Consider the following 192,967-nt stretch of genomic DNA (forward strand, 5'->3'; position numbering starts at 1 on the left):
CGACGAGGCGGTCGATGTCGAGCGTATCCGCACCGGCAGGCCGCTGTGGGTCACGGCCTACCCGCTGATGGACCGCCAAGCCGTTCCCGAGCGGCTGCGGCGCCCGCGCCGGCATCATCCGGCTGAACGACCTGTCTGCGCCGCAGATCCGCGAGGCAGTGCCGGCCAGCGCCGCGCTGCCATTCGTCTTCCCGACCCGGGTGATTGACGGATGCGCGTATCTCGACGGTGGGCTGGGCCACGGGGACCGCACACCAGTGCGCGCGTTCGCCGAGCAGGAGCACTGCGACGTCCTCGTCGTCGTGCACCTGCACCCCGACGCCCGTGTAGCTCCGAGCGCAGCGATGCTGTCCGCCCGGCGGCGGCTGCTGGGCGAACAGCGGTCGCTCTGACGGTTACGGGCGCAGGGAAAGGGTCAACCTAGACGTCGGGCTCGGCCCGATAGGTGACGAAGAGACGTCTAGCCTGCGATAACGGCCCGTAGAGGCTCTGCCCCGACATCAGGAGCGAAGCCTCTACGCGCTGGAAAGGAAATCCGCTGCGGGCATGTTCGAGAATCCCGTCTGACTGGCGCGATCGCCGGATGATCGCGGACCGATTCCGCTGTGCGACGGAGTTGAGGACGCGTAGACGGAGTGCGCCACGACGCCGGCGTACGCGCAGCGGTCGAGCACGGCAGTGGCGGCGACCCGTCCCAGCACCGTAGCGACGGGCGTGCCTACGCGCGCATACGCTGGTGATGTCTCGCCGAACCGGAGCGGACGCCATGAATGCAATCGCGAAGGGACCTTCCTGGCTGCATCGGAAGCTGTCGAGCCATCCGTTTGCCGGGCAGCCACGTAATCGTCGCGAGTCCCTGCTGAACCCGCGCAGCATCGCCGGGCGGGTGTTCCTCATCGAGATCCTGATCGTCGTGCTGCTGGTCGCGGCCGGGGTGACCTCCGTCGTGCATCAGGCGGCCCGTGACGCGCTGCAGCAGGGGCGTCGGGAAGCGGTCGTCGCGGCCCAGGCGTTTGCGGAGGCCCCAGGCGTTGCCGAGGCGCTGCGCAGCCCGAACCCGACGGTGGTGCTGCAGCCGCGTGCGGAAGCGGCTCGTAAGAGTGCGGGTGTGGACTTCATCGTTGTCATGGACACCAACGGGATTCGCTATACATACCCGTACCCGGAAGAGATCGGGAAGAAGTTCGTCGGCACCATTCAACCGTCGCTGGAAGGGCGCACCACCATCGAGGAGGCGGGCGGGCCGCCCCTGCCGGCGGGCCGGGGAACGGGCGTCCAGGCAGTGGTCCCTGTGACCGATGCCGGCGGCGAGGTCGTCGGCCTGGTGTCCGCCGGGATCACGGTTAAGAACGTGGCGAGGCTGTGGATGCCGCAGCTGCCGATCACCTTGGGTGCCGGTGCGGCCGCGCTGGCTCTGGCTGCCGGCGGGACAGTTCTGGTAACCCGGCGGCTGCAGCGGGAGACCCATGGCCTGGGCCCGGCCGAGATCACGCGCATGTACGAGCACCACGACGCGGTCCTGCACGCGGTGCGGGAAGGGGTGCTGATCACCGACGCCGACGGACGGTTGCTGCTGGCCAACGATGAGGGGAAGCGGCTGCTGAGCCTGTCGGTGGACGCGGAGGGACGGCATGTGCGGGAGCTGGGTCTGCCGGTCGAGATTACGCGCCTGCTGGCATCGGGGGAGGCGGTCACGGACGAGGTGCACGTGGTGGAGGGCCGGTTGCTGGCGGTGAACAAGCGGCCCACGTTCCCGCACCGGGCCCGAGGGGGCAGCGTGGTGACGTTGCGGGACACCACGGAACTGACGGCGGTGTCGGGGCGGGCAAAGGCGGCCCGGGGGCGGCTGGACCTGCTCTATGAGTCGGGGGTACGGATTGGGACGAGGCTGGATGTGGTGAGTACGGCACAGGACCTGGCTCAGGTGGCGGTACCGCGGTTTGCCGACGTCGTCACGGTCGATCTGCTGGATGCGGTGCTGGAAGGCCATGAGCCGACGGGGGAGAAATGGCGACAGCTGCGGCGTGCGGCAATCGGCGGCGAACAGCAGGCTTTGCCGCTGTACCCGGTGGACGAGGAGATCACGCTTTCCCCGGCGACGCCGCAGATGCGGGCATTGGAGCGGGGGCTGGCGGTGCTGGAGGCGGACCTGCACAAGGCGCGGGGGTGGCAGGAGCAGGACCCGGAGCGCACGCGTGGGGCGCTGGAGCTGGGGGTGCATTCGCTGGTGACCGTGCCCCTGCAGGCGCGGGGTGTGCCGCTGGGTGTGGCGAACTTCTACCGGATGGGGGATTCGCCGGCGTTCGAGCAGGAGGACCTGTCCTTCTCGGAGGAGTTGGCCGCGCGGGCGGCGGTGGCTATCGACAACGCGCGACGGTTCACCCGCGAGCACGCGATGGCGGTGACGCTGCAGCGGAGTCTGCTGCCGCGGGGGCAGCCGGAGCAGGATGCACTGGAGGTGGCCTGGCGGTACCTGCCGGCGGAGGCAGGGGTGGGCGGGGACTGGTTCGATCTCATCGCGCTGCCGGGCGGGCGAGTGGCGCTGGTGATGGGCGACGTCGTCGGTCACGGACTGCACGCGGCGGCGACGATGGGGCGGCTGCGCACCGCCGTACAGAACCTCTCCGCGCTGGACCTCCCCGTGGACGAGGCGCTCGGGTACTTGGACGACCTGGTCGTGCGTATGGACAACGAGGAGAGCACCGGCGAGGCCACGGAAGCGCACGAGGGGCAGGGGGTGACGGGAGCGACGTGTCTCTACGCGATCTACGACCCGATAGCAGGAGCGTGCACGGCGGCCCGTGCCGGACACCCCGACCTGGTTGTGGTGCGCCCCGACGGGACCGTCACCTGTGCGGACGTGCCGGCATCTCCACCACTCGGACTGGGTGGCTACCCCTTCGAAACCCGTGAACTGCACCTGCCCGAGGACTCACGACTGGTGCTGTACACCGACGGGCTGGTGGAGGACCGCACCCGCGACATCGACGTCGGGCTGATCGGGCTGCGTCGGACGTTGGAGCGAGCCGGGGCGGAATGCACGCCCGAGGAGACCTGTCAGGCGGTGGTCGACGCGATGGTGCCGAGACACGCCTCCGATGACATCGCACTAATGATCGCTCGTACCCGGGTGTTCCCGCCGCCGGGCGTGGCGGAGTGGGACGTGCCGCCGGACCCTGCGGCAGTCGCCTCGGTTCGGGCGCACTGCAGGGAGAAGTTGCGTGAGTGGAGAGAGGAAGAGATCGGGTTCAACACGGAACTGATCATCAGCGAGTTGGTCACGAACGCGATCCGGTACGGATCACCACCGATCACGGTACGACTGCTGCACGGGCGCTCTTTGACCTGCGAGGTGTCGGACGGCAGCAGTATCTCGCCGCGTCTGCGCCGGGCGGCCACCACGGACGAGGGTGGGCGGGGGCTGTTCCTTGTGGCCCAGCACGCTCAGCGATGGGGAACGCGGTACACGTCCGGTGGCAAGGTCATCTGGACCGAACAACCTCTTGGCGGCGGCCCGTCCACCGCCAAGGTCAGCACACCGGCCGAGGTTCTCCTTGAGCAGTTCGACGATCCCACCCTCTGAGTTCAGACGGTGCTGCACGCCCGTTCTGTGCCGAAGGCGCGCTCGCCCGTACCGATGGCTTCACCTCGTCGGCCAGGAGCCGCGGCTCCACTTGCGCTGATGTCGCCATCCGCCGGTCGATACTCTCTTCGCAGGCGTCCGGTCTGCGACAACGGCCATCCGCCCCCGAGTAGGGGGGCGGAGCCTCTGCTCGTTGGAGGCTGATCCACTGCGTCACGGGTTCGAAACCCGATCCTGAGCCGGCGCGATCATCCAAAAGTCGTGTGCCCCCGTCCATTTGGGACGGTGTGGGACGCAGTCGGGACACGAGGACGGGAACAGACCGACAAAGAGTGGCGCGTCTGCTGATGCCCGTGGCCGCAGTGGTGGGCCTCACGGCGTTCTCGTTGGCCTGGATGTCGTGGCCAAGGCACTGGACAGCCTCATCGAGTGAGGCAATCTGCCGGCGGACCCGGACACCTCGCGGGTCACGGCGGTCGAGGACTTCTACCGCAAACGATTCATCCAACAGCTCACACAGGCCGACGAGGCGCCGAGCGGGCGCTGTCCGCGGACGACGAGGCGCTGGGGCGGTGTGGCGCGCTACGGGCGGTGGCGCTGCACGACATCGTCACGCAGTTGCGGGCCCTGCTGGTGATCGCCGCCGGACAGGAGGAGGGCGAGCCGGACGCGGCAGGAACGGCGCCCCCGCGCCCAAGCCGTGAGTGTGGCGGTCGGCCGGGTGCTGCTCCTGGCGGGCGGTGCCGTTCTGGCGCTCGCGGTGCTCTCGCGCTTCGGCTGGAACCGGCAGCCCCGCTGAGTGCCGCAGCAGACCACAGCGCGCTCGGCGACGCCTTCCTGCGACCCACCACGCCGACGAAGGCGCAGCGCACTTGATGCGCTGGGCCTGGAGCTCACCAGGGTGCTCGGATCCGCCGGTTTGCCGCATGTGCTGATGCGGATCGGCACCGTGGTCACCGCACGCGAAGCAAGACGATCGATACGGTTCAGCAGCCTTCTGATCGTCTGCTTCTCCTTGGAGGCCGTGGTGATCGGGCTCGGTGCGGCCGGCCTGCTCGGCACACAGGCCATCGCCTCGGGCAGTCCCTCCGGCAAGACCGCCGCACTCCTACTGGCCGACTCCCTCGGCGGCTCGCTTGCGCACACCGCCGGGTCCTGCCTGGGTTTTCCTCACGATCATGGCGGTCGTGACCGGCCTCATCCTCACCGCGGCGGCCTCACTGGCCCGCGACATCTACGGGGCGGGAACTCGCCATGGCCCGAGGGGCGGTCCTGCTGATCGGTGCCGGCGCCATCACCCTGTCCATGTTCGCCCAGGACCTCAACCTGTCCTCCCGGTGGAACTCGCTTTGGTCATCGCGGCCTCCGCCGTCCTGCCCACCATCCTCTACAACCTGGTGTGGCGGGGCTTCACCACCCGAGGGGCAACCAGGAGCTTGTGCTGTCCGACGCGGACTTCGCGATCTTCCCCATGCGCAACCCCGGCTCGGGGTGCATTCCAGGACCTTGGGCCCGTCGGGTAACAGGGGCGTACCGGAAGATCCGGAGGCAGCGGCGTCGGAGAGCCTGCGGCCTCACGACGACGGGTCGGAGCCGGCGTGTGCGGACGCCGGCTTTGTCGCAGTCTGCGGTGGCGGGGCGTACTCGGTGAGCAGGAGGGCGATGTCGTCCGCCCTGTCGGCGGACCGGCGGGCGTCCCGCAGCAGCGCGTCGGCCAGATCCTCCAGGCGGCCCCCGCCCATGCGGGCCAGTGACGCCCGGAGTCGGTCGACGTCGGAGTCGATGTTCGAGTCACGCCTCTCGATCAGTCCGTCCGTGTACAGGGCCAGGACCGACCCGGGTACGAGACGCAGCTCCGACTCGGGAAAGTGTGCCGCTGTGTCGATGCCGAGCAGAGGGCCGCCGGGCACATCCAGGACTTCGGCCTGCCCGTCGGGCAGGCGCAGCAAGGGTGGGGGGTGGCCGGCACGGACGATGCGCACGACCCCTGAGCGAGGATGGAGGCGGGCGTAGCAGCAGCTTGCGAGTAGCGCCGGGTCGAGGTCCATGTGGAGCCGGTTGGTGTTGGCGACGACGTCGCTCGGCGGGTGGCCGGCGGTGGCGAAGGCCCGCACCGCGCTGCGCAGCTGGCCCATGGCGGCCGCGGCGGCGACGTTGTGCCCCTCGACGTCCCCGACGATCAGCGCGACCTCGTCGCCGGTGGGGATGACGTCGTACCAGTCGCCGCCGATGTCCATCCCTCTGGTGCCCGGAAGATAGCGCCCGGTGACATCGAGGCCCGGCAGTGTGGGCAGCCGGTGCGGCAGCAGCGCGTTCTGCAGGCCGCGAGCGAGGGCGAATTCGGCGTCGTAGAGCCTGGCGCGTTCCAGGGCCTGGGCGATCAGGCCGCCCAGCGCGGTGAGGACTCCGCGCTCCTCGTCGGGAAATCGGTGAACGTCGTCGAAGCCGAGCAGGCAGACGCCGACCGGGCGGTTCGAGGCGATCAAGGGCAGGAACGCCCAGGAGTTGGACTGACTGACCATGATCCCGGGGTAGGTCTCGAGAAGCTCCTCACGGGACTCGACGAACAGCGGGGTCCCGGAGGTCAGCGCGTCGGTCACGGGCAGCCGGGCATGCAGCGGAGTGCCTTCGAACCGGGCGAGAAAGCGCTTCGAGTAGCCGCGCTGATCGAGCAGGCGCAGGCGCCGCTCCTCCACCACGGCGATCGCCAGCTTCTGGCCGCCGAAAGCGGGCAGCAGCTGCTCGGCGACGGCCTCGAACACCTCGTGCGCGGTAACCGCCTCGGTGAGCGCGCTGCCCAGTGTGAGCACCCGGTAGAGGGAACCCACGCGGGGGGCCGCGGGCGGAGGCGACCAGGAGACGGGCGGCCTCCCTGCCGTGAGGGTCGCACCGGGTCCGGTGTCGGCCGGTACGGGCTGTCGCGCCGGTGCCGCCCACCCCGTCACGCCCTGGGCGCCCGGGTGGAGGGAGAACACCAGCCAGTTGTCCGGTGGGCGGCGGACCAGGAAAGATACCGGTTGCTGGGAGACCAGGGCGGCCCGGTAGCGGTCCTCGTACACGGGATCGGCCAGCCAGGGCAGGACGTCCCAGGGGCGTCGGCCGAGCAGTTCGCCCTGGCGGACGCCCAGCAGATTCTCCAGGCTGTGGTTGGCGTAGGCGAGGCGTCCGTCGGGCGAGAGCGCGAAGAAGCCGTCCGCGAGCCGCTCGATCGCCGCCACGGCGGCCATGCGGCTCCCGGAGTCGAGTACGGCGCCCACCAGATGGGCCGAGGTCTCCAGGTCGTCAGGGCTCTCGGGCATCCGGCCCCACAGCTCGACGGTGTGGTGGCCTCCGCGGCCGTCCCGGATGCGCAGGCAGTACGCCAGTACGTGGCCTTCCTGGACGGCGGCACGGGCGGCGGACCGGAAGCCGGGCAGATCCGCGGGCTCGATCATGGCCGCCAGCGTGGCAGCCCGTCCGTCGAACTCGCGGGGCGGCACTCCGAAGATCGCGCACAGGTCGTCGTCGGCCGTGAGGGCTCCGGTGCCGAGATTCCAGTCGAACAGGCCCACCCGGATCACCGGGGCGGATGGCAGCGGCACCACTATCGGAGCCGTCCGCTCGTCGTACTCACCGAGCGCGCCGCGGGCCCGCAGTCCGGCGAGGGTGGTGCCCAGCCGGTCGGCGGCGGAGCGCAGCTTCCGGCGCTGCGCCCTCGACAGTCCTGTCCCGTCCGGCCTGGCCGTCCACACCACGGCCATGGTGCCGAAGGTCCGCTCGCCCGCCCGTACGGGGACGGATGCAGAGCCGAACGGGTAGGGCAGGGCGACCGAGAGCTGCGGGAAGCGCCGCATCGTCTCCTCCGCGCCGGCCAGATGGACCATGCGCCCGGAGCGGTACGCCTCCGCCACTGGCAGACCGCTGTTCACCGGGATCCGACGCCATCCGCTGAGCAGGGAGAGCGGCGACCCGCACGACGCGGCCACTACGAGCGAGCGGCGGTCGCCGGAGAGCAGAAACACGCTTCCGGTATGCGCTCCGGTCAGCTCCACGGCACCGACGACGGCACTGACCAGCGCGTCGTCGCGCTCGGGCGCTTCGCCGACACTTGCGGCGCCGAACGGGTACAAGTTCGATGCCACACCGTTGGCCGACACGTTGCCCTCGATCATCCCTGGATAGTTTGCTCCATTTTAGGACGGTCTATAGCACATCGTGGACAGGTGCCGGGCCGGGAAGGCCGTCCAGCACCCACGGACCGGGCGGCAAGCAGCTCGCCACGGCTCGCGCGATGCAGGCGGATTCTGAGGGCCCCGGCACCCACCCGAGAGGACCGCGAAACCAACCGGGACAACCCGGACCGGCGGTGCGGCTGAGCTTCCTGGGCTGACCAACGGTAAGGAACCGGGGGCCGGTCAGGGCCGCAGGTATCCGCGTGCCGCGCACTCCCGCACCATCGGCGAGCCGTCGACCTGCCCGTCCTCCGGTGCCGTCCGGCTGTGCCCGCCGGGTGCGGGGCGGCCCTGGAGGCGGGACAGCTCGCCCGCGCAGCGCTGCAGGGCCACCTCCAGGACGTCCGGCATGGTCAGGGTCCCGCTGCCGTCCGGGGGGACCAGCCAGCGCAGCGCGCCCCAGCGGCAGTGCGGAGCGGGAGCGGTGATCCACGTCCCCGCGCCGAGCAGCCGCACGCCGGTGCCGATCCATGTGGTCCGCGGTTCCGGGGGCAGTAAGAAGCCCACGTTTCGCCGGCGGGCGTCCAGCAGACAGGGCCCCGCTTCGAGCAGTGGCAGTTCCTCCAGGAGATCGGCGACGCGCAGCCCGAGCTGTTCCGGCACGATCAGCACGTCCCAGAACCGTCCGGCGGCGAGCAGTGCGACCCCGGTGGTGCCGTTCTGCCACTCCTCCTTGCAGGCGCCGGGGTCCTCCGACGCCGCGGCCAGCCACTCCATTGACTTCGTCCACTCCATGAGTGCCAAGAAGAGCCTCCCGATGACCTGCGGACTCTCGGTGCGATGACCGGTGGGCCCTCAGTGCACCGGGTGCCGGGTGCCCCTGCCATACGTCGGCAGCCCAATTCCCCGTATGGGGCGAGCGCCCGCGCGCCAAACAGGCAGAGAGCAGGACGTGCGCCCCCGCGTCGGTCGAGCACGCCGGGTCCGCCCCCCGTCACTCTGGCCGCCTTGTCACCACCCGTACGCTCTGTGTGCTCGCGGCCTCTCCCGGAGGCGCCTCGGACGCCCGGCAGCCCGTCGGCAACCCGTGGAGATTTTTCCCCGTTTTAGGGTGTTTGTTGTGGTGCGCTGGTTCAAGTCGTTTCACCGGCCGGCGGCGGTGGACCCCGTCGCGCCCCGCGGCGTTCCCAAGGAGGGCCCCGACGAGCCGTCCCGGCTGAGCGAGCTGCGCGCGGCGACGGCCAGGATCGGCACCACGCTGGACGAGAACGCGACGTGCGCGGAGCTCACCCGGGAGGCCGCCCGGCAGGTGGGCGGCACGGCGGCCGTACTGCGGCTCGGGAGCGAGGCCGGGGCGGAGTACGAGGCCGTGAGCGGCGACCCGGCGCTGCTGCCCGACCTTCAGTGGGCCATGGCCGCGACGCGGGAGACGAGTGCCCTGGGGGAGGCCGCGGACCCCATCCCCGCCCCGGTGTCCGGCGGTGCCCGCCCGGCGCTGTGCGTGCCGCTGGCCACCGACGGGCACCCCTACGGCGGGCTGGTCTGCGCCCGCGACCGAGCCCCGTTCACCCCCGCGGAGACCGGCCTGCTCGCCCTCCTCGCCGAGCGCGCCGCCTCCCACATCCGAGGCGCCCAGGAGCACGAGCGGGTCAGGGGCATCGTCGGCAAGCTCCAGCGGGCCCTGCTCGCCGAACCCGGTCGCCCGCACCCGAACCTGGACGTCGCCATCCGCTATCTGCCCGTCGGGCAGAGCGCACTGGTCGGCGGCGACTGGTGCGAGACCGTCCGGCTGCACTTCGGCCGGACGCTGCTCGTCGTGGGCGACGTCATGGGGCACGGTCTGGAGGCCGCCGTGGACATGACGGCGTACCGCTCCTCGCTGCGCTACATCGCCTCCGCCGACCTTCCGCCGCACCGCGTGCTGCGTCAGCTCGACGACAGCGCCTCGGCGGAGCCCGACCGCCGGCCGGCCACCTGCCTGATCGCCCGGGTCGACCCCGATCGCGGCCAGGTGACCTTCGCCAGCGCCGGTCATCTGCCCCCGGCCGTGATCGACGCGGAGGGCCGCACCTCACTGCTGCCTGTGCCGGTCGGCCCGCCCCTGGGCACGGGCCTCGGCGGCTACGAGCCGGCCACCTATCAGCTCGACCCGACCCAGACACTGGTGCTGTTCACCGACGGGCTCGTCGAGCACCGCGGCGAGGACATCGACCACTCCCTGGACCGGCTGGCCGGCGTCGCATTCGAGGCCGCCGCCGGGGTCGAGGACGTCATCGACACGGTGCTGGCCCGGCTCGACGCCCGGCATGCCGAGGACGACGTCGCCGTGCTCGCCGCCCAGTTGCACGAGCGCACCGAGCGGGACCCCGAAGGGCAGCCCTGAGCCGCCCCGGCCCTCACCAGTCGTCGTACTGGGCTCCGGAGACGTACGGGTCGTGCCTGCGTCCGGACGGCCCGGACGGCTGGTCGGCCGGTGGCGGGCCCGCCTCGCGCAGGGCGGCACACCAAGGGCAGTCGGGGGTTTCGTCGGCGTCGTCCCGGACGCCGGCGAACGTGGGGTCGGCGAAGAGGGGTCCGGAGAAGGCGGGAACGTTCTGTCGTCCGTCGATGGAAGCGGCTCCTGTCTCGATCGTGGGTGGACGGCGGGTCGAACAGACCACGACTCCATCCGGGGGACGGTCTCACCCGACTGGGTGGTGGCGAGGCCGGTCGGCGTACCACCGGCGCACACCTCGGCGTTGCCCGGGCATGGACAGCACTGAGTCGGCGCGGCGAGTCCTCGGAGGCGATGCCGCACCCGTGACGTACGTCGTACCGGTCACCGGTGTCCGGGCCCAGCCGTCGATCTACGCGGCGCTGGTCGCCGAGTGGCAGGCCAACGGCCGTGCCGTGCCCCGGCGCCGTGACACATGGTGGGATTCCGTCGCCGTGGCCGACGGCCCTGGACGGGCCGTCACCTCCTGGGCGGTCGGCCGGTGGACGGGCCTGGTCAGGGCTCTCGAGGCCGCATCGGCGGGCGAGGGTCACGGTGACCGCCACGGCCTCCACGCCGGCGAGGCGACCGAGCGCGTACCGGCCGTTGTCGTCCCCCGGGGTCTTCCCGGGCCGGTGGAGCTGTGGGAGTGGAGGGGCAGCGGCGGGCGCGTCAGCGTCTCCGCCCCGCCTACGACCGGCTGACGCGCGCCGGGACGGCAGCGGCACCGCCGGCCTCGCGCAGCGCCAGCTCCACGAGGTCGGGGTTGTACAGGGCGCCGGTGCCGTCGGGTGGCAGCAGCCACTCCAGGCGCCATCCGGCGGACCGGTCGGGCGGCGGTACGGCGACCCACGACCCCCGGCCGACATGACGTACGCCGGGCCCGACCCACTCGGTGACCGCGTCGGGTGGCAGGAAGAAACCGACTCTGCGCGCCCCGCAGTTCACCAGCACGGGACCCCACGCCCGCGGTCGCGCCCGTCTCAGGAGGTGCAGGGCGCCCAGGCCGAGGTGCTCGGGAACGGAGAGCACGTCCCACAGCCGTCCGGCCTCCAGCAGGACAGCGTCCGCGCCCTGGTCCCACTGCCGTTTGCACGAGCGAGGATCCGTGGCGGCCGCGGCAAGCCACTCGACGGCCTGCTTCCCCATGGTGCGCTGCATGTCCAACCCCCAGCACTCTCTCCCTGCCGTCCCGTGCAGGGCCCTTCATGCTGGTGGATATTTCTATGTGCCGGAAGGGGTGGCGCACTCTGGCGCGTCCTGGCGATTCGGCCCGATGTGTTCGACGGCCGCACGACCGTTCCCGCTCTGTCGTCATCGGCGAGAGCGGCATGGCCGCCACCTCAACTCCTCCATTCACTCGGAGACTTGGGGCGCCCGGTCGGCCATGGGCGGCGGCGTCGTGGTGAACAACGGCTCGGAAGCGTGCACCGGCACCTGGTACCTCACCCGGCGCACGCATGCGACGCCACGACGCGGCGTGTGTGTGGCGGGAGGGACCTGAGGCAGATTTACGGTGGCTTGATGCGACCTGTCCCTGGTTGGGCCTTGTTGTCGTCGGGATGTGCGCCTGTCGTGCTGATCGCCGGCTGGACGATCGCGGCGCTGCTCGAAGGACCCGCCTACGACCCCGCCACGCAGACGATCAGTGTCCTGGCGGCCTACGGTGCCGCGGGGTACTGGGTGATGACCGCGGCGCTGGCCGCCCTGGGCGTCTGCCACATGATCACCGCCCTGGGCCTGCGCCCGGCCGCGCTCCCCGGCCGGGTGGCGCTGGGCACCGGCGGAGCGGCCGCGCTCCTGGTGGCTCTGGTGCCGCCGCCGAGCAGCGGAGGCTCGCTGCGCCATGGTTCGGTGGCCGCTGTCGGCTTCGCGCTACTGGCGGTGTGGCCGGTGCTGGCCAGCGATCGCCGTGGCACCGTGCCCTGGGGGCTGCGGCCCGTGCCCTCCCTCACCGCGACCGCTCTGATGGTCGTGGGCGCGGCCTGGTTCATGATCGAGATGCACCACGACGGTGCCGCCGGAGCCGCCGAACGCCTTGTGACGGCCATTCAGTCGGTCTGGCCGTTCGTGGTCGTCGCCTCCTGCCTCCGTCGCCCGCGCGAAGCCGAAGGGCCCTCGGGATGACAGGAAACCTTCGCAGCGCGGACACCCCTGCGCTTGAATGCAGCGACCACATCACCGGTACGAGGGAGTCACACGTGCCCCGCCCCACCCCCCTGACCCGCAGCCTGCGCCGCACCGGCGCCCTCACCGCGGGCGCCTTCGCGGCCGCCGTAGCCCTCGCGGGACCCGCCGCGGCGCACGCCGAGGTCGAGGCGGAGGGCGCCCGGGCGCTCGACCAGAACGTGGCGCTGACCTTCACCGCGGAGTCGGAGTCCGCTACCGCCGGGATCAGCAAGCTGGAAGTGATCCTGCCCGAGGGCATCACCCCGGCCGACATCACGTACGAGGAAGGCCCCAAGGCCTGGAAGCTCGCACCCACCGATCGCGGTTACACCGTGTCCGGGCCGAAGCTCGCCGTCGGGGAGGACGCGGAGTACGCCGTCACGGTACGGCAGTTGCCCAACACCAGGACGCTCGTCTTCAAGACCCTCCAGACGTACAGCGACGGCCAGGTGGACCGCTGGATCGAACTGGACGAGGAGAGCGAGGGCGACGGCCACGGGCACGGCCACCCCGCCCCGCGACTGGAACTCAAGGCCGCCGCACCCGGCGCGAAGGCCGTGAGCCCCACGCCCACCGAGGAGCCGACGACGGCGGCGCCCTCGGACGAGCCGACCACCGCCCCGGCCGGCCCGTCGGCGGAGGCCGCGGCCGACGGTTCGGACGGCGATGACGGCATCCCGGTGGCCCTGCCGATCGGCATCGGGGTGGCCGTCGTCGTGCTCGGCGCGGGCGCGTGGTGGTTCAGGAGCCGTCGCGGCGGGGCTTCCTGAGCGGCGGATCTGCGCGGCATCCGGATGAGGTGAACCGCCGGAGGGCCGGGAACTGCCCGCCCTCCGCGCCCGACTCCTGAAGCGGTACGTGCGTCAGGAGGCCGTTGATGAGAATCCCCCCACTTGTGCCGCCCGCCCTCTGCGGGTTTCTGCTGCTGCTCGCCCTGCTCTTCACGGTGTCGTACGCCGTCGGGTCCGCCGCCGGCCCCGTCGCACCCGGCATGCACCGCTCCGGAACGAGCGGTGACGGAGGCGGCATGGACACAGGGGACATGGGCGACATGGACATGCGGCACGGGAGCGGCCACTGATGGCCATCGAACCGGCACCCCCGATGACCACCACCGACCTGACCGTCGGCGGGATGACCTGCGCGGCCTGTGTACGAAGGGTGGAGAAGAAGCTCGCCAAGCTGGAGGGCGTGACCGCGACGGTCAATCTGGCCACCGGGCGCGCCCGGGTCAGCCATCCGCCGGACGTCCGCGCCGAGGACCTGGTCGCGACGGTCGAACAGGCCGGATACACGGCGGCGTTGCCCGAGCCGCCGCAGCGGCGAGAACGTCAGGAACGCGAACGACGCGGCGAAGGGGACTCCGAGGACGCCCGGCAGGATCGTGTCCGGCTGCTGGTCACCGCGCTGCTCGCCGTGCCGGTGCTCGTGCTGTCGATGGTGCCCGCCGGGCAGTTCCGCAACTGGCAGTGGCTGTGCTTCGTGCTGGCCGCGCCGGTCGCCGTGTGGAGTGCCTGGCCCTTCCATGTGCGGGCGCTGCGCGGCCTGCGGCACTCGACGGCGACCATGGACACGCTGGTCTCCCTGGGCGTGGTGGCGTCCTTCGCCTGGTCGGCGTACGCCCTGTTCCTCGGCGGGGCGGGCGCGCCCGGGATGCGGATGCCGTTCAGCCTGCTGACCTCGGCCTCGGACGGCGGCGCGCACGTGTACCTCGAAGCGGCCGTCGGTGTCCCGCTGTTCGTGCTGGCCGGCCGCTTCCTGGAGGCGCGGGCGCGGCACGGCACCGGTGCGGCACTGCGCTCACTCGCCCGGCTGGCCGCGAAGGACGTGTCCGTACGGGAGGACGGCGGCACCGAACGCCGTATCCCCATCGAGGAGTTGGTGGTCGGGCAGGCCTTCGTCGTCAGGCCCGGCGAGCGGGTCGCCACCGACGGCGCGGTCGTGGAGGGCAACTCCGCCCTGGACCTGTCGCTCGTCACCGGCGAGAGCGAACCGGTCGAGGTGGGCCCCGGCTCGGCGGTCGTGGGCGGTGCGGTCAACGTGGGCGGGCTCCTGCTCGTACGGGCAGTGGCCGTGGGCGCGGACACGCAGCTCGCGCGCATCACGAGGCTGGTGACGGAGGCTCAGGCCGGAAAGGCGCGGGCGCAGCGGCTGGCCGATGCCGTGGCCGGGGTGTTCGTGCCGGTGGTGCTGGCGCTGGCCGTCACGGTGCTCGGGTTCTGGCTCGGGGCCGGGGCGGATCCGCAGGCGGCGGTCACCGCGTGCGTGGCGGTCCTGGTCGTGGCCTGCCCTTGCGCGCTGGGCCTGGCGACCCCGACCGCGCTGATGGCCGCCACCGGACGCGGCGCCCAGCTCGGCGTCCTGGTCCGGGGCCCGCAGGCTCTGGAAGGGCTCCAGCACATCGACACCGTCGTCCTCGACAAGACGGGCACCCTCACCTCCGGGCACATGGGCGTCGCCCGGGTCACGGCCGTGCCCGGCGGGCTCGGCAAGGAGGCGGTGCTGCGGCTGGCCGGGGCAGTGGAGCAGGGCTCGGAACATCCGCTGGGCCGTGCGATCGTCGCGTACGCCCGCAGAACCCTGCGGGAGCCGTTGCCCGAGGTGCGCGACTTCCGTGCGGAGGCGGGCCGGGGCGTGCGCGGCCGGGTCGAGGGCCGACTGGTCGAAGTCCTCGCGCCCGATGACGAGTTGCCCACGGCGCTCGCGGACGCGCTGCCGGTGGCGGAGGCCGCCGCGCACACGCCGGTGCTCGTCCGGGTCGACGGGGCGACGGCGGCGCTGATCGAGATCGGCGACGTCGTACGTCCGGGCAGTTACCGGGCCGTCGACCGGTTGCGGCGACTCGGCGTGCACCCGGTGCTCGCCACCGGCGACCGCGAGGCGCCGGCCCGCGCGGTCGCCTCCGCGCTCGGTATCCAGGAGGTGCACGCGCGCTGCACCCCCGAGGACAAGGCCGACCTCGTACGGGAGCTGAGGGGGCGGGGCCGCCGGGTCGCGGTCGTCGGTGACGGCGTCAACGACGCGGCCGCGCTGGCCGGAGCCGACCTCGGCATCGCCATGGGCACGGGCACGGACGTCGCCATCGGGGCCGCCGACGTGACGCTGGTGCGCGGTGACATCGAGGCGCTAGCGGACGCCGTACGGCTCGCCCGGCGCACCCTCGGCACGATCCGCGCCAACCTGCTGTGGGCCTTCGGCTACAACGCGGTGACCGTGCCGCTCGCGATGGTCGGCCTGCTCAACCCGATGGTCGCCGCCGTGGCCATGTCGGTGAGCTCGCTGCTGGTGGTGGGCAACAGCCTGCGGCTGCGGGCGTGGCAGCCGGGGCCCGCTCGCGGCCATCAGCGGGTGGCGGGCCAGGGCCAAGGCCCCAAGCGCGTCGGCGCCGGGGAGCGTAACCGATGACCAGACCCACGACCGAGCGCTCGGCGGACCCCCGAACCTGGCGCCCGACCCGCCGCCGCATCACCGACGGCCTGCTCGCCGCGCTCGCCCCGATCGCCGCGTGCGGCGTCGCCCTGGGCGGCCTGACCACGTGGGTGAATTCCGGCAGCGCGGGCAGCCCGGCGCGGATCGCGGTCACCGACGGGCGGGTCTTCCTGCCGTACGGCGACGTCCGGGACACCGCCGCGTTCTTCCGGATCACCAACACCGGGGGCGCGGACGACCGGCTCCTGAGAGTGACGTCGTCCGCTGTCGGCGGTGAGACGGCGCTCAGCAGGCATCGCATGACCGGCGGACACATGGCGTACGCGCAGACCGTCGACTCGGCCCGTGTCCCGGCCGGCGGCGGCCTCGCCATGTCCCCGTTCGGGGTGGACGTGACGTTGCGGGCGAAGGCGGGTTGGCGGCCGGGGGACCTCGTGCCGTTCACGCTGCACTTCGAGCATGGCGGGCGGGTCGAGGCGTCCGCGGTGGTGATCCGTCCGGGCGAGGACCCGGAGGACCCGGAGGATTCGAAGGTCCCGTGAGGTCTGCCCCTCACCGCTAAGAGTCGGTCAGGACGCGTGCCCGGTTCCCTCCTGACGGTGTGTCCTGTATCACTCTTCTAGGCTTGAGTTCGGGACGGGTGTGTTGTGCGTACCCACCCGTGACGAGCGGGCCCAGGATGCGAGGATGAGGGCCGTCATGACTGCTGGGTGGTGTGTGCGCACGATACGGGCTGCGGTGTTCGCGGCCGTCTGTGTGCTGCTCGCCGCCCTCGGTCACGTACTGATGTCGGGCGCGACGGTCCCGTGGTGGACCTTGGCGGCCGGTGTCCTGCTCACGGGCGGTGCGGGCTGGTGCCTGGCCGGCCGGGAGCGCGGGCTTGTGCTGGTCGTGACCGTTGTGGTGGCCGCCCAGGGCGGACTGCACGCGGCCTTCGAGTACGCGCAGTCCGCCACCGCCACCGCTGCCGGCCACGACATGGGCGCCGTGTCACCGCACACTGGCTCCATGGATGCCATGGGCGCCATGGAGATGGGGCACATGGGCGCGGACCACATGTCCATGGGCCACACATCCATGGGCCACGACATGGCCGGTACGTCCTCCCTCGGCATGCTCGCCGCCCACACCCTCGCCGCGCTGCTGTGCGGCCTGTGGCTGGGCCACGGTGAGCGGGCCGCGTTCCGCATCCTGCGTGCCGTCGCCGGGTGGCTGGCCGCCCCGCTGCGGCTGTCGCTCGCCCTGCCCGCGCCGCCGCACCGCCCGCGTCTCCGTCCACGGCGCGGCCGTTCCGACCGGGCGCCGCGGCTGCTTCCGCTCGTCCACACGATCACCTCTCGGGGACCCCCGGCGGGGATCGCTGTCTTCTGAGACAGCCGGTTCCCCGAGGCCGTGCGGACACGGACGTCGAGTCGTCGACGCCGACCGCGCCTCGGGCCTCGGCCGTACCCGTCGTACGGCCGTTCCCCGCAACTCCGGACTCCTCCGGTACGGCGTGCCCGTACGTCTCACGTGCCGCGGTGCCCGGCGGTGAAGCCGTCGTGCCCGCCGCCGCGCCCTTCGCCGTACCGGAGTCCGGTCTACCCGAGAAGGACTCAGGTGATCACTCCTGCCCTGCCCTCCTCACGCGGCACCCGCGTGAGAAGCACGATGGCGGACAACCCCTCCAAGACGGCCTCGTGGGACGAGGCGACGACCGCCTGGGCGCTCGCCGCCCGCGGCGGTGACCCGGACGCGGCCGACCGCTTCGTCCGCTCCCTGCACCGCGACGTCGTGCGGTACGTGGCCCATCTGTCCGCCGATCCGCAGGCCGCCGACGATCTGGCGCAGGACACGTTCCTGCGGGCGCTCGGCAGCCTGCACCGGTTCGAGGGCCGTTCGTCGGCGCGCGCCTGGCTGCTGTCCATCGCGCGCCGCGCGGTGATCGACAGCCACCGGTACGCCGCCGCCCGGCCACGCCTGTCCGACACCGACGACTGGACGCTGCTGGCGGAACGCGCCCAGCCGACCGGCCTGCCCGGCTTCGACGACGGCATCGCGCTGCTCGACCTGCTGGACGCCCTGCCCGACGAGCGCCGCGAGGCGTTCGTCCTGACCCAGTTGGCGGGCCTGCCCTACGCGGAGGCCGCCGAGATGAGCGACTGCCCCGTCGGGACGGTCCGCTCACGCGTGGCCCGCGCCCGGGCGACCCTCGTCGAGCTGCTGACCGAGGCCGAGGCCGAGTCCGAGGTGGACGCGGTGACCGTGGCCGAACCGGCTGCCGTGGCGGCCTGACCGGGAGACCCGGTGTCACTTCCCCCGGTTCCCCCGGCCGGGAACTGACACCGGGCTCGCCCCGACTACTGGATCGGGCGGCGGAGTTCCGCCCGTGCATCCAGCGAATTCGGGGAGTTTCGATGCGTTCTCGTGTGGGGCGGGCTACGACCGCCGCGGTGCTCGGCGGCCTGCTGGCGGCGGGCTGCGGCAGCGGGGGCGGCGACCCGGCGGGTCCCGTGACCGGCAAGGGCGGCGGCTCCGCGGGTTACCCGGTCACCGTCACCGACTGCGCGGGCGCCAGGACCACCTTCACCGACGCCCCGAAGAACATCGTCACCAGCAACGCCTCCAGCCTCGAACTGCTGCTCCGGCTGGGCGCCGGGGACAAGGTGATCGGCACCGGCTTCCCCCCCGGCAAGGGCACCCTGCCCGGCGAACTCGACGCGCGGGCCCAGCGGGTGAAGGTGCTCAGCGACACCGTCATCCCCAAGGAGAAGCTGCTCGGTTCCGGCGCCGACCTCTACATCGACACCTTCGCCTCGATGAACATGGGCGGCTCAATGGGGGACGCCCCGACCGAGGAGGAGTTCGAGGCGGCCGGCATCAAGCACACCTTCCTGAAGTCGACGGCCTGCGCCGCGATGAGCAAGCACCCGGTCACCGACCTCGCCGCCGTCCAGGACGACATCACCTCGCTCGGCGCGGTAACCGGGACCAGCGCGAAGGCGAAGGAACTCGTCGACGGGATGAAGACGAAGGTCGACGCCGTCCGGAAGGCGGTGGGCGGCACGCCCGAGGACGAGCGGCCCACATACTTCTTCTTCGACTACGACGCCGGCACCAAGCAGCCCCTGGCCGTCTGCAACCGCCAGGTCGCCAACGCGGTCATCACCCTCGCCGGGGCCCGCAACGTCTTCTCCGACTGCGACGGCGACCACAAGCAGGTCGGCTGGGAGGACGTGATCGCGAAGGACCCCGACTGGATCCAGCTCGGTGTGCGCGACCGGGGCAGCCAGGCCGAGAACGACAAGGCGTTCGACGAGGCCCAGAAGTGGCTGGAGTCCAACCCCGCCACCAAGGGCCTGAAGGCCGTCCAGGAGGGCCACTTCCTGCGCATCGGATCCGAGCGGACCACCATCGCCGGTGTCACCAACGCCGACACGGTCGAGGAGATCGCGAAGACCCTGTACCCCGGCAAGGTCGGCTGACCGGTGACCTCCCTGCTGTTGCGGCGCGAGGCGGCTCCCGAGCGCCGTACGCTGCCCGCCGGGCCGCTGGCGTCGGTACTGGGCGTTGTGCTCCTTGCCGCGCTGACGGCCGCCGTGGCCTGGGGCTCGACGTCCGTCCCCGCCGGCGAGGTGTGGAGCGTGGTGTGGCGGCGGCTGTCCGGCGAAGCGCCGCGTCCCGGCACGAACGACCTGATCGTGTGGCAACTGCGGGTACCGCGCGCCCTGTTGGCCGCACTCGTCGGCGCCGGACTCGGTCTCGTCGGCGCGGCCGTGCAGGCGCTGGTGCGCAACCCGCTGGCCGACCCCTACCTCCTGGGCATCTCCAACGGCGCCTCCCTGGGCGCGGTCGCCGCGATCGTGCTCGGCCTCGGGGCCGGTGGGACGCTGGGACTCGGGCTGTCCGGGGCGGCCTTCGCCGGTGCCCTGGCCACCTTCGCGCTCGTGTGGGCCGTTGCCCGGCGGGGCGGCGGATTCGCGCCGCTGCGGCTGGTGCTGGCCGGGGTGGCGATCGGGCAGTTCCTGTCCGGATTCACCAGCTATCTCGTGCTCCGGGCCGGCGACGAGCAGCAGACCCACAGCCTGCTGTTCTGGCTCATGGGCAGCCTCAGCGGCGCGAACTGGGACCTCCTGGCCGTACCGGCGGCCGCGGTGCCGGCCGGGTGGCTGTGCCTCCAGGCGCGCGCCCGGGGGCTGAACGCCCTGCTGATGGGCGACGAGACCGCGGCCGGACTCGGCATCGACGTCAACCGCCTGCGGCGCGAACTGTTCACGGTGACCAGCGTTCTGACCGGTGTCCTGGTCGCTGTCTCGGGCGCGATCGCCTTCGTCGCGCTGATGGTGCCTCACGTCTGCCGACTGCTCGTCGGCGGCGACCACAGGCGCCTGCTGCCGGTCTCCGCGCTGCTGGGGGCGCTGCTGCTGGTGGTCGTCGACATCGTGTGCCGTACGGCGATGGACACGCAGGAGCTGCCGGTGGGCGTGGTCACCTCGCTCATCGGGGCGCCGGCCCTGCTGTATCTGCTGGACCGGCGTCTGGGGAGCGGCAGTTGAGGATCGACATCGAGGACCTGCACGTCGCGTACGCCGGTCGTACGGTCGTCGCCGGCGCCCGTCTCATCGCCGCCGAGGGCGAGATCACCGGCCTGGTCGGGCCGAACGGCAGCGGCAAGTCCACACTCCTGCGCACCGTCTACCGGCATCTCGAGCCGACCGCCGGCCGGGTCCTTCTGTCCGGCACCGATCTGCGCCGGCTGAGCCCGGTCGAGGCGGCCCGTCATGTCGCCGCTCTCCCGCAGGAGCGGGGCGGCGACTTCGAGCTCACCGTCCGCGAGGTCGTCGCCATGGGCCGTACACCCTACAAGCGGGCCTTCGCCGGGGAGGACGCCACCGACCGGGACCTCGTCGCCCGCGCCCTCGCGGACGTCGGCATGGAGCGGCACACCGGGCGCCGCTTCACCGAACTGTCCGGCGGTGAACGCCAACGCGTCCTGCTGGCCCGCGCCTTCGCCCAGCAGCCGGACGTCCTGGTCCTGGACGAGCCCACCAACCACCTGGACATCCGCCACCAGGTCGAACTGCTCGCCCTGTTGCGCGACCGGCGCCGTACGACCCTAGTGTCGTTGCACGACCTCAACGCCGCCGCCTCCGTCTGCGACCGGCTGCATGTGCTGCACGAGGGCCACGTGGTCGCCTCGGGCCCACCCCTCGAGGTGCTGCGACCGGCCCTGCTCGCCGAGGTGTTCGGCGTGCGGGCGGCCGTGGCGGAGCATCCGCTGACCGGCGACCCGCTGATCGCCTTCGATCACCGGGCCCCGGCGGACGGTCCGAGCGGGCCGGTGGAGCCGGCCGGCGCGGGTATCCCCAAGTCGGCCCCGAGCGGTGTCTCGGAGGCTGGTCCCGGGCGGTCACGCGGGTGAGCGCCCACGATCACGAAAGGTGTGCACCATGACCGACATCCAAGGCCTGGACCCGGTGGCGACCTTCTGCGGCAACTGCGACTGCGGCTGTCCGCAACTGTTCGTCGACCCCACCGCCCCCGCCGAGCGCCGCGTGATCCTCACCGACGACTTCGGGCAACGGGTGCAGATGAGCGCCGACCAGTTCTCGTCGCTGGTCGCGGACGCCAAGTCCGGCAAGCTGGACGGCATCGCCACGGCCTGACGCCGTACAGGTCGGCACCCGGCGGGACCGGTGCCGACTCCGCTTTCACCATATTTCCGGCCACGTCCGGGAACTCGGTGCCCGGCGTCCCCGACCTCTGCAACGAAGCTGCCGAACGGCAGCCGGTCGTGAGGGGGAGGGGACGCGGGGGTGACGGACCGCCGCGGCGCCCGAGCGGACCACCGACACCGGCTCGACCTGATCCAGGAGTTCCCATGTGCGGAATCACCGGCTGGGCGTCCTTCCATCACGACGCCCGCACCCAGACCCCGGTCATCGAGGCCATGACCGCCACCCTCGCCCCGCGCGGCCCCGACGCGGGCGGCGTGTGGCTCGGTGAGCGGGCGGCGATCGGCCACCGCCGCCTCGCCGTCATCGACCTCGCGGGCGGTGCCCAGCCGATGACCGACCGGCCCGACACACCGACGCTGGTGCTCGGTCACAGCGGTGAGATCTACAACCATCACGAGCTGCGAGCCGAACTCCGGGGCCGTGGGCACCGGTTCCGCACCCGCAGCGACACCGAGGTCGTGCTGCGGGCCTACGCCGAGTGGGGCGAGGCGGTCGCCGAACACCTGGACGGGATGTTCGCGTTCGCCGTCTGGGACGAGCGTGCCGAACGGCTGCTCCTCGTGCGCGACCGGCTCGGCGTCAAACCGCTGTTCTGGGCGGCCGTCGACGGAGGCGTCGCCTTCGCCTCCGAGCCCAAGGCGCTCTTCCGGCACCCGGAGATACGGCCCCGGGTGGACGCGGACGGGCTCCGGGAGGCGTACAGCCTGCTGTTCAACACCGGGCCGACGGTCTGGTCCGGTGTGCGGGAGGTCGAACCGGGCGGCCTGCTCGTCCTGGACCGGGACGGCATCCGCGAGCGCCGCTACTGGCAGCTGGAGGCCGGTGCCCACGAGGACGACCGGGACGCCACCGTGGACCGGATCGGCAGCCTGATCAGCACCGCCGCCCGCGGCCAGTTGGAGGCGGACGTGCCGCTGTGCAGCCTGCTGTCCGGCGGTATCGACTCGACCGTCCTGACCGCCCTGCTCGCCGATGAACTCCGCCTGCGCGAGGGCCCGGACGCCCGCATCCGCTCCTGCGCCGTCGACTACAGCGACCAGGCCGAGCGGTTCACCGGCGACGTCCTGCGCACCGGCCACGACACCCCGTACGCCATCGAGGCGGGCGCGTTCATCGGCACCGACCACAGCACGGTCGTACTGGACCCGCGTACGCTGCTCGACCCGGAGCACCGCAGGGCCGTCGTCGTGGCCCGTGACTCGCCGATCGGCGTCGGCGACATGGACACCTCGCTGTATCTGCTGTTCGGGGAGATACGGCGGCACTCAACCGTCGCCCTGTCCGGCGAGGCCGCCGACGAGGTCTTCGGCGGCTACCCCTGGTTCCACGACCGCAGGGCGCTCGCCGCCGACACCTTCCCCTGGCTGCTGGTCACCGGCGACGAGGCCGCCATGCCGCTCAACCCCGAACTCGACCTGCGCATCGGCGAGTTCCGCGACGACACCTACCGCGACGCCCTGGCCGCCGTACCCCACCTCGACGGCGAGACGCCCACCGAGCACCGGCAACGCGAGCTGCAGCACCTGTCGCTGACCCGCTGGCTGCGCCAACTCCTCCACCGCAAGGACCGGTTGAGCATGGCGCGGGGGCTGGAGGTCCGCGTCCCCTACTGCGACCACCGGCTCGTCCAGTACGCCTTCGACACGCCCTGGGCGCTGAAGAGCTTCGACGGCCGGGAGAAGAGTCTGCTGCGCGCCGCCGGAACGGGGCTGGCGCCCGCATCGGTCCTGCACCGGTCCAAGAACCACTACCCGGCCACCCACCATCCCGACTACAACCGCGGCCTGCAGGAGCTGGCCCGGGACGCCCTCGCCGTCGAGCAGGTCCGGGCGCTGGCCGACGAGACCCGCCTGAAGCCCTGCCTCGACACGCCGCCCGAGCGCCTGGAGTGGGGCCACCGTCTCCGCCTCGAACGCGTCGTCGACCTCGCCCTGTGGCTGGACCACAACAAGCCCCAACTCGCCCTCTGAGGAGCCTCGTTCATGACCATCCAGGAACCCGGGACGGCCGCCGAGGCCCTGCCGGAGCCCGTACCGCTGATGGGCTGCCCCTACAAGGCCGACCCCTACCCGCTGTACGAGCGGATGCGGGAGGCCGGCCCGGTCCACCGCGTCCTCTTCCCCAGCGGCGTCCAGGCCTGGCTCGTCACCGGCTACACGGCCGCCCATGCCGCCCTGAACGACGACCGTCTCGGCAAGAACCACGACCGGGGCAACGACCGCTGGCGCGCCCGGGCCTCGATCATGCCCGAGCCACAGCACTCCCGGCTCCAGGTCCATCTCCTCCACCAGGACCCGCCCAGGCACACCCATATGCGGGGCCTCGTGACGGACGCCTTCACGCCGCGCCGCGTCGAGCGGCTGCGGCCCCGTTTCCAGGAACTGGCCGACTCGTCGGTCGACGCTCTTCCGGTGACCGGGCCCGCCGACCTGGTCACCGGTTTCGCCGCCCGCTTTCCCTTCCAGGTCCTCGCCGAAGTCATCGGGCTGCCGGGGGAGTTGGCCGCGCGTTTCGACCGCGACTGGGGCAAGGTCGTGCAGCCGGTCGGGCCGACGGATCCCGGGAGACCGCTGTACGAAGCCCGGCTGCACGGCCTGGAGAACTACATCGCCGAGGTCGTCGCCCACAAGCGCGAACACGCGGACGACGACCTGCTGAGCCACCTCGTCGGCGCCCGTGACCTGGGCGAACTGTCCCAGGAGGAGCTGGACTCGATGATCTTCCAGTTGCTGGTGGCGGGCCAGGAACCGGTCACGAACCAGATCACGACAGCCCTGATCGCCCTGCTGCGCCACCCCGAGCAGCTCGCCCGGCTACGCGACGACCCCGGCCTCCTGCCGCGCGCGGTCGAGGAACTCCTGCGTCATGACAGCGCCTTCGAGCTGACCACCTGGCGTTTCTTCGACCAGGACAGCGAGCTGCACGGCACCCGGATCCCGGCCGGCGACTCCGTGATCGTGTCGCTGTGCGCGGCCAACCGGGACCCGCGCCGGTTCGACAACCCCGACACGCTGGACCTGGACCGCTCGCCCAATCCGCACCTGGCTTTCGGCCACGGCATCCACTTCTGCCCCGGCGCCGCCCTCGCCCGTGCCGAACTGCAGATCGCGCTGGGCACCCTGCTCGCGCGCCTGCCCGGCCTGCACCTCGCCATCAGGGACGAGGACATCGAGTGGATCCCGGCAGTCCTGGGCCGCGGCACGAACCGGCTGCCCGTCGGCTACGACCGACGGCTCTGAGGCCGGGTGCCGGCTGATCCCCGTCCCGGATCCCGGCTGATCCCACCACCTGACCGACCGCGCCCGGCGCGCCGAGGCGCCATGCCGCCGTGCCCGCACGCCCCGGAGAAACGACATGCCGCTGACGACCGCACCGGACACCCGCCCCAAGACCACCGCTGTGCGGATCCTGAACCTCCTCCTGCCACACCACCGCACCACCGACAAGCCCCGCGCCACGGCCGAGGCGTTCCCCCATCAGCTACGCCGGATCACCGACTTCGTCCGCGAGGGCGCCCCCGTCCTCTTCACCCTGCCCGGCTTCCCCTGCAAGTCGCCCAACCCGGCCAAGACCCTGGGCCACCTCCCCGACATGGGCGAGCGCCTCTCCCTCACCTTCCTGGACAGGCTGTGCACGGAGATCGAGCGCATCCACCCGCCCGGCGCGCGCGTCGTCATCTGTTCCGACGGCCATGTCTTCGGTGACCTGATCCGCGTGCCCGACCACCACATAGATGCCTACTCGGACGAACTGCGCGTGCTCATAAGGCAGTCGGAGCTGCCCCACCTCTCGGTCTTCGACCTGCGCGACGTCCTCGGCGACCTCCCCCACGACACCAAACGCGCCCATGTCCACGACCGCTACGCCCCCACCCTGGACGGCCTGCGCGCCGAGGTCCGCACCCACGCCCCCACCCTCGCGCTGTACCGGGGCATCACCCGCTTCCTCGTCGAGGACACCGCCGGCTTCCGCGGCACCCGCTCCGCCCTCCAACGCGAGTGCCGCGGACGGGCGTACGGCGTCATCCAGCGCAGTCGCGCCTGGGGCGCCCTGATCGCCGAACACCACCCGCACGCCGTACGCCTGTCGATCCACCCCCAGCCGGCCGGCGCCGCCAAGTTCGGCATCCGGCTCCTCGACGCCCCCGACGCCTGGACCACCCCCTGGCACTCCGCCGCCCTGCACGAGCCGGACGGCACCTGGAGCCTCGTGCCCCGCGCCAGAGCCCAACACCTCGGCCGCCTGGTCCACCGCGACGGCAGGCCGAGCCACTTCGAGCGGGCACGCGACACCGGCGGTCAGCGCTTCCCGGCCACCGTCCGCAGGTAGGTGCCCAGCCGGGCGACGGCCGACGGGTTGCGCGGGCTCTCGACCAGGTCGACGTAGTCGAGGACGAAGATCCGCTGGTGCTCGACGGCGGACACCTTCCGCAGCGGCGCGTAGGAGAGCAGGAACTTCTTCTTCCGCTCGGCGCTCACATCGCCGTAGTCGCAGATCACGATGACGTCGGGGTCGCGCTGTACGACGCTCTCCCAGCCCACGGTGGTCCAGGAGTCCTCTACGTCGTGCATGACGTTGATCCCGCCGGCCTCGCTGATGATCTGCTCGGGGGCGGCGTAACGGCCGGAGGTGAACGGCTGGTCCTGGCCGCTGTCGTACAGGAACACCGTGGGCCGGTCGGAGCCCGTGGGGGCCTTCGCCCGGACCTCGGCGACCTGCTTCTTGAAGTCGGCGATCAGCGTGGCGGCCCGCTGCTCCACGCGGAACAGCTTCCCGAGGTTGGTGAGGTCGGCGTACAGGGCGTCCAGGGGCGGCATGATGCCGCGCGAGGTCTCCGTACGGCCGTTGCGGCAGGACTCGGTGAGGGTGTACGAGGGGACGCCCAGCTTCTTCAGGGCGTCGGGGGTGAAGCCGCCGTCCTCGCGGAAGCCGTAGTTCCAGCCGGCGAAGACGAGGTCGGCGCGGGCGTCGAGGACGTTCTCCTTGGTGAGCTGGTCCTTGGACAGCCACGTGACCTGGTCGTAGCCGTCCTTCCACGGCACGTTGGTCAGATCGCCCTTGTCGTCAGGCATGGCGAACCCGGCCATGCGGTCCTCGAGGCCGAGGGCGAACATCAGCTCGGTGATGCCGACGTCGTTGGTGACCACACGCTCGGGGACCTTGTCGTACGTCACCTCGCGGCCGCAGTTGGTGAGGGTGACTGCCGAGGACTTGGTGTCCGCCGGCTTCTCGACCGTGGCGCCGCAGCCGGTCGCGGTGACCGTCGCGGCGAGGCAGAGGGCGGTGGCTAGGAGCTTGCGCATGTGGGTCCTTGGGGCAGGAGGTCGAACAGGAGCTGGACCGCGCCGGTCTGCGGGTGCCGTACCGGATGGGCACGGACCCCGAACACCTCGGCGAGCAGGTCGGGTTGAAGCACGTCGTGCGGTGCGCCCGAGGCCACGACCCGGCCCTGGGCGATGACGTAAAGGACGTCGCAGTGCGCGGCGGCCAGGTTGAGGTCGTGCAGGGCGGCCAGCACGGTCACGCCGCTGGTGCGCACCAGGGACAGCACATCCAACTGGTGGGCGATGTCGAGGTGGTTGGTGGGCTCGTCCAGGACGAGCACCCGCGGTTGCTGGGCGAGCGCGCGGGCGATCAGCACGCGCTGCTTCTCGCCGCCGGACAGGGCGAGGAACCCGCGGCCGGCGAGGTGGGAGACGCCGGTGCGGTCCATGGCCGCGGCGCAGATCTCCCGGTCGGAGGCGGCCGTACGGCCTTGGTGGGGCAGCCGCCCCATGGCCACGACCTCGGCGACCGTGAAGTCGAACTCGGCCGACGACTCCTGCGGCAGCGCGGCCAGCACCCGGGCGGCCGCCCGGGAAGCCATGGTGTGCACGTCGTCCCCGTCCAGCCGCACCACGCCACCGGACGGACGCAGCGCCCGGTACACACAGCGCAGCAGCGTCGACTTGCCGCTGCCGTTCGGGCCGACGAGCCCGACGAACGTCCCACTGTCCACGCCGAGCCGGATGTCGTCGACGAGCCGTGTCCCGGCGGCGTCGACCGTGACGCCCTCAATGTCCAGCCGCATGGTCACCGCCCTCCGAAGGCGTAGCCGCCGCGCCGCATCAGCAGCAGGAACGCCGGCACCCCGACGACGGCCGTGATCACCCCGACCGGCAGCTCCGCGGGGGCCAGGAGGAGCCGCGACAGCAGGTCGGCCCACACCAGCAGCACCGCCCCGGCGAGCGGCGCCACGGCCAGCACCCGCCGATGATCGGCGCCGACCAGCATCCGCACGACATGCGGCACCATCAGCCCGACGAACCCGATGGCCCCGCTGACCGCGACCACGGTCCCGGTCATCGCGGCGGTGACGAGGAACAACTCCCGCCGCAGCCGCGCCGGTCGGACGCCGAGCGCGGCGGACGTCTCGTCGCCCAGGGCAAGGGCGTTCAGCGCCTCCGCCCGCCACCGCAGCCACGCCCACCCCGCCGCCACGGTCACCGCGGCGAGCGGCACCTGGGCCCAGGTCGCACCGCCCAGGCTGCCCAGCAGCCACATCATCGCGGACCGGGCGGCCTCACCCCGGGCGGCGCCGAACACCATGACGGTGGTGACGGCCTCGAAGCCGTACGCCAGTGCCGTCCCGGTGAGGATCAGCCGCAGCGGGGTGAGACCGTGCGGCGAGCGGGCCACGGCGTACACCAGCGTCATCGCCACGAGCGCCGAGCCGAAGGCGGACAGGGACAGGGCCCAGACCCCCAGCCCCGCGAACGCCCCCAGCAGGATCACGGCGTTGGCGCCCACCGCGGCGCCCGAGGAGATGCCCAGCACGAACGGATCGGCGAGCGCGTTGCGCACCATCGCCTGCACAGCGACCCCGACGGCCGCGAGCCCGGCTCCGACGACCGCGCCGAGCACGACGCGCGGCAGCCGGATCTCCCAGACGATGGTGTACGCGGCGACGTCCCGGACGTCGATGGCCCCGCCGGTCACCCCTGCCCACAGCAGCCGGAAGACATCGCCCCACCCGATGCCGGCGGCGCCGAGCCCGACCCCGCACACGAGCGAGACGAGCAGAACCAGCCCCAGTCCCAGGGCGAGAGGCACAACGGAGACGTGTGACGGACCCGGTCTCGGGGTCGACGTCGGTGTCCGGGTCGGACTTCGGTGCACGGGCGGGACGGTCCTTCGCCTCGGGCCGCCTGTGAACAGAGAGCAGGAGACAGCCCGTACGACCGTGCAGGCCGCGCGGTCCCCTCTCGCAGTCCACGGCGAGCAGTCAACGGGTCGCGCCAACCACGGGCAATCGGGCTCGCGCGACGGACGACCAGGTCCCCACGCACACCGTTGCGGGTCAGCGCCGGACTCTCACCGGACTTCCCCCGCGGGAGGCCCGGGGAGCGTAACAGAGGGAGACCGGACCGTTGTCAGTGCCCTACCAGGACCTGGTCGAGTTCTTCGGCGAGGCGGCCGATCGCGGCCTAGGGGCGTTCATGACCTTCAGCTTCCAGGGCCGAGGTGCGGCCGTCCAGGGACGGGTGAAGACTGGGACACGGCGGGCCGCTGCGCCCTGCCGACATCGACACGAGGTGCGAACGGATCCGCGGACCGCGCCCCCGCGGCCAGCCCGGACGCCGGCGCCGTCATCCGTGCGCGGTTCACCGTCTTCACACAGAGGGGTCCGGCCATGGGAGGCATCAACGCAACGGCACTGGACGGCTTGCGGGAGGGACTGCGGGGGCCTGTCATCACTCCTCGGGACCCGGGCTACGACGAGGCCCGCAGCATCTACAACGCCATGATCGACCGGCGGCCGGCCGCCTTCGCGAGTTGCGTGGACGTGGCGGACGTGCGGACCGTGATCTCCTTCGCCAGGGACACCGGAGCGGAGCTAGCCGTGCGCGGTGGCGGCCACAGCGGACCGGGTCTGTGTCTGGTCGACGACGCGCTCGTCCTCGACCTGTCGACGATGCGCGGGGTGGGCGTGGACCCGGGCGCGATGACCGCACAGGTGGCCGGCGGCGCGCAGTTGGGCGACCTGGACCACGCGGCCCACACGTTCGGCCTGGGTGTGCCGACCGGCATCATCTCGATGACCGGCGTGGGCGGCCTGACCCTCGGCGGCGGCCACGGTCATCTCACCCGCAAGTACGGCCTGACCGTCGACAGCCTGCTGTCCGCCGACGTCGTCCTCGCCGACGGCACCTTCGTCACCGCGTCCGAGGAGGAGCACCCCGAGCTGTTCTGGGCGCTGCGGGGCGGCGGCGGGAACTTCGGCGTCGTCACCTCGTTCACCTTCCGGCTGCACCCGGTGGGCACGGTCGGCGTAGCGGTGACCGTGTGGCCGGTCGACCGCACTCCGGAAGTGCTGCGCTGGTACCGGGAGTTCCTGCCCGCCGCGCCGCCGGACCTCAACGGCTTCTTCACCCTGTTCACCATCCCGTCCGGACCGCCCTTCCCCGAGCCGATCCACGGGCAGAAGATGTGCGGCGTCGTCTGGTGCTACACCGGTGACCTGGAGGACGGCCGTCTGGAACAGGCGCTGACCCCGGTGAACGAACCGGCGCCGTCCGCCTTCCACTTCACCACGCCCATGCCCTACCCAGGCCTGCAGGGCATGTTCGACGAGCTGATCCCGAAGGGCTTCCAGTGGTACTGGCGCGGCGACTTCTTCGACACGATCTCGGACGCGGCGATCGAGGTGCACCACAAGTACGGTGACAACCTCCCCACCGAGCTGTCCCTGATGCACCTGTATGCCGTGGACGCGCAGGCCCACCAGGTCGGCGCCGACGACACGGCCTGGGCCTACCGGGACGCCGTGTGGTCCGGAGTGATCGCGGGCGTCGACCCGGACCCCGCCAACGCCGGGCTGATCCGGCAGTGGGCCGTCGACTACTGGAGCGACCTGCATCCGCACTCCATGGGCGGCCCCTACATCAACTTCATGGGCGAAGGGGAGAGCCCGGACCGCGTGCGCGCCACCTACCGCGGCCACTACGATCGGCTGGCCGCGACGAAGCACACCTACGACCCGGACAACTTCTTCCACGCCAACCAGAACATCCCGCCTACGGCAGGCTGACCTCGGCCGCCCCCGTCGTTCACCGCCAAGGCCCCTGGGGTAGGGTCGCGGACGTGGTCGGCTACTGACGGGTAGTGCACCGGTGCGGGGAGTGTCGGAGGATCAGCGGGCAGATGGAGTCCGAGGTCGGTGGGAGCGGATCCGTGGGCGTCGACGGCGCCAGGCTGGAGGAGTTGGCTCCCCAGCCGTTGCTGACCCGCGACTACGAGACGCGTCCCTCGCTCGTGTACGAGCGGCTGAGGCAGCAGCACGGACCCGTCGCCCCGGTCGACCTGCTGGGCGTGCCGGCCTGGCTGGTGCTCGGCTACCGCGAGGCGCTGCAGGTACTCCAGGACGACGACGGCTGGCCGAAGGGGCTGGAGAACTGGCGGGCCCGCTCGGCAGGTGAAGTGCCCGCCGACTGGCCGCTCGGGCCGTCCCTGGAGGTCAACCACGTACTGATCCAGGGCGGTCCCGCACACCAACCGCTCCGGACGGCGTGGGACGCGGCGCTCAAGCCGTTCCAGGACCCATCGCATCCCCAGGCGAAACGGCTGAAGGCCGCCGTCACCGCCTACGCCGACGAACTGATCACCCTCCTCGGGCAGGGCGGCGGCACGGGCGTGGCGGACCTGTCCGCACAGTTCTCCCGCCCGCTTCCGCTGATGGTGGCCAGTCATCTGCTCGGCTTCCCCGGCTCGCAGGGCGACGACGCGCTGATGGACATGTGGCGGGTACTGGACGCCGGACCGGACGCGGAGCCCGCCCTGGAGCGGCTGCTGGCGACGCTCGCCGAACTGGCCGCCGTGAAGCTGACGGAGCCGGGGGACGACTTCCCCTCGTCTCTGCTGGCCGCGCATCCCGGACTCTCCCTAGACGAGCTGGCCCGTGAGCTGTTCATGCTGCTCGGCATGACCTCCGACCACGTCGGCATCCTCATGTCCAACACCGTGGTCGAGGTCATCTCCGGGGACGTCGGCGTCCGCGCCAGCCTGTCCGCCGGGATGATCCGGGAGACCATGAACCGCGTCGTCATGCGCAAGCCGCCGCTGGTGAACTTCGTGCCGCGCTTCGCCGCCGAGGACACCCCGCTCGGCAACTACACGATCCGCGCGGGCGACCCGGTGTGGGTCTCCTCCGCCGCCGCGCACGCCGACCCGCTCTTCGCCGACCACGTGGCGCCGAACAGCACGATCAGCACCCGGGCCCACCTGTCCTGGGGCGCGGGCCGCCGCCAGTGCCCGGCGCGTGAGCTCGCCTCCACGGTCGCGGCGGTCGGCGTGGGCCGGCTGTTCGAGCGGTTCTCCCATCTCGACCTCGCCCTCCCCGCCGACCAACTGCTCTGGCGCTCCTCACCGTTCATGCGCGGCCTGCGCTCACTGCCCGTAAGGTACGAACTCGCCCCGGTGACGGGAAAACCCCCGGTGTCCGAGCGGTCACCCCCTGCGGCGGACGTCGGCACAGCTGATGGAGCCGGACACGGCGGCGCAGTCTGCACCGGAGGCGATCGAGCCGGTGCTGCCGGATCAGGGCACCCGGCAGCGCTCGTCCCTGTGGCGCTATCTCACCGGCCTGATCCGCACCGGTCGCTGACCAGGGGCGCCGCAACCGGCCCGGTGATCGACTGGAGGGCAGTGCGGCGGCGGCGTACGGTCGAATGGTGGCGGGAACCAGAACCGACCACCCGCCGCTGGCGCGACGCCATGAGCAATCCGGAGCCGGCCCCCGAAGCACGGACCACCCCGCAGGAGACGGAGCGGGGCGACGGCCGTGGCAGCGGTATGGCGCTACTGGTCATCGCGTCCTGTCAGCTGATGGTGGTGCTCGACATCACCATCGTGAACATCGCCCTCCCGGACATCCAGCGTTCGCTCGACTTCTCCACGACGAGCCTGTCCTGGGTGATCAACGCCTACACGCTCACCTTCGGCGGCCTGCTGCTGCTCGGCGGCAGAATGGGCGACATCCTCGGCAGACGGCGCGTCTTCATCTTCGGTGTACTGCTCTTCGTCCTCGCCTCGCTGCTCGGCGGCATGGCCCAGAACTCGTGGCAACTCCTCGCCGCACGCGCCCTCCAGGGTGTCGGCGGTGCCATCGCGTCCCCGACCTCCCTCGCTCTCATCAGTACGACCTTCCGTGAAGGGCCCGAACGCAACCGGGCGTTCGGCGTCTTCGCCGCGGTATCGGCGGGCGGCGGCGCGATCGGACTGCTGGCGGGCGGCATCCTCGTCGAGTGGCTCAACTGGCGCTGGGTGCTGTTCGTCAACGTGCCCATCGGGCTGCTCATCGCGCTCGCCACGCCGCGCTGGATCCCGGAGTCCGAGCGCCATCCCGGGCACTTCGACATAGCGGGCGCGCTGACCTCCACCATCGGCATGGTGCTGCTGGTGTACGGGTTCATCCGGGCCGCGCAGGACGGCTGGCGGGAGGGGCTCACACTGGCCGCGTTCGGCGGGGCCGTGGTGTTCCTGCTGCTGTTCATCCTGATCGAGCGGCGCTCCCGGCAGCCGATCACGCCCCTGCACATGTTCGCGGACCGCAACCGCGCGGGCACCTACGGCATGATGCTGAGCCTGGCCGCCGCGATCTTCGGCATGTTCTTCTTCCTCACCCTCTTCGTGCAGAACGTGCTGGACTTCAGCCCGATCCAGGCCGGGCTGGCCTTCCTCCCGGTGAGCGCCGTCATCGCGGTGGGTGCCGGTCTCGCCTCCCAACTCCTGCCGAGATACGGGCCGAAGCCCTTCATGGTGACGGGCGCGATCCTGGCCGCCGCGGGCCTTGCGTGGCTGACCCTGACCGATGTCCACTCCACCTACGCGGGCAGCATTCTCGGCCCCATCCTCGTCTTCAGCCTCGGCATGGGCATGGAGTTCGTGTCCCTGACGCTGATGGCACTGTCCAATGTGCGGATCCACGAGACGGGTGCCGCCTCCGGACTCCTCAACGCCACCCAGCAGGTCGGCGGCTCCCTCGGACTGTCCATCCTGGTCACGATGTTCGGAACGGCCAGCAACAACGAGGCCGACAAACAGATCCCCGCCTTCCTGGCCCAGGCGACCCCCGTGGAGCGGCTGCGCTTCGAACGCACGGGCCAACTGCCGGCGCACTACGCCGACGAGGTCCTCACGGCGGGAGTCTCCGCCGCCTTCATCATGGCCGCGATCTTCACCGCGATCGCCGCGGTGATCGCCCTCCTCGTCATCCAGGTCCGCCCCTCCGACCTGGAACGGCTCCAGGGCGGAGGAATGCCGACGCCCTGACTGGATGCCTGTCGTTGGCACACCCGTCACCCTGCGCTCTTACTGTGCGCGCCATGAGAAGAATGACGATCATGGTCAGCGCCGCGGTGCTGACCGTCTCCCTCGCGTCCCCCGCGGTGGCCGACCGTTGCGGAGAGGACTTCGGCCGCGCCACGCTGACCGGCTTCGCGTCGCTGCCCGCCGAGACGTTCGTGCCGGGCAGCGAGCCGTCCGGCTCCGCCATCGGCGCGGGCCCCTTCAACGGGATAGCGGCGCCCTTCGCCCACCAGCCCGTGCAGGGTTTCAGCGGCGTCGTGAACCGGCGCGACGGCACCTTCGACGTGCTGTCGGACAACGGGTACGGCACCAAGGCCAACAGCGCCGACTTCGTGCTCCGCGTCCACCACATCAAGCCCGACACGCGGACCGGGAAGGTCGCGGTGCTCGGCGGATTCAACCTGAGCGACCCCGACCACCACGTGCCGTTCCCGCTCACGCGGGCCGACCGGGTGCTCACCGGCGCCGACTTCGACGTCGAGTCGATCCAGCGGATGCCGGACGGGACGTACTGGATCGGTGACGAGTTCGGCCCCTGGCTGCTGCACTTCTCCGCCAAGGGCCGCCTCCTGGAGGCGCCCATCGCGCTCGACGGGGTGAGGGCGCCGGAGAACCCGTACCTGAACGGTGCGCAGCCGAACATCGGCAGCAGCAAGGGCTTCGAGGGCCTGGTCCGCTCCGTGGACGGCCGTCACCTCTACCCGCTCCTCGAGGGCACGGTGACCGGAGACACGCCCGGCGACCTGCGGTTCAGCGAGTTCGACCTGTTCGAGCGCGCCTACACCGGGAAGCGCTTCGTCTACCGACTGGAGTCGACCTCGAACGCCATCGGCGACGCCATCGCCGTCGACCGGCACCGGTTCCTGGTCATCGAGCGCGACGGCGGACAGGGCGACACGGCGAAGTTCAAGCGCGTCTACCTCGCCGACACCCGGGACCGCGACGGCGACGGACTGATGGACAAGACCCTGGTCGCCGACCTGCTGGACATCGCCAACCCCAAGGGGCTCGGCGGCTTCGGGGAGACTTTCCGCTTCCCGTTCCAGACCATCGAGGACGTGAACCTCGTCGACGACCGGACGCTGGCGGTCCTGAACGACAACAACTTCCCCTTCTCGTCCGGCCGTACGGCGGGCAAGGCGGACGACAACGAGTTCATCACCATCCGGCTCTCGGCCCCGCTGCACGCGGACAAGCGCGCGTTCCGCTGACGGTGCCGCGTGCCTGGACCGGTCGACACAGGCGATCGGTCCAGCCACGCGGACTTGCCATGCTCACGCGAGAACGGAGGTCCATGATCGGCCCGCCGCGCGAGCTGCGGTCAGGCTCCTGGACGAGACAGTAATGAAACGGTTCAACATCGAGGATTGCTGTGACAGTTCAGGGAATGGGGTGAATGGTGTGACGACCTTCACTCCGATGTGGCGGAAAGTGATGAATTCCTTACGGAAGAAGCGCGTAAGTGACGGTAATTCACACGCACTGTGCACCGGAGGTTCACCATGCGACCGTTCACTCTCAACTACGCCTCGCCCAGGGGGCTTTCCGTAGCAGTGACGCCCTATCACTTCGACCCGGCCCGCCAGCTGAACGTGCTACCCGACGGCCGGCCCGCCGTCAGTGACCCGGACCTCCTGCTCGCCGTCGGCACCACGACGTCCACCGCCGGATCCGCGACCCACTTCGACGACTGACGATCCGGCCGCGAATGACCGTACTGATCCTCACGTCCGAGGAGGACGTGACCGCCGACATGGTGGTGGCCGAACTGCACGGCATGGGCACGCCCGTGCTGCGTCTGGACCCCGCCGATCTGCCCGGCAAGGCCGTGCTGTCCGCCGACTACGCGCACGGCGACTTCGACGGCCACCTGTCGGTCAACGGGCATGTGCTCAGCATGAGCGGGCTGCGCTCCGTCTGGGTGCGCAGGCCCGGCGAACCTGCCGCGCACGCCGCACACCCCTCACCGTGGCTGACCGCCGAGACCCGGCAGGCGCTCTACGGGATGCTGCACTCGGCCAACGCACGGTGGATGAACCACCCGCGCAACGCCGACCAGGCACGCCTGAAGCCCTGGCAGTTGCGGGTCGCCCACCTCAGCGGCTTCGCCGTGCCGCCGACGGTCTTCACCACGGCACCGAGGCTGGCGCGGGAGTTCACCGAGGAGCACCGGGACGTCGTGGTGAAGTCCGCCTCGGGACCGCCGCCCGATGACCCGTCGCTGGCGTTGCCCACCACCCTCATCGGCCCCGACGCCGACTTCTCGGCCGTCGGGGCCGGGCCCGCGCTGCTCCAGCGGTACGTCCACAAGAGCGCCGACATCCGGCTGACCTGCGTCGGCACCCGGCTGTTCGCCGCGCGCAAGACCGCCGAACCGGGCCAGGTCGACGGCCGCTACGGTGACACCGGGCACACCTGGCAGCCGGTTCCCGTTCCCGACCGCATCGGCAAGTCGGTGCACGAGTACGTCACTCTGGCCGGACTGGCGTACGCGGCCTTCGACTTCGCCGAGGACGAGGACGGCATCTGGTGGTTCCTGGAGTGCAACCAGGGCGGCCAGTTCGGCTTCGTCGAGCTGGAGACCGGGCAGCCCATCGCCCAGACGGTCGCCCTGTGGCTGGCACAACGCAGGGCGGACCGCCGCGGCGGGTGAGTCCCTCGCCGGACCCGGCGAGGAGGCAGCGGACGCACGGGAGGAAGACGGGGATGACCACGCGGCGGACGATCGCGCCGGAAGAGCTCGACACGCTGAACCTGGCCGATCCGCGGCTGCACGCGGAGAGCGACCTGTCCGCCGTGTGGTGCCACTTGAGGGAGTCCCGGCCGGTCCACTGGAACCCGGCGACCGACACGGCACCCGGCTTCTGGGTGGTCACCCGGCACGCCGACGTCACCGCCGTGTACCGCGACAACGCGGTCTTCACGTCCGAGGGCGGCAACGTCCTGGAGACCCTGCTCGCGGGCGGCGACTCCGCTGCCGGCCGCATGCTCGCGATCACCGACGGGGACCGGCACCGCGAGCTGCGCCGGATCCTGATGTCGGCGTTCTCACCGCGCGCTCTGGAGCCGGTCGTCGCCAGTGTGCGGCGCACCGTGGAACGACTGCTGCGCGAGGCGATCGAGAAGGGCAGCTGTGACTTCGCCGCCGACGTGGCGGCCGGGATACCCCTGGGCGCCATCTGCGATCTGCTGGGCGTGCCCGACCGGGACCGGGCCTACGTGCTCAGTCTGACCTCCTCCGCCCTGGGCTCGCACGAGGCGGACGGTACGGCGGCCGACGCGTGGATCGCCAGGAACGAGATCCTGCTCTACTTCGCCGGCCTCGCCCGCGACCGGCGCGACAGCGGCCACGCCGACGTCATCGCACTGCTCGCGGGCAGCAAGGTGAACGGGCTGCCGCTGGACGACGACGAGATCATGCTCAACTGCTACAGCCTGATCCTCGGCGGCGACGAGACGGCCCGCCTGTCCATGGTCGGCGCCGCCCTCGCCCTGCTGGAACACCCCGGCCAGTGGCAGGCCCTCAAGCGGGGCGACGCCGTCATCGACACCGCCGTCGAGGAGATCCTGCGCTGGACGACCCCCGCCCTGCACTCGGGACGCACCGCGACGGCCGACGCCGAGGTCGGCGGCCATCCGATCAAGGAGGGCGAGATCGTCACCGTCTGGAACGCCTCCGCCAACCATGACGAGCGGCTCTTCGACGCCCCCGGCGAGCTGCGCCTGGACCGCACCCCCAACAAGCACGTCACCTTCGCCTACGGCCCGCACTTCTGCCTCGGCGCCTACCTGGCCCGGGCCGAGATCGGGGCCGTACTGGCCGGCCTGCGCGCTCTCGTGGCGGAGATGGAGCAGACGGGCCCCGCGAAGCCCGTCTACTCCAACTTCCTCAGCGGCCTGAGCGCACTGCCGCTCGCGCTGCAGGCAGCCTGACACCTACGTACCGCTGCCCTACGTACCGCCGACCTGCGTACCGCTCACGCGGCCAGCTCCTTGCGGATGCGGTCCAGCATGAACGCCGAGGACTCCTTGGCCCGTTCCTCCCAGGTGAAGACGCAGGCCGTGGCGACGCCGTCGAAGTTCAGCTCGCGCAGCGTGCCGAAGAAGCGTCCCGGTCGACCTCGCCCTGACCGATGTCCAGGTGCTGGTGGATACGGGCCGCGGTGCCGGGCGGGTTGAGGATGGAGCGCAGGCCGGACGAACTCTTGTGGTTGAGGGAGTCCGCGATGTGCACGTGCTGGAGCTTGTCACCGGCGTAGCGCATCATCGCCGCGATGTCCGCCGTCGGATCCGACCCGGACAGGTGGAAGGAGTGCGGGGCGCAGTAGAGGAGCGGACGTCGATGGGCGCGCTCTAGTGGCAGGTGCTATGCGGCGGTCCGGAGGCGACCGCCGGTTGCGGTCGCCGCGACGTCGGTCGAGGGATCAGGCGGGTCGTATCACGCTGTGGATCGCCGACTCCCCGGCGTAGTGGATCGACTCCTCGCGTATGACGGCTCCCGGGCCGGGGGCGTGGATCATCATGCCGTTTCCGGAGTAGATGCCGACGTGGCCGACGTGGAAGAGGACCAGGTCGCCCGGTTCCACGTAGGTGAGGGCGATGCCGCGCCCGGCGGTCGCCTGCTCCTGCGGGGTGCGGGGGAGCGTGATGCCGGCGGCCTTCCAGGCGGCCTGGGTGAGGCCCCCGCCGTCGTAGGCGTCCGGGCCTGTAGTGCCCCAGACGCAGGGCTTGCCGATCTGGGCGCGAGCGAAGTCCAGGGCCCGCACGGCCCGGGTGTCCTGAGGTGCTGTGGCGGTGAGGGCCGAGCTCGTGTCGAAGGTCTGGCTCGGGGTGAGGACCTGGCTGGTGTCGTAGCCCGGGATCGAGGTGAGGGCCTGACTGGTGTCGTAGCGCGGGATCGGAGTGAGGGCCTGACTGGTGTCGTAGGCCTGGCTCGCGGTGAAGGACTGGCCGGTGTCGAAGGCCCCGCTCGTGACGGTGGGCTGGTTGATGGCGGTTGCCGCAGTGGTGTCGACGGGCTGAACTGCCGTGCCGGACCAGGCCGTTGAGCCCGCCGGGACCGGGGTCAGGTCGGCCGCTCCGAGGTCCTGGAGTGCCTCCCAGCGCGTGTCGGCCGAGGGCTGGATCCGGGCCGGTGCGGTGTTCCAGGTGTCGGCGGCCGACGCCTGGCCCAGCGGGGTCTCGATCGGCAGGAGTGACGTCGTCTGCCGCGCTGTGTGCGCGGACATCAGCTCGCGCGCCCGGTCGAGCTTGCGCTGGTTCCGCTCCTTGGTCGTCCGCAGGGACGAGCGCTGCTGCTGTGGGGCGGCCGTCACCTCGGCGGCGGGTTCGGCCGTCGGGGCGGGCAGGGCGAGGGCGGTCTCGGTGCTCCGAGTGCTCTGCGTGCCCTGGGTGGCCCAGCCGGTCTCCGGTGGCGTCTCCGGGGCGGCCGGCAGGGCGGCGATCGGGCCGGCGGTCAGCTCCGCCACGGGGGCCGTTCCGGGGGCCACGGCGGCCGGCAGCTCGGCGACCGGTGCGGCGGGCAGCTCGGCGACCGGTACGGCGGGCAGCTCCAGGGCGGCGCGGCCGGAGGCGTCCCGCGCGCGATCGGTGAGGCCGTCCATCGCGCGCTCCGCCGGGCGCGCGGACCGTGCACCGGTGGGGCGGTCCGGCATTCTGTCGCGCGGCAGCACGGCCGGGACCGTCGGACCCAGCTTCGAGCGGGCGACGTCGAACCACTGCCGGGCGACGCTGTCGAGCGCGGGGTCGCCGCGCCTGCTCTCCTCGTTCCGGGAGTCCCGGGCCGTGGCGGCGGGCCTGCGTCCGGTGTCCGTCGGCCGGTCGGCTCGCTTGCGTGGTCCCGTCGCCGAAGCGCGGGTGGCGTTGAAGGTGCCGGTGTCGGACTCTGCCTGGTCATACAGGGAGCTGATCCGTCGGCTGACCTCCTCGCGACTCGGGGTCTCGTCCCCTGCGGAGGGGGCGGCGTTGGCCGTCTGGGCGAGCAGGGCCACAGAGGTGAGGGCCGCCGACGCGAGTGCGGAATTGCGCATGCCGGGGAGGCTCAGAGCCCCCGGACGCGCCGTGCGTTCCGGCGCCATGGGCGACGTACTCCTTCCGTGCTCCGCCTACCGGGTCAGCGGTGGGGGTACACCCAGGCCGTCCAGGCCCTGGGGGTGGGTTCGGGCGGTCGGTTCGGAAGGTGTGCCCTACGGCCCGCTGCCCGGAGGGCAGTTGGGCCGATTCACCCCAAGTTCGGTTGGGTCCCCGGCTCCAGTGGCCCGTGAGGACGCACCGGATTGGGCGGAGGCCGCGCGTCCCGACGGGGTTCGCCGGAGGTCGTCGTGCGGCCTAGGCGTAACCTAGCCAACTTGTGTGACTCACGTGAAGATTGACGTGTGAAATGTCCGATACGTTTTTGTGACCTTCGACGCTCGATGCGCATGGACGGCCGGACTCACTTCGCGGCGCGTTGGCTCCGCCACGCCTCGTAATGATCGAGGACCGTCTGCTCGATCGGGCGGTAGGTGATACCGAGTTCGCTCACGCTCCGGCTGTTGTCCACTCGGAAGCGGATGCCGAGGTGTTTGCGGATGTAGTCCTGGGTCAGCCCGAAGGCCGGGCCCAGGACGCGTACGGGCCAGTGGGGGAGCGCGGTGCGCGGGAGGCGCGGGTCGCGGGGATACCGGGTCCGCAGGATGCGCGCCATGTCGTGGAAGGACGTCATGGTCGGGGCGGCGAGGATGTAACGGCCCTTCGCGTCCGGGTTCTCCGCGGCCGTGATGTGCGCGTCGGCCACCTCGCGCACGTCCACCGTGGTGAAGCTGAAGTCCGGGGCGCCGTAGAAGAAGTAGCCCTTGAACAGCTCCTCCAGCAGGAACAGGCTGCCGGACTCCGAGGCGGGGGTGAGGGAAGGGCCCAGGATCAGGCCCGGGTTGACCGACACCATCCGCCAGCGGCCCTGGGCGGCCTCCGCATCCCATGCCGCGCGCTCCGCGACCGTCTTGGCGTAGTGGTACGGGTTGTTCTCCACCGTGCTGGTGGTGTTGAAGTACCGCTCCGACAGCACGCCGTCGTCCATGGCCAGGACGTCGGCGTAGTCGCCGAAGATCGCGCCCACGGTGGAGGTGAGGATGAGCTTCTCCACCGTGGGCGTCCGCTCGATGGCCGCCAGCACGTTGCGGGTGCCGAGCAGGGCCGGGTCGACCATGTCCCGGCGGCCGTCCTTGATCTTCTCCGGCATGCGGAACGGCGACGCCACATGGAACACGACGCGGCACCCGCTCATCGCCTCGTTGAAGGAACCCTCCGTCAGCAAGTCCGCCTCGAACAGGGTCAGTCGGCCCGGATGCGCGTCCCGCAGCTCCCGCAGCGGCCGTGTCTTCGCCGCGCCGGCAGCGCCGCGCACGGTGGTGTGGACGTCGTAGCCGCGCTCCAGAAGCCGCTTGACCAGATGGCTGCCGACGAACCCGCTGCCACCGGTGACCAACACGGCCGTCGCCCCGTCTGCGCCCACCCTCACTCCTTCTCCCGCGCGGAAGCCGGTCGATCACGGTAGCGGCGTTCGCTGTACGCGGCCAGGATTCGATCCCGCCGAGCACCGCCTTGAGGACGGGGCACGGCCGCGTTCGCGGCGACCAAGGCGTGCGTGACGATCGTCAGTGCGTGTCGCAGGAGTGGTCGAGGTTGGGGATGGCTGCCGCGAGATGCGTCATGGCCGCGAGGCCGATGCCCAGGTGGGCGTTGGAGTGCATCGACAGGGCGATGTCGAACGCCTCGCAGACGTCGGCCAGTTCACGGGTACGGCGCAGTCCGCCCCAGTAGTGGTCGTCGGTGAGGAGCACCTGGATCGCGTCACCCCTGGAAAATCAGCCACGTTGTGTTGTGTACGACTCGGGGAGGTCGCATGGGTGTGCGGCCAGTCGAACAGCGTGAAGAACGGGGTTCCGGTGGCGGCAAGAGGGCGCGCGGGGTTCGGTGGTGATGCGTCCTGTGCGGGAACTGTGAACCACCTGGCCGGGGCGCGCAGGCGAGATGTGTGGATGCCGCGAGATGGCCTTCACCAAACCCCCTCCCGGGGTGGCCTGAAGGCGCCTTGCTCGGTCAACTTCGAACACGTGAAGGTGGGTTGAGCACTTGAGCATCAGGAGTCACAAGCGTGTGCTGCTTGAGCCGTGCGGCCGACCGCCCACGGTGATGACGGGGGAACTGGTGCGGTGTACGTGATGGCGTCGCTCGTGTGAGTGGCGTTTGCGTGCCCCGGGTCGGGAATGCCTCCTCTGCCATCTCTTGGTGCCTTTGTCCGGTACCCGAGACAGGGAGTAGGAGGGGGAATGCCGATGAGCGCGGTCAGCGCCGCCAAGCCGACGTATCCCGGCGTCTACGTAGAAGAGCTTCCCAGCAGCACCCGCACGATCTCGACCTTGACCACGTCCGTGACGGCCTTTGTGGGCCACACCCGGCGGGGTCCGCTCAACGAGCCGGTACGCGTCACCAGCTTCGCGGAGTTCGAGCGCCGCTTCGGCGGCCTGAGCGCGCAGAGCGCCGTCGGCTACGCCGTCCACCAGTTCTTCGGCAACGGCGGCACCGTCGCGGTGATCGTCCGCGTCGCCAAGGCCGGCAGCGGCAAGGCCGCCTGCGTCACCCTCAAGTCCACCGAGGGCCACAGCGAGGGCCCGGTCCTCGAGGTGCACGCCAAGGAACCCGGCGTCTGGGGCAACGGCCTGCGTGTCGCCGTCGACCACGACACGCCGTGCCCCGACGAGACCTTCAACCTCCGCGTCTACGACGCCAAGGGTGACGCCCGCGAGAGCTTCACCGGCCTGTCCATGGACCCCTCGCACGGCCGCTACGCGCAGACCGTGATCAACGCGGGCTCCAAGCTGATCCGCGTCGAGGTCGTCGGCGAGGGCCGCCCCGACCCGTCCGGCACCGTCTCCAAGCCCTTCGGCGACGAACTCCCGAACCTGGCCGTCGACCTGACGGTCAAGATCGGCGAGGTGGAGCGCGAGTTCAAGCTGTACGACCCCGACTGCGACGGCGAAGCCCCGTGCTCGGTGGCCGAGTTGGCGCTGCTCCTGGAGCGCAAGCTGCGCGCCCTGCCCGACGCGCCCGGCAGGCACGCCTTCGCGGGCGCCGAGGTCACCGCTTTCGGCCGCCGTATCCAGGTCGTCGCCGGCTCCACCGACCCCGAGGACGTCGTCCGATTCCTCGGCGAGTGCGCCAACGACCTGGGCCTGGAGGCCTCCGTCAACCCGCCGGTCTTCCCGCTGGAAGGCGGCGAGGACGGCGAGGCGCCCGGCCCGCGTGACCTCATCGGCTCCGAGGGCGACAAGACCGGCATCCAGGCGCTGCGCGGTGTCGCCGACGTCAACCTCCTCGCCCTGCCCGAGCTGGCGGCGTACGAGAAGACCGAGGACGCGCTCACCGTCATCTCGGCCGCCCAGCGGCTGTGCGCCGAGCGCCGGATCTTCCTGCTGGTCGACGCGCCGAGCACCTGGGTCAGCGTGGACACCGCACGCGCCGGGCTCGCCGCCTTCGACACCGTGCGCGGCAACCACGCGGGCCTGTACTTCCCGCACCTGCAGCTCACCGACCCGCTCACGGGCCGGCTGCGCTCCTTCCCGCCCTCCGGCGCGGTCGCCGGCGTCATCGCCCGCACCGACTCCGAGCGCGGTGTGTGGAAGGCCCCGGCCGGCACCGAGGCGCGGCTCGCGGGCGTCCACTCGCTCACCGTCAACCTGACGGACCGTGAGACCGGCCTGCTCAACCCGCTCGGTGTCAACTGCCTGCGCACCTTCCCGGTGACCGGCCCGGTCGTCTGGGGCGCGCGCACGCTGGAGGGCTCGGACGCGCTCGACAGCGAGTGGAAGTACGTGCCGGTACGGCGGCTCGCCCTCCACGTGGAGGAGAGCCTGCAGCGCGGCCTGCAGTGGGTGGTGTTCGAGCCCAACGACGAGAACCTGTGGCAGCAGATCCGCCTCGCCGCCTCCTCGTACCTGCACACGCTCTTCCGTCAGGGCGCCTTCAAGGGCGGCACCCCGCGCGAGGCGTACTTCGTCAAGTGCGACAGCGACACGACGACCGCCGAGGACATCGAGAACGGCATCGTCAACGTCCTCGTCGGCATCGCACCGGTGCGGCCGGCGGAGTTCGTGATCGTCAAGATCCAGCAGACGTCCGGGCAGTTCGCGCTCTAGGCGCGGGGAATCGTGGAGAACTGAAGGAATCCGATGGCTGAGTTCACGGTCAACGCGCATCGCTTCGACCCCTACAAGAACTTCAAGTTCCTGGTCCTGTGGGACGGTCGTACGGTCGCCGGCATCAGCAAGATCAGTCCGCTCAAGCGGACGACGGAGGTCGTCAAGCACCGGCACGGCGGCGACCCCTCGTCGCCCCGCAAGTCGCCGGGCCGCTCCGAGTTCGAGGGCATCACCCTGGAGCGCGGGGTCACCCACGACCCCGAGTTCGACCGCTGGGCCAACAAGGTCTGGCAGGTCGGCGCGGGCCTCGGCTCCGAGGTGTCCCTCGCCGACTTCCGCAAGGACATAGTGATCCAGGTCCTCAACGAGGCCGGCCAGGTCGCCGTCTCGCACAAGCTGTACCGGACCTGGCCGAGCGAGTACCAGGTCCTCGGCGAGCTGGACGCCAACGCCAACGCGGTGGCCATTCAGTCGCTGAAGCTCGAGTGCGAGGGCTGGGAGCGGGACTACGAGGTGCCCGAGCCGGAGGAGCCCTCCTTCCTCAACCCAGCTTGACCACTGGGTAATTGAGGGGGGACGACATGGCGATCACGGGGGCGGCCGAGCTGCTGGCCACCTGGGAGGCGGGCCTCGCCGAGGCACAGACGGGGCGCGCCCTGCTGCTGCACCGCACGGCCCGCCCGGACGTCGACGCCGCGAGCCTGCCGGTGCTGCCGGTGGGCGAGCGCGAGGCCGACCTGTTCACCCTGCGCCGGGCCCTGTTCGGGGAGCGGATGCAGGTGCGGCTGGCGTGCTCGGCGTGCGGGGAGGACATGGAGTTCGACCTGGACGCCGGGGAGTTCGCACGGTCGCTGGGCGTGCGGGGCGCTTCCGGGCGCGGACCGGGTGGTTCGGCGGACGGCGGTGGCTCGTCCGCCGGGCTGGTCGCCGGGTCTGTCGTACGGGTGCGGCAGGACGGCTGGGACGTCGAGTTCCGGCTGCCCGGTGTCGCCGATCTCACGGCGGCGGCCCGGGCGGCCGACCCGCGCGCCGCCCTGCTCGCCCGCTGCCTGGTCTCGGCGGCGCGCGACGGGGCGGCCGTGAGCGCCGGTGACCTGCCCGTCCCGGTCCAGCGCCGGATCGCCGAAGCCGTCGAGGCGGCCGACCCCGGGGCCGACGTGACGCTCAACATCGCCTGCCCCGAGTGCGGCGAGGCCACCCGCGCCGAGCTCGACATCGCCTCCTACCTCTGGACCGAACTGGACGCCTGGGCACGGGACCTGCTGCTCGACGTCCACCTGCTCGCCACCTCCTACGGCTGGAGCGAGCCGGAGATCCTGGCGCTCAGCCCGCTGCGGCGCCGCTACTACCTGGAGCTGTGTGCGGATGTCTGACGCTGAGGGTGCGCCGGCACCCGACTTCCTGGACCGGCTGATCGCCCGGCACGCCCCGGCCGCCGTCGGCCCTCGCCCGGGCGTGGTGCGGGTACGTCCGCGGCTGCCCGGGCCGTTCGAACGGGTGGAGGCGGTACGAGCCACGGCACCGGACCCGGACGACGGGACCGACCTGCTGTGGCCCTCCACGACGCCGTCGGACGTACGGCCGGTGGGGACGCCGCGTCCGGCGGCGCCCGCGGCCCGGCTGCACACGGAACGGGAGCGGACGGTCGTACGCACCGAACACACCCCGGCGGACCCGGCACCGCGGCCCGCCCCGAGGGCTCTGCCCGACGCGCCGCTGCTGCGCCCCGTCGCGCCCGTCGCGACCACCCCGCGACCGACGCCCGACGCGGCGCGGCGAGCGGTGGGCCGGGGGCGCTCGGAGCGGGCCGTCACCCAGAGCGCGGCGCCCATGCCCAACCCCCCGGGCAGGGACGCCGCTTCACCCGCCGCCGTGTCCACCCCCCTGCGGCCCAGTGCCGCGGACACGGCGGCGGCACGGGACGCCGTACGACAGGCCGCGGCCCGGCGCCCCGGGAAGGCGCCCGAGCAGGTGGTTCAGGTGCAGATCGGGCGGCTGGAGGTGACGGCCGGGCCGTCGCCGTCCGGTGGCAACCGGCAGCGGACGCCCGCCACGGGCCGTTCGGGGGCGACCTTGAGCCTGGCGGAGTACCTGGCGCGAGGGCGGGAGTGACATGACGCGACGAGGAACCGAGGAACCGACTTCATGAGCAACGCACTCGCCATCGCCCATGTCACCCAGGCCCTCGCCCTGCTGCTCGAGAACAACGTGGGACCGGAGTTCGGCGAGGCCGTCAAGGTCGAACCGCGCAAGCCGCCGGCGGAGCCGCCGGACCACCCCACCATCAACGTGTTCCTGTACCAGGTCACGCCCAACACGGCGATGCGCAACAACGATCTCCCGACCCGGGCCGCCGACGGCAAGCTGGTCAAGCGGCCGGCCGCCGCGCTCGACCTGCACTACCTGATCAGCGCGTACGGCGACGACACGGAACTGGTCGGGCAGCGGCTGATCGGCGCCGTCGTGCGCACCCTGCACGAGATCCCGATCCTGCCGAAGGACGTCATCGAACAGGCCGGTGAGCGCCCTTACCTGGCGGGCAGCGACCTCGCCGAGGCGGCACAGCGGGTGCGGTTCTCGCCGACGGTGATGGACATCGACGAGACGTCGAAGCTGTGGGGGATGCTCCACCAGACCCCGTACTCGCTGTCGGTGGTCTACCAGGCGTCCCTGATCTTCATCGACGGGCGCGAGACACCGGTCCCGGCGAAGCCCGTGGAACGGCCCGAGGTGCGGGTGCTGCCGTTCGGGGCGCCGGGTGCGCCGGTCCCTCCGGGGGCTGAGCCGAGGTCTGAGGAGCCGTCGACCGACGCTCCCGCGCGCGAGAGTGCGCAGAGCGAAGCCCCGGTGGGGAAGGTCAGCACGGCCGTCGTCGAGAAGAAGGCCCCGGCCGGGGCCAAGAAGCCCGCCAAGGCCGTCGCAAAGGCCCCGGCGCGCACCCGTAAGACAGCCGTCCGCACGCCTCGGTCGGCACCCGGCCCACGGAAGGCGGACGGCGGCGGCGAGAACACGGAGCAGTGACACGGGATGAGCGCGACGGGGGCAGGTGAGGACATGGGGACGAACGAGCCGGGCACGCCGGGCACTTCGGCGGCGGCGGACGGACACGACGCCGGCATGACGCTGACCGCGGAGATCCGACGTGTCCTGTCCTGCATCGACGCCCACGCGGCAGGCGCCGGACCGGCCGACGCCGCGCAGCCCGAGGCCGAGCCCGGCGCGCCGAACACCACCGGCGCCACGAGCCCCGCTCCTCTCGTCGCCCCGGGCACCGCGCCCCTCGACGCCCTCGTCAGCTGCTTCGGCCTCACCACCTTCGAACGCGACCTGATCCTCCTCACCGCCGCCGACGAACTGGACCCCACGACGGCGGCGCGCTGCGCCGCGGCCAGCGGTGATCCGCAGCGGGCGTACCCGACCTTCTCCCTCGCCCTGGCAGCCCTCGCCGAACCGCACTGGAGCGCGCTCACCCCGGTCGCACCCCTGCGCCGCTGGCGGATCGTCGAGCTGGACGACGAGTCGAGGCTGACGACTTCCCGACTACGGCTCGACGAGCGGATCCTGCACTTCCTGCTGGGCTCCCCGTACCTGGACGCCCGCCTGCACGGCCGCCTGCGCCGCACCCCGGTGCCGGAGGAGCTGCCACCGTCGTACGACCTGGCCGCGAGCCGTGCCGCCGAGGGCTGGACGACGGGGGCGAGCCCGGACGCGCCACTGCTCGTCGAGGTGACCGGCGGTGACCTGCGCAGCCGGGCCGACATCGCCGCCGCGGCGGCCGCGCGCTCCGGGCTCGGCCTGTACGCCATGGGCGCCGAGGACGTACCGACCGACCCCGCCGAACGCGACCGCCTCGCCCGGCTCTGGCAGCGCGAGGCGATCCTGCTGCCCGCCGCCCTGCTCGTCGAGGTCGGCGACCTGGACCGCGACCAGCGGGCGGCGACCGAGGCGTTCCTGGCCGGGGCGGCCGTACCGGTCGTCGTCTCGAGCGAGGACCCGCTCCGCACGGACCGGCCGCACGGCGCCCGGGTGGCCGTGCCGCGTATGGACGACGAGGAGCAGGTCGAGCTGTGGGCGCAGGCCTTCCACCCCGTCGCCGACCTCGACGACAGCGAACTCCGTTCCCTGGTCGCGCAGTTCCAGCTCCCGCCACACGTCGTACGCTCCGCCGCCACGGCCGTACGCCGCCGCCTGCCGTACGAGGACCAACTGGACGCCGCCCAACTCGCCTGGCAGGCAGGGATGGAGGAGGCCCGCGTCGGCATGGACGAGCTGGGTCGCCGGATCGAGCCGGAGGCCGGCTGGGACGACCTGGTCCTGCACGAGAGGCAGACCAGCGTGCTGCGCGAGATCGTCGCGCACGTACGGCAGCGGGCCACCGTCCACCAGGAGTGGGGCTTCGCCGGCACCCTGCGTCGCGGCCTCGGCGTCACCGCGATGTTCGCGGGCGGCTCCGGTACCGGCAAGACGCTGGCCGCCGAGGTCATGGCGAAGGAACTCGGGCTCGACCTGTTCATCGTCGACCTCTCCCAGGTCGTCAGCAAGTACATCGGCGAGACCGAGAAGAACCTCCGCCGCGTCTTCGACGCCGCCGAACGCGGCGGCGCGCTGCTGCTGTTCGACGAGGCCGACGCACTGTTCGGCAAGCGCAGCGAGGTCAAGGACAGCCACGACCGGTACGCCAACCTCGAGGTCAGCTACCTGCTGATGCGGATGGAGGCCTACCGCGGCCTCGCCATCCTCACCACCAACATGAAGAAGGCCCTCGACACCGCCTTCATGCGCCGCATCCGCTTCGTCGTCGACTTCCCCTTCCCCGGCGAGCACGAGCGCGCGGAGATCTGGCGCCGGGTGCTGCCGTCACAGGCGCCGGTCAAGGACATCGACCCTCGGCTGCTCGCCCAGCTCACCGTGGCGGGCGGCTCTATCCGCAACATCGCACTGTCCGGAGCCTTCCTGGCTGCCGAGGAGGGCGATCGGCTGCAGATGCGGCACATGCTGGCGGCGGCGCGTACGGAGTATCTGAAGCTGGAGCGTTCTCTGACACCGGCGGAGGTGCGGGGATGGGTGTGAACAGGGAGAACCCCAAGGAGCCTCGTGAGATCCGGGTGGAGATCGGCGAACTCGCGCTCCACGGTTTCCGCGTGGACCCGGAGCGGGTGTCCGTCGCCTTCGAACGCGAACTGACCCGCCTGGTCCGCGCCCATGGCGTCCCGCTGGCCGCCGACGGTGCCCTGACCCTCGACGCGCTGTCCGGCCTGCCGCCGCTGCCCGCGGGCCTGTCCGCCCGCCGCCTCGGCCAGGAACTGGCCCGCGCGGTGCACGAAGGGCTCAGCGGCCATGGGGAGGTGACACGATGAGCGACTCCCAGTCCCAGGACGCCCGTTCCGAGCAGTCGGCCGAACAGCGCCGTCGCAGGCGCAAGGAACGTGCCGCCAAGTCCCGCACGCCCGAGCCGAAGGACATCGTCAGTGGCGCCGGGCAGCCTCTTGACCCCGGTGTACGACGCGAGCTGGAGGAGCGGCTCGGCCACGACCTCAGCCGGGTACGGCTGCACACCGACCGCGACGCAGGACATCTGACCGAGTTGCTCGGCGCCGACGCGGTCGCGGTGGGCCAGGACGTCTTCTTCGCCCCGGGCACCTTCAAGCCCGGCACCGACGAGGGCCTCCGCCTCCTCGCCCACGAGCTGCTGCACACCGTGCAGAACCCGCACGGCCTCGGCGCCTTGCGCGCGGGGCGGGAGCTGGGGGCGGTGAGTCTGCCGCAGCAGGCGATCGAGCGGGAGGCGGAGTCGGCGGCGCGGGATCTCGTCGAACAGCCGGAGACCGCGGGCGCCGAGCGGACGGACGTCGCCCAGGGGCAGGCCACGCCGGGCTGGCTGCGGTACGCCACGGTCGACGCCGACCGGCGCCGAATGGAACAGCTGGACCCGGCGACCGTGGCCGACCGCATGGCCAACACGCTGCTGCGCTCCCTGCGCGGCGACCCGGAGGACCGTTCGGGGCGGGTGCGGCTGCAGTTGGCGTGGATGGCGCCGCAGGTCCAGGACATCGTCTTCGACCGGCTGGAACTGCGGCTGCCCACGCCGGTGCTCGACCGGTTGCTGGAGGCCGTGGAGGAGACGGAGCAGGCGGGGCCGTTGCCGGCCGAGGCAGCCGCGGCTCCCTCGGCCGTGCCCGGGGCGGTGGAGGAGGTCGAGGAGGAGCGCGAGCGGGCTGCTGCCGAGGAGCGGCAGGAGCACGGCGAGCGCGCGGACGCCCCCCGGGACGGGGACGGACGGCAGGAGGACGACGGGCGGACGAGGCCCGGCGAACGGCAGGACCAGGACACCAAGGAGCAGGGCGCCAAGGACGACGAACGTGACGCGTCCGGCGGGCAGGGCGCTGCTCGGGGCCGGCAGGATTCGGCCGGGCGGCAGCAGGAACGGTCCCAGGACCGGCAGGAGGAGCGCAACGCCTCCGGCCAGGGCGCGCAGAAGGACGCCGCGGAAGAACGCAAGGACGCGGCGGACAACCAGCAGGAACAGAAGGAGCAGGACCAGCGCGACGAACAGCAGGCGCAGGAGGAGACGGGCGGGGCTCAGGAGGAGGCCGCGCCGGAACCTGAGAAGCAGGCCGGTGAGCAGGAGCCTCGGCAGGCCGAGGCTGCCCGGCAGCAGCCCGCCGCTCCGGCAGCGGTGGACCGGAGCGGAGCGGAGCCGGGCGAGCGACCGCGCACCGGCGGCGACACCGGTGCGGCTCGCACCATGGGTGACCCGGAGAACGAACAGGACGCCGACGACGAGCCGTTGGGGCTGGAGAACGAGTCCGCCGAGGAGGACGCCGAGCCGGACGCCGACGAGGAGCCGAGCGACAGCCGTGCGTCGGACGCCGACACCGCGCCGTCGGGCGAGGACACGGCGGTCGACTCCCGGTTGTTCGTGCGGCGCAAGAGAGGAGAGCCCTCTGCGCCTGCCCTTACGTTCTCCGACGGCCCGTCGGTTGCGGACGAGGCCCAGGACACGGCAGAACCCGAGACCGCACCTGACACCACCGCGCGCACCGATGAGGACGAGGCCGAGGACCGGGCCGTTCAGGAGCTCATGGAGGGTGTGGCCGCGGACCAGGACTTCGCGGCGGACGGGGGCGGGCCGACTGCGGCGGGCCTGTCCCTGGGAGCCGCAGCGGTGGGGACATCCACGTCCGTCACGGGGAAGGACGCGGACAAGGAGCGGACCGACGAACGTCAGGTGGACGCCGAGGCCGCGCGGCGCGACGAGGAGGCACGCGCCGCCGACGGTGCCGGACAGGACACTGTGACCGCTCCCGGTGAGGCGGCCGGACCCGACCAGTTGGCCAAGGCGGACGAGGACGCCCGTACCCAGTCGGCGGGTTCGCCGTCGGGTGCCCAGGGCTCCCAGGCCGCGTCGGACGGCGGGAGCCGCGGCCAAGGAGAAGGCAGGGCCGGAGCCGAGGCAGGCGCCTCGGGTCGGAGCGGGACGGAGGCAGGAGCAGGCGGAGGCAAGGAGCAGGGCCGACAGGCGGACAGGTCCACGGACCAGGACGGGAACGCGACCGGTCAGGACGGCAAGGGCGCGGATCAGGGCAAGGACGGCACACAGCCCGCCCCTGCCACGCCCCCCGCAGGCGACCAGGACGTGACCGAGGGCAACGGCCACGCCACCTCTCCTGGACCCGCGACCGGCCCCGACAAGGTCTCCACCCCGGGACCTGTCGCCGCCCCGAAGCTGGCACCCGGCAACGGTCCTTCCATGTCCGCCGGGCCGGAGGCGAGGACCAACGCCCCGAAGGCCACCGAGGCACCGGGGGCCGGCGGGGCGACGGGAGGCTCGACAGCCTCGCGAGGCCGGCCGACGGGCGGCAGGCGGCAGGCGGCACGGCAGGCGGCGAAGACCGCTCGCAGGAGCGGCGGGGGCGGCGGCCGTACCGCTGCCGCACCCGCACCTGTTCGGTCCGGCGGTCGCGGTGGCGGCGGCCGTAGCGCACCCGCCGGCGGTTCGAAGGCCAAGAAGGAGGCCCCGGCCCCGGACGTCTCCAACGCCACGCCCGAGGCGGGCCTGGCCACGGCGGGGTCGCTCAAGCCGCACCAAGCCCTGGAGACGCTGAAGGGCGTCGACGCCGCCGTGGGCCGTTCCGTCGACAAAGAGCGCTCCGCCCTGCGCAAGGCGCCGCCCACCACGCAGCGCCCGTCCGGTTCGCCGCGCACCGTTCCCGGCGGACCGACGCCCGCGGCCCCCGGCACCTACACCAACGCCAAGGTCGCCCGCACCGAGGCCGCCGCGGGCAAGACGCCCGAGATCACCGGCGAGCAGAAGCCGGAAGGGGAGGTGCCGGGCGCGAACGTGCCGGAGCCGAGCTGGTGGGACATGGCCCTCACCATCGGCGCCCAGCTGTTCGGCAAGCTGCTCAAGGAGATCCTGCCGCTCGACGACCTGATCGACTCCATCCTCGGGCTCCCGACCAAGGACGAGGGTCTGCAGAACGCCCGGGTGGGCGACGCCCCGCGGCTACCACTGGAGAACGACTCCGACCCGCAGCGCACGGACGAACAGGGTCAGAAGCTCGACGAGCGGAAGACAGAGCTGCACCAGGCGGGCCGTGACGACGCGGCCCGGCCCATGGGCGAGGACCAGATCTACCCGGACGTCCCCAAGGAGACCCTGACCGGCAAGGTCGCCGGCGGGAAGAAGGGCGCCAAGGCGAGCGGTCCGCGCTCGGTGTCCGGTGGCGTGCCCATCGAGTCCGCCTCCGCCGTCGCCGAACACGACCGCGGCCCGCAGATCCAGGCCGGCTTCGCCGACGGCGGGCAGAAGATGGGTCAGGAACGCCAGGCCAAGGACAAGAAGGCCACGGACGACCGCCGGCAGTACGACGAGGACCTCAAGCGCGAGGTCGACGCCAGCGGCAAGAGGCAGGCCGACGCCCGCGACAAGGGCCGCTCCGACATCTCCGACTCCCGCGACCAGTGGCGCAAGGAGCAGGACGACAAGGTCTCGGAGATCGACGACAAGAAGGGCAAGAAGTACGACGCGGTCCGCAAGGACATCAAGAAGAAGGAAGAGGACACCGACAAGGACGTCGACAAGCGCACCGAGGACGACAACAAGAAGATCGAGACGGAACAGACCAACGCCGAGCGGGACGCGGAGAAGAAGCAGGACGAGGGCAAGGACGACGCCGACAACTGGCTCGAAGAAGCCATCGAGAAGCTGAAGGAGTTCTTCGAGGGCCTCAAGAACGCCATCAAGAGCATCTTCGAGAAGGCCCGCCAGGTCGTCACCGACCTCATCGACAAGTTCAAGCAGCAGGTCTTCAAGCTCATCGACGACGCGCGCAACTGGGTCATCGACCAGATCAACCAGTTCGCCGACGCGCTGATCGCCCTCGGCGACGAACTCCTCGCCGACTACCCGGCGATGCGCGACAAGTGGCGCAGGACCATCGACGGCGCGCGGGACTGGGCCGTACAGAAGGTCAACGAGTTCGCCGACGCCCTCAAGGAGGTCGCCGGGAAGCTGCTCGACGGACTGTGCGGCGCGCTGCTCGCCGGCCTTGATGTGCTGGAGACCGGACTGCTGGCGGCCGTCGATGTCGCCGAGGCCGTCACCGTCGGCGCCCTGGAGTTCGGCGCCGCCGCCGTCGCCGCTCTCGGCGAGTGGGCCGCCATCTTCAACGACATCGTCTCCGACCCCGGCGACTGGATCAGCAAGGCGGGCGCCGCGGCCGAGACCGGGGCCCGGGACCACCTCTTCAACGAGATCAAGACGGCGGTCAAGGCCTGGTTCAACCAGAAGGTCCAGGAGATAGTCGGCATCCCGATGGAGGACTTCCAGGCCCTGGTCGACGGCGGGGTGACCGTCGACCAGATGGCCCAGATGGCCTGGGACGAGGCGGTGCCCCAACTACCGGTGATCATCGGCGTGTTGGTCCTGCAGAAGGTCGTCGCCAAGCTGATCCCCGGCGCCGGCTGGGTGATGGCGATCATCGACGCCCTCCAGACGGCATGGGGAGCGCTGAGCGAGATCCTCGCCGCCTTCGGCCTGTTCATGGACTTCCTGAAGTCGGTCAAGAGCGGCAACGGCGCGCTGCCCTTCGCGAAGGCGGTCGCGGCGGGTGTCGTGGCCCTGCTGGAGCTGGTCTACACATTCCTGATCGAGGGCGTCGGCAGGTTCATGGGCAAGGTCGCCGAACGGCTGGGCGACATGCTGAAGAACATTCGCACGAAGAAGGACAAGCCCGGGCGGCCGGACGCGCCGGGGCAGCCTTCGGCACCGAACAAGCCCAAGGACGACAGGCCGAAGGAGGACGAGCCGTCCGCCACGGACAGGCCGGCCGACCGTCCGGCCCCGCGCAAGCCCTCCCCGGACAAGAGGTCCCGCCCCGAGTCCAAGCCCCGCCCCGGCAAACGCTCTTCCCCCGAGAAGAAGCCGCGCCCCTCGCACACCACCCGTCCGAAGAAGCGCCGCGACGACGACGAACGCCGTGAGGAGGGCCGCGAGGTCAATGCCGCCAGGCGGAGGGCGAAGGAGGCGGAAAAGAGGACGCGCGACGAGGACCGCGACGGCCGCACGGCCGGCCCCGCACGTCGCGGCCCGGCTCGCGACACGCTCCGCCCCGACCGGCGGCGTCCTGGTACGGACCGTACGGACGACCGGGACCGCGATCCCAGGAAGACGCGTCCGGGCGACCGTCGCCCCGACGACGACAAGCGCCGCACGGAGGACCGCCGTCCGGACCGCGACCGCAGGGACGACCGGCGTCGCGACACCGACCGGGAGCGTCGTCCGGGAGACCGCCCCCGCCGGGTCCGGCGTGCCCGACAGACCGTCAAGTCGGCAGCGAACAGGGCGCGTCGCGCGGCACGCAAGCTCTACGGCAAGGCGCGGCGCCGGCTGGGCAGCCGCATGAACGACCGGCTGCGGCGCCTGCGGGACCTGTGGCGGCGGCGCAGGGACCGGATGCGCGACGACCGTTCGCGCAGGCGCGGCAGGAACCGGTCGGAGCAGCGTGAGCGTGACACCTCGGACATCACCATGCCCACGGTGCGGTACGCCGATGCCGACGACGGCGAGCGGCACACGCTCATGTTCCATGGCCGAGGCGTGCGTGCCCAGCTGTACATGCACAGCACGCCGACCGAGATCCCACCGTTCCTGGCCGACTGGGACAGTGACCTCGGCAGGCCGGAGGCAAGGCCGCACAAGGCGGCGCAGGACGCCTACCTGGCGAAGGCCCGTGAGCAGTACGACGAAGTCGAAAAGGTCAAGGCGCGCCCACTGAAGGAGTCGGATCCGGAGAAGCGGAAGAAGGAGAAGAGGGCAAAGGAAGGCGAGCTCAAGAGAGAGATGATGCAATTCGCCCAGCAGGCGCGCCATCGCCTCTACTACGACATTCCCAAACCGGACTTCCAGCCCTTCACGAACCTCACTCTGGACGATGACGAACAGCGTCCCGCGGAGGATCACGAGTCCCGGTACCTCGGAACGTCGGCCAAGACAGTGTTCGGCGGCGGCGGGCAGGAGGCCCCCGAGGCGGACGACGGGCAGCCGCCGGGCTGGGAGGAGATCGCGGACAACCGGGGCCTGGGCAAGGGTGCCCGTTGGGTTCGAATGCATCTGCTGCCCGAGCGGCTGGGTGGAAAGGCGACCGGAAACAACCTTGTTCCGGCCAGGGGTCCATCGACGAACTTCGACTTCCGCGACGGGATCGAACTGCCCGCCTATCGAGCGATCCCGGACGAGGAGACGCTCATCTGGTATCGCTCGGGCGCGGAGTTCAACCACGCCGACTGGCCCCACCTGCCGAGCTACATTTACGCCCAGTACGGTGGCTACGAGAAGATCGGTGGCACCGGCAAGGAGCGGAGCGACTGGCGGCCCAAGGACGGCGGTCCCGTCTTCGAACGCAGGCCCAAGCCGCTCGCCGACAATGAGAAGACCCGCCTGTCCATCAACACCGTCGGCCGCCCCACCGTGAACAAAAGGCTCCTCGGAGGCAAGAACGAAACGCTGGCCAGGCATTTCGTGGACGCCCGCAAGGAAATGCCCCAGCCGAAGTTCACGGAGGCAGGCGGAACGGGTCAGGTCAGAAGGGCACTGAAGGCTTTCGCCCGGAAGAAAGGCATCTCCTTGGGGGACGGCCTCGAGACCCTGATCGCCAACTACGCCGCACTTATCGCCCAGGGCGACGTGGACTGGGACTTGGAGTAGGGATCCGCCATGACACAAGACAACGACACCGAATTCCGGTATCCGTTCGAGGAGCGCTGCGCCGAGGTCCTCCGCGAACTCCGCGACACCGCAGAAATCGCGGTACGGCGTGCGCAGTTCGGCGAGATCCCCTACGGCTTCGACGACGCCGGGCCCGTCTTCGAGGACCTGGCCGAGGACGACGACCTGCCGTTCGGTCCGCGCATCCGGGAGCGGTACTTCCGACACGGCTCGATCGAGGCGTACTGGCGGTCGAGCCGCCCTGGCTCCCGGCTGGTCGGCGAGTTCCGGCTCGCGCACCTGCTGACCACCGTCCTCGACCAGCGCATGGACGTGATCTGGAAGGGCGAGGACGACACCGAGCGTGCCCTCTACCGCGAACTGCGCTACTTCGACGACACCCCGCGCACCGGTGCGGGCCGGATGGCCCTGCTGCGTGCCACTCCGGGCGCGACCGACCCCGAGATCTGGTTCTTCGACACCCGCCAGGGCGTCATGCCGATGGAGCTGGACTACGCCGGCTACCTGGACGCGCTGCTGATCACCAAGGGCGTCATGGGCTGGCAGTACCTGTACTGCGAGCCGGCGTTCAGCGGGCTGGGCTTCGCCTCCAGCGCCGGAGGACTGAAAGAGATGGCCGAGGATTTCCCCCGGCTCTTCCCCGACCACGACTACACGGACCTGCGGGCCCGACTAGAGGAACGCCTGTGACCCGCTACGCCGACATCCCCAAACCCATCCGCTCCGGAATAGTCGTCGTCAACCCCGACACCGGCACCCCCCAGCGGATCATCGTCCTGCAGTTCAACCCGGACACCCTGGAGCGCAGCGTCGCCCCCCAGTCCGCCGGCGACAGCGGCGACTCCGGAAGCGGCGGCACCGGCAGCGGTGACCGCAACGAGGCCCTGCGCCTCAAGGGCCCCGCCCAGGAGACCTGGAAGTTCACCGCCGAGATCGACGCCACCGACCAGTTCGAGATCGCCGCGCCCGACGGCATCCACCCGCAACTCGCGACCCTCGAAATGCTGGTGCAGCCGACCACCGCCCAGCTGCGCGCCGCGATGAAGCTCTCCCAGAAGGGCGCCATCGAGATCAGCCCGATCGAGATGCCGCTCACCCTCTTCACCTGGGGCAGCAAGCGGGTCATGCCCGTCCGGCTCACCGAGCTCTCGGTCAACGAGTCCGCCTTCGACGTGAACCTCAACCCGATCCGCGCCTCTCTCAGCATCGGCATGAAGATCCTCACCGTCAGCGACCTCCCCGCCGGCCACCGCGGCGCCGACCTCTACATGGCGCACCTCGCCCAGAAGGAGCGCCTCGCCGCAGCGGCACGCGGCGGCAGCCTCGGCTCGCTCGGGCTCGGCGGAGGCATAGGCGGAGGCGGAATCGGATTCGGCGCCGGAACCAACGCCGTCATCGGAAGGGGCTGAGCAGCACACCATGGCCGACATCGAGCCCTACGAGAACGCCCTGGACGCCATCCCGGGCGCCCACCCCTACCCCCGCACCAGCCGCTACCACGACGCCGAGATCGGCATCCACCGCCGCCCCGACGGCACCGAAGTCCGCTACACCAAGCGCCGCTTGCTGCCCCCGCTCGAACAGACCCCCGACGCCGAAGACACCCAGACCCACACCGTCGGCGCGGGCGAGCGCCCCGACCTGCTCGCGCAGCGCTACTTCGGCGACCCCGGGCAGTGGTGGCAGATCGCCGACGCCAACCCCGTACTCGATCCACGCGAGTTGACCGACGAGGCGGGCCGTGTCATCGACATCCCGCTCGCCGGCGGGTTCCCGGGCGGCAGGGGAGACCGGCGTGTTTGATCTGCCCGTGGGGCAGGGCCCCGTCCACATCACGCTCCACATGGGGCCCAAGCTCGCCCGGCCCGTCCCGGCCGAGGTGACCGAGGCCCTGCTGTCCGCCCAGATCACCGCGACCGCGGGGGAGCGCAGCGGGTTCCAGCTCGCCTTCGACCTCACCAAGAACGGGATCATCAGCCGGCGGCTCCTGCCCGAGGGGTTCTTCGATCCCAAGACCCGGATCATCGTCACCGTGACCGTCCGGGGCACGTCCGACGTGCTCTTCGACGGGCTGATCGTCCGTCACGAGGTGGGTGCGAGCAACCAGCCCGGGCACTCCACCCTCACCGTCACCGGCGAGGACCTCACCCTCCTCATGGACCTGGAGGAACGCACCGCCCGGTACCCGAACCTGCCGCCCTCCGAGCGGGTGCTCGCCATCCTGCGCCGGTACTCGGACTACGGCATCCGGCCCGACGTCTACACCGAGAAGATCGCCCAGCCCCCGCATCAGGACCTGCGGGTGCACTACCAGACACAGACCGACCTGCAGTACGTCACCGAGCTCGCCCGCGCCAACGGCTACACGTTCTATCTCGAGCCCGGCCCCAACCCCGGCCAGTCCTCGGCCCGCTGGGGACCGGAGGTCCGTCTCGGCATCCGCCAGCACGCCCTCAACGTCAACATGGACGCCAACTCCACCGTCGACCAGTTGACGTTCGCGTACGACGGCACCGCGCGCGAAGAGCCGCAGGCCCGTTGGCAGAACCCCGAGACCCGGCAGTCGGCCCTGCTCCCGCAGCCGTCCATCAGCCCCCTGCGCCCGCCCCTCGGCAAGCGGCCCACGCCGGCCCTCAAGCGCAGGACGCTCTCCGGCACGGCCAAGCAGCAACGCGAGCAGGCCGAGGCCGAACTCCTCGCCCGTGCCGCCGTGTCCGCCGACGTCGTCTCAGGATCCGGCTCACTCGACGTCATCCGGCACGGCTACATCCTGCAGCCACGCCAGCTCGTCGGCGTACGCGGCTCGGGACGGGCGTACGACGGCGACTACTTCGTCAAGTCCGTCACGCACAACCTGCGTCCGGGCTCGTACCAGCAGAACTTCACCCTCTCCCGAGAGGGCCTGGAAGCCCGCAGCGACTACGTCCGGCCGTAACCCGCACAAGCACACCCGCACACCCACGACTCAGACCCACCAACCAGGAGCACCTCCACCATGGCGGCACCCAGCAATCGCTACCTCGGCAAGTTCCGTGGCCGCGTCGTCAGCAACGACGATCCGCTGCGCATCGGCCGTATCACCGTCGAGGTCCCGGACGTCCTCGGCGACGAGCCGTCGACCTGGGCGCTGCCCTGCCTGCCGTTCACGGGGCCCGAGTCGGGGCAGTTCGTGGTGCCGCCGCCGGGCGCGGGCGTGTGGGTGGAGTTCGAGCAGGGGGACCCCAGCTTCCCCGTGTGGACCGGGTGCTGGTACGGCGCCGCCGAAGAGCTCCCGCCCGACGCGCGCCGCGAACTGCAGACCAACTCGCCCAACAAGCCCGTGGTCGTGCAGACGCCGCAGGCGCACAAGATCGTCATGAACGACACGCCCGGCGCCGAGCAGGGGATCCTCCTGCAGGCGCAGGGCGGCGCGTACATCCGCATCACCAAGGAGGCCGTGGTCATCGCGACCGGCGCAGGGGCGGAGGTCATTCTGCGCGGCCGTGAAGTGACCATCAACGAGGGCCAGTTGACCGTGCTCTCGAAGCGATAGGAAAGACGGGGGATCAAGAACATGCCCGGGAGTCTGCTCGATGCCGACGCCGTGATCGGCTGCCCGCACGGCGGTCGCGTCACCGCGGCCGGTACACCCTCCGGCGGCGTACGAGCCGGCGGCGCCGCCGTCGCCACGGCCGCCCACAGCTACGTCGTCACCGGCTGCCCGCACACCGTCGACCGCGTGCCCTCGCCGTGCGTGACGGTCCGCTGGACCGCCGACGGAACCGGCATCACGGTCGACGGCGCGCACGTGCTGCTCGACACCTCCGCGGCGGAGTGCTTCACCGCGGCCTTCGTGCCGCAGGGACCGCCCGTCGTCCAGGCCGCGCAGCGAAAGGTCACCGTCCGATGAGCCGCCCCACCCGCCGACGCCCGCGCAGCGACATCGCCTTCCCCTTCCGCGCCGACCGCCGGGGCCGCACCGCGCACGCCACCCATGGCGAGCACGTCCACGACCTCATCGAGCAGCTGCTGTTCACCAGCCCCGGCGAGCGCGTGATGCGGCCCGACTTCGGCTGCGGGCTCCTCGATCTGGTCTTCGCCCCGACCAGCCCGGAACTCATCAGCACCCTCGAACTCTCCGTCCAGGCCTCGCTCCAGCGCTGGCTCGGCGACCTCATCGACGTGGAGGCTCTCGACGTGGTCAGCGAGGACAACGTCGTTCGCGTGTACCTGTCGTACGTCATACGCGCCGACGGCGCCCGCCGTGACGACGTCTTCGAAGGGAGGGCCACGGCATGACCGGTACGACCACCACCTCCCGCCGGGCCAAGGTCCGCGCCGCCCAGCTCAACGGGGTCGACGCCGTCGAGGTGAGCGACGACGGCCTGCTGCTCACCGTCACCTTCCTCGGCAAGGCCCCGCACGGCCTCGTCCCCGAGAACGTCCGCATCGACGGCGGTCGTCGCATCACCGGCATCGTCGCCGTGGACGTCAGCGTGGAGCGCGAGGAGGACCCCGAGCTCGACGACCGGCTCTACGTCACCCTCGACAAGGCCGGCGACAGCTCCCGCTACCGGCTCTCCCTCGTCGAGACCGACCCGTACGGCCGCCCGGGCACCGAGCCCTTCCGGGGCTTCGACCAGCGCTACCACAGCGCGACCTTCGCCTTCCGGCCCGACTGCCCGACGCCCTTCGACTGCGAGGGAGACGAGCAGGAGCCCGAAGGGTTCCCGTCCGCGCCCGTCATCGACTACACGGCCCGCGACTACGACACCATCCGCAAGCTGCTCCTGGACCGGCTCGCGCTCACCACGCCCGACTGGGTCGAGCGCAACCCGGCCGACCTCGGCATGACCCTCGTCGAGCTGCTCGCCCACACCGGCGACCAGATCAGCTACCAGCAGGACGCGGTGGCCACCGAGGCCTACCTCGACACCGCGCGCCGCAGGGTCTCCGTGCGGCGGCACGTCCGGCTCATCGACTACGCGATGCACGACGGCTGTACGGCGCGCGCGTACGTCGCCGTCGAGACCGCCGGCGACCACACACTCGCCCCGGGCACCTTCCGCTTCGCCTCCGTCGACGTCCGCACCCTCGACCCGCACGACCGGCCCGAACCCGGCACGGTCGTCGACGAGGCCGACCTCGGCGACCTGGACGAGCGCGGCTCGGTCGAGGTCTTCGAACCGGTCGTCACCGCCGACCCGCTGGAGCTGCGCGTCGCGCACAACGCGATCCGGCTGTGGACGTGGGGTGGCGAGGTCTGCACCCTGCCGAAGGGGGCCACCTCCGCCACCCTGCGCGACGAGTGGGTCGACCCGGAGACCTGCCGCGAGCGCCGACTCGACCTGCGGGCAGGCGACCTGCTGATTCTGGAGGAGGTCAAGGGCCCGCGCACCGGCACTCCCGGCGACGCCGACCCGAGCCATCGCCAGGCCGTACGCCTGACCTCCGTCACCCCCGCCGTGGACCGTATCGAGGACCAGCCGGTCCTGGAGGTCACCTGGGCCGCCGGGGACGCCCTGCGCTTCCCGCTGTGCCTGACCACGCGCGGCGGTCGCGACTGCCTGCCCGTCGAGGACGTGAGCCTGGCCCGCGGCAACGTCGTCCTCGTCGACCACGGCCGTACCCTGCACGGGTTGCCCGAGACGTTCACCGTCCCGCAGGCGCCCGCCGAGGTCGCCCCCTGCGACCCTCCCGCCTTCGGCTGCTACGACCGTGCGGAGGGAAACGCGCCCGCCCGGCTCATCAACTCCCTCACGGACAAGTCGGAATCCGGTGCGACCCTGACCCCCGACGACGTCCGCGAGCTGTTCCAGGTGGTCGGCGAGGGAGCGGCCAACCGTGCCGGAATCGGCCTGGAACGTGCCGGCCAGCGTCACGAGCGCGTCGTGCCCGGCACGGCGTACGCACAGGCCGCCGCCCTGCGCACCCTGCTCGCCCAGTCCGTCTACCCGGGCACCCAGCCCCGCTTCCGTCCCGTCCTGGGGCGCACGCCCGTGGTCCAGGCGGTGCCGTTCCCGGACCTCGCAACCGTCGCCGCCGGGCAGGCAGAGCGGATCGCGGCGATTCCGGGACGGGTGCGGCAGCGGCTCGTCGAGCTGTGGCGCAGCGCCCGCGACCGGGACGGGCTCTCCGACGCCGAGATCGCCGAACTCGCGGTGATCTACGGCCTGAGGATCCTGGAGCGGATCGAGCTGCGCCGCCACCCCGTCCGTGCGCTGCGCGAACTCCTGCACCGCAGCGATCAGTTGCTCGACGCCAAGCTGCGCCGGATCGAAATCCTGACCTCGCGCGCCCGCGCCGGGACGGTCCTGGACGGGCACATCGCCTGGGAGATCGCCCACAGCTGGGGCCCCGCGTACGCGGCCGGGCTGCACCCCGGGGAACCGGTGCTGCGGGGCTCCGCCACCGCCGCCCTCGACCAGGACCCGCGCCGCGCGCTGCCCGCCGTACGCCTCCACTCGGGCGAGGACGAGATCTGGGAACCGCGCCGGGACCTGCTCGGCAGCGGCCCTCGCGACCGGCACTTCGTCGGCGAACTGGAGGACGACGGCCGTCTCGCCCTGCGCTTCGGCGACGGGCGGCACGGCGCGAGGCCGACGCCCGGGTCCCGGCTCGCCCTGCACTACCGGCTCGGCGGCGGCACCGCCGGCAACGTCGGCGCGGAGGCCATCAACCACCTCGTCGTCCAGTCCGACTGTGACACGCCGCCCGCCGCCGTGGTCCGCAACCCGCTGCCCGCGACCGGCGGCATCGAGCCCGAACCCGTCGAGCAGGTACGCCAGTTGGCCCCGCTCGACCTGCGCCGCACCCGGCTGCGTGCGGTCACCGCCGAGGACTACGCGGCCCTCGCCACCGCCCTGCCCGGCGTCCAGCGCGCGGCGGCGGAGCTGCGCTGGACCGGCAGTGTCCAGGAGGCGCACATCGCGATCGACGCGTACGGCACCGGCGCCCCGCCGGCCGAGCTGCTGACGTCGGTCGCCCAGGCGCTGGAACCGTACCGGCGCATCGGCCACGACCTCGTCGTCGGCGCCGCGCGGCTCGTACCGCTGGACATCGCGCTGACCGTGTGCGCCAAGCCGGGGCACCAGCACGGGCAGATCCTGGCCGAGCTGTACCGCGTGCTCGGCAGCGGGGTGCTCCGCAACGGTGTGCGGGGCTTCTTCCACCCGGACGCGCTGACCTTCGGCGAACCTGTGCGGCTCAGCCGTCTGGTCGCCGTCGCGGCAGCCGTGCCCGGCGTCGAGAGCGTCCAAGTCGCCCGGCTGCAGAGGCTGTTCGAGCCGGACCGAGGAGAGAGGGAGGACGGCGTGCTGCGGCTCGGCCCGCTGGAGATCGCCACCTGTGACAACGACCCGGACCGGCCGGAGAACGGCCGGCTGGCGATTTCCCTGGGAGGTGCCCGATGACCGGCGTCCCGACGACCGAGGGCACGCTCGCCGACGAGTGCACCTGCGGCGGCGCCTGCCGCAGCGGCCACGACGAGCGCCTCGCCCCGGCCCCCGTGCACAACCCGCCCGGCCGCACGGCGCTCGACTACCGCGTCGGCGAGTACGGCTCCTTCCGGGCCGCCCTGCTGGACCGGCTCGCCTCACCGGCGTACCCGGCGCTGAGCGAAGCGAAATGGGGGTCCCCCCGGCCGGAGGCTGGGGGAGGCCTGACCGTGCGCACCCCGGACGACCCGGCGATCGGCCTCCTCGACGCCACCGCCGTCCTCGGCGACCTGCTCACCTTCCACTCCGAGCGCATCGCCGACGAGGCCTACATCCGCACGGCCAACGAGCACCGCTCCCTCGTCCTGCTCGGCCGCCTCGTCGGCCACCGCCCGCGCCCCGGCGTCGCCGCCGCCACGCACCTGGCGTACACGCTGGAACGCGACCCGCGCGCCGAGGCGCTGCCGGTCACCATCCCGCGCGGTGCCCGCAGCCACAGCGTGCCGGCTTCCGCCGACGAGCAGTCGCTCACCTTCGAGACCAGCCGCGACCTGACGGCCCGCTGGGACTGGAACGAGCTGAAGGTGCGCCGCCGGCGTCCCTCCCTCGTCACCCCCGAGGACCTGGAGCGCCGATCGGAGATCTTCGTCGAGGGCACGGCGAACTCCCTTCAGACCGGTGACCAGTTGCTCTTCGTCTTCGGTGAAAAGGCGGGCGGCGAGCGCAAGTTGCTGCCCGTGGCCAAGGCGCGCGTCGACCGGGACGACGAGATCACGGCGATCTCCCTGCCGAAGTCGGCCCCGCCGACGCTGAAGGAGCTCGTCGACGAGGTACGGCGCTGGACCGCCGCGCCTGCGGCCCCGGGCGAGCCGGGCGAAGAGCCGCCCACGCCCGAGGTCCCCAACCCGCGGCCGGTCAGCCGGCTGATCGAGGACTTCGAGGACCAGGTCCTGGAGCCCTTGCGTGATGACCTGGACGGCATCAAGACGCCCGAGCGGCTCGCGGCGCGGCTCGCGGAGCCCGTCGCACGGCTCGGCGAGGCGCAGGTGCTGGCCGAGCCGTATCCGGACGTGGCCGCGTGGTTCGAGCAGCTCGAGGCGGTGCTCGCCGAACTGGCCGAGCGCGCCCTGGCGTTGGCGCCCGCCCAGGACGCCGAGGCCGAGCCTGCCCTGCGGTCGGCCAAGGGCACCGAGAACGTCGACCCGCGTGCCGCCGCGCTCCAGACCCTGAGCGCCGTCCTGCCAGCCCTGCGCGGGGCGACCCCCGCCCCGCACGGCGGCACCGGCTCCCAGCGCCCGGGCAGCGACACCGCACGCCTGCTCTCCGCGCTGAACCCTGGTCTCGGCACCCTCTACCCGGCGTGGCGGACGGCCGCCGCCCCCGGCACCCCCCAACTCCTGCGTGAACTGCTCGCCATGCGGGTCACCGCCGCCCCCTTCGGCGCCACGGCCCCGCTCAAGCCGGTCCAGGACGACCGCGGCCGTGTCATCCGCACCGCCGACTGGCCGCTCACGGGTGCCGTGCTGGCGAGCATGCGGGTCGTGTACGACACGTCGGGCCGGACGCCGGTCCGGGCCGAGTTCCAGTACGTCGAGGGCAGCAGCTCCGACCAGCGCGCCGAGAACCTGCCGGTCGCCCAGCCGGTGAACCTCCCCCTGGGTACGGGCCAGGTCGAACTGTCCGTCCGATCGGGCCAGGACCGCGACCTGAACTGGCTCAACCGCCGCCCCACCGACTCCCAGGAGCCCGGTGTCACGGCCCGCTTCCACTCGGGCCTGCCGGAGCGCACTCTTTTCGTGTCCCGGCCCGACGACGAGGGCCTGATCCACGTCGGCGTCCACAACGGCACGTCCGAGCAGATCGCACTGCGGCCGAACGCGAGCGAGCAGTTCACGCACGGCGAGTACGAGGTCAGCCTCAAGTACACGGTGGGCACCACCGAGCCCAACCTCGAGGTCGTGATCGCCAGCAAGCCCGAGCCGCTCAACCGCCGGGTCCTCCAGCTCGACTCGGTCCACACCGGCATCACCGTCGGCAGCTGGGTCGCGATCCAGCGCCCCGCCAAGGGCGCCCAGGACGGCGTACCCGGCGACGCCAAGCTCGCGTTCGTCACCACCCAGGTGGCCGCGGCGCGTACGGCGGCGTACACCAACTACGGCATCACCGGCCGCGGCACCGAACTCACCCTCGCCGACCCCTGGCTGGACGAGTTCGACGTCCTGCTCTCGCACATCCGCGACACCACGGTCCACGCGGCCGGCGAGCCGCTCCGCCTCGCCGACGAACCGCTCGGCGAGGACGTCCACGGCAACGAGATCGAACTGGCGGAGCTGTACGACGGGTTGCGGCCCGGACGTACGCTCATCATGAGCGGTGAGCGAAGCGACATCCCGGGGACCGCGGGTGTGCGGGCGACGGAGGTCGTCACGATCGCCGCCGCGGACCCGGCCCGCGATCCCCGACTGCCCGGCGACCCCGTCCACACCCGCCTGACCCTGACCGCCGACCTCGCCCACCGCTACCGCCGCGAGACGGTGAAGATCCTCGGCAACGTGGTCGAGGCCACGCATGGCGAGAGCCGCGAGGAGGCCATCGGCAGCGGTGACTCCGACCGCGTGAACCAGACGTTCGCGCTGTGGCAGTCCCCGCTCACCTGGCTCGCCGACGACAACCCCCTCGGCGCCACACCGGTGCTGGAGATCCGGGTCGACGGCGTCCTGTGGCACGAGGTCGACAGCCTCGCCGGACGCGGCCCGGGCGAGCGGGTCTACATCACCGGCTCCACCTCCGACGGCCGTACGACCGTGACCTTCGGCGACGGCGTCAACGGCGCCCGACTGCCCTCCGGCCACGAGAACATCCGCGCCCGCTACCGCTTCGGCACCGGCAAGGCCGCCAACGTCGCCGCCGAGCGCATCACGCAGCCCCTCACCCGGCCGCTCGGCGTCACCCAGGTGACCAACCCGCGCCCGGCGAAGGGCGGCGCGGACGCGGACGGCCCCGGCCTGACCCGCCGTACGATCCCGCTCGCCGTCTCGGCGCTGGACCGCCTCGTGTCCGAGTCCGACTACGAGGACTTCGCCCGCTCCCGGGCCGGCATCGGCCGGGCCGCGGCGCGCGAACTCTTCGACGGGCGGCGACGCGTGCTGCACGTGACGGTCGCGGGCACCGACGACGTGCCGATCGACGGCGACTCGGACACCCTGCGCGCTTTGCGTGGCGCTCTCACCGAGTACGGGGACATGAACCTCCCGGTCCGGGTGGACGTGCGAGAGCTCGTCCTGCTGCTCGTCGCCGCCAAGGTGAAGGTCGCCGCCGACCACGCCTGGGAGGTCGTCGAGCCGCGCCTGCGCCAGGCACTGCTTCGCCGACTCGGCTACGAGGGACGGGAGCTGGGCCGCCCGGCCCGCCTCTCCGACGTCCTCGCCACGGCCCACTCGGTGCCCGGCGTCGACTACATGGACGTCGACGTCTTCACCGGCGTCCCCGCGTCCGCCACGCCCGAGGAACTCACCGGGATCCTCACCGATCCCGGCCCGCCCAGGGCATCGGTCCCGGCGCACCCGGCGACGTACGACGAGAAGACCCACACGGTCCGCGCCGCGAACGGCGAGACGCTGTCGGAGATCTGCGCCATGTACGGCGTCCCGCTCGCCGAACTCCTGCGCCTCAACCCCGACATCACCGACACCCGGCGCCTGGCGAAGGGCCGTTCGGTGTTCGTCTTCCGCGGTATCCGCCCCGCCCAGCTCGCGATGCTGTCGCCGAAGGCCACGGACACCCTGATTCTGACGGAGGTCAAGTGATGTCCCCGGACGTCCAGTTGGAGACCACCACCCCGGCGACCACGTCCAGGGAACCCGACGGGCTCGCCGCGCTGCTGCCGCGCTGGCACCTGCTGCGCGACGCCGAGGAGGGCGAGCCGCTGCGCGCCCTGCTGGCGGTGATCGCCGAACAGATCGACCGGGTCCGCGACGGCGTCCAGCAGGGCTACGAGGACCTGTTCGTGGAGACGGCCGCGCCCTGGGTGCTGCCGTACCTCGGCGACCTGGTCGGCTACCGCACCCTGCCCGGCTACGAGCGCGTCCTGACGACCGGGCTGCACGAGGGAGGCCGCGCCGCCCTCGCCGAGGCCGTCGCTCCGCGTGCCGACGTGGCCGCCACCGTCGCCAACCGCCGCCGCAAGGGCACCCTCCACCTCCTGGAGGAAATCTCCGAGCAGGTCGCCGGCTGGCCCGCCCGCGCCGTCGAGCTGTCGCGGCAGGTCTCCCACACCCAGCCCGTGAAGCTGTACGGCGACACAGGCGTCCTCCCCGACGCTCGGCTTCGCTCGCGCGGGGGGACCCCCATCGGCGGGCGAGGCCGTCTCGTCGACCTGCGCGACAACTCCGCCCTCGACCTGGCGGGCGGCCCCTTCGGCGCGACGGCCCGCACGGTCGACGTCCGCCGCGCCAACTCGCGGTACCGGCAGGGTGGTTGGACTCCGGCCGGGGTCGCGCTCTTCGTCTGGCGGCTGAAGGCGCACTCGCTCACGCAGTCCCCGGCGTACTGCATCGACCGCGCCCGCAACCTCTACACGTTCTCGATCCTGGGCAACGACACCCCGCTGGTCACCAAGCCGTTCCCGGAGCCGTCGCCCACACACATCGCGACCATCGACAACGTCCCGGCGTTCATCACCCGCCGCCAACTCCACGACCGGCTCACCGACTACTACGGCCCCGGCAAGAGCCTCGTCATCCGGCGCGACGGCGAGGACCAGCCCGTACCGCCCTCCGACATCGTGGTCGCCGACCTGTCCGACTGGCGCTACCGCCCCAAGCGCGGCCAGGTCGCCGTGGACCCGGAGCTGGGCAGGATCGCCTTCGGCTCGCGGTCGGCGCCCCGGCAGGGCGTGTGGGTGGACTACCACTACGCGTTCGGCGCCTTCATGGGCGGCGGCGAGTACGACCGCCACGACCGCGAGCCGCGTCCCGACGCCGAGGTCTACCGCGTCGGGCCCGGTCAGCCGTACCGCCAGATCATGGACGCCTACCGGGCCTGGCAGCACGACCGCCGGGCCGACCGGACCGGCCCCGACGGCATCATCGAGATCACGCACAGCGGCGCCTACCAGGAGCAGCTGGACTTCGACCTCGACCCCGGCGACCGCCTGGAGGTCCGGGCGGCCGAGGGCACGCGGCCCGTGATACGGCTGCTCGACTGGTACAGCAACCGGCCCGACGCCCTCAACATCCGTGCGGTGTCCGAGGACTGCGCCCCGCACGAGCGCCCGCGCATCGTCCTCGACGGCCTGCTGGTCGCCGGACGCGGCATCAACGTCACCGGCCCCATGGGCGCGGTCGTCGTACGGCACTCCACGCTGGTGCCCGGCTGGTCGCTGGAGCCCGAGTGCGATCCGCACTCGCCGGAGGAGCCCAGCATCGTCCTGGAGCGCACCACCGCGTGCCTGCAGATCGAGCACAGCATCCTCGGCACCATCGAGGTCATCGGGGACGAGGTGAGCGAGGAACCCCTCGACATCCACCTCCGCGACAGCATCCTCGACGCCACCGGCCCGGCCCGCGAGGCCCTGTCCGCACCGGACTGCCGCCACGCCCACGCCGTGCTGCACCTGCACCGCACCACGGTCATCGGCGAAATCTTCACCCACGCGGTGAAGATCGCCGAGAACTCGATCCTCACCGGCAGGCTCCATGTGGCCCGGCGCGGCATCGGCTGCGTCAGGTACTCGTATGTGCCGCCCGGCTCGCGCACCCCGCGCCGCTACCGCTGCCAGCCCGACCTGGCCGGGCCCGAACAGGCCGGTCGCGTACGGCCGTTGTTCACCTCCGAGCGCTACGGGACGCCGTGGTACGGCCTGCTCGCCGACCGGTGCGCCGAGGAGATCCGGCGCGGCTCCGACGACGGCGCCGAGATGGGCGCCTTCCACGACCTGTACCGGCCGCAGCGCGAGGACGGCCTCAGGGCACGGCTCGCGGAGTACACGCCGGCGGGCACCGACGCCGGGATCGTCTTCGTGACGTGAGGCGAGACATGAGCCAAGACGTGCGCGCCGCCGCCGTAAGCCCTACCCGCACTTTCCTGAACCAGGGGGACCCCCTTCATGCACGCTGATCTCTCCCGCCTCACGTTCCGCCCGCAGCGGCGCTACTCGGCGGTCATCGCCCAGCAGGGGCGCGTCCAGCTCGACGCCGACATCAACGAGCAGACCGCGATCCAGCTCCACCAGGCCCGTACCCTCGCCGCCGACCTGATCGGCCGGTACGGCGGTCCCGCGCGGGACGCGGGCTTCAAGATCGACTACGTGGGCGGCAAGCACGACATCGACACGCTCCACATCCACGGCGGCCGCTACTACGTTGACGGCATCCTGCTGGACGCGACCCGCCCGGCGCCCGGCGTGCCCGTGCCGGACGAGGACGCCGAGGCCTCCGCGGAGCAGGACACCGCAGCCCCGCCCGCGTACTGGACCTACTGGGACCAGCCGGACGGCTTCCGCGACCCGGAGAAGCCCGAGGACCGGCTGCCCTCGCCCGCCCAGACACCCTTCGTCGTCTACCTGAAGGTGTGGGAGCGCGCCGTCTCCGCCGCCGAGGACCCGGCGCTGCGCGAGGTCGCGCTCGGCGCGGCGATGCCCGACACGGCGGCCCGGGTGAAGGTCGTGTGGCAGGTGCTGCCGCTGTCGCTCGCCGCGCTGGAGATCGACGACGGCAACCCGTCCAAGGAGGTCGTCCGGGCCGCCTTCGACAAGTGGGCCAAGAAGCAGGCCACGCCCACCGCGCGGCTCGCCGCCCGCAGCGAGCGGCCCGACCACGCCGACGAGGACCCCTGCCTGGTCAAGCCGGACGCCCGCTACCGGGGCCAGGAGAACCAGCTGTACCGCGTCGAGGTGCACGCCGGTGGCGAGGCCGAGGATGCCACCTTCAAGTGGTCCCGCGAGAACGGCTCGGTGGTCTTCCCCGTCGACGAACTCGACGGCACCTGGGCGCAGTTGGCCTCCCTCGGGCACGACGACAAGCTGGACCTGGACGTCGGCGACCACGTCGAGCTCGTCGACACCGCGTACGCCTCCCGCCTGGAGCCCCTGCCCCTGCTCCGGGTCGAGGAACTGGACCTGCCGGGCCGCCGGGTCCGCCTGTCCGCCGAGCCCGACCCGGCCGTCGGGCGGCTGCCCCACCTCAACCCGTTCCTGCGCCGCTGGGACCACCACGAGGGGCCCAGGCGCAAGGGCCGTACCACCGCCCTGAAGGGCGGAGCGGTGCCGGTCGCGGAGGGGGAGTGGCTGCCGTTGGAGGACGGCGTCGAGGTGTACTTCGCCAAGGGCGCCACCTACAACACGGGCGACCACTGGATCATCCCGGCCCGCACCGCAACCGGCAGCGTCGAGTGGCCCGCGGACGCGGCCCGGCGCCCGCTGCTCCAGGGCCCCTCCGGCATCGTCCGTGGCTTCGCGCCGCTGGCCCTGGTCAAGGGCGAGGGCGGCACCGTCGACCTGCGCCTCGCCTTCAACCCGCTGGCCAGCAGCATCCCGGCCGCGGACGAGGCGACGCTCGCGGCGGAGGAACAGGCGCGCCGCGAGGAGCAGTTGGCGGAGGACCCGTCGGGCGGGAGGTCGCAGACCACGGCGGAAGCGGAGGCCGCGGCGGAGGGAGACGAGTAATGGCCAAGCCCCTGAGCGCGTCCAAGATGGTGGAGATCCTGCGCGCGGAGGGCCTCACGGTCCACGAGGTCCGCAGCTGGCGCACCCACAACCGCAACAGCAAGGGCCCCTGGGGCCCGGTGAACGGCGTGATGATCCACCACACCGTCACCAAGGGCACCGAAGCCTCGGTGAACATCTGCTACAACGGCTACTCCGGCCTGCCGGGCCCGCTGTGCCACGGCGTCATCGACAAGAAGGGCCACATCCACCTCGTCGGCAACGGCCGCGCCAACCACGCCGGCCTCGGCGACAGCGACGTCCTGCGCGCCGTGATCAACGAGTCGAAGCTGCCGCCCGACAACGAGGCCGACACCGACGGCAACGCGCACTTCTACGGCTTCGAGTGCATCAACCTCGGCGACGGCAAGGACCCCTGGCCCGAGGCGCAGAAGGAGGCCATCGAGAAGGTCTCGGCCGCCATCTGCCGCCACCACGGCTGGAGCGAGCGCTCGGTCATCGGTCACAAGGAGTGGCAGCCGGGCAAGACGGACCCGCGCGGCTTCACCATGGACGGCATGCGCAAGCGCATCGCGGAGCGGCTCAAGGGCGGCGGTGGCGGCAAGCCCGACCCCGACCCGAAGCCCGCGCCCAAGCCGAAGCTCGAGCCGTTCCCCGGCAGCGGCTTCTTCCACGTCGGTCAGAAGTCGCCGATCATCACCGCGATGGGCCGCCGCCTGGTCGCCGAGGGGTGCGGCCGCTACGAGGAGGGCCCGAGTCCGGAGTGGACCGAGGCCGACCGCCGCTCCTACGCCGCCTGGCAGCACAAGCTCGGCTTCAAGGGCAAGGACGCGGACGGCATCCCCGGCAAGGTCAGCTGGGACAAGCTGAGGGTGCCCAACGTGTGACGGCCTCGCGCATGCGGTGAAGCGGCCCAGGTACCCCGCGGGGGTGTCCTGGGCCGCTTTCGCGCCCGGGAAGGGTCTTGCTCGGCTGGCGGAAACACGTCACACTGGATACCGAACGAATGGTCGGTTGGGGAAGCTGGTATCGATGACGACTTCACACTCCGCCGAGGTGCCCCCCGAGGGGCCGCTGCAGGAGCACTTCGATGCGACGATCTCGCGCGACCAGCGCATCGAGCCGCGCGACTGGATGCCGGACGGCTACCGCAGGACGCTCGTCCGCCAGATCGCGCAGCACGCCCACTCGGAGATCATCGGCATGCAGCCCGAGGGCGAGTGGATCACCAAGGCGCCGTCCCTGCGCCGCAAGGCGATCCTCTTCGCCAAGGTGCAGGACGAGGCCGGACACGGGCTGTACCTGTACTCGGCGGCGGAGACGCTGGGCACCGACCGTGCCGAGCTGACCGACCGGCTGATCGAGGGCCGCCAGAAGTACTCGTCGATCTTCAACTACCCGACCATGAGCTTCGCCGACGTCGGTGTCATCGGCTGGTTCGTGGACGGCGCCGCGATCTGCAACCAGGTGCCGCTGTGCCGCAGCTCGTACGGGCCGTACGCGCGCGCGATGGTGCGGATCTGCAAGGAGGAGTCGTTCCACCAGCGGCAGGGCTACGAGCTGCTGATGACGATGATGCGCGGCACCGAGGCCCAGCGGGAGATGGTGCAGGACGCCGTGAACCGCTGGTGGTGGCCGTCCCTGATGATGTTCGGCCCGCCCGACGACGCCTCGCCCAACTCCGCGCAGTCGATGGCCTGGAAGATCAAGCGGCACAGCAACGACGAGCTGCGTCAGCGCTTCGTCGACATGACCGTCCCGCAGGCCGAGAAGCTGGGCGTCACGCTGCCCGACCCCGAGCTGCGCTGGAACGCCGAGCGTGGCCACCACGACTTCGGCACCCCGGACTGGGACGAGCTGATGCGGGTCATCAAGGGCGACGGGCCGTGCAACGCCCAGCGGATGCAGCGGCGCAGGAGCGCCCACGAGGAGGGCGCCTGGGTGCGCGAGGCGGCCACCGCCCACGCGGCCAAGCGGGCCGCCCGTGCGGAGAAGGGAGCGGTGGCATGAGCGCCGAGAAGCAGGGCTGGCCGCTGTACGAGGTGTTCGTGCGCGGCAAGCGCGGGCTGAACCACGTCCACGTGGGCTCGCTGCACGCCGCCGACGAGCGAATGGCGCTCACCCACGCGCGGGACCTGTACACGCGGCGCAACGAGGGCGTGTCCATCTGGGTGGTGCGCTCCGAGCACATCACCGCCTCCACGCGCGACGAGAAGGACCCGTTCTTCGAGCCCAGCGCCGACAAGGTCTACCGCCACCCGACCTTCTACGACATCCCCGACGACGTCCCGCACATCTGAAGGAGAGGGCATGAGCGACGACCACGTCTACATGACCCTCGCCGAGGGACACGAGGACGACACCCGCTGGGCCTACGGCACCGGCTTCGAGGACCCGCTGCACGGCGTCGACACCACGGTGCCGGAGGGCGTCGACGCCACCGAACTGGCCTCCCTGTGCGTCGCGTTGGCCGACGACGCCCTGGTCTCGGCCCAGCGCCTGGCCGAATGGATCACCCGCGCCCCCGAGCTGGAGGAGGAGGTGGCACTGGCCAACATCGGTCTCGACCTCCTCGGCCAGGCCCGCCTCCTGTACTCCCGCGCCGGCCAGGTCGACGGCACCGGCCGCGACGAGGACGCCTACGCCTACTTCCGGGACGCCGACGACTTCCGCAACGTACGCCTGGCCGAACTGCCGGGCGGGGACTTCGCGTTCACCGTCGTGCGGCTGCTGGTGCTGTCCAGCTGGCGTCTCGCCCACTTCGAGCGGCTGGCGTCGCACCCCGACCCGGTGCTCGCGGCCATCGCCGCGAAGGGCGTGAAGGAGCTGAGCTACCACCGGCAGTACGCAGCCGAGTGGGCGGTGCGCCTGGGCGACGGCACGGACGAGTCGTACCGCCGCATGCGCAAGGCCCTGGAACAAGCCGCCCCGTACGTGGGCGAGTTGTTCACCGCATACGACGTACGGGACGAGGTCGTCGCGGTACTGAAGCAGGTCACGGAGGCGGCCGGACTGCCCATGCCGGTCTACCGGCCGCTGCCCGGATCCGGCCGCGACGGTGAGCACACCGAGCATCTCGCGCCCCTGCTCGCCGAGTTGCAGGGCGTGGCCCGCGCCCACCCGGAGGCGACATGGTGACCACGCTGCTCGACGCCCGGCGCGCCCGGTACATCGCCGAACAGGTGCCGGACCCCGAGCTGCCCATGCTCACCCTGGCCGACCTCGGCGTCCTGCGCGGCGTCGAGCTGACCGAGGACGGGGCGGTCGTGGCAAGCCTGACGCCGACCTACTCGGGCTGCCCGGCCATGGCCGAGATGCGCGCCGATGTGGCGGCACGGCTGCGTGAGGCGGGGTACGCGCGCGTGGAGATCCGTACCGTGCTCGACCCGCCGTGGACCAGCGACTGGATCACCCCGGCCGGCCGCCGCAAGCTCGCCGAGCACGGCATCGCCTCGCCCGGACCCGCACCGCGCGGCGGCGGCCCCGTCCCGCTGGTGCTGTCACCCACCCGGCACGCGGTGACCTGCCCCCGCTGTGGCTCGGCGGACACCGAGGAGACCTCCCGCTTCGCCGCCACGTCCTGCAAGGCGCTGTGGCGTTGCCGCGCCTGCCGCGAGCCGTTCGAGTACGTCAAGGAGATCTGAATGGAAGGCCTGAGGGAAGCTGAGACGGCCGCCGCGGCCCGCCCGCGCACCCGCCGCCGTCCGGCCTTCCACATCCTGACCGTCGCCGCCATCCAGCCCCTGTGCTCGGACGCGGTCGCCGTCGGCTTCGACATCCCGGCGGAGCTGGCCGAGGAGTTCGCCTTCGAGCCCGGTCAGTCGCTGACCCTGCGGCGCGAGGTCGAGGGGCGGGACGAGCGGCGGTCGTACTCGATCTGCTCGCCGGCCGGGACGAGCCCGCGCATCGGCGTACGGGTCGTGCCCGGCGGGCTCTTCTCCTCCTGGCTCGTGAACGACGTACGCCCTGGCGACACCGTCGAGGTCATGGCCCCCACCGGCGCCTTCACGCCCGACCTCACCACGCCCGGCCACCATGTGCTGATCGCGGCGGGCTCCGGCATCACGCCCATGTTGTCCATCGCCGAGTCCGTCCTGGCCGCCGACCCCCGCTCGACGGTCACCCTCTTCTACGGCAACCGCCGCACCGACACCGTGATGTTCGCCGACGAGCTCGCGGACCTGAAGGACCTCTACCCGGCCCGGTTCCAGCTCGCCCACGTGCTGTCCCGCGAGCCCCGCGAGGCCGAGGTGCTGTCCGGGCGCATCGACGCCGACCGGCTCGCGACGCTCGTCGACGCGCTCGTCGACGTGACGACCGCCGACCACTGGTGGCTGTGCGGCCCGCACGGCATGGTCCGGGACGCGCAGCGGGTGCTGGAGGGCCTCGGGGTTCCGGCGGAGCGGGTGCACCAGGAGCTGTTCTACGCCGACGACGAGCCCGTACGGGAGGTGCACCACGAGGAGGGCGGCCCGCAGGGGCCCGTCAGCCAGGTCACCATCACCCTCGACGGCCGCTCCACCACGGCTGCCCTGCCGAGGGAGCGGACCATCCTCGACGGCGCCCAACGCACCCGCCCCGACCTGCCGTTCGCCTGCAAGGGCGGCGTCTGCGGCACCTGCCGGGCGCTGGTCACCGACGGCAAGGCGGACATGCGGCGCAACTTCGCGCTGGAGGCGGCCGAGGTGGACGCGGGGTATGTGCTGACCTGTCAGTCGTACCCGGTGTCCGAGGCGTTGACGGTCGACTACGACAGCTGACACCACGCACCCAAACTGCCGTGCCGCGACGGAGCCTTCCCCGGCGGGCCCGCCGGGGAGGGGAGGCGGCGGGCATGGCGGATGACCAGGGATTCGAGTCGGTGGCCTCACACATCACACTTGTCATATGTGCGGAAATTCGGCGGGTATCGTTCGTGGTTCGGCCGGGCATCGTTAGGTGGCGGGGTTCGAGGGTGAGAGGGGAACCATGCCGTCGTCGTCCATACGGTGGGCCGGAGCGCAGCCACAGCCGGTGCTCAGTCCGCAGGCGCCCGTTGCCGTCTTCCTGGTGGTCACGATCGAACCCGGCGGCGAGCCCGAGGCGCGCGAGCTGCTCGCCGGGCTCGCGGGACTCGTACGCGCCGTGGGGTTCCCGAGTCCCGACGGCGGACTGTGCTGCGTAGCCGGAATCGGGTCATCGGCGTGGGACCGGCTCTTCGGCGAGCCGCGCCCCCAGCAGCTGCGTCCCTTCAAGGAGTTGGAAGGGGACCGGCACCGCGCCGTGGCCACACCCGGCGACCTGCTGTTCCACATCCGTGCCGCCCGCACGGATCTGTGCTTCGCCCTCGCCGCCGAGATCATGAAGCGGCTGCGCGACGCGGTCACCGTGCAGGACGAGGTCCAGGCCTTCGCCTACTTCGACTCGCGCAACGTGCTCGGCTTCGTCGACGGCACGGAGAACCCGGTGGGCCAGGCGGCGGCCGAGGCGGCGATCGTCGGTGAGGAGGATCCCGCGTTCACCGGCGGCAGTTACGCGATCGTCCAGAAGTACCTGCACGACGTGGACGCCTGGGAGGCCCTGGCGGTCGAGGCGCAGGAGAAGGTGATCGGCCGCTCCAAGCTGACCAACATCGAGCTCGACATGCCCGGCTCCCACATCGACGTGAACACGGTCACCGGCCCGGACGGGGAGGAACTGGAGATCCTGCGCGGCGCCATGCCGTTCGGCAGGCCGGGGCACGGCGAGTTCGGCACGTACTTCATCGCCTACGCCCGTACGCCCGAGATCCCGGAGAGCATGCTCCGCAAGATGTTCCTGGGCGGCCCGGAATCCGGCCCCGACCCGATCCTGGACTACTCGCAGGCGGTCACCGGAACCCTGTTCTTCATCCCCTCGGTGACCTTCCTGGAGACGATTCCGGAACGCTCCGTGACCGACTGAACCGTCCGGCGGCAGGCGGGCGGCACGGGCGGCTCGCCCGACCGGGCGACGGCGGGCGTCAGGCCTCCCGTGCTGCCCGCTCCGCGTCCCGCTCCTTGAGGCGGGCCGCCTCCTTGCGGACCTCGGCCTGGGTGGCGCGCTCCTTTTGCAGCCACTCGGGCTGCTCCTGCTTCAGCGCCTCGATCTGCTCGGTGGTGAGCGGCTCGGTGACGCCGCCGCGGGCGAGCCCCGCGATGGAGACGCCCAGCTTCTGCGCGACGACGGGGCGCGGGTGCGGTCCGTCGCGTCGCAGTTCGCGCAGCCACTCCGGCGGGTCGGTCTGCAGCGCGTTGAGCTCCGCGCGCGTGACGACACCCTCCCGGAACTCGGCGGGGGTGGCTTCGAGGTACACACCCAGCTTCTTCGCCGCGGTCGCGGGCTTCATGGTCTGGGTGCTTTGGTGCGACGTCATGGTGTCAAGGGTATCGAGCGGATGACCGACCGCCGACCACGGCCGGTAAACTGGCCAGGTGACAGGCTCGGAAGCATCCCCCTCGTTCCGGCTCGCGTACGTCCCGGGGGTGACCCCCTCTAAATGGGTGCGGATCTGGGAGGAGCGCTTCCCCGACGTCCCCCTCACCCTCCACTCGGTGACCGTCGCCGAGGCGCCGGACATGCTCCGCGCGGGCGACGCCGACGCCGGCTTCGTCCGCCTGCCGGTCGACCGCACGGTCCTCAGCGCGATCCCGCTCTACACCGAGACCACGGTCGTCGTCGTCCCGAAGGACCACGTGATCGCCGCGGTGGACGAGGTGACCGCCGAGGATCTGACCGACGAGGTCGTCTTCCACCCCCTCGACGACGTCCTCGACTGGGAGCGGCCCCCGGGGCAGCCCGCCTTCGAGCGCCCCGCGACCACCGCGGACGCCGTCGAACTCGTCGCGGCGGGCGTCGGCCTGCTCGTCGTGCCCCAGTCACTGGCCCGTCTCCACCACCGCAAGGACCTCACCTACCGCACCCTCGTGGACGCCCCCCAGTCGAGCGTCGCCCTGTCCTGGCCCGAGGACGCCACCACCGACCAGGTCGAGGACTTCATCGGCGTCGTCCGCGGCCGCACGATCAACAGCACCCGGGGTCGTGCGCCATCCCAGCCCCCGGCCCCCAAGGACCAGCCGAAGCGCAAGCGCCCCGACGCCGGCGGCAGCGCACGCCACCAACCCGGAACCGGCCGCAATCCCCGCGGCGGCGCGGGCGGCGCCACAGGTACGAAGGGCGCGAAGGGCGCGCGGCGCGGGAAGCCACGGCGCCGGTCCTGATCGGCGGGAAGTGGGCGGCGAGTGGGCGGGGAGTCCCGCCGCTGATCACTGCGTGCGGTGCGTGATCCTGCGCTCCAGATCGCGCAGATCCTTGCCGATGTGGGCGCGGACCTGGCGGGCCATGAGCGGTGCCGTCAGCCGCAGGAGGCCGCCGGGGCCGCCCCGGACGCGGATGCGGGCGAGGGTGCCGGCCGGGTGCGGGTCGAAGGAGTAGGTGACGTGCATCGGCATGGGACCGGCCACGGACACCATGTCGAGCAGCCGTGGGAATTCGTACGACGCCACGCGCAGTACGTAGTCGATGCGCCGGCCGAGGAAGTACGCGGTCCTGGTGACCTCGGCACCGACCCCGAACGCGCCCGCGTCGGCCTCGCGGGTCAGCTCGGCCGCACGAATGCCCTGGGTCCACTCGGCGTCATGGCGCCAGTCCATGGCGTACTCGGCCACCTGCTCGGGAGGAACCGGGACCACCCGCTCCGCCGTCACGTCGATCGTCATCGTGCCGCCGCCCTGTCAGGATCCTGACCGCTGACTCCAGGATCCCCGCACCGGACGCCGGGCGCGCGTCGGTGCGGGGATCCGGTCGGCGGCTCAGGGGGCGTACGTGGCCTGCTCGGCCGTACGGAGTCGGAGTTGCCGAAGGCCACCGAGGTAGTCCGTCGCGGAGTTGCGGCCGACCAGATTGATCGGGCCGTAGAAAAGGGTCTGCAGGGACGGGTCGTCGAGGGTCTTCTCGATGCGGAGCCGGAACGGGAGGGTCACGCGGACGGTGTCGCCGCACGCCAGGTGCGGGACACGGTGAAACAGCTTCCGGCGCTCGGAGTCCCGCTGACCGCAGCGCCGTTGACGGTCACCTCGAAGCCGTCGGCCACCCAGGACGGCACCCGCGGCTTCAGCTCGAAGGACGCGCTGCCCCCGCCGATGCGAGTCGGGCCCTACTTCGTCCGGCACAGCCAGTCGTACGCCGCCCGCGCCGTGAACTCCCCCTGTCCGCCCCGCAGTAGCAGACCGGCCGTCGCGAACTCCGCGGCATCCGCCTGAGTCGCCACGTACGGGACCGCGATGCACCGCATACCCGCCGCGTGCGCCGCGGCGGCGCCGGGGGCCGCGTCCTCCAGGACGACGCAGTCACCGGGCGCGACGCCCAGCCGGCGGGCCGCCTCCAGGAACACGTCGGGGGCGGGCTTGCCGCGGTCGACCTCGTCGGCCGAGACGACGGTACGCAGATGTGCGTCGAGGCCCGTGCCGGCGAGGACCGCGGTGATGGCCTCCAGTGACGAGCCCGAGGCCACGGCCATCGGGACGCCCTCGGCCGCCAGCAGGTCCACGAACTCGCGCATCCGCGGGTACGCGCGCGTGGAGGTGCGGGCGAGCTCGAGATAGCGGCGGTTCTTGGCGGCGAGCAACTCCTCGACGGTGGCGGTCAGGTCGTACTCACGCTTCCAGAGCGTGACCGTCTCCAGGGTGCTGATGCCGACGTACCGCTGGTGATCCGCCCATGTGAAGCCGGAGATCCCGTGCTCGGCGAGGACTTGGCGGCCGGCCTCGAAGTAGTGGGGCTCGCTGTCCACGAGTGTTCCGTCGAGATCGAAGATGACCGAAGTGCCGCCGAGTCCGCTCATGGCTCCAGCATGTCAAAGGTCATTTCCGGGCCGCCGCCCGCCCGATCGACTCCACCAGCGGCAGCAGCCGGTGCGCGACACGCTCGCGCAGGGCCACCTCGGTGCGGGTGCGGACCACGCCGGGCAGGCTGATCAGCTTCTGGATCACGTCCTCCAGGTGGGCGTTGTCGCGAGCCACCACCCGGGTCAGCAGATCCCCGCCACCGGTGATCGAGAAGGCCTCGACGATCTCCGGTACGGCGGCGAGCGCGTCGCCCACGTCGTCGAGATGGCCCTGGGTCACCTCGATGTGCACGAACGCCAGCACCGGATGGCCGAGGGCGGCGGGGGAGAGGGCCGGCCCCGTGCCGGTGACCACGCCGTCCCGCTCCAGCCGGTCGAGCCTGGCCTGGAGCGTGCCGCGGGCCACGCCGAGGATGCGGGCGTACTCGCGCACGCTGGTGCGGGGCTGCTCCAGCAGCAGGCGCAGGATGCGGGTGTCGAGCTCGTCCACGGGCATGGTGACGGGACCTTTCTTCCGTGCATGGTCCGTTGGCTCGCTGGTGGACGGGCGAGGACCGAAATGTCTGTGCCAATGGCCCACCCTATGCGAGGTCACTTGAGCCAGTCTCCTCGGTGATGCTGCAATGGAGCGGTCGATGGCGCTGCGGACCTCCGCGGCGCCTTTTTCATGCCGAAGCGGAAGGGGCGGTCAGCAGTGCTGAAGAGGGTGTTCGTGGCGCCGGACCCGGGGCGGGCGCGGCTGCGCTTCGCCGCGCGGGCCGTTCTCGGCGTCGGGCTCGCGGTGATCGTCTGCGGGTTCGCCGGACATTCCCTCGTCGGCGCCGTCACCGGCGGTCTCGCGGCGCTGCTCGCCCTGTTCACCGTCACCGATGCCACGGTCCGCGGACAGGCGGTCACCACCGCGCTGCTGCCGCTCGTCGGCCTCCCCGTCCTCGCGGCGGCGGCCGAGCTGCACGACCACCCGGTCGCCCGGGACCTCACCTTCCTCGCCGTGGTCGGCGCCGGCGTGTACGCCCGCCGCTGGGGGCCGCGCGGGCACAGCCTCGGCGTGTTCGCGTTCATGACCTTCTTCGTGGCGCAGTTCCTCCGGGCGACCCCGCGGCAGCTGCCCGAGCTGTACGCCGCCGTCCTGCTGTCCCTGCTCACCGCGTCCGCGGTGCGCTTCGGGCTGTGGTGCTACGAACGCCGTACGCCCCCGGCGCCCGTACCCGCACCGCCGGGCGGGAGCGGACTGGCCCGGGTGACCACGCGCCAGGCCATCCAGGCCACCGTCGGCGCGGGCTTCGCCCTCGTCGTGGGACAGCTGCTGTCCGGGGAGCGCTGGTACTGGGCCGTCGGCGCCACCTGGTGGATCTTCGTCAACACCACCTCGCGCGGCGAGACCCTGGTCCGCGGCTTCCGCCGGGTCCTCGGTACGGTGATCGGCATCGGACTCGGCCTGCTCGTCGCCGTGCCGCTGCACGGGGCGGTGGTCCCGACGGCCGCGCTCCTCGCCGTCTGTGTCTTCGGCATCTTCTACACCGCCGCGGTCTCCTACACCTGGATGATGCTCTGCGTCACGGTGCTCGCCGAGCTTCTCTACGGCCTCCTGGGCGTCCTCGATCCCGCCCTGCTGGCGCTGCGGCTCGCGGAGACCGGCGTCGGGGCGGTCGGTGCAGTGCTGGCCGTGCTGTTCGTCCTGCCCGTCACCACCCACACCATCACCGACGCCTGGATCCAGCGCGCCCTGCGCTGCGTCCACGCCGCCACCGCCGAGGCCGCCGCACGCCTCGCCGGCGACGAGGCCGCCGACCCGGCCTCGCGGGTGGCCGAGCTGGAGCAGCTGCTGGCTCGGGTACGGCTCTCGGTCGCCCCGCTGGTGCACCCGCTCAACCCGATGCCGGCCCGCAAGCGGCGCGCCCGTCGTGTGCTGGCCCTGCTCGACGACTGCGCCCGCGAGATCCGCGGCCTGGCCGCCGTCGCCGCCGACCCGGAGGCCTCGCACGACGCCCGCCTGGCCGCCGCGTGCTGGCGAGTGGAGGCCGCGGTCGAGGCGCTCACCGGCGGCACGGACGTCACCGCCCCCACCGCGCGGCCGGCCGAGTCGGACCCGGCGCTGGCCCACCTGCACGGCCTGGAGCGGGCCCTGGCCGAACTGGCCCAGCCTCTGCGCACCCGGTCCGCCTCACGGCTCGTGGCGCAGCAGCCGTAGGGCATTCGGTTTCAGCCGAGACCGTATCGAATGAGTGGACGACGGTACGGTGGCGCCGCATGACCGCCGACGTCCCGAGTCCCGCCACCGCCTCACGGGCCACCGACCGCCGGGCGACGCCTCGCTTTTCGCGCTCGGCCTCTTGCCGCGCCGGGCGCACTGGCGCGCGGCCGCGGTGATGAGCGAGGCACTCCGCCCGCTCGGCTCGAGTTGCGGCACTTCGCCGTGCTGATCGTGCTGGTCAACGAGGGGCCCACGGTGCAGCGGGATCTGGAGGCGGCGACCGGGTCGGACAAGGCCGGGATCATGCGCTGATGGATCTGCTGACCCGGTTCGCCCATCCCCCGGACGTCCAGACGTAGACGCGCCCGCATGCCGGCGCGCCCGCGCGACGGTCGCCGTTCGCGTGGGCGCGGTGCGGGGTCTGCGCGGGGGAGGGCCTGTGTGGGGTCTGCGCCGGGAGGGCTGTGCGGCGAGGCGTCGGCGAGGTCCTGTCACCCCCGGAGGAGTTCCTACTCTTCTGCGGGATGCCGATCGGGTTCGAGGACGCCGCTGTGGACCACGTCGGCACGCGCCGGGCTCCGCTCGACGAGACGCTCACGGTCGTCGACGGTTGGTGAAGCCGCCCGGTCGCAGAGGACCAAGGCGTCGCCGACGAAGCGCTCGCCTCGCCCACACCCCTGAGGCGACCGCCTCTCCTGGCCCACCCCCTATATGGACATGTTGCTTTATCGGCCCCACGAGGGTGGATCAGGCGCCCCGCCGGGTAACTCCGCGCCAGTGGACGTCCTGCGACCCGCGAGCCGCGCGGGAGCGGCCCGCGGGTGAGCCCGGTGGGGTGTGCCGTACGGAACTCCCCCTGCGGCACGGGCCTCTTGGTCTAGACCGATGCTGATCCACTGCTACCGTCGCCCCGGACGGCACCCGACCGGAAAGGGGACAGCGGTGGCAGACATCGGCAGACGGGGAGGACGGGCCTACATCGGGTCGTTCACGGCGGCCGGTGGCCAGGGCATCACCACGGCCGCCGTGAACGGGGGCAGCGGCGCGCTGACCGTACTGAGCGGCGTCGACGACCTGCCCGACCCCGCGTACCTGGCCCTCTCGCCCGAGGGCGACACGCTCTACGCCGTCAGCGAGACGGCCGAGGGCGCGGTGGCCGCCTATCGCGTGACCGGGGAGACACCGAAGCCGCTCGGACCGCCGGTGCCTGTGGGCGGCAGTGGGCCCGTGCACCTCAGCCTGTTCGCCGGCCACGTCCTGACCGCCAACTACGGGTCCGGCAGCGTCAGTGCCGTCCCCCTCCGCGCCGACGGCAGCCTCGCGGACGCCCCGTCCGCCGTCCTCCGGCACGCCGGCTCAGGCCCGCACACGCCCCGCCAGCAGGGCCCGCACGCCCACCAGGTCCAGCCCGACCCCAGCGGCCGCTGGGCCGTCAGCGTCGACCTCGGCACCGACTCCGTGCGGGTGTGCGCCCTGGCCGGGGGCACGCTCGACCTGTACCGCGAGATCGCCCTTCGGCCGGGCTCCGGCCCCCGCCACCTGGCCTTCCATCCGCACGGCAGGTACGCCTACGTCCTCAACGAGCTCACCCCCAGCGTCACCGTCTGCCACTGGGACGCCGACGACGGGACGCTCAAGCCCCTGGTCGAGTCGCCGGTCCTGCCGGGCACCCCGGCCGGCGACGCCTATCCCTCGGCGATCGTCGCCTCGCCCGACGGCCGCTTCGTGTGGACCGCGACACGCGGCGAGGACGTGCTGTCCACCTTCTGCGTCGAGGGTGACGAACTGAGGCTGACCGGGACGGTCACCTGCGCCGGGCACTGGCCGCGCGCCATCACCGAGGCGGGAGGGTTCCTGTACGTCGCGAACGAGCGCTCCGGCGACGTGTCCTGGTTCGCCCTGGACCCGGACACGGGACTGCCGCGCTACGAGGGCTCGATCGAGGCACCCGCGGCGTCCTGCGTGGTCATCGGACCGGAGACGGCCGGCGAATGACCGTACGCCGAAGGCCCGCTCCCAGGTGCGGAGCGGGCCTTCGGCGTGACGACTGAGGCTGAGCCTGCGCGTCCGCGTCAGCGAACCGGCGTGCCCTGCGGCTGCTGCGGGGCGATGCCCAGCGCCGTCGTGTACTTCGACAGGGCGAGCTTGCCGATCGCCGGGTACGGGCCGAGCGCCTCGGCGGCGGAGCAGCCCGCCTCCTGCGCGGCCTCCGCGACCAGGCTCGGGTCGATCTCCGGCCCTATCAGGTACGGCGCCAGCGCCAGCTGCTGCGAGCCCGAGGACCGCAGCTGCTCGGCCACGGCCGCGATCGAGCCGTCCTGGTCCAGGGCCGCCGCCATCACCGGAACGGCCAGGCGCGCGGCGAGCAGCATGCCGGTGATCCCGGCGGCCTGCACGGCCTCCTCGCCGCCGACGGAGGCCAGGATGATGCCGTCCGCTGCGGTGGCCACCGTGAACAGGCGGGCACGGTCGGCGCGGGCCAGACCGGCCTCCGAGAGACGTACGTGCAGCGCCTCCGCGAGCAGCGGGTGCGGGCCCAGCACATCGGTCAGGTCCGCCGCCACCCGGCTGTCCATCACGGCCTGGCGGATGACGCGCAGCAGCGCGTTGTCCGGACCGGCCAGCAGCGGCACGACGACGGCGACGGGGCCCTCGGGCTGCTTGGCCTCCACCCCTGCGGCGAGCGCCTGCTCATAGCGGGCGGTGCGCTCGTCGGCCGCGTGCACGAGCACCGACTGGAGCGTGGGGAACTCCACGTCATCACCGTCGACGTACCCGATCCGGGCGTCGAGACCGGGGAGCTCGGAGCGGGCGATGCTCACGACCTCCTCGGCGAGGCCGCGGGTGGCGGCGCTCGGCGTGCCCGGCACCGCGAGAACGAGCGCGGGCGCGCCCTCGGGAGCCGCCAGGGGCTCGGGTCGGCGGTGCCGCCCGGGCTGACGAGGTCGCGGCATTCGTACTGGCAGGCCGGACGCGGGCCCAGTGGGGGAGCTCATGGCGAGGCATGTTACTGGCTTCCTGGGCTCCCCTGTTCGGGGAGGGTGCAGGTGAGCGGCATCCGTCCGCTTTTGTCTGATTGAGTTACCTGCGGTGCGGAACCGAACGGCCTGGGGGATCAGTCCCCCTTTCCGGTCACCACGGAGAACAGCCGCTCGTCACTCGGCAGGGTGAGCGCGCCCCTCGCCAGATCGGTCGCGATCCGCACCGACCCCAGCAGCGGATCCCCGGCGGCCGGCACCCGCCGTGCGTGCGGCAGCCGCTTCGACAACTCCTCTTCCAGAGGCACGACCAGAGGGTCGCCCATCTTGAACAGGCCGCCGGTGAGTGCGACTTGGGGTTCCCCGGCGCCGGGGCACACGGCTGCCGCGGACTCGGCCATGTGCCGGGCGGCGGCGCGCAGGATCTCCGCGGCGACCGGATCGACGTCGGCGCAGGCGGCCACATGGGGCGCGAAGGAGGCGAGGACGGCGGGCCGGTCCGGGCGCGGATACAGCTTGCCGGGCAGGCCCTGCACCGGGCCGAACAGCTCCTCGGCGCGGGCCAGCAGCCCGATCGACCCGCCTGCCCGCCCGTCGTTCGCGCGCAGCGCCGCCTCCAGCCCCGCCCGCCCGATCCAGGCACCGCTGCCGCAGTCGCCGAGCAGATGCCCCCAGCCGTCGGCACGGCGCCAGCGCGTCAGATCCGTGCCCGTCGCGATCAGCCCCGTACCGGCGGCGACGACGGCACCCGGCCGGGACCCGAGGGCTCCGGCATAGGCGGTGACGGCGTCGGCGACGAGAGCGACCCGCCCGATGCCGAACTCCCGCGCCAGCGCGGCCGGCAGTTCGGCGCGCAGGGCATCACCCAGCGTGGCGAGCCCGGCGGCGCCGATCACGGCCGTTCCCAGCCGATCGGCACCGGCCTCGGCGGTCATCGACCGCACCATGGGTACCAGTTGCTCCATCAGGTGCCCGGGGTCGATACCCCGGTCCCCGGTGCGTACCGGATCGCTGGACTCCCGTCGGGCCGTCGCACCCCGGCCGACGGTCCCGACGACCACGCGCAGGCCCGAGCCTCCGGAGTCGACGGCGAGGAAACCGGGGGTGACCCCGCGGATGTCGGGGTGGAGTGGGCCCGGGACGGGAGAGGGGCCGCTCAGGCTGTCCGGCCCGGCGGCCACCTGGGGCGACCCGTCCCCCGTCCCGCTCACGGCAGGCGCCAGTCCACCGGTTGGCCGCCCTGCCGGATCAGCAGGTCGTTGGCCCGGCTGAACGGGCGGGAGCCGAAGAACCCGCGGTCGGCGGACATGGGGGACGGGTGCGCGGACTCCACCGACGGGAGGTTGCCGAGCAGCGGGCGGAGGTTGCGGGCGTCGCGGCCCCACAGGATGGAGACCAGCGGCTTGCCGCGCCCGGCCAGCGCGCGTATGGCCTGCTCGGTGACCTCCTCCCAGCCCTTGCCGCGGTGGGCGGCGGGTTTGCGAGGGGCTGTGGTGAGCGCCCTGTTGAGCAGCAGCACGCCCTGCTGGGTCCACGGCGTCAGATCGCCGTTGGACGGCTGCGGCAGCCCCAGGTCGGTGTTCAGCTCCCGGTAGATGTTGATGAGGCTGCCGGGCAGCGGACGCACGTCGGGCGCGACCGAGAACGACAACCCCACGGCATGTCCCGGTGTCGGGTACGGGTCCTGTCCGACGATCAGGACCCGCACCTCGTCGAAGGGCTGCTGGAAGGCCCGCAGGACGTTCGGTCCGGCCGGCAGATAGGTGCGCCCCGCGGCGATCTCCGCGCGCAGGAAGTCGCCCATCGCGGCGATCCGTTCGGCAACGGGTTCCAGGGCCTTCGCCCAGCCCGGTTCGACGATTTCATGCAAAGGTCGTGGTGCCACGGGCGTCACCCTACTGCCGTGGCGGAGGCGGCGATCAACCAGTGGCCAAGGCCCGCCCCACAACCCGCCCGTAAGCGCTGACGGCTCATCCGATCACCGCGGCCCGCACACACAGCACGTCCGGCAGATGCGACGTCAGCTGCTGCCAGCTGTCTCCGTCGTCGGCCGAAGCGAACACCTCGCCGTTGCGGTTGCCGAAGTACACGCCGGCCGGGTCCGCGTCGTCCGTGCACATCGCGTCGCGCAGCACCGTGCCGTAGTGGTCCTCCTGCGGCAGGCCCGCCGACAGCGGCTCCCAGGTCTTGCCCGCGTCCGCCGTACGGAAGACGCGACATCGCCGGTCGGCCGGTACGCGGTCGGAGTCGGCGTTGATCGGGAACACGTACGCCGTCTCGCCGCGGTGGGGGTGGGCGGCCGCCGCGAAGCCGAACGTGGACGGCAGGCCCTCGCCGATGTCCGTCCAGTGCGCGCCCGCGTCGTCGCTGCGGTACACGCCCCAGTGGTTCTGCAGATAGAGACGGTCAGGAGTCGTGGCGTCCTGCGCGATCTTGTGCACGCACTGGCCGAATTCCGGGTTCGGATCCGGCAGGAACACCGCGGAGACACCGGAGTTGGACGGAGCCCAGCTCGCGCCGCCGTCGACGGTCCTGAACACCCCGGCCGTCGATACGGCGACCGTCACGGCCTTCGGGTCGCGCTTGTCCGTGATCACGGTGTGCAGGCCCTCACCGCCGCCACCCGGGACCCACTTCGACCGGGTCGGGTGCTCCCACAGCGGGCGGACGAGGTCGAAGGTCTCGCCGCGGTCCTCCGAGCGGTACAGCGCGGCCGGTTCCGTGCCCGCGTACACCACGTCCGGCTCCGCGGCCGCCGGGTGCAACTGCCACACCCGCTCCAGCGAGGCCTCCGTGTCCTTCGGGAACTTGACCGCCGGCTGCGCCGGTTCGGTCCAGGTGCGCCCGAGGTCGTCGGAGTGGAACACGGACGGGCCCCAGTGCGCGCTGTCGCCGCCCGCGAGCAGCCGCGGACGCTCACCCCTCGTGTCGATGGCGACCGAGTACACCGCCTGCGCGTTGAAGTACGGACTCTCGTCGAACTCCCAGGTGCCACCTCGCCTCCGCCCGATGAACAAGCCTTTGCGTGTGCCCACGGCCAGCATTACCTCGGTCATGCCGATCACCTCCGCGACGCCTTTGTCTCAGACACGGGCCAGTCTGCACCCCGGCACTGACAGTCACCCGTGGAAAGGCCTGCATCGCAGGTCAGGGCGGCGAGGATAGCTGGCCGCCACGAGCCGCGGGGCAGTTTCGCGAAGTCGCCCGCGAGGCCCGGAGAGCCCGTGTGACGCTCGACTCAGGGTGCGTGCAGTGAGCAACCGACTGCCCTCTCCCGTATGGAAGAGGGGTCGGTCCGGCATGTTCGTGTGCTCATGAGGAGGAAGCCTTCGATGGCGTTCCGTGGTCCGAAGGTGTGGCTGTGGCGGTGGCGGCGCAATCCGCTCAAGCGCCGGGCCGATGCGGCGGAGGCCTGGGTACTGCTCGCCGCCTGGGTGCTCACCGTCCTCACCGGAGTGCTGGCCGGCCTGGGGACGGCGAGCACGGTCGAGCAGGGCATGGCGAGGGAGCGCGTGGAGTGGCGGCCGGTCGTCGCCCTGCTCACCGAGCAGGCACCCGGCACGGCCGACTCGCGCACCGGCACGTCGAGCGGCGCGACCGTGTGGGCGAAGGTCCGCTGGAGCGCGCCGGAGGGTGCCACGCACACCGGACAGGCCCGCGTCCGGCCCGGCAGCGGCGTCGGCACACCGGTCACCGTCTGGACGGACCCACAGGGCCGCCTGGTCACCAAGCCGGCCACCCCGTCCGAGGCCCGCTCACGGGCCGCCCTGGTCGGCGGCCTCGCCGGCCTGTGCGCCGCGTCCGTCCCCTTCGTCGCGGGCCGCGCCCTGCGCAGCCGTCTGGAGAGCCGGCGCATCGACCAGTGGGGCTACGAGTGGGCGCGGTTCGGGCCGCTGTGGGGTGGGCGGACGACGGGGTGAAGACCGCACGGTGGGCCGGTGCGGATGGTGGTCGCCGTGTCGGCTCGGGCACAGCTTTCGGTCATAGGCCCTCGGTACGTCGTGCTCCCTGACGGGGGATGTCGGGCGCCCACCAATCCGCCTTCGCCTCACTCCCCGCCCGGCAACGCCCGCCCCAGGATCCCGTCCACGTCCGCGGCGTCCGGCAGCGTCCCGAACGCATGCCCCCAGTCGCCGCCCAGCCGGGTCGCGCAGAAGGCGTCGGCGACCGCGGCGGGGGCGTGGCGGACCAGCAGGGAGGCCTGGAGGGTCAGGGCCATGAGCTCGACCAGACGGCGGGCGCCGGCCTCGGAACCGGCGGTCAGCAGGCCCTTGAGGCGGGTGACGGACGCGTCCAGCCGGGTGTCCGCCCCCTGTGCCAGGTCGAGTTCGGCGAAGAGCGCCTCGGCCGTGCCCGGCTCCCTGCTCAACGCCCGCAGCACGTCGAGGGCGTTGACGTTCCCCGAGCCCTCCCAGATCGACAGCAGCGGAGCCTCGCGGTAGTGGCGCGGCATGCCGGACTCCTCGACGTAGCCGTTGCCGCCGAGGCACTCCAGAGCCTCCGCGGTGAAGGCCGGACCCCGCTTGGTGACCCAGTACTTGCCGACTGCCGTGGCGATCCGGCGGAACGCCGCCTCGCCCCCGTCCGCGCCCTCCCCGCGCACCGTCCGGTCGGCCGCGCCGGCCAGCCGTAGTGTGAGCGTCGTGGCGGCCTCGGACTCCAGCGCGAGGTCGGCGAGGACGTTGCGCATCAGCGGCTGTTCGATCAGCCGCGCCCCGAACGCGCTGCGGTGCCGCACATGGTGGCCCGCCTCCACGAGCGTCTTGCGCATCAGCGTCGCCGAGGACATCACGCAGTCCAATCGGGTGCAGTTGACCATCTCGATGATCGTCTTTACGCCCCGTCCCTCCGGACCGACCAGCCAGGCGACGGTTCCGTCGAACTCGGGCTCGGAGGAGGCGTTGGATCGGTTGCCCAGCTTGTCCTTCAGGCGCTGGATGCGGAAGGTGTTGCGGCTGCCGTCGGGCAGGACGCGCGGCACGAGGAAGCAGGACAGGCCGCCGGGAGCCTGCGCCAGCACCAGGAAGACGTCGCACATGGGCGCCGAGGTGAACCACTTGTGCCCACGCAGGGTGTAAACGCCCGGCTCTGCGCTCGGCCACGCCGTGGTCGTGTTCGTGCGGACGTCGGAGCCGCCCTGCTTCTCGGTCATCCCCATGCCCGCGAGCAGGCCCCGCTTCCGGGTCGGCACGCGCAGGCCGGGGTCGTACTCCCGGCTGGTCAGCAGGGGTTCGTAGACCTTCGCGAGCTCGGGCTGCCTGCGCAGCACGGGGACGGCGGCGTACGTCATCGACGTCGGACAGCCGTGTCCCGCCTCGGTGTGCCCCCACACCAGTCCGCCCGCGGTCCGGGCGACATGGGCGCCGGGCCGCTCGTCCCCCCAGGGCGCCGCCGCGAGCCCCTCGGCGACCGCCACCCGCAGCAGGTGGTGCCAGCTCGGATGGAACTCGACCTCGTCGACACGATGGCCGTACCGGTCGTGCGTACGCAGCTCGGGCTCGAAGCGGTTGGCCTGCTCACCCCACTCCTGCGCCTCGGCGCTGCCGGCCCGCCGCCCGAGCCGCCGGATGTCCTCCTCGGCCCAGGCGGCGCCCTCACGGCGCAGCCCTTCGAGGAGGGCCGCGTCCTCGGACGCGTCGTAGGGAGTCAGGGGCGGGGGCTGGTTGGTGACGTCGTGCGTGGCGTACTGCCCGGACGACGGCTCCTGCGCGGCTTCGGGCTGGTCCTGGGCGAGTATCGAGTCCATGGCGTCAGTGTTGCACCATCGCTGCGAGTGCAGCAATCCTGTAATACGCAACGCCGGCCCGTACAGTCGTGAGCATGCCGAACAACGCGTCACCGCAGGCCGACGAGGTGGAGCTGCGCCCGCTGTCCGCCCGGTCGGTCGTCCTGAGCCTGCTGCTGGGGCTGCATCCGCCCGAGCTGCCGGTGAAGGACCTGGTGCGCAGCGTGGAGCCGTTCGGCATCGCGGGATCCACCGTGCGGGCCGCCCTCAGCCGGATGGTGGCGGCCGGAGACCTGCGGCGCGCGGACACGGTCCACCGGCTCAGCGACCGCCTCCTCGACCGCCAGCGCCGCCAGGACGAGGCCGTCCACCCCGAGACCGTGCCCTGGGCCGGCGACTGGGAGATGGTGGTGGTCACGGCCACGGGCCGGGGCCCCGCCGAACGCGCGGAGCTGCGCACCGAGTTGACCCGGCTGCGGCTCGCCGAGCTGCGCGAGGGCGTCTGGCTGCGGCCCGCGAACCTGCTCCGCCCGCTGCCGGGCGACCTCGGCCAGGTCGCCGAGTGCTGCACGGCTCGCCCCGACCGCCCCGCGCGCGAGCTGGCCGCGAGCCTGTGGCCGCTGGACGCGTGGAGCCGGACGGGAAACGCCCTGCTCGCCCATGTCGCCCGCGCGCGGCATCCCTCCGACCGCTTCACCGCGTTCGCGGCCGTGGTACGGCACCTGCTCGCCGACCCGGTGCTGCCGCCCGAACTCCTCCCGGCCGACTGGCCGGGCGAGCGGCTGCGCGCCGCGTACGCCGACTATCGGCGGGAGCTGGCGGAGGACGTACGCGCGCGTGAGGGCCGATAGCCGGACGATGACGTACGCGCGCGTGCCCGCCGAGAACGCCGCGGCGGCCGTACGGAGTGCCGTGCGGGGACGCTCCGTACGGCCGCCTTCACCGTGGGGGGACTGCCTGCGGCCGGGCTCTACCTGTAGGTGATGTCCGAGCTGGAGTACAGGCAGTTCGTGCTGTCCGGGCCTGTGCCCACGGCCGTGTTGTTGTTGTACTTCTGGCAGGGGATGACCTTGCGACCGGCATCGTTGAGGATCGTGATGCCGCGCAGCGTCGCCACGTCGCCCCGGTTGACGTTGATGCCGACCAGGCGTGCCGTGGATCCGGTGCCGGTGACCTCTATGTTGCTGAGGTTGACCTTGCGCGTGTACTGCGTGGAGCAGTCGCCGCACGAGCGGTACAGCGTCTTGAACTCGCTGACGGCGAAGTTGGAGATGTTCAGCGTGCCGGGGCCGTTGTGCTGGAAGACCTTGTCGGCCGCCTTCTTCGCGCCGCCACCGGTCACCGTGTAGGTGGAGCCGCCGCGGAAGGTGGCCGCATCCTCGCCCACGTCCTCCCACCACACGTTCTGCAGCGTGCAGTTGCCCTCGCAGTGGATGCCGTCGGCGCCGGGCGCGCCGATGATGACGTTCTTCAGCGTCGCGCCGGCCGCGAGCTTGAAGATCGGGTCCTGGCCCTCCTCCTGGCCGTCGCCGGCCAGGTCGCCACTGCCGTAGTACCGCTTCATCCCGCCGTCAACGACGCCGGAGACGGGGATCGTGGCGCTCACCGGCTGGCTGCTGGTGGGCGTCGGCCAGGTGGCGGCGCTCACAGGCGGGCCGACTGTCGTGATCATGACAGACGCGAGGCCGAGTGCGGCCAGACCGCCGGTCAGTGCGCGCCGGCGGGCGCGGGGCTTTGCTGGTGAAGTCATGTCCCGTATGCCTTCTTCCAGTTGGGGGGTGGTCAGATCTTTCCGGTGCCCGCGCCGGACGTCACCGAGGCGACGACGGTGGACGCGGACTCGGCGGTGTAGCCGTAGGGCGGCGTGGTGAAGGTGCCGGCCTGGGAGATCTCGGTCGCGGCCCCGCCGAGATCGTTGCCGCGCAGATTGGCGTAGCCGTCGACGTCACTGCTGCGGTTCGTGGTCACAGCGATCTTCGTGTCGCGGAAGACGTTGTTCTCCACGAGCATCTGGGCGCCCATGCGCGAGTGGCAGGCGGTGTCGGCGCCGGCCACGTAGTTGTTGTAGAAGTGCCCGGTACCGAAGCGCAGGCTGGGGATGCGCGAGTAGACGTTGCTGAAGTGGTTGTGGTGGTACGTCACCTTCAGGTGCCCGGTGTCCTCGCTCGCGTTGTTGTCGCTGTGTCCGACCAGCGAGCCCTTGAAGTGGTCCTTGAAGGTGTTCCAGGACACCGTGACGTTGTCCGAGCCGTGATTGATGTCCAGCAGGCCGTCGTAGTAGTCCTTGTCGTGATCGCGGTCGGCCGAGAAGGAGTTGTGGTCGATCCACACCTTCGTCGACGCCTGCACCGTGATGCCGTCGGACGGCGCCACCGGCTTGCTGATGTTCAGGTTCCGGACGACGACGTTGGTGACGTTCTTCAGCCGCAGCCCGCCCCCGGTGAACCCGGACGACGAACCCACGCCCAGCACTGTCGTGTTGGAGCCGACATCGACCTGACCGCTCAGTGAGATCAGGCCGTTGACCCGTACGACCTTGGCCGAGTTGCCGGTCACCGCCGACCTGAAGGCGTCCAGCGTCGAGACGGTGACCGCCGAGGCGCTGCCGCCACCGGTCGTTCCGGCGCCGAACCCGATCGGCGAGGTCTCGGCCGCCCCGGCCTGGGTGGGCAGGACCATGACAGCCGCAGTGGCGAGAGCGGCTGCGGCGGCCGTCGCCAGTGCGGTTCTTTGCGGGCGTGCACGTGGGGGGAGAGTTCGCATGCGGGTGCGTCCCTTCGGGAGGACTGACACGATCATGTACGTGAACTATGCGCATCATATAGAACGCCACGCGCGGACAGTGTGGCCAGTGGGGGGTTCTGTGGAGCGGCTCGGTCACACTGTTGGACGGAACGTAGGGGGCAAGCGCTTTCTAGTCAACGCTTTGCGCAGAAGAATTCGCGTCGGGCGAGGTGGGAGGCGAGAGCTCCGCGAGCTGGCGTGGGAGCGCTTCCATGATGGATGTGTCCATGTCACGATGCCTTTCTCGTCGAACCACGTCCACGAGCCGTGACCAGAAGGGACAAGGACGTGCCCACCCCCATCCGCACGACCGTGAAGAGACCGCTCCGGACGCAACTCGCCACCCTCATCGGAGCGCTCCTGCCGCTGCTCGCGGCACTGCTCGTCACCGCCCCGGCGGCCTCCGCTCGCACCGAGGCGTCCGACGCCGCCCCCACCGCGACGCTCACCGAGGTCACCGACTTCGGCGCGAACCCCAGCAACCTGCGGATGTACCTGTACGTGCCGGACAGCGTCACCGCCCACCCGGCGGTCCTGGTCGCCGTGCACTGGTGCACCGGTTCCGGGCCCGACATGTACAACGGCACCGAGTACGACACGCTCGCCGACCAGTACGGCTACATCGTGATCTACCCGTCCGTCACCCGCAGCAGCAAGTGCTTCGACGTCTCCTCGCCCCAGGCGCTCAGGCGCGACGGCGGCAGCGACCCGGTCGGCATCAAGTCCATGGTCGACTGGGTCACCCGCACCTACGACGCCGACACCAGCCGGGTCTTCGCCACCGGAATCTCCTCCGGCGCGATGATGACCAACGTCCTGCTCGGCGACTACCCGGACGTGTTCGCCGCGGGCGCCGCCTTCTCCGGCGTCCCCTTCGGCTGCTTCGCCACCACCGACGGCTCGGAGTGGAACAGCGCGTGCGCCCAGGGCACGGTCACCCGCACCGCGCAGGAGTGGGGCGACATCGCTCGCGCCGCGTACCCCGGTTACACCAGGCCCCGGCCCCGAATGCAGCTGTGGCACGGCACCGAGGACGACGTCCTGCGCTACCCCAACTTCGGGGAGATGATCAAGCAGTGGACCAACGTCCAGGGAGTCGGTCAGACCCCGGCCGCCACGGACACACCCCAGTCCGGCTGGACCCGCACCCGCTACGGCGGCACCGGTGACCGGGCCCCCGTGGAGGCGATCAGCCTCCAGGGCGTCGGCCACAACCTCTACAGCAACGGCATGGCGGCCCGCGTCCTCACCTTCTTCGGCCTGGACGGCGGCGGACCCGCCCCCCAGCCCCAGCCCGGCGCCTGCAAGGTGACCGTCACCACCAACGCCTGGAACACGGGCCTGACCGCCTCGCTGACGCTCACCAACACCGGCACGACGTCGATCAACGGCTGGCAGCTCGGCTTTACCCTGCCCGCCGGCCAGGCCATCACCAACGGGTGGGGAGCCACCTACACCCCGGCCTCCGGCGCGGTGACGGCGACCAACGCCTCGTACAACGTGACGCTCGCGCCAGGAGCGAGCGTCGGCATCGGCTACCAGGCGAACCACACCGGCAACAGCGTGGCACCGGGCGCCTTCACCCTCAATGGGACAACCTGCACGGCCGGTTGACGGGGGGACACGCGGCGTGGCCGGAGCGTGAGCGCCGGTCACGCCGATCCGCCCGCACTATGCGACGCGCCTCGGCCCCCCGGGCGCCCAGGCAAGCCCAGCCCGGCGCCCCGGTGGGCGGATGACATGCCGTTTTGCGGGAACCCGGGCCGCACGGAAAGCGTTGTCGAACGAGTGGAGCGAGGGCGAACGATGCTTCTGGGACTCCTCACACGTCCGACCACCGCCGTGGCCGGGCTGGCCGCGGCCGGACCGCGACTGCTCGCCAGAGGGGCCGCCCCCGCCGTGGGAGCCGCCGCGGGGGCGGTGGCCGGGGCGGCCCGGGCGGGCGTCCGAGGCGTCGACACCGCGGCGCGTGTCGCACGGGTCGCCCGCAACACGCTGCCCGTCCGCCCGCACCCCTGGCGGTCGGGTACCCGGGCCCACCTCGAGCTGCGACCCTCGGAGCCGGACCTGATCCGGCGGCAGGGCGGGACCGAGCGAGCGGCGCGCCGGGTCGCCGCAGCGCTGGCGGAACGGCCCGACGTGGCCCTCGCGTACTGGGACGGCGGACTGCGTCGGCTGGTCGTGACGGCCGTCGAGGAGTCGGTCAGCGACCGGGTGGTGCAGAAGGCGACCGACATCGCGGCCCGGCACGGACTGGCGCAGACGGACGAGTCGGTCGAGGACATCGTCCACCCGGCCGACCCCGCCGGAGTGCGGGCCGCCGCCATGGCGCTCGCCGCCGACGGGATGGGCATCGCGACCGCGTTCACCGGACACCTCCTGCGCCTGCCGGCCTCCCCCCGGGCGGTGACCGCGCTGGTGACGCTGCTGCGGGAGAATCCACGCTTCCGCGGATGGCTGCGGGCGAGGGTCGGCCGCTCCCGTATGGACCTGGTTCTGGCCGTCGCGAACGCGGCCGCCCACGGTGCCGGACGCACCCCGACCGCCCTGGTGCTCGACAGCGCGCTGCGCACGCTGCAGCTGGTCGACACCGTGGCCCGCGCGGCGGCGTTCGACATGGTCCACGACGAGGTGTGCACGCCGCAGCGGTGCAGCGTGGCCGGGGATCAGCGCGTGCGTCCCCCGCTGCGCACGTCCCCGGCCCAGGAGTACGCCGGACACGCCGAGGCCGGCAGTCTGGTGGGCGCGCTGGCCACGCTGCTCGTCAAACACGACGGCACCGAGGCGGCGGAGGCGGTGCTGGCGGGCTCTCCGAAGGCCGCGCGCTACGGGCCCGCCGCCTTCCACGCCGTACTGAGCTCCGCGCTGTCCCGCGCGGGCGTCCTGGTGCGCGACACCGAACGGCTGCGCCAGCTGGAGATGGCCGACACGGTCGTCCTGCATCCGAGCGCACTGCGGACACCCGGCGCCGACGCGGATCCATGGGCCGAGGCAGTGCTGGACGCGGCGCGGCGCGCCGGTTTGCGGGTCGTGATGGTGGAGGACCCCGCCCTGGCCGATTTCACGAATCTCGCCGACCAGGTGGTGAGCGGCGAGCGGTCGCTGCGCGACGTGGTGAACTCGGTGCGCGACGAGGACGGCGTCGTCGTCACGGTCGCCCGCCCGGACGCGGCGGACGAGGACCTGCTCACCGGGCTGCTCGCCGGCGATGTGGCCGTCGCCCTCACCGACCGGGACGGGGCCGTCGTCTGGGGCGCGGACGTGCTGGCCCCGCACGGCCTGGCCGATGTGTGGCGGCTGCTGCGGGCGGTACCGGCCGCGCGCGGGGTCGGCCGCAGGTCGCAGACCCTGGCCCGCTCCGGTGCGGCCCTGTCCGGACTCCTGGTGGCCGTCGGCACGTCCCGCAGGGGTCGCCCTACGCCATGGCCCGGCCTGCGGCACACACCGGTCGACGTGAGCGCGGCATGGGCCCTGTTGACCGGCATGCGGGCGGCCCTCGGTGTGGCGGTGGCCCGCGCCCCGCACCCTCGTCCCCGGGTGGCCTGGCACGAACTGGATCCCGATGAGGTCCGGGACCGGCTGGAGCATGAAGAGGGCCCGGAGCCGACCCTGTCCGAGCAGGTCACCGACCGTGCGCGTCAGAAGCTGCGCACGATGGGCCGCCGACGCGTCTTCGCACCGCTGAGCGGCCCGCTGCGGCTGGCCCGGGCGGTCCGCGGCGAACTGGACGATCCCCTTACCCCGGTGCTGGCCGTCGGCTCGGCCGCCGAGGCGATCCTCGGCTCCGTCGTGGACGCCCTGTTGGTCGTGGGCGCGCTCGACCTGAACGCGCTGGTCGGCGGCGTTCAGCGGATGCGGGCCGAACGGGCGCTGTCCGGGCTGCTGGCCAAGCAGCAGCAGAAGGCGCGGGTCACGACCGAGGAGCCGTCGTCCCGGGCGCGTGTCGTGGACGCCGCCAAGCTCCGTCCCGGTGACGTGATCGAGCTGCGGGCCGACGACGTGGTGCCCGCCGACGCGCGTCTGCTGTGGGAGGACGGCCTGGAGGTGGACGAGTCCGCGCTGACCGGAGAGTCCCTGTCGGCCGACAAGGGGACCGACTGCACGCCGGGCGCCGCCGTGCCGGACCGCTGTTGCATGGTGTTCGAGGGCACGACCGTGGTCGCCGGACATGCCCGGGCCGTCGTGGTGGACACCGGTGAGCGGACCGAGGCCTCGCGGGCCGTGGCTCTCGCCGCCCGCACCCCGCCGTCCGCCGGAGTACAGGCGAGGCTGCGGGAACTCACCGACAAGGCCCTGCCGTTGACCCTGGCGGGTGGCGCCGGAGTGACCGCGCTGTCGCTGCTGCGCGGCACACCGATCCGCCGGGCCGTGAGCGGTGGGGTGGCCGTGGCCGTGGCCGCGGTGCCCGAGGGACTGCCGCTGGTGGCGACCGTGGCGCAGTTGGCGGCCGCTCGCCGGCTGAGCCAGGGGGGAGTCCTCGTCCGGGCTCCGCGCACCCTGGAGGCGCTCGGCCGGATGGACACCATCTGCTTCGACAAGACGGGCACGCTCACCGAGAACCGGCTGCGTCTGGTGCGGGTGACGGACGCGGAGGGCACGGTCCGTGCGCGGCACGAGATGAACGAGACGGACCGGGCGGGGGCCGGCGCCACCCTGCGGATCGCGGCCCGCGCCTGCCCACAGCTCAACGGCGGTCAGGACCGGCCCGTGCACGCCACCGACGAGGCCGTCCTGGACGCGTCCGCCCCCGACCCGGACTGGTCCCAGACCGAGGGCCTGCCCTTCGAGGCCGGCCGCGGTTACGCCGCCGCCGTCGGCCGGGCCGAGGACGACACACCCGTGCTCGTGGTCAAGGGCGCCCCCGAGACGGTGCTGCCCGCCTGCGCCGGTCTGCCCCCGTCGGCGACGGAGACGGCGCATACGCTCGCCGGTGACGGACTGCGCGTCCTCGCCGTGGCCCGGCGTCGGCTGGATCCGTCGGACGACGCGGCCGCCGTCCTCGAACAACCCCTGAAGGAGCTGGAGTTCACCGGCCTGCTGGCCCTCGCCGACATACCGCGCGACACCTCCACGGCCCTTGTCCGGGGCCTGCGGGAGGCGGGCGTACGACCCGTCATGCTGACCGGCGACCACCCGCAGACCGCCCGGGCGATCGCCGCCGAGCTGGGCTGGCCCGAGAACACCGGTGTGGTCACCGGCGAGGAACTGGCGTCCGCGGACCGGGAGGCACGGGCCCGGATGCTGGACGACATGGGCGTGGTGGCCCGGGTCGCGCCCGAGCAGAAACTCCAGGTCGTCGAGGCGCTGCGGGACGCGGGCCGGGTGGTCGGCATGGTCGGCGACGGAGCCAACGACGCGGCGGCCATCCGCGCCGCCGACATCGGCGTCGGCATCAGCGCCCGCGGCTCGGCCGCCGCCCGCAACGCGGCCGACCTCGTCCTCACCGACGGTGACCTGAGGGTCCTGATCGACGCGGTCGCCGAGGGCCGGGCCCTGTGGCACAACGTCGCGGACGCCATCGCGATCCTGATCGGCGGCAACGCGGGCGAGGTGGGCTTCGGTCTCCTCGGCACCCTCCTGTCGGGCGCCGCGCCCCTGTCCACCCGCCAGATGCTGCTGGTGAACCTGTTCACGGACCTGTTCCCGGCGATGGCGGTGGCGGTGACGCCGAAGCGGGCGGAGGGGGCCGACGGGGAGTCGGCCGCGGCCGGGAAGCCGGGCCAGGATGTCCGTGCCGAACCCGCAGGGAGCGAGCCCGACCGGGGCAGCGCGATCGGACCCGAAGCCCTGATCGCCTCGGTCCTCGGTCCACCCCTGATCCGCAAGATCCGGCACCGTGCCCTGACCACGACGCTCGGCGGAACGGCCGCCTGGCTGTTCGGCCGCTTCACCCCGGGCAGCGCCCGGCGCTCGACCACGATGGCCCTGTGCGCGGTGGTCGGGACGCAGCTGGCCCAGACGCTGGCCGACCGGCGGGGCAGCCCGCTGGTCCGCGCCACCGCCCTCGGCTCCGGAGCCGCTCTCGTCGTCCTGGTGGAGACCCCGGGCGTCAGCCATGTCTTCGGCTGCACGCCGCTCGGTCCGTTCGCCTGGGCGGGCGTCGCCGCGTCGATCGCGCTCGCGGTGACGGGCCAGCGGGCCGTGCCGTACCTGGAGCGGACCGTGCTCCGGCATCTGCCGTACGGCACACGGTGACCCACGCGTGGCCGCGACCGGCGACAACCCGATGGTGGCCCCGCACCACGGGGCCACCATCCCTGCGGGTGGGCGATCAGACGGACCGGTGGTACTGGTCGGGCACATGCACGTCCCCGCCCAGCTCCCGTGCCGCGTGCCGTGCCCACGACGGGTTGCGCAGCAGCTCGCGGCCGAGCAGGACGGCGTCCGCCTCGCCGTTGGCGATGATCTTCTCGGCCTGTTCGGCGTCGGTGATCAGCCCGACCGCCGCGACCGGCAGGGAGGTCTCGGCCTTCACCCGCGCGGCGAACGGCACCTGGTAGCCCGGGCCGACGGGGATGCGGGCGCCGGCCGCGTTGCCGCCCGTGGACACGTCGAGCAGATCGACGCCGTGCGCCTGGAGATCGGCGGCGAAGCGGACCGTGTCGTCGGCGGTCCAGCCGTCGTCCTCCAGCCAGTCCGTGGCCGAGATGCGGAAGAACAGCGGCTTGTCGGCCGGCCACACCTCCCGCACGGCGTCCACGACCTGGAGGGCGAAGCGGGTGCGGTTCTCGTACGAGCCGCCGTATTCGTCGGTGCGGTGGTTGGAGTACGGGGAGAGGAACTCGTTGATCAGGTAGCCGTGGGCGCCGTGGACCTCGGCGACCTCGAATCCCGCGGCGAGGGCGCGCCGGGCGGCGTCCGCGAACCGACCCACGGTCTCCTGGATCTCGGCGACCGTCAGTTCGGCCGGCACGGGATGGCCGTCGGCGAACGGGACCGGGCTCGGCGCCACGGGCTGCCAGCCGTGCGCGTCCGGCCCCACCGGCGCACCGCCCTTCCAGGGCTGGTCGGTCGACGCCTTGCGGCCGGCGTGGGCGAGCTGGATGCCCGGCACCGTGCCCTGCGACACCAGGAACCGCGTGATGCGGCGGAACGCCTCGACCTGGGTGTCGTTCCAGATGCCCAGGTCGTAGGGGGAGATCCGGCCCTCGGGGCTGACGCCGGTGGCCTCGACGATGATCAGCCCTGTGCCGCCGGCCGCGCGGGCCGCGTAGTGCGCGAAGTGCCAGTCGTCGGGGACGCCCATGTCGGGGCCCTCCGGTGCGGCCGAGTACTGGCACATCGGGGGCATCCACACCCGGTTCGGGATCGTCACATCGCGCAGGGTGTAGGGCTCGAAGAGGGCACTCACGGCGGACTCCATTCGTCACGGGACTCGGCACGGGGACCGGCTGGCGGCTCGTACGATAAGCATCGTAGTACGGGAAGTGTCAAACTACGAGAGGTCTCGTACAATGGAGCCTAGAGAACCCGACGAAGTGGAGCCGCCGTGACCAGCACCGCTGTCAGCAGCCGAGACCTCCCGCACCCGACGCGCGGGGAGATCCGTCTGGAAGGTGTGCTGCACGCGCTGTCGGACCCGCTGCGTCTCCAGATCGTGCGAGAGCTCGCCGCCGTCGGCGACGAGCTCTCCTGTTCGCACTTCGACCTGCCGGTCACCAAGTCCACCACCACGCATCACTTCCGCGTGCTGCGGGAGAGCGGTGTGATCCAGCAGATCTACCGGGGCACGGCCAAGATGAACGGCCTGCGCAAGGACGACCTAGACGGCCTGTTCCCGGGACTTCTCGACGCCCTTCTCGACGCCGCCGCCCGGCAGGCCGTCCGGCCCGGCGGCGCCTGAGCCCGCATCGGCGGCTTCTGAACCGGCCTTCGTCGGCAGGTGGTTGAAGAGCAGGTTCAACACGATCGCCGTCAGGCAGCCCGCGCTGATGCCGCTGTTCATCACCGTCTGGAACCAGTCCGGGAACTTCTCGTAGATCGCCGGCACACCGACCGGCAGCATGCCCACCGCGACGGAGACGGCCACCACCGTGAGGTTGTTGTTGCCCTTGAAGTCCACCCCGGCCAGTGTCCTCAGCCCGCTCGCGGCGACCGTCCCGAACATCACCAGCCCCGCACCGCCCAGCACCGGCGCCGGTATCGCCGCCACCACCGCGCCCAGCTTGGGCAGCAGCCCGAGCAGCACGAGGATGCCGCCCGCGGTGGCCACCACCCAGCGGCTGCGCACGCGGGTCATGCCGACGAGGCCGACGTTCTGGGCGTACGCCGTGTACGGGAAGGTGTTGAAGACGCCGCCCAGGACCGTCGACAGGCCGTCGGCGCGCAGGCCGTCCGCCAGGGAGCGCGGCGAGACCTTGCGGTCCGTCATCTCCCCGACCGCGATGAAGTCTCCGGTCGTCTCGGTCATGCACACCAGCGCCACCACCAGCATCGACACGATGGCCGAGAACTCGAAGGTGGGTGCCCCGAAGTGGAACGGCGTGCTGATCCCGACCCAGTCGGCGTCGCCCACCCCGCCGAAGTCCGTGAACCCGAACGGTACGGCGACCGCCAGCCCCACCACGATGCCGATCAGTACGGCGATCCGGCTGAGGAACGCCGGCGCGAAGCGCTGCACACCGAGCACCACGGCGAGGACGAAGGCGGCCAGCGCGAGGTTCTTCGGCTCCCCGAAGTCCGCGGAACCGGCGCCGCCGGCCGCCCAGTTGCCCGCGACCGGCAGCAGGGAGAGACCGATGATCAGGATCACGGTGCCGGTCACGAGGGGCGGAAAGTACCGGAGCAGCCTTCCGAAGACCGGCGCCAGCAGCACGATCGCGAGACCTGCGACGATCACCGAGCCGTAGATCGCGGGGAGCCCGCCGCCCGTCGTGCCGATCAGCACCATCGGGGAGACGGCGGCGAAAGTACAGCCCTGCATGATCGGCAGCCGTACGCCGAAGCGCCAGAAGCCGATGCACTGGATCAGCGTCGCGATGCCGCACACCAGCAGGTCCGCGGTGATCAGGTAGGCCAGGTCGGCGGGTGGGAGCTTCATGGCTCCGCCGACGATCAAGGGGACGGCCACGGCGCCGGCGTACATCGCGAGGACGTGCTGCAGGCCGAAAGCGGCCAAGTGGCGGGCGGGTGGGACTTCGTCGACGGGGTGCGCGGGCGCGGTTGTGGTCATGGGCGAGACCGTAGGCTCCTTGAACAGATTGTTGATTTCGGGGGCGTTGCCGGTTCGTTTCTCGGTGCGGGTGGTGTGTGGCTGGTCGCGCCCACGCGGTGGAGCCGCATATGGGTACAGCCCCGCGTCCCTAAACGGCGTTGCCGTGCGCGGCGGTCATCAGCGACTCCCAATCGGGGAGCTTCACCACACTCCTGCCCAGCGCCGCCCCCAGGTCCGCCTCCGCGCGCTCGATCGCGCACCAACCCGTCCACTCCACCGGCTCGATCCCCTCGGCCCGCAGTGCCGTGAGCGGATCCTCGGGCAGCTCCCTCCCCGCGAGTGCGTCGGCATCCTCCAGCAGCGACGTCACCGTCTCCTTCGCGCACGGCCGATTCGTGCCGATCACGCCCGTCGGGCCCCGCTTGATCCAGCCGGACACGTACTCGCCCGGCGCGACAAGGCCCTCGCGTACCACTCGCCCGGCGCGATGTGGCACCGTGCCGGTCGACGGGTCGAACGGCAGGCCCTCCAGCGGCACCCCGCGATAGCCCACCGAACGCAGCACCAACTGGGCCTCGATGTCCTCGTATTGCCCCGTGCCCGTCACTCCGCCCCGCCCGTCGGGCGCCGTCCGTTCGAAGCGCACCGCGGCCACGCGCCCCGCCTCGGCGAGGAGTTCGACGGGCCGCAGGAAGAAACGCAGGCGGATGCGATGGCGGGCCTCGCGCGCCGGAGCCTCGGCCCAGCCGCGCAGTACCTCGACGTTGCGGCGCTGTGGGGCGGGCAGCCCTGAGGGGTCCGCGTACGCCGGATCCGGCACCAGCTCCTCGGGATCCACGGTCACTCCCGTGTCCGGCAGGGTGCCCAGCTCCCGTAGCTCCTTGGTGGTGAAGCGGGCCTGCGAGGGACCGCGGCGCCCCACCATGCTGATGTCGCTCACGCGGCTCGCGGCGAGGGCGGTGAGCGCCCCCTGGGGCATGTCGGTGGGGCTCAGCTCCGCCGTGCCCCGGGCCAGCATCCGTGTGACGTCCACCGCGACGTTCCCGACGCCGATGACCACCGCCGAGCGCGCGCCGACCACGAACCCGTCGTCGACGGCATCCGGATGGGCGCTGTACCAGGACACGAACTCGGTCGCCGACCAGCTGCCCGGCAGGTCCTCGCCGGGAATGCCGAGGTGGCGGTCGGTGGCGGCGCCCACGCAGTACACGACCGCGTGGTAGAGACTGCGCAGCCGGTCTGCCGGCACTCCGTCCGGGCCGATCTGGACGCCCCCGAGGAAGCGCACCCGCTCGTGCTCCAGGACCGTCCGCAGGTTGTTCTGGAGGGACTTGATCTTCTCGTGGTCCGGCGCGACGCCGTACCTCACCAGGCCGTACGGGCACGGCAGCCGGTCCAGGACGTCGACGAGCACGTCGGGGTCCTGCTGTACGAGGCTCTGGGCGGTGTAGCACCCGCTCGGCCCGGAGCCTACGACGGCGACACGCAGCGGCACGGCGGAACTCCTTGTCCGAGGGGTCTTCGGGAAGTCTCCAGGAGTCGCTCTCGAATCCAGCATCGCACCGCGGACGCTCCGCTGACAGGGTGCAGTGCGCCGACCGGGAGGCGTGTTCGTTCAGTATGGAATGTGATCATGCGGTTACGTTGCGTGTGTGCTGGAAGCATCCTTTCTTAATCTTTCCGATCGTTGTGCTTCGGACGGCGTCGTGTCCGTGTGGCCCGCGTGGGAAGTACGGGACGGTGCCGGCGCCACGGCATGGCTGGGCGTCCGGCTGGAGTTCGGCGACGGCGCCCGGGTCGACGCGCTCGCCGTGGTGTCCGAGGAGGGCGTCTCCATCGAGGACGTGCGGGCCCGTCCGGCGCTCTCCCTCGACGACCTGGCGGCACTCGCCGACTGGATCGAGGATCCGCTCTCCAAGGCGTGCGGGGCCGCGGGCGAACCGGGCCGAGAGGGCGCCGGATCGAGTCGCGCCCGGCCGCCCTGGCCGCTGGGCGTCGAGGGGCAGTGGCTCGTCGCACAGGAGTACCGCGCGGCTCAGGAGCAGGGCGCGGACCCGGTCCTCGCGGTGATGCGGGCGACGGGGCACAGCCGCCGCAGGTCGCTCAGGCTCATCGGCCAGGCGCGCGACGCGGGCTTCCTGACACCGCGCCGCGCCCGCCGCTGAGCGCGGCCCCGAAGGCGGAGGGCACCGAGCCGCTGAGTGCGCCCCACCGGCGTGGGTCCCTCAGAGCATGTCCCGCATCCGCGTGATCTCGCTCGTCTGCTGAGCGACCACCTCGTCGGCCATCTCCTCGATCGCGATGTTGTTGCCCTGTCCCTTCACGTCCGTGGCCATGGTGAGCGCCCCGTCGTGATGGGTGATCATCAACGTGAGGAAGAGCTGGTCGAACGTCTTCCCGCGGGCAGCGCGCAGTTTCTTCAGCTGTGCTTCGGTCGCCATGCCGGGCATCGAGGCGTGCTGCTCGTGGCCGCCGCCGTCCTCGGCGTTCTCCGTCTTGCCATGGTTCTTCAGCCAGCCCTTCATGGCGGTGATCTCCGGGCTCTGCGCGGCGGCGATCCGCTCGGCGAGGGCCTTGACCTTCGTCGACTCGGCGCGGTCCGGCGCGAGTTCGGTCATCTCCAGGGCCTGGGTGTGGTGCTCGATCATCATGCGCGCGTAGGCGACGTCGGCCGAGTTGGGGGAGTCGTCCTCGGCACGCTGCCGTGCGGCCTCCTCGGCGGACAGCTTCCGGTTCTCCTCGCCGGGCTTGCCGGGCACGATCACCGACGGTCCGCTCCCCTCGGCCGCCTCGGGTTCGGAGTCGCAGCCGCCGAGCGCGAGCACGGCCAGGGCGGCCAGCGCGGCGATGCGGACGGGCGCCCTGCGCAAGGGCGTCTTCGTTACATGTTCATTGCCCCCTATTGAGATGTGCATGGCAAAGACGATACTCGGGCTTGCATGAACCGTTCTAGTGGGAACGGACTAGGGAGGAAAAACAGTGATCCTGTTCAGTATTCCCCGAACGCGGCGCAGACGCCTGGGAGTTGCCGCTGCCGCCGCCGGACTCATGGCCGCTCTGCTCACCGCGCAGCCCGCTGTCGCGACCCCTGACCCGGGGGACGGCCCCGTCGCGGAGAAGGAGGTCTCCGAGAGCACCCGGGCCGAGGTTCGGGAGGCTCTCGCGGACGGCGAGATACCCGGTCAGCACGAGATCGTCCACTCGGAGAACATCGAGCACCTGGCGTTCGTCCCCAAGGACGCGCTCCAGGGCACCAACTCGGACCTCGCCTTCCAGGGCAGGTACGCCTTCGCCGGCAACTACGACGGCTTCCGCATCTTCGACATCAGCAACCCGAGGGCCCCGCGCACGGTCGCCCAGGTCCTCTGCCCCGGCTCGCAGAACGACGTCTCCGTCTCCGGTGACCTGCTGTTCCTGTCCACCGACTCCTCGCGCAGCGACAGCAGTTGCAACAGCACCACCCAGCCGGCGACCGAGAAGTCCTCGTGGGAGGGCATGAAGGTCTTCGACATCAGCGACAAGACCAACCCGAAGTACGTCGCCGCCGTCGAGACCGCCTGCGGCTCGCACACCCACACACTGGTGCCGGAACGCAGGAACGTCTACATCTACGTCTCCTCGTACTCGCCGGACGCCACCTACCCCGACTGCCAGCCTCCGCACGACGGCATCTCCGTCATCAAGGTGCCGCACAAGGCACCGGAGAAGGCGGCGGTGGTGAACTTCCCGGTGCTCTTCCCCGGTGAAGGCCCGGACGGCGGCGGCAACCCAGGTCCGCCCGGAGGCGTGCGCAAGACCACCGGCTGCCACGACATCACGGTGCTTCCCTCCAAGGACCTGGCCGCCGGTGCCTGCATGGGCGACGGCATCCTGCTGTCCATCGAGGACCCGGAGCACCCGCAGGTCATCGACCGGGTCCGGGACGACGTGAACTTCGCGTTCTGGCACTCGGCGACCTTCAACCAGAAGGCGAACAAGGTCGTCTTCACCGACGAGCTGGGCGGCGGCAGCGCGGCCACCTGCAACGCGGAGATCGGCCCGAACCGCGGAGCCGACGGCATCTACGACATCGTGGGCAAGGGCGACAAGCGCAAGCTCGCGTTCCGCAGCTACTTCAAGATCCCCCGGCACCAGGCGGCCACCGAGAACTGCGTGGCCCACAACGGCTCGCTGATTCCGGTCAAGGGCCGGGACATCATGGTCCAGGGCTGGTACCAGGGCGGCGTCTCCGTCTGGGAGTTCACCGACTCGGACAACCCGAAGGAGATCGCGTACTTCGACCGGGGCCCGCTCACCACGGACACGATCAAGTCGGGCGGTTCGTGGTCGGCGTACTACTACAACGGCTACATCTACTCCAACGAGTACGCCAGGGGCTTCGATGTCCTGAAGATCGACGACCGGCGCACGAACCCGGCTCGCTGGGTCACGGTGCGCGAACTCAACGTCCAGACACAGCCGGACTACTTCGACTGACCGTCCGGGCAGCCGGGCGCCGACCCGGTCGCGAAGAACCGTGACAGATCGGTGTCGCACGTCCCGCCGGGTTCGGTCCCCGGGCCCGGCGGGACTCCCATCTCCCACTCCAGCCGGTAGCGCTTGAACAACTCGGCCCGCAGCACCGCCACCGGCATCGGCACACCGGGCACCAGTGCCGCGTAGACGGCACCCATGAGCAGGGCGCGCAGCATCGGGTAGTCGGCGTCGACGTCCAGCGAGCCGTGCCGTACGCAGGTGTCCCGCAGCAGCTCGGCCAGGCGCCGCTGCTCCGGGCACTGGACGAAGCCCTCGGCCTGCAGGATGCCCGCCATGTGCTGGCGCATCAGCACGGGCCGGTCCCGGGCCAGACCCAGGATCGCGTCTATGGCCCGCGCCATGCGCTCGCGCCCGTCCTCGCTGCGCGGCTCGCGCTCCAGCGCCTCCTCCAGCGTGCGGTGCATCAGGCGGTGCACGGCGGACTGCAGCAGCTGGCGTTTGCCGGGGAAGTAGTACGACACCAGGCCGCGTGCCGAGCCCGCCCGGTCCGCGATGTCGCCCAGCGTGGTGGCCTCGTATCCCCGCTCGCCGACCAGCTCGACGGCCGCCTGCAGAAGCCGCTCCCGGGATCGCCGCCGCAGCTCTTCATTGACCGAGGCGCTGCGCGGGGACATGCTGTAACTCCTGCGTTGACTGGCTGCCAGCCAACTATACTCAGCGGTTCCGGGCCGGGCTTCGATACGGCCTGGTCGGGGCTGCCGCCTGCCTCGGGCGACGCGGGGGATCGTCCGAGGTCGGCGAGCGCCTCGGGACGGCTACTCGTCCGTCCGGGGGCCGGAACCGTTCGCCCGCGGGTCGGCGCCCACGAGAGCCAGCACCGGCCGAAGTCCGTCGGGTCGCTGGTGCGCCGGCAGATGGTCCACGAAGTGCACCGCACAGCCCAGTGCCGCCGCACCGCCGTCCGCCCGGCGATCGTCGCCGACCATGAGGACATCCCGCGGATCGACGTCGAGCGCCGCGCAGGCAGCCGCGAACAGCCGTGAGTCGGGCTTCTGGACGCCGTGTTCGAACGACAGCACGTAGGCGTCCACATACGGATCGAGACCGTGCTCCCGGAACACCGGACGAAGGTCCCAGCCGATGTTGCTGACCACGCCGACGCGGACGCCGCGCTCACGCAGCGCCCGCAGCACCTCGGCGGCGTCGGGGTACGGCACCCACGCGGCCGGTGCCATGTGACGGTCGTAGAGCAGGTCGTGAAGCCGGTCGTCGGGCAGCTGCACCTGCCGGGACAGCCCGGTGTAGGCGGCCCGGTGCAGCTCCGCGCTCTTGTCCCGCACTCCCCACACGCTCGCCACGCCCTCGGGCAGCCACGAGGGGCCGACCCCGCCCGGCAACGCCCCCATCGCCTCCAGCCCCCGCGCGGCCACGGCCAGTTCGGCCTCGTCGAGCTCCATCCGGCCCTCGGCGAGCGCTCCGCGCAGCCAGGACTCGGTGGACTCGACACGGAAGAGGGTTCCCGAGAAATCGAACAGAACTGCGGTCATGGGGCGGATCCTACGGGGCCGCGTTCCGTCGCGAAGGGAAGATCGCCGTCATGGCCGAGACGGCGCTACGGCACGCTCACCCCCGCCACCGCGCGTGCACCCGCACCGCCAGCACCACGACCAGTGCGCCCAGCAGCCAGCCGCCGATCACGTCCGTGGCCCAGTGGACGCCCAGCCAGACCCGGGTCAGGCCGACGCCGGCCACGGAGATCACGGCCACGGTGACGGCCGTGCGCCACAGGGTGCGTTCGGGGCCGTGGCGGTGCAGGAGCCACAGGAGGAGGCCGCACACCACGGTGGCGGTCATGGCGTGGCCGGAGGGATAGGCGGCGTAGTGGGCGGAGTCGACGGGGTCGGGCCAGACGGGGCGGGGGCGGTCCAGCAGGGCCTTCAGGGACTGCTGGGCCACTGTTGCGAGCGCGCACGTGGCCACCAGCCACACGGCCGTCCAGCGCGCGGCTCTGCGCCACACCAGCCAGATCGCGACGGCCGCGGCCAGGATGCGCATCGTCCAGGGATCCCAGACCCAGTCCGTCAGGATGCGGAACGCGTGCGTGACGCCCGTCTCGTCGACCGCCCAGCGGTGGGTGGTCTCGGCGATGTCGCCGTCGAGGTTCATCAGGGGGTACCACCGGACCGCCACCAGGGCGAGGAGCAGCACGGAGCACAGGGCCAGGGCTCCGGCCCAGGGGGCGGTCCTGCGCTCGGCCGGTGGGCGGGGCGGGGATTCGACGGACTGGGTGTGCATACTGCGATCCTCGCCGACCGATGGGGCGAGAGGCCAATGCTGGGGGTGAGTTTGCGACGCCCGCCACAGGAGCGACCGGCTCTTCCGGCGTCGCCCGTGGCACGGGATGCCGGCTATTTCGGCGCCTGCCGGCGGGGGGATACCGGCTGTTCTGGCGTCTGCCGCTCTGTTCCTGGGCGAGAAGCGCCACCCGGACGCGCTTCGCGTACCCGGGTACCCGGCAGCGGGTCCGACTACCCCAGCGCCCGCAGCCCCGGTCCGAACGCCACCAGCACCGGCACCACCGGTACCAGCGCGGCCGCCGCCGTCAGCCGTAGCCGACGGCCCGCCGTGAGCCGGTCCGGGGGAGTCAGCAGCCGGTGGACCCGCTGCGGCACCTGCGCCTGCGCGGTCGGGCACGGGCCGAACACGCCCCGGTCCTCGTTGAGTCCGACCAGGGCGAGGGCGGTCGTCAGCCGGCCGAAGCGGCGGGAGGCCATGTCGTCGGCGGCGAGTTCGACCAGGCGGTGCATCTCGTCGCGGAACGCCGCGAACACCGGCACCTGCGGAAACCCGCCCGCCAGCGCCGCCGAGCAGTGCAGCAGCCAGTCGTGCCGGGCCTGCGCGTGGCCCTGCTCATGGGCCAGCAGAGCGTCCAACTGCCGTCCCTTCAGTCGGCGCAGCGCGGCGGTGGTGATGGCCAACCGGGGTGCCGCGCCGGGCAGCCACCAGGCGTCCGGCCGCCGCCCCTCCAGGATCACCAGCCGGTCGTTCGCCGGCTGCTCGCCGGGCAACAGCGGGGCACGGACGAGGAGTTCGGTCCGCCGTCGCCTGTACCGGGCACGCGCGCGTACGACCTCCCGCAGCAGCATCGCCACGGTCCACAGCCCTCCGCACGCGAGCGCCACCGCCGTCGTCGCCGCCCAGGGACCACCCACACCGAGCGCGTACGCCTCCACCACGGCACGCGGTGCCGGGGCGAACACATGGCCGCGCACGGCATGCCACGCGGACGCCGCACTGAGCGTCATCGACAGCGCACAGCACAGCAGTACGGCCGCCACCACGGACTGCCACACCCACAGCGCCACCACCGGTTCACGGTCCGGCCAGTCGGCCCGGGCGAGCAGCCGAGGGGCGACGACGGCGGTCAGGGCGCCGAGCAGCAACAGTGCCGCGGGGACCATCATGGGCAGCACCCTATGAGCGCCGTACCGCGCACGGGTACGGACCGCCGCGTCAAAGTGACGCAGACCACGGGAGTTTGCGGCCCTGCGGAGCGCCCGTTCAGAGGGCCAGCAGCATCGCCACCATGGCGATCCCCATCGACAGCCTGCAGGCCCGCGCCAGCTCCGGCCGGTCACCCCAGCCGACGCTCCCGATGCCCCCGACGCCTCCGCCACCCGCCGCGACGGGCACCAGCCGGACCCCGGACAGCAGCACGTACCCAGTGAAGTAGAGCAGCAGAACGCCCGTCACCAGCGGGATCCCCGACCCGCCGTGCCCGCTCGCGTGCCCGGGGGAGGCGGCCATCGTGGCCGCCATGTAGGCCATGGCCGAGGCCCCCACCAGGTGGTGCAGATGGTGGGCGTCCGCCCGCGCCGACCACAGCGCGTGCAGGGCGGCCGCGCCGAACACGGCCGCGTATCCGGGCCAGGCCCACGACGGCGGTGTGAACACCGCGGCCGGCACCGCCATTGCCGCCATGCCGAAACCCATCAACGCCTCGCCGCCCGCGGCCCGGCGCTGCTCCTCGACGTGGCTGCGCATCCGCAGCAGACAGTAGGCCCCGGTCGCCGCACACAGTGCGACCAGCAGCCAGCCGTGCGAAGCCGGTCCGTGCACGCGCATCCTCCCCGCTCGACGGTCTCGGACAGTCCGTCGATGCCCCGGCCGTGCGGTGCGCACGCGAGCGCAAGGTTGTACACGGGGAGCATTCGGCGGAGCACGGCAGGTCATCGCGGCACTCACCGCGCCCCCAGAACCATTCTTTACGAGTAAAACACTTGCTAAGCTAAGGCCATGAGCAGTCGCATCCCGCTCGTCGGAGTGCTCCGCCTCGGCCGGCCCTCCGACATCTGGTTCAAGCCCGCCCTGAGCGTGGTCGTCGCCGTCGCCCCACCCAATCTCGCCCTGCTGATGCTGGGCCGGCTCGACCTGGCGATGTACACGATGGCCGGATCGCTGTGCGCGCTCTACGCCCACAACCGCCCCTATGCCGCCCGGGCCCGTGCCCTGGCGTGGGTGGTGCTCGGCATGCTCGGCGGTCTCGCCATCGCACTGATCGCGGCCTCGCTCACGCGCCACGCCGGGGTCCTGGTCGCCGTCGGCGCGCTGCTGGCCGCCGTGCAGAAGGTGCTGTGCGACGCGACCCGCATCGGTCCGCCCGGCAACGTGGTCCTCACTTTCGTCAGCTCCGCCGCCGTGTTCACCCCGCAGTCCCTCGCCCAGGTCCCCGGTCATCTCGCGCTGGCCGCCGCGGCCGGTGCCTGGGCCTGGCTCGTCGGCATGGCGCCGGGCCTGCTGCGTCCGCACGGACCGGAGCGCCGGGCCGTCGCGGGCGCCCTGAACGAGGCAGCGGCGCACGTCGAGAGGGGCGGCACCGCAGGTGCGGGCGGCCGGGGCGGGCATCACGCCGGAACCCACGCCCCCGCCGTCACCGCCGTACAGGCCGCCCGGCAAGCCCTGCTCTCCGCAGGCCGCTCCTCCGAGACCCGCCGTGCCCTCGAACGCCTCCTCGTTCGCGCCGAGGTCGCCCTCGCGGCCCCGGCCGACGCCGACCCCGGGCGGCTGCGCGGCTGGGCCAGGCAGGTCCGCGGCAACGGCCCTGTCCCGGAGGTCGACGACCTCACCGGCCTCGGCACCGGACTCGCCTCGGCCCCCGCCCCGTTGTGGCGCCGCCTCCGTCCCCTGGCCCCGCTCGCCGTGCGCGTGGCCCTCGGCTGCGCCCTCGCCGGCTACGTCTGCCTCGCGCTGGGAGTCGGCCGGCCCTACTGGGCCCTGGTCACCGCGGCATCCCTGTACCAGGCCAGCCTCACGCTCACCTGGGGCCGTGGGATCCAGCGGGTCGTGGGCAACCTGCTCGGCGTGCTCCTGTTCGCCGCGCTGGTTCCGGTGGCTCACACGGGCGAGGTCGCCCTGGTCCTGTGCTGCCTCGCCCTCAACTTCGGCGCCGAGGCGCTGATCGGGCGCAACTACTGGCTCGGCAGCGTCTGCGTGACCCCGATGGCGCTGCTCGTCACCGAGTTCGCCGGGTTCCAGGAGCCTGGCCGGCTGATCACCGAGCGGATCGTGGACACCCTGGTCGGCGCGCTGGTCGGCCTCGTCGCCGCGGTGGCCGTACCCGACCGACGGCGGCAGCGGGTCGTGCGCGCCGAACGGACCGCACCCCGTACGCTCGCGGCTAGGCCCTGCTTGCGATCGCACGCACCAGACGCCGCTGGGCCCGCCCTTCGGGCGGACGACGGGAATTTGACGACAGGACCTAGGCCCTGGTGTTCGGATCAGGCCGGCTGTGAGGCGCGGTGCCTGTCAACCGACGACAGCGCCGCTGGGGGGTACCCCCTGCTCGAAGAGCTTGAGGATGATCCGAAGGACGGGGCTGTGGGGCGGAACCGAGGGCCGCACCCGGACCAGCGCACGGGCAGCGAGACGACGGAGGGCGTACGGCCATGACGGCGACCAACGGCGGGCCGACCGGGACGAGACAGGACACGGTGGCCGCCGTGGTCAGGCAGTGGCAGAGCGTCCATCCCGATCTCGACACCGCCCCGATGGAGATCATCGGCCGCATCAACCGCTGCGCCGCCCTCCTCCAGCAGGCCGAGGACGCCCCCCTGCGCCGCGCGGGACTCAGCCGCCCCGAGTTCGACCTGCTCGGCGCGCTGCGGCGCACCGGCCACGAACTGACCCCCAGCGAACTCGCCCGCGAGACCTTCTCCTCGGGCGCCGCCGTCACCAAGCGCCTCAAGCTCCTGACCGAACGCGGCCTGGTGGAGCGGCGCGGCGACAGCCGGGACCGCCGCGTCGCCCACCTCCGGCTCACGGACGCGGGCCGGGAACTCGTCGACGGCACCCTGCCCGAGCAGCTCGCGTACGAGACGGCCGTACTGTCCGGCCTGGATCCGCGGCGGCAGCACGAACTGGCCTCCCTGCTCGGCGAGTTGCTGAGCCAGCTGGAGGGGCGGCTGGGCGCGCTCCGCGCCTGACCGGGCCGAGCCTCCTCCACCCCGTGGCGCGGGTGCCGCCACGGGTCAGGGCCCGCGTCAGCGCTCGTAGGCCGCGGGGTAGACGCCGAACACCGCCCCCTGCGGGTCCCGCAGCACGGCGATGCGCGGTCCGTCGGGGACGGAGGTGGGCTCCATCAACATGGTGCCGCCCGCCTGCGTGGCGTCCGCCGCCGTGGCGTCGACGTCGGCCACCGCGAAGTACGGCAGCCAGTGCGCCGGCACCTCGTGCGGGAACTTGTCGTCCATCGTCACCATGCCGCCGAAGTCTGCGCCGTCGATGCCCCACTGCGTGTAGTGCTCCGAGGCGTTGACGCTCCAGCCGAACACCGTCGTGTAGAACTCCACGGCCCGCTCGGGCGCCCGGGTCAGCAGCTCCACCCAGCCCAGCGAGCCGGGCGCGTTGAGCAGCCCCGCGCCCGGGAACGCCCGCGCCTGCCAGAGCTGGAAGGCCGCTCCCGTGGGGTCCACGGCCACCGCGAAACGGCCCACGTCGAACACGTCCATCGGTCCGACCAGCACCGTGCCGCCCGCCTGGGTCACCTGCGCGGCGGCGGCGTCCGCGTCCGGCACCGCGAACGACACGTTCCAGGCCACCGGCTGCTTCTCCTGGTACAGCGGCGTCAGCGCGGCCACCGCCGCGTCCCCGATGTGCGCGATCGTGTAGCCGCCCGCCTCCTGCCGCGGATCGGTCTCCGCACGCCAGCCGAACAACCCCTCGTAGAACCGCTTGGCAGCCGCCAGATCGCTGGTCCCGAGCTCGGTCCAGCAGGGACCGCCGGTCACCGGCTTGTCGAGCTTCATGGCGTTCCTTCCGAAGTCGGATCCCCTCCAGCACGCTAAGCCCCGCCGCCGGTCCCGGGCCATCCGGCGAAACCCGGTGGAGCCCGGCGCCGCCCGCGCCGTATCCTCGCCCCGTACCGCACCGCATGGCGGCCTCCCGACACCGTTCGCCGACCGGAGGTCCCCCATGCCCGCCCTCGAAGTGCGCCCCTTCCGCCGCGCCGACCGCGACCAGCTCACCGAACTGATCAACCTGCACGTCGCGACCGTCGTCCCCGGCGTCTCCGTCTCGGTGAACACCGTGCTCAGCGCTCTGGAGCGACGGCCTGACGAGTTCATCACCGATCCCTGGGTGAGCGAGCGGGTGACGCTCGTCGCCGAGCAGCGCGACCACATCGTGGCCGCCGCCCATCTGCTGCGCTACCGGGCGGACGACGAGGTCGGCGCGGCCCACCGCGACGTCGGTGAGATCGGCTGGCTCGTCCACCGCCCGCCGGCCTCCTACTGGCCGGACTCCGACCGGGCCGCCGACCTGCTGATGAGCGCCTGCCTCGCCCGGCTGGCCCGCTGGCGCGTACGCGCCCGGTACGCGAGCGGCGACCTCCCCGCCCCTGCCGTCTACGGCCTGCCCCGCAACTGGCCGCACATCCGCGCACTCTACGAACGCTCGGGTTTCCGGCACGTCGGCGACACCGAGGTGATCCTCTGCGCGCGGGTGACCGACCTGCCGTCCGCCCAGCCGTGGCCCGGCGTCACCGTCGAGCGCACGCTGGGGGAGTGCGGCACGCGTCTTACGGCGTATGCCGACGGTCGCGCCCTCGGCTTCATCGAGGTCGACACGGCCCTGTCCCGCCCCGAGCGCCAGACTCGCGGCACCGGTCTCGCCGACATCGGCAACCTGTACACCGACCCCTCGGCGCACGGCGAGGACCTGGAGCGCCGGCTGCTGGGGGAGGCCGCCGACTGGCTGCGCCTGTGCGGCGTGGACCGCCTCCTCGCCTACGAAGCGGCCGCCGACGGCACGATGATCGACCGCCTGACCTCGGCCGGCTTCCGCGAGCTGACCCGCACCGACCGAGGCTGGGAACACCGGCCCTAGATTCCGGGCCGGCAGCGCAGCGGATGGTCCGCGGGCACCTCCACCAGCACGATCCGCGTGCCGTCCGGGTCGGCGATCCACGTCTCGATCAGGCCCCAGGGTTCCTTCACCGGCGGCCGCACGATCTCGACGCCCTTGGCGCGCAGCTCGTCGTGCGCCGCCGCCACGTCCTCGACCTGCAGCCACAGCCGCACGGCCGGCGACGGCGGCGCATCCGAACGCCCCGACACCTCCAGAAAGCCCCCGCCGAGGAAGTAGACGGTGCCGCGCTCCGGCCCGGTGCCGAACTCGCGGTAGACGGCCAGGCCCAGTTGCTCGCCGTAGAAGACACGGGAGCGCTCCGGGTCGGTGGGCTGCAGGAGGGTCCGTCCGCTCAGTACGTGCACCATGCGGCCGGAGCTTAGGGCCTGTCTGACAATTCCCGCCTGCGGCGCGGCGTCAGCCACGCCATGATGGCGCGTTACGCTCAGCGGTGCCCGCCCCGCGCCCGCGACCTGGAGAAGCGCCCCGATGGAAACCGCCGCCACCCCCGCCTCCGGACTCACCTTCCGCGACGCCACCGACACCGACGTGGACGCGCTGGTCGCGCTGATCGAGTCCGCCTACCGCGGGGACGCCAGCAGGGCCGGCTGGACGACGGAGGCGGACATCCTCGAAGGGCAGCGGACCGACCCGGAAAGTGTGCTGGAGGTCATCAAGTCGCCCGACAGCCGGCTGCTGACGGTCGAGCGGGACGGGCGGGTCGTCGCCTGCTGCCAGCTCGAACACCGCGGCGAGCACGCCTACTTCGGCATGTTCGCGGTCAGCCCCGCACTCCAGGGCAGCGGCCTCGGCAAGGTGATCATCGCGGAGGCGGAGCGGCGGGCCCGCGAGACCTGGGGCGTGCGCGAGATGCACATGACCGTGATCTCCGTACGGAACGACCTCATCGCCTGGTACGAACGGCGCGGCTACCGCCGTACGGGCCGGATGACCCCGTTCCCGTACGGCGACGAGCGCTTCGGCATCCCGCAGCGCGACGACCTGCAGTTCGAGCTCCTGGTCAAGGAGCTGGTGTGACGTCGAGGGGCTGGACGTTCACGCGGTGAAGCGGCCGGTGCGCTTGATCTCCGGGTAGTCCGTGGTCGCGCCGTCCAGTTCCAGGGCCCGTACGAGGCGCAGGTGGTCCTGGGTGTTGACCACCCAGCCGATGATCCTCAGGTCCGCCTTGCGGGCGTGCTCCACGACCTCCAGGGTGAGGCGGCGGATGTTCAGGCAGACCGTCGCCGCGCCGACCGCGACGGCGCGGTCCACGACGTCCGTGCCGTAGCGGCTGGCGATCAGCGCGGTTCGTACGCCGGGCACGAGGCGGGCGATCTCGGCGACGGCGTCGTCGTGGAACGAGGAGACCTCGACCCGGGAGACCAGGTCCCGCCTGGTCATGACCTCGGCGAGCGCCCGTGCCGCCGCGACGTCCTTGATCTCGGCCTGCAGCGGCGACCGCACGGCGTCCAGGACCTCTTCGAAGACCGGCACGCGCTCGCCACGGCCCGCGTCCAGGGCGCGCAGCTCGGCGAGGGTCTTGTCGGCGATCGGGCCGGTGCCGTCGGTCGTGCGGTCCACGTCGGTGTCGTGCATGACGACGAGGGCGCCGTCCTTGCTGAGGTGGAGATCGAGTTCGATGACGTCGAGGCCGGCCTGCTGGGCGGCGACGAAGGAACGGAGGGTGTTCTCGGGTTCGACACCCATGACTCCGCGGTGACCGATGGTAAGGAAGTTCAAGATTCAACTCGCTTCCGTCGACGGCGGCTCGGCACACGCGCAAACCGGAGGGGAGTGTTCGCGCGGCAGTGCCGCAGCCTAGTGGTCCGGGAGCGTGATGAACCCCACGTGTACACAGGGTTTGCAGTGATCGACATGTCGTACCTGGATCGCGTGCCTCCGCGCCGTCACCCTGGCGTGGGCGAGTCCCGCGGCGATTGACCGGCCGGTGCGGGCCGACCCCGCGTATGCCCATGCCGTGGCGGAGTATTCGCCGTCACGGTGTCCAACCGGAAAAAGTTCGGTGACCTTGGAGGTGCGCAGGATAATTTCCCGGGTCTCCTCTTGCTGGGAGAAACCTCGTATGCATACGGTGTCCTTACGCGAGGTTCTCCTGTGGAGGATGGGACATGACGGAAATTCTTGTGCAGACGGCTACGGAGGAGCGGATTCCTCCCGCGACCAGGGTGGTCGAGCACCCGGCGTGGCCGGTGCTCAAGGATGCCGTGGAGCTGATCCGGCCCTGGCAGTCCAAGGACGGCTCGATCGACTTCGAGGCCGACGGCGCACCCGCCCGCGCGGACGCCGAGGCCGCCGTACGGCGTGTCGTGGAGGCTGTCGAGGAGCTCTCCTCGCTGCTTCCCCACGATGCCGCGTACCACCAGGCCCTGGTGAAGGACCTGAGCCGGTGGGCCGAGGGCGGCTTCGAGGTGCCCGACTTCCTCGATTCGCTGCTGGCCTTCCAGCCCGCCGCGAACCGCGCGGACGGCCTCCAGCACCTGGTCGTCTTCCCGATGTACACGCAGAACGGCAACCCCGACCGCAACCTGGAGGCGGTCGTGCTGCGCATGGTCTGGCCGGACTGGCTGGCCGAACTGGAGCGCACCCGCTACGACAACCCGCTGTTCTGCGGCATCAAGTTCGAGGACTTCACGGCCGGGTACGACACCAACTCCGCCGTGCTCTTCCCTGAGACGATCGCCGTGCGCGAGGCTCCGGAGCGCTTCAGCTGGGGCGGCATCTTCTGCGACCGCGAGGCCGCCCGCTTCCGCCGCGTCACCGACGCGGCCGTCGACATCCTGGGGCTCGAGCTGCCCGAGGACATCGCGGCGATGGTCCACGACCAGAAGCGCTGCGAGGAGGCGTTCGTGCTGTGGGACATGGTCCACGACCGCACCCACAGCCACGGCGACCTGCCGTTCGACCCGTTCATGATCAAGCAGCGCCAGCCGTTCTGGATGTACGGCCTCGAAGAGCTGCGCTGCGACCTAACCGCCTTCAAGGAGGCCGTGAAGCTGCAGGCGGACGGCGTCCCGCAGGCCCGTGACGTGCAGTACGCCGTGCTCTTCGACCGCATGTTCCGCTTCCCGGTCACCGGCGAGCGCGTCCGCAACTACGACGGCCTCGGCGGCCAGCTGCTCTTCGCCTACCTGCACAAGCACGACGTGCTCCGCTGGACCGACAACAAGCTGCACATCGACTGGGACCGTGCCCCGCAGGTCACCAACCAGCTGTGCGCCGAGATCGAGAAGCTGTACCGCGACGGCATCGACCGCCCCAAGCTCGTCCACTGGTTCGCCGGCTACGAGCTCGTCTCCACCTACCTCCCTCCGCACCCGGGCTCCCGCTGGGCCAAGGGCCCGGACGCCCTGGACCTGACCCAGCCGCCGCGCAAGCTCGTCGATGACGTGCTTCCGGACGAGTTTCCGCTGAGCATGTTCTATGAGGCCCTGTCCAAGAAGCTCAAGAACGTGATCGCCTCGACCAGGGGCATCACGGCGGACAGCGCCGAGCGAGTCGCCGCGTGAGCGACCGCGATACCGGCAACACGGCTCAGGAGGCGAGGAACATGGCGGGGAACGGCGCTCTCAGCGGTGCGGTGATCGCGGTGGCCGGTGCGGGGGGACCCGCCGGACGGGCGGCCATCCTGCGGCTTGCCGAGGCCGGCGCGACCGTCGTCGCGTCCGACAACGATCCCGAGCGGCTCTCGGAGGCCGTGGACGCGGCCCGCTACGCGCACGGCGGCGCCACGGTCGTCGGTGACACGGTGGATCTGCTGGACCTGCAGTCCACCCGCGACTGGGCCGACCACATCGAGAAGGACTTCGGCCGCGTCGACGGCCTGGTCCATCTCGTGGGCGGCTGGCGCGGCAGCGAGACCTTCATCAAGACCAGCCTCGACGACTGGGACTTCCTGGAGCTGCTGCTCATCCGCACCGTGCAGCACACCTCGCTCGCCTTCTTCGAAGCCCTCCAGCGCAGCGAGCGCGGCCGGTATGTGCTGATCAGCGCCGCCGGCGCCACCAAGCCGAGCGCGGGCAACGCCTCGTACGCGGCCGCCAAGGCCGCCGCCGAGGCCTGGACGCTCGCCCTGGCCGACGCCTTCCGCAAGGCCGGGGGTGCCGAGGGTCCGACATCCGCGGCTGCCATCCTGGTGGTGAAGGCGCTGGTGCACGACGCGATGCGCGCCGAGCGACCCAACGCGAAGTTCGCGGGCTTCACGGACGTCAAGGACCTGGCCGACGCCGTCGTCGGCGTCTGGGACAAGCCCGCCGCCGAAGTGAACGGAAACCGCCTGTGGCTGACCGAGAAGCCGTGAACCCTCCGAAGACCGACGCCCGGCGTCATCACGACCCGGACGTCCGCGGCTTCGCCAGTGACAACTACGCCGGCGCCCACCCGGAGGTGCTCGCCGCCCTGGCCCTGGCCAACGGCGGGCACCAGGTCGCCTACGGCGAGGACGCGTACACCGAGAACCTCCAGCGGATCATCCGCAGCCACTTCGGCGCCACGGCGGAGGCGTTCCCGGTCTTCAACGGCACCGGCGCCAACGTCGTCGCGCTCCAGGCGGTCACCGATCGCTGGGGTGCGGTGATCTGCGCCGAGAGCGCCCACATCAACGTCGACGAGGGCGGCGCGCCCGAGCGCATGGGCGGCCTGAAGCTGCTCGCGGTGCCCACCCCCGACGGCAAGCTCACCCCCGATCTGATCGACAAGCAAGCCTGGGGCTGGGAGGACGAGCACCGCGCGATGCCGCAGGTCGTCTCGATCACCCAGAGCACCGAACTCGGCACCCTCTACACGCCGGACGAGATCCGCGCGATCTGCGACCACGCCCACGCGCACGGCATGAAAGTGCACCTGGACGGCTCCCGCATAGCGAACGCGGCCGCTTCCCTGAACGTCCCGATGCGGACCTTCACCGACGCGGTCGGCGTCGACATCCTCTCCCTCGGCGGCACCAAGAACGGCGCCCTGTTCGGCGAGGCGGTCGTCGTCCTCAACCAGGACGCCGTCAGCCACATGAAGCATCTGCGCAAGCTGTCCATGCAGCTCGCCTCCAAGATGCGCTTCGTGTCGGTGCAGTTGGAGGCCCTGCTCGCCAAGGACCTGTGGCTGCGCAACGCTCGGCACGCCAACGAGATGGCCCAGCGGCTCGCGGAGGGCGTACGCGCCGTCCACGGCGTGGAGATCCTCTACCCGGTGCAGGCCAACGGCGTCTTCGCCAAGCTCCCGCACGACGTGAGCGAGCGCCTGCAGAAGAGGTTCCGCTTCTACTTCTGGGACGAGGCTGCGGGTGTCGTCCGCTGGATGTGCGCGTTCGACACGACCGAGGAGGACGTGGACGCGTTCGTGGCGGCGCTGAAGGAGGAGATGGCGCGCTAGCGGGAGGCGGGGAGGCGGCGCTCAGGGAGGCTACGGCGCGGGCGGGACGGGCGTGCGGGAATCACGACGGCTTCCGAGGCGTTCGGCCGACAGCCACTCCCACGCCCCCGCTCGGCCGAGGAGGCCTCGCCCATGCCGCAGCCGGACATCGACGCCGTGGTCCTCGACGTGCTCGGCACCCTCGTCGACGAACCCGCCGGCCTGCGCGCCGGCATCCGGGAACTCGGCCCGTCCTTCGACGACTCCACCGTCGAAGGACTTCTGGTGCGGTGGCAGCAGCACATCGAGCGCGAGCAGCGTCGCATCCTCGACGGCAGCCGTGCCTACGTCACCAGCGACGTTCTCGACCAGGAGGCCGCCCGGCTCGTCGCCGACGCCGCCGGGGCCGGTGACCCCGCCGCCGTGGCGGCGCTGGCCCTCTCGGGCCGCCGGCTCCCGCCCTGGCCCGACAGTGTGGCGGGGCTCGCCCGACTCGCCGAGCGGTACCCGGTGATAGGGCTCTCCAACGCGAGCCGGACCGCCCTGCTCGGGCTCAACGCAAACGCCGGACTGCGCTGGCACCAGGCCCTGTCCGCCGAGGACGCGCGGGCCTACAAGCCGGATTCAGCGGTCTACCAGTTGGCCGTCACCGTATCCGGACGCCCGCCGGAGCGGTTGCTGATGGTCGCCGCGCACGCCTGGGACCTGCGCGGCGCGCAGCGCCTCGGTCTGCGGACCGCTTACGTCGACCGCCCCGTCGGCGACCCGCCCGCCCCCGAGGACCGGTTCGACCTGCACGCCCGCGGTCTGTCCGATCCAGCCGATCGATTGGCTGCATAGGTATGCGGCTGGACGAAAAACAATTGACGCTCGGCTGATCGGATTTCTACGCTTTGCCAGTATGGAGCTGACCCAGAACAACCCTGACCTCTCTGCGTACTTGGCTGCGGACGAGGTCATCGATCACGGCCATCCCGTGGTGCGTGAGGCATCGGCGCGCCTCGCCGCGCAGGCCGTCGACTCGTATGCCTATGCGCGACTGGCGTTCGAGTTCGTACGTGACACCATCCCGCACTCGCAGGACTCGGGCGATCCGCGCGTCACCTGGCGCGCCTCCGACGTTCTGGAGCAGGGCACCGGCATCTGCTACGCCAAGTCCCACGCGCTGGCTGCGCTGTTGCGTGCCGAGGACATCCCGACGGGGCTGTGCTACCAGCGGCTGGCGGGCGACGACGGCGCCGGCCATGTCGTGCACGGCCTGGTCGCCGTACGGTTCAACGGGGCCTGGCATCGCCAGGATCCGCGCGGGAACAAGCCGGGCGTGGATGCCCAGTTCTCCCTCGGTGGCGAGCGGCTGGCGTTCGTGGCCGATCCGGAGTCCAGTGAGCTGGACTATCCAGTCCTGTACGCTGAACCTCACCCAGTCGTCCTGAGCGCCCTCAAAGCCGCCCCGGACCGGCCCCACCTGTGGAAGACGCTCCCCACCGCACTCTGAGGCGAGGCGATGACCTTCTCCCTGACCGTGTCCGACGAGGTGCGCGCCCTCGCGCCCGGCTTCACACACGTCGCGATCGAGGCGCACGGCCTGGTCAACGGACCGAGCAATGAGGCCAGTTCGGCCCTCCTCGACGACGCGGCCCGCCGTCTGGCCGTACGACTGGACGGGCGCGCCCCGCACGAGGACCCGCACATGGCCGCCTGGCGTGAGATCTACACGGCGTTCGGATCGAAACCGTCGCGGACCCGCAACTCGGCGGAGGCGCTGGCGAAGAGGGCGCTGTCGGCGGCCGGGCTGCCCCGGATCAACCTGCTCGTCGACGTCTACAACGCCATCAGCGTCGCCCGTCTGATCCCGGTGGGCGGCGAGGACATCGACCGCATCCGCGGCGGGATGCGGCTCGTGCGGGCGACCGGTGACGAGGAGTTCGTGACGGCCGCGGGCGGCGAGGAGGTCGTCGAGCACCCCGACGCCGGCGAGGTGGTGTGGCGCGACGAGCAGGGTGTGACATGCCGCCGCTGGAACTGGCGCCAGGGCCCGCGCACCCGGCTCACCGAGGAGACCGTCTCCGGCATCTTCCTGCTGGAGAGCCTCGCGCCGATGCCGGTGGCCGAGGTCGAGGCGGCGGGCGCCGAACTCGCCGAATTGCTGGAGAAGTTCAGCCCCGGAGCGCGCATCGAGGTGCACGCGGCCGACCCGGTGCGGGACTGATCCGGCGCGGTCGTTAGTCTCCGGGCATGCATGACGGGGGACTCGACGACAAGGCAACGACCACCGGCGACGAGCGGCTGCCACCACCTCTCGCCCGGCTGCGCGGTCACTGGCTCGGGAGGCACTGGCTGCTCACCTCGGCCGTGGCGCTCGCGCTGCTGGCGACGGCCACCGCCGTGCCGATCGTCCTGGCGAGCTCCGAGGACGCCCCCTGCCAGGAGATCCCCGCGTCGACCCGCGCCCTCGCGAAGGACCCGGCGGCCGCGACCCGCGCCCTCGACCCCGGCGACGACCTGGCCCGCTTCGACGCCGTGCGCGGGCTGCTGATTCACGAGAACCCGTGCGGCGACGACGGCAAGGTGCTCGGCGATCTCGTCGACGCGGCCACCCGGGCCGCGGGCACCGGAAGGCCCCACACCCTCGCCCAGGCCCGCGCCGCCTACGCGGTCGTCGCCGTCTTCGAGAACGAGGACGTGCCCGCCGGGATGGCGCCCGGCGTGGCCCGTGTCCTCGCCGAGTACGTGGTGGACGCCAACCGTTATCTGACCTCCGACAGCGAGGCGTACGGCCCCGCCGTGGACGCCGCGTCGGCCGCACCCGACGAGCACGGCTGGACCTCCTACGGCCGCTTCCTCGCACCCGGCGAGGCGCACGCGGACTTCGAGCACGTCAAGCCCTACTCGTCCGTGCGGGCGGACCCGGAGGACCTGTTCGGCGAACTGGCCAAGGACCCCGAGGCGTTCGCCGTCCTCTACGACGCCCAGCGCGCCTACCTCGCGCACTACCTGGAACGGCTCACCCGCAACGGCGCCGACCCGGCCTTCCGCCCCGAGCGGGAGAAGGACGGGACCCTGACCTCGGCCACCACCTGGCCCGACCACGACCTGGAAGACATCGCCGACCGCGTCGGCATGCTCATGAACCGCCGGGCGCTCTATACCCGGGACGGCACGATCCCCGACCTCACGGCCTTCGACAGGGCCGTACGGCAGCACACCCGCGGCGCCTACCGGGCGGCCACGGGGCAGGTGAGCAGCCGGCCGCCGATGGGGGACATCGCCGATCGGCCGGTCTCCGGGCCGGTGCGGGGGGATCTGATGGACGGACGGCGCCAGCTGTTCACCGCCCTGGACGCGTGGACGAAGGCCCGGAACGTGCCGCCGGAGCGTGCCGCGGAGCTGCGGCAGATCATCGACGACTGGTATGTCCGGGCGCTCTGGCTGACGTTGTAGTCGGCGGCCTCGGCTCACTCAGCGGCTGAGCCGCAGGTCCGTGCAGCCCCGCTGCCCGACCTGCGCCCGAGCGAAGTCCGCGAGCAGCTTCCGCTTCTCGGGCTCGCCGACGCCGGGGATGTCCTCGTCGGCGCTCAGCGCGAAGTTGGCCGCCTCGCCGTCACAACGGGCCGTCGCCGTACGTGTACGGGCGTCCGGCCAACTGTCCTCCAGCTCGGCGACCACACGGTTGCTCCAGTCGCCGTACCAGGCGGCGAACGACAGCTGCCTCTCCATCTCGCCGGAGTCGGCGTCCCGTGTGTACAGGTCGCAGCGCCCTGCCGGGGCGGCGTCGTTCATCAGCACCGCCACCCGCCACGGCGATGCCTCCAGCGCCCCGGCGTCCGCCGCCCATCCGCATCCGGTGCCACCGGCCGCGTCGAGCGACACCGTCCTCGGGTCCTCCTCCGGGTCCACCGGCGCGGCGTCCCCGCCCGGCGCCTTCAGCGGCTCCGCGCCACAACCGAGCCGGTCGGAGGCGGAATTGGTGAGCGCCACCGCCGTCTCGTAGGCGGCCGGCGTGCCCCACAAGGCGTCCCAGCTCAGCCGGGTGCGCACCAGCAGCTTGCGCTGCCGACCCTCGTCGTCGTTCCCCAGCTCCGGGCAGGACACCAGGAACTGCAGACCGCCGCGCCGGTCGATGAAGCCCGGCATTCCGTCGGGCATGGGCGCGATGGGGGCGAACCCCGTCTCGGGGAAGGCCGTCCAGTACTCCCGGTCCTGGTCGTCCCGCCGGGTGTACGCCTCCAGCGACAGCAACCGCTCGTCGTCCAGCTCGTCGCCCTCGAAGCCGAGCGAGCAGCTGGAGTCGCCGAGTCCCTCGTGGGACGCGGACGCGGCATCCTTGAACTGGTCGCCGTTGCGACCGAGTTCCCGCACCGCGTCGACGGGCAGGGCACCGTCGCAGGCCGTGCGCAGCAGCCACCAGTCCTGCACGTACGGCGTGGCGATCCAGCCGCCCAGCCCCAGCACGACCGCAGCCGTCACCGACACCTTGATCCAGCGCCGCATTCCTCGCCCCCGTAGCGCGTCCGCCCGTCATCACCGGGCCGACAGCCGCCATCAGGGCTTCGGACACCCGGCCGGTTACGGCCCGGACCCTATCGGCTGGCCGCGGGGGAACGGAGCGGGGGGTGTCAGCGGGCCTCGGTCTCGCGCACCTGCTCCGGCGTCGGCGCCGTGCCTCCGAGATGGGCCGGCATCCACCAGGTGTCGTTGGCGTCCTTCGGCCGTACGGGATACGCCCGCTGCGCGGCCTCCAGGAGCTCCTGGACGCGCTCGCGCAGCTGGCGGGTGATCGCGCCCGCGTACTTGTCCTTGGACGCCTCGATCGCCTCGCCGACCCGGATCGTGACCGGGATGTGGCTGCGCTTGAAGTTGCGCGGGTGCCCCTTGGTCCACAGCCGCTGCGTGCCCCACACGGCCATCGGGATCAGCGGCACGCCCGCCTCCTGGGCCAGCCGCGCGGCGCCCGACTTGAAGCCCTTGAGCGTGAAGGACTGCGAGATGGTGGCCTCCGGGAAGACCCCGACGACCTCGCCGGACCGCAGCGAGTCCAGCGCGTGGGCGTACGCCGCCTCACCCTGCTTGCGGTCCACGGGAATGTGCTTCATCCCGCGCATCAGCGGGCCCGAAATTCTGTGCCGGAAGACGGACTCCTTCGCCATGAAGCGAACGAGACGTTTCTGCGGGAGCGCCGCCAGCCCGTTGAAGACGAAGTCCAGATAGCTGATGTGGTTGCTCACCAGCACAGCGCCGCCCGAGCGCGGAATGTTCTCCGACCCCTTGCAGTCGATCTTGAGGTCCCACACCTTGAACAATGTCTGGGCGAAACCGACGACGGGACGGTAAACAAGCTCGGCCATGGACGAGATGGACCCTTCCTTCTTTGCCTGGGAAGGAGGCTCCCAGTGGGAAAGTTACGCAGCCGTAGGTTTACGGCATGTCGCAGATCGTGCCCCAAGAACGGCCGAGGGCCAAGCCCAAGTGCCTGAGAAGGGCGAGATCCTCGTCACGTCGGCGCAATGGTCCACCCCGGATTCCGGCGCGCCGCCTTTACTCGGCGCGCACCGTCACCCGCCGCAGGAGCAGGTACATCTCGCACCCCAGGCAGTACCCGAAGACGGCGTTGAGGAAAGCCGCCGCGAGCGCGGCGCCGGTCGCGGCGAGCCCCAGCCAGATCGGCCCCAGCGTGTAGCCGACCAGCCCCAGGCCCGCGAAGCCCAGCCCCACCGCCTGGGCGAACCGCGGCGGCTGCGGCGCCTCGAACTCGGTCGGCGGCCCGATCCGGGGACGTACGGCCTTGCGGAACAGCCAGCCGTACGGCGAACGGGACACCCCGCCCGCCGCGCCCAGCGCGAAGGCCAGCGTCTGCCAGGCCAGCAGCCAGGCGCTCCCGGTGACCAGCACGATCGCGAGCACCAGGGTTGTCACGGCCGCGCCGAAGCGCGGCCCCCTCACATCGATGTCCATGAATCAAGCATTCCGCAATGGAAAGGCTTCCGGGGAGTCGGGAATCTTTGCAGTCTCGTGAATGCTTGAGCAGGTGATGACCGGACTGGTGGTGTGCGTGGTGGTGCTCGCGGCGGCGAGCGCCTACGGAGTGCTGCAGCGGCGGCGGAGCGGGAGAGTACGGGTGCGCGGGCGCGACGACGGAAAGCGGCTCGGGGCGGCCCAGTTGGGGGAGGAACTGGGCGAGCGTGCCACGCTCGTGCAGTTCTCCAGCGCGTTCTGCGCGCCCTGCCGGGCCACCCGGCGTGTGCTCGTCGAGGTCGCCGGCATGGTTCCGGGCGTGACCCACGTAGAGATCGACGCCGAGGACAATCTGGACCTCGTGCGCCGGCTCGACATCCTCAAGACGCCGACCGTGCTCGTCCTCGACGCGGGCGGCAACGTCGTACGGCGGGCCACCGGTCAGCCACGCAAGGCCGACGTCATCGCGGCGCTGGGCGAGGCGGTCTGAGAGCCCGTGATGCCGAGGGTGAGTCATCTCCCACATCGCGGGACGTACTTGACTGTGTGCACCACCTATCGTCAGCCTGACCGTATGCCAGAGGAACTCCTTCTCTTCGGACGGGCCCATGTCGACCTGGCCCGCACCGCGAGCGCGCGCTGTCCGGGCTGTTGAGCAGTCACCGGTCCGCACGCCTCCCCTCGCAGAAGGACAACTCCATGACGGCCACGTCCGACCTCGGCACAGCCCAGCTCGCCTCTCCCGATCTGCTCCGCTCCGTCTTCCGCCGCCATGCCGCCGGAGTGGCCGTGATCACCGCCCGAGGTGAGGCGGGCCCGGTCGGCTTCACCGCCACCTCCCTCACCTCCGTCTCCGCCGAGCCCCCGATGCTCTCCTTCGGCATCGGCACCGGTGCCTCCAGCTGGCCCGCGATAGCCGGAACGGACCATGTCGGCGTCCACATCCTCGGCGAGCACCAACAAGAGCTGGCCGCCACCTTCGCCCGCAGCGGCGCCGACCGCTTCGGCCCGCCCACGGCATGGCGTGAGGGCCCCGAGGGCGTCCCCCTCCTGGATGACGTCCTGGCCTGGATGGTGTGCCGGGTCGCGGCGCGCGTGCCCGCGGGCGATCACCGCATCGTGCTGGCCGAGGTCGTCCTCGGCGACCCCACCGGTCCCGGCCGTCCACTCCTGTACCACCAGGGCCGGTTCAGTGGCCTGCGTGACTGACCTCACCGGGCCGATGTGACCGATCAGCCTCTGAGCCGTTCTGCGAAGCCGTCGGAATCCGATTACGCTGCGTTGCAAAGGTCACAGTTCAAAGCGCTTGCTTAGCGGGCACGAACTGGATGTACTGACGAGTAATATTTCGCTCGGAGCGCCGGTCGCCCCGAGCGGGATCGGCCACTTGGGGCGCCTATGCTGCCTGCAAGTAGGCAGCAGAGAAATGTCGACGCAGTAGGAGAGCCGGCGTGAGCTTGAGGATCGTTGTCACTGTGAAGTACGTGCCCGACGCCACTGGCGACCGGCACTTCGCCGATGACCTGACCGTCGACCGGGACGACGTGGACGGTCTGCTCTCCGAGCTCGACGAGTACGCGGTCGAGCAGGCGCTGCAGATCTCCGAGAACTCCGACGACGACGTGGAGATCACCGTCCTGACGGTGGGCCCCGAGGACGCCAAGGACGCACTGCGCAAGGCGCTGTCCATGGGCGCCGACAAGGCCATCCACGTCGAGGACGACGACCTGCACGGCACCGACGCGCTGGGCACCTCGCTGGTGCTGGCCAAGGCGATCGAGAAGGCCGGTTACGACCTGGTGATCTCCGGCATGGCCTCCACCGACGGCACCATGGGCGTCGTACCGGCCCTGCTGGCCGAGCGCCTGGGCGTCCCGCAGGTCACCCTGCTGTCCGAGGTCTCCGTCGAGGACGGCACGGTCAAGGGCCGCCGGGACGGCGACGCCGCCTCCGAGCAGCTCGAGGCCTCCCTGCCGGCCGTCGTGTCGGTCACCGACCAGTCGGGCGAGGCGCGCTACCCGTCCTTCAAGGGCATCATGGCCGCCAAGAAGAAGCCGGTGGAGTCCTGGGACCTGTCCGACCTGGACATCGAGGCCGAGGAGGTCGGTCTCGAGGGTGCCTACACCGTCGTGGACGTCGCGGCCGAGCGTCCGGCGCGCACCGCCGGCACGATCGTCAAGGACGAGGGCGAGGGCGGCAAGCAGCTCGCCGAGTTCCTCGCGAGCCAGAAGTTCATCTAAGGCCCACTGGCCCGCTTGAGTCTCAACTCCCCTTCCGCCCCTCAGACTTCGCAATCCGCAGGAGAGCAATCCCATGGCTGAAGTTCTCGTCTACGTCGACCACGTGGACGGTGCCGTCCGCAAGCCCACCCTGGAGCTGCTGACCCTGGCCCGCCGCGTCGGCGAGCCGGTCGCCGTCGCGCTGGGCAACGGCGCCGCCGACACCGCCGCGATCCTCGCCGAGCACGGCGCCGTCAAGGTCCTCACCCACGAGGCTGCTGAGTACGCCGACTACCTGGTCGTCCCGAAGGTCGACGCCCTCCAGGCCGCCGTCGAGGCCGTCTCCCCGGCCGCCGTGCTGGTGCCGTCCTCCGCCGAGGGCAAGGAGATCGCCGCGCGTCTGGCGCTGCGCATCGGCTCCGGCATCATCACCGACGCCGTCGACCTCGAGGCCGGCGACGAGGGCCCGGTGGCCACCCAGTCGGTGTTCGCCGCGTCCTTCACCACCAAGTCCCGTGTCTCCAAGGGCACCCCGGTCATCACGGTCAAGCCGAACTCGGCCGCTGTGGAGGCCGCCCCGGCCGCCGGCGCGGTCGAGGCCCTCGCCGTGACCTTCTCCGCCCAGGCCACCGGCACCAAGGTGACCGCGCGCACGCCGCGTGAGTCGACCGGGCGTCCGGAGCTGACCGAGGCCGCGATCGTGGTCTCCGGTGGCCGTGGCGTCAACGGCGCGGAGAACTTCGCGATCATCGAGGCGCTCGCCGACTCCCTCGGCGCGGCCGTCGGTGCCTCGCGTGCCGCGGTGGACGCCGGCTGGTACCCGCACACCAACCAGGTCGGCCAGACCGGTAAGTCGGTCTCGCCGCAGCTGTACATCGCCTCCGGCATCTCCGGTGCGATCCAGCACCGTGCCGGTATGCAGACCTCGAAGACGATCGTGGCGATCAACAAGGACGCCGAGGCCCCGATCTTCGAGCTGGTCGACTACGGCGTCGTCGGCGACCTCTTCGACGTCGTCCCGGCCCTGACCGAGGAGATCAAGGCTCGCAAGGGCTGATCCCGCACAGGCGCAACGAGGCCCCCGAGACCGTGCCGACGGTCCCGGGGGCCTCGTGTCATCCCAGGGTCAGGGACGCCTGTACGGGCAGATGGTCGCTCGGGAACTGGCCGTTCTCGGGCGTACGTGTTGATCGCAGCCCGGTGCGTGGTGACCCCGGGCGTGCTCAGGATCCAGTCGATGCGGTCGCCGTTCGGCGTCAGCGGTTTGTAGCCGTGGAAGGTGGCGTACAGCGCGCTGCGCTCGGCCGCGGTGTCCCAGGTGTCGACGAGGCCGGCGGCGAGCAGAGTGTCGTACACCATGTTCTTGTGGGCGGCGACATTGAAGTCCCCGGTCACCAGGACCGGCAGGGAGCGGTCGAAGCCGGCGACGCGCTCGGCGATGAGCTTGGCGCTGCGCTCGCGCGCGTACTGGCCGACATGGTCGAAGTGGGTGTTGAGGACGTAGAACTCCCGTGCGCCGTCGGCCAGATCGCGGAACCGGACCCAGGTGACCATACGGGCGAAGGCGGCGCCCCAGGTGTTGGAGCCGATCACGTCCGGGGTGTCGGAGAGCCAGAAGTGGTCGTACTCGGTCGGACGCAGGCGACGGGTGTCGTAGAAGACCGCCATGGACTCGTCGCGGCTGCCGTGCAGCCGTCCGGTGCCCAGCCAGTCGTAGTGCCGACCGAGATCGGAGTCGATGTCGAGCAGCTGGGAGAAAATGCCCTCCTGGGTGCCGATGACGTGCGGGGCCTCACGGCGCAGCAACTCGCGCATCACCGGTCTGCGCACGGTCCAGCTGTTGGGTTCGGTGGTGCTCGCGAAGCGCAGGTTGAAGGACATGACCTGCAGGTGGCGGCGGGCCGGGCGTTCGCCCGCCGAGGCGGAGGACGTGGGCAGTGCTGTACTGGAGAGGGGCGCGGTGACCGCCGCGGCCAGCGCGGCCTTGAGGCCCAGACGGCGCGTGACTCGGCTGTGGTTCGGCACTGAGGCTCCTTCGGTGGGAACTGCCGGACGAGTCGTGCGGGGCGTGCGTATGGGAGTGTGATACCGCGTCCTGAGTTGGGCGTGAACATGGCGAGATGGGGGAGTGACTCCCCGTGGACATGGTGTTGACCAGTCGGAAGGTCCCCGGATAACTTCATTCTACGGATTGTTGATTCCGTATAGTGGAAATCAGGAGGGTGTGGGAATGGGTCAGGGCCAGCAGGAGAAGGTGGCGACGAGCCTCGCGGGCGCCGTCAGCGAGGAGATCAGCGCCTCCCTCGCGCCGGTCGACGCCGAGCTGGAGCGCCGCTACCCCGGAGACCCCGGCACCCGCCAGCCCGTCCACACGGTCTACGTCCCCGGAGACGTCTTCGCCGCCGACACGATCCGCTCCTGGGGCGACCAGGCACTCGCGCTCCTCGACGAACACGCCCCGGACGCCGCCTCCTTCGCCGCCGTCCTCGGCCTGTCCGACGAGCTCGCCGAGCCCGTCCACGCGCGCGTGCGCGCCAAGCTGGAGCGCGAGCCCGTCGAGGACCTGCGCGTCGACTTCGAGGACGGCTACGGCCCCCGCCCGGACGCCGAGGAGGACGAGGCGGCCGCCCGCGCGGCGCGGCTGATCGCCCAGGCGTACGAGAACGGCACGGCGGCCCCGTACATGGGCATCCGCATGAAGTGCATGGAGGCGCCGGTACGCGACCGCGGCATCCGCACCCTGGACATCTTCCTCACCGGCCTGATGGAGGCCGGCGGCCTGCCCGACGGGCTGGTGCTCACCCTGCCGAAGGTGACGTACCCCGAGCAGGTCACCGCGATGGTGCGGCTGCTGGAGGAGTTCGAGAAGGCGCGGGGGCTGGAGCCCGGCCGGATCGGCTTCGAGATCCAGATCGAGACCAGCCAGTCCATCCTCGCCACCGACGGCACGGCGACCGTGGCCCGCATGATCCAGGCCGCCGAGGGCCGCGCCACGGGCCTGCACTACGGCACCTTCGACTACAGCGCCTGCCTCGGAGTCTCCGCCGCATACCAGGCAAGCGACCATCCGTCCGCCGACCACGCCAAGGCGATCATGCAGGTCGCGGCGGCCGGCACCGGCGTACGCGTCTCGGACGGCTCGACGAACATCCTGCCGGTCGGTACGACCGAAAAGGTCCACGACGCCTGGCGACTGCACTACGGCCTGACGCGGCGGGCGCTCGCCCGCGCCTACTACCAGGGCTGGGACATGCACCCCGGCCACATCCCCACCCGCTATGCGGCGGTCTTCGCCTTCTACCGTGAAGGTTTCGAGCAGGCCGCGGCCCGTCTCGCCCGGTACGCCAACCGGACCGGCGGCGACGTCATGGACGAGCCCGCCACCGCCAAGGCCCTCAGCGGCTACCTGCTGCGCGGCCTGGACTGCGGCGCCCTCGACATCGCCGAGGTCGCCCGGCTGGCCGGTCTGACCCGCGTCGATCTGGAGGGCTTCGCGGCGCCCCGGCGCGGTGACCTGACGGCCTCCGCCAAGTAGCGGACCTTCACAGGGCCCACCACCGGCTGGTGTTGTCACCGCTGACCCTTACTCTGTACGGACGCATTGACGTGTCACAGGAACGGGGCAGCGGTGTCATCGGGGGAGAACGGACAGCCGGACGCGGCCGGCCGGCTGCTGGCCGGCCGCTACCGCGTCGTGTCGCAGCTCGGGCGCGGCGGCATGGGCGTGGTCTGGAAGGCCGTCGACGAGGTCCTCGGCCGCGAGGTCGCCGTCAAGGAACTGCGCACCTACAGCGACGCCGACGGTCCCGAACTCGCGGACCTGCGGCTGCGGATGCAGCGCGAGGCCCGTGCGGCGGCCAGGGTTCGGCACCCCGGCGTCGTGGCGATTCACGACGTCACCGAGGTCGACGGACGCCCGCTGATCGTCATGGAGCTGGTCGACGGCCCCTCCCTGGAGAGAGTGCTGCGGGGGAGCGGCCCGCTCGGCCCGCGCGAGGCGGCCGGGATCGGCGCCAAGGTCATGGACGCGCTGGCGGCCGCCCACCGCGCCGGCGTCCTGCACCGTGACGTCAAGCCGGGCAACATCCTGCTCGAGAGCTCCGGCCGCGTCGTGCTCACCGACTTCGGCATCGCGACGATGGACGACCCCGGCGACGGCTCGGCCACCCATCTGACCCGCACCGGCCATCTCGTCGGCTCCCTGGACTACATGGCCCCCGAGCGCGCCCAGGGCGCCGATCCGGGTCCCTCCTCCGACGTCTGGGCCCTGGGCGCCACGCTGTACGCGGCGGTGGAGGGCTCCGCGCCCTTCCGCCGTACGTCGACCTTCTCCACGCTCACCGCGATCGTCACCGAGCCCCTGCCGGAGCCACGCAACGCCGGGCCCCTCGCCCCCGTCCTCCAGCGGCTCATGGACAAGCGGCCCGAGTCCCGTCCCGAGGCCGACGAGGCGCGGCAACTCCTCCAAGCAGTCGCGGACTCGGGCGGCACGGACTCGCCGACGGCGGCGCTGCGGGGGGCGGCGGGCGCCGGGCCTGTGCCGGAGGAGACGGAGCGCCGAGCCGCATCGGCGCAACAGGGGCTCGGACCCACGGCGGCGGATGGACAGGGACCCGCGTCAGCCGCGCCGACGGGACTCCCCGGGCACCCGACGGGACCAGCCGGGCAGGCATACGGCGGCCAGGGCCAGGGCACGCCGGGGGCTCAGGGCTTCGCCGTGCCAGGGCAGGGCGTTCCCGCCTCAGGTGTGCCCGGGGCGCCGCACTTCGGGCCCGAGGGCCAGGGTGCTCCGGGGCCGCAAGGACCTGCGGGACAGGGCGCGGCAGGAGTGCAAGGCCCCGCGACCCCTGGTCAGGGCACGCCGCCGGCCCGGAACTTCGGCGCAGTCGGCCAGGCCGGCCACGGCCACCCCGCTCCAGCCGCACACGGCCACTCCGCCCCACCCGGACCCGCACCCGGCGCCCCCGGACATGCGGCTCCCGCACCGTACGGCGGTGCGCCAGTGCCGTCCGGCCAACCCCCGCACGGCTACGGCGGCCCCACCCCGTCGCCGTACGACTCGGCCCCCACCGGCCCGATGACCACGTCGTCCGACACGCCCACCCGGCGCAAGGGCCGAGCCCTGCTCGCCGCCGTGGCCGTCACCGTCGTCCTCGCGGCGGCCGGGACCACGGTGGCCCTGGTGAACGACACGGGCGACAGCAAGGACGAGGCACGGGCGACATCGTCGTCCGCCACCTCCTCGGACGCCAACGCTCCGCGGACCGGCAGCCCCGACGCCGACCGCTCGGGCGAATCGGGTCTCACCGAGAAGGGCGACGACGAGAAGAACCCCAGCGCGACCAGGACACCGAGCCGCTCGGCGGATACCGGGCCCACCGACCGGCCCACCGCGTCGCCGACCAGGACCTCGGGCGGCGGCACCAACGGAGGCACCACGGGCGGCGGTTCAGGCGACGGAGGCACGACCGGCGGCGGAGGAACCTCCGGCGGCGGCACGACGGGCGGGGGCGGCACCACCACCCAGGCACCGGTCTGTCACTCCATCGGCGGCGGCAAGTACAACTGCCAGGTCTGGAAACAGGCCAAGTCGTACACCGCCTCCGGCGCCGAGGTCGGCATTCTCAACGTGGGCACCAACTATTTCTACTGCCAGCAGAATCTGGGCCGCCGCGAGACCTCCGGCGAATGGACCAACGTTTGGTGGGCCAAGACGGACGACGACAGCGGCAACACCAATGTCTTCGTCAGCGACGTCTACATCGAGGGCGGCAACAACGACGAGCCGGTGCCCGGGCTTCCGGTCTGCTGACCTCAAGGGTGCCCGGCCGGCTGCTGAACTCAGCTCCGCCGCACCCGGAGGTGCCGCTCCAGCCCGGAGGCGGTCACCAGTTTCTCGTCCCTGAACAGCCGCGTGCCCGCAGCGCACAGCCCCGCGTCGGCACGCGCCCGCGCGCTGAACTCCTCGGCGGTGACACCGAACAGCTCCCTCAACCGGGCCGAGCCCAGCAGGAGTTCGGTGAGCAGCGGCCGCTGGCCGGGGTGGGTGCGCGGTGCGTCGGTGCCGTTGTGCAGGACACCGTGGTGGTTGACGTACGCGAAGGCGCCCGGGAGCGTGCTGCCGTCCGCCAGCTCGATCCGCACGTCGGATGCCGGCAACCAGGGCCGGCCGTAGTTGCCGTTCGGCGCCGGCACGCCCTCGCTCGCGTCGATCACGGCGAGCTGCTCGGCGTCGAGCCAGATGACGAACAACTCCCGTACACGGCCCGGCGCGTGGAACGGCGACGCGGACACATAGCCCATGCGGCTCACATGCGCGGAGACACCCACCTCGATGCCGGTGACCCGTGCCCGCACCATCGGGATGGGGGAGATGATCCCGAACTCGGCCATCTTGTGCCGCAGTTGGCCCGGACAGGCGTTGGAGCCCACCGCGAGAACGGGGACTCGGTCGTCGTACACCAGGCGGTCGAGCGGCCGCAGCCGGTCCCCGTCGAGGAGCCCGGAGTCCAGCGGCCAGGCGCCCGGATAGCGCAGCGGAATCTCGCGCGGCGCCTCGGCCAGACCGAGCGCCTCCAATGTGCGCCCGCGCCGGGGCAGCCAGGAGCCGCCTGTGCGGTCCTCCACGGGCCGCTCAGTCCGCCGGCGGCAGCTCGCCCGAGCCGCGGGTGATGAGCCGCGTCGGCAGCTCGATGCGTTCCGGGGTGATCAGGGTGCCGTCCAGCTGGCGGAACAGCCGCTCGGCGGCGGTACGGCCGATCGCGGCCGCGTCCTGCGCGACGACCGTGACGCCGGGCTCCAGCAGGTCGGCGAGTTCGATGTCGTCGAAGCCGACGAGGGCGACGCGCCGGGTCTGTTCGGCGAGGACACGGATCACGGTGACCGTCACCCGGTTGTTGCCCGCGAAGATCGCGGTGACGGGGGAGGGGCCGGAGAGCATCCCCTCGGCCGCGTCGCGCACCCGCTGCGGGTCGGTGACGCCCAGGGACATCCAGGAGTCCTCCACCGGTATGCCCGCGTCCTCCATGGCGGCCCGGTAGCCGCGCAGTCGCTCGGCGGCCGTGTGGATGCGGGGCATGTCGCCGATGAAGCCGATCCTGCGGTGGCCGTGGGCGATGAGGTGGGCGACGCCGTCCCGGGCGCCACCGTAGTTGTCGGACAGCACGCAGTCGGCGTCGATCTTCCCGGCCGGGCGGTCCACGAACACCGTGGCGACGCCCGCCTTGAGCTCGGGCTCCAGATACCGGTGGTCGTCACCGGCCGGAATGATCACCAGCCCGTCCACCCGCCGCGCGCACAGCGCCAGCGCCAGCTCCTGCTCGCGGTCCGGGTCCTCGGCGCTGGAGCCGTTGATCAGCAGGGCACCGTGCGCCCGGGCGACCTCCTCGACCGCCCGGCTGAGCGGACCGTAGAAAGGGTCCGCGAGATCCTCCAGGACCAGACCGATGCTCGCCGTACGGCCCTTGCGCAGCACCCGCGCGCTGTCGTTGCGGCGAAACCCCAGCGCGTCGATGGCCTCCTGGACGCGGCGCTCCGTCTCCGGGGTGACTCCGGGCTCCCCGTTGACCACGCGCGAGACGGTCTTCAGACCGACTCCGGCACGCGCCGCGACGTCCTTCATGGTCGGACGGTTGCCGTAGCGTGCCCCGGCCAGGCGGTCGGCGGGGTGGTCGGATCGGCGGATGGCCTCGGGCACGATGCGGTGTCCTGTCCTGTCGTCGTCCACGGGGATGCGTCGGTCCCTGGCCTACGGCGATCCGCGGGGATGCGTCCGGCCACGGGGATACGGCGATCCGCGCGGATGCGTCGGTCCATGGGGGTGCGTCGGTCCATGGGTTTGTATGAGGATGTGGCGTCGAGCATAGAGCCTGGACAACGTTGTCAGATCCGGGGGACACTGTCCACCGCAATCTCCGGCCTGCGCCCCCACCGCGAGACCGGGTCGTCCAATTCCCATGGCTCGCGGGGAATTCCGAATGGTTGACCGGGAGAACTGACACAGATGCACACCGACCTCGTGGCTGCGCTCGACATCGGCGGCACCAAGATCGCCGGAGCGCTGGTGGACGGCCGCGGCACGATCGTGGTCCGGGCCCAGCGCCCGACGCCGGCGCGGGAGGACGGCGAGACGGTGATGCGGGCCGTCGAGGAGGTCGTCGGCGAGCTCACCGCGTCGCCCTTGTGGGAGCGCGCCACGGCCCTCGGCATCGGCAGCGCGGGCCCGGTGGACGCGTCCGCGGGCACCGTCAGTCCGGTGAACGTGCCCGGCTGGCGTGACTATCCGCTGGTCCGGCGGGTGCGGGAGGCGGCCGGCGGTCTGCCCGTCGAGCTGATCGGCGACGGCGTGGCCATCACGGCGGCCGAGCACTGGCAGGGAGCCGCCCGAGGTCATGACAATGCCCTCTGCATGGTCGTCTCCACGGGCGTCGGTGGGGGTCTGGTCCTGAACGGCCGTCTGCACCCCGGCCCCACCGGCAACGCCGGCCACATCGGCCACATCAGCGTGGACCTGGACGGCGACGAGTGCCCGTGCGGTTCGCGCGGCTGCGTGGAGCGCATCGCCAGCGGCCCCAACATCGCCCGGCGGGCGCTGGAGAACGGTTGGCAGCCGGGCCCGGACGGTGACACCTCCGCCGCCGCGGTCGCCGCCGCCGCGCGCGAGGGCGACCCGGTCGCCGTGGCCTCCTTCGAGCGCGCCGCACAGGCCCTCGCCGCCGGGATCGCGGCCACCGCGACCCTGGTCGAGATCGACATCGCCGTGATCGGCGGGGGCGTCGGAAAGGCGGGCGACGTCCTCTTCACGCCCCTCCGCAAGGCGCTGACGGACTACGCCACCCTGTCCTTCGTCCAGCGGCTGGCGATCACGCCGGCCCAGATGGGAACGGACGCGGGCCTGGTGGGAGCCGCGGCGGCGGCGCTTGCGGGGAAGGCGGGGGCGGCGGCGGGGGTGTGAGTGCGCGGCTCGGGGGAGGAACGTTCCGCCCCGGCCGTTCAGCCGCTCATTCCGCCCCGCCGCCCCGCCGTTCAGCCGCTCAGCAACTCAACCGCGCCTCCGCCCAGTCCCCGTGGTCCGAGTCGATGCCGTCGCCGCCGTCGGTGACCACGAGCCGGACCACCTGGGCTCCGGTCACGTCGGCCGTGATCGGTTGGGCCGGCATCGCATTCGTGAGGGTGTCCGTCGAGGCTGCTCTGGTGCCGTTCGCCCAGATCTCGAAGGCGACCGTGCCGCCCGCGCCCTCCTCGTCGTCGACGCCGACCTCCGCGGTGACCGTCTCGCACGCGCCGCCGGTGTAGTACTCGATGGCGCTCGCGGCGTGGACGCCGAGTCCCTTGTCGTACACCACGCCGCCGATGGTGATCGGATGGCCGTCGCCCGCGGCGCTCTCCCCGTTGCTCGTGTTGCGCTCGACGGGGCCCCAGCCGTTGGTGGCCGACAGCCAGGGGAGGTCACCGAGGCCGGACGTCCCCGAGGGCGGTGGCGTCACCACGGTCGCGGTCAGCGGCAGTGTGCTGTCGACGCGGACGCCGGTCGGGGAGTGGTAAGTCGCCCTGAGCGTCACGTCGTACGAACCCGTCGGCGTCCCCTCCGGCGCGGTGACCGCCCACTTCGTGCGCAGGGTACGGCCCGTCGGCAGCGCGGGTGAGGTGGTCGGGGACGTCGCTTCGAGGGTCCACCCTTCGGGCCCGGTCAGGGTGACGGACACACGCCTGGCCGTCGTACGCCCCAGGTCGGTCACCGTCGACGTGAGGGTCGTCGTCCTGCCCGCCTCGACCATCGGGCTGCCCTCCAGGCCCAGTTCGACGGCGGGCGGATGCTGGGCCCACTTGGGGTCGGCCCAGGCGCGGACGAGGACCGTGCCGTGGGCGGGGACCGTCGCCGAGATCGTGCCCGCGGTGTTGTGGCTCCGGTGCTGCCACAGGTCGCGCAGCGTGTACGCGTCGGCGGCGGGCAGGCCGACCGCCTCGGCGGTCGTGGTGATGCGCTGGGCGGTGCCGGACTCGTTGAAGAGGGCCACCGCGCGACTGCTGTCCGCCATATCCTTGGCGACGACCCAGCGCCCGCCCTCGGCGGAGATCACCGTGCCCTGCCGGCCCAGCGGATCCTGGTCGACCGCGATGACCTCGCGGTTGCCGAGGATCTCGAAGGTCTCCTCGGACGCCGACCGGAGGTCGGAGCCGATGAGCAGCGGCGCGGCCATGACCGACCACATCGAGAAGTGCGAGCGGTACTCGGTGTCCGTCATCCCGCCGTTGCCGACCTCCAGCATGTCGGGGTCGTTCCAGTGGCCGGGGCCGGCGTACGGCGCGAGTGGCAGGTTCCGCTTCAGGATCGACAGCATCGAACCCCAGTTGTCGCTGATGTCACCGGTCGTGCGCCACAGATGGCCGACGTCGGACGCCCATTCCCAGGGCTTGTTCTCGCCCCATTCGCAGATGCTGTACACGATGGGCCGACCGGTTGCTCGGAGAGCGTCGCGCATGGTGGTGTAGCGCAGCTTGGCGTCCACGCCCTGGTTGTTGCAGTTGTCGTACTTGAGGTAGTCGACGCCCCAGTCCGCGAACTGCTGGGCGTCGCTGTACTCATGGCCCAGGGAGCCCGGAAATCCGGCCGGGTTGCAGGTCTTGGTGCCCGCGCTGGTGTAGATGCCGAACTTGAGGCCCTTGGAGTGGACGTAGTCCGCGACCGCCTTGATCCCGTTCGGGAAGCGGACCGGGTCGGGCACGAGCTTTCCGTTCGCGTCCCGGGTGGGCAGGGCCCAGCAGTCGTCGAGGTTGACGTACTGGTATCCGGCGTCCTTGAGACCCTTCTCGACGAAGATGTCCGCGATCCCCTTGACCATGGCCTCGTCGAACTCGGCACGGCAGTGCGTGGAGTTCCAGTTGTTGAAGCCCATGGGCGGGGTGAGGGCGAGACCGTCGTCGGGGGACGCTGTGACGGGGGCCGCGGTGGCTGTGGGGACGGCGAGTCCCGTCGCGCACAGCAGGCCTGCGGTGAGAGCACCGATCACTCTTCTGCGGGCTTTGCAGGATTTGCGGGTTGTGCGGGTGTGAAGGTGACGCATATGTACGTTCCTCCGAACCGGCAAGGGTGGGCGACGGCATGTACGCGTCATGACCGCTCAACGGTAGGGGTCGGCGGGTCACCTTGGAAGCCGAGGGGTGGCGCGCGAGGGTCCGGTGTCCCCCGAGAGGTCTTGCCCATCGAGCTTTTGAACATGTTCAATAACTGCGGTACGCTCGTGCTCACACCAGATGGGGGAGTCGATGAAGATAGTGATACCCGGGGGGACCGGGCAGGTGGGAACCATCCTGAACCGCGCGCTGACCGCCGCGGGTCACGATGTCGTGGTCCTGACCAGGCGGCCGACGCGGGAGAACGAAGTCCGCTGGGACGGTGAGGCCCTGGGTCCGTGGGCCGAGGTGATCGACGGCAGCGACATCGTGATCAACCTGGCCGGGCGCAGCGTCAGCTGCCGCTACACCGCACCCAATTTGCAGGCCATGATGGATTCGCGGGTGCACTCGACCCAGGTCGTGGGCGAGGCGATCGCGCGGGCCGCCCGGCCGCCCCGGGTCTGGCTGCAGATGAGCACGGCGACCGTCTACGCCCACCGCTTCGACGCGCCCAACGACGAGGCGACGGGCGTCATCGGCGGCAGCGAGCCCGATGCGCCGGACTACTGGGCGTACAGCGTCGAGATCGCCAAGGCCTGGGAACGGGCCCAGCAGGAGGCCGACACCCCGCGGACCCGCAAGGTCGCCCTGCGCTCCGCCATGGTGATGAGCCCCGATCGCGGCGGTGTCTTCGACGTCCTGCTGGGGCTGGCCCGGCTGGGCCTTGGCGGCCCCGTCGCGGGCGGGGCGCAGTACGTCTCCTGGATCCACGAGCGAGACTTCGTCCGCGCGGTCGACTTCCTGGTCGACCGGGACGATCTCAACGGACCGGTGAACCTCGCCGCCCCCGAACCACTGCCGCAGCGCGCTTTCATGCGGGCGCTGCGCTCCGCGTGGGGCGTCCCCGTGGGCCTGCCCGCGACCAAGTGGATGGCGGAACTCGGCGCGTTCGCGCTGCGCTCGGACACCGAGCTGCTGCTCAAGAGCCGACGGGTCGTCCCCGGCAGGCTGCTGGAGGCGGGGTTCACCTTCGAGTACGGCCGATGGCCGGAGGCGGCCCAGGACCTCGCACAGCGGGTGCGGCTGCGCCGGGCCGGCCGGCGGCGGCCCGGGGCCGGGGTTCCGGCGGTGTCCTGATTGTCCTGAGGTCAGGCGTGACTCCCGCTCCCGTTTCACAGTTGAACCGGTCATGAAGAAGCGCAGTATGCTCGCCATCGCCTCCCTGGCCACCGGATTCGTCGTCGCGGCGGTCACCCCGTCCCACGCCGCCGAGGCGCCTGTCACCGGGACCCCTTCCACGGAGACCCCTGGCATCGGCGGGGGGCTGAGGCTCCCCGGCGGAGAGGCCGGAGGGATGAAGGTCGCCGGCGGAGAGACCAAGCTCGCCGGCGTCAACGTGGACCAGGCCCTGAACACCTTCGGCAAGGCCATCAACCGCGAAACGGACCGGGCCGTGAACAACGCCCCGCACGGGAAGAAGCGCTGACGAGCCCAACGACCCGACCACACGGCGCCGGAGCCCCCGCACCCGAGGGGACTCCGGCGCCGTGGTCATGCGCCCTCTACGGGAGGTGGTTTCCGTGGCACTGTGGAGCGGGCAAGCCACAGGGGGCCAACAGAAGAGGGGGAAACGTGATCGTCTGGATCAACGGTGCGTTCGGTGCGGGGAAGACCACCACCGCACGGGACCTGATCGAGCTGATCCCGAACAGCACGCTCTTCGACCCCGAGGTCATCGGCGGAGCACTCACCCACCTGCTCCCGCCCAAACACCTCACCGAGGTCGGTGACTTCCAGGACCTGCCGATCTGGCGACGTCTGGTGATCGACACGGCGGCCGCGCTGCTCGCCGAGCTGGGCGGGACGCTCGTGGTCCCGATGACGCTGCTGCGCCAGGAGTACCGCGACGAGATCTTCGGTGGCCTCGCCGCCCGTCGCATCACCGTCCAGCACATCCTCCTCGCCCCGGCGGAAACGATCCTGCGGGAGCGAATAGCAGGGCGGGACATCCCACCCGACCTGTCTGACGGCGAGATACGGATCCGGCAGTGGTCGTACGACCACATAGAGCCGTATCGCGCCGCGCTCGCCTCCTGGCTGACCGCCGACGCCTATCCGGTCGACAACGGCGGCCTCACACCGTACGAGACCGCCGTCCGGATCGCCGAGGCGGTCGGCGGTGGCACCGTCCCCGTCTGCGACATCGTGCAGACCCCGGAGCCCACCTCCGAGACCCTCGCCTCGGGGGTCCTCCTCTTCGACGAGCAGGACCGCGTGCTGCTCGTCGACCCGACCTACAAGGCCGGCTGGGAGTTCCCCGGCGGCGTCGTCGAACCCGGCGAGGCACCCGCGCGCGCGGGCATGCGCGAGGTCACGGAGGAGACGGGGATACGGCTGGAGGACGTGCCGCGCCTCCTCATCGTCGACTGGGAGCGGCCCAAGCCCCCCGGCTACGGCGGCCTGCGCCTCCTCTTCGACGGCGGCCGCCTCGACTCCACGGAGGCCGAACGCCTTCTGCTGCCCGGACCCGAGCTGCGCGACTGGCGATTCGTGACCGAGGAGGAGGCCGCCGATCTGCTGCCCCCGGTGCGCTACGAGCGGCTGCGCTGGGCGCTGCGCGCGCGGGAACGTGGGGCGGCGCTCTATCTGGAGGCCGGGATCCCCACCTCCTGAAGCAGCCCGCGCAGCGCCTCGTCCGGGTAGGGCGTGAGCTTGCTCTCGTGGATCAGCCGCCCGTAGAAGTCGTTCACGACGGTGGCGACAGGCGCGTACCGCACGATGATGTCGGCGGCGGCCCGCGGGATTCCCTCGGGCCGCATGCCGTCGGCGCAGTCCCGCACGAAGGCCTCGCGCTCCTCCGAGCCATGGCGATACAGCGCGGTGGCCAGCCAGTTCACCAGGTGGGTGGCGGTGTAGCAGCGGTCGTAGAGGCGGTGGGCGTCGAAGAACGCGCGCTCCTGCGGGGTGAGCGGGAATCGGGACGAGAGCGCGAGCCCGTAGTCGGCCAGGTAGAACTGTCGGCCGTCGGTGAGCAGGTTGTGGAAGTGGGCGTCGAAATGGAGGAGTTCGCGCTCGTGGAGGAAGTCGGTGGTCGCCCTGAGTTCCTGCTCCACGAGGGTGCACGCGGCGTCGGCGCCGTCTGTGCGCAGCTGGGCGTCGAACCAGTCGTGCACGGTGTACGGCACGTACTCCAGGAACAGAGCCAGGCACGCGGACGCCGTGCGCAGTCCCTCGATCCGCTCGCGGATCTGCGGGCTGCCGCCCCAGTAGGCGACGGCCCCCTCGACGTCGGCGAGTCGGCCGTGAAGGGGCTGAGGCGGCTGTGGCAGGACCCGCCAGTGGTACATCAGCGGGAAGCCTGCGAAGCGACCGGCGACGACCCAGTTCGTCGTCATGGTGTGCACGGCGAGCTCCCGCCAGGCACCGAACCCCGGGCTGCCGACGCCGTAGTGGAAGTAGGCCGGCAGCCGGAGGATGTTCGCCGTGGAGCGGACGTTCTCCGGCCGCAGCTCGACGTCGGTGAGCCGGACCCGTTTCACGAAGACCCGTCTGCCGTCCACCTCGATCAGCGTCGAGCGGCCGCCGATCCCGGTGCCGAGCGGCTCGCCCGACTCCACGAGATCCGCGAGTTCGTGATCGGAGAGAAGGGCGAGCGACGTGGCGATGTCGGCGTGGGCGGCGAGGCGCTCGGTGGGGGTCATCACCCCATCTTCAGCCGACGATCTCTCAACTCGCCGCGTACTTGCGCAGGAACAGCGCCTCGGCGACCGAAAGACGCTCCAGCTCCTGCGGGGACACGCTCTCGTTCACCGCGTGGATCTGGGCCTCCGGCTCGCTCAGGCCGATGAGGAGGATCTCCGCGCGCGGGTAGAGGGCGGCGAGGGTGTTGCACAGCGGGATCGAGCCGCCCTGGCCGGCGTACTGCATCTCCTGGCCGGGGTACGCCACCGCCATCGCGTCCGCCATCGCCTGGTACGCCGGGCTGCTCGTGTCGGCGCGGAACGCCTGGCCCTGCCCTATCTGCTCGGTGCGCACCCGGGCGCCCCACGGCGTGTGCGTCTCCAGGTGGGCCTGCAGCAGCTTGGTCGCCTCGGCCGCGTCCACGCCCGGCGGCACGCGGAGGCTGATCAGCGCGCGGGCGCTCGCCTGCACGGACGGGGTGGCGCCGACGACCGGCGGACAGTCGATGCCGAGGACCGTGACGGCCGGGCGCGCCCAGATGCGGTCCGCGACCGTGCCGGAGCCGATCAGCTCCACACCGTCGAGGACCCTGGCGTCCTGGCGGAACTGCTCCACGTCGTACTGCAGCCCCTCCCACGACGGCCCGCCGGTCAGGCCGTCGACCGTGGTCGAACCGTCCTCCGCGCGCAGCGAGTCCAGTACGCGGATCAGCGCGCCGAGGGCGTCGGGCGCGGCGCCGCCGAACTGGCCCGAGTGCAGGTTGCCCGCGAGCGTGTCGATCCGCACGCGCACGAGGGTCATGCCGCGCAGCGTCGTGGTGACCGTCGGCAGTCCGACGCGGAAGTTGCCCGCGTCGCCGATCACGATGGTGTCGGCCTCCAGCAGATCCGGGTGTTCCTCGGCGTACCGCTCCAGACCGCCGGTGCCCATCTCCTCCGAGCCCTCGGCGATCACCTTCACGTGCACGGGCACGCCGCCGTTGGCCTTGAGCGCGCGCAGCGCCAGCAGGTGCATGATCAGGCCGCCCTTGCAGTCGGCGGCGCCGCGCCCGTACCAGCGGCCGTCGCGCTCGGTCAGCTCGAACGGCGGGGTGCTCCAGGCGGCCTCGTCCAGCGGGGGCTGCACGTCGTAGTGGGCGTACAGCAGGACCGTCCTCGCGCCCTCGGGGCCGGGCAGGTGGCCGTACACCGACTGCGTGCCGTCGGGGGTGTCGAGCAGCGCCACGTCCTCGAAGCCCTCGGCGCGCAGCGCGTCGGCGACCCAGCGGGCGGCGCCCTCGCTCTCGCTCTTCGGGAACTGGTCGAAGTCCGCCACCGACTTGAATGCCACCAGCTCGGTGAGCTCCGCCTTCGCCCTTGGCATCAGCGAGGCGACGGTCTCGGCGACCGGATTCGACGACATGGGCACGCTCCTTGTGGGTGCGACGTTGTACGTATGAGTGCTGTGATCCTCCCACAGCAGCCTGCGACGATGCCCGCCGTAGGATGCGGGAGACAGCAGCAGACGGCGGCTTGATCGGGAGCAGTAGACCATCGTGAGCAGCGAGAACTCTTCGGCGGACGACGTGCGGCGGGTGTGGGACGTCGTCGTGGTGGGCGCGGGACCCGCGGGGGCCTCGGCCGCTTACGCGGCTGCGGTCGCGGGGCGGCGTGTGCTGTTGCTGGAGAAGGCGGAGCTGCCGCGCTACAAGACGTGCGGCGGCGGCATCATCGGCCCCTCGCGCGACTCGCTCCCGCCCGGCTTCGAACTGCCCTTCCGGGACCGGGTGCACGCGGTCACGTTCTCGAACAACGGCCGCTTCACCCGTACCCGCCGCTCCAAGCAGATGCTGTTCGGTCTGATCAACCGTCCCGAGTTCGACCAGCAGCTCGTCGAGCACGCGCAGAAGGCGGGCGCCGAGCTGCGCACGGGCGTCACCGTGCAGCGCGTCGAGCAGCACGGCTCGGCGGTGCCGGACCGCCGTAGCGTCGCCGTCGTCCTGCAGGGCGGCGAGACGCTGCTCGCGCGGGCCGTGGTCGGCGCGGACGGCAGCGCCAGCCGCATAGGGGCACACGTCGGGGTGAAGCTCGACCAGGTGGATCTCGGCCTGGAGGCCGAGATCCCGGTGCCGGAGACGGTCGCCGAGGACTGGAAGGGGCGGGTCCTCATCGACTGGGGGCCGATTCCCGGCAGTTACGGCTGGGTGTTCCCCAAGGGCGACACGCTCACGGTCGGTGTGATCTCCGCGCGCGGTGAAGGCGCCGCGACCAAGCGGTACTTGGAGGAGTTCATCGGGCGCCTCGGGCTCGCCGGGTTCGAACCGAGCGTCTCCTCCGGCCACTTGACGCGCTGCCGCGCCGACGACTCGCCGCTGTCGCGCGGGCGTGTGCTGGTGTGCGGTGACGCGGCGGGACTGCTGGAGCCGTGGACGCGCGAGGGGATCTCGTTCGCGCTGCGCTCGGGGCGGCTCGCGGGGGAGTGGGCGGTACGGATCGCCGAGGCGCACGACGCGGTGGACACCCGGCGGCAGGCCCTGAATTACGCCTTCGCGGTCAAGGCGGGCCTCGGTGTCGAGATGAGCGTCGGCAAGCGGCTGCTGACCGTGTTCGAGCGCCGTCCCGGTCTCTTCCACGCGACGCTGACCGGTTTCCGGCCGGCCTGGAAGGCGTTCATGGACATCACCCGCGGCTCCACGTCGCTGGCCGAGATCGTCCGCACCCACCCGATGGCCCACCGCGCCCTGACGGCGCTGGACCGCCGTCCGGCGGTGGCGGGCGACGAGGTCACTTCCTGACGGTGATCCGGAAGACCGGGTGGTCCGGGGCAGCCGCGATGATCTCCTCGTCGGAGGACTTCGCGGTGACCCCGTTGAAGTACTGGTTGACCTCCCAGCCCCACTTCTCCAGATAGGTCCGCAGGATCGGGAGCTTCACCTCGTCGGGAAGCTCCACCGCGGTGAACTCACGGACCTTGCGCCCGACCCGCAGCTCCCCGCCGCCCGCGGCGCGCATGTTGCGCACCCACTGGGAGTGGCCGCGCGCCGAGACGAGGTACTGCGTGCCGTCGTAGGTGTGAGGGTTGACCGGGATGCGCTGCATCCTGCCGCTCTTGCGCCCGGGTACGGACATCTCCGCCGAGCCCGCGAGGCTCAGCCCGTGCCGGGCCAGCCAGCCGACGATGTTGTTGAAGCGGACGTTCAGCGAGCTGCCCTTGAGGTAGTACGGCGACGTCATGGTGACCCCCAGGTTTGAGAGAGCGATGCTCTCGGTTGAGAGCAGTGTGCACGAGATCGCTGATCCAAAGCAAGAGCAGTGCTCTCGATTGTGTGCACTGCTCCGCTGTTCGTGGGAGACTGCCTCACATGAGCAGCAGCACCGCACAGGGCGCACGTGCCCGGGCCAGGATGGAAGTCACCGCGGCCATCAAGGACGAGGCGCGCAGACAGCTCGCGGCCGAGGGCGCCGCCAAGCTGTCGCTGCGCGCCGTGGCCCGCGAACTCGGCATGGTCTCCTCCGCGCTCTACCGGTACTTTCCCAGCCGCGACGACCTGCTGACCGCCCTCATCATCGACGCCTACAACTCCATCGGCGAGAGTGCCGAAGCGGCCCACGACAAGGCCGCGGGCGCCGGCCCCGTACAGCGCTGGACGGCGGTCGCGGAGGCCGTACGCGACTGGGCGCTGCGGCATCCGCACGAGTACGCGCTGATCTACGGATCGCCCGTGCCGGGCTACACCGCCCCCGACACGACCGTCCCGCCCGCCTCCCGCGTCGGCCTCCTCTTCATCGGCATCGTCCGCGACGCCCATCGCGACTCCGGCCTCACCGAGCCCCCGCCCCTGCCCGCCGAGCTGTGCCCCGAGGCCGAGCGCATGGCCGCCGACCTGGCCCCCGACCTCCCTCCGGCGGCGGTCGCGGCCCTCGTCGCCGCCTGGGCCGAGCTCTTCGGCCTTGTCGGGTTCGAGCTGTTCGGGCAGTTCAACCGGGTCGTGGAGGACAGGGAGAGGTTCTTCCGGCATGCGGTGGCCCGGCTCGCCCAGGGCGTGGGCCTGGCGTGACCCGCTGCGGGGGGACGTACTTCGCGGGGAGTACGCGTGATCACCACGCGCGGGTGACGCCGCCCGGCGGCCGTCGCGTCTAGCGTGGCGGACATGGACGAGCAGCAGGCACGCCGGGGTGGCGGTCCGCCGATGTGGTGGCGGCACGGGCCGCCGTGGTGGAACCGGTGGGACGGCGACGAGCGTGCTCCTCACTGGCCCTGGCGCTCCACCGTGCTGATCACCGTCTTCGTGCTGGCCGGTTCGAACTTCGCGGCCCGGGGCCAGCTGGACGACCGGGCCCCGCTCGACCTCTTCGCGCGCGTCCTGCTGTTCGTGGCGGCGGGACTGCTGCTGTGGCGCAAGCGGTATCCGGTGGCCGTCGTGTTCGGGACGGCGGTGGCGGCCACGGTCTACCTGGGTGCCGGGTACCCGTACGGGCCGGTCTTCGTGGCCGTCGCCGTCGCCTGCTTCAACGCGATCGTCCTGGGACACCGCAAGGCGGCCTGGGCGGCGATCGGGGTCTTCTGGGTCGGGCACGCGCTCGTGGCCCACTGGCTGTACCGATGGCTGCCGCCGTCCGGTGACTCGGCCGCCCCCTGGGGGCAGGAGGGTGTGATCGCCGCGTGGGTCGCGGCGATCCTGGCGGTGTCGGAGCTGGCCAGGACCCGGCGCGAGCAGTGGGCGAAGGAGCGGGCCGAACGGGCGCAGGCGGCGCGGCGACGGGCCGACGAGGAGAGGCTGCGGATCGCACGCGAGCTGCACGACGTCCTCGCACACAGCATCAGCGTGATCAATGTGCAGGCGGGCGTCGGCCTCGCGCTCCTCGACACCGACCCCGAGCAGGCGCGTACGGCGCTCACCACCATCAAGGCCAAGAGCAAGGAGGCGCTCGGCGAGGTCCGCCAGGTCCTCGACACCCTGCGCACACCCGGCGCCGCGCCGCGCACCCCGGCACCCGGCCTGGACCGGCTGCCCGAACTGGTTCGGCAGGCGGCGAGCGCGGGCCTCACCGTCGAGGTCGAGGGCGAGCCGCCCCGCCTGGCGCCCGGCACCGACCTCGCCGCCTTCCGGATCGTCCAGGAGGCCCTGACCAACGTCGTACGCCACTCGGGATCACGGCACGCGCGCGTGCACCTCGAGCACGACGACGGAGCGACGCTACGGTTGCGTATCGACGACGACGGTCCGGCGACCGGCGCCGACGCGGGCGGCAGCGGCAACGGGCTGGCCGGAATGCGGGAGCGGGCGGCGGCGCTGGGTGGCACGATCGAGGCGGGCCCGCGTGCCGACGGAGGGTTCCGGGTGCTCGCAGTACTGCCGTTGAAGGCTCCGGCCGGCGACTGAGCCGGCGGCGAACCGAACAACCACGCAAGGAGGACCGGTGATCCGGGTACTGCTCGCCGACGACCAGTCACTGGTGCGGGCTGGCTTCCGGGCGCTGCTCGACGCGCAGCCCGACATCGAGGTGGCGGGGGAGGCGGCCGACGGCGAGGAGGCCCTGCGCAAGGTGCGCGAACTGCGGCCCGACGTCGTCCTGATGGACATCCGCATGCCGGTCCTGGACGGTCTGGCCGCGACTCGCCGGATCACCGAGGACGGCGCCCTGGAGGGCGTCAAGGTGGTCATGCTGACCACCTTCGAACTCGACGAGTACGTCTTCGAGGCCATCCGCTCGGGCGCCTCCGGCTTCCTGGTCAAGGACACCGAGCCGGAGGAACTCCTGCGCGCGGTACGGGCGGTCGTGGACGGGGACGCCCTGCTGTCGCCGGGGGTGACGCGGCGCCTGATCGCCGAGTTCGCCGCCCGCTCCAAGGAGCCCGCGGCCGCCGACGCCCTCGCCGAACTCACCGAGCGCGAGCGGGAGGTGATGGCGCTGGTCGGCATCGGCCTGTCCAACGAGGAGATCGCCCGCCGCCTGGTGGTCAGCCCCCTCACGGCGAAGACCCACGTCAGCCGCACGATGGTGAAGCTCGGCGCGCGGGACCGGGCGCAACTGGTCGTGCTGGCCTACGAGTCGGGGTTGGTACGGCCGGGCTGGCTGGGCTGAGCCGCCCCTTCCCGGGTGTCCCGTCGCTGCCCGAAGCGGAGCAGCACGCTGGCGACGCGGGCCACGAACAGCAAGGCGGCCGCCGTCGCCCCCGCCCCGACGAGCGTGCGGCGCGCCCCGGCCGACAGATCGAACGCGTACGCCGGTCCCACCACGGCCCCGAACACCACGGCAGCCGCGAACGCCGCGCTGAACAGGGCGTATCCGATCTCCACCGTGATCGCGTCCCGCTCGGCCTGACTGCGCCGTCCCCCATACATGCTCATAGAGGGAGTTTCACAGGCGCGCGCCCGGCGGAGCAAGCGAGCGGCTCCGCCGGGCGCAGGGAGGCGGCCCCCTAGTCGCGTACGGTGACGCGCTCCGCCTCCTGGGACATGGACTTGGCGACCACGACGGTCTCCCGCGTGCGGCGGGTGCGCAGTCCGGTCAGTGAGATCAACAGGCCCGCGACCGCGATCGCCGTGATCACGACCAGGGCGGGCAGGTAGCTGTCGAGGACGGCCTGTGGGGACGCGGGCTCCTCAGGGGTGTTCGCGGTGAGTACCGCCGTCACGACGGCCAGGAAGAGCGCGCCGCCCACCTGGACGGAGGTGTTGAGCAGCCCGGAGACCATGCCCTGCTCGTGCTCGTCGACGCCGTTCGTGGCCTGGACGTTGAGCGAGGGGAAGGTGAGCGCGAAGGCCGAGCCGACCAGGAGCATGGTGGGCAGGATCACCGCCGCGTACACCGGGTCGAGGTCGATGCGCAGGAACAGGATGTAGCCGGCGACCATCAGGGCGAACCCGATCACGATCAGCCGGGCCGTACCGAACCGGTCGATGACGGTACCGACCTTCGTCGCCGACAGCGCCACGAGCGCACCCGCCGGCAGGAAGGCCAGCGCGGTGTGCAGCGCCGACCAGCCGAGCAACTGCTGCATGTACAGCGTGACCAGGAACTGGAAGCCGATGTAGCTGCCGACGAACGTCAACGCACCCAGCTGGGCACGTACTTGGGCACCCGAACGCAGCACGCCCAGCCGGATCAGCGGGCTCGGGCTGCGCCGCTCGACGGCGACGAAGGCGGCCAGCAGTACGGCGACGGCGGCGAAGGACAGGATCGTGCGGGCGGCGCCCCAGCCCACCTCGGGCGCTTCGACGACCGTGAAGACGAGCAGCAGCATGGAGGCGGTGCCGAGGACGGCGCCGGGGATGTCGTAGCCGCCGTCCGTCCGCTCCCGCTCGGTGCGCGGCAGCAGCTTCAGGCCGAAGAACAGGGCGATCAGGGCCACGGGCGCGGGCAGCAGCATGGTGAAGCGCCAACTGGCCTCGGTGAGCAGGCCGGAGAAGACCAGCCCCATCGAGTAGCCGGTGGCGCCGCAGGTGGTGTAGATCGAGAGCGCGCGGTTGCGTACCGGGCCCTCGGCGAAGGTCGTGGTGATGATGGACAGCCCGGCGGGGGCGGTGAAGGCGGCGGCAAGTCCCTTGATGAAGCGGCTGGCGATCAGCAGCGGACCCGAGTCGACGAGCCCGCCGAGCAGTGAGGCCAGCGCGAAGACGGCGAGGGCCACCAGGAACACCTGGCGCCGGCCCAGCAGGTCGGCGGTCCGTCCGCCGAGCAGGAGCAGGCCGCCGTAGCCCAGGATGTAGCCGCTGACGATCCATTGCAGGGTCGAGGTGGACAGGCCCAGGTCGGCGCCGATGGACGGCAGGGCGACACCGACCATCGACACGTCCAGTGCGTCCAGGAACATCGCGGCGCACAGCACCAGGAGGGTGCCCCACAGGCGGGGCGTCCAACGGCCCTCGGAGGTGGGGTGGGTGAGCGGAGAGGTCATGGCGAAGACAGTACATGCGCATGCATCGAATGCAAACGCATTTAATGCCGATGCAATGAACCCGGATCTCTGCTACGGTGCGCCCATGGCGGCGAAGAAGGCCGAACAGGCGCTCGTGGACCAGTGGCGGGACATGCTGGCGCTGCACGCGCGCACGCAGTGCGAACTGGACCGCGCTCTGGGCCAACACGGGTTGTGCGCCAGCGACTTCGAGGTCCTGGACGTGCTGGCGGACGGCGCCTGCGCCTACCGCGTCCAGGAGATCTCCGAGCGCGTCCATCTGAGCCAGAGCGCGCTGTCGCGGCTGATCGCACGGCTGGAGAAGGACGGGCTCGTCGAGCGCGGGATGTGCCCGGAGGACCGGCGGGGCGTGAAGGTGGCGCTCACGGGGAAGGGGCGCACGCTGCACGGCGAGGTGCTGCCGGTGCAGCGTGCGGTGCTGACCCGGATGCTGACGGGGGGCCCGGCCGGCTGACCTCCCGTCAGCATCCGGGTCAGCCGATTGCCGACTTCTCCCGCCACAACGCGGCGAGCGAGCGGTCACCGTGCACGCTCGGCGCCGGCGCTCGATTCCACAGCGCCGGATACAACTGTGCGGCGGGACCGGCCACTTCGGCGTCGGCGTCCCCGGCCGACTCGCCCAGCGCGGTCACGGGCGGTTCCGCCGACAGCCGTACAGTCCACGTCGCGTCCGTGTCCGTGGCTCGCACCCGCAGCACACGCGGCTGCTGCGTGCGAACCCTGCTCTTGGGGCGGGCATGGAATCCGCGCAGGAGCTCGTCGATCCCGTCCACCGCGAACTCCGTCGCGATGCCGGTCGGCGTGCCGCCGCGCGCCGACTCCGCGTCGAAGCGGTGGATGGTCGTCTCATGGGCCTGCCGCCGCGCCCAGAAGGCCAGTGGTGAGGGGTTGGGCGCGGGGTGGAAGGTCCAGCACTCCACGTCGGGTGAGGCTCCGGTGAGGGTGTCCACCAGATGACGGTGGCTGTCCCGGTACCAGGCCAGGAGCTCGTCGCCGTCGAGGCCGGGCTCGGCGCCCAGGGGCCGGGGCGAAGTGTGCGCCTGCGCGATGAACGCCGCGGCCCAACGATGCACCGTCCCGGTGTGCCGCAGCAGATCCCGCACCTGCCAGTCCGGACAGGTCGGCACCTTGGCGTCGACCCCGGCCTCCTCGGCGGCCGCGGCCAGCAGGACGCCCTCGCGGTCGAGGGTGTGAATGAAGTCGGCTGTCTCCATGGGATGAGTGTGCCGGATCGAGTGCGGTCGAAGGGCAGTGCCGATCCGCCTTGCCTGCGCCGGGAGTCCGGGCGGTGGGACGTAAGGATTTCGTCATCACGCTCGGTGTACTGGACGGCTCCCGCCCGCCGTTGAATGGGAAGCGAACAGGAAACTCTCAGGAAGTGAGACGGTCATGGGGCGTGTGCGGAGGGTGCTGGGCCGACCGCTTGGCATCGGGGTGCTGGTGCTGGTCGTCGTCGCGGGCGGCTTCGGGCTCTACTGGTTCCAGCCGTGGAAGCTGTGGCAGGACCAGACCGTGGAGGAGGCCCTGCCCGGCGTGGTGGAGCCGAGCGACGCGCCCTCCTCGGCCCCCGCACCGAAGACGGTGGCCGGCGGCGAGCTGATCAGCCACGAGCACACGACGTCGGGCACGGTGAAACTCGTACGGCTGGCCGACGGCTCCCATGTGCTGCGCCTGGAGCAGCTCGACACCAGCAACGGGCCGGACCTGCGCGTGTGGCTGACGGACGCGCCCGTGAAGGAGGGGCGGGACGGGTGGCGGGTCTTCGACGACGGCGAGCACGTCAGCCTCGGCAAACTCAAGGGCAACAAGGGCAGCCAGAACTACGCGGTGCCCAATGACGTCGACCTCTCCCGCTACAGCAGCGTCAGCATTTGGTGCGACCGCTTCGACGTGTCGTTCGGGGCGGCGGAACTCGCGCGGGCCTGATGCGCTCAGGACGAGATGGGAAACAGGCAGAACTCGTTTCCCTCGGGGTCGGTGAGGACCCAGTGGTCCTCGTGGCGGGCGAGGACGGTCGCGCCCAGTGCGGTGAGGCGGTCGAGCTCGGTCCGCGGGGCGGGGGAGACCAGGTCGAGGTGCAGGCGGTTCTTCCCGCGCCGGGGCTCCGGCACGAGCTGACACCACAGGCGAGGGCCGCCGGCCCCGGGCTCGACGAGTACGGTCGGGTCGTCCTCCGGGTCGTCGATGCCCTGCGCGCGCAGCCGGGCGAGCTCGGCGTCGTCGTAGGGGGCGACGGCGTAACCGTCGAGGGCGGCGGCCCAGAAACGGGCCGTGGCGGCCGGACGGGCACAGTCGATGACGATGTCGTGGAGTCGTGCCATCCGGTCATGATGCGCAGGGCGGGCGGCGCGGACAACGGTCGGAGGGGTGAAGCCGGTCATCGTGCCGGGTGGCAGGGCGAGGCCGTCATGATCCGGGCGGCGAGCCCGGGCGGCCGGGCGTCACGCGGCGGGTCGCGACGCCGATCAGCGTGGCGATCGCGGCCAGGACGGCGACGCTCGTGAGGGCCACGGGCAGGGACAACCAGTCGGCCATGAAGCCGATGGCGGGTGGGCCGAGGAGCATGCCGCCGTAGCCGAGGGTGGAGGCCGTGGCGACGCCGCTCGGACCGGCCAGCGTGCCCGCGCGTTCCACGGCCACGGGGAAGAGGTTGGCGAGACCGAGCCCCGTGATCGCGAACCCGAGCAACGCCGCCCACAGGGAGGGCGCGAGCGAGCCGAGCAGCATGCCGGCCGCGGCGGTGGCCCCGCCCGCGATGACGGTACGGCCGTGACCGAGCCGTTCCAGAAGGGCCGTACCGCTGAGGCGGCCGATGGTCATGGCCAGTGCGAAGCAGGAGTAACCGACGGCGGCGACGCCGGGTGAGGCGTCCAGGTCCTGTTCGAGGTGCAGGGCGCCCCAGTCGGCCATGGCGCCCTCGCCGTAGGCCGTGCACAGGGCGATCAGACCGAAGACGATCACCAGCCCGCGTGTCCTGGCGTCCGGGCGGAGCGGGGTGCCGCTCTCCGGTTCTACGGGGCCCGCGGCCCTCGGCGGTTCGTGGCGCAGCAGCGTACGGCCCGCCACGGCCGTCACCAGCAGCCCGATCCCGGCGAGACCCAGCAGGTGCCGGGTGGGGGAAAGGGCCCCGGCGACCAGCCCGCCGAGTCCGGCGCCGACCATGCCGCCCAGGCTGAACGCCGCGTGGAAACTGGGCATGACCGGCCGGCGCAGGGCGGCCACCAGGTCCACGGCGGCGCTGTTGAAGGCCACGTTGATGCTGCCGTACGCCGCGCCGAACAGGAGGAGCACGGCGCCCAGGGCGAGTACGGAGTGGGTGAGCGGGGGCAGGGCGACGCTGAGGGAGAGGAGCACCGCGCAGACGACGGTGACCTGATGGGTGCCGTGGCGACGGCAGAGCCGGCCGGTGAGCGTCATGGTGAGGACGGCACCCGCGGAGACGCCGAGGAGGGCGAGGCCGAGAGCGCTGGCGGAGGCGCCGGTCTGTTCCTTGATGGCGGGGATACGGACCACCCAGCCGGCGAAGAGAAAGCCGTCGAGGGCGAAGAAAGCGGTGAGGGCGATACGGAGACGGCTCAGGGTGCTGCCGTTGCCCGGCACGGCGCTGTGCGTTCGGGATTTGTTTATTAGCGGCACAAAGTCAGGTTAGGTGCACGCCGCATGCGAGGCAAGGGAGCCGTGGCCGTCGGGCGCTGTCGCTGAGCGGTCCGCACGGGAACGTGACCGGAGCCCCCACCCGCCCGCGAACGGCGTGAGCGGGACGTCACCCTCCCCCGAAGGTGGCGTCCCGCTCACTTCCCCCGGCGCCGGACAGTGGACTGTGGCGTCCGTGCGCGTCAGTGGATCCGTGCCGTCACCAGCACATGACCGCTGTCTCCCCCGAACCCCAGCTGGAGTACAGACGCACCCGGACGAAATAGCGGCGGCCCTTGACGAGGCGGGCCTTGACCGTGGCGTTGTGCGGGGTGCCGCCGTCGTCCTGGGCGGTGACGTAGCGGGGTTCGCCGTCCCGCTCCTCGAAGACCACGACGACCGTGTCGCCGTCGCCGAAGGTGCCCACGGTGTACTCGCGCGTCTCCGGCGGCTCGACCACGAAGTCGGCCTGCTCGGCCGGCCCGAGCCGCAGGGGCACCGAACGGAACGGCACCAGCTCCCGCTGACCCGGCGTCTCGGCCGGCGGGTACCAGCGGCGGACGAACTCCTTGTCGGCCCCGGACAGAGCGCCCGGCGGGTTGAGGCCCGCCCGGAACTGCTCGGGCTCCAGGATCAGCCCGGCCGAGAAGGGGTACTCCATGATCGAGTGCGGATCCCAGGCGGAGCCGTTGACCTCGGTCGGGTCCAGCTTGCGCAGGATGTTGAAGAACGTCTTGTCCCGGCTCCAGAAATTCGGCGGGCCCGCCAGATCGGCGTACACCGCCTCGTCGTCCCAGTGGATCCCGGCGAACGGGCTCTGGTGCTCGTGCAGCATGCCGAGCGCGTGCCCGATCTCGTGCAGGGCCGTGCCGCGCTCCCCGGCCACGGTCAGGTCCCAGCCGAAGTTCATGGTGCGCTCGTTCAGGCCCACCCGCAGCGCGTCCTTGCCGACGGTCGACCAGGAGCCGTCGCCGAGCTGGAACCCGATGCGCAGTTCGGCCTCCGACCGGTCGGCCACCTCCACGAACGACAGGCCGATGCCCAGGCCCTGCCACTCCTGGAAGCACTCGCGCACGACGTCCCGCTGCTCCTTGCCGCCGACCCACGACACGTGCCGGGCCTTGCCGGTCACCGGGTCGGGGATCACGGATCCGTCGGAGTCCCGGTCGAAGAAGTGGTAGTGCAGCACGGTGCCGTTGACCCACATCCGGCTTCCGCCGATGAGCGCACTGAGCCGCTCGGCGGCCAGCCCCGGCGCGAAGGCGGGGGCCGACGCCTGCGCGAGGGAGCAGTAGCGTGCGGTCATGCGAACAGGGTGCCGTCGGCCCGCCGCGGGCGCCTGAGTCGGGGGCTACTCAAGTACGGGTGTATCAAGGGTGAGTCACCGCGCTCCTATTGCCGTGACGACTTGGGAACGCGACGCGAAGACCCTCCGGATGCCCTGGCCGTTCACCGGCCGGGAGGACGAACTCGAGCTGGTCCGAGGGGCCCTGACCGCCGGCCGGCACGGCATCGTGATCACTGGACCGGCGGGCTGCGGCAAGACCCGGCTCGTCAGCGAGGCCGTCCGCGGCACCGACTGCGCCAGGGTGGCCGGAACCCCCGAGACCCGCCGGATCCGTTTCGCCGCGTTCGCGCACCTCGTACCCGAGACCGCCTCTCTGCACGGCGCCTTCCAGCACCTGTCCGGCGTACGGCTGCTGCTCGTGGACGACGCGCATCTGCTCGACGACGCCTCGGCCGCCCTCGTCCACCAACTGGCCGTGCACGGCCGCACCCGTCTCCTGGTCGTCACCACCGACGGCGCTCCGGCACCCGGCGCGATCTCCCGCCTGTGGACCGGCGAACTCCTGCCCCGCCTCCCCCTGGAGCCGCTGCCCCGCGAGGAGACCGCCCACCTGCTGGCCGGCGGAGCGGCGGGCGCGGCCCTCGAACCGCTCACCGTCAACCGGCTGTACCGGCTGTGTCAGGGGGACCTGCGGCTGCTGCGCGACCTGGTGGACGCGGTGCGCGAGCGCGGGCTGCTGACCCGGGTTGCGGACACGGAAACGGACTCGGGCGAGTGGGCGTGGCGTGGTCCCGTGCCGGTCACTACGACCGTCCGCGAGCGCACCGCACAGGTCCTCGACCGCACCTGCCCCGACGAGCGCGAGACCCTCGAACGCCTCGCCTTCGCCGAGCCGTTGCCCCTGGACCTGGAGAAGCTCGACCTCCGTGCGCTGGAACACCTGGAGGCCGACTCCCTGGTCCGCGTCGACGACCAGGGCGCCGTCCGCCTCGCCCACCCCCTGCACGGCCCGGTGCTGCGGGCCGCGGCCGGCAGGCTGCGGGCGAGGCGGCTGTCCCGTATGGCGGGCGGCCAGTGCGGGCCCGCCCTCGACGCCGAGCGCGCCGCGCTGACCCGCCGTATCGAGCGGGCGGACGTACGGGCGACGCCGACGCCCGTGGGGGAGTGGCTGGTGGCGGAGGGCGCTCCGCTGCCGGCCCGGTACGCAGCCGTACGGGCCCGGTTCGCGCGGCTGCGGGGCGAGCTGCGGGAGGCGGCGGCATGGGCGCGAGAGGGGCTGCGGGACAGCGGTGACGACCCGTCCTGCCGCCTCGAACTCGCCCTCGCCACAGCGCAGTCGGGCGACCCGACGGCTGCGCACAAGATCCTGGGTGGCCGCCCCTACGGGGGTGGGGCGGTCACCCAGCCTGCGAAGGGCGCCGACGACGCCTACGACGCCGTCCGCCTCGGCACCCCCGAGCTCGCCGAGGGCCGCCTGACCGGCGTCTTCGCCGCGCACGCCGACGCCCTGGCCCAGGGTGACGGTGCCGCGCTCGACCGGGTGGCCGAACAGTTGGAGGAGCGCGGCTTCCTGCTCTTCGCGGCCGAGGCGCACGCCCAGGCCGTACGGGCCCACCGTGACCCGCGCGCCGCCCGCACCGCACGCACGCGTGCCGTCGCCCTCGCCCGCCGCTGCCAGGGCGCCCGCACCCCGGCGCTGTCCGGCCTGGTCCTGGGCGAACTGACCGCCCGGCAACGGCAGATCGTCACGCTGGCCGCCGCGGGACTGAGCAACCGGCAGATCGCCGAGAAGCTCACCCTGTCCGTCCGCACGGTCGGCAACCACCTCTACAGCGCCTACGCCCGCCTCGGCGCCGGCGACCGCACGGCGCTGCCCTGGCTGGTGGAGCTGCCGGACGCGCAGCCGGCGTGAGACGCCCCGGAGCGGCCAGGGTGATCCGCGTGTCGCTCCGCCGTGGTCGGGGCGGCCGCCGAGCCGAGGGCGAGGCAGGTCGCGCGTCTCGCCCGCCATGGCGCCGGAGGTCGGCGCAGAGCCCGCGCGGACTGCGACCCCGGCACACGTCCCGGCTCACGTCCACGAGAGGCCGGTTGAAGCCCGGCGCAGCGTCACGCGGCCCCGAACGCCGAGAACGCCCACCCCGTCGCCTGGTGCAGCGCGTCGCCCGGCAGTGCCGCCCGGGCGTCGCGCAGCGCCTCCGCCAGGGAGAGCCCCTCGCTCAGGCCCTTGTGCAGCGCCAGCATCAGCGGCACCACCGCGGCGTCGTTGACGGGTGCGGTACACGCCACCACCCCCGCCGTGCCCAGCGGCAGCAGGGCGGTGACCAGGCCGAGCAGTTCGTCGGCGCCCACCGAGGCGAACCGGGCGGTGTCGCAGCAGGACAGGATGATCCGGTAGGGACTGCGGTCCAGGCGTTCGAAGTCATGCACGATCAGTGGCCCGTCGGCCATCCGCAGCGACGAGAACAGAGGGCTGTCCGCACGGAACGTGCCGTGGGCCGCGATGTGGGCCAGCGCGGCCCCGTCGAGTTCCTCGAGCACGCGGGGCACGCGCGCGTCGGCGTGCTCCAGGACGACCGCACCGTCGTACCGGCAGGCGAGGTGGGGCACCTCCGCGCCGCCGCTCGCCAGCCCCGGGCCGCGCACCAGCACCTGGCGCCCACCGGGCGGCGGCTCGGTCTCCCGCGCGCGCAGCCAACTGCTCGCCGACGGCGACACGCTGAGCACCCGTTCCCGCAGCGACGGCAGCAACGCCCACGGCACACGGTGCAGCCGGGCCGGCGGTACGACCACGACGGGGCCGTCACCCAGATGCGCGGCGGCCGGACCGAGCAGCAGCTCCTCCAGGCGCCGACCCGCCGCCTCCACCACCGGCAGCCGAGCCTCCGCACCCGGGTGAGCCAGCCGCCGCAGCCCGGCCTGGACGTGTTCGGCCTCGGTCTCCGCCTCGGCCAGCAGCCCGGCCTCGTACCGGCGCACCCGCCCCTGCCCGCACAGCAGCACCTGAACCCGCCCGTCCAGCACGGCGAGTTCCGCCAGCCGCACGTCGTCGCCGAGCCGTTCCAGGAGACGGCCCGGGTCGAAGCGGTGGCCGTCGCCCGGTGCGTCGCCGCGCAGGTGCAGCGTCCGGGACCGTATCTCCCGCTCCAGGCGCCGCTGTTCGCGCTCCAGCGCCGGAACGGGCCGGGCGTCCATGCGGGCCTCCTCCGCGCGGGCCGCGATCACCCGGAACGCGGTCAGGTCGCCCTGCAGCTCAGGGTCGGCCGGCGGCCGGGTCGGCGGGGCCGACAGGGCAGTGGCCCGCCAGCGCTCGCTCCACACCAGCAGCCGCCGCGGGCTGCCGGAGTCGAGGCTGGCCTGCTGGGCCAGTGCGGCGAGCTCGGCGCCCTGCTCTGTGGCGCGGGCCCGCAGTTCCGACGCGCCGAGCGTCATCCGGTGGGCGTCGAGCACGTCCAGGCCGCGTCGGCAGGCCTCCAGGACGCCCCGCCCGGACCCGGCCGTCCGGGCCCGCAGCGCCTGCGCCGCCCAGCCCGTCATCCGGGCCAGCGGCGGACCGCTGCGCCTGCTGCGGGCGGCGAGGGCCAGATGCCGCTCGGCGTCGGTCCGCCAGCCCAGAGTGAGCGCGATCCGGCCCGCGAGCAGCGAGGCCTCCGGCGCGGCCGGCGCGCCGAAGGAGGCCAGCCGCTCGGCGACCGCCGCCGTGTCGGCCACCAGCCGCCCCGAACTGCGCCCGGCGGCGACCCGGGCCTCGATCAGCACCAGCCGGGCATGCGTCTCCCACCAGCTGCGCCGCTGCCCGGCGAACAGCCGTACGGCCATGTCGGCGCGGGCTATCGCGGTGTGCGCGTCGCCCGCCAGCCGGGCGGCACGCGCGGCGGCCAGCAGCAGTTCGGCCTTTCGGGTGGACTGGCCGCCGATGCCGTCCAGCACGGCGATCGCCGCGTCGGCCTCGGCCAGCGCCTCCGGGGCGAGCCCAGCGGCCATCAGCACCTCGCAGCGGCGGATGTTGAGCATGAAGGTGGGCGTGCCGAGCTTGGCGTAGCGTTCCTCGGCCTCGTCGAGCAGCCGCAGCGCCGCCGGGATGTCCCCCGACCGGAACGCCGCGAGCCCCCGGCTCTCCACCGCGTCGGCCTTGTCGTGCTCCTGGCCCGTGGTGTCCCACAGTGCCTCGGCCGCGGTGAAGTCGGCGTCCGCCCGGTCCACCGCGCCGAGGGCCAGATGCACGGTCGCGCGCAGCGTCAGCGCCCGCGCCGTCCAGATGACGTCCTCCGCCTGCCGCAGTACGGGGACCGCCTTGCGCACGTCATCCAGCGCCTCGCGGTGGTGGCCCAGGACCCAGCGGGCGTAGGCCCGGCGGAACAGCACTCGCGCGCGGGTGTGCCCGCTCCCGCGCTCGACTCCGCGCTCCAGCGCGGCCAGCCCTTGCTGAGTGCGCCCCGCATGCACCAACGCGACCCCGAGCGCCGCCAGGGCGTCCGCCTCCCGGTCGGCCGACTCCGCGCGTGCCGCGAGATCCCGGGCACGCCGCAGGTGATGGAGGGCGATGCGCATGTCGCCCCAGTCCCGCTGCCAGATGCCGATCACCTGGTGGGCGACGGAGGCGTGCAACGGCGACGGATCGGCGTCGAGCACCCCTTCCGCCCTCGCCAGCGCGTCGTTGGGGGCGGCGAACACCATCGGCAGCAGTTCGAGAACCGAGTCGCATCCCGCTGTCACTCCACGGATGGTAGTTGCCACGGAACCGTGCCACACCGGTTTGGCGCTGTATCAATCAGCGACCGCACGGCTCTGACTGACGAACGTCGCCTCAGGGGGAGGACCCGCCATGGCACCACAGCGATTCCACGAGCAGTTCGAGCAGATCCAACGCTCCATGCCCGACGTCCCCCTCGCGATGGGACCGGACGACTCCGCCGAGTTCATCTACGAGAAGGGCTACGTGCTGGTCCGTGACGGCGAGGACGCCCGCCTCGTCGAGGACACCGTACGGGCGCACTTCACGGCCCAACCCGACCTGGTGCAGGACAACGTGCGCCGCGCGAGCCCGCGGGCCAACCGCTCGGGCATCACCCGCATCCAGGTAGGCGACCCCGGTGAGGGGGACCGGAACGGCGACCGCACGGTCGCGCACGCCCTGCGCGCCCTGCGCGAGACGGAGGGCCGGGCCGGACGGCGTCTCGTCAGCCGCAACCACCTGGTGGGGATCACGGGTCGGGTCAACTCCTGTCCCGGCGACGAACCCGCGCCCGCCCCGCTCGCCGACGGAACCAACCCCGCGGCGGCCGAGGGCGTCCACGAGCCGGACACCGCCGTCGGCGTCCTCGTCATCGACACCGGCCTCGTGCACGACTACCGCTCCTTCCCGCTGCTGGCCCACACCGAGGGCGACGCCCAGGTCCGGGAGTGCGACGGCCGGGGAATCCTCCAGCAGTACGTGGGCCACGGGACCTTCATCGCCGGACTCGTCGCCGCCGTGGCGCCCAACACGGACATCACGGTCCGCAACACCCTCCAGGACGTGGGCGCCATCCTGGAGTCCGAGTTCGGCGAGAGGCTCTTCGAGGCCGTCGATGCGGGCGGCTGGCCCGACATCCTCAGCCTCTCCGCCGGCACCTCCAACGGCCGCACCGACGGCCTGCTCGGCATTGAGGCCTTCATGCAGGAGCTCCGCGACCAGCGCACCCTGCTCGTCGCGGCCGCCGGCAACAACGGCAGCGCCATGCCCTTCTGGCCCGCCGCCTACGCCGACCTGCCCGACTATCAGGACGTCGTGCTGTCGGTCGGAGCGCTGCGCTGCGACGGCGAGTTCGGCGCCTGCTTCAGCAACCACGGCGGCTGGGTGAAGGTGTACGCGCCCGGTGAGCGCCTCACCAGCGCCCTCACCGGCTTCGACGCGCCAGTGCCGTACGTGTACCAGCACTCCACCTACGACGCCTGCCGATACGGCTTCGGGTACTCCTGCACCTGCCAGGCCCCGCCCCACACCGGCGTGTTGAGCGAGCGGGGCCGCGCAGCCGCCAAGCCCGACCAGGTGATGTTCGAGGGGTTCGCGCACTGGAGCGGCACGTCCTTCGCCACGCCCCTCGTCGCCGGAATGATCGCCTCCCACATGACCGCACAGCAGGAGAGCGACCCGCGGGTCGCCCGGTACAAGATGCTCGCGGCGAACTCCGGGTTCGCGGAGGTGCGGGGGGCGCACGTCCCGGCACTTCGCCCCCCGACCTGGCGCCCTGTGCCCGTCGTGCCACCGGCTCCTCGGTCATGAGGGTCGGAACCATCCCCTCCGCGGCGTACGATGACTTGCCGTACACGAGGGGTGGGGCTGTGGACCGAGCAGATGTCGGTGCGTTGGTCCAGTCCGCCGTCGACGGCGACGCGGCGGCCTGGAAGGCGCTCGTGGAAGGGCTGAGCCCACTGGTGTGGTCGGTGGTGCGCGCGCACCGGCTGGGCGACGCCGACGCCCATGAGGTGTACCAGACCGTATGGTTCCGCTTCGCCCAGCACCTGGGGCGCATCCGCGAACCCGAGAAGGCCGGCTCGTGGCTCGCGAGCACCGCACGGCACGAGTGCCTGAAGGTCCTCAAGAGCCTGAGGCGGCTGACGGTGACGAACGATCCGCAGCTGCTCGACCGGGTCAGCGAGGACCGCACGCCCGAACAGTCGCTCCTGGACTCGGAGGAGGCGGCCGCCGAGACCGAACGCATCCGCTGGATGTGGCAGGAGTTCGAGGAACTCGGCGAACGCTGCCGCCAGTTGCTGCGCGTCCTGATGGCCTCGCCGCCACCCAGCTACCAGGAGGTGTCCTCCGCACTGGGCATCGCCGTGGGCAGCATCGGGCCGCTGCGCCAGCGCTGTCTGCGCCGGCTTCGGGCCCGACTCGACGCGCGGGGGGCGCTGTGAACGACGACATGCACGACGAAGTGACGGGCGATGGAGCCCCCGGCGACGACGGTGTCGACGTCGAGCTGCTGGAGGAGGAACTCCGTCAGGCCGCCGCCATCCTGGACCCCGTGCCGGCCCAGCTGCGGCAGATCGCTGTGGAGGCGTTCGCGCTGCACGACCTGGACGCCCGTATCGCCGAGTTGACGTTCGACTCGGTGGTGGACGCCATTCCGGTCAGGGGAGCGACGGACGTCCCCCGGATGCTGACCTTCCGCGCGGGCGAGGTGACCGTGGACGTGGAGGTGAGCGCGCAGGGCCTGATGGGGCAGGTGCTGCCACCCCAACAGGCGCGTATCGAGGTGCTCGGCGGCCCTCAGACGGCCTCGCCGGTCGTGGCCGACGACATGGGCCGCTTCACCAGCGCCGCACCGCCGAGCGGCCCCTTCGCCCTGCGGCTGCGCACCGGCGGCGAGGTCGTGGTCACGGAGTGGCTGCGGGCCTGACCCACCGGGTCAGCGTGCGACGGAATCCACCAGCGCCGCCAACGCCCGCGCGAGCCGGGTGAGTCCGGGACCGGCCGGGCCGCCCGGCTCCGCCATGTACGTGTCCCGGCGGATCTCGATCATCAGGGCACCGACCCGGGGATCGCGGCCGTAGAACTCCAGCGGGACGTACGTGCCGCTGAACGGACTGTCCAGCCCCGTCTCCCCGCACGGGGCGAACGCCTCCCGGGCCGCGGCGAGCAGTTCGGGCGGCGTGTGGAACGAGTCGGTGCCCAGGCAGACCGGCGGGCGCGGGCCCTCGCCGTGCAGCTCGTAGGGGAGCCGGGCGGTCGGGTACGAGTGCACGTCGATGATCACGGCCCGGCCGGTGGCGGCGAGCCGGTCGGCCACAGCCTCCGTCATGGCCCTCGCGTACGGCCGGAAGTACCGCTCGATGAGCGGCTCGGGGTCGCTGTTCGCCGGCCGTAGGTCCGCGAGGTGCGTGGTGCGCGTGTAGACGGCACCCATGCCCACGGCCAGCATCTCCTCGCGTTCGTCCGGGAACCGCTCCGGATCGACGACGAGCCGCGAGAGCCGGTTGACGAACCGCCACGGGGGGCGCTGCGCTGACTTGGCCGACGTTTCCGCGAGGTCGGCGGTGTGGGCGTCGACGATGTGGTCCAGCTCGCGTTCCAGGGCGGTGTCGTCCAGGACGATGCCGGTGCGTACGTCGGGTGGTATCTCGCGTGAAGAGTGCGGTATGTGCAGGATCACGGGGGAGTCGGGCGCGCCGGGGAGCAGTTCGAACGAGGGCATCACGGTTGCTCCGGGGGTTGTCGGTTGTCTGCTGCGCCGTTGTGGCTGGTCGCGCCCGCGCGGCGGAGCCGCATATGGATACTGCCCCGCGCCCGTGAAAACAGGGCGCTGCACACCCCAGCCTCCATATGGCTCCGCCCCGGCCGGTACGCAACCGGTCGGGGCGGCAGCCTCAAAGCACCTGCGTCAGCTCAGGGACGCCAGCGCGGCGTTCCAGGTGGCGGAGGGGCGCATGACCGCGGCGGCCTTGGCCGGGTCGGGCTGGTAGTAGCCGCCGATCTCGGCCGGCTTGCCCTGGACGGCGTTCAGCTCGTCGACGATCTTCTGCTCGTTCGCGGCGAGCGTCTCGGCGAGCGGGGCGAAGGCCTTCGCCAGGTCCGCGTCGTCGGTCTGCTTGGCCAGCTCCTGCGCCCAGTACAGGGACAGATAGAAGTGGCTGCCGCGGTTGTCGATGCCGCCGACGCGACGGGTCGGGGACTTGTCCTCGTTGAGGAAGGTCGCCGTGGCGCGGTCGAGGGTGTCGGCCAGGACCTTGGCCTTCGCGTTGCCGGTGGCGGTCGCGTACTGCTCCAGGGACGGCACCAGCGCGAAGAACTCACCGAGGGAGTCCCAGCGCAGGTAGTCCTCCTTGACCAGCTGCTGGACGTGCTTCGGCGCGGAGCCGCCGGCGCCCGTCTCGAACAGGCCGCCGCCCGCCATCAGCGGGACGACCGACAGCATCTTGGCGCTGGTGCCCAGCTCCAGGATCGGGAAGAGGTCGGTGAGGTAGTCGCGCAGGACGTTGCCCGTCACCGAGATCGTGTTCTCGCCGCGGCGGATGCGCTCCACCGACAGCTTGGTGGCCTCCACCGGGGCGAGGACGCGGATGTCCAGGCCCTCGGTGTCGTGCTCCGGAAGGTAGGCGTTGACCTTGGCGATCAGGTTGGCGTCGTGCGCGCGGGTCTCGTCCAGCCAGAACACCGCCGGGTCACCGGTGGCGCGGGCGCGGGTGACGGCCAGCTTCACCCAGTCCTTGATCGGCGCGTCCTTGGTCTGGCAGGCGCGGAAGATGTCGCCCGCGGCGACCGGCTGCTCGATGACCACGTTGCCGGCCTGGTCGACCAGACGGACGGTACCGGCGGCCTTGACCTCGAAGGTCTTGTCGTGGGAGCCGTACTCCTCGGCCTTCTGCGCCATGAGGCCGACGTTCGGGACCGAGCCCATGGTCGACGGGTCGTAGGCGCCGTTGGCACGGCAGTCCTCGATCACGGCCTGGTAGACGCCGGAGTAGGAGGAGTCGGGCAGCACCGCGAGGGTGTCGGCCTCCTGGCCGTCCGGGCCCCACATGTGGCCGGAGGTGCGGATCATGGCCGGCATCGAGGCGTCGACGATCACGTCGGACGGCACGTGCAGGTTGGTGATGCCCTTGTCGGAGTCGACCATGGCCAGCGCCGGGCCCTCGGCGAGCTCGGCGTCGAAGGACGCCTTGATCTCGGCGCCGTTCGGCAGCGCGTCCAGGCCCTTGAGGATGCCGCCCAGACCGTCGTTCGGGGACAGGCCGGCGGCGGCGAGCGTCTCGCCGTACTTCTCGAAGGTCTTCGGGAAGAAGGCGCGCACCACGTGACCGAAGATGATCGGGTCGGAGACCTTCATCATCGTGGCCTTGAGGTGCACGGAGAACAGCACGCCCTCGGCCTTGGCCTTGGCGACCTGCGCGGTCAGGAACTCGCGCAGCGCGGCGACGCGCATCACGGAGGCGTCGACGACCTCACCGGCGAGGACCGGTACGGACTCGCGCAGCACGGTGGTGGTGCCGTCCTCGGCGACGTGCTCGATCCGCAGCGAACCGGCCTCGGAGATCACGACGGACTTCTCGGTGGAGCGGAAGTCGTTCTGCCCCATGGTCGCGACGTTGGTCTTGGAGTCGGCGGACCAGGCGCCCATGCGGTGCGGGTGGGTCTTGGCGTAGTTCTTGACCGAGGCGGGGGCGCGGCGGTCGGAGTTGCCCTCACGCAGCACCGGGTTCACGGCGGAGCCCTTGACCTTGTCGTAGCGGGCCTGGATCTCCCGCTCCTCGTCGGTCTTCGGGTCGTCCGGGTAGTTCGGCAGCGCGTAGCCCTGGCCCTGCAGCTCGGCGATGGCGGCCTTGAGCTGCGGGATCGACGCCGAGATGTTCGGCAGCTTGATGATGTTGGCGGCGGGCGTCTTCGCGAGCTCACCGAGCTCGGCGAGGGCGTCCGGGATGCGCTGGTCCTCGGTCAGGTACTCCGGGAACACCGCGATGATGCGGCCGGCCAGCGAGATGTCCCGCGTCTCCACGGCGACACCCGCCTGCGAGGCGTACGCCTGGACCACCGGCAGGAAGGAATACGTCGCCAGGGCCGGGGCCTCGTCAGTGTGCGTATAGATGATGGTCGAGTCAGTCACCGGGTGCTCCGCTCCACGTCTGCAACATTGCTCGACATCAAGATATCTCGTGATCGACCTGACCTCGACAGGGGTCCGCACAGTGGTGCGGAATGTGTGGCGACATCTTGGATCCGCACGAACGGAGGTACCGCCTCCGTGCAACCTGATCACCTGACCGCACAGTCATGTAGGGAGATCGCCCATGTAGGCAGATCACCGATCCGGTGGCCGGCCTGACCAGCCGACCGCCCAAGCGAAAGCGGACCATGAGATATCGCAGCAGAGTGACGGCCCCCGCGGCCGCCCTGATCGGCACGGCAGCGGCCCTGACCGCCGCCCCCTCCGCCCACGCCACACCGACGACGGGGACGTCGGCCGCCACGGCCTCCACCACCAAGTCCTACGGCACCCCGGGCCCCGAGACCCTCGGTGACCCGGTCTTCCCGGACCTCGGCAACGACGGCTACCGCGTCACCGCCTACCACCTCGACTTCACCTACGACGCCACGACACGACTGGTCGACGCCACCGCGACCCTGAAGATCCGCGCCACCCAGGCCCTGACCCGCTTCTCCCTCGACGCCCTCGGCCTCGACATCCGCGCCGTCCGCGTCGGCCGCCGAACGGCGACGTTCGAACAGGTGGGAGAGAAGCTGCGTATCACGCCCGCCCGGACCCTCCCGGCCAGGTCATGGGTCACCGTATGTGTCGAGTACTCGGCGGACCCGCGCCGCCAACTGCCGCACACCGGCTGGGTCGACACGCCGGACGGGTTCGCGGTCTGCTGCCAGCCGAACTCGGCGCACACCGTGTTCCCCTGCAACGACCATCCCTCCGACAAGGCGGGCTTCTCCTTCCGCCTCACCGTCCCGAAGGGCCTGCGCGGCGTCGCGACCGGCCTGCTCGTGCGCACCGAGAGCCTGGACGGCGACCGCACGGCGTACACGTACCGCTCCCGCGAGCCCATGGCCACCGAGCTGGTGCAGATCACGGTGGGCGACTACGTCGTCAAGCACCGGCAGGGACCGCACGGGCTCCCGCTGCGGGACGTCGTCCCGACCGCACGGGCCGAGGCCCTGGAACCGGCGCTCGCGCTGACGCCGGGGATCGTCGAATGGCTGGAGGCGCGGCTCGGGGCGTACCCCTTCGAGACGTACGGACTGCTGCCCTGCAACTCCGACGCCCCGAACGCCTTCGACTTCACGGGCCTGGAGACCCAGACCCTCACCATCTACAAGCCGAACTTCCTGCTCCAGGAGGAGAAGAAGATCGGCTCGCACATGATGCACGAGCTGGTCCACTCCTACTTCGGCAACAGCGTCAGCCCCGCCACCTGGGCCGATCTGTGGCTGAACGAGGGCCACGCCGACTTCTACGGGCTCCTCTACCGATACGAGCGCGGCTGGCCGGACTCCCTGGGCATGACCACCCTGGAAGCCCGGATGAAGCACACCTACGCGCAAGGCGACCAGTGGCGCCACGACTCGGGGCCGGTGGCGGCGCCGAACGCGGTGAACCTGTTCGACGGCCAGCGCTATCTGGGCGGCGTCCTGGTCCTGTACGCACTGCGCAACCTCGTCGGCGAGGCTGCCTTCAGCGCCCTCGAGTGCGCCTTCCTCGCGCGGTACCGCAACTCCTCGGCGTCGACGGAGGACTACATCGCCGTCGCCTCGCACGTCACCGGCCAGGATCTTTCCGGGTTCCTTCGGGACTGGCTGTACGGCACGAAGACGCCGCGGATGCCGGGGCACCCGGACTGGACGGTCACCCCGGTGAACCCGTCGCTCGTCGCACCGCACAGCCGAAGGGGCGGCCACTACCACGACAACTCGGCGACCCTCTAGGGGCGCCCGGGCAGCCGTAGGCAGGAACGTCCCGTACGTCAGTCGAGGCGGGCGGAGACCACTTCGTCCGCCTCTTCGGGGCCGCGCTGCTGCGGTATCGCCACCGAGCCCTGCTGGATCGCCACCGTCCGCGTGGGCGCCGGGATGCGGATGCCCTCCCGGCGGTAGCGCTTGTGCAGACGCTTGATGAACTCGTGCTTGATCCGGTACTGGTCGCTGAACTCGCCGACGCCCAGGATGACCGTGAAGCCGATCCGGGAGTCGCCGAAGGTGTGGAAGCGGATGATCGGCTCATGGTCGGGGAGCGCGCCCTCGACCTCGGTCATCACCTCGGCGATCACCTCGTTCGTCACCCGCTCGACGTGGTCGAGGTCGCTGTCGTAGGCGACGCCGACCTGGACCAGGATCGTCAACTCCTGCTCCGGGCGCATGAAGTTGGTCATGTTCGTCTTGGCGAGTTCCCCGTTGGGGATGACGATCAGGTTGTTGGAGAGGGCACGCACGGTCGTCTGACGCCAGTTGATGTCCTCGACATAGCCCTCCTCGCCGCTGCTCAGCCGGATGTAGTCGCCGGGCTGGACGGTCTTGGAGGCGAGGATGTGAATGCCCGCGAAGAGGTTGGCGAGCGTGTCCTGCAGCGCGAGCGCGACCGCCAGACCGCCGACTCCCAGGGCGGTGAGCAGCGGCGCAATGGAGATGCCCAGCGTCTGGAGCACCACCAGGAAGCCGATGGCGAGGACCAGGATCCGGGTGATGTTGACGAAGATCGTGGCGGAGCCCGCGACACCGGGGCGGGACTGGGTGACCGTCCGCATCAGCCCGGCGATCCCACGGGCCGCCGTCAGCGTCACGACGAAGATGAGCAGGACGGTCAGGGTCTGGTTGACGTTGTGCTGGACCGTTTTCGTCAGCGGCAGCGCCGCGCCCGCGGAGGCCGCGCCGCCGAGGAACGCCGCCCACGGCACCACGGTCCGCAGCACGTCCACGATGAGGTCGTCACCGCTCCAGCGGGTGCGGTCCGCGTGCTTGCCCAGCCAGCGCAGCAGCATCCGCAGCAGGAAGGCCGCCAGCAGCCCCGCCGCCAGCGCGATCCCGGCGATGACCAGGTCGTCCACGGTGAGCGCCCGCTTCACCGGTCACCTCCGGGGAGAAAAGCGGCGGCGAACCCCTTCGCCGACGGCCGGATGTGAAGTCTCGTCACGTTGTCACCTGCTCGATTCCGCGATGTGCCGTCGTGCCGGTCACCCCATCCCCCGAGACCGGCACGAGGGCTCATCCTGCCGTATCGGGTACACGTGTTCGTGCCGGGATCGTCGGACGGACGGCCTCATGGGTTGCTTTCGGGCATTCTCCCCGGAACTCCGTCTCCTCCGAGGGGCGAACGACCGCACGGCGGGGCTCGCTTGATGCGTGAGCGCCGCACGAGGGTCGCTCGCCTGCGCGCGCCCCGGCGGACGACCAGGGCAGCCCCCCGCGCGTACGGCCTCAGAGATCCGTGAACGATCCGTGCCGCCCCGCACCCGAGGCGAACCGCGCGGCTCCCTCCAGGCTCTCCATCAACACACCCATGCCGTACCGGAGTTCACCGCGCATCGCGGCCACCTCGTCCAACCCCTCCTGGTCGAGCACGGACGCACGGTCGGCGCGCAGGCACGCCTGCGGGAACCGCGCGATCGTGGCGGCCAGTTCCTCCGCCTCGGCGCGGGCGCGTCCGTTCCGCACGACACGGTTGGCGAGCCCCATGTCGTAGGCCTCGGGCGCCGCGACCGGACGCCCGGTGAGGATCATGTCCAGCGCGCGGCTCGTGCCGATCAGCCGTGGCAGCCGTACCGTGCCGCCGTCGATGAGCGGTACGCCCCAGCGGCGGCAGAACACCCCGAAGACGGCGTCCTCCTCGGCCACCCGCAGATCGCACCACAGCGCCAGCTCGAGACCGCCGGCCACGGCGTGACCGGCGACCGCGGCGATCACCGGCTTCGACAGCCGCAGCCGCGTCGGCCCCATCGGGCCGTCACCGTCCACGGCGACCTTGTTGCCCCGCTCACCGCCGAGCGCCTTGAGATCGGCACCCGCGCAGAACGTGCCTCCCTCGCCCCACAGCACCGCCACTCGCGCCTCGTCGTCCGCGTCGAACTCCCGGAAGACCTGGGCGAGTTCGGCGGCGGTCGGACCGTCGACCGCGTTGCGGACCTCGGGGCGGGAGAGGACGACGGTGGTGACGTGTCCCTGGCGCTCGACGCGGACCGGCATGGCGGGGGTCCCTTCCGTGGGTCGGACCCCGTACGTTACTGAGCGGTCACATGACCGTCCACCGAGACCGAGCGGGTCAGATGACCTTCAGCCGCACGAGCGCCCCCAGGGTCAACGCCCCCGGCAGCAGCGGCAGCCACACCGTGATGATCCGGTACGCCAGCACCACCGCCGTGGCCACCGCCACCGGCCCGCCCGCCGCCACCAGGGCCACTATCAGCGCGGCCTCGACGGAGCCGAGCCCGCCCGGCGTCGGCACGAGGGCGACGGCGACCGTCGCCGCCAGATACGCGAGCGCCATGTGGGCCGGCGGCACATCCAGCCCCAGCGCGAGCCCGACCAGGACCAGCCCGGCCGCCTGGAGCGCCGGAAAGGCCAGCGAACCGCCCCACAACGCCAGCGCCCGGGACGGGCGGGTGTGCACCGAGCGGGCCTCGCCCAGCGCGGTGCGCAGGAACGACGCCACGGCGGCCCGCAGCCGTCGTACGAGTGCGAAGACGGCCACGACCAGGACCGCCGCCGCGCCGATGACCAGCAGCAGCGGGCCCCAGGACCCCTCCGGCAGGAGGGGGCCGAGCTGAAGCGCGTGCGGGAAGGCGATGAGCAGCGCGGCCAGCAGTCCCACCCGGGCCACGCTCTCCGCGAGCAGGTACAGCGCCAGCGCGGCCGAGGAACGGGCGAGCGGCAACCCGCACACCGTCATGAAGCGGAGGTTGACCGCGCTCGCCCCCAGCCCGGTGGGCAGCAGGTGGTTGGCCGAGCCCGCCGCGAACTGTGTGACGAGCAGCCGCAGCGCGGGCAGCCGGTCGATCACGGCGCCCTGCCGGGTCACCGCCGCCGCGACCCAGGTCAGGCAGGTGGCACCGGCCGCCGCGAGCAGCCACGGCCACTTGGCCGTCGCCAGATGGCCGATGCCCTCGGCGAGCACGGCCCGGTGCTGCACCGCGACCACGACGACGAGGGTGAGCGGGAGCAGGACCAGTATCTGGCGGAGCGGGACGCGCCGGAGCAGGCGTCCCGCGTGGAGTCGTACTGCGGTCACATTCGAAGAGGTTTTCCGTGTCGCCACAACGGCGGGTTGCGGAAGTGGAGACGGCGGCTTACGGGAGGGCTGCGGGCGGCCACCGATCTTCGCGAAGCCGTTGATACCGACCTCGACATCGGCACCATCCTTGACCTCAACATTGCTTGAGGTTCTACGTTCCCTCTCATGAGCATGGAAACCACCGCCTGGACCCAGTTGCACAGCGTCATGAACGCCGAGCGGGAGCGCCGCCCCCTCGCCCGCTCGACGCTGCGCCGCATCGGCACGTTCGCCCGCCCGCACCGCCGCAGGATCGCGCTCTTCGTCGTGCTCGGGGTGATGACCGCGCTGCTCGCCGTCGCGACCCCCGTACTGGCCGGACGCGTCGTCGACGCGATCGTGACGCGTGGGGACGAGGGCACCGTCGTACGTCTCGCCCTGCTGATCGCCCTGATCGCGGTGGCCGAGGCAGCGCTCGGGATCCTCGCCAGGCGGCTGTCGGCGACCCTCGGCGAGGGCCTCATCCTCGATCTGCGGACGGCTGTGTTCGATCATGTGCAGCGCATGCCGGTCGCATTCTTCACACGCACTCGTACGGGGGCGCTCGTCTCCCGTCTCAACAACGACGTGATCGGCGCCCAGCGCGCCTTCAGCAACACGCTGTCGGGAGTGGTCAGCAACCTGGTCACCCTGCTGCTCACCCTCGCCGTCATGCTCACCCTGTCCTGGCAGATCACCCTGCTCGCCCTCGTCCTGCTCCCGGTCTTCGTGATCCCGGCCCGGCGCATGGGGCATCGCATGGCCCGGATGCAGCGGGAGGCGGCCGCCCTCAACGCGGCGATGGGAACCCGTATGACCGAGCGCTTCTCGGCGCTCGGCGCCACCTTGGTCAAGCTCTTCGGGCGCCCGCAGGAGGAGTCCGAGGAGTTCGCGGCCCGCGCCCGCCGGGTCGCCGACATCGGCGTGCGGACGGCCACCGCCCAGTCGGTGTTCATCACCGCCCTCACCCTGGTGTCCGCGCTGGCCCTCGCCCTGGTCTACGGACTCGGCGGCTGGTTCGCCCTGCGCGGCACGCTGGAGCCGGGCGCGGTCGTCGCGCTGGCGCTCCTGCTGACCCGTATGTACGCGCCGCTGACCGCGCTCGCCGGCGCCCGCGTCGAGGTCATGAGCGCCCTGGTCAGCTTCGAGCGGGTCTTCGAGGTGCTCGACCTCAGGCCGCTCATCGAGGAGAAGCCGGGCGCGAGGAAGGTACCCGAGGGCCCGGTATCGGTGGAGTTCGACAACGTCCGCTTCGGCTACCCGTCCGCCGACAAGGTCTCCCTCGCCTCCCTGGAGGAGGTCGCGACCCTCGACACGCGCGGCGGCGGCGACGTGCTGCACGGCATCTCCTTCCGTGCCGAGGCCGGCCAGACCGTCGCCCTGGTCGGCTCGTCCGGCGCGGGAAAGTCGACCGTCGCTCAACTCCTCCCACGGCTCTACGACGTCGACGAGGGCGCCGTACGCGTCGGCGGCGTCGACGTCCGCGACCTGAGCGCCGAGTCACTGCGCGGCACCCTCGGCATGGTCACCCAGGACGGCCACCTCTTCCACGACACCGTCCGCGCCAACCTCCTGCTGGCCCGCGCCGCCGCCACCGACGCCGAACTGTGGGACGCCCTGCGCCGCTCCCGCCTCGACGACCTCGTACGCTCCCTGCCCGACGGCCTCGACACGGTGGTCGGCGAGCGCGGCTACCGGCTCTCCGGCGGTGAACGCCAGCGCATGACCATCGCCCGGCTGCTGCTGGCCCGCCAGCGCGTCGTCATCCTCGACGAGGCCACCGCCCACCTGGACAACACCTCCGAGGCCGCCGTCCAGGAGGCGCTCGCCGAGGCGCTTCAGGGCAGGACCGCGGTCGTCATCGCCCACCGGCTGTCCACCGTGCGAACGGCGGACCTGATCCTGGTGGTCGAGGCCGGCCGGATCGTCGAGCGCGGTACGCACGAGGAGTTGCTGGCGGCCCGGGGGCGCTACGCCGAGCTGTACCGGACACAGTTCGAGGCCGTGCCGGACACGGTCCGAGCGGCTTGATTCGGCCAAGGTCGACGACCGTAGCCATCAGGAACACACAAACATCGACAACATCATTGCTTCGACTGGGTTCACAACCTAGTGTGCGTTCGGTTTCCCAACAGCACCGCACATGATCTGACGCTCCCTCAAGCCGTGCAGCGCCGCACTGTCGTCCCGAGGAAGGCCCCGTCGATGCCGCTCTCTCCCGTGTCCCCCGCCGGTCCGTCCCGCTCGCCGGGCATGCCGGTCAGCCGCCGCCGTCTCCTGGAGGGAGGAGCCGCCCTGCTCGGCGGCCTCGCCGTCGCCGGATCGTCCGCCACGGTGCACGCGGCCGACGGGGCCGGGGCGGCGGCCGGCACCCCGGAGTGGAACGGCCACATCGACGTCTTCCGGATCGGCACCCAGCCGCCGCACACCACCCTCATGCCGTACGCGGACGTCAGACAGGCACTGGAGGCCGACCGGACGCGCTCGCCGTACCGGCTCAGCCTCGACGGCAAGTGGAAGTTCGCGTACGCCGACCGCCCCGACGACCGGGACCCGGACTTCTACCGCACGGACGTCGACGACCGGGACTGGGACACCGTCCCCGTCCCCTCCGTCTGGCAGATGCACGGCTACGACCGCCCGATCTTCGTCAACATCACCTACCCCTGGTGGGGGCCGAACGGCCTCGGCGAGGAGGCCATGCCGCCCGCCGCCCCCACCCGCTTCAACCCCGTCGGACAGTACCGGCGCACCTTCACCGTGCCGCGCGGCTGGTCGGGGCGGCGCACCTTCCTGCACTTCGAGGGCGTCAAGTCCGCGCACTACGTGTGGATCAACGGCGAGATGGTCGGCTACGCCGAGGACTCGTTCACGCCCGCCGAGTACGACATCACCCCCCACCTGAAGCCCGGCACCAACCAGATCGCCGTCGAGGTGTACCGCTTCTCCGACGGCGACTGGCTGGAGGACCAGGACATGATCCGGCTGAGCGGCATCTTCCGCTCGGTCTACCTCTACTCCACGCCCGACGTCCACCTGCGCGACTTCAAGCTGGACACCCCGCTCAGCGACGACTACACGGCCGCCGAACTGTCCGTCACCGCGAGCGTGCGCTCCTACGGGGAGGTCGGCGAGGGCGGCTACGCCGTCGAGACGCAGCTGTACGACTCCCGCGGCCACGCCGTCTGGCCCAGGCCGCTCCAGCAGGCCGTCGACCTCGCGTCCGCCCCCGCCGGTGAGGATGTGACCGTACGGGCGAGCAGAGCCGTGCCCGCCCCCAAGCTGTGGTCCGCCGAGCACCCGAACCTCTACACGGCCGTCCTGCGGCTGCGCGATCCGGCCGGAAAGGTGATCGAGACCCTCTCGCACCGCGTCGGCCTGCGTGAGTTCGCGCTCAAGGACGGCCTGATGCGGATCAACGGCAAACCCGTCTCCTTCCGCGGCACCAACCGCCACGAGATGCACCCCGACAGCGGCATGGCGCTCACCCGCGAGCACATGGTCGAGGACATCGAGATCATCAAGCGGATGAACATGAACTCCGTCCGCACCTCGCACTACCCCAACAACCCGCTGTGGTACGAACTCGCGGACGAGTACGGCCTCTACCTCGTCGACGAGACCAACCTCGAAACCCACGGCATCCGCGGCGAATACCCCGGCAACCACGCCGACTGGACCAAGGCCTGCGTGGCCCGCGCCCAGAGCATGGTCCACCGCGACAAGAACCACGCCTCGGTGGTCATCTGGTCGCTCGGCAACGAGGCGGGCGGCGGCAGCACCTTCGTCGCCATGCACGACTGGATCAAGTCCTACGACCCGACCCGCGTCATCCAGTACGAGGGTGACGACCGGCCGACGATCAGCGACATCCGGTCGGAGATGTACGACAGCCCGTCCCGCGTCGAGCAGCGCGCCAAGGACACGGCCGACACCCGGCCGTACGTCATGATCGAGTACGCCCACGCGATGGGGAACTCGAACGGCAACCTCAAGAAGTACTGGGACATCGTCCGCCGCTACGACGTCCTCCAGGGCGGCTGGATCTGGGACTTCGTAGACCAGTCGCTGAACTGGCCCGTGCCGCCGCGCAAGTTCCTCACCGAGTCCGGGCCCGGCGGGCTGCGCGGCGAGATCCTCACCGCGAGCGGCACCTTCGACCGCGCCAAGGGTGTCTCCGGCGCCACCGTCTTCCCCCGCGACGAGCGCCTCGACCTGACGGGCTCGCTCACCCTGGAGGCCTGGGTCACCCCGCACTACACCGGCTACCACCAGCCGATCCTCGCCAAGGGCGACACCCAGTACTCCCTCAAGCAGAACAGCCGGACCCTGGAGTTCTTCATCCACGGCGGCGGCCAGTGGATCACCGCGAACTGGGCCCTCCCCGACGACTGGACCGGCCGCGAGCACCACATCGCCGGCGTCTTCGACGCGGAGGCGGGCACGCTGACCCTCTACGTCGACGGCGAGGTGAAGGCCACCCGGACCACCACGCGCAGGCCCGCCTCCAGCACGGCGCCCCTCGCGCTCGCCACCGACGTGGACAACCCGACCCGGGAGTTCAGCGGCACGATCCGCCGGGCCCGCGTGTACGCCCGTGCGCTGAGCGCCGCCGAACTCGGCTCCGACGGCCGCGGCCCCTCCGACGAGGGCGTACGGTTCTGGTTCGACGCGGCCACCGTCGACCTCGCCCAGCAGCGGCCCCGCGAGAAGACCTTCTTCCCGTACGGCGGCGACTGGGGCGACAACCCCAACGACGGCACGTCCAACGCCGACGGCATCGTCACGGCCGACCGCCGCCACACCGGCAAGGCGGCCGAGATCAAGCGGATCTACCAGGCGGTGGGCGTGGCACCGGCATCGGGCGACACACTGACCGCCGGCGCGGCCATCACCCTCACCAACGAGTACCTGTTCACCAACCTCCGTGAGTTCGACGGCTGTTGGGAGCTGGTCGCCGACGGTGAGGTGGTGCGGCGCGGAAAGCTGAGCCGCTCGCAGCTCGACGTCGCGCCCCTGAGCAGCAAGGACATCACGCTGCCGGTGAAGCTGCCGGCCGACCCGGCCCCGGGCACCGAGTACCACCTCCAACTGTCCTTCACCACCAAGGAGTCCACCCCGTGGGCGAGGGCGGGCTTCGAGGTGGCGAAGCAACAGCTGCCCCTCGACGCCGACACCCCGGCCGTGACACCCGTCCCCCTGGCCGACGTGTCGGCACTCCGCCACGAGGACGGGGACAAGGCCGTCACCGTCAAGGGCGAGGGCTTCTCGGTCACCGTCGACAAGGGCAGCGGGGTCATCACGTCGTACGAGGCCCGGGGCACCCGCCTGATCACCTCCGGACCGGTGCCGAACTTCTGGCGGGCGCCCACGGAGAACGACCGCGGCAACGGCCAGCACACCCGCAACGAGACCTGGCGCGACGCGGGCACGAACCGCGAGGTCACGGAGGTGAAGGTGCGTGCCCTGCGAGACAGGGCGGTGGAGATCAAGGTCAGCGGCACGCTGCCGACGACCGTGGAGTCGACGTACACCACCACCTACACGGTGTTCGGCAACGGCGAGATCAAGGTCGACAACACCCTGCACCCCGGCGCCGCGTCCCTGCCGTACATCCCTGAGGTCGGCACGCTGATGTTCCTGCCCGGCCGATTCGAGCGGCTGCGCTACTGCGGCCGCGGGCCCGAGGAGAACTACGTCGACCGCAACAACGGCACCGACGTGGGCGTGTACTCCGGCACCGTCTCCGGGCAGTGGACCCCGTACATCCGCCCGCAGGAGAACGGCAACAAGACCGACGTCCGCTGGATCGCCCTGACCGACGCCAGGGGCACCGGACTCCTCGTCTCCGGGGAACCCCTGCTGGAGGTCAACGCCTCGCACTTCACCCCGGAGGACCTGTCGTCCGGGGTCCGCCACGACTACCAGCTCACGCCCCGCGAGGAGGTCGTCCTGCGGGTGAACCACCGCCAGATGGGCCTGGGCGGCGACAACAGCTGGGGCGCCCACACCCACGACGAGTACAAGCTCTTCCCGAGCCGCGACTACTCCTACACGTACCGGCTGCGCCCGCTGACCGATGTACGCGAGGCGACGGCCGCGTCGCGGAGGCCGACGGCGGTGGAGTAGGCCGGAAGCACGGCGCCGCGGCCCCTCACAGCACCGCGACCGGGTTGACGGGCGAGCCGGTGCCGCCGGGGACGTTCAGCGGGGCCACCGTCATCAAGAACTCGTAGCGCGTGGCCTGCGCGCAGGCCCCGGAGAGTGCTTCCAGGTCGAGGTTGTCCAGCAGCGGTACGCCCATCGCGGTGATGGCGAGCGCGTGCACGGGGGAGGACACCCCTTCGACCGGGGAGGGCCGCACGTCGCTGTCGCCGTCGCCGCCGAGCAGGGCGATCCCCCGCTCGGCCAGCAGCGGCATGACATCGACGTGGCAGCCGGCGCCGGCGTCGTCCGGGTTCCAGGCGCCGAGCTCCCGACGGCGGCGGAAGTGGCCGGAGCGCACCAGCACCGCGTCGCCCTCGTCGATCGTCACCCCGAGCGCCTCCTCGGCGGCGAGGATCTCGTCGGCGTGCACGGCCCGGCCGGGCTCCAGCCAGTCGACGCCGAGGACGGTGGGCATGTCGATCAACACGCCCCGGGTCACCAGCGGGCCGAGCGAGGCGACGGAGCCGAAGTGCGCGCCCCTGGCGTCGACGACGTCGGCGGCGGTGCGGCCGTCGTACAACTGGCCCCGGTAGGCGATGTGGGAGAGCGCGTCGAGGTGGCTGACGCCCTTGCCGTGGTAGTCCACGGCGATGAAGTCCTTGTGGCAGGTGGGCTCCGGGGCCTCGATGTCGCCCAGCTCGGACATGTAGTGCAGGGCCGGCTTGGCGTTGTCCGGCCCGGGCACCGTGTTCCACGGCAGGGCCATCGGGACGACGGTCCCGGCGCGTACCAGTGCGGCGGCACGCTGGACGTGCTCGGCTTTCACCCGGTTCCAGGCGCCCCGGTCCGCGGGGGTCCAGCGCCCCCAGGTCTTGAGCGTGTCGAAGAGGGAGTCGAACTCCGCGCGGGAGACGCGGGGTCCGTTGTCGGCTGTGGAGGAAGAGGGACGAGGCGGATCGAACGGGCTCCTGGTCATCGGTTGCTCAGCGCTCCTAGGCTCGGAGGGTGGATGTCGGTCCCGGTCGTGAAACGCGCGAACCGGGCCCCTACTTGCCCCAGATCTCGCGGTACGCCTCCCGGTAGCCCGACGGATCCCATGTCGTCGCGCCGTCGCTGTTGTCGGCCGTGCTGATGTGGACGGGGGCCACATAGCCGCTCGCGGGGCGGCCGGAGAAGGCGCGGTTGAACTCGTCGATGATCTGCCAGCCCTGCAGGGACAGCGGCTCGGGCACGGTGGCCGCCTGGTACTGCTCGCTGTTGATGCGCTGGAAGGCGGAGGGGTCGCCGTCTCCGGCACCGATGTTGAAGGGTGGGCCGGCCCCCTTCCGGCCGGCCGCGCGGAAGGCCGGTGCGGCATCCGCGAAGTACAGGTCGTTGATGGCGACGGAATGGGTCCATCTGTCCTGGAAGCGGGAGAGGAGCGAGGAGACCTCGCGGGGCGTGCGGCTGCTCGCGTCAGGGATCGGGATGTTCTCGTACGCGAGGAGTTCCACGCCCGCACAGGTGTCGAGTTCCTTCCTGATGAGCTCCGACTTGTTCCTGGCGAAGGGAATCGAGGCGTCGGTGAAGATCACGACACCGGCGTTGCCCCGGGACTGGGAGATCACCCATTGCGCGCTGACCCTGGCCACGTCCTCGACCTCGGTGGTGACGTTGGTGAAGAGCGCGGGACGCCGGCTGGGGCCCGGGGCGGCGACCGCGTGCCAGCCGATGAGCGGGATGCGGGCCGCGTTCGCCCGCGCCACCTGCCGCGAGGTCGAGTTGGGGTCGAAGCCGCCGATGACGATGCCCGACGGCTTGAGGGCGACGGCGTCACTCATGGCCGCCTGGATGCCGGCGGGGGTGCCGCCACCGTCGATCACCCGGACGTTCCAGCCGATGACCCGCCCGGCATCCCGCACGCCCTCGGCGGCGCCCGCGACGCCGGGGTTGGTCATGGTCTGCGCGACATAGACGATGCTCTTTCCGGAGACGGCCGCGGGGCCGTCGGCCGGTCCGTTCCAGGGGACGTCGGACCGCTCCGCCCGGCTGACGGCGGCCTGGGCGCGGGCGTGGGCCGCGGGACACCCGCTCGGGCCGGAGGTGGAGTCCCCCCGCCCGTTCGACGAGCCGCGCTCACAGCCGGTCAGGACGGTTGCCGCGGCCAGCAGGGCAGCGGCGGCGGACCTGGCCCTGAGCATGCGGGGAGTGGCCTTGCGATTAGAGCCTGTGTCATATCCCCGGCCGGGCGCGCGACGCCTGGCACGCACTCCCCCACGCTCGAACAACCTCGCGCGAGGGCACCCCCATCGAGGGCGGCTCCGGCGCCTTGCGACGGCACGCACCAAACGCCGCGCGCTGATCCGGCCGGGGATATGACACAGGCTCTTACGGTGCACTGAAGCTCCTCGCGGAGGGATGTGCTGGTGGGCGCGGCCCGGTTGCCGGGCACGCGGACGGGGGTCAGGGCGTGCTGCCCGCCGTACCGCCGTCCTGCGGCGGGGAGGGCGGCGGCTCCGTCGTACCGGGTGAATCGCGGGCCGGGGCGGCGCCGGTGCGCAGCCGGCGGCGCGAGGCGTAGCCGGCGAGGCCGACGGCGAGGAGCAGGGTGCCGCCGTGGAACAACGGGACCGTCCAGAAATCGGCGCCCAGCTGACCGATGCCGGTGAGGCCGACGGCGAGGACGGCGACGGCGACGAGGGTGCCCATGGCGTTGGGGCGACCCGGCTTGATCGCGGTGGACCCGAGAAGAGCGCCGACGAACGCGGGCAGCAGGTAGTCGAGCCCGACGCTCGGGTTGCCGATCTGCTGCTGGGCCGCCAGCAGCACTCCGGCGAATCCGACGAGCAGCCCCGACGTGGCGAAGGCGTACACGGTGTACTTCCGGATCGGGATGCCGAGGAGGTGGGCGGCGCGCGGGTTCGAACCGACGACGTACAGGTATCGACCGAGCGGCAGTCGCTCCAGCAGCAGCCAGAGGGCGATCGCGATCGCGAGCACGTAGAAGGCGGGGACCGGTAGGCCGAGGAACGTGGAGTTGTAGATGTCCGTGAAGGCGGCCGGGAGGCCCTGCGGGCCGGGGACGATCCGGCCGCCGTCGGTGATCCAGCCGGTGACGGCGTACATCATGCTGCCGGTCCCGAGCGTGGCGATGAACGAGTCGATCCGGCCGAACTCGACGACGACACCGTTGAGGACGCCGACGAGGCACCCTCCGACGATCACCGCGAGACAGGCGAGCGGCCAGGGCCACCCGTCGTTGACGACCAGCTGCATCACCATGACGTGTGCGAGGCCGAGGCCGTAGCCGATGGAGAGGTCGAAGGCGCCGGTCACGATGGGGACCATGGCGGCGAGCGCGAGCACCGCCGGGATCGACTGGGTGGACAGGATCGAGTCGACGGTGTCGAGCGTGGGAAAGGTGCGCGGCAGGGTGAGGGAGAAGACCAGGAAGAGCAGCGCGGTGAGGGCCAGGAGACCGTAGGCGCCGATGAGGTGTCCGCCCGAACCGCGCAGTCGGGTCAGGTGACTTGGCCCGCCCCGACGGCCGAGTCGGCTCAGCGGGCCCGGTCGGTGAGGTCGCGGCGGCCGGGGCGAGGAGGGGGACGGCGAGGCGGTCACCGGTTGGTCGCTGTTTCGGCGGGAGGCAGCGTCGAAGCCGCCCGGGTGAGCCCGGCGACGGTCAGGGACGGGCCGCTCAGCTCGGCCGTCACGGACCCGCGGACGAAGACCAGGGCGCGCCGGCAGACGTCCGCGACCTCCTCGAAGTCGGAGGAGACCAGGAGCACCGCGAGGCCGGCGGCCAGCGCCTCGTCCAGCAGGCGGTGGATCGCGGCCTTGGCCCCGATGTCCACGCTCGCCGTCGGCTCCTCGAGGACCAGCAGGCGCAGGCCCACGCGGAGCCACCGCCCGATCATGACCTTCTGCTGGTTGCCACCGGACAGGGTGGCGATGGCGGCCTCGCTGTCGCGGGGGCGCACCGAGAAGCGGTCGATCAGGGCGGCGGCCTCGTGGCGTTCCCGTCGCGGACCGATCCAGTGCAGCGCCGGCAGACCGCCCGCGCGGGGGTTGGCCAGCAGGTTCTCCCGTACCGTCAACTCGGCCAGGCAGCCCTCCAGTTGTCTGTCACCGGGCACGAGGGCGACCCCGAGTGCCACGGCGTCGGCGACCGTACGAGGCCGGTACGGACGGCCGCCGAGGAGGGCCTGTCCGTCGAGGAGAGGTCGGGCACCCGTGATGGCCCGGCCCAGTTCCGTGTGCCCCGCGCCGGTGAGACCGACCAGGCCCAGGACCTCCCCGGCCCCGAGCTCAAGACTGACCGGTCCCGCGCCGGTGGTCCGTACGCCGTCGAGGGTCAGGACGGCCGGACCGTCGGTCGGCGCCGGAGCGCGGCGGTACTCGGTCAGCTCTCCGCCGACGATGTCCCGCACGAGGCGGGCCGGGCCGTGGCCCGCCAGCGGGCCGCGGCTGACGAGACGGCCGTCGCGCAGGACGGCGAAGGTGTCGGCGACCTCGTACACCTCGTCCAGGCGGTGGGTGACGTAGAGGATGCCGTGCCCCCGGTCGCGCAGGGCGTGCAGGACGCGGAACAGCCGGGCGCAGTCCGTGGCGGGGAGGCGCGCCGTCGGCTCGTCGAGGACGATGAGCTTCGCCCGTGCCGCCAGGGCCCGTGCGATGGCGACCAGTGAACGCTCGGCCGGAGCGAGCCCTGCGACCGGGTCGTCGGGGTCGAGGTGCCCGGCGACGGTCCGCAGGGCCTCGGTGCAGCGCTCCCGGGCCCGCCGCCAGGAGATCAGTCCGGCGCGGCGCGGATACCCGGCGCTCAGGGCGATGTTCTCGGCGACCGTCATCCACTCCACGAGGCCGAGGTCCTGGTGGATGAAGGACATGCTGCGGGAGGCAGCATGGCTGCCGAGCGGGTGCCCGTCCACCGTGATCTGCCCCGCGTCGGCGTGGTGGACGCCGGCCAGCACCTTGATGAGTGTGGACTTCCCGGCCCCGTTGGGACCGAGGAGGGCGAGGACGCTGCCGGCGTGGACGTCGAGGTCGACTCCGGCCAGCGCGACGGTCCCACCGAACCGCTTGGCGAGCCCACGGACACGGACCAGAGGTTGCACGGCCATCCCCGGTGATCGGCCTGGCGGGTTCTTCCCGACTGTCAGGACCGATAGTAACGGGACAAATATTTACATGTCGGACACTGTGCGTCCGTGTGGCCCCAACGGGGCAGCGGCCGCCTCACCCGCCGTGGAGACCGCATTCGGCCCAGATGACCTTGCCCTTCGAGGTGTGGCGTGTGCCCCAGCTCTGTGACAGCTGCGCGACGAGGAAGAGGCCGCGGCCGCCCTCGTCGGTGGTGGCCGCCCGGCGCAGGTGGGGCGCGGTGTCGCTGGTGTCGAAGACCTCGCAGATCAGGGCGCGGTCACGGAGCAGCCGTACCCGGACGGGCCCGGTGCCGTGACGGATGGCGTTGGTGACCAGCTCGCTGAGTATGAGTTCCGCGGCGAACGCGACCTCGTCGAGGTCCCAGTCGGCCAGCTGTCGCATGGCCGAGGCGCGGATCTCGCTGACGAGGGCCGGGTCGGCGGGCAGTTCCCAGGTGGCGATCCGGTGGGGGTCGAGGGCGTGGGTCCGGGCGACGAGCAGGGCGATGTCGTCGCAGGGGCCGGCGGGCGCGACGGTGTCCAGAACCGCCTGACAGGTCTCCTCCGGCGTGCGTTCCGGGTGGGCCAGCGCCCCGCGCAGCTGGTCGAGGACCACGTCGACGTCCCGGGTCCGGTCCTCGATGAGCCCGTCGGTGTAGAGGACCAGCTGGCTGTGCTCGGGGAGGGGGATCTCGATGGCCTCGAAGGGCAGGCCCCCGAGGCCGAGCGGGGGCCCGGCGGGAAGGTCCGGGAACGACACCGTGCCGTCGGGAAGGACCAGCGCGGGTGGGGGATGGCCGGCGCGGGCCATGGTGCACTGCTGCGAGGTCGGGTCGTAGACGGCGTACAGACAGGTCGCGCCGATGATGCCGGCGCCGTCGGAGGCCGGGTCCTCCCGGTCCAGTCGTCCCACGAGGTTGTCGAGGTGGGTCAGGACGTCGTCGGGAGGGAAGTCGAGCTCGGCGAAGCTCCGGGCGGCGGTCCGCAGCCGGCCCATGGTGGCGGCGGAGAGCATGCCGTGGCCGACGACGTCGCCGACGAAGAGGCCGACGCGGCTGCCCGACAGGGGGATGACGTCGTACCAGTCTCCGCCGACGTCGGATTCGGCGGGCAGGTAGCGATGGGCGACGTCGACGGCGTTCTGGTCGGGCAGGCCGTGCGGAAGCAGGTTGCGCTGCAGGGCCAGGGCCATGGTCCGTTCGCGGGTGTAGCGCCGTGCGTTGTCGATCGAGAGTGCCGCGCGGGCGGCGAGTTCCTGGGCCAGTGAGCGGTCGTCGTCCTCGAAGGGTGCGGGGTCCTCGGCGCGGTAGAAGCCGGCGACACCCAGCACGACGCCGCGGGCGACCAGTGGCACCGCGATGAGGGAGTGAACCCGGCTCAGCAACTGTTCCGAATGCTCGGGATCCTGGGCGAGCCAGCCCGACGCCGCCCTCAGGTCCGGTTCCAGCACCGCCTGCCCACTCGCCAGGGATCGCAGCTGCGGCGTGGTCGGTCCGTACTCGACCTGCTGGCCGACCGGCCTGAACGGGCAGTCGTCGCGGATGCCGTGGACCACCGTGCGGCGCAGGTCATGGCGGGGATCGGCGGCCTCCTCGCCGCGCAGTACCGCATCGGGCAGGTCGACGGTGACGAAGTCGGCCAGTCGCGGCACCGCGGTCTCGGCGAGTTCCTGGGCGGTCCGGCGGACGTCCAGGGTGGTGCCGATGCGGGTACCGGCCTCGGACAACAGCTCGAGGCGGCGTCGCGCGGCCAGGGCGTACGTCGCCACGTGCGGCTCTCCCACCAGGACGAGCCCTGTCGCGGGGGATGGGGCGTCGTGCTGATCGTCCCTCGCGCCGCCGCCGCCGACGTCGGCGGTCGGGAGACCGTCGCCGCCCACGGTGACCTGACCGGGTGCCGCCTCGGGAAGGTGGCCGGACGGCGGTGGGGAGGAGAACCCGGGGGCCGCGACGGCGGGGGCCGCCCCGGACGGCGGGGTGACGAGGGAGAGGGCAGGTGCGGGGGAGAGCGCACGTGCGAGGGAGAGGACGGACGGCTCGTCGACCTGGTGCGGAATCGCGTCCGCGAGTGGCGGGGGGCCGGGGAGCACGGCCTCGACGGCGAAGCCCTCCACTCCGGAAGCGCTTCGCATCGGACGGCTCATGAGGGTGATCCGCCGGTCACCGGGCAGGGCCACGTCGACGGCGCCCCGCTGTGCGCGGGAGATCAGCTCGGCGGCCTTCTCCAGGAGGACCGCCCGCTCCTGGGGGCGCAGCACCGAGGCCAGCTGGTCCACCCCGATCATGTGGCGCACGCCTGCCGCGGTCTCGGCCCCCGCGTTCAGGTACGCCCGCAGCAGAGCGCGCTCACGCGTGGAACGCAGCCGCAGCAGGCGCCGTTCGATGGCCGAGGCCGCTCTGCGTATCACGGTTTCCAGGGACGGGTCCTCCGCGTTGCGCGGATAGCCGAGGCACAGGACGCCCTCGATGCGTCCGCTGAGCGGGTCGTGCAGGGGAAGGGCGCGGCAGGCGCTGCCCTGGGAGCGCTCGGCGAAGTGCTCGGCGCCGTAGACCCGGATGAGCTGCCGCTCCGCCAGTGCGAGCCCGATGCCGTTGGTACCGGCGACCCGCTCGGTGAAGACGAACCCCGGGGCGCTCTGGAACGCGGGGAGACTCCTGGCCAGCGACGCCTTGCCGAAACGGCGCAGGAGAACCGTTCCGCTCGCATCGGCGACGGAGATGTTCATCTCGCTGCCGTCGAACCTGGACTGCAGCCGGTCGAGCACGGGCGCGGCGGCGCGGACGATCCGCCCGTCAGGTTCGAAATCGTCCCGGTAGGGAAGGTCGGACTGGTTCGGTGACAGGCCCAGCGCTCGGGAGCGCTGCCAGGAGCTCAGGATCGAGGGTCGAACGCCCGCCTCGATCGGCTCACCCTGGAGAAACAGCTCACGAAAGCGGGCGGGCCCCGTGCCGCCTGTCGCACGCCCCGTCAGCATCGATTCGCCGCCGGACCGGACCACGCCTCGCCTCACTCGCATGCTCGACAATGCGCATTTCGAAAGAATCTGGCATTGATGAGGATACGAGCATCCGGGACATGAGTCACGGCTCGTAAGATTCCTTACGGAGGATAATCGAACGCATGTGCGCGGAATGGTGGCAGGTGCATCCGCCGGGAAGTCCCGTCACTCGGGAGCCACCGCGCACACCTGTCAACTTCCTTCCGGATGCGCATCGTTGCTCGACCGGAGAAGTTCGTTTTCCACTGGTCTCTTTCGGGCACATCCGTTACCTGTCATCCGTTCCCAGGCGGCAGAGCGCTCGATGGGGGATACGTGTGTGAACACCTGGGGTTCGATGAACTCATCGGTGAGCAGGGCTTCTTCGCGCGCCTGCTCGGGCGGTCACCATCCGGAGGCGGCAGGGAGCCCCTCTACGGTCCCGACCTGCCCGTGGTGCTGCTCACCGGCGGCCCGGGCATGGGAAAGGAGCGGCTGCTGCGCGCCGTGCACGACCGGTTCGCGACGAAGGTCCCGGTGATCTACCTGGACTGCGGCTCACCGGTCTACGCGGACCGGGCGGCAGCGGAGCCGGGCGCCCGCTCGGCCGCGACCGAGGTCCTCGTCGAGGCCGCCGGGCGGCTGTGCACCTGGCAGGGGACGGGCGGCTCGTTCGCCTTCCCGCGCCTCTTCACCGGCCTCGCGATGATCGCGACCGGCGTCGCGGACGGCAGCCCCAACGCGGTCGCGACCGAGATCGAGCGATACGAGGAGCTGGCCCAGCGGCAGCGCTTGCGCGGCCTCGGAGCGGGCCTGGGCGCGGGTGACTTCTGGCGGGGCCTGCTCGGCGGAACCATCCGCAACCTGCTGGCGGCGCTCGGCGGGCAAGCGCTCGGCCCGTACCCCGCCGCGGTGGTCAACGCCCTGCTGGACGCGCTCTTCGAGCGCCTGGCGCCCAAGGGCAGGGCGGAACTGGAGCGGATCTACGGCGCGTATCCAGGCGCGGCCGGCCAGCCCAAGCACGGGCTGCGCAATCTCGCCGCCGACTTCCAGGCCGACGACGAGGCACGGGAGCTGGCAGAAAGCTTCCTCTTCCGGGCGCTGCGCGAGGACCTCGAGGCGGCGTACGCCTCGGCGGTCGGCTGGTTGCGCCGGGTCGGCCGCCCGGGGCTGCTGCTGAACCATGCCGAGTCGCCCCTGGGGGAGCGGCTGCTGTGCGCGGTGCTCACCGACCGCCGGAGCGGACAGCGTGACCGCGTGGTGATCGTGGGCACCGCGCGCCGGGCCGACGGCGGCACCTTCCTGCACGGCGGCCTGCCCCCGGTGGTGCCCCCGCCGGAGTTCCGGCCCGCCGACGGCGGCCCACCCGACTGGTCCCGGCGCACGGACGGAGGGGCGGGGCCGGCACCGCTGGCCGACGGCGTGCTGCTGCTGCGCATGCCCCTCCTCACCGGCGACCAGCTCCGCGCGGAGACCGAACGCAGGCAGCAGCGCGTGGAGCCGGAGGGCGGCACCAACCGCCGCCGCATCGACGCCGCCGTGGCACGGCTGAGTGGCGGACGACCGCACACGGTGATCCGGCTGGCCGCCGCGACCGCAGCGTTCCGGATGCCGGCGGACGCCAACGACCGGGACATACTGGACGCACCCTTACGGCTCCCCGGCAACGGCGACCCCGAGCGGTCGGTGGCGGACGCACTGCTGCAGGAGCTGGTCCTGGACAAGCTGCCGGTGCGGCTGCGGCCCGAGCACCACGACCAGTGGCTCGACCTGCTCACCCATCTGTCGGTGGCCCACGACGAGGAGTGCGCGGACGTCCTGCTCCGCCATCATCAGGCAGGCCATGTACACCAGTTGACGGCTCACGATGTGTCGGAGCTGCTCACCGACACCGGGTGGCCCGCCTGCGAACGGCACTTCATCGGGGACTTCGGGCTGCGTCAGCTGCTGGTGCACCGGCTGTACGGGCTGCGCCCCGGCGGTGCCGCCTGGTACGCCGACCACCACCTGCTGCGCGACCACTACGCGGGACGCCCCGCGGCCGGCGAGGATGCGCCGAGCGGCGCGGCGTTCCGCTCCGTCACGGCACATCGGATGAACCACCACCTGGTGTCCGGCGGTGTGGACGACGTGGTCGGCCACCTGGCCGCCACGCTGCCCGGCCGCCCCCAGGAGTGGTGCGCGGAACTGCTGGAGATCGCCCAGGCGCCGTATCCGGGCGGAGCGGACGCCCGGCGGGAGCGCGCCCAGGGCCTGGTGGCGGTGGACGGACCGGCCCTGCGCCGCACCGTCGACCAGTTGCTGCACGCGGTGTGGCTGTGCGAGGAGCGCACCCGGCCGACCGGCAAGGAGACGGCCGAAACGCTGGCCACGCTGCTCAGGCTCCTCTCGATCATGGAGTTCGACGGCGCGCGGCAGCTCGGCAGGACGGCCACGGAGTGGAGTGGCCTGGCGGCGAACGAGCAGCCGTTGCTGCGCTGCACCTGTTCCGCACGGCTCGGGCGAAGGAGGTAGCGGGGATGTCGAGGTGGCGGGGGTTGTCCAGGTGGCGGGGGATGCCCAGGTGGAAGAGGATCCTCTTCACGCTGCTGACCGTGGGGGCGGTCACCGCGTGCGCCGTGTTCGCCTGGTCCGCCCTCCGCAGACCGGACACCTGCACCGACGGGATCGAGCGGATCGACGGCGAGTGCATCGGCGTCGACGGCGAGGGCTACGACTTCGGCACACCCGAGATCCGCGACGTGGCGCGGGCCATCGCACGCGAGAACAAGAGGATCGAGGGCCAGCCGTACGTCACGGTGGCGATGATGCTGCCGCTCCAGTCGGACCGGGCGGAGCTGCGCCGGCAGATGCGCAGCGACCTCCAGGGCGCCTACCTGGGGCAGCGGCAGGCGAACGAGGGCGAGGGAGAGCCACCGAGGATCCGGCTGGTACTGGCCAACCCCGGCCGGAACTACGCGCACCAGGAGCAGATCGTGGACACGCTGCTGCGCATGGCCGACGCGCCCGAGGACCGGCTGCGCGCCGTCACGGGCTTCAACCTCAGCCTCGACGCCACGGAGGAGGCCGTCGGACGCCTGACGGAACACAAGGTTCCGGTGCTCGCCTCCCGGATCAGCGGGGACGGGATCGCGAACAAGGACAGCGCCGACGGGATGGCGAAACTGCGGTTCCCCGGCCTGGCCCGGATCATCCCCACCAACCACGACGCGGCCCAGGCGCTGGCCAACTTCAACGGCGAACGGGGCCGGGAGAACGTCAGGACGGTACTGGTCTACGACAAGCGCCCCGATGCCTACAACGAGTCGCTGGCGAAGGCGTTCGGCGGCATCGAGGAGCAGGGCCCGCCCGGCCCCGCCCCGATGTCCTTCGAGTCCCCGTCGATAGACGAGCCGGGCTCGACCGGCAACCAGTTCACCCAGATCGCCAACAACATCTGTGACTCCGAGGCCGACACCGTCTACTTCGCGGGCCGCACCCTGCACCTGCGGATCTTCGCCCTCAAGCTCGCCCAGGTCGGCTGCAAGGACCGGCACTACACCATCGTCAGCGGCTCCGACGCCGCCTCGCTGCGCCAGGCCATGACGAAGAAGGACTGGGAGCAACTGCGCGGCGAGGACGGCCACGCGAAGGTGACGGTCCAGTACGCCGCCCCCGCGCACCCGGACGCCTGGACCACCGAGCTGGCCCGCTGGACCAGGCGATGGGACGCGGAGCACGACCGCGAGCCCACCGACGAGGAGCTCCCCCAGTACCTCACAGAGCCCAAGGCGGCCCTGGACACCTTGAAGAAGCGGATCGAGACCACGCGCGGCGAGGGAGTACGGCTCGGCTCCACCCCCAACCTGGAGGACTCCCGCACGATGCTCGTCTACGACGGCCTCCTCACCATCGGCAAGGCCCTGCACCAGGCACAGCAGGGCACCGCCGAGACGGTCCCCGGCCGCGAGGACGTCGGCCGGCAGTGGTCACTGCTCCAGTCCCGGCACCGCGTGCCGGGCACGAGCGGCCTGATCTGCCTGACCAGCGGCGGCAATCCGTACGACAAACCGGCCGCGATCGTCGAACTGGACCCGGCCGAGCAGGGCCACGGCAACCTGAAGTTCGTCGGCCTGGGCTGGCCCACCGATCGCGCACAGCCGAAGAACTGCGTGATTCCCAGCAGCACCCCCTGAGAGGTGCCGCCTTCGGCGCCCGGCACGGGGGCGGCGGCCGCTCGATCACCGCGCACGGCGGCTGACGTGACCGGAATCTCACTGCGGCCCCGGGGGTGCAGTCCGTACCCTGGTCACGCTTCTCGACACTGAGAACTGCCCTTGACCTGCATAAAGGCAGGCAGGGAGCGAATTTCGGGAGTTCTGAATGCTGCGTACCCTGTTCAAGTCCAAGATCCACCGCGCCACCGTCACCCAGGCCGACCTGCACTACGTGGGATCGGTGACGATCGACGCGGATCTGCTCGACGCCGCCGACCTGTTGCCCGGCGAGCTCGTCCACATCGTCGACATCACCAACGGCGCCCGCCTGGAGACCTATGTCATCGAGGGCGAGCGAGGCTCGGGGGTCGTCGGGATCAACGGTGCCGCCGCCCATCTCGTCCACCCCGGCGACCTGGTGATCATCATCAGCTACGCTCAGATGACCGACGCCGAGGCGCGGGAGTTCGAGCCGCGGGTCGTGCACGTGGACGGCGCCAACCGCACCGTCGCGCTGGGCGCCGACCCTTCCGAGCCGGTGCCGGGCTCCGACCAGGAGCGCAGCCCGCAGGCCGTGCCGGTGGCCTGACGGCGCTCGGTCCGGCGCGAACGAACAACGGAAGACGGTCCAGGAGGGGTGCCATGAGCGAGCCGGAGATCCGCGACGACCGGGCGGCGGGTCGCCTGGAGGCCTTCCAAGGCGGCGAAGTCGTCGGCCACATCGCGTACTTCGCCCTCGACGCCCCCGCACGCGCCCTCGTCCCCGTCCACACCATCGTGGAACCGGCCCACGAGGGCCAGGGCATCGCCGGCTCCCTGGCACGCGAGCTGTACGGCATGGCGGCGCGCGAGGGAGTCGTCGTCGCGCCGCTGTGCCCGTACGTCGTGAGGTGGGCCGAACGCCACCCCGACGAGGCGCCGGCGGCCGGTCCCGAGCTGCTGGAGGCGGCGAAGGGCTGGCTGCGAGCGCACCCCGGGCGGCTCTGATGCTCGCCCTCCTGCACACCTCGCCCCTGCACATCCCCGTCTTCGACGCCCTGCGCCAGGAGCACCACCAGGACCTGGAGCTGCGGCACTTCGTCGACGAGGAACTGCTGAGCCGGGCCCGCCGCGAAGGCACCGAAGCCGTCGCGGACGACGTCCGCAAGGCCCTGCACCAGGCCGTCGCCGACGGGGCGCGGGCCGTACTGTGCACCTGCTCGACCATCGGCGCCGTCGCGGAGGAAGCCGCCGCCGAGGCCGGGGTGCCGGTCCTGCGCGTCGACCGTCCCATGGCCGCGGCCGCGGTGGCCGAGGGCGCGTGCGTCGTCGTCCTCGCCACGGTGGAGAGCACCCTCGGTCCGACGGCCTCCTTGATCGAGGACGAGGCCCGACGTGCGGGGCGCCCCGCCGACGTGCGGACGCGCCTCGTCGAAGGCGCCTGGGAACGCTTCGACGCGGGGGACGTCGACGGCTGCGCACGACTGGTCGCAGCCGCCGCCGACGACGTCGTGGACGCCGATGCGATCGTCCTCGCCCAGGTGTCCATCGCCCCCGCTCAGCGGTTGGCGACCACGCCGGTGCCCGTATTGTCCAGCCCCGGCACCGGGCTGGCGGCGGCAGCGCGGGCCGTGCAGCCGCGGTAGGCCCACCCGGTCCTGCGCATTGACTCGGGTGAGTGACTGGCGGCTCGGCCCTCGGGTACGCGGGGGAGTAGTCCAGAGCCGACGTGCGCCGATGGGCTGGAGGACGCCATGACGA

159 protein-coding genes and 5 pseudogenes are annotated in these 192,967 nt (G+C 71.8%); 102 read left to right on the forward strand and 62 right to left on the reverse strand.

Annotated features, from left to right (window positions below; all coding sequences use genetic code 11):
* The 4 genes from IF78_RS49200 to IF78_RS47905 all read left to right on the forward strand — a co-directional run.
* Positions 1-208, forward strand: a 208-nt coding sequence (locus IF78_RS49200) for a hypothetical protein (protein WP_209439682.1), incomplete at its 5' end; no start/stop codon positions are given.
* Positions 159-392: a patatin-like phospholipase family protein gene (locus IF78_RS50965; RefSeq protein WP_031498549.1), complete on the forward strand. Its 234-nt coding sequence runs from the start codon at positions 159-161 to the stop codon at positions 390-392. The genes IF78_RS49200 and IF78_RS50965, both read left to right, overlap by 50 nt.
* Before the next feature lie 374 nt (positions 393-766).
* Positions 767-3,583 carry a SpoIIE family protein phosphatase gene (locus IF78_RS0130355; RefSeq protein WP_078662649.1) on the forward strand — a complete coding sequence of 939 codons (2,817 nt, stop codon included), beginning with the start codon at positions 767-769 and terminating at the stop codon, positions 3,581-3,583.
* Positions 3,584-4,382: 799 nt separating this feature from the next.
* Positions 4,383-4,862 carry a sodium:solute symporter family transporter gene (locus tag IF78_RS47905; protein WP_107050043.1) on the forward strand — a complete coding sequence of 160 codons (480 nt, stop codon included), beginning with the start codon at positions 4,383-4,385 and terminating at the stop codon, positions 4,860-4,862.
* A gap of 295 nt (positions 4,863-5,157) precedes the next feature.
* On the opposite strand, the gene IF78_RS0130365 is transcribed toward IF78_RS47905, so the two are convergent.
* Both IF78_RS0130365 and IF78_RS48600 read right to left on the reverse strand, forming a co-directional pair.
* Entirely contained in the window at positions 5,158-7,734 is a 2,577-nt protein-coding gene (locus IF78_RS0130365; protein WP_051828289.1) for a SpoIIE family protein phosphatase, read from the reverse strand.
* 243 nt (positions 7,735-7,977) lie between these two features.
* The gene (locus IF78_RS48600) at positions 7,978-8,529 is read right to left on the reverse strand and encodes a hypothetical protein (protein ID WP_234439818.1); all 552 of its coding nucleotides are present in this window, start codon (positions 8,527-8,529) and stop codon (positions 7,978-7,980) included.
* A gap of 325 nt (positions 8,530-8,854) precedes the next feature.
* On the opposite strand from IF78_RS48600, the gene IF78_RS0130375 reads away from it, so the two are divergent.
* Complete coding sequence (locus IF78_RS0130375) at positions 8,855-10,117, forward strand: PP2C family protein-serine/threonine phosphatase (RefSeq protein WP_234439813.1); 1,263 nt, start codon at positions 8,855-8,857, stop codon at positions 10,115-10,117.
* A 13-nt stretch (positions 10,118-10,130) separates the two neighbouring features.
* Here IF78_RS0130375 and IF78_RS0130380 read toward each other — a convergent pair whose 3' ends face one another.
* Positions 10,131-10,394: a hypothetical protein gene (locus IF78_RS0130380; protein ID WP_031481531.1), complete on the reverse strand. Its 264-nt coding sequence runs from the start codon at positions 10,392-10,394 to the stop codon at positions 10,131-10,133.
* 88 nt (positions 10,395-10,482) lie between these two features.
* Here IF78_RS0130380 and IF78_RS44010 point away from each other — a divergent pair, with 88 nt between their 5' ends.
* Positions 10,483-10,911: a hypothetical protein gene (locus tag IF78_RS44010; RefSeq protein WP_037641637.1), complete on the forward strand. Its 429-nt coding sequence runs from the start codon at positions 10,483-10,485 to the stop codon at positions 10,909-10,911.
* On the opposite strand, the gene IF78_RS0130390 is transcribed toward IF78_RS44010, so the two are convergent.
* A complete protein-coding gene (locus IF78_RS0130390; RefSeq protein WP_031481533.1) occupies positions 10,898-11,368 on the reverse strand; it encodes a hypothetical protein in 471 nt (156 codons plus the stop codon). The two genes, IF78_RS44010 and IF78_RS0130390, sit on opposite strands and share 14 nt — an antisense overlap.
* A 363-nt stretch (positions 11,369-11,731) precedes the next feature.
* Between IF78_RS0130390 and IF78_RS0130395 the strand changes: the two genes are divergently transcribed.
* The 14 genes from IF78_RS0130395 (at position 11,732) to IF78_RS0130460 (ending at position 25,851) form a co-directional block, all read left to right on the forward strand.
* Positions 11,732-12,334, forward strand: a complete 603-nt coding sequence (locus IF78_RS0130395; protein ID WP_031481535.1) for a DUF998 domain-containing protein — start codon at positions 11,732-11,734, stop codon at positions 12,332-12,334.
* 74 nt (positions 12,335-12,408) lie between these two features.
* Positions 12,409-13,146, forward strand: coding sequence for a DUF1775 domain-containing protein (locus IF78_RS0130400; RefSeq protein WP_031481537.1), 738 nt, complete (start codon positions 12,409-12,411; stop codon positions 13,144-13,146).
* 107 nt (positions 13,147-13,253) lie between these two features.
* Positions 13,254-13,457: a hypothetical protein gene (locus IF78_RS0130405; RefSeq protein WP_051828292.1), complete on the forward strand. Its 204-nt coding sequence runs from the start codon at positions 13,254-13,256 to the stop codon at positions 13,455-13,457.
* Positions 13,457-15,781, forward strand: a complete 2,325-nt coding sequence (locus IF78_RS0130410) for a heavy metal translocating P-type ATPase (RefSeq protein WP_031481541.1) — start codon at positions 13,457-13,459, stop codon at positions 15,779-15,781. The genes IF78_RS0130405 and IF78_RS0130410 overlap by 1 nt, the downstream gene beginning before the upstream one ends.
* On the forward strand, positions 15,778-16,347 hold the full coding sequence (locus tag IF78_RS0130415; RefSeq protein WP_037641639.1) for a copper chaperone PCu(A)C: 570 nt from the start codon (positions 15,778-15,780) through the stop codon (positions 16,345-16,347). The genes IF78_RS0130410 and IF78_RS0130415 overlap by 4 nt, the downstream gene beginning before the upstream one ends.
* 157 nt (positions 16,348-16,504) lie before the next feature.
* Complete coding sequence (locus IF78_RS0130420) at positions 16,505-17,176, forward strand: hypothetical protein (RefSeq protein WP_031481545.1); 672 nt, start codon at positions 16,505-16,507, stop codon at positions 17,174-17,176.
* A 228-nt stretch (positions 17,177-17,404) separates the two neighbouring features.
* Positions 17,405-18,079, forward strand: a complete 675-nt coding sequence (locus tag IF78_RS0130425) for a sigma-70 family RNA polymerase sigma factor (RefSeq protein WP_031481547.1) — start codon at positions 17,405-17,407, stop codon at positions 18,077-18,079.
* Positions 18,080-18,201: 122 nt separating this feature from the next.
* Positions 18,202-19,269, forward strand: a complete 1,068-nt coding sequence (locus IF78_RS0130430) for an ABC transporter substrate-binding protein (protein ID WP_031481549.1) — start codon at positions 18,202-18,204, stop codon at positions 19,267-19,269.
* Positions 19,270-19,272: 3 nt separating this feature from the next.
* Positions 19,273-20,340 carry a FecCD family ABC transporter permease gene (locus IF78_RS0130435; protein WP_031481551.1) on the forward strand — a complete coding sequence of 356 codons (1,068 nt, stop codon included), beginning with the start codon at positions 19,273-19,275 and terminating at the stop codon, positions 20,338-20,340.
* The gene (locus IF78_RS0130440; protein ID WP_051828293.1) at positions 20,337-21,206 is read left to right on the forward strand and encodes an ABC transporter ATP-binding protein; all 870 of its coding nucleotides are present in this window, start codon (positions 20,337-20,339) and stop codon (positions 21,204-21,206) included. The genes IF78_RS0130435 and IF78_RS0130440 overlap by 4 nt, the downstream gene beginning before the upstream one ends.
* A 28-nt stretch (positions 21,207-21,234) precedes the next feature.
* The gene (locus IF78_RS0130445; protein ID WP_031481555.1) at positions 21,235-21,450 is read left to right on the forward strand and encodes a hypothetical protein; all 216 of its coding nucleotides are present in this window, start codon (positions 21,235-21,237) and stop codon (positions 21,448-21,450) included.
* A 215-nt stretch (positions 21,451-21,665) separates the two neighbouring features.
* Positions 21,666-23,492, forward strand: a complete 1,827-nt coding sequence (gene asnB / locus IF78_RS0130450) for an asparagine synthase (glutamine-hydrolyzing) (protein ID WP_031481557.1) — start codon at positions 21,666-21,668, stop codon at positions 23,490-23,492.
* A gap of 12 nt (positions 23,493-23,504) precedes the next feature.
* Positions 23,505-24,761: a cytochrome P450 family protein gene (locus IF78_RS0130455; RefSeq protein WP_031481559.1), complete on the forward strand. Its 1,257-nt coding sequence runs from the start codon at positions 23,505-23,507 to the stop codon at positions 24,759-24,761.
* A gap of 115 nt (positions 24,762-24,876) precedes the next feature.
* Positions 24,877-25,851 carry an L-tyrosine/L-tryptophan isonitrile synthase family protein gene (locus IF78_RS0130460; RefSeq protein WP_031481561.1) on the forward strand — a complete coding sequence of 325 codons (975 nt, stop codon included), beginning with the start codon at positions 24,877-24,879 and terminating at the stop codon, positions 25,849-25,851.
* Here IF78_RS0130460 and IF78_RS0130465 read toward each other — a convergent pair.
* Genes IF78_RS0130465 through IF78_RS0130475 form a run of 3 tightly spaced genes read right to left on the reverse strand, consistent with a single transcriptional unit; the run spans position 25,821 to position 28,614 of the window.
* Positions 25,821-26,825, reverse strand: a complete 1,005-nt coding sequence (locus tag IF78_RS0130465; RefSeq protein WP_031481563.1) for an ABC transporter substrate-binding protein — start codon at positions 26,823-26,825, stop codon at positions 25,821-25,823. The genes IF78_RS0130460 and IF78_RS0130465 overlap by 31 nt on opposite strands.
* Positions 26,810-27,592 carry an ABC transporter ATP-binding protein gene (locus tag IF78_RS0130470; protein ID WP_031481565.1) on the reverse strand — a complete coding sequence of 261 codons (783 nt, stop codon included), beginning with the start codon at positions 27,590-27,592 and terminating at the stop codon, positions 26,810-26,812. Before IF78_RS0130470 ends, IF78_RS0130465 begins: the two co-directional genes overlap by 16 nt.
* A 2-nt stretch (positions 27,593-27,594) precedes the next feature.
* Complete coding sequence (locus IF78_RS0130475; protein WP_051828294.1) at positions 27,595-28,614, reverse strand: FecCD family ABC transporter permease; 1,020 nt, start codon at positions 28,612-28,614, stop codon at positions 27,595-27,597.
* Between the two features lie 580 nt (positions 28,615-29,194).
* On the opposite strand from IF78_RS0130475, the gene IF78_RS0130480 reads away from it, so the two are divergent.
* The 7 genes and pseudogenes from IF78_RS0130480 (at position 29,195) to IF78_RS0130505 (ending at position 37,800) form a co-directional block, all read left to right on the forward strand.
* Positions 29,195-30,592, forward strand: a complete 1,398-nt coding sequence (locus tag IF78_RS0130480) for an FAD-binding oxidoreductase (protein ID WP_031481569.1) — start codon at positions 29,195-29,197, stop codon at positions 30,590-30,592.
* Between the two features lie 1,013 nt (positions 30,593-31,605).
* Positions 31,606-31,821: pseudogene (locus IF78_RS49850) on the forward strand (cytochrome); the annotation flags it as partial.
* A gap of 531 nt (positions 31,822-32,352) precedes the next feature.
* Complete coding sequence (locus tag IF78_RS0130485; protein WP_031481571.1) at positions 32,353-33,831, forward strand: MFS transporter; 1,479 nt, start codon at positions 32,353-32,355, stop codon at positions 33,829-33,831.
* Between the two features lie 53 nt (positions 33,832-33,884).
* Positions 33,885-35,078 carry an esterase-like activity of phytase family protein gene (locus IF78_RS0130490; protein WP_234439814.1) on the forward strand — a complete coding sequence of 398 codons (1,194 nt, stop codon included), beginning with the start codon at positions 33,885-33,887 and terminating at the stop codon, positions 35,076-35,078.
* Positions 35,079-35,369: 291 nt separating this feature from the next.
* Positions 35,370-35,561 carry a putative ATP-grasp-modified RiPP gene (gene tgmA / locus IF78_RS0130495; RefSeq protein ID WP_031481575.1) on the forward strand — a complete coding sequence of 64 codons (192 nt, stop codon included), beginning with the start codon at positions 35,370-35,372 and terminating at the stop codon, positions 35,559-35,561.
* Positions 35,562-35,575: 14 nt separating this feature from the next.
* Complete coding sequence (gene tgmB / locus IF78_RS0130500; protein WP_031481577.1) at positions 35,576-36,520, forward strand: ATP-grasp ribosomal peptide maturase; 945 nt, start codon at positions 35,576-35,578, stop codon at positions 36,518-36,520.
* 53 nt (positions 36,521-36,573) lie between these two features.
* The gene (locus IF78_RS0130505) at positions 36,574-37,800 is read left to right on the forward strand and encodes a cytochrome P450 (protein WP_031481579.1); all 1,227 of its coding nucleotides are present in this window, start codon (positions 36,574-36,576) and stop codon (positions 37,798-37,800) included.
* 44 nt (positions 37,801-37,844) lie between these two features.
* On the opposite strand, the pseudogene IF78_RS44015 reads toward IF78_RS0130505, so the two are convergent.
* The 4 genes and pseudogenes from IF78_RS44015 to IF78_RS0130525 form a co-directional block, all read right to left on the reverse strand.
* Positions 37,845-38,200, reverse strand: a pseudogene (locus tag IF78_RS44015) (TIM barrel protein); the annotation flags it as partial.
* A 91-nt stretch (positions 38,201-38,291) separates the two neighbouring features.
* Positions 38,292-39,896, reverse strand: coding sequence for a C40 family peptidase (locus tag IF78_RS49855; RefSeq protein WP_234439815.1), 1,605 nt, complete (start codon positions 39,894-39,896; stop codon positions 38,292-38,294).
* A gap of 404 nt (positions 39,897-40,300) precedes the next feature.
* On the reverse strand, positions 40,301-41,359 hold the full coding sequence (locus IF78_RS0130520; RefSeq protein WP_031481583.1) for an NAD-dependent epimerase/dehydratase family protein: 1,059 nt from the start codon (positions 41,357-41,359) through the stop codon (positions 40,301-40,303).
* 145 nt (positions 41,360-41,504) lie between these two features.
* Positions 41,505-41,699 (reverse strand): annotated as a pseudogene (locus IF78_RS0130525) (enolase C-terminal domain-like protein); the annotation flags it as partial.
* Positions 41,700-42,176: 477 nt separating this feature from the next.
* On the opposite strand from IF78_RS0130525, the gene IF78_RS0130530 reads away from it, so the two are divergent.
* The 26 genes from IF78_RS0130530 to IF78_RS0130655 all read left to right on the forward strand — a co-directional run bounded on the left by IF78_RS0130530 (position 42,177) and on the right by IF78_RS0130655 (position 77,274).
* Positions 42,177-44,042 (forward strand): phage tail sheath subtilisin-like domain-containing protein, encoded by a 1,866-nt coding sequence (locus IF78_RS0130530; RefSeq protein WP_031481587.1) that lies wholly within the window; start codon positions 42,177-42,179, stop codon positions 44,040-44,042.
* Between the two features lie 33 nt (positions 44,043-44,075).
* Positions 44,076-44,600 (forward strand): phage tail protein, encoded by a 525-nt coding sequence (locus IF78_RS0130535; RefSeq protein ID WP_004003113.1) that lies wholly within the window; start codon positions 44,076-44,078, stop codon positions 44,598-44,600.
* 26 nt (positions 44,601-44,626) lie between these two features.
* The gene (locus tag IF78_RS0130540) at positions 44,627-45,418 is read left to right on the forward strand and encodes a T4 family baseplate hub assembly chaperone (protein ID WP_031481591.1); all 792 of its coding nucleotides are present in this window, start codon (positions 44,627-44,629) and stop codon (positions 45,416-45,418) included.
* A complete protein-coding gene (locus IF78_RS0130545) occupies positions 45,411-46,157 on the forward strand; it encodes a hypothetical protein (RefSeq protein WP_031481593.1) in 747 nt (248 codons plus the stop codon). Before IF78_RS0130540 ends, IF78_RS0130545 begins: the two co-directional genes overlap by 8 nt.
* A 33-nt stretch (positions 46,158-46,190) precedes the next feature.
* Positions 46,191-47,066, forward strand: coding sequence for a Pvc16 family protein (locus tag IF78_RS0130550; protein ID WP_031481595.1), 876 nt, complete (start codon positions 46,191-46,193; stop codon positions 47,064-47,066).
* Positions 47,067-47,099: 33 nt separating this feature from the next.
* Entirely contained in the window at positions 47,100-49,115 is a 2,016-nt protein-coding gene (locus tag IF78_RS0130555; RefSeq protein ID WP_031481596.1) for an ATP-binding protein, read from the forward strand.
* Entirely contained in the window at positions 49,106-49,402 is a 297-nt protein-coding gene (locus IF78_RS0130560; RefSeq protein ID WP_031481597.1) for a hypothetical protein, read from the forward strand. The genes IF78_RS0130555 and IF78_RS0130560 overlap by 10 nt, the downstream gene beginning before the upstream one ends.
* Positions 49,399-56,253, forward strand: coding sequence for an eCIS core domain-containing protein (locus tag IF78_RS0130565; protein WP_031481598.1), 6,855 nt, complete (start codon positions 49,399-49,401; stop codon positions 56,251-56,253). The genes IF78_RS0130560 and IF78_RS0130565 overlap by 4 nt, the downstream gene beginning before the upstream one ends.
* A gap of 9 nt (positions 56,254-56,262) precedes the next feature.
* Positions 56,263-56,964: a hypothetical protein gene (locus IF78_RS0130570; protein ID WP_051828296.1), complete on the forward strand. Its 702-nt coding sequence runs from the start codon at positions 56,263-56,265 to the stop codon at positions 56,962-56,964.
* A complete protein-coding gene (locus tag IF78_RS0130575; RefSeq protein WP_031481601.1) occupies positions 56,961-57,683 on the forward strand; it encodes a hypothetical protein in 723 nt (240 codons plus the stop codon). Before IF78_RS0130570 ends, IF78_RS0130575 begins: the two co-directional genes overlap by 4 nt.
* Positions 57,684-57,693: 10 nt before the next feature.
* Positions 57,694-58,077 (forward strand): LysM peptidoglycan-binding domain-containing protein, encoded by a 384-nt coding sequence (locus IF78_RS0130580; RefSeq protein ID WP_031481603.1) that lies wholly within the window; start codon positions 57,694-57,696, stop codon positions 58,075-58,077.
* Positions 58,070-59,209 (forward strand): hypothetical protein, encoded by a 1,140-nt coding sequence (locus tag IF78_RS0130585; protein WP_031481605.1) that lies wholly within the window; start codon positions 58,070-58,072, stop codon positions 59,207-59,209. The genes IF78_RS0130580 and IF78_RS0130585 overlap by 8 nt, the downstream gene beginning before the upstream one ends.
* 60 nt (positions 59,210-59,269) lie before the next feature.
* Positions 59,270-59,806 (forward strand): phage baseplate assembly protein V, encoded by a 537-nt coding sequence (locus IF78_RS0130590; protein WP_031481608.1) that lies wholly within the window; start codon positions 59,270-59,272, stop codon positions 59,804-59,806.
* Positions 59,807-59,827: 21 nt separating this feature from the next.
* A complete protein-coding gene (locus tag IF78_RS0130595) occupies positions 59,828-60,163 on the forward strand; it encodes a hypothetical protein (RefSeq protein WP_031481610.1) in 336 nt (111 codons plus the stop codon).
* Entirely contained in the window at positions 60,160-60,552 is a 393-nt protein-coding gene (locus IF78_RS0130600) for a GPW/gp25 family protein (RefSeq protein ID WP_031481612.1), read from the forward strand. Before IF78_RS0130595 ends, IF78_RS0130600 begins: the two co-directional genes overlap by 4 nt.
* The gene (locus tag IF78_RS0130605) at positions 60,549-63,665 is read left to right on the forward strand and encodes a putative baseplate assembly protein (protein ID WP_031481614.1); all 3,117 of its coding nucleotides are present in this window, start codon (positions 60,549-60,551) and stop codon (positions 63,663-63,665) included. The genes IF78_RS0130600 and IF78_RS0130605 overlap by 4 nt, the downstream gene beginning before the upstream one ends.
* Positions 63,662-67,495, forward strand: a complete 3,834-nt coding sequence (locus IF78_RS0130610) for a putative baseplate assembly protein (protein ID WP_031481615.1) — start codon at positions 63,662-63,664, stop codon at positions 67,493-67,495. The genes IF78_RS0130605 and IF78_RS0130610 overlap by 4 nt, the downstream gene beginning before the upstream one ends.
* The gene (locus tag IF78_RS0130615) at positions 67,495-69,717 is read left to right on the forward strand and encodes a hypothetical protein (RefSeq protein ID WP_031481617.1); all 2,223 of its coding nucleotides are present in this window, start codon (positions 67,495-67,497) and stop codon (positions 69,715-69,717) included. Before IF78_RS0130610 ends, IF78_RS0130615 begins: the two co-directional genes overlap by 1 nt.
* 78 nt (positions 69,718-69,795) lie before the next feature.
* Positions 69,796-71,352, forward strand: a complete 1,557-nt coding sequence (locus tag IF78_RS0130620) for a DUF6519 domain-containing protein (RefSeq protein WP_031481619.1) — start codon at positions 69,796-69,798, stop codon at positions 71,350-71,352.
* Positions 71,352-72,239, forward strand: coding sequence for a peptidoglycan-binding protein (locus IF78_RS0130625; protein ID WP_031481621.1), 888 nt, complete (start codon positions 71,352-71,354; stop codon positions 72,237-72,239). Before IF78_RS0130620 ends, IF78_RS0130625 begins: the two co-directional genes overlap by 1 nt.
* 145 nt (positions 72,240-72,384) lie before the next feature.
* Positions 72,385-73,362, forward strand: coding sequence for a 1,2-phenylacetyl-CoA epoxidase subunit PaaA (paaA, locus tag IF78_RS0130630; RefSeq protein WP_031481623.1), 978 nt, complete (start codon positions 72,385-72,387; stop codon positions 73,360-73,362).
* Positions 73,359-73,652 carry a 1,2-phenylacetyl-CoA epoxidase subunit PaaB gene (gene paaB / locus IF78_RS0130635; protein WP_031481625.1) on the forward strand — a complete coding sequence of 98 codons (294 nt, stop codon included), beginning with the start codon at positions 73,359-73,361 and terminating at the stop codon, positions 73,650-73,652. Before paaA ends, paaB begins: the two co-directional genes overlap by 4 nt.
* A gap of 10 nt (positions 73,653-73,662) precedes the next feature.
* Entirely contained in the window at positions 73,663-74,490 is an 828-nt protein-coding gene (paaC, locus tag IF78_RS0130640; protein WP_031481627.1) for a 1,2-phenylacetyl-CoA epoxidase subunit PaaC, read from the forward strand.
* Positions 74,484-74,996, forward strand: a complete 513-nt coding sequence (gene paaD, locus IF78_RS0130645) for a 1,2-phenylacetyl-CoA epoxidase subunit PaaD (protein WP_031481629.1) — start codon at positions 74,484-74,486, stop codon at positions 74,994-74,996. Before paaC ends, paaD begins: the two co-directional genes overlap by 7 nt.
* On the forward strand, positions 74,997-76,112 hold the full coding sequence (paaE, locus tag IF78_RS0130650) for a 1,2-phenylacetyl-CoA epoxidase subunit PaaE (protein WP_031481631.1): 1,116 nt from the start codon (positions 74,997-74,999) through the stop codon (positions 76,110-76,112).
* Between the two features lie 208 nt (positions 76,113-76,320).
* Entirely contained in the window at positions 76,321-77,274 is a 954-nt protein-coding gene (locus IF78_RS0130655) for a Dyp-type peroxidase (protein WP_031481633.1), read from the forward strand.
* A 58-nt stretch (positions 77,275-77,332) separates the two neighbouring features.
* Here IF78_RS0130655 and IF78_RS0130660 read toward each other — a convergent pair whose 3' ends face one another.
* A complete protein-coding gene (locus IF78_RS0130660) occupies positions 77,333-77,725 on the reverse strand; it encodes a DUF5997 family protein (RefSeq protein WP_031481635.1) in 393 nt (130 codons plus the stop codon).
* A 58-nt stretch (positions 77,726-77,783) separates the two neighbouring features.
* Between IF78_RS0130660 and IF78_RS0130665 the strand changes: the two genes are divergently transcribed.
* Positions 77,784-78,569 (forward strand): LysR family substrate-binding domain-containing protein, encoded by a 786-nt coding sequence (locus tag IF78_RS0130665; RefSeq protein ID WP_078662650.1) that lies wholly within the window; start codon positions 77,784-77,786, stop codon positions 78,567-78,569.
* 45 nt (positions 78,570-78,614) lie between these two features.
* Here IF78_RS0130665 and IF78_RS0130670 read toward each other — a convergent pair whose 3' ends face one another.
* From IF78_RS0130670 to IF78_RS0130690, 4 genes and pseudogenes are all read right to left on the reverse strand, one after another.
* A complete protein-coding gene (locus IF78_RS0130670; RefSeq protein WP_031481639.1) occupies positions 78,615-79,067 on the reverse strand; it encodes an SRPBCC family protein in 453 nt (150 codons plus the stop codon).
* 150 nt (positions 79,068-79,217) lie between these two features.
* Positions 79,218-79,492, reverse strand: a pseudogene (locus tag IF78_RS46670) (beta-L-arabinofuranosidase domain-containing protein); the annotation flags it as partial.
* Positions 79,493-79,504: 12 nt separating this feature from the next.
* Positions 79,505-80,191 (reverse strand): HAD family hydrolase, encoded by a 687-nt coding sequence (locus tag IF78_RS0130685; protein ID WP_031481641.1) that lies wholly within the window; start codon positions 80,189-80,191, stop codon positions 79,505-79,507.
* A 19-nt stretch (positions 80,192-80,210) separates the two neighbouring features.
* Positions 80,211-80,690, reverse strand: coding sequence for an Lrp/AsnC family transcriptional regulator (locus IF78_RS0130690; RefSeq protein ID WP_031481643.1), 480 nt, complete (start codon positions 80,688-80,690; stop codon positions 80,211-80,213).
* A 198-nt stretch (positions 80,691-80,888) separates the two neighbouring features.
* Between IF78_RS0130690 and IF78_RS0130695 the strand changes: the two genes are divergently transcribed.
* Positions 80,889-82,385, forward strand: coding sequence for an FUSC family protein (locus IF78_RS0130695; protein WP_031481645.1), 1,497 nt, complete (start codon positions 80,889-80,891; stop codon positions 82,383-82,385).
* A gap of 945 nt (positions 82,386-83,330) precedes the next feature.
* Positions 83,331-84,383 (forward strand): lactonase family protein, encoded by a 1,053-nt coding sequence (locus IF78_RS0130710; RefSeq protein ID WP_031481647.1) that lies wholly within the window; start codon positions 83,331-83,333, stop codon positions 84,381-84,383.
* Positions 84,384-84,460: 77 nt separating this feature from the next.
* Here IF78_RS0130710 and IF78_RS0130715 read toward each other — a convergent pair whose 3' ends face one another.
* From IF78_RS0130715 to IF78_RS0130730, 4 genes are all read right to left on the reverse strand, one after another.
* Positions 84,461-85,384 (reverse strand): sirohydrochlorin chelatase, encoded by a 924-nt coding sequence (locus tag IF78_RS0130715; protein WP_107050045.1) that lies wholly within the window; start codon positions 85,382-85,384, stop codon positions 84,461-84,463.
* Positions 85,385-85,503: 119 nt separating this feature from the next.
* Complete coding sequence (locus tag IF78_RS0130720; RefSeq protein ID WP_031481651.1) at positions 85,504-86,484, reverse strand: N-acetylglucosamine kinase; 981 nt, start codon at positions 86,482-86,484, stop codon at positions 85,504-85,506.
* An 89-nt stretch (positions 86,485-86,573) separates the two neighbouring features.
* Entirely contained in the window at positions 86,574-87,251 is a 678-nt protein-coding gene (locus IF78_RS0130725) for a uracil-DNA glycosylase (protein WP_031481653.1), read from the reverse strand.
* A gap of 85 nt (positions 87,252-87,336) precedes the next feature.
* Positions 87,337-88,422 carry a WD40/YVTN/BNR-like repeat-containing protein gene (locus IF78_RS0130730; protein ID WP_031481655.1) on the reverse strand — a complete coding sequence of 362 codons (1,086 nt, stop codon included), beginning with the start codon at positions 88,420-88,422 and terminating at the stop codon, positions 87,337-87,339.
* 276 nt (positions 88,423-88,698) lie between these two features.
* Here IF78_RS0130730 and IF78_RS0130735 point away from each other — a divergent pair, with 276 nt between their 5' ends.
* Positions 88,699-89,286: an Rv1733c family protein gene (locus tag IF78_RS0130735; RefSeq protein ID WP_031481657.1), complete on the forward strand. Its 588-nt coding sequence runs from the start codon at positions 88,699-88,701 to the stop codon at positions 89,284-89,286.
* Between the two features lie 128 nt (positions 89,287-89,414).
* Here IF78_RS0130735 and IF78_RS0130740 read toward each other — a convergent pair whose 3' ends face one another.
* Positions 89,415-91,112, reverse strand: coding sequence for a DNA alkylation response protein (locus IF78_RS0130740; RefSeq protein WP_031481659.1), 1,698 nt, complete (start codon positions 91,110-91,112; stop codon positions 89,415-89,417).
* Between the two features lie 74 nt (positions 91,113-91,186).
* Between IF78_RS0130740 and IF78_RS0130745 the strand changes: the two genes are divergently transcribed.
* Entirely contained in the window at positions 91,187-91,942 is a 756-nt protein-coding gene (locus tag IF78_RS0130745; RefSeq protein ID WP_031481661.1) for a PaaX family transcriptional regulator C-terminal domain-containing protein, read from the forward strand.
* A gap of 119 nt (positions 91,943-92,061) precedes the next feature.
* Here IF78_RS0130745 and IF78_RS0130750 read toward each other — a convergent pair whose 3' ends face one another.
* Positions 92,062-92,841 carry a pectate lyase gene (locus IF78_RS0130750; protein ID WP_031481663.1) on the reverse strand — a complete coding sequence of 260 codons (780 nt, stop codon included), beginning with the start codon at positions 92,839-92,841 and terminating at the stop codon, positions 92,062-92,064.
* 32 nt (positions 92,842-92,873) lie between these two features.
* Complete coding sequence (locus IF78_RS0130755) at positions 92,874-93,854, reverse strand: pectate lyase family protein (RefSeq protein WP_031481665.1); 981 nt, start codon at positions 93,852-93,854, stop codon at positions 92,874-92,876.
* A 309-nt stretch (positions 93,855-94,163) separates the two neighbouring features.
* Between IF78_RS0130755 and IF78_RS0130760 the strand changes: the two genes are divergently transcribed.
* Both IF78_RS0130760 and IF78_RS0130765 read left to right on the forward strand, forming a co-directional pair.
* Entirely contained in the window at positions 94,164-95,489 is a 1,326-nt protein-coding gene (locus tag IF78_RS0130760) for an extracellular catalytic domain type 1 short-chain-length polyhydroxyalkanoate depolymerase (protein WP_051828306.1), read from the forward strand.
* Between the two features lie 192 nt (positions 95,490-95,681).
* Complete coding sequence (locus IF78_RS0130765; RefSeq protein WP_031481669.1) at positions 95,682-100,070, forward strand: cation-translocating P-type ATPase; 4,389 nt, start codon at positions 95,682-95,684, stop codon at positions 100,068-100,070.
* A gap of 76 nt (positions 100,071-100,146) precedes the next feature.
* Here IF78_RS0130765 and IF78_RS0130770 read toward each other — a convergent pair whose 3' ends face one another.
* Positions 100,147-101,226: an NADH:flavin oxidoreductase/NADH oxidase gene (locus tag IF78_RS0130770; protein WP_031481671.1), complete on the reverse strand. Its 1,080-nt coding sequence runs from the start codon at positions 101,224-101,226 to the stop codon at positions 100,147-100,149.
* Between the two features lie 138 nt (positions 101,227-101,364).
* Here IF78_RS0130770 and IF78_RS0130775 point away from each other — a divergent pair, with 138 nt between their 5' ends.
* The gene (locus IF78_RS0130775; protein ID WP_031481673.1) at positions 101,365-101,718 is read left to right on the forward strand and encodes an ArsR/SmtB family transcription factor; all 354 of its coding nucleotides are present in this window, start codon (positions 101,365-101,367) and stop codon (positions 101,716-101,718) included.
* Here the strand turns inward: IF78_RS0130775 and IF78_RS0130780 are convergent.
* Both IF78_RS0130780 and IF78_RS0130785 read right to left on the reverse strand, forming a co-directional pair.
* Complete coding sequence (locus IF78_RS0130780; RefSeq protein ID WP_031481675.1) at positions 101,638-103,047, reverse strand: nucleobase:cation symporter-2 family protein; 1,410 nt, start codon at positions 103,045-103,047, stop codon at positions 101,638-101,640. The two genes, IF78_RS0130775 and IF78_RS0130780, sit on opposite strands and share 81 nt — an antisense overlap.
* A 130-nt stretch (positions 103,048-103,177) precedes the next feature.
* The gene (locus tag IF78_RS0130785) at positions 103,178-104,524 is read right to left on the reverse strand and encodes an FAD-dependent oxidoreductase (protein WP_031481677.1); all 1,347 of its coding nucleotides are present in this window, start codon (positions 104,522-104,524) and stop codon (positions 103,178-103,180) included.
* Between the two features lie 211 nt (positions 104,525-104,735).
* On the opposite strand from IF78_RS0130785, the gene IF78_RS0130790 reads away from it, so the two are divergent.
* Positions 104,736-105,194 (forward strand): DUF6214 family protein, encoded by a 459-nt coding sequence (locus IF78_RS0130790; protein WP_031481679.1) that lies wholly within the window; start codon positions 104,736-104,738, stop codon positions 105,192-105,194.
* A 60-nt stretch (positions 105,195-105,254) separates the two neighbouring features.
* On the opposite strand, the gene IF78_RS0130795 is transcribed toward IF78_RS0130790, so the two are convergent.
* The gene (locus IF78_RS0130795; RefSeq protein WP_051828298.1) at positions 105,255-105,944 is read right to left on the reverse strand and encodes a DUF305 domain-containing protein; all 690 of its coding nucleotides are present in this window, start codon (positions 105,942-105,944) and stop codon (positions 105,255-105,257) included.
* 64 nt (positions 105,945-106,008) lie between these two features.
* Between IF78_RS0130795 and IF78_RS0130800 the strand changes: the two genes are divergently transcribed.
* A complete protein-coding gene (locus tag IF78_RS0130800; RefSeq protein WP_031481683.1) occupies positions 106,009-107,505 on the forward strand; it encodes an LVIVD repeat-containing protein in 1,497 nt (498 codons plus the stop codon).
* Here IF78_RS0130800 and IF78_RS0130805 read toward each other — a convergent pair.
* The 5 genes from IF78_RS0130805 to IF78_RS0130825 all read right to left on the reverse strand — a co-directional run bounded on the left by IF78_RS0130805 (position 107,493) and on the right by IF78_RS0130825 (position 111,624).
* Entirely contained in the window at positions 107,493-108,179 is a 687-nt protein-coding gene (locus IF78_RS0130805; protein ID WP_031481685.1) for a TetR/AcrR family transcriptional regulator, read from the reverse strand. The two genes, IF78_RS0130800 and IF78_RS0130805, sit on opposite strands and share 13 nt — an antisense overlap.
* Positions 108,180-108,320: 141 nt before the next feature.
* Positions 108,321-109,052, reverse strand: coding sequence for an HAD family hydrolase (locus IF78_RS0130810; RefSeq protein ID WP_031481687.1), 732 nt, complete (start codon positions 109,050-109,052; stop codon positions 108,321-108,323).
* A gap of 76 nt (positions 109,053-109,128) precedes the next feature.
* Positions 109,129-109,800, reverse strand: a complete 672-nt coding sequence (locus tag IF78_RS0130815) for a phosphatase PAP2 family protein (RefSeq protein ID WP_031481689.1) — start codon at positions 109,798-109,800, stop codon at positions 109,129-109,131.
* Positions 109,801-110,033: 233 nt separating this feature from the next.
* Complete coding sequence (locus tag IF78_RS0130820) at positions 110,034-110,969, reverse strand: M56 family metallopeptidase (protein ID WP_031481691.1); 936 nt, start codon at positions 110,967-110,969, stop codon at positions 110,034-110,036.
* A gap of 97 nt (positions 110,970-111,066) precedes the next feature.
* The gene (locus tag IF78_RS0130825) at positions 111,067-111,624 is read right to left on the reverse strand and encodes a DUF5134 domain-containing protein (RefSeq protein ID WP_031481693.1); all 558 of its coding nucleotides are present in this window, start codon (positions 111,622-111,624) and stop codon (positions 111,067-111,069) included.
* Positions 111,625-111,801: 177 nt separating this feature from the next.
* Between IF78_RS0130825 and IF78_RS0130830 the strand changes: the two genes are divergently transcribed.
* Positions 111,802-113,454, forward strand: a complete 1,653-nt coding sequence (locus IF78_RS0130830; RefSeq protein ID WP_037641655.1) for an FUSC family protein — start codon at positions 111,802-111,804, stop codon at positions 113,452-113,454.
* A complete protein-coding gene (locus IF78_RS0130835; RefSeq protein ID WP_031481697.1) occupies positions 113,451-113,987 on the forward strand; it encodes a MarR family winged helix-turn-helix transcriptional regulator in 537 nt (178 codons plus the stop codon). Before IF78_RS0130830 ends, IF78_RS0130835 begins: the two co-directional genes overlap by 4 nt.
* A 57-nt stretch (positions 113,988-114,044) precedes the next feature.
* On the opposite strand, the gene IF78_RS0130840 is transcribed toward IF78_RS0130835, so the two are convergent.
* Positions 114,045-114,809, reverse strand: coding sequence for a VOC family protein (locus tag IF78_RS0130840; protein ID WP_031481699.1), 765 nt, complete (start codon positions 114,807-114,809; stop codon positions 114,045-114,047).
* A gap of 166 nt (positions 114,810-114,975) precedes the next feature.
* Here IF78_RS0130840 and IF78_RS0130845 point away from each other — a divergent pair, with 166 nt between their 5' ends.
* Positions 114,976-115,887, forward strand: a complete 912-nt coding sequence (locus IF78_RS0130845) for a GNAT family N-acetyltransferase (RefSeq protein ID WP_031481701.1) — start codon at positions 114,976-114,978, stop codon at positions 115,885-115,887.
* On the opposite strand, the gene IF78_RS0130850 is transcribed toward IF78_RS0130845, so the two are convergent.
* A complete protein-coding gene (locus IF78_RS0130850) occupies positions 115,884-116,276 on the reverse strand; it encodes a VOC family protein (protein ID WP_031481703.1) in 393 nt (130 codons plus the stop codon). The two genes, IF78_RS0130845 and IF78_RS0130850, sit on opposite strands and share 4 nt — an antisense overlap.
* Before the next feature lie 121 nt (positions 116,277-116,397).
* Between IF78_RS0130850 and IF78_RS0130855 the strand changes: the two genes are divergently transcribed.
* The gene (locus IF78_RS0130855) at positions 116,398-116,946 is read left to right on the forward strand and encodes a GNAT family N-acetyltransferase (RefSeq protein WP_031481705.1); all 549 of its coding nucleotides are present in this window, start codon (positions 116,398-116,400) and stop codon (positions 116,944-116,946) included.
* Positions 116,947-116,964: 18 nt separating this feature from the next.
* Here IF78_RS0130855 and IF78_RS0130860 read toward each other — a convergent pair whose 3' ends face one another.
* On the reverse strand, positions 116,965-117,648 hold the full coding sequence (locus tag IF78_RS0130860; RefSeq protein WP_078662653.1) for a glycerophosphodiester phosphodiesterase: 684 nt from the start codon (positions 117,646-117,648) through the stop codon (positions 116,965-116,967).
* A gap of 389 nt (positions 117,649-118,037) precedes the next feature.
* Here IF78_RS0130860 and IF78_RS0130865 point away from each other — a divergent pair, with 389 nt between their 5' ends.
* The 7 genes from IF78_RS0130865 (at position 118,038) to IF78_RS0130895 (ending at position 124,713) form a co-directional block, all read left to right on the forward strand.
* Positions 118,038-119,435, forward strand: a complete 1,398-nt coding sequence (locus IF78_RS0130865; RefSeq protein WP_031481709.1) for a DUF6421 family protein — start codon at positions 118,038-118,040, stop codon at positions 119,433-119,435.
* Between the two features lie 41 nt (positions 119,436-119,476).
* A complete protein-coding gene (locus tag IF78_RS0130870; RefSeq protein WP_031481711.1) occupies positions 119,477-120,226 on the forward strand; it encodes an SDR family NAD(P)-dependent oxidoreductase in 750 nt (249 codons plus the stop codon).
* Complete coding sequence (locus IF78_RS0130875) at positions 120,223-121,293, forward strand: threonine aldolase family protein (protein ID WP_031481713.1); 1,071 nt, start codon at positions 120,223-120,225, stop codon at positions 121,291-121,293. Before IF78_RS0130870 ends, IF78_RS0130875 begins: the two co-directional genes overlap by 4 nt.
* Before the next feature lie 132 nt (positions 121,294-121,425).
* Positions 121,426-122,112: a haloacid dehalogenase type II gene (locus IF78_RS0130880; protein WP_031481715.1), complete on the forward strand. Its 687-nt coding sequence runs from the start codon at positions 121,426-121,428 to the stop codon at positions 122,110-122,112.
* Between the two features lie 61 nt (positions 122,113-122,173).
* The gene (locus IF78_RS0130885; RefSeq protein ID WP_031481717.1) at positions 122,174-122,767 is read left to right on the forward strand and encodes a transglutaminase-like domain-containing protein; all 594 of its coding nucleotides are present in this window, start codon (positions 122,174-122,176) and stop codon (positions 122,765-122,767) included.
* Between the two features lie 9 nt (positions 122,768-122,776).
* Positions 122,777-123,481, forward strand: coding sequence for a B3/B4 domain-containing protein (locus IF78_RS0130890; RefSeq protein WP_031481719.1), 705 nt, complete (start codon positions 122,777-122,779; stop codon positions 123,479-123,481).
* Positions 123,482-123,507: 26 nt separating this feature from the next.
* Positions 123,508-124,713, forward strand: coding sequence for a hypothetical protein (locus IF78_RS0130895; protein WP_031481721.1), 1,206 nt, complete (start codon positions 123,508-123,510; stop codon positions 124,711-124,713).
* Positions 124,714-124,731: 18 nt separating this feature from the next.
* On the opposite strand, the gene IF78_RS0130900 is transcribed toward IF78_RS0130895, so the two are convergent.
* The 3 genes from IF78_RS0130900 to IF78_RS0130910 form a co-directional block, all read right to left on the reverse strand.
* A complete protein-coding gene (locus IF78_RS0130900) occupies positions 124,732-125,763 on the reverse strand; it encodes a hypothetical protein (RefSeq protein WP_031481723.1) in 1,032 nt (343 codons plus the stop codon).
* Between the two features lie 125 nt (positions 125,764-125,888).
* Positions 125,889-126,617: a lysophospholipid acyltransferase family protein gene (locus tag IF78_RS0130905; RefSeq protein WP_031481725.1), complete on the reverse strand. Its 729-nt coding sequence runs from the start codon at positions 126,615-126,617 to the stop codon at positions 125,889-125,891.
* A 190-nt stretch (positions 126,618-126,807) separates the two neighbouring features.
* Entirely contained in the window at positions 126,808-127,224 is a 417-nt protein-coding gene (locus IF78_RS0130910) for a DUF4395 domain-containing protein (RefSeq protein WP_031481727.1), read from the reverse strand.
* A 76-nt stretch (positions 127,225-127,300) separates the two neighbouring features.
* Here IF78_RS0130910 and IF78_RS0130915 point away from each other — a divergent pair, with 76 nt between their 5' ends.
* The 4 genes from IF78_RS0130915 to IF78_RS0130930 all read left to right on the forward strand — a co-directional run bounded on the left by IF78_RS0130915 (position 127,301) and on the right by IF78_RS0130930 (position 130,500).
* Positions 127,301-127,714, forward strand: coding sequence for a TlpA family protein disulfide reductase (locus IF78_RS0130915; protein WP_031481729.1), 414 nt, complete (start codon positions 127,301-127,303; stop codon positions 127,712-127,714).
* Between the two features lie 209 nt (positions 127,715-127,923).
* Positions 127,924-128,433 carry a flavin reductase family protein gene (locus IF78_RS0130920; protein WP_031481731.1) on the forward strand — a complete coding sequence of 170 codons (510 nt, stop codon included), beginning with the start codon at positions 127,924-127,926 and terminating at the stop codon, positions 128,431-128,433.
* A 242-nt stretch (positions 128,434-128,675) separates the two neighbouring features.
* Positions 128,676-129,464, forward strand: coding sequence for an electron transfer flavoprotein subunit beta/FixA family protein (locus tag IF78_RS0130925; protein WP_031481733.1), 789 nt, complete (start codon positions 128,676-128,678; stop codon positions 129,462-129,464).
* 73 nt (positions 129,465-129,537) lie between these two features.
* The gene (locus tag IF78_RS0130930) at positions 129,538-130,500 is read left to right on the forward strand and encodes an electron transfer flavoprotein subunit alpha/FixB family protein (RefSeq protein WP_031481735.1); all 963 of its coding nucleotides are present in this window, start codon (positions 129,538-129,540) and stop codon (positions 130,498-130,500) included.
* A 58-nt stretch (positions 130,501-130,558) separates the two neighbouring features.
* Here the strand turns inward: IF78_RS0130930 and IF78_RS44030 are convergent.
* A pseudogene (locus IF78_RS44030) lies at positions 130,559-131,468 on the reverse strand (endonuclease/exonuclease/phosphatase family protein).
* A gap of 205 nt (positions 131,469-131,673) precedes the next feature.
* Between IF78_RS44030 and IF78_RS0130940 the strand changes: the two are divergent.
* Positions 131,674-132,978 (forward strand): DUF6986 family protein, encoded by a 1,305-nt coding sequence (locus IF78_RS0130940; protein ID WP_031481737.1) that lies wholly within the window; start codon positions 131,674-131,676, stop codon positions 132,976-132,978.
* A 93-nt stretch (positions 132,979-133,071) separates the two neighbouring features.
* Positions 133,072-135,255, forward strand: coding sequence for a serine/threonine-protein kinase (locus IF78_RS0130945; RefSeq protein ID WP_031481739.1), 2,184 nt, complete (start codon positions 133,072-133,074; stop codon positions 135,253-135,255).
* 29 nt (positions 135,256-135,284) lie between these two features.
* Here IF78_RS0130945 and IF78_RS44035 read toward each other — a convergent pair whose 3' ends face one another.
* Both IF78_RS44035 and IF78_RS0130955 read right to left on the reverse strand, forming a co-directional pair.
* Positions 135,285-135,980: a hypothetical protein gene (locus tag IF78_RS44035; RefSeq protein WP_425314634.1), complete on the reverse strand. Its 696-nt coding sequence runs from the start codon at positions 135,978-135,980 to the stop codon at positions 135,285-135,287.
* A 97-nt stretch (positions 135,981-136,077) separates the two neighbouring features.
* On the reverse strand, positions 136,078-137,139 hold the full coding sequence (locus IF78_RS0130955) for a LacI family DNA-binding transcriptional regulator (RefSeq protein WP_031498551.1): 1,062 nt from the start codon (positions 137,137-137,139) through the stop codon (positions 136,078-136,080).
* A gap of 306 nt (positions 137,140-137,445) precedes the next feature.
* Here IF78_RS0130955 and IF78_RS0130960 point away from each other — a divergent pair, with 306 nt between their 5' ends.
* Positions 137,446-138,396 (forward strand): ROK family protein, encoded by a 951-nt coding sequence (locus IF78_RS0130960; RefSeq protein WP_031481743.1) that lies wholly within the window; start codon positions 137,446-137,448, stop codon positions 138,394-138,396.
* 79 nt (positions 138,397-138,475) lie between these two features.
* Here IF78_RS0130960 and IF78_RS0130965 read toward each other — a convergent pair whose 3' ends face one another.
* A complete protein-coding gene (locus IF78_RS0130965) occupies positions 138,476-140,506 on the reverse strand; it encodes an NPCBM/NEW2 domain-containing protein (RefSeq protein ID WP_199921404.1) in 2,031 nt (676 codons plus the stop codon).
* Between the two features lie 202 nt (positions 140,507-140,708).
* On the opposite strand from IF78_RS0130965, the gene IF78_RS0130970 reads away from it, so the two are divergent.
* The 3 genes from IF78_RS0130970 to IF78_RS0130980 all read left to right on the forward strand — a co-directional run bounded on the left by IF78_RS0130970 (position 140,709) and on the right by IF78_RS0130980 (position 143,231).
* A complete protein-coding gene (locus IF78_RS0130970; protein ID WP_037641660.1) occupies positions 140,709-141,695 on the forward strand; it encodes a TIGR01777 family oxidoreductase in 987 nt (328 codons plus the stop codon).
* A gap of 52 nt (positions 141,696-141,747) precedes the next feature.
* The gene (locus IF78_RS0130975) at positions 141,748-142,044 is read left to right on the forward strand and encodes a hypothetical protein (protein ID WP_031481749.1); all 297 of its coding nucleotides are present in this window, start codon (positions 141,748-141,750) and stop codon (positions 142,042-142,044) included.
* Positions 142,045-142,190: 146 nt separating this feature from the next.
* A complete protein-coding gene (locus IF78_RS0130980; RefSeq protein ID WP_031481751.1) occupies positions 142,191-143,231 on the forward strand; it encodes an NUDIX hydrolase in 1,041 nt (346 codons plus the stop codon).
* On the opposite strand, the gene IF78_RS0130985 is transcribed toward IF78_RS0130980, so the two are convergent.
* Both IF78_RS0130985 and IF78_RS0130990 read right to left on the reverse strand, forming a co-directional pair.
* Entirely contained in the window at positions 143,201-144,259 is a 1,059-nt protein-coding gene (locus tag IF78_RS0130985; RefSeq protein WP_031481753.1) for a hypothetical protein, read from the reverse strand. The genes IF78_RS0130980 and IF78_RS0130985 overlap by 31 nt on opposite strands.
* A gap of 25 nt (positions 144,260-144,284) precedes the next feature.
* Positions 144,285-145,640, reverse strand: coding sequence for a dipeptidase (locus IF78_RS0130990; protein ID WP_031481755.1), 1,356 nt, complete (start codon positions 145,638-145,640; stop codon positions 144,285-144,287).
* 133 nt (positions 145,641-145,773) lie between these two features.
* Between IF78_RS0130990 and IF78_RS0130995 the strand changes: the two genes are divergently transcribed.
* On the forward strand, positions 145,774-147,012 hold the full coding sequence (locus IF78_RS0130995; RefSeq protein ID WP_031481757.1) for a geranylgeranyl reductase family protein: 1,239 nt from the start codon (positions 145,774-145,776) through the stop codon (positions 147,010-147,012).
* On the opposite strand, the gene IF78_RS0131000 is transcribed toward IF78_RS0130995, so the two are convergent.
* Positions 147,002-147,451, reverse strand: a complete 450-nt coding sequence (locus tag IF78_RS0131000; protein WP_031481759.1) for a nitroreductase/quinone reductase family protein — start codon at positions 147,449-147,451, stop codon at positions 147,002-147,004. The two genes, IF78_RS0130995 and IF78_RS0131000, sit on opposite strands and share 11 nt — an antisense overlap.
* A 128-nt stretch (positions 147,452-147,579) precedes the next feature.
* On the opposite strand from IF78_RS0131000, the gene IF78_RS0131005 reads away from it, so the two are divergent.
* From IF78_RS0131005 to IF78_RS0131015, 3 genes are all read left to right on the forward strand, one after another.
* Complete coding sequence (locus tag IF78_RS0131005) at positions 147,580-148,275, forward strand: TetR/AcrR family transcriptional regulator (RefSeq protein ID WP_031481761.1); 696 nt, start codon at positions 147,580-147,582, stop codon at positions 148,273-148,275.
* A gap of 93 nt (positions 148,276-148,368) precedes the next feature.
* Positions 148,369-149,601, forward strand: a complete 1,233-nt coding sequence (locus IF78_RS0131010) for a sensor histidine kinase (protein WP_107050046.1) — start codon at positions 148,369-148,371, stop codon at positions 149,599-149,601.
* Positions 149,602-149,638: 37 nt separating this feature from the next.
* Positions 149,639-150,304, forward strand: a complete 666-nt coding sequence (locus IF78_RS0131015; RefSeq protein WP_031481766.1) for a response regulator — start codon at positions 149,639-149,641, stop codon at positions 150,302-150,304.
* Here the strand turns inward: IF78_RS0131015 and IF78_RS0131020 are convergent.
* Positions 150,265-150,570, reverse strand: a complete 306-nt coding sequence (locus IF78_RS0131020) for a DUF6332 family protein (RefSeq protein WP_031481768.1) — start codon at positions 150,568-150,570, stop codon at positions 150,265-150,267. The genes IF78_RS0131015 and IF78_RS0131020 overlap by 40 nt on opposite strands.
* A 71-nt stretch (positions 150,571-150,641) precedes the next feature.
* Entirely contained in the window at positions 150,642-152,120 is a 1,479-nt protein-coding gene (locus tag IF78_RS0131025) for an MFS transporter (RefSeq protein WP_031481770.1), read from the reverse strand.
* 85 nt (positions 152,121-152,205) lie between these two features.
* On the opposite strand from IF78_RS0131025, the gene IF78_RS0131030 reads away from it, so the two are divergent.
* Positions 152,206-152,595, forward strand: coding sequence for a MarR family winged helix-turn-helix transcriptional regulator (locus IF78_RS0131030; protein ID WP_037641663.1), 390 nt, complete (start codon positions 152,206-152,208; stop codon positions 152,593-152,595).
* 19 nt (positions 152,596-152,614) lie between these two features.
* Here the strand turns inward: IF78_RS0131030 and IF78_RS0131035 are convergent, their stop codons facing one another.
* Positions 152,615-153,355: a maleylpyruvate isomerase family mycothiol-dependent enzyme gene (locus tag IF78_RS0131035; RefSeq protein ID WP_031481773.1), complete on the reverse strand. Its 741-nt coding sequence runs from the start codon at positions 153,353-153,355 to the stop codon at positions 152,615-152,617.
* Between the two features lie 175 nt (positions 153,356-153,530).
* Between IF78_RS0131035 and IF78_RS0131040 the strand changes: the two genes are divergently transcribed.
* Entirely contained in the window at positions 153,531-154,067 is a 537-nt protein-coding gene (locus IF78_RS0131040) for a DM13 domain-containing protein (protein ID WP_031481774.1), read from the forward strand.
* A gap of 5 nt (positions 154,068-154,072) precedes the next feature.
* Here IF78_RS0131040 and IF78_RS0131045 read toward each other — a convergent pair whose 3' ends face one another.
* The 3 genes from IF78_RS0131045 to absR1 all read right to left on the reverse strand — a co-directional run bounded on the left by IF78_RS0131045 (position 154,073) and on the right by absR1 (position 157,080).
* Positions 154,073-154,462 carry a VOC family protein gene (locus IF78_RS0131045; RefSeq protein ID WP_031481775.1) on the reverse strand — a complete coding sequence of 130 codons (390 nt, stop codon included), beginning with the start codon at positions 154,460-154,462 and terminating at the stop codon, positions 154,073-154,075.
* Positions 154,463-154,547: 85 nt separating this feature from the next.
* Positions 154,548-155,741 (reverse strand): MFS transporter, encoded by a 1,194-nt coding sequence (locus tag IF78_RS0131050; RefSeq protein WP_031481776.1) that lies wholly within the window; start codon positions 155,739-155,741, stop codon positions 154,548-154,550.
* 253 nt (positions 155,742-155,994) lie between these two features.
* The gene (absR1, locus tag IF78_RS0131055; protein ID WP_031481777.1) at positions 155,995-157,080 is read right to left on the reverse strand and encodes a beta-glucuronidase AbsR1; all 1,086 of its coding nucleotides are present in this window, start codon (positions 157,078-157,080) and stop codon (positions 155,995-155,997) included.
* A gap of 94 nt (positions 157,081-157,174) precedes the next feature.
* Between absR1 and IF78_RS0131060 the strand changes: the two genes are divergently transcribed.
* Positions 157,175-158,974 (forward strand): LuxR family transcriptional regulator AbsR2, encoded by a 1,800-nt coding sequence (locus IF78_RS0131060; protein ID WP_031481778.1) that lies wholly within the window; start codon positions 157,175-157,177, stop codon positions 158,972-158,974.
* A gap of 194 nt (positions 158,975-159,168) precedes the next feature.
* On the opposite strand, the gene IF78_RS0131065 is transcribed toward IF78_RS0131060, so the two are convergent.
* Positions 159,169-161,736 (reverse strand): CHAT domain-containing protein, encoded by a 2,568-nt coding sequence (locus IF78_RS0131065; protein ID WP_031481779.1) that lies wholly within the window; start codon positions 161,734-161,736, stop codon positions 159,169-159,171.
* A 148-nt stretch (positions 161,737-161,884) separates the two neighbouring features.
* Between IF78_RS0131065 and IF78_RS0131070 the strand changes: the two genes are divergently transcribed.
* Genes IF78_RS0131070 through IF78_RS0131080 form a run of 3 tightly spaced genes read left to right on the forward strand, consistent with a single transcriptional unit; the run spans position 161,885 to position 164,444 of the window.
* Positions 161,885-163,324: a S8/S53 family peptidase gene (locus IF78_RS0131070; RefSeq protein WP_031481780.1), complete on the forward strand. Its 1,440-nt coding sequence runs from the start codon at positions 161,885-161,887 to the stop codon at positions 163,322-163,324.
* 59 nt (positions 163,325-163,383) lie between these two features.
* Positions 163,384-163,959: an RNA polymerase sigma factor gene (locus tag IF78_RS0131075; RefSeq protein WP_031481781.1), complete on the forward strand. Its 576-nt coding sequence runs from the start codon at positions 163,384-163,386 to the stop codon at positions 163,957-163,959.
* Between the two features lie 8 nt (positions 163,960-163,967).
* Positions 163,968-164,444 carry a hypothetical protein gene (locus IF78_RS0131080; RefSeq protein WP_051828314.1) on the forward strand — a complete coding sequence of 159 codons (477 nt, stop codon included), beginning with the start codon at positions 163,968-163,970 and terminating at the stop codon, positions 164,442-164,444.
* Positions 164,445-164,453: 9 nt separating this feature from the next.
* Here the strand turns inward: IF78_RS0131080 and IF78_RS0131085 are convergent, their stop codons facing one another.
* Positions 164,454-165,239, reverse strand: coding sequence for an N-formylglutamate amidohydrolase (locus IF78_RS0131085; RefSeq protein WP_031481783.1), 786 nt, complete (start codon positions 165,237-165,239; stop codon positions 164,454-164,456).
* 186 nt (positions 165,240-165,425) lie between these two features.
* On the reverse strand, positions 165,426-167,645 hold the full coding sequence (locus IF78_RS0131090) for an NADP-dependent isocitrate dehydrogenase (RefSeq protein ID WP_031481784.1): 2,220 nt from the start codon (positions 167,643-167,645) through the stop codon (positions 165,426-165,428).
* Positions 167,646-167,893: 248 nt separating this feature from the next.
* Here IF78_RS0131090 and IF78_RS0131095 point away from each other — a divergent pair, with 248 nt between their 5' ends.
* Positions 167,894-169,471: a M1 family metallopeptidase gene (locus IF78_RS0131095; protein ID WP_031481786.1), complete on the forward strand. Its 1,578-nt coding sequence runs from the start codon at positions 167,894-167,896 to the stop codon at positions 169,469-169,471.
* A 38-nt stretch (positions 169,472-169,509) separates the two neighbouring features.
* Here the strand turns inward: IF78_RS0131095 and IF78_RS0131100 are convergent, their stop codons facing one another.
* The 3 genes from IF78_RS0131100 to IF78_RS0131110 form a co-directional block, all read right to left on the reverse strand.
* Positions 169,510-170,604, reverse strand: a complete 1,095-nt coding sequence (locus IF78_RS0131100; RefSeq protein ID WP_031481788.1) for a mechanosensitive ion channel family protein — start codon at positions 170,602-170,604, stop codon at positions 169,510-169,512.
* Between the two features lie 352 nt (positions 170,605-170,956).
* On the reverse strand, positions 170,957-171,721 hold the full coding sequence (locus tag IF78_RS0131105) for a crotonase/enoyl-CoA hydratase family protein (protein ID WP_031481790.1): 765 nt from the start codon (positions 171,719-171,721) through the stop codon (positions 170,957-170,959).
* Between the two features lie 76 nt (positions 171,722-171,797).
* On the reverse strand, positions 171,798-172,763 hold the full coding sequence (locus tag IF78_RS0131110) for a lysylphosphatidylglycerol synthase transmembrane domain-containing protein (protein WP_063762186.1): 966 nt from the start codon (positions 172,761-172,763) through the stop codon (positions 171,798-171,800).
* Between the two features lie 168 nt (positions 172,764-172,931).
* On the opposite strand from IF78_RS0131110, the gene IF78_RS0131115 reads away from it, so the two are divergent.
* Both IF78_RS0131115 and IF78_RS0131120 read left to right on the forward strand, forming a co-directional pair.
* Positions 172,932-174,815: an ABC transporter ATP-binding protein gene (locus IF78_RS0131115; protein ID WP_031481794.1), complete on the forward strand. Its 1,884-nt coding sequence runs from the start codon at positions 172,932-172,934 to the stop codon at positions 174,813-174,815.
* Between the two features lie 174 nt (positions 174,816-174,989).
* Complete coding sequence (locus tag IF78_RS0131120) at positions 174,990-178,913, forward strand: glycoside hydrolase family 2 TIM barrel-domain containing protein (protein WP_031481796.1); 3,924 nt, start codon at positions 174,990-174,992, stop codon at positions 178,911-178,913.
* A 25-nt stretch (positions 178,914-178,938) separates the two neighbouring features.
* Here IF78_RS0131120 and IF78_RS0131125 read toward each other — a convergent pair whose 3' ends face one another.
* The 5 genes from IF78_RS0131125 to IF78_RS0131145 form a co-directional block, all read right to left on the reverse strand.
* Positions 178,939-179,907, reverse strand: coding sequence for a cyclase family protein (locus IF78_RS0131125; protein WP_031481797.1), 969 nt, complete (start codon positions 179,905-179,907; stop codon positions 178,939-178,941).
* Between the two features lie 70 nt (positions 179,908-179,977).
* Positions 179,978-181,111, reverse strand: coding sequence for a substrate-binding domain-containing protein (locus tag IF78_RS0131130; RefSeq protein WP_031481799.1), 1,134 nt, complete (start codon positions 181,109-181,111; stop codon positions 179,978-179,980).
* A gap of 262 nt (positions 181,112-181,373) precedes the next feature.
* Positions 181,374-182,531 carry an ABC transporter permease gene (locus tag IF78_RS0131135; protein WP_031481801.1) on the reverse strand — a complete coding sequence of 386 codons (1,158 nt, stop codon included), beginning with the start codon at positions 182,529-182,531 and terminating at the stop codon, positions 181,374-181,376.
* Positions 182,528-184,033: a sugar ABC transporter ATP-binding protein gene (locus IF78_RS0131140; protein ID WP_031481803.1), complete on the reverse strand. Its 1,506-nt coding sequence runs from the start codon at positions 184,031-184,033 to the stop codon at positions 182,528-182,530. Before IF78_RS0131140 ends, IF78_RS0131135 begins: the two co-directional genes overlap by 4 nt.
* Before the next feature lie 115 nt (positions 184,034-184,148).
* A complete protein-coding gene (locus IF78_RS0131145; protein ID WP_425314633.1) occupies positions 184,149-187,070 on the reverse strand; it encodes a SpoIIE family protein phosphatase in 2,922 nt (973 codons plus the stop codon).
* Positions 187,071-187,367: 297 nt separating this feature from the next.
* Here IF78_RS0131145 and IF78_RS0131150 point away from each other — a divergent pair, with 297 nt between their 5' ends.
* From IF78_RS0131150 to IF78_RS0131170, 5 genes are all read left to right on the forward strand, one after another.
* Complete coding sequence (locus IF78_RS0131150) at positions 187,368-189,545, forward strand: P-loop NTPase family protein (RefSeq protein WP_031481807.1); 2,178 nt, start codon at positions 187,368-187,370, stop codon at positions 189,543-189,545.
* A gap of 41 nt (positions 189,546-189,586) precedes the next feature.
* Positions 189,587-191,206 (forward strand): ABC transporter substrate-binding protein, encoded by a 1,620-nt coding sequence (locus tag IF78_RS0131155; protein WP_234439817.1) that lies wholly within the window; start codon positions 189,587-189,589, stop codon positions 191,204-191,206.
* A 187-nt stretch (positions 191,207-191,393) separates the two neighbouring features.
* Complete coding sequence (gene panD, locus IF78_RS0131160; protein WP_031481811.1) at positions 191,394-191,816, forward strand: aspartate 1-decarboxylase; 423 nt, start codon at positions 191,394-191,396, stop codon at positions 191,814-191,816.
* A gap of 53 nt (positions 191,817-191,869) precedes the next feature.
* On the forward strand, positions 191,870-192,214 hold the full coding sequence (locus IF78_RS0131165; protein WP_031481813.1) for a GNAT family N-acetyltransferase: 345 nt from the start codon (positions 191,870-191,872) through the stop codon (positions 192,212-192,214).
* Positions 192,214-192,852 carry an aspartate/glutamate racemase family protein gene (locus IF78_RS0131170; protein ID WP_031481815.1) on the forward strand — a complete coding sequence of 213 codons (639 nt, stop codon included), beginning with the start codon at positions 192,214-192,216 and terminating at the stop codon, positions 192,850-192,852. Before IF78_RS0131165 ends, IF78_RS0131170 begins: the two co-directional genes overlap by 1 nt.
* The last annotated feature ends 115 nt before the right edge of the window (positions 192,853-192,967 follow it).

Source organism: Streptomyces bicolor (assembly GCF_000719285.1).
Lineage (GTDB): Bacteria > Actinomycetota > Actinomycetes > Streptomycetales > Streptomycetaceae > Streptomyces > Streptomyces bicolor.

Excerpts from the sequence above, each read along its gene's own strand:
- IF78_RS0130355 (WP_078662649.1), top strand. The coding sequence starts at position 767 with ATGAATGCAATCGCGAAGGGACCTTCCTGGCTGCATCGGAAGCTGTCG.
- IF78_RS0130365 (WP_051828289.1), bottom strand. The coding sequence starts at position 7,734 with ATGATCGAGGGCAACGTGTCGGCCAACGGTGTGGCATCGAACTTGTAC.
- IF78_RS48600 (WP_234439818.1), bottom strand. The coding sequence starts at position 8,529 with ATGGAGTGGACGAAGTCAATGGAGTGGCTGGCCGCGGCGTCGGAGGAC.
- IF78_RS44010 (WP_037641637.1), top strand. The coding sequence starts at position 10,483 with ATGGACAGCACTGAGTCGGCGCGGCGAGTCCTCGGAGGCGATGCCGCA.
- IF78_RS0130390 (WP_031481533.1), bottom strand. The coding sequence starts at position 11,368 with ATGCAGCGCACCATGGGGAAGCAGGCCGTCGAGTGGCTTGCCGCGGCC.
- IF78_RS0130395 (WP_031481535.1), top strand. The coding sequence starts at position 11,732 with ATGCGACCTGTCCCTGGTTGGGCCTTGTTGTCGTCGGGATGTGCGCCT.
- IF78_RS0130405 (WP_051828292.1), top strand. The coding sequence starts at position 13,254 with ATGAGAATCCCCCCACTTGTGCCGCCCGCCCTCTGCGGGTTTCTGCTG.
- IF78_RS0130410 (WP_031481541.1), top strand. The coding sequence starts at position 13,457 with ATGGCCATCGAACCGGCACCCCCGATGACCACCACCGACCTGACCGTC.
- IF78_RS0130415 (WP_037641639.1), top strand. The coding sequence starts at position 15,778 with ATGACCAGACCCACGACCGAGCGCTCGGCGGACCCCCGAACCTGGCGC.
- IF78_RS0130420 (WP_031481545.1), top strand. The coding sequence starts at position 16,505 with ATGACTGCTGGGTGGTGTGTGCGCACGATACGGGCTGCGGTGTTCGCG.
- IF78_RS0130430 (WP_031481549.1), top strand. The coding sequence starts at position 18,202 with ATGCGTTCTCGTGTGGGGCGGGCTACGACCGCCGCGGTGCTCGGCGGC.
- IF78_RS0130445 (WP_031481555.1), top strand. The coding sequence starts at position 21,235 with ATGACCGACATCCAAGGCCTGGACCCGGTGGCGACCTTCTGCGGCAAC.
- asnB (WP_031481557.1), top strand. The coding sequence starts at position 21,666 with ATGTGCGGAATCACCGGCTGGGCGTCCTTCCATCACGACGCCCGCACC.
- IF78_RS0130455 (WP_031481559.1), top strand. The coding sequence starts at position 23,505 with ATGACCATCCAGGAACCCGGGACGGCCGCCGAGGCCCTGCCGGAGCCC.
- IF78_RS0130460 (WP_031481561.1), top strand. The coding sequence starts at position 24,877 with ATGCCGCTGACGACCGCACCGGACACCCGCCCCAAGACCACCGCTGTG.
- IF78_RS0130465 (WP_031481563.1), bottom strand. The coding sequence starts at position 26,825 with ATGCGCAAGCTCCTAGCCACCGCCCTCTGCCTCGCCGCGACGGTCACC.
- IF78_RS0130470 (WP_031481565.1), bottom strand. The coding sequence starts at position 27,592 with ATGCGGCTGGACATTGAGGGCGTCACGGTCGACGCCGCCGGGACACGG.
- IF78_RS0130480 (WP_031481569.1), top strand. The coding sequence starts at position 29,195 with ATGGGAGGCATCAACGCAACGGCACTGGACGGCTTGCGGGAGGGACTG.
- IF78_RS0130485 (WP_031481571.1), top strand. The coding sequence starts at position 32,353 with ATGGCGCTACTGGTCATCGCGTCCTGTCAGCTGATGGTGGTGCTCGAC.
- IF78_RS0130490 (WP_234439814.1), top strand. The coding sequence starts at position 33,885 with ATGAGAAGAATGACGATCATGGTCAGCGCCGCGGTGCTGACCGTCTCC.
- tgmA (WP_031481575.1), top strand. The coding sequence starts at position 35,370 with ATGCGACCGTTCACTCTCAACTACGCCTCGCCCAGGGGGCTTTCCGTA.
- tgmB (WP_031481577.1), top strand. The coding sequence starts at position 35,576 with ATGACCGTACTGATCCTCACGTCCGAGGAGGACGTGACCGCCGACATG.
- IF78_RS0130505 (WP_031481579.1), top strand. The coding sequence starts at position 36,574 with ATGACCACGCGGCGGACGATCGCGCCGGAAGAGCTCGACACGCTGAAC.
- IF78_RS49855 (WP_234439815.1), bottom strand. The coding sequence starts at position 39,896 with ATGCGCAATTCCGCACTCGCGTCGGCGGCCCTCACCTCTGTGGCCCTG.
- IF78_RS0130530 (WP_031481587.1), top strand. The coding sequence starts at position 42,177 with ATGCCGATGAGCGCGGTCAGCGCCGCCAAGCCGACGTATCCCGGCGTC.
- IF78_RS0130535 (WP_004003113.1), top strand. The coding sequence starts at position 44,076 with ATGGCTGAGTTCACGGTCAACGCGCATCGCTTCGACCCCTACAAGAAC.
- IF78_RS0130540 (WP_031481591.1), top strand. The coding sequence starts at position 44,627 with ATGGCGATCACGGGGGCGGCCGAGCTGCTGGCCACCTGGGAGGCGGGC.
- IF78_RS0130545 (WP_031481593.1), top strand. The coding sequence starts at position 45,411 with ATGTCTGACGCTGAGGGTGCGCCGGCACCCGACTTCCTGGACCGGCTG.
- IF78_RS0130550 (WP_031481595.1), top strand. The coding sequence starts at position 46,191 with ATGAGCAACGCACTCGCCATCGCCCATGTCACCCAGGCCCTCGCCCTG.
- IF78_RS0130555 (WP_031481596.1), top strand. The coding sequence starts at position 47,100 with ATGGGGACGAACGAGCCGGGCACGCCGGGCACTTCGGCGGCGGCGGAC.
- IF78_RS0130560 (WP_031481597.1), top strand. The coding sequence starts at position 49,106 with ATGGGTGTGAACAGGGAGAACCCCAAGGAGCCTCGTGAGATCCGGGTG.
- IF78_RS0130565 (WP_031481598.1), top strand. The coding sequence starts at position 49,399 with ATGAGCGACTCCCAGTCCCAGGACGCCCGTTCCGAGCAGTCGGCCGAA.
- IF78_RS0130570 (WP_051828296.1), top strand. The coding sequence starts at position 56,263 with ATGACACAAGACAACGACACCGAATTCCGGTATCCGTTCGAGGAGCGC.
- IF78_RS0130580 (WP_031481603.1), top strand. The coding sequence starts at position 57,694 with ATGGCCGACATCGAGCCCTACGAGAACGCCCTGGACGCCATCCCGGGC.
- IF78_RS0130590 (WP_031481608.1), top strand. The coding sequence starts at position 59,270 with ATGGCGGCACCCAGCAATCGCTACCTCGGCAAGTTCCGTGGCCGCGTC.
- IF78_RS0130595 (WP_031481610.1), top strand. The coding sequence starts at position 59,828 with ATGCCCGGGAGTCTGCTCGATGCCGACGCCGTGATCGGCTGCCCGCAC.
- IF78_RS0130600 (WP_031481612.1), top strand. The coding sequence starts at position 60,160 with ATGAGCCGCCCCACCCGCCGACGCCCGCGCAGCGACATCGCCTTCCCC.
- IF78_RS0130605 (WP_031481614.1), top strand. The coding sequence starts at position 60,549 with ATGACCGGTACGACCACCACCTCCCGCCGGGCCAAGGTCCGCGCCGCC.
- IF78_RS0130610 (WP_031481615.1), top strand. The coding sequence starts at position 63,662 with ATGACCGGCGTCCCGACGACCGAGGGCACGCTCGCCGACGAGTGCACC.
- IF78_RS0130615 (WP_031481617.1), top strand. The coding sequence starts at position 67,495 with ATGTCCCCGGACGTCCAGTTGGAGACCACCACCCCGGCGACCACGTCC.
- IF78_RS0130620 (WP_031481619.1), top strand. The coding sequence starts at position 69,796 with ATGCACGCTGATCTCTCCCGCCTCACGTTCCGCCCGCAGCGGCGCTAC.
- IF78_RS0130625 (WP_031481621.1), top strand. The coding sequence starts at position 71,352 with ATGGCCAAGCCCCTGAGCGCGTCCAAGATGGTGGAGATCCTGCGCGCG.
- paaA (WP_031481623.1), top strand. The coding sequence starts at position 72,385 with ATGACGACTTCACACTCCGCCGAGGTGCCCCCCGAGGGGCCGCTGCAG.
- paaB (WP_031481625.1), top strand. The coding sequence starts at position 73,359 with ATGAGCGCCGAGAAGCAGGGCTGGCCGCTGTACGAGGTGTTCGTGCGC.
- paaC (WP_031481627.1), top strand. The coding sequence starts at position 73,663 with ATGAGCGACGACCACGTCTACATGACCCTCGCCGAGGGACACGAGGAC.
- paaD (WP_031481629.1), top strand. The coding sequence starts at position 74,484 with ATGGTGACCACGCTGCTCGACGCCCGGCGCGCCCGGTACATCGCCGAA.
- paaE (WP_031481631.1), top strand. The coding sequence starts at position 74,997 with ATGGAAGGCCTGAGGGAAGCTGAGACGGCCGCCGCGGCCCGCCCGCGC.
- IF78_RS0130655 (WP_031481633.1), top strand. The coding sequence starts at position 76,321 with ATGCCGTCGTCGTCCATACGGTGGGCCGGAGCGCAGCCACAGCCGGTG.
- IF78_RS0130660 (WP_031481635.1), bottom strand. The coding sequence starts at position 77,725 with ATGACGTCGCACCAAAGCACCCAGACCATGAAGCCCGCGACCGCGGCG.
- IF78_RS0130670 (WP_031481639.1), bottom strand. The coding sequence starts at position 79,067 with ATGACGATCGACGTGACGGCGGAGCGGGTGGTCCCGGTTCCTCCCGAG.
- IF78_RS0130685 (WP_031481641.1), bottom strand. The coding sequence starts at position 80,191 with ATGAGCGGACTCGGCGGCACTTCGGTCATCTTCGATCTCGACGGAACA.
- IF78_RS0130690 (WP_031481643.1), bottom strand. The coding sequence starts at position 80,690 with ATGCCCGTGGACGAGCTCGACACCCGCATCCTGCGCCTGCTGCTGGAG.
- IF78_RS0130715 (WP_107050045.1), bottom strand. The coding sequence starts at position 85,384 with ATGAGCTCCCCCACTGGGCCCGCGTCCGGCCTGCCAGTACGAATGCCG.
- IF78_RS0130730 (WP_031481655.1), bottom strand. The coding sequence starts at position 88,422 with ATGACCGAGGTAATGCTGGCCGTGGGCACACGCAAAGGCTTGTTCATC.
- IF78_RS0130735 (WP_031481657.1), top strand. The coding sequence starts at position 88,699 with ATGGCGTTCCGTGGTCCGAAGGTGTGGCTGTGGCGGTGGCGGCGCAAT.
- IF78_RS0130740 (WP_031481659.1), bottom strand. The coding sequence starts at position 91,112 with ATGGACTCGATACTCGCCCAGGACCAGCCCGAAGCCGCGCAGGAGCCG.
- IF78_RS0130745 (WP_031481661.1), top strand. The coding sequence starts at position 91,187 with ATGCCGAACAACGCGTCACCGCAGGCCGACGAGGTGGAGCTGCGCCCG.
- IF78_RS0130750 (WP_031481663.1), bottom strand. The coding sequence starts at position 92,841 with ATGACTTCACCAGCAAAGCCCCGCGCCCGCCGGCGCGCACTGACCGGC.
- IF78_RS0130755 (WP_031481665.1), bottom strand. The coding sequence starts at position 93,854 with ATGCGAACTCTCCCCCCACGTGCACGCCCGCAAAGAACCGCACTGGCG.
- IF78_RS0130765 (WP_031481669.1), top strand. The coding sequence starts at position 95,682 with ATGCTTCTGGGACTCCTCACACGTCCGACCACCGCCGTGGCCGGGCTG.
- IF78_RS0130780 (WP_031481675.1), bottom strand. The coding sequence starts at position 103,047 with ATGACCACAACCGCGCCCGCGCACCCCGTCGACGAAGTCCCACCCGCC.
- IF78_RS0130795 (WP_051828298.1), bottom strand. The coding sequence starts at position 105,944 with ATGCACATCTCAATAGGGGGCAATGAACATGTAACGAAGACGCCCTTG.
- IF78_RS0130805 (WP_031481685.1), bottom strand. The coding sequence starts at position 108,179 with ATGTCCCCGCGCAGCGCCTCGGTCAATGAAGAGCTGCGGCGGCGATCC.
- IF78_RS0130810 (WP_031481687.1), bottom strand. The coding sequence starts at position 109,052 with ATGACCGCAGTTCTGTTCGATTTCTCGGGAACCCTCTTCCGTGTCGAG.
- IF78_RS0130815 (WP_031481689.1), bottom strand. The coding sequence starts at position 109,800 with ATGCACACCCAGTCCGTCGAATCCCCGCCCCGCCCACCGGCCGAGCGC.
- IF78_RS0130820 (WP_031481691.1), bottom strand. The coding sequence starts at position 110,969 with ATGATGGTCCCCGCGGCACTGTTGCTGCTCGGCGCCCTGACCGCCGTC.
- IF78_RS0130830 (WP_037641655.1), top strand. The coding sequence starts at position 111,802 with ATGAGCAGTCGCATCCCGCTCGTCGGAGTGCTCCGCCTCGGCCGGCCC.
- IF78_RS0130835 (WP_031481697.1), top strand. The coding sequence starts at position 113,451 with ATGACGGCGACCAACGGCGGGCCGACCGGGACGAGACAGGACACGGTG.
- IF78_RS0130840 (WP_031481699.1), bottom strand. The coding sequence starts at position 114,809 with ATGAAGCTCGACAAGCCGGTGACCGGCGGTCCCTGCTGGACCGAGCTC.
- IF78_RS0130845 (WP_031481701.1), top strand. The coding sequence starts at position 114,976 with ATGCCCGCCCTCGAAGTGCGCCCCTTCCGCCGCGCCGACCGCGACCAG.
- IF78_RS0130850 (WP_031481703.1), bottom strand. The coding sequence starts at position 116,276 with ATGGTGCACGTACTGAGCGGACGGACCCTCCTGCAGCCCACCGACCCG.
- IF78_RS0130855 (WP_031481705.1), top strand. The coding sequence starts at position 116,398 with ATGGAAACCGCCGCCACCCCCGCCTCCGGACTCACCTTCCGCGACGCC.
- IF78_RS0130865 (WP_031481709.1), top strand. The coding sequence starts at position 118,038 with ATGACGGAAATTCTTGTGCAGACGGCTACGGAGGAGCGGATTCCTCCC.
- IF78_RS0130870 (WP_031481711.1), top strand. The coding sequence starts at position 119,477 with ATGGCGGGGAACGGCGCTCTCAGCGGTGCGGTGATCGCGGTGGCCGGT.
- IF78_RS0130880 (WP_031481715.1), top strand. The coding sequence starts at position 121,426 with ATGCCGCAGCCGGACATCGACGCCGTGGTCCTCGACGTGCTCGGCACC.
- IF78_RS0130885 (WP_031481717.1), top strand. The coding sequence starts at position 122,174 with ATGGAGCTGACCCAGAACAACCCTGACCTCTCTGCGTACTTGGCTGCG.
- IF78_RS0130890 (WP_031481719.1), top strand. The coding sequence starts at position 122,777 with ATGACCTTCTCCCTGACCGTGTCCGACGAGGTGCGCGCCCTCGCGCCC.
- IF78_RS0130895 (WP_031481721.1), top strand. The coding sequence starts at position 123,508 with ATGCATGACGGGGGACTCGACGACAAGGCAACGACCACCGGCGACGAG.
- IF78_RS0130900 (WP_031481723.1), bottom strand. The coding sequence starts at position 125,763 with ATGCGGCGCTGGATCAAGGTGTCGGTGACGGCTGCGGTCGTGCTGGGG.
- IF78_RS0130905 (WP_031481725.1), bottom strand. The coding sequence starts at position 126,617 with ATGGCCGAGCTTGTTTACCGTCCCGTCGTCGGTTTCGCCCAGACATTG.
- IF78_RS0130910 (WP_031481727.1), bottom strand. The coding sequence starts at position 127,224 with ATGGACATCGATGTGAGGGGGCCGCGCTTCGGCGCGGCCGTGACAACC.
- IF78_RS0130915 (WP_031481729.1), top strand. The coding sequence starts at position 127,301 with ATGACCGGACTGGTGGTGTGCGTGGTGGTGCTCGCGGCGGCGAGCGCC.
- IF78_RS0130920 (WP_031481731.1), top strand. The coding sequence starts at position 127,924 with ATGACGGCCACGTCCGACCTCGGCACAGCCCAGCTCGCCTCTCCCGAT.
- IF78_RS0130930 (WP_031481735.1), top strand. The coding sequence starts at position 129,538 with ATGGCTGAAGTTCTCGTCTACGTCGACCACGTGGACGGTGCCGTCCGC.
- IF78_RS0130940 (WP_031481737.1), top strand. The coding sequence starts at position 131,674 with ATGGGTCAGGGCCAGCAGGAGAAGGTGGCGACGAGCCTCGCGGGCGCC.
- IF78_RS0130960 (WP_031481743.1), top strand. The coding sequence starts at position 137,446 with ATGCACACCGACCTCGTGGCTGCGCTCGACATCGGCGGCACCAAGATC.
- IF78_RS0130965 (WP_199921404.1), bottom strand. The coding sequence starts at position 140,506 with ATGCGTCACCTTCACACCCGCACAACCCGCAAATCCTGCAAAGCCCGC.
- IF78_RS0130970 (WP_037641660.1), top strand. The coding sequence starts at position 140,709 with ATGAAGATAGTGATACCCGGGGGGACCGGGCAGGTGGGAACCATCCTG.
- IF78_RS0130975 (WP_031481749.1), top strand. The coding sequence starts at position 141,748 with ATGAAGAAGCGCAGTATGCTCGCCATCGCCTCCCTGGCCACCGGATTC.
- IF78_RS0130985 (WP_031481753.1), bottom strand. The coding sequence starts at position 144,259 with ATGACCCCCACCGAGCGCCTCGCCGCCCACGCCGACATCGCCACGTCG.
- IF78_RS0130990 (WP_031481755.1), bottom strand. The coding sequence starts at position 145,640 with ATGTCGTCGAATCCGGTCGCCGAGACCGTCGCCTCGCTGATGCCAAGG.
- IF78_RS0131000 (WP_031481759.1), bottom strand. The coding sequence starts at position 147,451 with ATGACGTCGCCGTACTACCTCAAGGGCAGCTCGCTGAACGTCCGCTTC.
- IF78_RS0131005 (WP_031481761.1), top strand. The coding sequence starts at position 147,580 with ATGAGCAGCAGCACCGCACAGGGCGCACGTGCCCGGGCCAGGATGGAA.
- IF78_RS0131010 (WP_107050046.1), top strand. The coding sequence starts at position 148,369 with ATGGACGAGCAGCAGGCACGCCGGGGTGGCGGTCCGCCGATGTGGTGG.
- IF78_RS0131020 (WP_031481768.1), bottom strand. The coding sequence starts at position 150,570 with ATGAGCATGTATGGGGGACGGCGCAGTCAGGCCGAGCGGGACGCGATC.
- IF78_RS0131025 (WP_031481770.1), bottom strand. The coding sequence starts at position 152,120 with ATGACCTCTCCGCTCACCCACCCCACCTCCGAGGGCCGTTGGACGCCC.
- IF78_RS0131030 (WP_037641663.1), top strand. The coding sequence starts at position 152,206 with ATGGCGGCGAAGAAGGCCGAACAGGCGCTCGTGGACCAGTGGCGGGAC.
- IF78_RS0131035 (WP_031481773.1), bottom strand. The coding sequence starts at position 153,355 with ATGGAGACAGCCGACTTCATTCACACCCTCGACCGCGAGGGCGTCCTG.
- IF78_RS0131040 (WP_031481774.1), top strand. The coding sequence starts at position 153,531 with ATGGGGCGTGTGCGGAGGGTGCTGGGCCGACCGCTTGGCATCGGGGTG.
- IF78_RS0131045 (WP_031481775.1), bottom strand. The coding sequence starts at position 154,462 with ATGGCACGACTCCACGACATCGTCATCGACTGTGCCCGTCCGGCCGCC.
- absR1 (WP_031481777.1), bottom strand. The coding sequence starts at position 157,080 with ATGACCGCACGCTACTGCTCCCTCGCGCAGGCGTCGGCCCCCGCCTTC.
- IF78_RS0131065 (WP_031481779.1), bottom strand. The coding sequence starts at position 161,736 with ATGGTGTTCGCCGCCCCCAACGACGCGCTGGCGAGGGCGGAAGGGGTG.
- IF78_RS0131070 (WP_031481780.1), top strand. The coding sequence starts at position 161,885 with ATGGCACCACAGCGATTCCACGAGCAGTTCGAGCAGATCCAACGCTCC.
- IF78_RS0131080 (WP_051828314.1), top strand. The coding sequence starts at position 163,968 with ATGCACGACGAAGTGACGGGCGATGGAGCCCCCGGCGACGACGGTGTC.
- IF78_RS0131085 (WP_031481783.1), bottom strand. The coding sequence starts at position 165,239 with ATGCCCTCGTTCGAACTGCTCCCCGGCGCGCCCGACTCCCCCGTGATC.
- IF78_RS0131095 (WP_031481786.1), top strand. The coding sequence starts at position 167,894 with ATGAGATATCGCAGCAGAGTGACGGCCCCCGCGGCCGCCCTGATCGGC.
- IF78_RS0131105 (WP_031481790.1), bottom strand. The coding sequence starts at position 171,721 with ATGCCGGTCCGCGTCGAGCGCCAGGGACACGTCACCACCGTCGTCCTC.
- IF78_RS0131115 (WP_031481794.1), top strand. The coding sequence starts at position 172,932 with ATGAGCATGGAAACCACCGCCTGGACCCAGTTGCACAGCGTCATGAAC.
- IF78_RS0131120 (WP_031481796.1), top strand. The coding sequence starts at position 174,990 with ATGCCGCTCTCTCCCGTGTCCCCCGCCGGTCCGTCCCGCTCGCCGGGC.
- IF78_RS0131125 (WP_031481797.1), bottom strand. The coding sequence starts at position 179,907 with ATGACCAGGAGCCCGTTCGATCCGCCTCGTCCCTCTTCCTCCACAGCC.
- IF78_RS0131130 (WP_031481799.1), bottom strand. The coding sequence starts at position 181,111 with ATGCTCAGGGCCAGGTCCGCCGCCGCTGCCCTGCTGGCCGCGGCAACC.
- IF78_RS0131140 (WP_031481803.1), bottom strand. The coding sequence starts at position 184,033 with ATGGCCGTGCAACCTCTGGTCCGTGTCCGTGGGCTCGCCAAGCGGTTC.
- IF78_RS0131145 (WP_425314633.1), bottom strand. The coding sequence starts at position 187,070 with ATGCGAGTGAGGCGAGGCGTGGTCCGGTCCGGCGGCGAATCGATGCTG.
- IF78_RS0131155 (WP_234439817.1), top strand. The coding sequence starts at position 189,587 with ATGCCCAGGTGGAAGAGGATCCTCTTCACGCTGCTGACCGTGGGGGCG.
- panD (WP_031481811.1), top strand. The coding sequence starts at position 191,394 with ATGCTGCGTACCCTGTTCAAGTCCAAGATCCACCGCGCCACCGTCACC.
- IF78_RS0131165 (WP_031481813.1), top strand. The coding sequence starts at position 191,870 with ATGAGCGAGCCGGAGATCCGCGACGACCGGGCGGCGGGTCGCCTGGAG.
- IF78_RS0131170 (WP_031481815.1), top strand. The coding sequence starts at position 192,214 with ATGCTCGCCCTCCTGCACACCTCGCCCCTGCACATCCCCGTCTTCGAC.